Source organism: Maridesulfovibrio spiralis (SeqCode) (assembly GCF_048571135.1).
In the GTDB taxonomy this organism is placed as follows: domain Bacteria; phylum Desulfobacterota; class Desulfovibrionia; order Desulfovibrionales; family Desulfovibrionaceae; genus Maridesulfovibrio; species Maridesulfovibrio spiralis.
Genome location: NZ_CP182344.1, coordinates 3915857 through 4146542, shown reverse-complemented (window position 1 = coordinate 4146542; position 230686 = coordinate 3915857). Strand labels below are relative to the sequence as shown.

General features: G+C 47.2%; 208 protein-coding genes, 5 tRNA genes, 1 other RNA gene, 3 pseudogenes and 1 riboswitch (2 of these 218 cut by a window edge). Of the genes and pseudogenes, 126 read left to right on the top strand and 91 right to left on the bottom strand.

Annotated features, from left to right (window positions below):
• On the top strand, positions 1-1247 hold the 3' portion of the coding sequence (locus ACNI29_RS18670; RefSeq protein WP_419779872.1) for a methyl-accepting chemotaxis protein. It extends 925 nt beyond the left edge of the window; only the last 1247 of its 2172 coding nucleotides appear in the window; its start codon lies beyond the left edge, outside the window; its stop codon occupies positions 1245-1247.
• Between the two features lie 74 nt (positions 1248-1321).
• On the opposite strand, the gene ACNI29_RS18665 is transcribed toward ACNI29_RS18670, so the two are convergent.
• From ACNI29_RS18665 to ACNI29_RS18625, 9 genes are all read right to left on the bottom strand, one after another.
• Positions 1322-2407, bottom strand: coding sequence for a phosphonoacetaldehyde reductase (locus ACNI29_RS18665; protein WP_419779871.1), 1086 nt, complete (start codon positions 2405-2407; stop codon positions 1322-1324).
• Positions 2407-3513 carry a phosphonopyruvate decarboxylase gene (gene aepY, locus ACNI29_RS18660; RefSeq protein ID WP_419779870.1) on the bottom strand — a complete coding sequence of 369 codons (1107 nt, stop codon included), beginning with the start codon at positions 3511-3513 and terminating at the stop codon, positions 2407-2409. Before aepY ends, ACNI29_RS18665 begins: the two co-directional genes overlap by 1 nt.
• Positions 3514-3525: 12 nt before the next feature.
• Positions 3526-4821 (bottom strand): phosphoenolpyruvate mutase, encoded by a 1296-nt coding sequence (aepX, locus tag ACNI29_RS18655; RefSeq protein ID WP_419779869.1) that lies wholly within the window; start codon positions 4819-4821, stop codon positions 3526-3528.
• Positions 4822-5089: 268 nt separating this feature from the next.
• Positions 5090-5785 (bottom strand): orotate phosphoribosyltransferase, encoded by a 696-nt coding sequence (locus ACNI29_RS18650; RefSeq protein ID WP_419779868.1) that lies wholly within the window; start codon positions 5783-5785, stop codon positions 5090-5092.
• A 67-nt stretch (positions 5786-5852) separates the two neighbouring features.
• Entirely contained in the window at positions 5853-6896 is a 1044-nt protein-coding gene (gene pyrC, locus ACNI29_RS18645) for a dihydroorotase (protein WP_419779867.1), read from the bottom strand.
• Positions 6893-8215, bottom strand: a complete 1323-nt coding sequence (locus tag ACNI29_RS18640; RefSeq protein WP_419779866.1) for a Zn-dependent hydrolase — start codon at positions 8213-8215, stop codon at positions 6893-6895. Before ACNI29_RS18640 ends, pyrC begins: the two co-directional genes overlap by 4 nt.
• Positions 8216-8232: 17 nt before the next feature.
• On the bottom strand, positions 8233-9510 hold the full coding sequence (locus ACNI29_RS18635) for a TRAP transporter large permease (protein WP_419779865.1): 1278 nt from the start codon (positions 9508-9510) through the stop codon (positions 8233-8235).
• Between the two features lie 19 nt (positions 9511-9529).
• Entirely contained in the window at positions 9530-10048 is a 519-nt protein-coding gene (locus tag ACNI29_RS18630; protein ID WP_419779864.1) for a TRAP transporter small permease, read from the bottom strand.
• A 112-nt stretch (positions 10049-10160) separates the two neighbouring features.
• Positions 10161-11180, bottom strand: a complete 1020-nt coding sequence (locus tag ACNI29_RS18625; RefSeq protein ID WP_419779863.1) for a TRAP transporter substrate-binding protein — start codon at positions 11178-11180, stop codon at positions 10161-10163.
• Between the two features lie 354 nt (positions 11181-11534).
• Between ACNI29_RS18625 and ACNI29_RS18620 the strand changes: the two genes are divergently transcribed.
• On the top strand, positions 11535-12419 hold the full coding sequence (locus tag ACNI29_RS18620; RefSeq protein ID WP_419779862.1) for a helix-turn-helix domain-containing protein: 885 nt from the start codon (positions 11535-11537) through the stop codon (positions 12417-12419).
• A 14-nt stretch (positions 12420-12433) separates the two neighbouring features.
• Positions 12434-12772: a phenylpyruvate tautomerase MIF-related protein gene (locus ACNI29_RS18615; protein WP_419779861.1), complete on the top strand. Its 339-nt coding sequence runs from the start codon at positions 12434-12436 to the stop codon at positions 12770-12772.
• Positions 12773-12809: 37 nt separating this feature from the next.
• Here the strand turns inward: ACNI29_RS18615 and ACNI29_RS18610 are convergent, their stop codons facing one another.
• Positions 12810-14786 (bottom strand): peptidase U32 family protein, encoded by a 1977-nt coding sequence (locus ACNI29_RS18610; RefSeq protein ID WP_419779860.1) that lies wholly within the window; start codon positions 14784-14786, stop codon positions 12810-12812.
• 59 nt (positions 14787-14845) lie between these two features.
• On the opposite strand from ACNI29_RS18610, the gene ACNI29_RS18605 reads away from it, so the two are divergent.
• The 4 genes from ACNI29_RS18605 (at position 14846) to ACNI29_RS18590 (ending at position 17163) form a co-directional block, all read left to right on the top strand.
• Complete coding sequence (locus tag ACNI29_RS18605; RefSeq protein ID WP_419779859.1) at positions 14846-15640, top strand: iron-sulfur cluster-binding protein; 795 nt, start codon at positions 14846-14848, stop codon at positions 15638-15640.
• 3 nt (positions 15641-15643) lie between these two features.
• On the top strand, positions 15644-16558 hold the full coding sequence (locus ACNI29_RS18600) for a dihydroorotate dehydrogenase (RefSeq protein WP_419779858.1): 915 nt from the start codon (positions 15644-15646) through the stop codon (positions 16556-16558).
• Positions 16559-16655: 97 nt separating this feature from the next.
• Positions 16656-16745 (top strand) — tRNA-Ser (locus tag ACNI29_RS18595).
• 328 nt (positions 16746-17073) lie between these two features.
• Positions 17074-17163: transfer RNA gene (locus ACNI29_RS18590), tRNA-Ser, on the top strand.
• Between the two features lie 419 nt (positions 17164-17582).
• On the opposite strand, the gene ACNI29_RS18585 is transcribed toward ACNI29_RS18590, so the two are convergent.
• From ACNI29_RS18585 to ACNI29_RS18560, 6 genes are all read right to left on the bottom strand, one after another.
• Entirely contained in the window at positions 17583-18668 is a 1086-nt protein-coding gene (locus ACNI29_RS18585) for a tyrosine-type recombinase/integrase (RefSeq protein ID WP_419779857.1), read from the bottom strand.
• A 255-nt stretch (positions 18669-18923) separates the two neighbouring features.
• A complete protein-coding gene (locus ACNI29_RS18580; protein ID WP_419779856.1) occupies positions 18924-19181 on the bottom strand; it encodes a hypothetical protein in 258 nt (85 codons plus the stop codon).
• A gap of 1 nt (position 19182) precedes the next feature.
• Positions 19183-19602, bottom strand: a complete 420-nt coding sequence (locus ACNI29_RS18575) for a hypothetical protein (RefSeq protein WP_419779855.1) — start codon at positions 19600-19602, stop codon at positions 19183-19185.
• A gap of 234 nt (positions 19603-19836) precedes the next feature.
• The gene (locus ACNI29_RS18570; RefSeq protein WP_419779854.1) at positions 19837-20556 is read right to left on the bottom strand and encodes a DUF5131 family protein; all 720 of its coding nucleotides are present in this window, start codon (positions 20554-20556) and stop codon (positions 19837-19839) included.
• Positions 20557-20559: 3 nt separating this feature from the next.
• Entirely contained in the window at positions 20560-21732 is a 1173-nt protein-coding gene (gene tcmP / locus ACNI29_RS18565; RefSeq protein ID WP_419779853.1) for a three-Cys-motif partner protein TcmP, read from the bottom strand.
• A 220-nt stretch (positions 21733-21952) separates the two neighbouring features.
• Positions 21953-22258 (bottom strand): hypothetical protein, encoded by a 306-nt coding sequence (locus tag ACNI29_RS18560; protein WP_419779852.1) that lies wholly within the window; start codon positions 22256-22258, stop codon positions 21953-21955.
• A gap of 370 nt (positions 22259-22628) precedes the next feature.
• Here ACNI29_RS18560 and ACNI29_RS18555 point away from each other — a divergent pair, with 370 nt between their 5' ends.
• Positions 22629-22943, top strand: a complete 315-nt coding sequence (locus ACNI29_RS18555; RefSeq protein WP_419779851.1) for a hypothetical protein — start codon at positions 22629-22631, stop codon at positions 22941-22943.
• Positions 22944-22945: 2 nt separating this feature from the next.
• On the opposite strand, the gene ACNI29_RS18550 is transcribed toward ACNI29_RS18555, so the two are convergent.
• Complete coding sequence (locus ACNI29_RS18550) at positions 22946-23134, bottom strand: hypothetical protein (protein WP_419779850.1); 189 nt, start codon at positions 23132-23134, stop codon at positions 22946-22948.
• Positions 23135-23305: 171 nt separating this feature from the next.
• Between ACNI29_RS18550 and ACNI29_RS18545 the strand changes: the two genes are divergently transcribed.
• From ACNI29_RS18545 to ACNI29_RS18520, 6 genes are all read left to right on the top strand, one after another.
• On the top strand, positions 23306-23773 hold the full coding sequence (locus tag ACNI29_RS18545; protein ID WP_419779849.1) for a phage regulatory CII family protein: 468 nt from the start codon (positions 23306-23308) through the stop codon (positions 23771-23773).
• A gap of 2 nt (positions 23774-23775) precedes the next feature.
• Positions 23776-26142, top strand: a complete 2367-nt coding sequence (locus tag ACNI29_RS18540) for a phage/plasmid primase, P4 family (protein ID WP_419779848.1) — start codon at positions 23776-23778, stop codon at positions 26140-26142.
• 407 nt (positions 26143-26549) lie between these two features.
• Positions 26550-26984 carry a hypothetical protein gene (locus ACNI29_RS18535; RefSeq protein WP_419779846.1) on the top strand — a complete coding sequence of 145 codons (435 nt, stop codon included), beginning with the start codon at positions 26550-26552 and terminating at the stop codon, positions 26982-26984.
• 101 nt (positions 26985-27085) lie between these two features.
• The gene (locus tag ACNI29_RS18530) at positions 27086-27643 is read left to right on the top strand and encodes a hypothetical protein (protein ID WP_419779845.1); all 558 of its coding nucleotides are present in this window, start codon (positions 27086-27088) and stop codon (positions 27641-27643) included.
• Positions 27633-29594, top strand: coding sequence for a terminase gpA endonuclease subunit (locus ACNI29_RS18525; protein ID WP_419779844.1), 1962 nt, complete (start codon positions 27633-27635; stop codon positions 29592-29594). The genes ACNI29_RS18530 and ACNI29_RS18525 overlap by 11 nt, the downstream gene beginning before the upstream one ends.
• A gap of 1 nt (position 29595) precedes the next feature.
• Entirely contained in the window at positions 29596-29820 is a 225-nt protein-coding gene (locus tag ACNI29_RS18520) for a transcriptional regulator (RefSeq protein ID WP_320169973.1), read from the top strand.
• A gap of 23 nt (positions 29821-29843) precedes the next feature.
• Here ACNI29_RS18520 and brnA read toward each other — a convergent pair whose 3' ends face one another.
• The 4 genes from brnA to ACNI29_RS18500 all read right to left on the bottom strand — a co-directional run bounded on the left by brnA (position 29844) and on the right by ACNI29_RS18500 (position 31363).
• The gene (brnA, locus tag ACNI29_RS18515; RefSeq protein WP_419779842.1) at positions 29844-30086 is read right to left on the bottom strand and encodes a type II toxin-antitoxin system BrnA family antitoxin; all 243 of its coding nucleotides are present in this window, start codon (positions 30084-30086) and stop codon (positions 29844-29846) included.
• Complete coding sequence (locus tag ACNI29_RS18510) at positions 30067-30336, bottom strand: BrnT family toxin (protein ID WP_419779841.1); 270 nt, start codon at positions 30334-30336, stop codon at positions 30067-30069. Before ACNI29_RS18510 ends, brnA begins: the two co-directional genes overlap by 20 nt.
• A 213-nt stretch (positions 30337-30549) precedes the next feature.
• The gene (locus tag ACNI29_RS18505) at positions 30550-30810 is read right to left on the bottom strand and encodes a type II toxin-antitoxin system RelE family toxin (RefSeq protein WP_419779840.1); all 261 of its coding nucleotides are present in this window, start codon (positions 30808-30810) and stop codon (positions 30550-30552) included.
• 1 nt (position 30811) lies between these two features.
• Entirely contained in the window at positions 30812-31363 is a 552-nt protein-coding gene (locus ACNI29_RS18500; protein ID WP_419779839.1) for a hypothetical protein, read from the bottom strand.
• Between the two features lie 330 nt (positions 31364-31693).
• On the opposite strand from ACNI29_RS18500, the gene ACNI29_RS18495 reads away from it, so the two are divergent.
• Both ACNI29_RS18495 and ACNI29_RS18490 read left to right on the top strand, forming a co-directional pair.
• Positions 31694-32707, top strand: a complete 1014-nt coding sequence (locus ACNI29_RS18495; protein WP_419779838.1) for a phosphoribosyltransferase-like anti-phage protein — start codon at positions 31694-31696, stop codon at positions 32705-32707.
• 7 nt (positions 32708-32714) lie between these two features.
• Positions 32715-33341, top strand: coding sequence for an NADAR family anti-phage protein (locus ACNI29_RS18490; RefSeq protein WP_419779837.1), 627 nt, complete (start codon positions 32715-32717; stop codon positions 33339-33341).
• 41 nt (positions 33342-33382) lie between these two features.
• Here the strand turns inward: ACNI29_RS18490 and ACNI29_RS18485 are convergent, their stop codons facing one another.
• On the bottom strand, positions 33383-34747 hold the full coding sequence (locus ACNI29_RS18485) for a toll/interleukin-1 receptor domain-containing protein (RefSeq protein ID WP_419779836.1): 1365 nt from the start codon (positions 34745-34747) through the stop codon (positions 33383-33385).
• 168 nt (positions 34748-34915) lie between these two features.
• Between ACNI29_RS18485 and ACNI29_RS18480 the strand changes: the two genes are divergently transcribed.
• The 25 genes and pseudogenes from ACNI29_RS18480 to ACNI29_RS18360 all read left to right on the top strand — a co-directional run bounded on the left by ACNI29_RS18480 (position 34916) and on the right by ACNI29_RS18360 (position 54124).
• On the top strand, positions 34916-35119 hold the full coding sequence (locus tag ACNI29_RS18480) for a hypothetical protein (protein WP_419779835.1): 204 nt from the start codon (positions 34916-34918) through the stop codon (positions 35117-35119).
• Complete coding sequence (locus ACNI29_RS18475) at positions 35116-36579, top strand: phage portal protein (RefSeq protein ID WP_419779834.1); 1464 nt, start codon at positions 35116-35118, stop codon at positions 36577-36579. The genes ACNI29_RS18480 and ACNI29_RS18475 overlap by 4 nt, the downstream gene beginning before the upstream one ends.
• Positions 36572-38677, top strand: a complete 2106-nt coding sequence (locus ACNI29_RS18470; protein WP_419779832.1) for a phage major capsid protein — start codon at positions 36572-36574, stop codon at positions 38675-38677. The genes ACNI29_RS18475 and ACNI29_RS18470 overlap by 8 nt, the downstream gene beginning before the upstream one ends.
• Before the next feature lie 12 nt (positions 38678-38689).
• On the top strand, positions 38690-39016 hold the full coding sequence (locus ACNI29_RS18465) for a DUF2190 family protein (protein ID WP_419779831.1): 327 nt from the start codon (positions 38690-38692) through the stop codon (positions 39014-39016).
• A gap of 16 nt (positions 39017-39032) precedes the next feature.
• Positions 39033-39440 (top strand): annotated as a pseudogene (locus ACNI29_RS18460) (phage holin family protein); the annotation flags it as partial.
• 34 nt (positions 39441-39474) lie between these two features.
• Entirely contained in the window at positions 39475-39915 is a 441-nt protein-coding gene (locus tag ACNI29_RS18455; protein WP_419779830.1) for an N-acetylmuramoyl-L-alanine amidase, read from the top strand.
• A complete protein-coding gene (locus ACNI29_RS18450; RefSeq protein ID WP_419779829.1) occupies positions 39912-40391 on the top strand; it encodes a hypothetical protein in 480 nt (159 codons plus the stop codon). Before ACNI29_RS18455 ends, ACNI29_RS18450 begins: the two co-directional genes overlap by 4 nt.
• Positions 40321-40602, top strand: a complete 282-nt coding sequence (locus ACNI29_RS18445; protein ID WP_419779828.1) for a hypothetical protein — start codon at positions 40321-40323, stop codon at positions 40600-40602. Before ACNI29_RS18450 ends, ACNI29_RS18445 begins: the two co-directional genes overlap by 71 nt.
• A complete protein-coding gene (locus tag ACNI29_RS18440; protein ID WP_419779827.1) occupies positions 40599-40904 on the top strand; it encodes a head-tail joining protein in 306 nt (101 codons plus the stop codon). Before ACNI29_RS18445 ends, ACNI29_RS18440 begins: the two co-directional genes overlap by 4 nt.
• Entirely contained in the window at positions 40905-41438 is a 534-nt protein-coding gene (locus ACNI29_RS18435) for a hypothetical protein (RefSeq protein WP_419779826.1), read from the top strand.
• Entirely contained in the window at positions 41420-41974 is a 555-nt protein-coding gene (locus tag ACNI29_RS18430) for a hypothetical protein (protein ID WP_419779825.1), read from the top strand. The genes ACNI29_RS18435 and ACNI29_RS18430 overlap by 19 nt, the downstream gene beginning before the upstream one ends.
• Positions 41967-42614, top strand: a complete 648-nt coding sequence (locus ACNI29_RS18425; RefSeq protein WP_419779824.1) for a phage baseplate assembly protein V — start codon at positions 41967-41969, stop codon at positions 42612-42614. Before ACNI29_RS18430 ends, ACNI29_RS18425 begins: the two co-directional genes overlap by 8 nt.
• Positions 42614-42955, top strand: a complete 342-nt coding sequence (locus ACNI29_RS18420) for a GPW/gp25 family protein (RefSeq protein ID WP_419779823.1) — start codon at positions 42614-42616, stop codon at positions 42953-42955. The genes ACNI29_RS18425 and ACNI29_RS18420 overlap by 1 nt, the downstream gene beginning before the upstream one ends.
• Entirely contained in the window at positions 42952-43842 is an 891-nt protein-coding gene (locus ACNI29_RS18415) for a baseplate assembly protein (protein ID WP_419779822.1), read from the top strand. The genes ACNI29_RS18420 and ACNI29_RS18415 overlap by 4 nt, the downstream gene beginning before the upstream one ends.
• Positions 43835-44851, top strand: a complete 1017-nt coding sequence (locus ACNI29_RS18410; protein ID WP_419779821.1) for a phage tail protein I — start codon at positions 43835-43837, stop codon at positions 44849-44851. Before ACNI29_RS18415 ends, ACNI29_RS18410 begins: the two co-directional genes overlap by 8 nt.
• Positions 44848-45186, top strand: coding sequence for a hypothetical protein (locus ACNI29_RS18405; RefSeq protein WP_419779820.1), 339 nt, complete (start codon positions 44848-44850; stop codon positions 45184-45186). Before ACNI29_RS18410 ends, ACNI29_RS18405 begins: the two co-directional genes overlap by 4 nt.
• 12 nt (positions 45187-45198) lie before the next feature.
• Positions 45199-47826 (top strand): hypothetical protein, encoded by a 2628-nt coding sequence (locus ACNI29_RS18400; protein ID WP_419779819.1) that lies wholly within the window; start codon positions 45199-45201, stop codon positions 47824-47826.
• 1 nt (position 47827) lies between these two features.
• The gene (locus tag ACNI29_RS18395) at positions 47828-48373 is read left to right on the top strand and encodes a hypothetical protein (RefSeq protein WP_419779818.1); all 546 of its coding nucleotides are present in this window, start codon (positions 47828-47830) and stop codon (positions 48371-48373) included.
• Between the two features lie 15 nt (positions 48374-48388).
• A complete protein-coding gene (locus tag ACNI29_RS18390) occupies positions 48389-49579 on the top strand; it encodes a phage tail sheath C-terminal domain-containing protein (protein ID WP_419779817.1) in 1191 nt (396 codons plus the stop codon).
• The gene (locus ACNI29_RS18385; protein ID WP_419779816.1) at positions 49580-50089 is read left to right on the top strand and encodes a phage major tail tube protein; all 510 of its coding nucleotides are present in this window, start codon (positions 49580-49582) and stop codon (positions 50087-50089) included.
• A 3-nt stretch (positions 50090-50092) separates the two neighbouring features.
• Positions 50093-50341 carry a phage tail assembly protein gene (locus ACNI29_RS18380; protein ID WP_419779815.1) on the top strand — a complete coding sequence of 83 codons (249 nt, stop codon included), beginning with the start codon at positions 50093-50095 and terminating at the stop codon, positions 50339-50341.
• 126 nt (positions 50342-50467) lie between these two features.
• Positions 50468-52555, top strand: coding sequence for a phage tail tape measure protein (locus ACNI29_RS18375; RefSeq protein WP_419779814.1), 2088 nt, complete (start codon positions 50468-50470; stop codon positions 52553-52555).
• Positions 52556-52566: 11 nt separating this feature from the next.
• On the top strand, positions 52567-52947 hold the full coding sequence (locus tag ACNI29_RS18370; protein WP_419779813.1) for a phage tail protein: 381 nt from the start codon (positions 52567-52569) through the stop codon (positions 52945-52947).
• The gene (locus tag ACNI29_RS18365) at positions 52944-53144 is read left to right on the top strand and encodes a tail protein X (RefSeq protein WP_419779812.1); all 201 of its coding nucleotides are present in this window, start codon (positions 52944-52946) and stop codon (positions 53142-53144) included. Before ACNI29_RS18370 ends, ACNI29_RS18365 begins: the two co-directional genes overlap by 4 nt.
• On the top strand, positions 53135-54124 hold the full coding sequence (locus ACNI29_RS18360; protein ID WP_419779811.1) for a contractile injection system protein, VgrG/Pvc8 family: 990 nt from the start codon (positions 53135-53137) through the stop codon (positions 54122-54124). Before ACNI29_RS18365 ends, ACNI29_RS18360 begins: the two co-directional genes overlap by 10 nt.
• A 34-nt stretch (positions 54125-54158) precedes the next feature.
• Here the strand turns inward: ACNI29_RS18360 and ACNI29_RS18355 are convergent, their stop codons facing one another.
• From ACNI29_RS18355 to ACNI29_RS18345, 3 genes are all read right to left on the bottom strand, one after another.
• On the bottom strand, positions 54159-55784 hold the full coding sequence (locus ACNI29_RS18355; RefSeq protein WP_419779810.1) for an SH3 domain-containing protein: 1626 nt from the start codon (positions 55782-55784) through the stop codon (positions 54159-54161).
• 799 nt (positions 55785-56583) lie between these two features.
• Positions 56584-57921, bottom strand: a complete 1338-nt coding sequence (locus ACNI29_RS18350) for an amidohydrolase family protein (RefSeq protein WP_419779809.1) — start codon at positions 57919-57921, stop codon at positions 56584-56586.
• Positions 57922-58144: 223 nt separating this feature from the next.
• Positions 58145-59449: a hypothetical protein gene (locus ACNI29_RS18345; RefSeq protein ID WP_419779808.1), complete on the bottom strand. Its 1305-nt coding sequence runs from the start codon at positions 59447-59449 to the stop codon at positions 58145-58147.
• 236 nt (positions 59450-59685) lie between these two features.
• On the opposite strand from ACNI29_RS18345, the gene ACNI29_RS18340 reads away from it, so the two are divergent.
• From ACNI29_RS18340 to ACNI29_RS18325, 4 genes are all read left to right on the top strand, one after another.
• The gene (locus tag ACNI29_RS18340) at positions 59686-59817 is read left to right on the top strand and encodes a hypothetical protein (protein ID WP_419779807.1); all 132 of its coding nucleotides are present in this window, start codon (positions 59686-59688) and stop codon (positions 59815-59817) included.
• Positions 59818-59921: 104 nt separating this feature from the next.
• Positions 59922-60011 (top strand) — tRNA-Ser (locus tag ACNI29_RS18335).
• 258 nt (positions 60012-60269) lie between these two features.
• Positions 60270-60845, top strand: a complete 576-nt coding sequence (locus ACNI29_RS18330; RefSeq protein ID WP_419779806.1) for a hypothetical protein — start codon at positions 60270-60272, stop codon at positions 60843-60845.
• 204 nt (positions 60846-61049) lie between these two features.
• Positions 61050-61319 (top strand): hypothetical protein, encoded by a 270-nt coding sequence (locus ACNI29_RS18325; RefSeq protein ID WP_419779805.1) that lies wholly within the window; start codon positions 61050-61052, stop codon positions 61317-61319.
• Positions 61320-61438: 119 nt separating this feature from the next.
• Here ACNI29_RS18325 and ACNI29_RS18320 read toward each other — a convergent pair.
• Positions 61439-61515, bottom strand: a tRNA-Pro gene (locus ACNI29_RS18320).
• A gap of 202 nt (positions 61516-61717) precedes the next feature.
• Between ACNI29_RS18320 and ACNI29_RS18315 the strand changes: the two genes are divergently transcribed.
• Positions 61718-63136: an alpha/beta hydrolase family protein gene (locus tag ACNI29_RS18315; RefSeq protein WP_419779804.1), complete on the top strand. Its 1419-nt coding sequence runs from the start codon at positions 61718-61720 to the stop codon at positions 63134-63136.
• 72 nt (positions 63137-63208) lie between these two features.
• Here ACNI29_RS18315 and ACNI29_RS18310 read toward each other — a convergent pair whose 3' ends face one another.
• Positions 63209-63382 carry a hypothetical protein gene (locus tag ACNI29_RS18310; protein WP_419779803.1) on the bottom strand — a complete coding sequence of 58 codons (174 nt, stop codon included), beginning with the start codon at positions 63380-63382 and terminating at the stop codon, positions 63209-63211.
• Between the two features lie 536 nt (positions 63383-63918).
• Here ACNI29_RS18310 and ACNI29_RS18305 point away from each other — a divergent pair.
• The gene (locus tag ACNI29_RS18305; RefSeq protein WP_419779802.1) at positions 63919-64470 is read left to right on the top strand and encodes a hypothetical protein; all 552 of its coding nucleotides are present in this window, start codon (positions 63919-63921) and stop codon (positions 64468-64470) included.
• Between the two features lie 102 nt (positions 64471-64572).
• Positions 64573-64728: riboswitch (FMN riboswitch) on the top strand.
• A gap of 105 nt (positions 64729-64833) precedes the next feature.
• Entirely contained in the window at positions 64834-65487 is a 654-nt protein-coding gene (gene ribB / locus ACNI29_RS18300; RefSeq protein ID WP_419779801.1) for a 3,4-dihydroxy-2-butanone-4-phosphate synthase, read from the top strand.
• 140 nt (positions 65488-65627) lie between these two features.
• On the opposite strand, the gene ACNI29_RS18295 is transcribed toward ribB, so the two are convergent.
• A complete protein-coding gene (locus tag ACNI29_RS18295; RefSeq protein ID WP_419779800.1) occupies positions 65628-66029 on the bottom strand; it encodes a cupin domain-containing protein in 402 nt (133 codons plus the stop codon).
• Positions 66030-66255: 226 nt separating this feature from the next.
• On the opposite strand from ACNI29_RS18295, the gene ffs reads away from it, so the two are divergent.
• The 6 genes from ffs (at position 66256) to ACNI29_RS18265 (ending at position 69754) form a co-directional block, all read left to right on the top strand.
• Positions 66256-66351, top strand: an RNA gene (gene ffs / locus ACNI29_RS18290) — signal recognition particle sRNA small type.
• A gap of 152 nt (positions 66352-66503) precedes the next feature.
• Positions 66504-66974 carry a rhodanese-like domain-containing protein gene (locus ACNI29_RS18285; RefSeq protein ID WP_419779799.1) on the top strand — a complete coding sequence of 157 codons (471 nt, stop codon included), beginning with the start codon at positions 66504-66506 and terminating at the stop codon, positions 66972-66974.
• Positions 66974-67387, top strand: a complete 414-nt coding sequence (locus tag ACNI29_RS18280; protein ID WP_419779798.1) for a MauE/DoxX family redox-associated membrane protein — start codon at positions 66974-66976, stop codon at positions 67385-67387. The genes ACNI29_RS18285 and ACNI29_RS18280 overlap by 1 nt, the downstream gene beginning before the upstream one ends.
• Before the next feature lie 54 nt (positions 67388-67441).
• The gene (locus ACNI29_RS18275; protein ID WP_419779797.1) at positions 67442-68122 is read left to right on the top strand and encodes a hypothetical protein; all 681 of its coding nucleotides are present in this window, start codon (positions 67442-67444) and stop codon (positions 68120-68122) included.
• A gap of 111 nt (positions 68123-68233) precedes the next feature.
• Positions 68234-69202 carry a restriction endonuclease gene (locus ACNI29_RS18270; protein ID WP_419779796.1) on the top strand — a complete coding sequence of 323 codons (969 nt, stop codon included), beginning with the start codon at positions 68234-68236 and terminating at the stop codon, positions 69200-69202.
• A 102-nt stretch (positions 69203-69304) separates the two neighbouring features.
• Positions 69305-69754 (top strand): tetratricopeptide repeat protein, encoded by a 450-nt coding sequence (locus ACNI29_RS18265; RefSeq protein ID WP_419779795.1) that lies wholly within the window; start codon positions 69305-69307, stop codon positions 69752-69754.
• Between the two features lie 128 nt (positions 69755-69882).
• Here the strand turns inward: ACNI29_RS18265 and ACNI29_RS18260 are convergent, their stop codons facing one another.
• Together ACNI29_RS18260 and ACNI29_RS18255 are read right to left on the bottom strand one after the other, a co-directional pair.
• Positions 69883-70290, bottom strand: a complete 408-nt coding sequence (locus tag ACNI29_RS18260) for a bacteriohemerythrin (protein ID WP_419779794.1) — start codon at positions 70288-70290, stop codon at positions 69883-69885.
• Between the two features lie 18 nt (positions 70291-70308).
• Positions 70309-72252: an adenylate/guanylate cyclase domain-containing protein gene (locus ACNI29_RS18255; protein ID WP_419779793.1), complete on the bottom strand. Its 1944-nt coding sequence runs from the start codon at positions 72250-72252 to the stop codon at positions 70309-70311.
• 519 nt (positions 72253-72771) lie between these two features.
• On the opposite strand from ACNI29_RS18255, the gene ACNI29_RS18250 reads away from it, so the two are divergent.
• Positions 72772-74376 (top strand): SulP family inorganic anion transporter, encoded by a 1605-nt coding sequence (locus tag ACNI29_RS18250; RefSeq protein WP_419779792.1) that lies wholly within the window; start codon positions 72772-72774, stop codon positions 74374-74376.
• A gap of 229 nt (positions 74377-74605) precedes the next feature.
• Entirely contained in the window at positions 74606-77941 is a 3336-nt protein-coding gene (locus tag ACNI29_RS18245; protein ID WP_419779791.1) for an ATP-binding protein, read from the top strand.
• Positions 77942-78125: 184 nt separating this feature from the next.
• Here ACNI29_RS18245 and ACNI29_RS18240 read toward each other — a convergent pair whose 3' ends face one another.
• The 5 genes from ACNI29_RS18240 to ACNI29_RS18220 all read right to left on the bottom strand — a co-directional run bounded on the left by ACNI29_RS18240 (position 78126) and on the right by ACNI29_RS18220 (position 81926).
• Positions 78126-78956: a hypothetical protein gene (locus tag ACNI29_RS18240; RefSeq protein ID WP_419779790.1), complete on the bottom strand. Its 831-nt coding sequence runs from the start codon at positions 78954-78956 to the stop codon at positions 78126-78128.
• A gap of 81 nt (positions 78957-79037) precedes the next feature.
• A complete protein-coding gene (locus tag ACNI29_RS18235) occupies positions 79038-79997 on the bottom strand; it encodes a tetratricopeptide repeat protein (protein WP_419779789.1) in 960 nt (319 codons plus the stop codon).
• An 85-nt stretch (positions 79998-80082) separates the two neighbouring features.
• On the bottom strand, positions 80083-80829 hold the full coding sequence (locus ACNI29_RS18230; RefSeq protein ID WP_419779788.1) for a hypothetical protein: 747 nt from the start codon (positions 80827-80829) through the stop codon (positions 80083-80085).
• Complete coding sequence (locus tag ACNI29_RS18225; RefSeq protein WP_419779787.1) at positions 80819-81385, bottom strand: early set domain-containing protein; 567 nt, start codon at positions 81383-81385, stop codon at positions 80819-80821. The genes ACNI29_RS18230 and ACNI29_RS18225 overlap by 11 nt, the downstream gene beginning before the upstream one ends.
• On the bottom strand, positions 81378-81926 hold the full coding sequence (locus tag ACNI29_RS18220) for an RNA polymerase sigma factor (RefSeq protein WP_419779786.1): 549 nt from the start codon (positions 81924-81926) through the stop codon (positions 81378-81380). Before ACNI29_RS18220 ends, ACNI29_RS18225 begins: the two co-directional genes overlap by 8 nt.
• A 799-nt stretch (positions 81927-82725) precedes the next feature.
• On the opposite strand from ACNI29_RS18220, the gene ACNI29_RS18215 reads away from it, so the two are divergent.
• From ACNI29_RS18215 to ACNI29_RS18175, 9 genes are all read left to right on the top strand, one after another.
• Positions 82726-83463 carry a GntR family transcriptional regulator gene (locus ACNI29_RS18215; RefSeq protein WP_419779785.1) on the top strand — a complete coding sequence of 246 codons (738 nt, stop codon included), beginning with the start codon at positions 82726-82728 and terminating at the stop codon, positions 83461-83463.
• A 313-nt stretch (positions 83464-83776) separates the two neighbouring features.
• Complete coding sequence (locus ACNI29_RS18210; RefSeq protein ID WP_419779784.1) at positions 83777-84667, top strand: DUF7973 family transport facilitator; 891 nt, start codon at positions 83777-83779, stop codon at positions 84665-84667.
• Positions 84668-84799: 132 nt separating this feature from the next.
• Entirely contained in the window at positions 84800-86302 is a 1503-nt protein-coding gene (gene glpK / locus ACNI29_RS18205) for a glycerol kinase GlpK (RefSeq protein WP_419779783.1), read from the top strand.
• 203 nt (positions 86303-86505) lie between these two features.
• Positions 86506-88155: a glycerol-3-phosphate dehydrogenase/oxidase gene (locus ACNI29_RS18200; protein WP_419779782.1), complete on the top strand. Its 1650-nt coding sequence runs from the start codon at positions 86506-86508 to the stop codon at positions 88153-88155.
• 11 nt (positions 88156-88166) lie between these two features.
• On the top strand, positions 88167-89624 hold the full coding sequence (locus tag ACNI29_RS18195) for an FAD-binding oxidoreductase (protein ID WP_419779781.1): 1458 nt from the start codon (positions 88167-88169) through the stop codon (positions 89622-89624).
• Between the two features lie 93 nt (positions 89625-89717).
• Positions 89718-91676 (top strand): heterodisulfide reductase-related iron-sulfur binding cluster, encoded by a 1959-nt coding sequence (locus ACNI29_RS18190; RefSeq protein WP_419779780.1) that lies wholly within the window; start codon positions 89718-89720, stop codon positions 91674-91676.
• A 225-nt stretch (positions 91677-91901) separates the two neighbouring features.
• A complete protein-coding gene (locus ACNI29_RS18185; RefSeq protein ID WP_419779779.1) occupies positions 91902-92675 on the top strand; it encodes an electron transfer flavoprotein subunit beta/FixA family protein in 774 nt (257 codons plus the stop codon).
• Positions 92672-93571 carry an electron transfer flavoprotein subunit alpha/FixB family protein gene (locus tag ACNI29_RS18180; RefSeq protein ID WP_419779778.1) on the top strand — a complete coding sequence of 300 codons (900 nt, stop codon included), beginning with the start codon at positions 92672-92674 and terminating at the stop codon, positions 93569-93571. The genes ACNI29_RS18185 and ACNI29_RS18180 overlap by 4 nt, the downstream gene beginning before the upstream one ends.
• A gap of 37 nt (positions 93572-93608) precedes the next feature.
• Positions 93609-94466 carry a damage-control phosphatase ARMT1 family protein gene (locus ACNI29_RS18175; protein ID WP_419779777.1) on the top strand — a complete coding sequence of 286 codons (858 nt, stop codon included), beginning with the start codon at positions 93609-93611 and terminating at the stop codon, positions 94464-94466.
• A gap of 63 nt (positions 94467-94529) precedes the next feature.
• Here ACNI29_RS18175 and ACNI29_RS18170 read toward each other — a convergent pair whose 3' ends face one another.
• From ACNI29_RS18170 to ACNI29_RS18130, 9 genes are all read right to left on the bottom strand, one after another.
• Positions 94530-96161, bottom strand: a complete 1632-nt coding sequence (locus tag ACNI29_RS18170) for a PP2C family protein-serine/threonine phosphatase (RefSeq protein WP_419779776.1) — start codon at positions 96159-96161, stop codon at positions 94530-94532.
• A 179-nt stretch (positions 96162-96340) separates the two neighbouring features.
• The gene (locus ACNI29_RS18165; RefSeq protein ID WP_419779775.1) at positions 96341-97558 is read right to left on the bottom strand and encodes an NADH:flavin oxidoreductase; all 1218 of its coding nucleotides are present in this window, start codon (positions 97556-97558) and stop codon (positions 96341-96343) included.
• A 49-nt stretch (positions 97559-97607) separates the two neighbouring features.
• A complete protein-coding gene (locus ACNI29_RS18160) occupies positions 97608-98219 on the bottom strand; it encodes a flavodoxin (protein ID WP_419779774.1) in 612 nt (203 codons plus the stop codon).
• Positions 98220-98228: 9 nt separating this feature from the next.
• The gene (locus tag ACNI29_RS18155; protein ID WP_419779773.1) at positions 98229-98888 is read right to left on the bottom strand and encodes a peroxidase-related enzyme; all 660 of its coding nucleotides are present in this window, start codon (positions 98886-98888) and stop codon (positions 98229-98231) included.
• 190 nt (positions 98889-99078) lie between these two features.
• Positions 99079-100002 carry an AraC family transcriptional regulator gene (locus ACNI29_RS18150; RefSeq protein ID WP_419779772.1) on the bottom strand — a complete coding sequence of 308 codons (924 nt, stop codon included), beginning with the start codon at positions 100000-100002 and terminating at the stop codon, positions 99079-99081.
• Positions 100003-100098: 96 nt separating this feature from the next.
• Positions 100099-100647, bottom strand: coding sequence for a nitroreductase family protein (locus ACNI29_RS18145; protein ID WP_419779771.1), 549 nt, complete (start codon positions 100645-100647; stop codon positions 100099-100101).
• 152 nt (positions 100648-100799) lie between these two features.
• Positions 100800-101495: an L-dopachrome tautomerase-related protein gene (locus tag ACNI29_RS18140; protein WP_419782121.1), complete on the bottom strand. Its 696-nt coding sequence runs from the start codon at positions 101493-101495 to the stop codon at positions 100800-100802.
• 12 nt (positions 101496-101507) lie between these two features.
• On the bottom strand, positions 101508-101891 hold the full coding sequence (locus ACNI29_RS18135) for a hypothetical protein (protein WP_419779770.1): 384 nt from the start codon (positions 101889-101891) through the stop codon (positions 101508-101510).
• 164 nt (positions 101892-102055) lie between these two features.
• Complete coding sequence (locus ACNI29_RS18130; RefSeq protein WP_419779769.1) at positions 102056-102937, bottom strand: LysR family transcriptional regulator; 882 nt, start codon at positions 102935-102937, stop codon at positions 102056-102058.
• 121 nt (positions 102938-103058) lie between these two features.
• Here ACNI29_RS18130 and ACNI29_RS18125 point away from each other — a divergent pair, with 121 nt between their 5' ends.
• From ACNI29_RS18125 to ACNI29_RS18085, 9 genes and pseudogenes are all read left to right on the top strand, one after another.
• The gene (locus tag ACNI29_RS18125) at positions 103059-103352 is read left to right on the top strand and encodes a putative quinol monooxygenase (protein WP_419779768.1); all 294 of its coding nucleotides are present in this window, start codon (positions 103059-103061) and stop codon (positions 103350-103352) included.
• Positions 103353-103364: 12 nt separating this feature from the next.
• Positions 103365-104378, top strand: coding sequence for a B12-binding domain-containing radical SAM protein (locus tag ACNI29_RS18120; RefSeq protein WP_419779767.1), 1014 nt, complete (start codon positions 103365-103367; stop codon positions 104376-104378).
• Complete coding sequence (locus ACNI29_RS18115) at positions 104369-104491, top strand: hypothetical protein (protein ID WP_419779766.1); 123 nt, start codon at positions 104369-104371, stop codon at positions 104489-104491. Before ACNI29_RS18120 ends, ACNI29_RS18115 begins: the two co-directional genes overlap by 10 nt.
• Before the next feature lie 50 nt (positions 104492-104541).
• Positions 104542-105207, top strand: a complete 666-nt coding sequence (locus ACNI29_RS18110; RefSeq protein WP_419779765.1) for a nitroreductase family protein — start codon at positions 104542-104544, stop codon at positions 105205-105207.
• Between the two features lie 531 nt (positions 105208-105738).
• Positions 105739-107715, top strand: coding sequence for a sigma-54-dependent Fis family transcriptional regulator (locus ACNI29_RS18105; protein WP_419779764.1), 1977 nt, complete (start codon positions 105739-105741; stop codon positions 107713-107715).
• A gap of 284 nt (positions 107716-107999) precedes the next feature.
• Positions 108000-109754: an ABC transporter substrate binding protein gene (locus tag ACNI29_RS18100; RefSeq protein WP_419779763.1), complete on the top strand. Its 1755-nt coding sequence runs from the start codon at positions 108000-108002 to the stop codon at positions 109752-109754.
• 140 nt (positions 109755-109894) lie between these two features.
• Positions 109895-110695, top strand: coding sequence for a hypothetical protein (locus ACNI29_RS18095; RefSeq protein WP_419779762.1), 801 nt, complete (start codon positions 109895-109897; stop codon positions 110693-110695).
• Between the two features lie 165 nt (positions 110696-110860).
• A complete protein-coding gene (locus ACNI29_RS18090) occupies positions 110861-112405 on the top strand; it encodes a methyl-accepting chemotaxis protein (protein WP_419779761.1) in 1545 nt (514 codons plus the stop codon).
• Between the two features lie 291 nt (positions 112406-112696).
• Positions 112697-113831, top strand: a pseudogene (locus ACNI29_RS18085) (IS3 family transposase).
• Here ACNI29_RS18085 and ACNI29_RS18080 read toward each other — a convergent pair.
• Positions 113750-114415 carry a hypothetical protein gene (locus ACNI29_RS18080; RefSeq protein WP_419779760.1) on the bottom strand — a complete coding sequence of 222 codons (666 nt, stop codon included), beginning with the start codon at positions 114413-114415 and terminating at the stop codon, positions 113750-113752. The pseudogene ACNI29_RS18085 and the gene ACNI29_RS18080 overlap by 82 nt on opposite strands.
• Positions 114416-115083: 668 nt before the next feature.
• On the bottom strand, positions 115084-116625 hold the full coding sequence (locus ACNI29_RS18075) for a sigma-54 interaction domain-containing protein (protein WP_419779759.1): 1542 nt from the start codon (positions 116623-116625) through the stop codon (positions 115084-115086).
• 212 nt (positions 116626-116837) lie between these two features.
• On the opposite strand from ACNI29_RS18075, the gene ACNI29_RS18070 reads away from it, so the two are divergent.
• From ACNI29_RS18070 to ACNI29_RS18035, 8 genes are all read left to right on the top strand, one after another.
• Positions 116838-117212, top strand: coding sequence for a hypothetical protein (locus tag ACNI29_RS18070; RefSeq protein WP_419779758.1), 375 nt, complete (start codon positions 116838-116840; stop codon positions 117210-117212).
• 229 nt (positions 117213-117441) lie between these two features.
• Positions 117442-117714, top strand: coding sequence for a hypothetical protein (locus ACNI29_RS18065; RefSeq protein ID WP_419779757.1), 273 nt, complete (start codon positions 117442-117444; stop codon positions 117712-117714).
• Between the two features lie 26 nt (positions 117715-117740).
• On the top strand, positions 117741-117959 hold the full coding sequence (locus ACNI29_RS18060) for a hypothetical protein (protein ID WP_419779756.1): 219 nt from the start codon (positions 117741-117743) through the stop codon (positions 117957-117959).
• Positions 117960-118008: 49 nt separating this feature from the next.
• Complete coding sequence (locus ACNI29_RS18055; RefSeq protein WP_419779755.1) at positions 118009-119283, top strand: methyl-accepting chemotaxis protein; 1275 nt, start codon at positions 118009-118011, stop codon at positions 119281-119283.
• A gap of 58 nt (positions 119284-119341) precedes the next feature.
• On the top strand, positions 119342-121561 hold the full coding sequence (locus tag ACNI29_RS18050) for a bifunctional diguanylate cyclase/phosphodiesterase (protein ID WP_419779754.1): 2220 nt from the start codon (positions 119342-119344) through the stop codon (positions 121559-121561).
• Positions 121562-121580: 19 nt separating this feature from the next.
• Positions 121581-122711 carry an ABC transporter substrate-binding protein gene (locus tag ACNI29_RS18045; protein ID WP_419779753.1) on the top strand — a complete coding sequence of 377 codons (1131 nt, stop codon included), beginning with the start codon at positions 121581-121583 and terminating at the stop codon, positions 122709-122711.
• On the top strand, positions 122708-124645 hold the full coding sequence (locus ACNI29_RS18040; RefSeq protein WP_419779752.1) for a sensor histidine kinase: 1938 nt from the start codon (positions 122708-122710) through the stop codon (positions 124643-124645). Before ACNI29_RS18045 ends, ACNI29_RS18040 begins: the two co-directional genes overlap by 4 nt.
• Before the next feature lie 243 nt (positions 124646-124888).
• A complete protein-coding gene (locus ACNI29_RS18035) occupies positions 124889-126172 on the top strand; it encodes a GGDEF domain-containing response regulator (RefSeq protein WP_419779751.1) in 1284 nt (427 codons plus the stop codon).
• 173 nt (positions 126173-126345) lie between these two features.
• Here ACNI29_RS18035 and ACNI29_RS18030 read toward each other — a convergent pair whose 3' ends face one another.
• From ACNI29_RS18030 to ACNI29_RS18005, 6 genes are all read right to left on the bottom strand, one after another.
• Positions 126346-127056 (bottom strand): DUF554 domain-containing protein, encoded by a 711-nt coding sequence (locus tag ACNI29_RS18030; RefSeq protein WP_419779750.1) that lies wholly within the window; start codon positions 127054-127056, stop codon positions 126346-126348.
• A 104-nt stretch (positions 127057-127160) separates the two neighbouring features.
• Positions 127161-127478: a DUF190 domain-containing protein gene (locus ACNI29_RS18025; RefSeq protein ID WP_419779749.1), complete on the bottom strand. Its 318-nt coding sequence runs from the start codon at positions 127476-127478 to the stop codon at positions 127161-127163.
• Between the two features lie 100 nt (positions 127479-127578).
• Positions 127579-128613 (bottom strand): alpha/beta hydrolase fold domain-containing protein, encoded by a 1035-nt coding sequence (locus ACNI29_RS18020; protein ID WP_419779748.1) that lies wholly within the window; start codon positions 128611-128613, stop codon positions 127579-127581.
• A gap of 97 nt (positions 128614-128710) precedes the next feature.
• Positions 128711-130420, bottom strand: coding sequence for a cytochrome b/b6 domain-containing protein (locus ACNI29_RS18015; RefSeq protein WP_419779747.1), 1710 nt, complete (start codon positions 130418-130420; stop codon positions 128711-128713).
• 36 nt (positions 130421-130456) lie between these two features.
• On the bottom strand, positions 130457-130927 hold the full coding sequence (locus ACNI29_RS18010; protein WP_419779746.1) for a cytochrome c3 family protein: 471 nt from the start codon (positions 130925-130927) through the stop codon (positions 130457-130459).
• Positions 130928-130945: 18 nt separating this feature from the next.
• A complete protein-coding gene (locus tag ACNI29_RS18005) occupies positions 130946-132511 on the bottom strand; it encodes a flavocytochrome c (protein WP_419779745.1) in 1566 nt (521 codons plus the stop codon).
• 260 nt (positions 132512-132771) lie between these two features.
• Between ACNI29_RS18005 and ACNI29_RS18000 the strand changes: the two genes are divergently transcribed.
• Complete coding sequence (locus ACNI29_RS18000; RefSeq protein WP_419779744.1) at positions 132772-134328, top strand: sigma-54 interaction domain-containing protein; 1557 nt, start codon at positions 132772-132774, stop codon at positions 134326-134328.
• A 730-nt stretch (positions 134329-135058) separates the two neighbouring features.
• Here ACNI29_RS18000 and ACNI29_RS17995 read toward each other — a convergent pair.
• The 3 genes from ACNI29_RS17995 to ACNI29_RS17985 all read right to left on the bottom strand — a co-directional run bounded on the left by ACNI29_RS17995 (position 135059) and on the right by ACNI29_RS17985 (position 138327).
• Positions 135059-136537, bottom strand: a complete 1479-nt coding sequence (locus ACNI29_RS17995) for a methyltransferase domain-containing protein (protein ID WP_419779743.1) — start codon at positions 136535-136537, stop codon at positions 135059-135061.
• Positions 136538-136619: 82 nt separating this feature from the next.
• Positions 136620-137654 carry a hypothetical protein gene (locus ACNI29_RS17990; protein ID WP_419779742.1) on the bottom strand — a complete coding sequence of 345 codons (1035 nt, stop codon included), beginning with the start codon at positions 137652-137654 and terminating at the stop codon, positions 136620-136622.
• Positions 137655-137703: 49 nt separating this feature from the next.
• Entirely contained in the window at positions 137704-138327 is a 624-nt protein-coding gene (locus ACNI29_RS17985; RefSeq protein WP_419779741.1) for a PIG-L deacetylase family protein, read from the bottom strand.
• A gap of 410 nt (positions 138328-138737) precedes the next feature.
• Between ACNI29_RS17985 and ACNI29_RS17980 the strand changes: the two genes are divergently transcribed.
• The 12 genes and pseudogenes from ACNI29_RS17980 (at position 138738) to ACNI29_RS17925 (ending at position 154167) form a co-directional block, all read left to right on the top strand.
• Positions 138738-139439, top strand: coding sequence for a WbqC family protein (locus ACNI29_RS17980; RefSeq protein ID WP_419779740.1), 702 nt, complete (start codon positions 138738-138740; stop codon positions 139437-139439).
• Between the two features lies 1 nt (position 139440).
• The gene (locus ACNI29_RS17975; protein ID WP_419779739.1) at positions 139441-141153 is read left to right on the top strand and encodes a carbamoyltransferase family protein; all 1713 of its coding nucleotides are present in this window, start codon (positions 139441-139443) and stop codon (positions 141151-141153) included.
• 12 nt (positions 141154-141165) lie between these two features.
• On the top strand, positions 141166-141957 hold the full coding sequence (locus ACNI29_RS17970) for a cytidylyltransferase domain-containing protein (RefSeq protein ID WP_419779738.1): 792 nt from the start codon (positions 141166-141168) through the stop codon (positions 141955-141957).
• Positions 141932-142948: a radical SAM/SPASM domain-containing protein gene (locus tag ACNI29_RS17965; protein ID WP_419779737.1), complete on the top strand. Its 1017-nt coding sequence runs from the start codon at positions 141932-141934 to the stop codon at positions 142946-142948. The genes ACNI29_RS17970 and ACNI29_RS17965 overlap by 26 nt, the downstream gene beginning before the upstream one ends.
• An 18-nt stretch (positions 142949-142966) precedes the next feature.
• Positions 142967-143983: an N-acetylneuraminate synthase family protein gene (locus ACNI29_RS17960; RefSeq protein ID WP_419779736.1), complete on the top strand. Its 1017-nt coding sequence runs from the start codon at positions 142967-142969 to the stop codon at positions 143981-143983.
• The gene (locus ACNI29_RS17955; RefSeq protein ID WP_419779735.1) at positions 143984-144985 is read left to right on the top strand and encodes a PseG/SpsG family protein; all 1002 of its coding nucleotides are present in this window, start codon (positions 143984-143986) and stop codon (positions 144983-144985) included. It abuts the gene before it with no gap.
• A gap of 86 nt (positions 144986-145071) precedes the next feature.
• On the top strand, positions 145072-145857 hold the full coding sequence (locus ACNI29_RS17950) for a hypothetical protein (RefSeq protein ID WP_419779734.1): 786 nt from the start codon (positions 145072-145074) through the stop codon (positions 145855-145857).
• A gap of 17 nt (positions 145858-145874) precedes the next feature.
• On the top strand, positions 145875-146870 hold the full coding sequence (locus ACNI29_RS17945; RefSeq protein ID WP_419779733.1) for a hypothetical protein: 996 nt from the start codon (positions 145875-145877) through the stop codon (positions 146868-146870).
• A gap of 112 nt (positions 146871-146982) precedes the next feature.
• Entirely contained in the window at positions 146983-148485 is a 1503-nt protein-coding gene (locus ACNI29_RS17940; RefSeq protein ID WP_419779732.1) for a glycosyltransferase family 2 protein, read from the top strand.
• 120 nt (positions 148486-148605) lie between these two features.
• Positions 148606-152037: a glycosyltransferase gene (locus ACNI29_RS17935; RefSeq protein WP_419779731.1), complete on the top strand. Its 3432-nt coding sequence runs from the start codon at positions 148606-148608 to the stop codon at positions 152035-152037.
• A gap of 531 nt (positions 152038-152568) precedes the next feature.
• On the top strand, positions 152569-152970 hold the full coding sequence (locus ACNI29_RS17930) for a hypothetical protein (RefSeq protein WP_419779730.1): 402 nt from the start codon (positions 152569-152571) through the stop codon (positions 152968-152970).
• A 64-nt stretch (positions 152971-153034) separates the two neighbouring features.
• Positions 153035-154167, top strand: a pseudogene (locus tag ACNI29_RS17925) (IS3 family transposase).
• Positions 154168-154243: 76 nt separating this feature from the next.
• On the opposite strand, the gene ACNI29_RS17920 reads toward ACNI29_RS17925, so the two are convergent.
• From ACNI29_RS17920 to ACNI29_RS17910, 3 genes are all read right to left on the bottom strand, one after another.
• On the bottom strand, positions 154244-155224 hold the full coding sequence (locus ACNI29_RS17920) for a tyrosine-type recombinase/integrase (RefSeq protein WP_419782120.1): 981 nt from the start codon (positions 155222-155224) through the stop codon (positions 154244-154246).
• Positions 155225-155232: 8 nt separating this feature from the next.
• Entirely contained in the window at positions 155233-155463 is a 231-nt protein-coding gene (locus ACNI29_RS17915; RefSeq protein WP_419779729.1) for an integrase arm-type DNA-binding domain-containing protein, read from the bottom strand.
• 189 nt (positions 155464-155652) lie between these two features.
• Positions 155653-155729 (bottom strand) — tRNA-Arg (locus tag ACNI29_RS17910).
• A 439-nt stretch (positions 155730-156168) separates the two neighbouring features.
• On the opposite strand from ACNI29_RS17910, the gene ACNI29_RS17905 reads away from it, so the two are divergent.
• From ACNI29_RS17905 to ACNI29_RS17895, 3 genes are all read left to right on the top strand, one after another.
• Positions 156169-157734: a methyl-accepting chemotaxis protein gene (locus ACNI29_RS17905; protein WP_419779728.1), complete on the top strand. Its 1566-nt coding sequence runs from the start codon at positions 156169-156171 to the stop codon at positions 157732-157734.
• 156 nt (positions 157735-157890) lie between these two features.
• Complete coding sequence (locus tag ACNI29_RS17900; RefSeq protein ID WP_419779727.1) at positions 157891-158349, top strand: Sbal_3080 family lipoprotein; 459 nt, start codon at positions 157891-157893, stop codon at positions 158347-158349.
• Between the two features lie 123 nt (positions 158350-158472).
• Entirely contained in the window at positions 158473-158877 is a 405-nt protein-coding gene (locus tag ACNI29_RS17895) for a hypothetical protein (RefSeq protein WP_419779726.1), read from the top strand.
• On the opposite strand, the gene ACNI29_RS17890 is transcribed toward ACNI29_RS17895, so the two are convergent.
• The 3 genes from ACNI29_RS17890 to ACNI29_RS17880 form a co-directional block, all read right to left on the bottom strand.
• The gene (locus tag ACNI29_RS17890; RefSeq protein WP_419779725.1) at positions 158878-159690 is read right to left on the bottom strand and encodes a helix-turn-helix domain-containing protein; all 813 of its coding nucleotides are present in this window, start codon (positions 159688-159690) and stop codon (positions 158878-158880) included.
• Positions 159674-160261, bottom strand: a complete 588-nt coding sequence (locus ACNI29_RS17885; RefSeq protein ID WP_419779724.1) for a LysE family transporter — start codon at positions 160259-160261, stop codon at positions 159674-159676. Before ACNI29_RS17885 ends, ACNI29_RS17890 begins: the two co-directional genes overlap by 17 nt.
• Before the next feature lie 94 nt (positions 160262-160355).
• Complete coding sequence (locus ACNI29_RS17880) at positions 160356-161036, bottom strand: Crp/Fnr family transcriptional regulator (protein ID WP_419779723.1); 681 nt, start codon at positions 161034-161036, stop codon at positions 160356-160358.
• Between the two features lie 124 nt (positions 161037-161160).
• Between ACNI29_RS17880 and ACNI29_RS17875 the strand changes: the two genes are divergently transcribed.
• The 8 genes from ACNI29_RS17875 to ACNI29_RS17840 all read left to right on the top strand — a co-directional run bounded on the left by ACNI29_RS17875 (position 161161) and on the right by ACNI29_RS17840 (position 173309).
• Positions 161161-162147, top strand: coding sequence for an arsenic resistance protein (locus ACNI29_RS17875; RefSeq protein WP_419779722.1), 987 nt, complete (start codon positions 161161-161163; stop codon positions 162145-162147).
• Positions 162148-162328: 181 nt separating this feature from the next.
• Positions 162329-162643 carry a tetratricopeptide repeat protein gene (locus tag ACNI29_RS17870; RefSeq protein ID WP_419779721.1) on the top strand — a complete coding sequence of 105 codons (315 nt, stop codon included), beginning with the start codon at positions 162329-162331 and terminating at the stop codon, positions 162641-162643.
• Between the two features lie 298 nt (positions 162644-162941).
• Positions 162942-164249 carry a trigger factor gene (gene tig / locus ACNI29_RS17865; RefSeq protein ID WP_419779720.1) on the top strand — a complete coding sequence of 436 codons (1308 nt, stop codon included), beginning with the start codon at positions 162942-162944 and terminating at the stop codon, positions 164247-164249.
• A 262-nt stretch (positions 164250-164511) separates the two neighbouring features.
• Positions 164512-165120, top strand: coding sequence for an ATP-dependent Clp endopeptidase proteolytic subunit ClpP (clpP, locus tag ACNI29_RS17860; protein WP_419779719.1), 609 nt, complete (start codon positions 164512-164514; stop codon positions 165118-165120).
• Between the two features lie 6 nt (positions 165121-165126).
• On the top strand, positions 165127-166380 hold the full coding sequence (gene clpX / locus ACNI29_RS17855) for an ATP-dependent Clp protease ATP-binding subunit ClpX (RefSeq protein ID WP_419779717.1): 1254 nt from the start codon (positions 165127-165129) through the stop codon (positions 166378-166380).
• Between the two features lie 186 nt (positions 166381-166566).
• Positions 166567-169242 carry an ABC transporter substrate binding protein gene (locus ACNI29_RS17850; RefSeq protein ID WP_419779716.1) on the top strand — a complete coding sequence of 892 codons (2676 nt, stop codon included), beginning with the start codon at positions 166567-166569 and terminating at the stop codon, positions 169240-169242.
• 364 nt (positions 169243-169606) lie between these two features.
• Positions 169607-172060: an endopeptidase La gene (gene lon, locus ACNI29_RS17845; RefSeq protein WP_419779715.1), complete on the top strand. Its 2454-nt coding sequence runs from the start codon at positions 169607-169609 to the stop codon at positions 172058-172060.
• 175 nt (positions 172061-172235) lie between these two features.
• A complete protein-coding gene (locus ACNI29_RS17840) occupies positions 172236-173309 on the top strand; it encodes a serine hydrolase domain-containing protein (RefSeq protein WP_419779714.1) in 1074 nt (357 codons plus the stop codon).
• On the opposite strand, the gene ACNI29_RS17835 is transcribed toward ACNI29_RS17840, so the two are convergent.
• Positions 173299-173577, bottom strand: coding sequence for a hypothetical protein (locus ACNI29_RS17835; RefSeq protein ID WP_419779713.1), 279 nt, complete (start codon positions 173575-173577; stop codon positions 173299-173301). The genes ACNI29_RS17840 and ACNI29_RS17835 overlap by 11 nt on opposite strands.
• 720 nt (positions 173578-174297) lie before the next feature.
• On the opposite strand from ACNI29_RS17835, the gene ACNI29_RS17830 reads away from it, so the two are divergent.
• Positions 174298-175851, top strand: coding sequence for an alkaline phosphatase (locus tag ACNI29_RS17830; RefSeq protein WP_419779712.1), 1554 nt, complete (start codon positions 174298-174300; stop codon positions 175849-175851).
• A gap of 72 nt (positions 175852-175923) precedes the next feature.
• Positions 175924-177069: a YibE/F family protein gene (locus ACNI29_RS17825; protein ID WP_419779711.1), complete on the top strand. Its 1146-nt coding sequence runs from the start codon at positions 175924-175926 to the stop codon at positions 177067-177069.
• A 129-nt stretch (positions 177070-177198) separates the two neighbouring features.
• On the opposite strand, the gene ACNI29_RS17820 is transcribed toward ACNI29_RS17825, so the two are convergent.
• Positions 177199-178515 carry a M23 family metallopeptidase gene (locus ACNI29_RS17820; protein ID WP_419779710.1) on the bottom strand — a complete coding sequence of 439 codons (1317 nt, stop codon included), beginning with the start codon at positions 178513-178515 and terminating at the stop codon, positions 177199-177201.
• Positions 178516-178798: 283 nt separating this feature from the next.
• Between ACNI29_RS17820 and hysB the strand changes: the two genes are divergently transcribed.
• The 3 genes from hysB to hysD all read left to right on the top strand — a co-directional run bounded on the left by hysB (position 178799) and on the right by hysD (position 182095).
• Positions 178799-179746, top strand: a complete 948-nt coding sequence (hysB, locus tag ACNI29_RS17815) for a NiFeSe hydrogenase small subunit (RefSeq protein ID WP_419779709.1) — start codon at positions 178799-178801, stop codon at positions 179744-179746.
• 23 nt (positions 179747-179769) lie between these two features.
• Complete coding sequence (hysA, locus tag ACNI29_RS17810; protein WP_419779708.1) at positions 179770-181308, top strand: NiFeSe hydrogenase large subunit HysA; 1539 nt, start codon at positions 179770-179772, stop codon at positions 181306-181308.
• A gap of 313 nt (positions 181309-181621) precedes the next feature.
• Entirely contained in the window at positions 181622-182095 is a 474-nt protein-coding gene (gene hysD / locus ACNI29_RS17805) for a NiFeSe hydrogenase maturation protease (RefSeq protein WP_419779707.1), read from the top strand.
• A 24-nt stretch (positions 182096-182119) separates the two neighbouring features.
• On the opposite strand, the gene ACNI29_RS17800 is transcribed toward hysD, so the two are convergent.
• The 3 genes from ACNI29_RS17800 to sucD form a co-directional block, all read right to left on the bottom strand.
• Positions 182120-182845, bottom strand: coding sequence for a 4Fe-4S double cluster binding domain-containing protein (locus tag ACNI29_RS17800; protein WP_419779706.1), 726 nt, complete (start codon positions 182843-182845; stop codon positions 182120-182122).
• A gap of 111 nt (positions 182846-182956) precedes the next feature.
• Positions 182957-184048 carry a glycosyltransferase family 4 protein gene (locus tag ACNI29_RS17795; RefSeq protein ID WP_419779705.1) on the bottom strand — a complete coding sequence of 364 codons (1092 nt, stop codon included), beginning with the start codon at positions 184046-184048 and terminating at the stop codon, positions 182957-182959.
• A complete protein-coding gene (gene sucD, locus ACNI29_RS17790) occupies positions 184041-186134 on the bottom strand; it encodes a succinate--CoA ligase subunit alpha (protein ID WP_419779704.1) in 2094 nt (697 codons plus the stop codon). The genes ACNI29_RS17795 and sucD overlap by 8 nt, the downstream gene beginning before the upstream one ends.
• Before the next feature lie 391 nt (positions 186135-186525).
• Here sucD and ACNI29_RS17785 point away from each other — a divergent pair, with 391 nt between their 5' ends.
• Positions 186526-187311 carry a hypothetical protein gene (locus ACNI29_RS17785; protein WP_419779703.1) on the top strand — a complete coding sequence of 262 codons (786 nt, stop codon included), beginning with the start codon at positions 186526-186528 and terminating at the stop codon, positions 187309-187311.
• Positions 187308-187799 (top strand): hypothetical protein, encoded by a 492-nt coding sequence (locus tag ACNI29_RS17780; RefSeq protein ID WP_419779702.1) that lies wholly within the window; start codon positions 187308-187310, stop codon positions 187797-187799. Before ACNI29_RS17785 ends, ACNI29_RS17780 begins: the two co-directional genes overlap by 4 nt.
• 9 nt (positions 187800-187808) lie before the next feature.
• Here the strand turns inward: ACNI29_RS17780 and ACNI29_RS17775 are convergent, their stop codons facing one another.
• A complete protein-coding gene (locus tag ACNI29_RS17775; protein WP_419779701.1) occupies positions 187809-188960 on the bottom strand; it encodes a tRNA nucleotidyltransferase/poly(A) polymerase-related protein in 1152 nt (383 codons plus the stop codon).
• Positions 188961-189048: 88 nt separating this feature from the next.
• Here ACNI29_RS17775 and ACNI29_RS17770 point away from each other — a divergent pair, with 88 nt between their 5' ends.
• From ACNI29_RS17770 to ACNI29_RS17735, 8 genes are all read left to right on the top strand, one after another.
• A complete protein-coding gene (locus ACNI29_RS17770) occupies positions 189049-189729 on the top strand; it encodes a TVP38/TMEM64 family protein (RefSeq protein WP_419779700.1) in 681 nt (226 codons plus the stop codon).
• Between the two features lie 37 nt (positions 189730-189766).
• Positions 189767-190942: a cyclic nucleotide-binding domain-containing protein gene (locus ACNI29_RS17765; RefSeq protein WP_419779699.1), complete on the top strand. Its 1176-nt coding sequence runs from the start codon at positions 189767-189769 to the stop codon at positions 190940-190942.
• A 1-nt stretch (position 190943) separates the two neighbouring features.
• Positions 190944-192077: a Crp/Fnr family transcriptional regulator gene (locus tag ACNI29_RS17760; RefSeq protein ID WP_419779698.1), complete on the top strand. Its 1134-nt coding sequence runs from the start codon at positions 190944-190946 to the stop codon at positions 192075-192077.
• A gap of 167 nt (positions 192078-192244) precedes the next feature.
• The gene (locus ACNI29_RS17755; protein WP_419779697.1) at positions 192245-193168 is read left to right on the top strand and encodes a biotin--[acetyl-CoA-carboxylase] ligase; all 924 of its coding nucleotides are present in this window, start codon (positions 192245-192247) and stop codon (positions 193166-193168) included.
• A gap of 302 nt (positions 193169-193470) precedes the next feature.
• Positions 193471-197049, top strand: coding sequence for a PEP/pyruvate-binding domain-containing protein (locus ACNI29_RS17750; protein WP_419779696.1), 3579 nt, complete (start codon positions 193471-193473; stop codon positions 197047-197049).
• A gap of 154 nt (positions 197050-197203) precedes the next feature.
• Positions 197204-197644 carry an exosortase system-associated protein, TIGR04073 family gene (locus ACNI29_RS17745; RefSeq protein WP_419779695.1) on the top strand — a complete coding sequence of 147 codons (441 nt, stop codon included), beginning with the start codon at positions 197204-197206 and terminating at the stop codon, positions 197642-197644.
• Positions 197645-197733: 89 nt separating this feature from the next.
• Positions 197734-198558, top strand: a complete 825-nt coding sequence (locus ACNI29_RS17740; RefSeq protein WP_419779694.1) for a DsbA family protein — start codon at positions 197734-197736, stop codon at positions 198556-198558.
• A 10-nt stretch (positions 198559-198568) separates the two neighbouring features.
• Positions 198569-199303, top strand: coding sequence for a class I SAM-dependent methyltransferase (locus tag ACNI29_RS17735; RefSeq protein ID WP_419779693.1), 735 nt, complete (start codon positions 198569-198571; stop codon positions 199301-199303).
• Between the two features lie 92 nt (positions 199304-199395).
• On the opposite strand, the gene galE is transcribed toward ACNI29_RS17735, so the two are convergent.
• Positions 199396-200382 carry a UDP-glucose 4-epimerase GalE gene (galE, locus tag ACNI29_RS17730; protein WP_419779692.1) on the bottom strand — a complete coding sequence of 329 codons (987 nt, stop codon included), beginning with the start codon at positions 200380-200382 and terminating at the stop codon, positions 199396-199398.
• A gap of 205 nt (positions 200383-200587) precedes the next feature.
• On the opposite strand from galE, the gene ACNI29_RS17725 reads away from it, so the two are divergent.
• The gene (locus ACNI29_RS17725) at positions 200588-202117 is read left to right on the top strand and encodes a DUF4139 domain-containing protein (RefSeq protein ID WP_419779691.1); all 1530 of its coding nucleotides are present in this window, start codon (positions 200588-200590) and stop codon (positions 202115-202117) included.
• Positions 202118-202196: 79 nt separating this feature from the next.
• Here the strand turns inward: ACNI29_RS17725 and ACNI29_RS17720 are convergent, their stop codons facing one another.
• The 13 genes from ACNI29_RS17720 to ACNI29_RS17660 form a co-directional block, all read right to left on the bottom strand.
• Positions 202197-203486, bottom strand: coding sequence for an OmpP1/FadL family transporter (locus tag ACNI29_RS17720; protein ID WP_419779690.1), 1290 nt, complete (start codon positions 203484-203486; stop codon positions 202197-202199).
• A gap of 458 nt (positions 203487-203944) precedes the next feature.
• Positions 203945-204688 (bottom strand): TlyA family RNA methyltransferase, encoded by a 744-nt coding sequence (locus ACNI29_RS17715; RefSeq protein WP_419779689.1) that lies wholly within the window; start codon positions 204686-204688, stop codon positions 203945-203947.
• Entirely contained in the window at positions 204689-206140 is a 1452-nt protein-coding gene (gene thrC / locus ACNI29_RS17710; RefSeq protein ID WP_419779688.1) for a threonine synthase, read from the bottom strand.
• A gap of 87 nt (positions 206141-206227) precedes the next feature.
• Positions 206228-206731 carry a DUF456 domain-containing protein gene (locus tag ACNI29_RS17705; RefSeq protein ID WP_419779687.1) on the bottom strand — a complete coding sequence of 168 codons (504 nt, stop codon included), beginning with the start codon at positions 206729-206731 and terminating at the stop codon, positions 206228-206230.
• A gap of 3 nt (positions 206732-206734) precedes the next feature.
• Complete coding sequence (locus ACNI29_RS17700) at positions 206735-208033, bottom strand: phenylacetate--CoA ligase family protein (protein WP_419779686.1); 1299 nt, start codon at positions 208031-208033, stop codon at positions 206735-206737.
• A gap of 53 nt (positions 208034-208086) precedes the next feature.
• On the bottom strand, positions 208087-209514 hold the full coding sequence (gene dnaB / locus ACNI29_RS17695; protein WP_419779685.1) for a replicative DNA helicase: 1428 nt from the start codon (positions 209512-209514) through the stop codon (positions 208087-208089).
• The gene (rplI, locus tag ACNI29_RS17690; RefSeq protein WP_419779684.1) at positions 209489-210025 is read right to left on the bottom strand and encodes a 50S ribosomal protein L9; all 537 of its coding nucleotides are present in this window, start codon (positions 210023-210025) and stop codon (positions 209489-209491) included. The genes dnaB and rplI overlap by 26 nt, the downstream gene beginning before the upstream one ends.
• 9 nt (positions 210026-210034) lie before the next feature.
• Positions 210035-210295, bottom strand: coding sequence for a 30S ribosomal protein S18 (gene rpsR / locus ACNI29_RS17685; protein WP_015851900.1), 261 nt, complete (start codon positions 210293-210295; stop codon positions 210035-210037).
• A gap of 2 nt (positions 210296-210297) precedes the next feature.
• A complete protein-coding gene (gene rpsF, locus ACNI29_RS17680; RefSeq protein ID WP_320175518.1) occupies positions 210298-210609 on the bottom strand; it encodes a 30S ribosomal protein S6 in 312 nt (103 codons plus the stop codon).
• A 169-nt stretch (positions 210610-210778) separates the two neighbouring features.
• Positions 210779-211543, bottom strand: a complete 765-nt coding sequence (locus ACNI29_RS17675; RefSeq protein WP_419779683.1) for an enoyl-ACP reductase FabI — start codon at positions 211541-211543, stop codon at positions 210779-210781.
• 41 nt (positions 211544-211584) lie between these two features.
• Positions 211585-212484, bottom strand: coding sequence for a phosphoribosylaminoimidazolesuccinocarboxamide synthase (locus ACNI29_RS17670; RefSeq protein WP_419779682.1), 900 nt, complete (start codon positions 212482-212484; stop codon positions 211585-211587).
• 172 nt (positions 212485-212656) lie between these two features.
• Positions 212657-213964, bottom strand: coding sequence for a histidinol dehydrogenase (gene hisD, locus ACNI29_RS17665; protein WP_419779681.1), 1308 nt, complete (start codon positions 213962-213964; stop codon positions 212657-212659).
• Positions 213965-214166: 202 nt separating this feature from the next.
• The gene (locus ACNI29_RS17660; protein WP_419779680.1) at positions 214167-215573 is read right to left on the bottom strand and encodes an outer membrane homotrimeric porin; all 1407 of its coding nucleotides are present in this window, start codon (positions 215571-215573) and stop codon (positions 214167-214169) included.
• A gap of 300 nt (positions 215574-215873) precedes the next feature.
• Between ACNI29_RS17660 and uvrC the strand changes: the two genes are divergently transcribed.
• Positions 215874-217676, top strand: coding sequence for an excinuclease ABC subunit UvrC (gene uvrC, locus ACNI29_RS17655; protein WP_419779679.1), 1803 nt, complete (start codon positions 215874-215876; stop codon positions 217674-217676).
• A gap of 113 nt (positions 217677-217789) precedes the next feature.
• On the opposite strand, the gene ACNI29_RS17650 is transcribed toward uvrC, so the two are convergent.
• Both ACNI29_RS17650 and ACNI29_RS17645 read right to left on the bottom strand, forming a co-directional pair.
• Complete coding sequence (locus tag ACNI29_RS17650) at positions 217790-218473, bottom strand: metal-dependent hydrolase (protein ID WP_419779678.1); 684 nt, start codon at positions 218471-218473, stop codon at positions 217790-217792.
• A 3-nt stretch (positions 218474-218476) separates the two neighbouring features.
• On the bottom strand, positions 218477-219055 hold the full coding sequence (locus ACNI29_RS17645) for a UbiX family flavin prenyltransferase (protein WP_419779677.1): 579 nt from the start codon (positions 219053-219055) through the stop codon (positions 218477-218479).
• 194 nt (positions 219056-219249) lie between these two features.
• Between ACNI29_RS17645 and purT the strand changes: the two genes are divergently transcribed.
• From purT to ACNI29_RS17630, 3 genes are all read left to right on the top strand, one after another.
• On the top strand, positions 219250-220431 hold the full coding sequence (gene purT / locus ACNI29_RS17640; protein WP_419779676.1) for a formate-dependent phosphoribosylglycinamide formyltransferase: 1182 nt from the start codon (positions 219250-219252) through the stop codon (positions 220429-220431).
• 302 nt (positions 220432-220733) lie between these two features.
• Positions 220734-222038, top strand: a complete 1305-nt coding sequence (locus tag ACNI29_RS17635) for a Na+/H+ antiporter NhaC family protein (RefSeq protein WP_419779675.1) — start codon at positions 220734-220736, stop codon at positions 222036-222038.
• A gap of 183 nt (positions 222039-222221) precedes the next feature.
• The gene (locus ACNI29_RS17630; protein ID WP_419779674.1) at positions 222222-223343 is read left to right on the top strand and encodes a tetratricopeptide repeat protein; all 1122 of its coding nucleotides are present in this window, start codon (positions 222222-222224) and stop codon (positions 223341-223343) included.
• Between the two features lie 123 nt (positions 223344-223466).
• Here the strand turns inward: ACNI29_RS17630 and ACNI29_RS17625 are convergent, their stop codons facing one another.
• The 8 genes from ACNI29_RS17625 to ileS all read right to left on the bottom strand — a co-directional run.
• Entirely contained in the window at positions 223467-224207 is a 741-nt protein-coding gene (locus tag ACNI29_RS17625) for a protein phosphatase CheZ (RefSeq protein WP_419779673.1), read from the bottom strand.
• Positions 224208-224245: 38 nt separating this feature from the next.
• Positions 224246-224758: a PilZ domain-containing protein gene (locus ACNI29_RS17620; RefSeq protein WP_419779672.1), complete on the bottom strand. Its 513-nt coding sequence runs from the start codon at positions 224756-224758 to the stop codon at positions 224246-224248.
• Positions 224759-224788: 30 nt separating this feature from the next.
• Complete coding sequence (locus ACNI29_RS17615) at positions 224789-225217, bottom strand: 4Fe-4S binding protein (RefSeq protein ID WP_419779671.1); 429 nt, start codon at positions 225215-225217, stop codon at positions 224789-224791.
• An 18-nt stretch (positions 225218-225235) separates the two neighbouring features.
• The gene (ybgF, locus tag ACNI29_RS17610; protein ID WP_419779670.1) at positions 225236-226159 is read right to left on the bottom strand and encodes a tol-pal system protein YbgF; all 924 of its coding nucleotides are present in this window, start codon (positions 226157-226159) and stop codon (positions 225236-225238) included.
• Entirely contained in the window at positions 226149-226385 is a 237-nt protein-coding gene (locus tag ACNI29_RS17605; protein ID WP_419779669.1) for a PLD nuclease N-terminal domain-containing protein, read from the bottom strand. Before ACNI29_RS17605 ends, ybgF begins: the two co-directional genes overlap by 11 nt.
• Positions 226385-227140 carry a prolipoprotein diacylglyceryl transferase gene (gene lgt / locus ACNI29_RS17600; RefSeq protein WP_419779668.1) on the bottom strand — a complete coding sequence of 252 codons (756 nt, stop codon included), beginning with the start codon at positions 227138-227140 and terminating at the stop codon, positions 226385-226387. The genes ACNI29_RS17605 and lgt overlap by 1 nt, the downstream gene beginning before the upstream one ends.
• A 1-nt stretch (position 227141) precedes the next feature.
• The gene (lspA, locus tag ACNI29_RS17595; RefSeq protein ID WP_419779667.1) at positions 227142-227612 is read right to left on the bottom strand and encodes a signal peptidase II; all 471 of its coding nucleotides are present in this window, start codon (positions 227610-227612) and stop codon (positions 227142-227144) included.
• Positions 227613-227944: 332 nt separating this feature from the next.
• Positions 227945-230686, bottom strand: partial view of an isoleucine--tRNA ligase gene (gene ileS, locus ACNI29_RS17590; protein WP_419779666.1) — the 3' portion only. Its footprint extends 72 nt past the window's final position; the window shows 2742 of its 2814 coding nt (coding positions 73-2814); the start codon falls outside the window, past its right edge; the stop codon is at positions 227945-227947.

The following is a 230686-nucleotide window of genomic DNA, read 5'->3' as shown; positions in this document are numbered from 1 at the left end:
CTGATGTGTCGGGACAGGATAGGGCGGAGATTGCAAAAAGCATCGCTAGCTATCGTGATGCTTTTCTGGCTTTGGTGGAGGAAAACAACCAGATCGCCGAGCAGAACGCTGAAATGCGGGAAGCAGTTCACGCCATCGAACCGGAGTTGGTGGGAATTAAAAATCTTGCTGAAGAGCGTATGTCCCAGCGGACTTCAACGCTGAAAACCGAGGCCGGGATGTTTTCAAAAACAGCGATCACTATCGGTGGCGTTGCTTTGTTTATCGGCATAGTCATTTCATTGCTGGTGACCAATTCAATTGCCCGTCCATTGCGTACTGCAGAGTGTACTGTAACCAGAATGGCTGACGGTGATCTTAATCAGGAAGTAAAATCAACCAGTCGCGATGAAACTGGTATTATGCTTAACGCGATGGGCGGTATGATTGGTAAATTACGTGGTGTTGTCGCTGGAGTGAATACTGCGGCATCGAACATTGCGACAGGCAGTGAAGAATTGGCCTCTACGGCTGAGTCCATGTCGCAAGGCTCTTCTGAACAGTCCGCGAGTGTGGAAGAACTGTCGGCGTCTATTGAGTCTGTAACAGTATCCATTGAAAAGAATGTCCGCAACTCACAGGAGACAGCTAATATCGCAGCCAATGCCGCCTCCAAAGCTGGCGAAAGCGGTGAAGTCGTTTCCGGTGCGGTCGGGGCTATGAAGGATATTGCTGAGAGAATAACTATCATCGAAGATATTGCCCGTCAGACTAATTTACTTGCACTGAATGCAGCGATTGAAGCCGCTCGTGCCGGTGAACACGGAAAAGGGTTCGCCGTCGTAGCTGCGGAAGTCCGCAAGCTGGCAGAGCGCAGTGGAGTTGCCGCAGGGGAAATCAGTGAACTTTCCACCAACACTCTCAAAGTTGCAGACAAAGCTGTGACAATGCTTAACGATTTAGTTCCGGAAATCGGAAAAACATCTGATCTGGTTGAGGAAATTAATGCAACCTGTGCTGAGCAGGGAGAATCCATTAAGCAGATCGGTGTGGCGGTTTCACAGGTTGAGATTGCAACCCAGACTTCAGCATCATCAGCTGAGGAAGTGGCTTCCACCTCGCAGGAGCTTGCCGGACAGGCGGAAAATATGCGCAGGATGTTGGGATATTTTAAGTGTGACTCCACTGGGGAGTTCGTAGTTACAGAGGAAGAATCGCCTAAGGCTCTGGCTTCTGCTGAAAATTATGATGGAATGGAAAGGTTTTGAAGTTCAATTAAAGGATAATTTAAGCCGGGAGGATGGATGCATTTTCCCGGCTTATTTTTGTTTATTTGGTTGCTTTAAATTGTACTGTAAAATTTTAGCAACTGTTGTAGTAAAATTTCTTTCTTCGGATTCGCAGGATTGTTCTTCAACCTGTCCAGATTCACATAGTCTAAGATTTTTTTACATTCAGCTTCTGGGATGCCCAGCTTTTGCATACTCGGTTCCAACCCGCAGCGGGACATCATTTTGTACCATGTGTCGCAGCAGGTTTCGGCTGACGGGCAAGCCATGAGGGCATAGAGCCGTTCGGGGATCTCGCTTTGGTTGATTTTAAAAAACAATCCCGTGAAAATTGCAACCGCATGACCGTGGGGAATTCCGTATGTGGAGGTCAGGTAATATGATAATGCATGCGGGGCTGTTGTTTTACTTATATTGATGGCTTTACCCGCATAGTGCGCGCCCAAGGCCATTTTTTCCCTGATTTCTGGGGTTTGTTCGGTCACTGCTTTTTCCAGCGAAGGCAGGATCAGATTGATAGCCTTTGCCGCGTACACCCGGCTCTGGTCTGTTGCTCCTTGCGCCCAGTAGGATTCCACGGCCTGACTGAGAGCATCAAAACCGGAACATGCGGTAAGGTAGGGTGGCATGGATGCGCTGAGTTGCGGGTCGATGGCAACACTTTGCGGAAACAGTTTCTGGTCAGCCAGTGAGTACTTTTTGCCGTTCATATAAATTACGGCGAAATGGGTTGCTTCACTACCTGATCCGGCTGTGGTCGGTGCACAAAACAGCGGCAGTGTGCTTTGAATTTTAGCTTGTCCGAGAATGACATGCTCCAATTCCTTTTCGCTTTCCGGGGTCAGGGAAATGGTTTTCGCCATATCGATCACACTCCCCCCTCCGATTGCGAGAATTGCATCAGCTCCGCAGCCTTTGCTTTTCAAAATTCCAGCATAACTTTCTTCAAATTTTACGTTAGGCGAAAAGTTGGAAAAGAAAACCAGCTCACTACCGTTTAATTCTGAGAGCAGAAGGTCCTTCAGTCCTGATTTATCAAATGAAGTACGGCCTGTAACTACCATTATTGTGTGATAGTTCAGGTATTTGATCTCATTCAAAAGTTTGTTGAGGCTTCCTGCGCCGCTATAAACTGCCATCAGAAATTTTCCATGAACATCTTTTTGTTTTCTTGCGGAGTGCTGGTCGGTCTGCCTATTTTTGAGGACTTATGGTTGTTGGTTATGATTTCCAGAAAGCAGAGTCCTTGCACATCTTTTAAATACGTAATTAATTCTTCCTTTGATTCAACTCTTACAGCTTTGCTGTAACCGCAGGCTTTGGCAATAGCGCACAAGTCTATTTTGCGCGATACTGTAGGCTGGCCTCCGGTGGAGCCGTGTTCTCCGTTATTGATCACGATGTGCAGCAGGTTGGTGATTCCGCTGGAACCTATTGTAGCTAGGGCGCCGAGATGCATCAGGCAAGCACCGTCTCCATCAAGGCAGATGACTTTCTTATTTGGTGCATTTGCAGCAACACCCAAGGCAATTGAGGAAGCATGGCCCATGCCCCCGACGGTCAGAAAATCAGTGCCGTGCGGGATTCCTTTTTCTTTGCGGATATGGAAAAGCTCGCGCGATGCCATGCCGGTGGTAGCAATAATTACGTTGTCAGCGGTTTGCGCTTGAACAAGATATTCAATAGCCCGCTGTCTGCTGAGCGGATATTCTTTTCGAGTCTCCGGTTTAGCCGCGTAAGTAGAGAAAGCTCGTTTTTTTACCAGCAGGGCATAGGGGCGGTCATTGTTTTTTAAGAAATTTTTTGCGTTCAGCAGTTCTGTTTCAATGTCTGTGTCCTTGTCGACAGTGGCGTAATCAATATGCAGATTGTCCAGCATTGAGGGAGTGATTACCCCTTGGAACGCATGCTGAGGTTCGTCTTTGACTCCCGGTTCACCCCTCCAGCCGATAACCAGAAGCATGGGGATGGAGTACACTTCTTCCGCCACCAGAGATGTCAGAGGATTTACGGCATTGCCCAGCCCGGAATTCTGCATGTAAACGACCGGAACAGACGAGGTGGATAAATGGCAGCCGATGGCAGCCCCGATAGCCGCTCCTTCATTCACGCAAATGGTGTGCTGCAAATCCGGGTCTTCCGTAGCCGCAGTGCAGAAATGCTTGAGGGTCGAATCCGGCACGCCGTAGAAGGTATTGAATCCGTTGTCCTTGCACAGTTTCAGAAATAAAATCGGGTCTATCATCTTGATTGTCCGCTACTTTGTGCCGGGTATGAGTTCAAGTATTTCCTTGATACTCATGCAGGTGTCGTTGCATTCAAAGGAACGTTTATTCTTGAGAATGGTCTCGGCAACTTCCATCATGGCAGGATAGGCCGCACGTAGCAGGTGGTTGGCATAGATTACTATTTTTACCCCGGCTTCAACGAGCTGTTCTTCGTAAATCTTATTGTAGCTTGAAGGAACGGCGATGATTGGCGCGGTGTGTCCCAGTTCCTTATAACGGCGGCAGAACTCAAGAATGTTTGTCTCCGATTTTTCCTTGGTGTGGATCATGACTCCGTCAGCCCCGGCCCCGAGATAGGCGGTGGCCCTTTCCAGCGCGTCGTCAACGGGTTTACTGAAAATCAGGCTTTCAATTCTGGCAAAGATCATGAAATCCTTGCCGACCTGACTCCGTTTTCCGGTTTCGATTTTGTGGCAGAAATCTTCAATGGACGCCTGATGCTGTTCCACTTCGGTTCCGAACAGGGAATTCTTTTTCAGCCCGACTTTGTCTTCAATTACGATAGCAGATACACCCAGTCGTTCAAGTGACCGCACGGTGAAAGCCAGATGCTCGGGTTTACCTCCAGTATCACCGTCATAGATCATGGGTTTGGTGGTGACTTCGAAAATTTCATTGATGGTCTGCAAACGGGAGGTGGTATCGACCGCTTCGATGTCCGGCTTGCCCTTCATGGTGGAGTCGGTCAGGCTGCTTTCCCAGATGGCGTCGAATTCAACATTGCGGCCGTCTTTTTTTACGCTGGCGTTTTCAACGATCAGTCCGCTGAGACCGCTGTGTGCTTCCAGTACCCGGACAATATCCTTATTGTCGAGCAGACGCTTCAATCTCTGCTGTCGGGTAACCGGAGAAACGCCAATCTCTTTGAGCATGCCGTTAAGCTGGGTGGAGCTGATGCCTTCGGTGTAGGCTGGCTCAATGAGTTTTCCGCCCCACTTGGAGATGGTGCTGATTACTCTTTCGCGAGTCTGTTTTTGAGGTCCGGTTTTCCAGTCGTCACCGTGCACAACATAATCGGGACGAACTTTTTGAAGGTTCTCAACATAATCAAGAGTGTATTGGGGAATTACCTCTGTGACTCCCTTGATGTTTTTGATGACCGTTTCGCGTTGTTCGTAGGTCATGAAGGGGAGCCGTTTGTAACTGGCAATTGCCTTATCCGTAAGCAGCCCGACTGTTACATCGCCATAGGATGCGGCAATGTTGAGGATATTCATGTGCCCGGGATGGACAAGGTCTGCGCTCATTCCTACGTATACTTTCATGGTCGGTCCTTGAGACAGTCGTTTTTGAAAATTAATAGGTGCTAATTCAACACTCGGATCAGACTATACTCCCGCATTGCACACTTAATCAATCCCGGCAGGCCTTTAAAGTGTATTTTTACCTGCGTCACAATAAAAACGGGAAGATGGTCATGAAACCATCTTCCCGAATATATTTACCAATCCAACCTATTGAAAGGTTTTTTGGGATTCTTAAACCCTTTTGCAAAAGGGTTTAAGGCCCCCGGCAGGTTCGCCGAAGGCAATCCTACTCAGGGTAGGTAGAAATACCACCGTGAGCGGCGGACCAGTCAACGGGGTTGTTCAGGAATTTTTCTACTTCTTCAAGGGATTTGACATCGAAGTACTTTTCTTTCTTGGCAACGTTGAGGATATCCCACCAGTTTGCAAGGGAAAGCATTTCGAGTCCTGCGTCAGCAAGGGTTTCCTTTGCTTTGGGGAAGATGCCGTAGTGGAAGAGCACGAAGGTGTGAGTTACTTCAGCACCTGCTTTGCGCAGAGCCTGTGCAAAGTTGATTTTGCTGCGTCCGTCGGTAGTCAGGTCTTCAACCAGCAGAACCTTGGCGCCTTCAGCGAAATCACCTTCGATCTGAGCGTCACGGCCGAATCCTTTGGGTTTTTTACGTACGTACTGCATGGGCAGCATGAGACGGTCGGAAAGCCATGCGGCGAAGGGGATACCTGCGGTTTCGCCACCTGCTACGCAGTCGATGGATTCGAAGCCTACTTCGCGCAGGATTACGGAAGCACCGAAATCCATAAGTGTCTGGCGTACGCGGGGGAAGGAAATGAGCTTACGGCAGTCGATGTAAACCGGGCTGGCCCAGCCGGAGGTGAACTTGAAAGGCTCATCTGCACGGAAGTGAACAGCTTCAACTTCGATAAGCATTTTCGCTGTGATCTCAGCGATGGTCTGTTTGTCGGGAAAGCTGGTAGGAACCATTTTTTCTCCTTGTGTGTTATGTATAGCGAAAAAAAAGCTGAACCGAAATATAACGGTTCAGCTGCTATCAATCAACCAAATCCCAATAAAGGGGGGTGTCGGGTTTGAATATCTTAATGATATCTCCTCCGATTTTAATGTGCCAGTTCATTTCAACAGGTTCTTCTCGTTTGGCCAAAGTAATAGTGCTGCCATTGGGAGAGAATCCGTAGAATCTGGCACCGTATATGGAAGTAAACCCTTCGAGTTTATCAAGAGCGGAAAGCTCTTCAAACACCTGGGTTACATATCCTATTGAAGTGGGGGCATTGAAAATACCCGCAGCAGCCCCGGCTTTTTCTTTGGCCCGGGACGGATGGGGGGCGGAGTCTGTGCCGAGGAAAAATCTTTCATCACCTGAAACAGCTGCTTTGCGCACGGCTTCGCGGTCTGCAAAGCTTTTGGCAACGGGCAGGCAGTACATGTAGGGATTCATGCCGCCCTTGAAAAGGTCGTTACGGGTAAGCAGCAGATGGTGCGGGGTGATTGTGGCAACCATATTTTCGTTCTGCTCAAATACGTAATCAACTCCGGCCTTGCTGGTCAGGTGTTCGAATACGATTTTGAGTTCCGGGAAATCTTTACGCACGGGCTCAAGTACCCGTTCAATGAAAACCGCTTCACGGTCAAAGATATCCACTTCCGGATCGACGACTTCGCCGTGTACGGAAAGGGGCATGCCGATTTCCTGCATGGCTTCGAGTACGGGGTAGACATTTTTGATGTCGGTTACGCCGTTATCAGAATTTGTGGTTGCTCCGGAAGGGAAAAGTTTAACCGCATGAAAAGCTTTGACTGCACAAGCTGTGTGAATGTCATCAGCAGATGTGGAATCAGTCAGGTAGCAGGTCATAACTGGTTTAAAATCGGACCCTTCGGGCCGGGCATTTTTGATACGTCTGCGGTATTCTTCAGCAAGTTTTGCTGTTGTAACCGGAGGCACGAGGTTGGGCATGACAATGGCACGCCCGTAAATTTTTGCACTGTAAGGAAGCACTGCCGCAAGCATCTCTCCATCGCGCAGGTGAAGATGCCAGTCATCCGGTCTTATGATGGTTATTTCAGTGTTCATAAATTGAACTCCGTAATTGTGCGGTGCAGTACAGAAAGGCCCCGGATAAAATCTTCCATATCCATTTCTTCTTCCGGGTTGTGGGAGCCGTTGCGGTTGCGCACGAAAATCATGCCTGTGGGAACCCCCGCGTTGGCGAAGAGCGAGGCATCGTGCCCGGCTCCGCTTGGAATAGCTTCTACAGGTAAGCCTTCCGCAATGCAAGCATTGTTTATGCGATCCACAATTTCCTGATCAATAACAGCCGGAGGAGTCTTGACCGGTTTGTCGAATTCGAAGTTTACACGCCGTTCATAGGTGATGGTGGCGCATTCGGAATGGAGCAGGGCTTCAATAGCTGCGAGAGTATGTTCATACTGGCTGCGGGCTTCAAAACTGAAAGTCACTTCTCCGGGAATACGTGACATGGCATGGTGCTGCGGGTCGGTATGCATGATACCACAAGTTGCCACCAGATCGCCACCATGTTGTAGAATTGTTGTCCAGTGGTCGTCGATGCGTGTTATCAGCTCTGATGTAGCGAATACAGCATCCTTGCGCAACCAGCGGGGAACAGCCCCGGAATGGCCTGCTTCACCCACGCATTTGATCTTGCGGTGGCGGATGTTTCCACGGATTCCGGTAACAGCGGCAACAGGCAGGTTGCGGGCGATCATGACCGGACCCTGCTCAATGTGCAGCTCGAAGAAAGCTTTGATTTTTGAAGTATCGATGAGCATTTCGCCTTTGGCTATGCTCTCTACATCAGCACCGCATTCAGTCATATGCTCTTTCAGCGGGCGGCTGTCGTCACGCTGCAGTAGGTCCTGCTCGGATTCTTCCAGCTTGCCGAGAAGGGCTTTGGAACCAAGATAACAGGCGCCGAACCACGCGCTTTCCTCACCGCGCAGCGCAATTACTTTGACCGGGATTGCGGGGGGGGTACCACTGCGTTTAATCTCTGCGAGACAGAGCAGACCGGCAATAACCCCGGCCGCGCCGTCGTAGTTTCCGCCTTGCGGGACGGAATCAAGGTGTGAGCCTATCAATATGTATTCAGCGTCAGCCGGATTCTCTTCCAGTTCAATGACGAGGTTTGCGGCTCTATCGCGGTAGGTGCGCAGACCTTCCTTGTTTGCGAATTTTTCGACCAGCTCAAAGGCCCGAGTTTCAGCTTCTCCATAGGACGGACGGGATACCCCGGCAACGTCACGGGAAAGTTCTTCCAGATCGGCAAAGAGCTGTTCCGCTTCAGCGGTAAGGTGCTCAAGGCTTGCCGGTGTCTGGGGGACCGGATGAGGGCTGGTGCTGCCTGCGCCAATGGTGTTCATAGTACTCATAATTTTAGCCTGTTTTTTTAGGGAGCTACGAGGCTGGGCAGGAAGGTTGCCAGACCGGGAACATAGGTTACCAGAATGAGGACCAGAATATTAATGAACAGGAAAGGCCATACGCCGTTGATGATGGACATGACCGGCTTTTCCAGAGTGGAGGAAGCCACGAAAATATCCAGCCCAAAGGGGGGAGTAATCATGCCGATACAGATGTTCAGGCAGACGATTTCACCGAAATGAATGGGATCAATGCCCATGGAAAGTGCAACCGGGTAAAGGGGCGGCACAAGAATCAGCAGGGCTGAGTTGGGGTCGATGAACATTCCGGCAAGGAAAAATGCGATGTTTACGATCATCAGGAAGGTGATCGGTCCGGCATCAATCTGAGTAAGGAAATTAGTGATCAGTACCGGAACCTGCGCCAGTGTCACAAAGTATGAAAGCACGCTTCCCATAGCCAGCAGAATAAAGATAATGGTAGTGGAAATAGCCGCACGTTCAGTGATGCTGATCAATCGGGAAAAGGACAGGTTCTTGTATACGAATGCTTCAATAAGAATAGCGTAAACAACGGAAACCGCAGCAGCTTCAGTGGGGGTAAACAGCCCGGAGTAAATACCGCCGAGGATAATGACCGGAAGACCCAAAGCCCATGCTGCGGATTTGAAAACTGATAGAAAAGGTACGGTGCTTTTCTCGCCACGCCCAACGCCTTTGCGCAGGGATTCGAAGATAACCAGTCCGGCAAAGGCCAGCCCGAGGGCCAGGCCGACACCGAGACCACCTATAAACAGTCCGGTAATGGATGTTCCGGTCATCCAGCCGTAAATGATCAGGGTGATGCTGGGCGGAATGAGCAGGGCGGTTTCAGCACTGGAGACGATCAGGCCGAGGCTGAATTTCTCGCTGAATCCGGTTTTGCGAAGTTCCGGGTACATGAGTTTGCCCATGGCGGCTACGGTTGCAGGAGCGGAGCCGGATACGGAGCCGAAAGCCATGGAACCGAAAATTGTGGTATGACCTATGCCGCCGAGACGGTGGCCTGTGAAATGTTTGATCAGGTCGGTCAAACGCTTGGCTATCTGGCCGGAAGCCATCAGTTCTGCGGCGAAGATGAAAAAGGGGATCGCCAGCAGGGTCGAAAAGTTGATTCCGCCGACAAGTTTCTGGATCAGAACCGGATCGGGGATACGGGGAAACATGAAAGTCTTGGTCAGGAATGCGGGAATGCCGAGCACCAGCAGCATTTCAAAACCGCAGACAAGCATCAAAAGGGCGATGAGGATAATTACGGGAGTCATGTTCTGCTACCTTTTTTTGCTACTTGGTGGTGACGGTAATGGGCCGGGTGTGGCGATCATTGATATTCAATAATTCGAGCAGGTAGCGCAGAGCCAGCAGGCCGAATCCGATTGTCGGTGCGATGTAGAGCCAGTACATGGGAAGGCCCAGTGTAGGGCTGAGCTGTCCGGTACGCATAACGAATTTGACAAGAGCGATTCCGAGCCAGACCAGATAACAGCTGAAGACGGTTCCGGTGAGGTTGATCAGAATGCTTACCGCTTTGCGGGGCAGGTCAGGCATCTTTTCGAAAAGAGTGGTCACTGCCACCTGACGGCCACGTTCAAGGGCAAGTCCAAGAGCGAGAAAAACCGCCCAGACCATGAGCAAACGGGTAGCTTCATCTATCCACGCAAAAGTGCTGGAGTATTGCGGCATGGTTTCGCGGACGATAACGTTGAATGTGTAAAGGCCGACCATAATCAGATTAATGGAAATGATCAGTATCCTTTCAACTATTCTTATCCCGTCCAGCAGGGAGCCTAATATCTTACGCATCTTAAATACTCCTGAAGCACCGTCTTCAAAAAAAAAATCTATTCTACTATCCAATTCTGTCAGCAAATTCGGCAGGAGAGGGCAACTCTCCTGCCGTGAATTAATTTACCAACTATTTTACGATACGTGCGTATTCTTCTTCGTACAGTTTGATCAGCTTCTGACCTTCAGCACCTGCGCGGGCAAGGTAAGCCGCCTTGGTTCTGGGGTACATCAGCTCACGCATTGCTGCGCGGTCTGCTGCCTGCAGGGGAGAAACGCTTACGCCTGCTTTTTTGATGACAGCAAGGGCGTCTTTCTGAGCCTGTTCTTTGTGGGCTTCAACACTGGGCATAACTTCCATGAAAGTATCCACGATGATTTTCTGGTACTTTGCAGGCAGGGATTCCCAGTACGCGGGGTTGAAAAGTACGAAGTCTTCCATTGCACCGTGCTCGGAAGTAACGAGGTATTTCTGTACTTCATAGAACTTCATGCGCTGGATGGTGTCGAGGGGGTTTTCTTCGCCGTCAACAACACCGTTCTGCAGTGCGGTGTAGAGTTCACCGAAAGGCAGGGCGATAGCGGATGCACCGATTGCTGCGAACTGCTCGATGAGAATCTTGGAATCCATAACGCGGAAGGACTGGCCTTTGAAATCTGCGATGGAAGAGATGGGCTTGTTGGAGGTGAAGTTCTTACGACCGTTGGGCCATGTTGCGATTGCTGTGAAGCCTCTGGAATCAAAGGACTTAAGCAGTGCTTTACCAAATTTGCCCTGACGCAGTTCCTGTGCTTTTGCGCGGTCAACGGGAAGCAGGAAAGGAATGTCCATGATGGAAACAGCAGGGTTGAATCCGCCGAGGAAAGCTGCGGGGGAGATTGTAGCTTCGATGGTTCCGAACTGAACTCCTTCGTTCATCTGACGCTGGTTGCCGAGCTGGGAAGAGGGGAAAATTTTGAACTCAACGTCGCCGCCAGTGCGTTCTTTAACGAGTTTGGCGACTTTTTCCAGACCCTGGTGGCGGGGCTGAAGGGGGGATTCAAGGTGACCGATGCGCGCTTCGTATTTAGCTGCATTGGCGGAAATAACACCACCCATAACCATGCACAAAGCCAGCGCGAATGTAACAATTCGTCCGAGAAATTTCATTGTGGAAGCCTCCTGAAAATGTGTGCGTAAAACTGCCGGGCAGTTTTACATGATCGAACCAGAGCAATTTACTCCGGTTCTTCCGACGGGTAATCAAATTTGATTGCAAATATAACAGCATGTGTTTCTAATTCAAAGAAAATTATGGAGTCACGTGTTATTTTGCGATTTCCAATGTTTCCTCAAAAAATAGATTTCTGTCAAGAAAAATCTCATTTTTGAAACAATTCAAAAAAATGTTCACAAAAATGAGATTTTGAGTCACAATTGATAACAAATCTGGTAATTGCGCTGTTCGGCAAAGGGTATTTTAAAAGCTGACAGGCTGATAAAAGCTTTAATGGAGACTCGATAATGAGTGAACTCAGTCCCAAGGAAATAGGTCATCGTCTGAAGGCATTCAGGCTGGGTAGTAAATACAGCACTGAAGAAATCGCAGCGAAAATCGGGATTTCACGCGCCGCCCTGTACAGGTATGAAAAAGGTGATCCTCCGAAGCTGGAGACTCTTGAGGCCATCGCGGAACTTTTCGGAGTATCCCTTCCTTCTTTAATGGGGGTAGGTGTTGAGTATATTTCTTCCGCGATCAGTTTTTTTGAGCGCATGCGCCAGAATGAAGCTGAGTCCGAACAGCTTTCGGTCATGTTCGGTCTGGTTTCCTATCTTCTTACCACTGATGAATTCGACGAGTACCTTGAGATATCTATCAAAGAAGGGTTGCCCGAAGAATTGCAGGAAGATCCGGATACGCTGCGGCATATTGCAGATATTCTTGCTGTGCTTAAAGAACGCAAAAAGGGTTACGAGCAGCGCAAGCCGAGTATGGTTAACCTCGCTTCAGCAACAAATCTTGAGCAGTTTATGCGCAGTGGGTTTGTTGGAACTTTTGACCTCCCTGCCGAAGTTTTGCAGGAGCGTCGTGAAGCTGCCCGTCGCGAAGTTGAAAACGTAATAACCCTTTTGGAAGAGCAGCCTATCGGGGTTCAGATTGGGATTTTAGTGGATTCCGTGCCAAGTACCCATTTTCAGATTTTCCGCCAGTCCGAACGATCCACCCTTTGTCTCAGTCCCTATAAATTGTGCCATTTTCCTAATGTACGACTCGGTGTGGGCATGCTAACATCTGCACCCGAAGCACTTGAATTGCACCAGCAGATGATTTCGGAACTCTGGGGTCGTGCCTTCAAAGGACGCAGGGCTGCTGATTATCTGCGTAAAATGATCGAAGACTGCAAATAGTTGAGGTTAGGTAAATGCCTTACATAAGAGTAGAGACCAACATAGATATTTCTGATGAAAATTTTGCGGCCGAGCTATCAAAGCTGACCGCGGGAAATGTAGGTAAGCCGGAATCTTTCGTAATGGTTTCAGTGCATGACGGACTGAAGATGAGCTTCGGTGGGAAGACTGATCCCTGCGCCTTACTTACTTTGAAGAGTCTTGGTTTGCAGGCATCCCAGTGTGAGGGGCTTTCTGCTGCTTTGAGCGGATTTATAGAAGATAAGCTTGGTGTCCCCGCTGATCGTATTTTTATCGAAATGGACAGCCATGCTCCTGAAATGTTCGGCTGGAATGGGGGAACTTTTAGTTAAAAAAAATGGGTAGGAATTAATTCCTACCCATTTTTTATTATAACAGAGTCAAATCCCAGTTGAAATTACTGGTGCGCTGCGGATCGGGCACAGCGCGGGGCCACGGCTCTTCGATGTTCAGGAACATGGTGTAACCGGAATTTTCCAGCACCTTGCGTTCCGCGTTGAAATCAAGAGGCCAGCCCGGATAAATCCAGTAGGTCTGCCCGTATTTACGCGCCCAGCAGATTTCTTTTTTCTGGCTGTAGATGGGACTCATCATCTCGGTCTCGTCAGCCATGATTCTTGAAAGACCCAGCGGCCACATGCCGGAAAGGATCACTCCCAGCGGCAGCGGGCTGTTCTGGGGCAGAGCGAGAAAATCATCGCGGGCCAGTTCCGGGCTGACGTAAGCGGAAGAAAATCCCATGTCAGCCAGCAGTTCGATGGTCACGGGGTTGGAAACGTTGCAGAATGGTCCTGCGTGAAAGCGGACCTTGGCATCTTTCGGGAAAAAAGCTTTCTGCCAAGGAGCATTGAGCACGAAATCGTGACCGCCGCCGCTCAGGCAGATGTCGATGATTTTCTGAACTTCTTTTTCCTCGTCAGGCCAGACCACCGGAGGCAGATGCCACCAGATTTTGGAAACAGCCGGACGCGGGGTACGCTTGAGGGCGTTCATGGAAAGCCAGACATCGGTGCCAAACTTGGTTTTACCCTTGGGCGGGTTGCGATGCAGAGTGTGGCGGGCCGTCCTTTCTGGCATCGGACAAGGATGCGGCAGATCAATGATCATGTCGCTGGCCACGTTATCAGCCACTTTGATCTTTGAAAGTCTGGAATCAAGTTTTTTGATTGCCTTGACCAGTCCCTCTTCCCGGCGGTCGATCAGAAAGACGCGGGTTCCTGATTTGAGGCGGGTTTTGCCTTTTACAGGGATGGAGACTTTACCCCGTTTGGGGATGAATTTACGGATCTTCATGGTCTGGTGACCGGGCTGATCCTGATAACCGACGCGCAGGAAGTCTCCGGCGAGGAGTTCCTGTCTACAGTTGAAGTAGGGTTTGCCGTTTTTCTCCTGCTTGGTGATGCCGATCAGGAAACCGGAACCGGTTTCGTTGGACGGATCAAGCGGGGTAAACGGACGCTGGGGCAGGAAGACCGAATGTGAAGACGGTCTGCCCAGTGCAAGCTCAAGCAGCTCAACGGCATCCTTTTTGACCTTAGCGTCATTGGGATTGTCGCGCAGCATGCGGTAGGCCGCAACAGTGTAGTAGACGTAGTGGGGGCCTTTTTTACGGCCTTCGATTTTCCATGAGCTGACTTTGGGAATGGAAAGGGTCGGCTTGGTCAGCACATCGAGGCTGAGGTCGAGGCAGGAAAAAAGTCGTTTGGGGGCATCTTTGCGTTTTGCTCCGCCGTAGAGTCTGCGGCAGGGCTGCACGCAACGTCCGCGCAGACTGGATTTTCCACCGAAAAAGGAACTCCAGTAGCAGCGGCCTGAAACGGAATAGCAGAGTGCGCCATGTACGAACATCTCAAGGGTCATGGAATCCGGGCAGGCTTCGGCCATCATCTGGATTTCATCAAGGTTGAGTTCGCGGGGCACAACCACGCGGTCAACGCCAAGTTCCTCGGCGGTCTTAAGGGCCGCAGGGTGGCTGACGTTGGCGAGGGTGGAGAGGTGAAGCTCACCTTCAAATCCTGCCTGCCGTGCGATCTCGATCATGGCAAGGTCCTGAATGATCAGGGCATCGGGCTTGACCGTGCGGGAAATACGTTCCACAAGGCGGGCGGCGGAATTTACGTCGTCCGGTTTGATAAGGGTGTTCATGGGAATGTGGGTGCGAACCCCGTTTTCCCGTCCAAGCTCCGCAAGGGCTGCAAGCTCGCTCGTAGCGAAATTATAAGCTTCCATACGGGCGGAAAAATGTTTAAGTCCGGCATAGACGGCGTCTGCACCTGCGGCTATAGCTGCAAGGAAAGAAGATTTGTCGCCTGCCGGAGCAAGAATTTCTGGTTTATGTTTATTCATAATGTGTATCACGCTTACGCCGCGAATCAGCGGTCAGCAAAAATCTACAGGATTAAATCATGAGTGCAAACAATTGCAGGGCTGTGAAAGTAATCAGCAACAAGCCCCTCGGACTTCCCTCACCCGGTGAGGAAATTGTCGAACTCAAGCTCGAATACCCAGAATGGAATCCGGGCTGGAGAGCCGGGCAGTTCGTTATGATCCGGCCCGTCTCATGGCCGCTGGATCTCGTCTGGGGACGTCCTTTTTCCATATGTAACGCAGATGAGACCAGTCTGACCATTCTTTTTCAGGTGGTTGGCCGTGGGACTGCCCGTCTGCTGGAACTCAAAGAGGGCGACGAAGTAAATGTATGGGGACCGCTGGGTAATTTTTTCAGTAAACCTCAGGACCGCCCCGTACTCATGCTCGCCGGAGGAATGGGCATAGCTCCCTTTTGCGGATATGTCGACACCCATTCGCAGCCTGAAAACCTGAAATTGTTCTTCGCGCATCGTCCACCGCTCGAAAATTACCCTTATAAAGGTATGGCAGACAAGGTTGTAGTGGAAGATATTCGCGAAACCAAGCCCACTGATATTCCAGCAATTATCGCAAGGGTGGAGGAGCTGGTTAAAGAGTACGCAGAAAAAGACGGCCTTATTGTTTCCTGCGGTCCCACACCTTTTCTGAAGACCATCTGGAATGCGGCAAAGAAATACGGCGCGGATGCGGAGCTTTCTCTCGAAAACCGCATGGCTTGCGGCGTTGGCGCATGTCTCGGCTGTGTCTGTAAGGATGGCGATAACCATCATACACAGGTCTGTACCACAGGTCCTGTTTTCAAAGCCAATAATCTCAGTCTGGAGGATTAAGAAATGGATGTATCAGTTGATTTTGCCGGACTGAAGCTCAAGAATCCCATCCTCACCGCTTCCGGTACCTTCGGGTTCGGTCTTGAGTTCAAGCGCTTCGGCGATCTTGAATCTCTGGGTGGGATCGTTGTTAAGGGCCTTTCTCTCAAACCGAGAGAAGGGAACCCCATGCCCAGAATCGCGGAAACCCCTTGCGGCATGCTTAATGCCATCGGTATCCAGAATCCCGGTGTCGAGGACTTCATTAATAAGAAGCTGCCCAAGCTGCCTTGGAAAACCCTGCCCGTACTGGCCAACCTCTACGCCACAGATGCTGAAGAATTCGGCGAACTGGCCGGAGTTCTGGCCGGGGAAGAGGGCGTAGCCGCGCTTGAGGTCAACGTTTCCTGTCCCAACGTAAAAGAAGGCGGAATCGCTTTCGGACAGGACCCGAACCAGATTACCAAAGTTGCTGAAGCGGTAAAGAAAAATTCCGGTAACAAGCCGGTCATCATCAAGCTTTCACCTAACGTCACCGACATCACTGTCTGCGCAAAAGCTGCGGAAGACGGCGGTGCGGATGCGCTTTCGCTGATTAACACTCTTTCCGGTATGGCAGTAGATATTGAACGCAGAACCCCACGCCTTGCCAACGTAATCGGCGGACTTTCCGGTCCTGCTGTGAAGCCTGTTGCGCTCAGATGCGTGTATCAGGCCGTAAACGCAGTTAAAATTCCGGTAATGGGTCTCGGCGGTATCACCACTGCCGAAGACGCAGCAGAGTTCCTGCTCGTGGGCGCTACCGCTGTTCAGATCGGAACTGGTAACTTCCTCAGTCCTGATACCGCCTTCAAAGTAGCCGAAGAGCTGCCCAAGGTTCTGGAAAGGGTAAAAGCCGGGTCCATTGATGAATTCATCGGCAGCCTTCAAGTAGGATAGTAGGGTTAAATTTTCATTTAATTTAAAATAATTAAATTAATTGAAAAAAGTACTTGCCAAGCAAGTCCGATTTAGATAAATCCTTTTTCACCCAAGCGGAGAGGTGTCCGAGTCCGGCTTAAGGAGCACGCCTGGAAAGCGTGTATAGTTAACGCTATCGGAGGTTCGAATCCTCTCCTCTCCGCCAGCTTGAATTCGCAAGCCCCTTGTAACGAAAGTTACGAGGGGCTTTTTCTTTTGCCAGTTTAAATTCAATTGTTTAAAATCTGGTCAAATTTTTGGGTGATGAATAATCTTACTCAATTTTCTGGAAGGGGAGATGAAGGGCTAATTTTTGATTTCTGATTCAGATTTTAAAGATGTGATTTGAATTTGGGTTGAGGTTTTAGTTTGAAAATTTGAGGGCAGATCTTGCTAATTCCCTCTTGTTTTGCAGTAATATCTAATTATTCCAAAAAAAACAAAAAAGTGCTTGCCAAGCAATGCTGTTTTTTATAGGTTCTCTTTTCCCAAGCGGAGAGGTGTCCGAGTCCGGCTTAAGGAGCACGCCTGGAAAGCGTGTATAGTTAACGCTATCGGAGGTTCAAATCCTCTCCTCTCCGCCAGTAAATAAAAGGCCTTACAACGATCGTTGTAAGGCCTTTTTCATTTTGGGGCTATTTTGTGCACCATGAAATGCACCTTTTTGTGCGCGTTTTTATTTCCACTCTGGTTTTATCCTTTGAATTCCAAAATTTGCCTTGGCCTGTAGTCAGAACTGAATGGGCATTTGGTGCAAAAAAGTTTTTGCACCTATGGAATGGCAGGAGCCTTTGCCGTTATTGGGATAGCGGGCTTTTTCGTGAATTTTATTTTTGTAGCAAGGCTGCTGAATGTCCGTTTGGTGCAATTTATTTTTTGCACCTACGGAAGGCCGGGAAGCCTTGGTATGCATGGGCTAATGGCCTATTTGTATGCACCAAAATAGCAAAACGGCCCTGCTGGATGATCAGCAGGGCCGTTTTTTGGCTTCTGGGAAAGGGATTTAAACTAAGTCGTCGCTATCTAATATTCGGGCGGCTGTTTCGGTGTTGCCGCGTTTGGCCTTCAGGTAAATATCTGTTGTGGTCGGCCTTTTGTGTCCGAGGATGTTTTGAATATCGGTTAGGCTGGCTTCTTTCGAATCCTCAAGGCGGAGGGCTACGAAGTCGCGTAAATCTTTCAGGGTGAATCGACGGACACCTGCAATTGCGCAAGCGTAATGCAGCATATATTTAATGCCTTCTGCTTGTCTTGTATATGCGGTTCCGGTGCGCGGATTATTGAAAACGTATTCTGAATCAAGCTCTCTGTCTTTCCATATCCTTAACAGAAGGGTGTGCAGGGTGGAGCCTTCCGGCATTGAGATTATACGGTATTCCTTTTTTCCGCCCTTGCGCTTTTTGGTCCAGAAGCTGAGGGTTCCGTTAGCGAAATCAACTTCTTCCCATTTGAGGCGGCGAGGATCGCCAGCGCGCCCACCTGTCTTAAGTAAAATTTGGATGTAATCCTGCTGCCACGGCTCCGCCGCATTGTACGCCGCGACTACGTCTTCAGCAGGGGGGATATAGACAGGGGCTTCGTCGCCTTCGGATTTCTCAAGCTTGGGCCAAGGGTTGGATAATATCCGCTCTTCCTTGATATGAAAGTTCCAGCAAGCCTTCAGGTTCTTAACGTGGTTGTTCGCAGTTTTGACCGTGCGGGCCTTGCAGATGTGGCGGTAGTATTTACGGGCAATTTCTAGGCTGACATCATCAAGTAAAAAATCAACAGCTTCAGGATTGATTTTCTGTATGTATTCCAGCGTCCATTCGGCAAATTCAGTTAAGTGGTTGAGCTTTTCTTGTACCGTGCCGGGTGTCATATTCCTATCTTCACAGTCCAGCAGATAATCATATGACGCGGCGGAAAACATCAAAGCGTTCAGCCTTGCTAGTTCCCTGTCTATTTCCTTTTTCTTTCTTTGTGCCCATTGCTTGCCTTCCTTTTGAGTGTTTACCACTTTGCTCGGCTGTTTTCCTCTGTACTTGAAGAACGCCCGGTACTTCCCTTGTTTCCCCTCGTATGGGCGAAAGTATACGTTCAGTGTCATTATTCGATCCTTTGCTCTGAGCTTTGCAGTGGTTCAGTACTTCGTGGTAATCAAATCGGGCTGATTCAAGCCGGGGTTTTTGCCAGCCATTAGGGGTTACAAAGAAATGGGGGTAGTTCTTCCATCGTGAGCGGAGGGTTTTAAAGTCCAGCTTTAGCTTCTCTGCCAATTCCTTATAGTTTAGGCAGGTGAGGTCTATGTCTGGTGCTTGGTCGTCTGTCTCTGGCATGTTTGGTCCCTCTATCTTTATCTGTCTCAATTGAAAGCCTTGTACGGATCATCATAAGCCGGAAGAATCCGACTAGACCAAAGCAGGGGGCCTTGTTCTTTCCCGGCTTCACAGACGTTTACCGCGCCGTCTGACTTTGAATCACATAAAAGCCGTGCGGCTGTTTTCTCGGCATGTCCGCGCGCTCTTGTAAGGCAGTCTGAATAGCTCGAACCCGTGACGGATTCCAAGATTCCTACTTGTTTGCCATGGTGGGTGAAGACGATTGAGATTGTATGCTTCATTTTAATACCTGAACGGACACATGGAAGCATCGCGTGCGTCACCGCCGATTGCGGCAGAGTAGTCTTCCCCGATACGAGAGCATTCCTGCAGTTCGAAATCATTGGCCCACGGGATGTGGTTGTACTTGGAGTTGATCTTGGTTGGCTCCAGCTTCCGGCGCGTTGATTGGTCTGTGTTTTCTCCTTTGGCTTTCAGGAAGGCGAAGCGTAATTCTTCGTTATGAATTTCTGCTGCCTTGCGGGTGCGCCAGAACCATTTGGAATCAAAGTTGGTCGGGGCTTCGAAGTATTGCTCTACAAGGAAGTCTGCGCGTAGGGTGATAGTTTCCCCTTTCCGGCGTAGCTTGTAGCTTGGGCGGCAATCTTTATATGCTTTTACTGGCTTGATCTGGTAGCCGATGCCGTAGCCCGGATAATCCACCGTGCTGAAAAGCTGGCCCTGTTCGTCAATTTCGTAATTGTAGCCGCCTATCTTTTGTCTGGCTCATTATCTCGGAGCTTTTGGGGTGGTGGGTTGCTGTGCTGAAATCAGTGGTGGTGTAAATTGCACTAGCTGTAAATAAAAAAGTAGCGCAAATTGCGCTATCGCTTTTAAGTCGAAAACATAAAAAAAACAAAAAAGCCCTACAAAAGCAGGGCTTGATTAATCAAAAGGTTAAATAGCGGCTACAGGAGTCGGCATTTGATCCCAAGTCGTCCCTTGCAGCAAACGTCCAGCTTTTTTCTTGTTTTTGCCACCCCATTGCTTAAAAAAGAAATGGGTATTCTGAGCTAAACACTGTTTTTTAATATCAATAACCCAGTCTTCTTCCATAGGACGTGAATTAGGACCAGACTCACCTCCTACTATAACCCAATCAATTCCTTCTAAATCCAATGTCCCAATTGGCCCTAATAATGGTTCCAAAGAAAGAAATTTAGTCTTAGCAGAAGTTGATTTTAAATTATCTATTCGATGCTTATAATCGGCAGACTCAACAGTTACACCCATCCAAATATTGTTTGCCCACGATAATCGCGGTGCCAATTCTTTAAGCCTCCCAGAGCGCTTAGTAAGAAGTTGATACGTATGCCAATTAGCCATATGCATTGTACCAAAAATTTTTTTTATAAACTCAAAAGGAGCTTCTTCATGAAAAATGTCGCTCATAGAATTCACAAAAATCATTTGAGGTTTTTTCCATTCAAATGGTTTAGTTAAAGCATGTTGATGTGTAGTCAACTTAAACCCATTTGAATAATTCTCGCTATTCATGGCTTGCAACCGCATTGCCATACGCTCAGCGTAGCAGTGCTTACAGCCTGCACTAATTTTCGTACAGCCAGTCATCGGGTTCCAGCTAGCTTCAGTCCATTCAATTTTCGTTATAGCCATGCGCTATCTATAGGTGATAAATTCTAGGTCTACAAGACCCTTGTCTACACTATTATATGAAAGTCCAAATCTAGATAAATTGTTCTTTATAACCTTGTCTTTTTTAAGTTTTTTTAGAACATCTTTTACGTGAGATGACGGAGGATGAAAGCCCGCATTCAATGCAAAATCGAAAATGTCTTGATTACTCAGAATGGCTTGTTGTCTTATCAATTTGTCTAATGAAGCTTGAAAATTTTTAATCTTTTGAGAACCTGCCAATTCAGGGATCATAGGACAATCTTCAGTTCTAAGATCTCCTTCAAAGGAAAAATTGGACTCGCCATTTTCAGGGTCTTCTTTCCAGCACGATTCAATGAATTTATACACACCTAATTTGTTACGACTCCCAAATATTAAGCAATGCCTATGACCTTTTGCTTTTTGAATAGCAAAAGAATGCAAATAATATTCATCTATCACCCAATTTATTTTTATATACTCGCACAACTTACGATGTGCGGTTTTAGGATCTTCAAAATAAGACCTCTTAAGGCCTGGGAAATGCTGTTTAAATCCATTTTGTTCACAAAACCGTTGTACATTGGTAACTGGTGTAAATAAAATAAAATCTGTTCTTCTTAATGAAGATATTATTTGGAAATGATCTCGAGTTAAAGCCAATCCAAAAGGATCAATAAATAAGAAATTGGCAACATTGTTTTTTTTCAGTGAAGGTAAAATCTCTTCAAAAAGATCTTCATAGGTTTTGCTGGTTATTATTATATCTACATAAACAGGAATCTTATCTTTAATTTTTTTCAAGTGAACTTTAAGCCTTTCAGTTGCATCTTGATTATCGTCATTGAAGTGCAAATTTATTGTTAGTCCTTTTTCCCGTTTTGTAATTAAATTACTGAAAAGTTGAATTGTATCTATTATCTTTAAAGGACTTCCTTTCTTGCCAGATGAATCTTTTCCTTCGCCAGCAAAAAAATCTACAAGATTAATTTCTTCTATAAAATTCTGTGTAATGAAAACAGGCAACCAAGATTTTACACTTCTCTCAAGAAGATCGAGCTTTAAACATGTGCCCTGATCGAATTTGTCAAAAAAATCCTTCTTGTTTCTTTTAGCAGTCTTTTTCTTGGTTCCATTATGATTACAAATGTCCAACAATGACCCTTGTTTCTGCATCTTGCCTCCCCGTAAAATCACCTTTAATATTCTGTTTATAGTTCGTAGATTACTGCGTCTAATTAAGAATATATTTTAATGTTAGGTATTTTTTATGCGATATATCATCTATTGTGCTTTAATTAAGGGTAAAAAAAATGAACTCAGATAAGTCGATAAGTGTTTTTCAATAACGCTGTCACTACTAGACGTAGTTCATGCCCATTAGAAAAAACAATGCTTAAGCCAACTTTTTCCGTTCACTCGCGATCTTGGCTTGATTTATTTTAAACCGTTCTCCAGCCATAAACATCAAAGCCCCAAAATCAATCCCCAGCCCCTGACATAAACTATAAGTATCAGCCACAGCAAGAGATTGAGGCTTTCCTGTATTCTTCCTTGGCAGCCTGATTTGCCGCCATCTAGTAATAGATTTTTCAGCATCTCCAAAAGCAGCCTTGGCAAGCTGACTATAGTTCATGTCGTTTTCTTCTGCGATTCGGCAAATTTCTTCGACTACCGTTTGTTCAAAAAGTTCTGCGTTCATAAGACTTTAAATAGATCATATTGATATATGTCGTAAGTTTTAAAATTGCTCTTGTTCTTATGGCGCCATTTGCTCTAGTTCGTCAACATGAAGCGAACCATTCTCAAAAGACTTAGTCACCGAACTAGAGCAAAAACTAAGCAAAGCAAACGTAGCCAGCGCGCTATCAATCCACCCAGCATCATACCGTCGTATCAAATCGACATTGCGGGCTGATTCCACTGTTGTCCGTCTGGCTCAGCACATCGCCTACCCTGAGAAGTTCCCTTTGCCACCACAAAAAGCGCACTAATAGCGGACTTGAACCACCTAATTCATGTCCGTTAATTGGCTACAATGAATAGTAGCCGAAAAAATAAGGAGCGAAAGAATGACAGAACAAGAGCTTCAAGAAATGTCGGAAGAACTGGCAGTGCTGAAAATGTCCGTGGATACGCTTTCAAAACGATTCAAAATCGCTCTGTTGAAAGCGAAGGCAGAAGGGCTGGCCTTTGAAAGTGAATCCAAAGGCCAGCCGGAAGATATGGAACCGCAGACAATGCATTCAGAAGCCAAACACTTGAAAACGCAAGTTCAGGGGTACGTTGGTGCTTTTATGGAACTTGGGCTTGCAAAACCTAAAGCTCTTGAAGCTGCAATGAACTACTGCGGTATTGCGTGTGCTTTCGATAGCTACGATCTTTAAATCTATCGTCTTAGCAGTTCGCCAGTGACAAATAGATGCGTGAGTTCTTCAATTAGTTGCGGAATTTTATCTGCTTCAGCACCGCCAGATTTCGCGTACTCATATGCAATTTTATATGCATCATTAAAGGCTACTTTAGAATCAACTTTTCCATAAGAACTGAGGATAGCCTTTTTAGACTCTTCGGACATGCGTCCTCCTTCTGATAAAGGTTAATGTTTATTTGTTGTTTGATTGAATATCAGAAGGAGGCTCCGAAGGGCAATGTCAAAGATCGAATCAACCACATTAACTGAATAGTAGCACCACAAAGATAGCCTATCTACTACAGATAGCAGCCCTCTTTGGAACCGGAGTAAACAATGAAAGACGAACGCAAAAGCGTAGCCGTAGAAATCCAAAATATGGTGTTACGGCATCATAATATGTCGGTGGAAGTCATAACCGAACAGACCTTCGGTTCCACCAAAAGCCACTGGACCTTATACAAGGAACTGAACCCCGAAGATTCCACCGCGAAAATGGGCGTTCTGGACCTCGTTCCACTCATGAAAACATGTGGATCAGTGGCCCCGCTTGAAGCCATTGCCCAGCAGATGAATATGGTTGTTGTTCCGCTTCCTGATGCGGGTATTTTTTCGGACTCCCTTGAAGACGATATGAACCGCACCACTAAAGAATTCAGTGACGCGGTGGTCAAGTTTGCCGCCATAATGGAAGATGGCAAAATTACGGCTCAAGAGTTCGCGGAGTTCGATAAAGAAATCATGGAATTGATTTCATCGGCTCTGTTCTGGCGCAACGGTATTAAATATCTTGTAAAGGGTTAACGATGGGCTGGGCCGGAACAAATCTTTCCGAAGATGAACGCAAGACCATAGCGCGTTCATTGTTTGAGGATGCAAAGGAAGAAGGGAAATGGCTGAACGGCAAATGCCCGTTTCATGCTGATGATAATCCGTCCTTTGGCTACAATTTCGAAGAGGACTATTTCAAGTGCCTTGCCGGGTGTACCGATTGCGGCGACCTGATCAAGCTTTATGGGCTTGTTAATGGCCTTGCAAATGATGAAGCCTTCAAAAGCTTCAAGGAAAAGTACGGGCAAGGCGTAAAGGATGCACCCAAGCCACGAAAGACAGTTCAGCAGAAGCGTAAGGAAGGGAAGGGCAGTAGGACTCCGGTCATTCCTGAAAGCGTATGGGGCCGCATGGCCCTATTGCCTGATGATTGGTTTGCCCTGTTTCAAAAGGTGCGTGGTTGGTCGCCGGAAGTTATCAAGCGGCACGACCTGCGCATGCAGATGTGCTACCGGGACCGGGACGAAAATATCAAGCCCATTAATGGCGCGCCTATGCGCGTTGCTATCCCGATCCGGGACGTGCAAGGCCAGCTTCGTAATATTCGGCTTTATCGTAAGCCCGGAACCAATCTTAAGAGCAAAATCATTTCATGGGGTAGGGGATACGGTAATGCCCGTTTGTTTCCTGCTCCGTCCATGATTGCCAAGACCGGGCCGATAGTCTTGTGCGAAGGTGAACCGGACATGCTTTGCGGTGAGTCCTTCGGCTTCGCAACCGTAACCCAAACATCTAAAACTACTCAATGGTCACAAGAGCATTTAGAGCCGTTTGTGGGCCGTGACGTAATCATAGCTTATGATGCCGACCAGCCGGGGCAAGCTCATGCGGAAAAAGCTATCCGCGCCTTGCTTCCTGTGGCGCGTTCCCTGCGCGTCATTGAGTGGCCCGACTTCATGGGCCGGGAGCCGGATGGAAGTTGGCCCGAAAAGGACGGTCGCGACCTTACAGACTTCTTTATGGAGTTCGGCAAGACTGCGGCGGACTTTCAAGACCTTATCGCCAAGGCGCGCAAGATTGAACCGCCTAAAGAGTTTGAAGGCGGTAGCGAGTGGGCTTTCTTTTATGACGGAAAATTCAAGCCGCGCTTGCTTGCTGATCAGCTTCTACGCGACCAGCCCTTGCTTGCTGATGATGTAACCGGGCTGCTCTACCATTGGAACGGCAAATACTGGGAACAGATTACGCGCGGAACGCTTCAACAGTCGGCTACTCACTATCTCGGCATCGAGGCCACAACCGCCCGTGTGAATGATGCAACGTCTTTGGCTATCACTCTCGGTAATCTTCCTCACGGGCGCGCGGTCAATGACCGTGACGGCTGGGTTTGCCTGCAAAACGGCATGCTCAATCTTAAGACGCTGGAACTTAAGCCGCACCAGCACGATTATTTTTCCACCATTTGTCTAGGCGCGTCTTTCAACCCGGAATCCGAAGCCCGCTGTGACCGCTGGTTGAAGTTTCTGGAACAGACCGTCCAGACCCCGGAACCCATAGCCCAGCTTCAGGAATTCGCGGGGTTATGTCTTACCCGCGATACGCGCTTTGAAAAGTGCCTGTTGCTGCTCGGTCCCGGTTCGGATGGTAAATCGACACTTCTTAAAGTTCTGCGTGAACTTGTGTCACCTGCAAACTGCTCGGCGGTGGCCTTTCAGGATTTGGAAGACCAGTTCCGCCGGGCCAGCCTCTATAACAAGCTGCTGAACATCTCCACGGAAATCGGATCGGCGGCAATGGAAACACCCATCTTTAAGGCCGTTGTTTCCGGTGATGCCATTCAGGGCGCGTTCAAGCATAAGGACAGCTTTGAATTCTCACCGTTCTGCAAGCTGGCCTTCGCCGCTAACAAGCTGCCCCGCGTTCTGGATAACACGGACGGCTTTTTCCGGCGCATGCTGCCCATTGAGTTCAAGAAGCAGTTTCTTGAAGACGATCCTGACCGCAACCCGCACCTTTTTGAAGAACTCGTGGAGCATGAGCTTTCCGAAATCTTCCATTGGGCTTTGGTCGGGCTGCATCGTCTTTATGAGCAAGGCAAGTTCACCAGCTGCGACGAAACGCGGGAACTGCTCATGGACTACAGGCGGCTTAACAACCCCGTTCAGGCTTTCGTGGAAGATAAATGTGAACTTGAGGACGGCGCGAAGCAGTCTAAAGACTCACTCTATAAGTCATACCGCGAATACAGTTCCGAAAACGGCTATCAGGCCATGCATAAGGAAAACTTCTTCCGTGAGCTGTACGCCGCTGTGAAGACCTTGAAGGAGACACGGCCTAGCATCAACGGGAAGCGTTGCCGCATGATTGCGGGCATTAAAACCAGATTTGAGTTGAAAGCGTAATGAGCTTCTTTACTGGCATATATCCGGGCGCGGTCTGCTCTGTTTCCCCCGCACCCCCTTCTAATGACCTGCGGCGTAGCCACGCCTTACCCGCCGGGCAAATCAATACATGTGCGAAATGTGCTTCCCCCGGTGAAGCCGTCCACGTGGTTGGTACAACGCGGTCCGCGTGTCTACGCTTGTCAGTGCTTGTAAATAAAGCCCTCGTCCATGCCGTCCGGGTCGTCCATGTCTATCGGCAAAAGTGCTCTATATGTGCGTGTGGGTGCGTGCGTACACGCGAGGCCGTGAGAATTTGGTTTTTATCTCCGGTACATGGACAACCCAGACAGAAAAGAAAAATAGCAATAGTTTCAATGGCTTTAGTCGTCAGTTAACGCGGACAGAACCCCGGACACAGTACCAATATGAACGCATTAGCAAAACTAAAAGACAAGTACAGGAAACCCGAACCGGAAACACCTTACAGTAAATTCAAGCGGTTATGCTTGAAGGAAGGAGTTCTTCCGGTATCCGAGGAAGTATTCAATCAGGATTGGCAGACCTATGAAGCAGGGCATGAGGCCATGAAAACATTAGGCAACATGCTGCGGGAACACCGCACGGGCTTCAAGCTTAAGCGGAACATGGTCGGTGAGCTGGTCGTCATCATTGACGAAGCATGGGGTAAGGCGAACTTCGAAACCCTCTGGCAAATGTGGGGGCTGTATGAAAAAGCCGCGCCGCTTATCGCCTTGCTCCACATGGATCGGCTACCGCTGGTGGAAGATGAGAAGCCGAAGCGGTTAGTCGAAGGGCGGTTGCCTTTGGGTCCTCCCCAGCGATCCATGAATCACGGGTAACGCTGACTCCGAGTCTTTTGCACACGGAAAGTTTTAAAAAATATGCACACTGCACAAGCTGCATCAATCGTGTTATTACTTCTAATTCAGGTGCTACTTAAATGGCTGATAAATTTTACAAATCCATAAATCAGGCTTGGGAGAAATTTGGCAAAGTCCGCTGGCAGATTTCGCGCCGGACCTTCTTCAATTACGTGGGCAAAGGCAAACAAGTGCCGCCGCTGAACGGCAAGTACTACGAAGACGATATTTGCGAAGTTGCCCAGCAGCTTGGCTGGGTTCCCATTGGGCAGGTTGCGGGAGCGGATCAGCCGGACGATGAAGGTTTGACCGGGGATTCCGCGAAACGATTTCAGGAAGCCAAGGCTAAAGACAAGGAATGCGAAGCCGAACTTAAGCGACTGAAATTAAACAAGGAACTCGGCAAGCTCATTGATCGTGAAAATGTAGAAATGATTATGGCGGGGAAAACCGCCGTGCTTGATACGGGCCTTCGCCAGCTGTTCCTCATGAAAGCCCGCGACCTGATCTTCGCCGTGGATGGAAAAGTGGAACGTGAAGACACATTTATCCAGATGGTCAACGATGAACTGGACGCACTCTTTAGTGAATTTGCGCGCACTGATGAAATAACCGTGGAGTTCTCAAGTGGAAGCTAGGGCGATAGTTAAAAAGCTGGTCGCAAGTCCCGTCCCGGTTTCGGTGGATCGTTTTTCACTGCCGCAGGAAATGACCGGCACGAAATACACCTTCGAATTCAGCAAGGGTGAAAAACAGATTCTGCGCAAGCGCAAAAAGACCGCCGTCAGCAAATGGGCCGAAGCCCACCGCATGCTTGTGCCGGAATCAAGCTCTTTGCCGGGACCGTGGCGCAATGACGTAACTCCGTATCTGGTGGATGTAATGGACAGCCTGTTTTTCAGCAGCGTGCAGACCGTCATAGTCTGCGCCGCTCCGCAGGTCGGGAAAACCGAAGTGCTGCTTAATGCGCTGGGCTATGCCGTTGATCGGGAACCGGGGCCAGCGATGATTATTTATCCTGATAAAATCGCCGCTCAAGATGCAAGCCGGGACCGTATTCAGCCGCTGTTCAAGTCTTCCCCCCAGCTTACGCAATATCTCACGGGTTCCACGGACGATGAAGGGTCGCTCCGTATCAACTTGCGGCATATGCCGATTTATATGGGCTGGGCGCATTCTGCTTCCCGGCTGGCTTCCAAACCTGCCCGGTATATTCTCTTTGATGAAGTGGATAAGTTTCCGACCACATCAAACAAAAAGGAAGCCGATCCGCAAAGCCTCGGTGAAAAGCGCGGGCGTACCTATCGCAACCGCAAGTTTTTGAAAATTTCATCACCCACCACGGAAAGCGGCCCTATCTGGGTTGCCCTGAACAATGAAGCGCAGGTCGTATTCGGCTACAAGGTGCGCTGTCCTATCTGCGGGCATGAGCATGAAATTGATTTTGACCAAATCAAGTACCCGGATCGTGAAGGCATGGACCCTTCATTGTACGCTGAAACTGTCGAATCCGAAAAGCTGGCGGCGTATGAATGCCCGAACATGGGCTGCAAGTGGGATGATGGAATCCGCGATAAAGCCGTAGGGCTTGGCGGATGGTTTGACCGGGTAACGGGCATCGACATTAAAACCTACCTTAAGACCTATCGCCCCAAGAAAATAGGATTCCATATTCCTAGCTGGCTGTCGCGTTTCGTGTCGCTTTCCGAAGTTGCCGCCGCTTTTCTGCGCGGTCAGAAGTCTAGCTTGAACCCGGATTGGAAGGAAAAGTTAAAGGACTTCATGAACTCCCACAAAGCGGAACCGTGGGTGAACTATCAGCAGGAACGCAGTGAAGCTAAAATCCTGGCATTGAAAGATGACCGCCCGCGCCTGCTGGTTCCCGGCGGGGATGTGGTTTCGTGTATGACTGCCGCCATTGATACGCAGTCCGGGCGGGGTGGATATTTCCCCTATGAAATCCGGGCATGGGGTTACGGCATGATCAATGAATCGTGGCTGGTTGCTGATGGTGAGGTGGATAGCTTTGAAGCTCTCGCCGAAGTCCTTTGGGACCGCGAGTACAAGGATTCGCAGGGCAACCCCTATCTTGTCCGGCTGGCCCTGATAGATGCAATGGGGCATCGCACCGATGAAGTTTATGATTTCTGCCGCATGAACCGGGGCCGTATTCTGCCCATTAAGGGAGAGCAGACTATGGCGCGCCCGTTTGCCTATACCCAGCTTGATACCTACCCCGGATCAAACAAGCCGATTCCCGGCGGTTTGAAGCTGCTGCGCCTGAACGTGACCCATTACAAGAACTCGCTTTCCAATCGGCTGGAAATCAACCCGGCTGATCCGGGCGCGTATCACCTGCATAGTGAAGTGTCGGATGCATGGGCGCGGGAAATGACTGCCGAATATGTGAATGAAAAAGGCTTTTGGGAATGCCCCAAAGGAAGGCCGAATCATGCATGGGATATCGCCGGGTACAACTTAGCGGCTGCGGACCTGCTGAACGTGAAGTCCATCAAGAAGAAAGGAACCGCCAAGCCCAGAAAGCAGGCTCCTAAACGTACCACCAACCCATACACCAACGGGAGATAAGATGTCAGCTAAGTTGATTGCTGCGGCACTGGCTAAAGCGAAACAGGGCGTAACATACAGCCCCAAGGATGGCGCGGTGTGTCCGTGGTGCGGGGCCGTGCGGATTCCGGTTACTTCATCGCCCAAGTGGGATGGGGGGATAAAGGTTCGGTATCATAAGTGTAAGGCTGAGGGGTGTTTGCTGGCTAAGATGGGGCAGGGGGTTAAGAGTATTCAGGGGGAATAGAAAACCCCGCCGGGGCGGGGTTATTATGCGTCTGGTGAATGACCGTGGTCAATGCGGTTTGCAATCCATGTTTTGATTACTGCCTGTCTGTTAATGCCTAGCCGCTTTGCTTCGCGGTCCAGAGCTATTACCATCCATGCGGGAAAATCTACGTTTACGCGCTTGTTTTCCGTATTTAAACGGTTAGCAGAATCAAGGTCAAAGAAATCAAGGACTTCTTCCCCGTCATCAAATTTTTGTTCAAGGTTATCTGCTGTTGTTTTCATAGAATGCCCTCTCTTTTTTGCTTGCAGGTCTTGCCGAAATTATTCTCACGTTACGGCTTCGGATCATGAAAATAACCGAATAGCATTTGTCTTGAATTTTGCCGATCCCCATTTTTCGTGGTTCCGTGGTGGATTTGGCATCCAGAATCAAAGCTTTTGGATCACCCCATAAGGCTTTGATGAATTCAAAATCAATCCCGTGTTTTTCTAGATTTGTACGGTTTTTGTTCTCGTCATATTCAAACTGCATGCTTGTATTGTATATCCTTGAGGTGGGTTGTCAAGGTTTGCCTTGGTGCGGGGCCGTGCGGATTCCGGTTACTTCATCGCCCAAGTGGGAGGGGGGGATAAAGGTTCGGTATCATAAGTGTAAGAATGATGGGTGCTTGCTGGCTAAGATGGGGCAGGGGGTTAAGAGTATTCAGGGGGAATAGGAGAACCCCGCCGGGGCGGGGTTTCGGGATTATTTCTTGTAAATTTCTTTTCGATTTCCGATTTTAAGAAGCATGACTACTAGCTTTCCATCATCAATTGAATAAATGATCCGGTACGATCCTGATCGAACACGGAAAAAACCGGAAAGTTGACCACTTAATTTTGTGTATCCATGTGGGCGGGGATTTGTTTTAAGCCCTTCAATTACTGGTTGAAGTTGACTTTGTACGCTGGAAGGTAACTTGCAAAATTGTTTTTGAGCACTTTTGGTAAAAGAAATTTCGTACATACTACTGCAAGTTGCATTCGGTTTTGATCTGTTCCCAGCTAACAGTACCTTCAACTTTTACTGAATCAAGTGCAGCTCTAACGTCTTCCGCGTCTTCTATCTCTTCAACAACAGGATGCTGTTCTCCCTGTGTCCTTTCTTTCCAAAGGTCAAGGAGATAAGGCAAACGATCATCATTAGTTTCATAAGTTAACCAAATGATATCATTTAAAAATTCAAGGTTACTCTCTTCAGATTTTATCACTTCAAGAACTATCTCAATGGCTTCTTCATGAAATCCAAGAATACCCAAAGAACAAGCGTAGTTGAACTGAAGGCGTGGGTCGTTGCTTGAAACTTCCAACGATTTCATGTGATTTTTGCGGGCTTCTTCTTCATTGCCACGCTCTGCTGCAAGCATTCCTAAAGAGCAAAAGCCACGCGCCGGATCAGTAGTAATCAACTGCTTGGCCCTTTTGGTATACATAGCAACTTCAAATTCGCTTAACCTTCCTCTTGTCATCCTGAGGCGGATATCATCAATGAGGCGGTCAATTGCTGGTGTCGGTGTCATCTTATAACCTATCCATGTTTGTTTGCTCTAATCTAAATTATGCAGGGGCGATATTCAAGCAAAATGATATGACGTGAGATCATATGATCTCACTTTCGCTAGGCCGTGCGGATTCCGGTTACTTCATCGCCCAAGTGGGATGGGGGGATAAAGGTTCGGTATCATAAGTGTAAGGCTGAGGGGTGTTTGCTGGCTAAGATGGGGCAGGGGGTTAAGAGTATTCAGGGGGAATAGTGACTAAATTATAATAAGCGCATTTACAAAACTTAAGCTTGGTATTATTTCCACCTTTATTCTTTTATTCATATAATTAAATTTGGAGGTGGGGAGTTGCCAAATAAAAATGATTTAATTGAGTCAATTGCTGAGACTATAAGTGACTACAGAGTAGACGAACGAAATGCTGGGCATTTTTGGATTCCAGAACCTAACGCAGCACATGTAGAACGTTGGATTAATCAGTTTGAAAACGAACTGAGAGTACCAATTTTAAAAGAGTTAGATTACGTTCTTGATAAAACGTATATAAGCAAAACAACTTTCGAACAAAAATTTAGAGATATCGTTGACCATCCAAAGTTAGTCCAAGGAGAATCTAGACACTACTGGAACCAAACTAATATTATAGACGTTCAAAAAAAAGGTCAGAGTCAAAAAATAATCCTATCTCTCATTAGAAATGAAATTAAATCAAAAATTGATATGTCTTATGTTTCAGACAGTCCTTTTAAAAAAAATTTCCTTTATATTGATGACATTTCATTTTCAGGTGGACGCATAAAAGAGGATTTATGCTACTGGATTTCTAATTATGCGCCCCAAGAGTCAAGTATTGATATTGCTTTATTAGCAGACCATTCATATGGTAAATTTAGTAGTAAAGGCAAAATTTTTGACTGTGCTAGAGAAAATGGTAAAAATGTAAGTCTAAGATGGGGAACTTTTGATACTTATGAAGACAGAAAATCTTATTCATCTACATGTGATGTTTTAAGACCAACATGTATCCCTGAAACTTCTGAAGTTGAAAATTATGCTAAAAACTTAAACGCAGGTAAATACAACATACATCTAAGGCCCTCTGGGTATGAAAGTAGAAATCATATATTTTCATCAGAACAAGCAAGACACTTGCTAGAACAAGAGTTTTTAAAAAAAGGGGTTTCTATTTATAATTCTTCCCCATATCTAAAACCTCAGCAAAAACCACTGGGCAACATTGGCTTTGTCTCTTTTGGATTTGGGTCTATGCTAGTAACTTATAGAAATTGCCCTAACAATTGCCCCTTAGTCTTTTGGGCAGAAGGTGATTGGTATCCATTGTTTCCTAGACTAATGAATTAATACTAATATGAAGACAGATAACAACATACGATCTTACCAGCCCGACAATTGCATTGTTTTTTGGAAGACCACCGAGGAATTCGGTGGTCTATCCAATATGGCGGCAGGATACCCGCTTGTTATTAATGAAGTGCATGTCAAGAGTTCAGAAGCACTTTATCAGGCTTGCAGGTTCCCTTTTTATGGTGAGATCCAGCAGGAAATTATCTCTCAAAAAAGCCCTATGACGGCAAAAATGAAATCGAAAAAGTATCGAGTTAATACGAGAAAAGACTGGGAACTTGTGAACATACGAATAATGCAATGGAGCTTACGTGTTAAGCTCATGCAAAACTATAATAAATTTTCAAGCTTACTTCTTAAAACAGGCGACCTTCCTATTGTAGAATATTCCACAAAAGACAAATTCTGGGGTGCAATGCCTAGCTCCAACGGTGAACTTGTGGGTGCTAATGTCCTTGGAAGGTTGCTTATGCAATTGCGGGACAACGTAAGACTTTTTGCAGAAGAGCACCCGATGGTTTTACCACCACCTGTTGTTAATGATTTTTTACTTTATGGCAGTCCTATTGGATACGTCCATTACCACGCTGGTAGTAATAGTGAAAGCTCAGTACAAACAAAACTTTTTTAAAGAATCAAGCCCGCCTCCCGGCGGGCCTTTTCCATTTAATTTTAAAAATTTTCAGTCCAAAAAGGTCTGACTCTTAAAGAAAATTGATGCTGATTTTGATCTTCATAGGAGTCAATAAACTCTGGACCACAATTTTCCATAAATTCAGCGAGTGTTGCGATAGCTTCTTGGGCTATGCATATTTGGGGATTGCTTGAATCTGGGACTAAACCATCTCCACCTTCACAAACAAATCCGTTGTCTATTGCTTCTTCCCAGTCTTCTCTATAATCTTCGCTAGGTTTCCATCTTCTTTCAGTCCCCTTGGTGTCACAGAATAATGTATCATCTACAATAGTAGGAAAGTCTGCTAAGCTCTCTTTTACTATACTACAAAGTTGTTTAAATTTCTGTTCTTCGGGAAGCCGTTTTGCTTCAATCTGGGAAACTTCATCCTTATCTTTTAACTTTTTTAACTCATTTATTTGAATGTTCTTTTGGTCAATTTCTTTAAAGCATTCAGTTAGCTCTATTTTATATTCAGCAAGTTTTGTTTTTAGTTCAAAATATTTATCCTCAGTTACTAATTCTTGTATCGGATTTTCATTAAGTATCTTTTGTATGTCAGAGATAAAAATATCCAATTTAGTTGACCAACGGGAAGTCATAAATTCCAATCCCATTACTTTCTTAAGTTTGTCTGCGACATTACCCATATCGCCTATATCCGTAATGTTAGATAGTTGAGAGCTTGAAATCACAGCAGATAAATCATCAAATTGTAAATTTGGAATTCGCAAAGCAATTTGTTCATGGGACATAGCCCAAATTGCTCCCCACTCACATAGGCAAAACTGACTTCTCAAATAATTCGGGGTGATAAAGGCTATTGCTACTTTTGGATTTTCTATTTCAGATTTAATTCTAGTAAGAAAGTTTTCACCTGAATCTATTCCTAAGCCAGCAATAGATGTGCAAAATATTTTGTCTGAGGTTATGTTTAATGCGGTACTTAGAAGGTCAACCAATTTGTCGACAAGTGCTTTATCTTTTGCTGCATGGCTTATAAATATTTTATCGTCCACTTGCATGTCTTCCTTTTTAATTACTTCTGATTTTTCGTCCCAAAAATGGTCAATCTCTTCAATACATATCTCAAGCAATTCTTTGGCATCTTTTAAACATGATATTTGATTGACAACAACGGATATCTTAGAAGTTTGAGAGTATTTCTTTCTACCAATAGTAAATATATTGTAGAACTTTACAGAATGACTTGAACCCATCCCAAATATATTTTTTAAGACGTTATGAGTACTATTTTTCCATTTAGTAAATTCCCGAGCATCACTAGTGCTACATTTCTCTAGCTTGGGAATTTCTTGTAGTTTTGCTTTTAAGACTGAAATTGCTTTTTGTTTATCCATAGCTAGCTCTTTTTTATTGAGTATTAATTATGGATGTTTGATTAATACTCCTATAAATAATTTTCAATCAATAAATTTTACTCCCCAGTAAACAACCCCATTCCAAACAAACCGCCTCAATTGTTATTGTTCGCCCTGTAGGTAAACAGTAACAATTGAGGTTTTTTCATGCTCCAGAAACAACTGGACTCTGTAAATAAGGCGATTGCCGATATTGAAGGCGGCGCACAGTCCTATACCTTGAATGGTCGGACTCTCACCCGTGGTTCATTGCAAATGCTTTACGCACAGCGCGATAAGTTGGAAATGCGTATCGCCATTGCAAATAATGGCGGTAGGGGCTTTAAAGCCAAGTACAGGGGCCGTTCATGAACCTGTATGAAGGCTGGACTTCCTTTGTTGCCCAGTGTGTCGGGGCTATCTCTCCGCAGATGGCTACTAACTGGGTTAAAAGCCGTATGCAGCTTTCCGCATACACTGCGGCTACTAACCGTGGTCCTAATGCGGGCTGGCGGCCTACTAACCGCAGTGCTGATAACCTTTCCCGGCACGAACATGCTTTAATCGTATCCCGTGCGCGTGATTTGGTGCGCAACTCCACACATGTTTCCGGCGCGCTTGATCGCATAGCGAACAACGTTATCTATACCGGAATCAAACCGCAGGCCGCGCGCCTGACTGCTGATGGAGAACTGGATCACGGCTTCAACCGCAAGTTAGAGCAACACTTTAAGGATTGGGCCGAAGCTGACGAAGTTGATTTTTATGAACTTCAGCGGCTTATCCTGAATCACCTCTGGCAGGATGGAGAATGCCTTCTCCGCTTCTATCCTGACCCGGACTTGATGAAGCAGGGGATTGCACCTCTGGGCGTTGAACTTCTGGAATGTGACCACCTTGATTCCTCGGTTGATGGTCTGCGCGAAAATGGAAACTTCGCTATCCGTGGCGTGGAATATAACCGCAAGGGTCACCCGGTGGCCTATCATCTTTTCAGCGAGCATCCCGGCGATATGCGCCGCTTAATGAGTCGTGAATCCGTGCGGGTTCCGGCTGTTTGGGTGCGCCATATCTTCAAGCCCGGACGCGCCAGCCAGCATCGGGGTATATCTTGGATGGCCCCGGTGATTATGGAAATGCGCGACTTCAGCGAATTTCAGGACTCGCACCGCATTGTTGCCCGGCTTATGGCTGCTTTCGGATTCTTCGTCGAAACGCCTTATCCCGAACTGCAAAACCCGCTGGGTATTGATGATTCAGACATGCCGGAACGCGCCGAAGCCTTTATTCCCGATTACGTGGAACCGGGGCAGGTCATAACCCTGCCTTCCGGCTCAAAGGTCAATGAAGCACAGTTCAATCATCCCGGAGCAACCTATGAACCGTATGTGAAAACCAGCCTGCGCGGTTCTTCCACTGGTTTCGGCATGTCCTACGAAGCCTTTTCCAATGACTATTCAGATGCTTCCTTTGCATCCGCTCGTTCTGCCACCTTGGAAGAGCGGCGCGGTTACCGTGTGCAGCAGGTGCTTACAGGTCGTAAAGCCGTAATCCCTACATGGCGCATGTTCTGTCACATGCTCTGGTTGAGCAATCTTGAACCCGCCATGACCGGGCCGCGTGTTCCGGTTGGTTGCCAGTATCCCGGCTGGCCTTGGGTTGATCCCACAAAGGACGCAAACGCGGCTGAAAAAATGCTCGGCATGGGCTGCACAACCCGCCGCAAAATCTGCGCGGAGCGGGGCGAAGATTACGACGAAGTAGTCGAAGAACTCGCCCGCGAAAATAAAGACCTTAAAAAGCGCGGAATTCTAGGAGCAAACAATGCTTAAACAATTTCCTGCAAACCTTTCAGCGAAAGCTACGGAACCGCTTCAGCTTACAGCCGATTTGAAACTCAGCGAAGCCGAAGAAGGTAAAGCCCGCCGCTTTCGCATTGTCGGATACACCGGGGCCGTTATTCAACGCTACTTCCGCTTTGTCATTGATCTTAAAGGAATCCGTTCCGAGAAGGTCATGCCCATTCTTGAAGAGCATGAAGTCAAAAAGAAAGTCGGCCTTGCGGATTCCAGCAAGGTGGAATCGGAAGGCTTTGTCCTTGAAGGGTCCTTTGTGGATACCGACGAAGCAAAAGAGATTATCCGCCTGTCCGATCAGGGTTGGCCCTATCAGGCTTCCATAGGTGTCTGGCCTGAAGCAGTTGAAGAAGTGAAGTCCGGCTCGACTGTGACCGTAAACGGCATGGAGCTGACCGGACCTTTATATGTGTGGCGCAAATCCTTTGTGCGCGAGACTTCCTTCTGCGTCCTTGGCGCGGATGGAAATACCGGGGCCGTGGCGATGAACCAACGGCCTGAACCTAAACCGGAGGACTCAGTCATGAAAACATGGTTGAAAGCTTTCCTGCGGGCTAATGGCCTTGAAGATATTACTGAGGACTCAGCCCGCACCCACCTGAAACAGATGGGGCTTGATTATGAAGCCCTGAACGCACTTGATGATGCCCCGGCATGGATGAGTAGCGGCAGTGCTGCCCCTGCATCTGCCCAGCAGCCCGCGCCGCAGATTCCGGTTCAAGCTTCCGTAGGAGCCGAACCCCAGCCTACCGCTCAGATAGACCCGGCAAAGGTCGCGCTGGCTGAACGTGAACGCATGCAGTTCATTGATCAGCAGGTCGTTATGTTCGGCCTGTCCGATAAATTCAAACAGAGCTTGATTGATGGGGGCTTGGGCGTGGAAAAATTGAACGGCCTTATCCTTGAAGAACTCAGTAGCAAGCCCGAAAATCAGCCCCTTAAAGGTACAGGATACATTGTCGGTGGACTCACAGAAGGTGAAAAGCTTCATGAAGCTATGGTTTCCGGCATGCTTTTCCGCGCTGGCGTGAAAGAAGAAAAGCCCGCACCGGGCTATGAAGATTTCCGGGTAATGCGCCTGACCGATCTGGCCCGCGATATACTGGAAAGGGGAGGGGTAAGCACCCGTGGCATGTCGCATAGCCAGCTTTCAAAGAAAGTTCTGCGGCCCTTGCACCTCTCTGCATCTACTAGCGATTTCCCGTCAATTTTTGCCGCTATCACCAACAAGGTCTTGCAGAAGGCATACGCAGAAGCCCCGGCAACTTGGAAACCGTGGGTTAGTATCGTTCCTGTTTCCGATTTTAGGGATATTCACGGTATCAGCCTTTCCGAAGCACCCGATCTGGAATTGATCAACGAAAAGGGCGAATACAAGACCGGATCATTCGGCGATTCTATGGAGAGCTACCGCATTGCCCGTTACGGCAAAAACGTAAGGCTCACCCGTGAAATGATGATCAATGACGACCTGCGCGCCTTCCTGCGTATTCCTCAGCTTTTCGGTAATGCCTCGGCCCGTAAGGTTGCAGATATTGTCTATGACCTGCTGCTTTCCAATCCCAAAATGAGCGATAAAATTCCGCTCTTTGATCCCAGACACAACAACGTCGAAACAGACGAAGCCCTCTTGAAGCATGTTTGCAGCGATACCCTTAAAGCGGGACGCAAAAAAATGCGCCTTCAGAAAGGCCCCAAGGGTGCAAAGCTCGACTTGCGGCCCCGTTTCCTGCTGGTTCCTGTTGAACAGGAAACCGACGCTGAAGTGCTGATCCGCTCTACAGCTCTTCCCGATGAAAACAAGTCTTCCGGCGTTCACAACCCGTGGGCCGGGAAGCTCGAACCCATCGCCGAACCCCGCCTTGACGATAAAGACCCCGATGCCTCTTACCTGATTGCAGACCCTGCACAGGTGGATGGAATTGAAGTGGCCTTCCTTGACGGCATTGAAGAGCCTTTCGTGGATGAAGAACCCGACTTCGATTCTGACGGCCTTAAAATTAAGGTCCGTCTTGAAGCTGGTGCTGGCGTGATGGACCCCCGCGCATTCCAGAAGAACCCCGGCAAAAAATAAGGAGCATTAAGCATGGCACTGAATAACGTACAGCGCGGCAATCAAATGACATGGACCAATAGCACCGGGGCCGATGTTGTCTCTGGTGATGCTGTCCCGGTTGGTTCCAGAATCGGTGTTGCCCTCGTCAATATTCCCGATGGTGAAACAGGTGAACTTGCAATGGGTGAAGTCTGGGAACTTCCTAAAGTAGCCGGGGAAATCCTGCACGGTGCGACCGTCTACCTTGATGGAAACAAGGAAATAACCACCGTTGCGGAAAACAACGTACAGGCTGGTTTCGCCTTCGCTCCTGCGGCTGATCTTGATGAAATTGTCCGGGTGAAAATTAACTCCTAATGGGTTTCAGGCAGGTATGAATCAACTTTTAGACAACATAACTATCAAGGCTTGCCTAGCAATGTGCTGTTCCGGCGCATCTTGGCTTGTGGGCGGCTTCGATAAGGCATTGCTTGCGCTGGCTGTTTTGTACCTGTCTGACTTTGCTCTGGGGCTTGGAAGGGCCTTGCATAGCGGAAGCTACAACAGCGCAAAATTCCGGCACGGCGTGGGCAAATTTCTAGTCTATGCCGTGGCAATCATCATGGCAAACATGCTGGATATAACCCTTGATGAATCCTTGCCGTCTGTTTGCGCCTATGTGCGTGAATTTCTGGTTATGTATCTGGCCTCAAATGAGTTTTTAAGCGTAGCGGTTCACCTTGCCGAACTTGATGTGCATGTGATCCCGCGCCAGCTAACAGACCGGATTAAATCATTCAGGGATGAGTTCAACCCAATAGAAGACAGGAGTCGTTATGGAACGTCAGGTAGATATGGTGGTGGTTCATTGCTCGGATTCAACATGGGGGAATGCAGCAGTAATCGACCAGTGGCACAAAGAGAAGAAATGGAAGGGGATCGGATATCACGGGGTAATTCTGAACGGCCTCCCCACAAGCCACGGCGAATATGACCCTGCACTTGATGGAGTTCTGGAATCTGGGCGCGCTCTTAATGAAGTCGGCGCGCATTGCAAAGGCTACAACAGCCGCTCCGTAGGTATCTGCATGATCGGTAGGGACCACTTCACCGAATCACAGAATGAAGCACTGATTCGGAACCTGTTGAATCTGCTTAAACATTTCGGCCTCGATCCTGAAGCCGTCTACGGACATTACGAACTGGATAATCACAAGACCTGTCCCAATATGGACATGGACCTGATTAGAGAAAAACTCTGGGAAGCATGGTCATGATCCCCTTCGGCACCATCCTTACCTTCATCGGCTCCGGCAAAGGCAAGCTCGTTCTTGGGCTTGCCGCCGGGCTGATGCTGGTCGCCGGGTTTCTGATCTGGGTTTCAGTCCTCAAGTTCGACATTGCCCAGCTTCAGGGCGTTGTTTCTGACCGTGACAGCAGTATAGCCCACCTTGAATCCGACATAGCCGGATACAAGCTTCAGGTGCGTAACCGGGACACGGAAATCAGCAAACTCATGGAAAGCGGCAACCAGACAGCGCGAATAATCGCAGGGCTTAAAGGTCAGCTTGCAGAGTCGCAAAGCAATGCACGCTGGTTTCGCCAGAAACACGCAAAAGCCGTGCGCTTGCTGAAGTCGGCCCGGAACTATCCGGTTACCAATTCAACGGGAGTAATAAGCAATGAAAAAAGCCGTCTTGCTGCTGAGTTTATTAACAATACTCTCGGCCTGCAATCAGAAGCGAGTCAGTAAAATTGATGAAGTTCGGGAAGTGGTCTTCGTTTCTAGCTATGAAAAATGCCCGCGCCCGGCTGACCCAATTCTTAAACCTGTACTTGAAGAAATTCATTTAGGCTCACGTGAAAACGTAGACCGCATGATGTTCAACATAGTGGAATTAAAAGGAGCACTTAAGGCCATGAACTCCACTGTTAACTGCTACGAAAAACAGGCTGAAAAATGAGCATACATGATGATTTGGACATTTTCTTCAAGGGCCTTGATGCCGTGGAAATAGCCGTAATTGGTGAGGACCACACGTTCACGGCCTACAAGAATACGGACATGGATTCCGTCACTTTGGGTCGGGCAATGGTCTTTAACCCGGATCAGCCCATGTTGACCTGCAAGGAAGTTGACGCTTCCGGGCTGAACCGTAGTGATCAGGTAGTCATGGAAGACAAGATTTATGATGTTTTGGACTTCACCGCAGACGGAACCGGGCTTGGTGAACTTGAATTGATGCTGGCTCAAGAAGAGGAATAAGTGGCGACTTACTTAAAGATAGACGGTGACCGGCTGGAAATGATTGCTGCCGACTTTGCCGGGACTGAAAAGCAGATTGATGCAGCCTGCCGCCGGGCTGTTTCCAAGCTGGCCCGGCACTTGAGAACCGTCACCTTGCGCGGAGTAAGTGATTTAACCGGGATTAAGCAATCTGTTTTGCGCAAGCGGCTTTTTATTTCTTTTGGCGGTGGACGGCAAACCGCGCGTCTCTGGTTCGGCCTGTATGCCGTCCCTCTGCGCGAAATGAACCCGAAGCAGACGAAGACCGGAGTTAAAGCCGGAAAGCTGGAACGCCGCCACGCATTCCTTCAGCAACGAAAAGGGCAGACGGAAGTGTACAGGCGGGTGAAGCTTGAAGAGAACGGAAAGTATGGCCAGTACCCCATAGCCATACAGACCGCCAAAATCGACCAGGCTGTAAACCATGTGATTGAAGCCGATACCCTCAAAGTTTTTGAAAGCAAATTTTACACATTTTTTGAACGGGAAATGAAATGGGAATCAACGAAATAGACATAGAAAAAGCACATGACGACATTGTTGCAGCTTTGAAAAAGGCTTTCCCTACCTGTTCTGTCGGTGACTACCGCAGGGAGGAGGGCGCAGTAAAAGCCCCTGCTCTTGCCCTTGAGCTTGCCCATGTTGAACCCGGTGCGAAAAATCCGGGTACAGGCCAGCTTGAAGTTACCCTTCGCTGGGAAGTTTACCCGCTTACCCATTTCAGGACCAACAATGCCGCGCGTAAAGTCGCCGCTCTTGTCTGCGCAGTTGCTAAATTCGTTCACGGGAACCGTTTCGGGCTTCCGGTTTCGGCTGCAAAGTTTGTCGGTGGCTTTCCTGAAGACTTCAAGCCCTCAAAGGATGGCTATGAAGAATGGCGGGTAGAATTTGAATTTGAAGCCCTGCTAGGTGAATCGGTCTGGGATGATGATGGAATCACCCCGCAGACCGTTTACCTTAGCCATTCCCCTTTGATCGGTGAAGCGCATGTGGACGAATACGAAAAGGTTGAAGAGCTTCCCGACGTTGGAGGTCAAAGCAATGCATAATGCATCCTTCAACGCCGCAGACCTCACCCGCCGTCTAGCCAATATCGTCCGCTTCGGGACTATTGCAGAGGCCGATTACCAGAACGCCCGCGTCCGTGTGGCTTTTGGTGAAGACGCTGTTTCTGATTGGCTTCCGTGGGCTGATAGTCGCGCGGGTGGTGATCGCTCTTGGCATGCCCCGGAAGAAGGGGAGCAGGTGATAGTGCTTTCGCCTTCCGGGGAAACTTCCGCCGGGGTTGTTCTCACTGGCATTTTTTCAACTGAACACCCGGCCCCGGCTGACCGGGCCAGCGTTGCCCGTATGGTTTTTAAAGACGGCGCGGTGCTTGAGTATGACCGCGAGAATCATGTTTTACGCGCCGATGTTCCCGGCAAGGTGATTGTTAATGCTGAAGGCGAAATCGTAGCTGAAAGCAAAAAACGTATTGTTCTTTCCGCTCCGCAATTGGTCTTTGACGGTCCCATTACCCACGGCAACTCTACACACGGTGGCGGGGCTGAATTTAACGGTAAAATCATTCACCGTAATGGTGATTTGATTCAGCTGGACGGGGACACTGTTTCACAAGGTATTTCCCTGCAAAACCATGTTCACCCTGAAACCGGGCGTATCACCCGTGAGCCTTCCGGGGGTGAATAATGAATGGTGTTTGCACGCGTACAGGTAAGAAGCTCGGCGGCATTGCCCACCTTAAGCAATCCATCGTGGATATTCTGACCACTCCAATCGGTTCCCGTGTCTATCGCCGGGAATACGGTTCCCGGTTGTTCAAGCTGGTGGACCGTCCGCAGGATAAGAATTTCGCTATCGAAGTGTTTTCTGCCGTGGCTGAAGCACTGGATAAATGGGAACCCCGTTACAAGCTGACGAAAATTTCTATCGCCAGTGCCAGTGCTTCAGGTCAAATCATCATTGATTTGGTGGGTAAATATCTGCCCAACGGCAAGGAAGTTAAGCTTGAAGGGGTACGTGCAGCATGAGCGGCTTTACCCCTATCGACCTCTCCAAAGTCCCGGCCCCGGCTGTTGTCGAGGAATTGGATTTTGAAACTATTCTTGAAGAGCAAAAGGCTGATTATCTCAAGGCATATCCTGAATATACAGCTTTTCTTGAATCTGACCCTATCCAGAAGTCTTTAGAGGTTTCTTCTTATAGAGAACTGATCTTGCGCCAGCGGGTTAATGATGCCGCCCGCGCTAACATGCTGGCGTATGCCAACGGTCCTGATCTGGATAACCTCGCCGCCATTGTCCCGGTTGAACGTAATATGATTGATCCCGGCGACCCGGAAGCAAGCCCGCCTATTGATCCGACTTACGAGAAAAACGACGAATTCCGCGCCCGTGTCCAGATGGCCCCGGAAGCCTTTAGCGTTGCCGGGCCTTCCGGCGGTTATGAATTTCACGCGCTTTTTTTGCCGCAGGTCAAAGCGGCAAAGGCGGTTTCACCTGAACCGGGTGTGTCCGCTGTTTACGTGCTGGGCCGTTCCGGTAGCGGCCTGCCGGAAGATGAAATCCTTGCCTCTGTTTCCGGTGTGCTGAACCATGAAAAGATACGCCCGCTTACTGATACGGTGCGGGTTCTTGCGGCTGATATTCAGCCTTATGTGATTGAAGCACTTCTCTACATCCAGCCCGGCCCGGCGGCATCTTCGGTGCTGGCTGCTGCCCGCGCTGCCGTGGAAAAGCTGGTAGCGGATAAGCATATTTTCGGCGGTGCTGTTTCGCTCTCCGCCATTTACGCGGCCCTGCATGTTGAAGGCGTGGCGCGGGTGGAACTGCTTTCGCCTACCACCGACATTGCCATGCAGGAACATCAAGTACCGTACTGCGTGGCTATCAACATAAGCGAGGGCGGCAATGGCTGATCTGCTGCCCATTAGCGCAACCCCGCAGGAACGCGCCTTATCTGAGGTTACCGGGAATAGGATTGAATCTATCCCCGTGCCTATCCGCGACCTTTGGAACCCGTGGAAATGTCCGCTTGAGCTTTTGCCGTGGCTGGCTTGGGCCTTGTCCGTTGATTGGTGGGATGATGCTTGGTCCGAAGACGTAAAGCGTAAAATGGTGGCGGGTAGCATAGCTATTCACCGTCATAAGGGTACACCGTGGGCCGTTAAAGAATATTTAAAAATTCTCGGCTACCGGGACGCTCAAATAATTGAAGGCGTTGAACCGCTCCGTCATGACAGCCAGCACCAGCGTGGCGGGCTTTATGAATACGTTAATCCCGGTCATTGGGCTTTATTCCGCGTTGTCTGCGACCTCGGAAACGACATGGGTCTTGATGCCAGTACAAACGGGCAGGTCGTTAACGCCATTAATCTTGCTAAAAATTTACGGTCCCATCTTTACGCCGTGGGCTACCGGATAACTCTTTCAGATTCCAACGAAACCAGCCGGGCCGAATCCTTAAAATTACGGCTCGGCCTGAAGCTCTCCGCAAAGCGGCCCGCAGTTCGTGACGGCTCCTTTTCCCGGTCCAGTGCCGGGGCTTGGGTTCGTGACGGCAATATTTCCTATGGCGGTGTTGACCGTTCCGGCTCTGTCTCCGGTCCATATTTCGGCCTGCCTTCATTTCGTTGCCCGGTAACTATCGGGCTGCAAAGCAAATCCAGCCGGGCGGCACGTTGCCCGCGTGACGGTTCCATTAATTACGCGGGCCGTTCCCGTGCATCCGGTGCGCCGCTTGATAGGTGCGACTACACCTCTATCCGGCAAACCATTGCCCGTGATGGTAGCCGGGCGCGGTCAGGTAATTACGGGGCTTTAGTTGTCCGCCTTTCCGCTGAAGACGCATTTCCCGCCCGTGACGGGCGATACTGCCGTGATGGATCAATCCGGCATTGCCATACCCATATGGAGGCTATCGCATGATTTTAGAATCTTACTACGATGCTGTGCGCCGTCTGCTGGCAAATGGTGACACAGGCAAAATTATTACCAGTGTCGGCTTCGGCACTTCCGATGCCAGCGAAGCCGAAGCCCTGACCGATGCGGTCACAGTTCCGGTGGATTCGGTAAATTTCGCCGATGATCCGCATAAGTTGCAGGTCGTCTGGAAGCTGCCGCGCAATCAGGCAAACGGCTTACAGATACGCGAAATAGGTTTGCTCACCGCAGACGGGACCATGATAGCCCGCCGTACCCGTGGGCTGATTGAAAAGACTGAAGACATGGAACTCGGCGATACTTGGGAACTTGAAGTTTAAAAGGAGAAAAACATGGCTAATGTGACAACCCCGGATAAACCGGGCTTCCCGGAAGTATACGAGCTTGCCGTTACTGATCCGGTTGCAGGTGGCCCGGATGGAATCGACAACCTGCCGCATAAGCAGTTGGCAGAACGTACCGAATACCTGAAAGCCGAAGCAGACGCGGCGCGGGCTGATATTGACGCGCAGGATAAGCGGCTGGGGCTGGTTGAAGGTAGTTCTGCCGTTGCCGTTTCCCGCGCACAGGAACGTGCATGGGCTGAATCGGATGAAGGCTTCAGCTTTGAAATGTTCGGCGATAGCATCCACACTTGGCGCAATGTCGCGGACGTTGCCGTAACCCGCACTGTTGACGGTGATGACTCCGTAGACGTTGAATCTACCCGTGGTCTTAGTCCCGGATCGTCTTATGTAATATTTGATGAAGGTGGCGTCGAAACCATTGTTGTGAGTGAAATCCTGAGCAGTACCCGCTTCAAAGCTACTAAAAGTCTGACCAAACACCGCACTTCCGGCACTCTGGGCTTGACCAACTGGGATATTAAATCTGGTTACGCCATTGCCCCAGCTGGCGGTGTTTTCTACTCCAAGCCGCTCGACATTCTGCGTTACTGGTCGGACGGTATCATCGTTGTGCGCCGGGATAATGATAACGGCAAGGTTTCAATTTCTGCGCGTGAAATCGGCTCTGCTGAGTGGCTACCCGCCGAATATGTTTCCAGCAAGCTTGCTGCCGATAACACCGCAGATGTGCGTTACCGTATTCCTGTGGGCGGTATCGTGGAGCTTCGGGTAAAGGTTGAAGATACTGCAATCCGCATCGAGCACATGATGCTTTTGACCAGCCCGCAGGCAGGCCGCGCACCTGCCATTGAACAGGGTAAGAATATTTCCCCTGCTGATGGTGCGGTCAACCAGATGGACCCGCTCACCGTCAAGGCAAGCATTGCCCGCTCTCTTTTTGGAAAGGCAATGGCTTCCTGCACTTTCCTTTTTTACAGCGATGCCGAAGGTAAAAATCTGGTTCATACCGGAACTGTTGAGAATCCCACCGGAGAACCGGAATACACCGCGCCGGGCGGTACTTATGGTGAAAACGGCATCGGATCGTGGCAGTACTATTACACCGATATCGACGGGGCTGTTGCCGAAAAATCCGACCTCACGGGTTTTTCAATGAGTGATGTTTTTCAGTTCACCCAGACTCCAGTAATGATTGCCCCGGTCGCTGATGCGGAAATATCCGCAAACGGTGCAACTATCGTTCTTGACGATATGCAGGTTGAGCCGGGCGGTACTGGTGAGCACGTAGCATCTCAGTACAGACTTACCAGCGATGCCGCCGGGCTGGTCACTGTCTACGATTCCGGCGAAGTCGCTGATCTGCTTTCCCATGTGATCGCTACATCTCTGAACCGTGGCATAAAATTGTATGCATGGGCGCGTCAGAAAGACGCTGTTCGTGGTTGGTCTGCTTGGGTTGGCGGTGTTCCGTTCATGACTGAGGTTATCGGGCATGGGGTGCGGGTTGATGGCGGGATTGCGCTGGGGCCTTATTTTTGGGCTGATAAAAAAGTTGGCTGGATGATTGTTGCTCCGGGAAGTGTCAGGGCTACAGTTACAAGTGCAGATACTCCCTTCGGCACATGGGGCAAAGATGTAACAGACCTAACCAACGTTCTTTCTTGGAACCTCTTTGATGTCCACACAGGAATAGAAAATACTATTGCTTTGCTTGCAGAGACAGGAACAGACACACAGGGAATCTTAGGGTCTCCTGCCGTAAAGTTTTGCAATAATGTGGATTGTGAAGGCTTCACAGACTATTTTCTTCCGAATAAACAAGAATTGAGTCTTATTGTTGCCAACAAAGCAGTAATAGACGCTGTAGATGATTCTCCTTCTTACAAGTTTAGCACATTGAATCCGTCTGTATATTTACGCTCTTCTTCTGAGATTAATTCAGATTTCGCGTGGATTCATCAATTAAGCAGTTCAATCCCTAACGATGGGTCAGGGGATAATATTACTAAAACCGCCAACGCTCCTATTGCTATTACCCCTTGCCGCCGCCAACTAATTCCCACTACCGCAGAACGCGTTCCCGGTGGTATCAAAGTCGGTCCTTATCCAGATGCTGATGGAAAGCTGGTTTATTTAATTGTCGCTCCAGGGAGCCAGCGAACTAGCGGCGTTGAGTGGGGTTTGTATAACACAGACATAAATGAATTGGACAACATCGCAGACAAGAATACCCCCGACTCCAATACAGGAATATACAACACTTCAGTGCTTACTGGCTCAGCCTACAACAGTATTAACGATGGACAAGGGAATATTGGTTCACCCGCTGCAACCTTATGCGCAGACTTCACCTTTGAAGAACAGTCTGGGTTCTTCTTGCCGAGTAAAGAAGAGCTTAAGTTTCTGGTTGCCAATAGGGATGCAATTGATGCTGTTGATGATACGTATGCGAACAAGTTTAGTGAAATGGGTGTGAATTACATTTGGTCTTCATCTACTTATGGTTCGATGTATAGCTGGAATGTTCGAGCTGACGGGCAAGCTATATCTTGGGAAGGTAAACAGACAGGTCTTTGGGTCGTTCCCTGTAAACGAGTAATCATAGGAGCCTAATATGTACTACGATACCAAACTCGACAAAACACAAACTAAATCCCAGCTCACCCGCCGTGGCCTGATGGTAGACGGCGTTAATCTGCCAGCACTCGGAATCTATCCGCTCAATGAAAACAAGCCCGCGCACGATCCTGATTTTCAGGTCTGCACGGCTGATGAAATCGTAATTAACCACGAATTGCAGGTCTGCACCCAGACTTACAGTGTTGAATACCTGCCGCTTGAGACGATTCTGAACACGGTTAAGAGCCGCATTAAGGCCGATGCTGAAAAGCGTATCCTTAAAGTCTGGGGAAAAGTTGATTTGCTGGAATGCGTTGTAAAGCAGGGCAATCAGGAACGCGCCGACAAAGCCGCCGGAACCACTGACGAAAGGTTCAGCCAGACTGACGTTATCCGCGCCGCTTCCAACGAGTTCGAACTATCCCTTGAAGCAATGGAAGCCGCAGAACTTGCCGCGCTTGATGTTGCGGGCTGGGAAGGGTGGCCCGGTGCTGAAGCTGAAGCGGTGGCAGATGTACCCGAAACCGCAACTACCGAATAACAGGAGACAATAAGAATGTCTGAGAATTTCTTGCATGGCGTAGAAGTCATTGAAATTGACGATGGCCCGCGCACTATTCGCACTGTGCGTGCTTCGGTTATCGGCATTGTGGGAACTGCCCCGGATGCCGAAGCCGCCGCTTTCCCCATCAACAAACCCACACTTATTGCGGGCAACCGTCGGGAAGCTGCAAAGCTCGGCACTAGCGGAACCCTGCCCAATGCTCTTGACGCAATCTTTGACCAGATTGGCGCGGTTGTGATCGTGATCCGTGTTGAAGAAGGCGCGGACCTTGCCGCAACCATGACCAATGTTATCGGCGGTGTGGATGAAAACACCGGGGATTATGAAGGTGTACAGGCTCTGCTTGGTTGCAAGTCTGCCCTTGGATTTACCCCGCGTATTCTGCTGGCTCCGGGCTTCACTCACCAGCAGGACGAAGACAGCGAGAACCCCGGTGTGTTCCTGAAGAATCCCGTTGTGGCAGAACTGGAAGGGCTTGCAAACCGTATGCGCGCTATCGTGCTGGTAGACGGTCCCAACACTAATGACGCTGATGCTATCGCAATGGAAAACATGCTCGGCTGGCGTTGTTACATGGTTGATCCTTGGCCCAAAGTCTACCGAGACGGCGTTTATGTCCATGAACCGCCGTCAGCGCGCGTGGCTGGTCTGATCTCCAAAATGGATAACGACAAAGGTTTCTGGTGGTCGCCGTCAAATCAGGAGATTACTGGCATTTCCGGTACATCCCGCCCGGTTGATTTCGCGCTGGGTGATGATACCTGCCGGGCCAACCTGCTTAATGAAAAAAACGTGACCACTATCATTAATGAAGATGGTTTTCGCCTTTGGGGTAACAGGCTTTGCGGCAGTGACCCGAAATGGGCTTTCCTGAATGTGCGCCGTACCGCTGACATGATCAATGAATCCCTGCTTCAGGCTCACCTCTGGGCCGTGGATCGTAACATTTCAAAGAACTATTTCGACTTTGTGTCTAAAGGCGTGAACCTTTACCTGCGGAACCTTAAGAAAAAAGGTGCAATTCTCGGCGGTGAATGCTGGGTCGACACCGAACTAAATACCCCGGATCAGCTTGCGGCGGGCCATGTCTATTTTGACTTTGATTTCACTGCCCCGGCCCCGGCTGAAAGAATCACATTTCAGTCCCGCATGGTTAACGATTATTTCGAAGAGGTATTTTAAATGGATGTTGCAGAAAAGACCCTAAAAGATATGGACTTGTACGTTGATGGTCGCGGTTATGCCGGGAACATAGAATCTTTTAAACCGCCCAAGCTGAGCTTGACCACCAAAGACCACCGCGCCGGGGGTATGGATTCTTCCGTTGCCGTTGAAACAGGTATGGAAGCCCTTGAAACTTCATTTGTCCTGACCGGGCATTTTGAAGATGTACTTAGCTTGTGGGGCGTGGCTGTCGGTGAAAAACCGCAGATTACCGCGCGCGGTTCTCTTGAATCAAGGGATGGAACCGTGACTCCGGTTGTAATCAATATGCGCGGTCTGATCGTGTCTATCGAAGACGGCGATTGGAAACCCGGCGAAGGCAACACCCAGACCTTTACCGTAAAGCCTGATTACTACAAGCGGGAGCAGGGCGGAACAGTTCTTCATGAAATTGATGTTCCCAACATGGTTCGTAAAATCAATGGCGTGGATCAGCTTGAAGCCCGCCGCAACGCATTAGGATTGTAAAAAATGGAACCTATCACACTTGATTACCCGGTAAAGACTGGCAAGAACAAAGACGTAGAAATTAAAGAACTCTTCATGCGTCGCGGAAAAGTACGTGATCAGGGAGCCGCGAGAGCGAGTTCTAAAAACGATTTTGATTATGAGGTCCACCTTTTCGCTAACCTCTGCGAAGTTACCCCGGATATTATCAACGATCTGGATTTGAAGGACTACCAGAAGCTGCAAAAGGAATACAAAGGTTTTTTGTCCTAAAGCCGGAAGATGTTCGGCGCATGGTTCTGGCTCTGGCCCACTTCACGGGCTGGAGCCGGGCCGAAATCATGGATATGGACACCGAAGAATTCGTTCAGGACGTACAGGCAATGATAAGGCTTAGGGATGGCAAATAAAAAATATTCCGCAGTGGTGGAAGTCGGCGGAGCCGTAAAAGGCTCCTTCGGCAGTTCCATGAAATCCGTGCAAAGCGGCCTTGTGTCCGTGGGTGATGCTGTCAGAGACACAGATTCCCGTTTTGGCGACTTCAGTTCCGGCATGGCTGAAAGTGAAACCGTTGTCGATAAAGTCGGTTCCGCGCTTCAGGAAATGGAAGCCCGGCACGGACGTATTGGTGATTCTCTGAAGCTGCTGTCCGGTGATGTTTCGCTGTATGCTGATGATCTGAAGGAAGCCCGCGCCAAGATGGACCTGCTTAATCAGTACGATCCTGCCGCCGTGCGTGAGTTTGAGAAAGATTATTACGGACTTCGGCGTGAGGCTAAGAAACTTCGTAAAGAGTATGAAGCCCATCCCAAGCCCACAAAGAAGATGCTGAACGAGGTTAAACGTGCTGAAACCGCCGCAAAAAAAGCAGGCAAAGCTTATAAGAACAGCCGCGATAAATTAGATGAAACTAGCAAATCATTGCATGAAGCCGGGGTTAAAACTTCTAACCTAGCCGGGGAACAAAAAAGACTTACCAAAGAGCTTGATAAGTCCCGCCGGGCTTACAAGAAAATGTCTGCCGCCGTTGATGCTGGCGGCAAAATGAAAGCACAGGTGGGCAGTCTGGCCCGAACCGGGGCCGTGGTTGGTGGTGCTGTAATTGCTGGTGCTGCCGCTGTCGGGACTGCCGTTACCATGACTAATCAGGTCACGGGCGAACAGGTCAAGCTGGCAAGGGCTTTAGGCGTTTCCGCTGAAGGTTTTCAGGCGTGGGGCGGTATAGCCAAGGAAGCGGGCTTTGAAGTCGATACCGTGGGCGACCTTATAGAGGAAATGAATAACAAGCTGGGCGAAAGTGCCGGGCTTGAAGAGATTACCCCGGTTAAGGAATCCCTTCAAATGCTTGGCTTGTCATTTCAAGAGCTTCAAAACTTAGCCCCTGAAGAGCAATTCAAGGCCATTGCAAAAGCAATCAAGGCCATGCCGGATCAACAGGCCGCAGTATCTGCCGCTGATATCCTCATGGGCGGTGAAGCTAACAAATTTTTCGGCTATTTGCGGAGCCGTAAGGAAGGCGTAGACGAAATTTTAGCCCAGCAAAAACGGCTGAATGTGCTTTCCGAAGAAGGCCGTAAGGGTGCGGCTGATTACAACACCGCATTTTCCCAAATGACAACCGTTGTCGGTTCGGTGGCTGCTGAGGTTTCCGGCCTGATCGGTGGCGCGCTCGCCCCGCTGGTTACTGAGTATGCACCCAAGATTGCCGATTACGTGCGTTCCCATAAGGCCGATCTTATGGGCGTAGGCGATACCGTGCGGGATATGATCCCGGCGGTTATGGATTTCGGCAAGGGATTGTACAAGGTCGGTTCTATGGTTGCGGGCTTTATCTCTGCCGTAGGCGGTGTTGAAGGTGTGGCTGTAATGGTCGGGGCGGTAATGGCGGGTAAGGCCACTGTTGGAATGGTCAGTTTTGCAAGTTCGCTTGTAACAGTTGGGCAGGCTTTGCCTTTTGTTGGAACGGGTATCAAAGCCATAGGCGCGGCTGTAGCGGCGAACCCTATTGGCTTGATCGTTACGGGGGTAGTTGCTCTTGGTGCGGCTGTTTATCGTGTTGTAACGGCTTGGAGCGATCTTGTTTCAGCATGGAAAAATAGTTCCGGTATTCTTGATGGAGTAGGAAGCGTCATTAGTACGTTTTTTGGTAATGACGATGAAGAAGACGCAGAAAACCCGGTTCCCGAAGTGGGCGCGGCGGTGAAAAAGACCATGCCCGTAGCCGAGGCCAGACCGGAAACCATGACCGAAGCCCGGACCGTGCCTGATAGCCCCTATTCATTTGATATGGGGGCCGTGGCTGGTCCGTCCACGGGAGCCGGGGCTAGTTCACAGCACAGTGAAAAAACGGTGAACGTGCAAAACAGTTATGAAATACACGTCCATGCCGTACCGGGACAATCTGCCGATGAAATCGCGGACGCTGTTATGCAGCGAATTAAAGAAGAAGGCCGGGATAATGCACGGCTTGCCATGTATGACAGCTAGAAGGTGACGTTATGGGAATGCTCAAACTAGGCGAATTTATTTTTTCCGTGGACACTGCCGCATATCAGAAGCTTCAGCGTTCCACCTCCCGCCGCTTAGCGAAAATTGATCGGATCGGCAAGCGCGCTGCCCACCAGGATTTGGGACCGGGTGACGATGTAATCACTTTGCCCGGCGTAATCTATCCGACCTATAAAGGCGGGCTTACCCAGATTGATAAAATGCGGGAAATGATGAACGACGGCGAACCGCTTATGCTGGTGGACGGGCAGGGCAATGTTCACGACAAGTGGATAATTGCAAATGTCACCGAAACTGACAGCGTATTTTTTAAGGATGGGGTTGAACAACAGCAAGACTTTTCAATCAAAATTGAGCGGTTCGAAGAATGATTTATACCACCAAAGACGGCGATATTTTAGACCGTATCTGCTGGAAGTATTACGGCAGGGAATCGGCAGTAACGGAAGTGCTTGAAGCGAATCCCGGCCTTGCTGATTTTGGCTCGGTACTTAGTGCCGGGGTTGAAATCATCCTGCCTGAAATCGCCATGCCGGAACCGGATCAAGGAATCAACATATGGGATTAACTCACAAGCCCGTTTACCGCGTGGAATGCAACGGTAAGGACATTACCGCCGCTATCCAGAACGATTTAATTTCCCTGACTATCACCGACGAAGCCGGGATAAAATCTGATTCGCTGAATATATCCATTAATGATAAGGGCTACACCGTACCGCCGGAAGGCGCGGAGTTTAAAGTCTGGCTGGGATACGGAACAGCAGCAACTTACATGGGGCTGTTTGTGCTAAATTCGGTAAGCCTGACCGGGCCACCGGATAAAATCATCATCAAGGCCGCAGGGATGCCGCAGGAAAGTACCCGAAGCCGCTACAGCCAGTTGCAGACCATGAAAAAGCGTTCATGGACTCCGCGCACTATCGGCGCGCTGGTCGGCTCCATTGCGGCTGAAAACGGGCTTACACCCGCCGTTGCAAGCGACCTTTCCGGTATCAAGCTGCCCCATCTTGACCAGCTTAATGAATCTGACATGCACCTGCTAACTCGCGTAGCTGCTGACCATGACGCAATAGCAAAGGCCAATGACGGCAAGATGATCTTTGCCCACAAAGGGCAGGGCAAAACTATCTCGGGCAAATCCATGCCCACTATTGAGCTTACCCCGGATCAGGTAACAACGATTAGCGTTGAAATTGAATCGCGCACGGATTTCAAAACAGTAATTGCGCTCTGGCGGGACGTAAACGGCGCGCGGGACGCTGAAGAGCGTGTCGGGGATGGTGAACCCGTCCACCGCATGAAACATATTTACTCAACCCCTGAAGCAGCCCAGAAATCCGCAAAGGGTAAGCTTGAGGCTTTCCAAAGGGGCAAGCAAAGCCTTTCGGGAAGCCTTCCCGGTAGGCCCGAATTAAGGGCAGAAGGTAGGCTTTCGCTTTCCGGCTTCCGTTCTGAAAAGAATGGGTTATGGTCTGTTACCCGCGCAACCCATAAGCTGGGGAGTGGGGGGTATGTGACTTCGGTAGAAGGGGAGAGGGTTAAATGATGATTAAACATCACCAGTCTAAAAATGTTAATACCTATTTAATTTTTTTTAAGTGTTTAGAGAATACCCATCCTGAAATTTCACATCCAGTTTGCTGATTGCAGTAACGAATTTTTGACCATTTCTTAGTTTTCTTTTCTACAAGAACCCCCGTATATGGATATAGCTTTCCAATTACCAATGATTTTTTGTTAGGCTTCATACGGACATTGAGTCTCGAGTCAACTTTTACGATCCATATTTTAGTATTCGGATAACTGTTAGCATAATTTTGGCTAACAATTTTAAGATTCTTTCTATGTGTTTCTTTTGGAACAGGTAAAAGACCATAGCTACTTAGTCCAGCACCAATATATGCAGCAAGAAGAACGGATAAGAGTATTCCCAATATCCATTTTGCAAATGATTTAATGTGTTGTCTTAAGGGGGTGTAATCGTTTTCTATCGAATGTATACTTGCTTGAAGAGCTGCAATTTGTGCTGCTAAATTTTTGTATGGTGTATTGTCCTTGTGATTTATAATTTCTGTGAGCTTCTGATTAAATACTTCGATTACAAGTTTTGTTGCTAAATCTTGTGTTTTTTTATTTAAAGCTGAATAAGAATTCACCCCATCTTCATAGGGATAGCGGACGTTAATTTGATTGTTGCTTGTTAAAGCTTCAGCTGCGATTTTTGATGCTTTTTTTGCTATTTCACTAATGTCATTGAGGTCAGCGTATCTTCCTATAGGCCCGTCAACTCCTTTCATACTATCTTGAAGGCTGCTGCTCATTCCCAAAGTGTCGGGTAGTTGAGGCTTAAGTCCTCTAAAATTTTCCATGAGGCTGTGAAGGCTGCTGTTCATTCCCAAAGTGTCGGGAAGTTGGGGCTTAAGTCCATCAATATCCATGTGGCTGCGAAGGCTGCTGCTCATTCCCAAAGTGTCGGGTAGTTGAGGCTTAAGTCCTCTAAAATTTTCCATGAGGCTGCGAAGGCTGCTGTTCATTCCCAAGGTGTCGGGAAGTTGAGGCTTAAGTCCATCAATATCCATGTGGCTGAGAAGGCTGCTGTTCATTCCTAAAGTGTCGGGGAGTTGAGGCTTAAGTCCTCTAAAATTTTCCATGAGGTTGCGAAGGCTGCTATTCATTCCCAAAGTGTCGGGAAGTTGGGGCTTAAGTCCATCAAGAATATCCATGTGGCTGAGAAGACTGCTATTCATTCCTAAAGTGTCGGGAAGTTGAGGCTTAAGTCCATCAATATCCATGTGGCTGAAAAGACTGCTATTCATTCCTAAAGTGTCGGGAAGTTGAGGCTTAAGTCCATCAATATCCATGTGGCTGAGAAGACTGCTATTCATTCCTAAAGTGTCGGGGAGTTGAGGCTTAAGTCCTCTAAAATTTTCCATGAGGCTGCGAAGGTTGCTGTTAATCCCCAAAGTGTCGGGGAGTTGAGGCTTAAGTCCTCTAAAATTTTCCATGAGGCTGCGAAGGTTGCTGTTAATTCCTAAAGTGTCGGGAAGTTGAGGCTTAAGTCCATCAAGTTTTTTCTGCTGATCCCGAAAGCTACATGATTTTTTTGAATTGTAGGTGATTTTGAGATCTATTTCATTTGTCTCTTTCTTTTCGTATTCTGTGTTGTCAGAATTGGAAGTGTGGTCGTGAGGTGGTTTGCGTTTCATCAGAGAAGGGTGCTAAAGTTAAGTTTGTTGTAACAGCTAGGCTGTAATCAGTATTTGTTGTGAACAACTTTTTATACAGCTAGATTTTTTTATTCGTTCTGGTCAAGTTGATATGACTTTCTTATGCACCAAATTTGCACCAAAACTTAATAAAAATGGGGTAAAACAGGTGCATTTGATCTTATTTGAGAAAAATTAAATACCTAAAATACTTGAATTTACTTGGTTGAGTAAGTCGTTTTACCCGTCTGGAAAGCGTGTATAGTTAACGCTATCGGAGGTTCAAATCCTCTCCTCTCCGCCAGCTTGAATTTACAAAGCCCCTTGCAACTGATGTTGCGAGGGGCTTTTTCTGTGTAATCCTGTTTTGGTGCAGCTATCTCCGTCTCCCGCTTTTGCCTCGGCCGCCTCGCTGGTTACAGCTGCGTCCGCCGGGCCATGCGGTAATGCCGGTTATCGGATTGCGTGTTGGGCGGCCCGTTACGATTGTAAATAGGTACAGGATAAAAGTAACAGGCCAGATTAAACCTGAAACAATGCTGCCTGTCAGAGACATGCCACGATTGTTGATGTGATAAATGCAAACGCATACTGCGATAATCAGATAAAGTGCCAACTTATGCTCCTTTTGGCGTGTGTATGCCTATTTCGGACTATCAGGGACTTCCGCCAAGAAAAGATTACGCCTAAAAGGGTTCATCGCCAATAAGAAAAGATGATCATTTATTTTGTTCACCAAATAAATCCCCCGTAACAAAAGTTGCGGGGGATTATGTGTTTTGCCGGGTGTATTGGTTGTTTAGCCCAAAAGGAATTTTTCCGGGTTAAGTTCGGACATGCTCCGCACCAATCTGCTTTTGTCTGGCACATTTGTGATTGCGGAGTTAAAGTTGTCCCATAGGTGTTTGTATTCGCTTTGACCATCCTGATTTGTGTTCTCTCTGTATGATTTGTCGCTGACAACCATGGGTACATCAGACCCCCAGAGGAGCTTATCTTTCAGTTTGTGGGGTGACTCTACGCCGGAGTCGGGGAGGTCGTTGTCTTTGTCCAGCTTCATCAGTCTGACGAAGTTTTCGGAATCGCCGGAGTTAGCCCAGTCGAAAGCGGAGAGGTCGGCGTAGGTGTGGTCGTAATTCTGGAGCAGCTTGACCAGAAGGTAGGTCCATGAATCTGTGTCAGTATCATGCGGCCGCCAAAGGTCGATCATATCTTCAAGGCCGTTTTCACCGCCGAAGTGCGCGAAGTTGATGCGCAGTTTGTTGATATCATGGTCGGAATCAATTTTATCGCTATTCCAGTCTTCGAAAAGCCGCAGCCAGTTTGAAGCGTGAGTATTATTTTTAATGGTTCTTTTCTTCTTGGTGGTGCTGAAGGAACCGGACTGACAGTGTACGGTGATGGGGATTTGTTCTTCGATGCACCACTCGTAAAATTCCTGATAGGGCTGCAGTGCTTCCGGTTGTTGCGGGTATGGGTTGAATCCGATGGGAGGGTAGAGCTTTATGCCCATTGCTGTGCCGCTCTCAATGCTGCTGAAGCCTTGCGCCCGTTCTGCTTTGGTTGCTCCGACGGATTTCCAGAGGGCCTTCAATTCGGCCAGAGCCGTGCTGTTGTTCGGGGTCAGTTTGCGTAGGTCAAAGCCTAGAAATGGGAGTATCTTAATTTTCTGGTCCCAGTCGTTGTGTTGATCGTGGAATGAGTTGATCGATGCCTGAAGTCTCTTGAATTGTCCTGCCGCAGTTGGGTCATAGGTCGCGCTGGTTTGTCTTGATTTCTGAAGTGGACAGTCTTTACCGAAGCATAGTTTATTGTCTTCTCCGCAGTCATGCCGGGTACAGTCAAAATCCATGACCAAAGGCGTTAAAATGACTTGTTCTGCTTTACTTGTGTTGAGAACCTGTGATGCGAGTGCCCGGATGTTCTCGTCCTGTCCCCGTTCGAAGAATTGGATGAATTCCTTGTAGTCTTCGATTTTATTTTGCAGGAATCCGCTGAGCAGGGCGCTGCTGGCGGAGATTGCACCAAGCAGTTTTATAACAGTGTTCATTTCAATTTTACCATTCAGCGTTTCGTAGAGCGGGACATCTACGATGTTAAATAAATGGCAATGGGTGTCGAAGAATTTTTCTGGCATGGTACCTCCTGGTTTTGTTTTTTTATTATTCTTAATATCACACACCAAGAGAGTTATCTATAAAAAACAAAATTCAGCGAGGATAAATTAGGGTAGTCTATTTTTGTGATTATTGAATATGTTCGGCCTATTGTAATTCATGAGTATCAGAAGCGGTTGCTGTGAAAGACGAATCCCCTCGCGACAAAAGTTGCGGGGGGATTCGTGCTTGGGGTGTATCGTCTTATTGGACGAGGTCAAAGTATATTCTTTTTTTACCTTTATGGGTGTAGCACCCACTCATAAAGCGAATTATTTTATTGCGGTCAATATCCTTTACGTATCCCTCAGTGCAATAGTTCTTGGCTCCTTTGATTACGAACTTTTTGCCTGATTTTGATACTCTGTATTTGAATTTATTTTTGCCCATTTGAATTTTGCCGTTGATACCGGTTTTGTGCCCCTGTGTGTATGTTCCGTCACCGTTGAAGTGGTAAATGCGGTAATGTTCTTGTCCGCCCCAATAGTCGGTTTTGTCTGCGATAAATGTTCCGGCGATTACAGGGTAGGTGGTCCCTGCATTACTCATACTTGAAGTATTGCCGGAGATGTTGCCATTTACCCGTTTGAAGTACATGGCCTTGCCGGCGGAAGTGTAGCATCCGCTCTTGAAGCGGGTGATATTGTTATGTTCGGTGTGGGTTACGTAGCCATCGGTACAGGAACCGCCACCGTTTACTACATAGTAGTTGCCGGATTTTTTGACCTTGAAGCGTTTGCGGTCACTGCCTTTAAGGACTTTACCGCTTGATGCGTTCTTGAGGGCGGTTGAATACGTGCCGTCATCGTAGAAGAAGTAAATACGGTACTGTTTTTTGCCGCCGATGAAATCGGGTTTGTCGGACAGGAATGTTCCGGATAATTTTGGAAATGATGATCCTGAGTTCCCGGCAGGGTTAGTATTAGATGCGTGTTGCTGATTGGAATAAGGATCATTTCCGTATGGTGTGTTGGTTGTGGAGGCCTGCTGATTTCCGTAAGGATCATTACCGTAATTGGTGTTTCCTGGGTTGTTCATGTGTCCGGAACCGAGGGGTAACCCGCCTTGTTGCATGGCGTTATTCTGCTGCCCTGCTCCCGGATAGTACCACGTATTCATTGCATGCCGGAGCTGCTGCCACGTGTTGCTGCGTCCTTTTAATACGAATCCCTGAAATATATAATTAACCCCGTTGTATCTAGAGGCAACGAGGTGTGAATCGAAGAGGTTGCCGTCACGGGTTTGCCCGGAATATGTCCGGGTAACTGCGGGGTAACCTGAAACCTGCCCCGGGACTTCGGAGACTTTGTTCTGGAAGGGGAGGCCGCGCTGGGTCATCTCCTGCGCCCACATATCGAGCAGGGCGCCGAGCGGAACTTCTTGTCCGGGTGCGGCGTATAGTTCGATAGCTCCATCCTGATTAGGAGAAATGCATTGTTTAATCAGGTCGTCTCCTCTTGCAGATCTATTGTCAGTCCAGCCCGGCGGACATTGCAGACCTTGAGACATGTCAGTTGCGAATGAGGGTGTTGTGAAGTTTGTAAGTATGAATATTGACAGTAATAGAATCCTACTAAATCGGTCCATTATACATCTCCTTAGGGTTTGGGATATGCTAACTCATTCTCAGGGAGAATTCTACAAACCCTTGTTTCTGGGGCGTGAGCAGTATGATTTTGGTTTATGATGATAATCGCGTATAAAATTCAGCTAAAATTGCATGTTTAAACGTTTATGGGGCGCAAATGAAGTTATTGAGCAGGTTTTCTGATTTCTGGAGAGGGTTCATTTTAGGTGGGGTGACTGTACCGCTCATGATCGTGGTGATCGAAATTGTCGTTAAATTGATTTTGCATGGTAAAATTGTCTGGAATTAAGGGGAAATGATGGATAAATTACGCTTTTTTAATTTGTTTTGAAATAAATTAAAAAAGTGCTTGCCAAGGCATACTGATTTAGATAAATCCTTTTTCACCCAAGCGGAGAGGTGTCCGAGTCCGGCTTAAGGAGCACGCCTGGAAAGCGTGTATAGTTAACGCTATCGGAGGTTCGAATCCTCTCCTCTCCGCCAGATAACAATAAAGGCTTACGTCAGTAGACGTAAGCCTTTTTCTGTTTTAAGTAGATTTCAAAGCAGTATGCTGCTGTTTCAGTTTTGGGGCTGTTCATAGGACAGCAGGAAGAGGGATAGTTTGGCTTTTCTGTTCTTTGCTTTAAGAAATTGTTCCTTTCCGTTGATAAAAAACTGAAAAATTATTAGATACATAGTTCTTCCATTTGAATATGTTTGCATAACGCAAACTAATTAAAAGTGATAAAGGTAGGATGGATGTCTGCAGTAGAGAAGAAAAAGAACACCAAAACTACTTTTTCGGTGTCCGAACAAGCGGTTAATGATATCGGTTACATTGTCGACAATCATAATATGAACATTCAGGAAGTGCTTGATTATATCTGTGAGGAATTTAACTCCTATAATCAGCCTGCTTTTGCTGATAAAAAGAATTTCCTGACCTTGTCTGTAGATGGGGCCAGAAAATTTTCTGAGCCGAAAAAACAGCGTAAATCATGGACTATTTCCAGAAGGTCGTTGGTTATCCTGAAGAAAATGACCAAAACTACAGGACTGTCCCGTAATGATCTGGTTGAAAGCGGAATCAGGACTTATAGAAGTTTTATGGATTTCAGCCATCCTGAAGTGCGTGACCAGTTGATCAAGTACCGTAACCTTATGGAACAGATCTCCTCAGTTGATTTCTACGTTTTCAATAATTTCGGCATTCCATATTGTAATACTGTTTTCGAAAATGCCCCTCAGGACATATTGAAAGTTGAAGATTTTCAGGAAGCAGTTGAAGAGCATTTCGAGAAAATTAACGGGCTTTGCAAAAAGCTTATGGGTTAGATTTTTGCAGCCAGAACAGGAAGTGCTTGTTGAGTAATGTTTCAGCCTGTGGTTCCTGAGTTGCTTTATTTTTTTAGCCCCTTGCGGTCTTTGCTGCAGGGGGCTTTTTCATGTCTTACTGACTGGGCTATCCTTAATTGACTTTCTTCCGTACAAGCATATGATAGCCCGGTTCTAATACCTATTAAAAGCGAGGAAAATATAATGATTTTACCCGGAATGGCTAAAGATGATGTTACTTTGGTTAAAGCGGATGGAGATCGCATTGAGGGGCTTAAGGCTGTTGTTTCTTTGCGTCGGATTGTAATGTTCCACACTGAAAATGAGATTGAACCTAAGGATATCATGATCAAGCAGTGTGCAGATGGTGAGCAGGAAGCGTATCTTGTTCTTGATCCGGTATTCAACAGAACTCAGGACGGTATTCCCGAACATTATCAGATTACAGTGCGTAAAGTGGCTGTGCCAGAGTAAGCTGTTTTTTATTCGGATAAGAAAAGCCCCGCAGTTATTTAACTGCGGGGTTTTTCTTTTGAGGCTTTAAAAAGAAAAAAGCCACTGATTTCTCAGTGGCTTTTCGGGGTTCCTTCTTGTGGTCGGGATGAGAGGATTTGAACCTCCGACCCCTTGAACCCCATTCAAGTGCGCTCCCAGGCTGCGCTACATCCCGACTCAAGTGAAGATGTGTCTATGTGTATTCTCTGGAACTGTCAATAAGAAATTTGAATTATTGTTTTTATATTTGTTGATCGCATATTCAGTTGTACAGTTAATAATTTTATATAGTGCTGGAATAAAATAAAAAAGTTACTCAAAGGTTGAAAAAATAGTTATTCAGGAATAATCTGGGTTTTAAGACTCAGGAGGAGCACTTGCGTTATCTTGCCGCGTTTCTTTCAATTTCATTGCATTTGCTGGCAGTGTTATTCATGGTCGATTTTGTGTTGCCCAATCAGGAACAGATAAGTCCGTTCGGCATTGAGCTGGTTTCATTGGAAGAAGTGAGTCGCGAAAAAGAAATTGATTACCGTATTCCAAAGCACAAGCAGCTGGAAAAAGGTAAGCGGCCCGCGATCAAAAAAAAAGCGGCTGAAAACAAAGATGTCAGGCATTCGTCATCAAGCAAGCCTGCGCGGGCAGAGTCTGGAAATATGGTTGCAACCGAGTCCGCAAATCCAATCACACAGGATCAGCCTGAGATAAGAACTTCTGTCTCCAGGCAAGTTATGCGCAAAGCCAGAAATTACCCTCACATCGAAGTTGGTTCCTCGTCTAATCCTGACGCAGTTGTTTTACGGCAGGGCAAAGGGGTGACCGTCGGTAACTCCACCATGGTACTTAAGCGGGGGTCTGAAGCTCGGTCGCTTTCGGCTTTGGCTGCGTATGAATTTCACGAAGACGATTTTAGAGGACATTACGAAACTTCTACCGGGCGGCAGGTGGTCATTATTGACGGCAGGGCGAACCATGGTCGGTTGATTCTGCATGACCGTAAGAGTGGATTGGTCAGGAAATTGCGGAAATCCGAGTTTGGTGACTTTATTTATACCTACGGACCGGCTTTTGATGTGGATGAGCCAGTCAAAGGTTCGGTGGTGTTCCTGCCCGGAGACGAACACTGGATTCACCGCTTTATGTGGATGCCTGAGTCTGAGGCTGCCGAGTATCCGGTGAAAGGACGGGTAGATTCTTTCGAATCCGGTGAGTCTGCTGCAGATTGCAATCTGTTTGTCCCGGCTGCCAAAGGGCAGTATCCGGCGGTTGTGCTGATGCATTATGGATTGGATGTCGATGATGCTCAGCTTGCCGAAGTTGCCCGCCATCTTTGCGGTAAAGATGTTGTGGTGCTTAATGTCAAGGGGTGCGGTGCTAAGGAGCTTCGCACTGCTTATGAGCAATTGCGTTCAAATCCCAAGGTCGATCCGCAGAGGATCGGGGTCTGGTCCAGAGGGTACGGGGCAAAAAAAATACCCCGCATGGACCTGCCTGCGGGGATTTTTAAATTTGTCATTCTGACCATAGACCATCCTGATGACGGGCTATATCCAGAAAGGCTCGCGTCTGTTCTTGCTGACGGTTTGCCGACTTTCATCGGTTTTCGGGGTGTCAGCGGTGACTGGAAGAGGGTGGTGCCGGTTATGCTTACCGGATTCCAGTCTGCCCCCCATCAAATCGTCATGATTGATGAACCTCCTGCCATTGTGGAAGGGGTGGGGACAGACCAAAAGTGGATCGATTGCTTATCCGGCGATTTTGTAAGCAGTATTTCCGCCTGGCTTGATTCAAACTAGTCAGACGCGTTTTTTTAGTAATTGCGGAATTTAAAACTGCTAGAGATTGAGTAAGAGATTGAGGTGCAGGACTTAGTCCTGAGTGTCTTCCGCATTAGAGTCGGAAGAGCTGTCTTTTTCCTGTTCATCCAGAGACTTTACCATGGCGGCAATGTGCTTGCTAACAGAACGAAACTTTTGAGGATTGTTCTTTTCCAATTTTTTGAAAGCTTCTGGAGTCTCTTCTATAGTGCTGTGGTTGTTCATAAAAACCTCCTATACGTTTTAGCCGTAGCTACTTTCGTTTTGAGATTTTCCAGCCCGAATCAACAAAAGCATAATACACTATTTTTGACCTTTGTCCAGACCGCATTGTGGGGGTCGAATACCTGTGTCAGGCTTCACGTGATTCCTGATAAGATTGTCTAGTTTTTGTAAGTGTATATTGGGTCTGTGAAAGTGTGTGATTTTTGTAACAATATTTACTTTTGTTTTTTTGCATCAGAATTTAATGCATTAGTTCGTTACAAAATTGAAAATAGCTGAATTATGTTGTTTGAACATGTTGTGTATGGAAATTTACTTCGGTACATCATTTACTAGTTAAATAGTTGCATGCCTACGGGGCAGGCGTTTGTTAATTAGTGAAAATCATTGTTTTATGTAGATAAGTTCTAAATTTTATCGTATGCAACAAGTCAGGTGCAAATTGTAGTTCAACCGATAATCCTGATTGTGGACTTGATCATTTTTATGTATCAGACCTTTTCACGAATTTAGACAAGCCAACACTGGAGGAAGAAATGAGTAATCCTAAAGAGTTTATCTTATATAGCGGCGGTGCTTCCGGTACTGAAAGCGAATTTGGTGTGAATGCTGAGAAGTATGGCCTGCAGGAAGTTAACTACAGTTTTGAAGGTCACCAGAACGCCCGTCAGCGCGGCCTGCGTGTTCTTACTGAGAAAGAACTTGAGAGCAAGGATGTCAGCCTTACTTATGTTTCCAAGCTCATGAATCGCAGCTTTACCCGTGCTCCCATTTTCCGCAAAGTTCTGCAGTCTATCTGCTGGCAGGTTAACAGCGGTCATGAAATCTTCATCATTGGGAACATCCTTGAAGATGGCACTGTTAAAGGCGGAACCGGCTGGGGTGCTGAGTTTGCAAAAATCTGCAACAAGCCCCTTTACGTATTTTCTCAGGATAAAGAACAGTGGTTCTGCTGGGAAAAAGAAAAATGGGTTGAGTGTGATGCTCCCAAAATCACTCACAGGCATTTTACTGCTACCGGAACTCGTTTTCTGGAAGATTCCGGCAGAAAAGCCATTGAAAAGCTTTTTGAAGACAGCTTCAAATAGTTTTTCAGATCTTATAATACTTCCTTTAGCCCCGCCTCATTGTGAGGCGGGGTTTTATTTTGTCCTTGACTAAGGAACGGTTTTTTCAGTAGAAAAAAATATCTTAATTCTCAGGGCGGGGTGTAATTCCCCACCGGCGGTGATTTTTCATTATATGAAAACAGCCCGCGAGCGCCTTTTCCAATCGGTGGAAAAGGGTCAGCAGATCCGGTGAGACTCCGGAGCCGACGGTAATAGTCCGGATGAAAGAGAATGAGACAGTTTCAACGCAGGCGGTCTTCCCTACGTTTGCGCGCTGTTCCCTTGTGGACAGCTGTCTATTCTATCGCCCTGATTCTGGTAACGATGATATGGAGATTTACCATGAATCAGAATTTGTTATCCCAATACGGAAACCCTGCTGAGAGGGTGGAGAAAGGTCTTCAGGCTCTGCGTGAAGGTCGCGGTATTCTTGTGACTGATAATGAAAGTCGTGAGAATGAAGGCGATCTGATTTTTTCTGCAGAAATGCTCAGTGATGAGCAGATGGCTATGATGATTCGCGAATGCAGCGGAATCGTCTGTCTGTGCTTGACTGAAGATAAAATCGAACAGCTTGATCTGCCCATGATGGTGGAGGCTAATTCCAGCCGCTATCAGACCGGGTTTACTGTCACAATTGAAGCGGCCGAAGGTGTGACCACCGGTGTCTCTGCCGCCGACCGTGTTACGACGGTAAAAGCAGCAATCGCGGACGGTGCCAAGCCCGCGGACCTGCATAAGCCCGGCCATGTTTTTCCTCTGCGCGCAAGGGCAGGCGGAGTTCTGGAGCGCGAAGGCCACACAGAAGCCACTGTGGATATGATGACCCTCGCGGGTCTGAATCCCTGCGGTGTTCTTTGTGAACTGACCAACCCGGACGGTTCCATGGCAAGGCTGCCGGAGATTGTTGAATTCGGCCAGAAGCACGACATGCCCGTGCTGACCGTAGATGACATAATTAACTATAGAATTCAGCTTGCTAAAAAAGCATCATAATGTATAATTAAGGCAAGCAGTTTTCCTGTATTGACACTTTAGCTACTGATTCAAACCGGCAACTTGGATCAACACCGACATTTAATGGAAAAGCCCGCTATCAAGGTTGATGGCGGGCTCTTTCTTGTTAGTGGGTAGGGCTATTTTTCGTAGACGCAGCCGATGCAGCAGAGGAAAGTGGCTTCCTCGGTGTCGCTGATATTGCGCATGCCGTGCGGCTCCATGCAGTCAGAGAAAACAAAGTCGCCGGGACCGCATATTTTGCTTTCAGTTACTTCGTTTGTTTTTGGATCGTAGGCGAAACATTCGAATTGGCCTTTTTCCACGTAGACTGTCTGGAGATAAAAATGGTTGTGGGCCGGGATCTCTCCGCCGGGCTCCACGGTGAAGTGGCGCAGGCCGTATTCGGGCTGTCCGTTTTCATCCTGACCGGATTTGGAAAGCCAGCGTATGGTTACACCTTTGACTTCGTGGTTCTCACCCTTATAACCGATCTGCTGAACTTTAATACCTTCAACTTCTTTAACGTTTTTAGCGTCCATATTATTCTCCCAGATTAGAGATTTCTTGTGCGGTTGAGTAAAAACAGTTAAACAGAAACATGAGTTGAGATAAAGTGCTATGTTTGGCTTTTCGTCGCTTGAAAGGGCGCAAGTGGGCAGCTTTTAGAAGAATTTTAAAAATAATTTCGATTTTTTAGCGATAACGCTTGACAATTTTAGCTGGAATCAATAGGTATTTCTCCTCGTCGCAACGACGAAATCTTTGACAGAGAGGCCGGATGGCGGGTGCGCTGTGAACCCCGTCAGGTCCGAAAGGAAGCAGCGGTAACGGTTTATCCCGGGTGTCCGGTCTCACTGAAAGAAGGGTGTGTTCTTAATGAACACACCCTTTTTTATTTTTTACTCCATATTTACAGGCGAGGTTGCTTTCCAGCCGGAAACAGTGCAAGATTTTGCGCGCTTTTAAAGGCTGTCCTGCGGGACTTTATATCAACGTTAAATCAGGTACTTCCAATGAGATTTGGGAAAGCGACCGGATTTCTGGTCAAATGTTTATTGATATGTGCGCTTTCCGGGGGGCTGGCTTTTGTTTTCAACTCCGCCCGTACGACCCCGTATACATTTGCGGAATTAAGCCATCCCCAGCCGCCGGAAATTCAGGAAATTGCAACCGCGGAACTTTTGCAGGATTTTTCCGCCGGGAAATATTCTTTTGTTGATGCCCGTTCTGCCATGGAATTCGGGATGGGACATGTGCCCGGAGCCGTTAATATTCCTATAGACAAGGAAGGTGCGGAACTGGCTGATTTGGCTGCAATGGTTGATTCCAGCCGTAGGGTTATTGTCTATTGTGACGGCCTGACCTGCGGGAAGAGCCTCATCGTAGCCAAGAAGTTGCGTGGGCTTGGGTTTAAAGATATTTCCATATATACTGAAGGAATAGACGGCTGGATTGGAGCCGGAATGGATTTGGAGGCAAACTGATGGATATCAGATCTTTTCCCCGTATTTTTCTAGGGATTATCTTTATCTTAGCCAGTGTGGACAAAATTGCTGATCCGGTGGCTTTTGCCGGGATCATCAAGAATTACCAGATATTGCCGGAGATTATGATCGGCCCTGTTGCATATTTCCTGCCCTGGCTGGAATTCGTATGCGGTGCCATGCTGGTCTGCGGTGTGTTTGTTGATGCTGCGGTGGCGATCCTGACGGGTATGCTGCTGGTGTTCATAGCTGCTCTTTCCGCGAACCTCTATCGGGGTATTGATGTTGCCTGCGGTTGTTTTTCCACAGACGCAGCAAGCGCATCCGACATGCAGATGACAATCGTCCGCGATGTGGTGTTGCTGATTGCCGCCGGGCTGGCCTTGAAGTTCAGGAAATCTGAAATAGTTTAGTTGTAGCCAACGTTAGCTGGCAGCTGTAAATCGACTGAAAATATTGGAGTGAATATGCTAAATTTTCTGGAGGCTTCAACCTCCGCTGCAAAAGTTTTCTTAAATTGGCAGACATATGCTGTTCTGGGTGAAGCTCTGGCTATCAGCCTGATTCCGGTGGCCTTTTTTTGGGCCGCATCTAAAAAAGACGGTAGCTTCGGCACTGAAACCCTGTCCACTTCATCATTGGTGATGATGATTATTAAGACTCTGGGACTATATGTTTTCATGCTGACTCTTTCTCCCGTGATTCTTGGAGTTTCTGAAAATGCCAACTGGCTTGCTCCTTGGATTCTGGTCAATGAAGCACCTGTTTTTGCGGCACAGAGCTTCGGTGTGCTTCTGCTGGCGGCTTTCCTTGCCCTGTTTATCCCCATGCTCGCAGAGCTGAGCACCTTCCGTTTCCTGATTCTGGGAACCATCGCGCTGGGCGCATCCTTGGCTCTCAATGATCCCGCAAATCCCCAGACCGCTATTTTCGGTCAGCCTCTTGTTCCCGATGTATGGTTTTGCGTATTTCTGGTTGCTCTCAGCTTCGTGCTCAACTTAGTTGGTTGCATATCTTCATGGAAACTGACCACAGCCATCAAAGCGGACGGAACCATCGGCGGTCTTATGCTGATGTATGCAATCGCTTTTGTGATCGGCATCATCCCGGTCCTGATCTACGGTGCATGGATTGGAGCACATCTGTAAGGAATCAGAGTATCTGACAGTTCTTACTAATTCGTATATGAAAAAACTCCCGGTTTGATTCAAACCGGGAGTTTTTTCATATACGGGGTTGTGAAATTGAAGGAGAATAAAATGCAGGTATGGGCGTTTAGTCGTGCGACGGAAGAACATGCACGAAAATTGGTTTATGAGTCTATCTTAAAGGGTAAATCAAGATTCGGATGGTCTCAAGAAGATGATCATAATTTAAAATTAACAGATAGACCTACTGATTGGGATTCCAGACAACAATTTCTGTTGCGGGTTCAAAAAGGGGATTGGATTGTTCATATTAATACCCCTAAAGATGGTCAATGTATTGCGGCACGGGTAATATCTGAATACGAATTTGATGAAGGCGTGCAATGTGATTGGGGACCGGATTTCAGGCATAATTTTACAATTGATGTTGGTTCCATTGTTGAGTTTGCTAGAAATGACAGTAACGTTCTTCCAAGTGTGAATCTGTACCCGCGTCAGCGGCAGCAAAGGATTTATGAGGTAGAGGATTTTCTGGAATCTTTGAAAAATCTTCAAAACAGCAGAGTGACACTCGTCAAAGAACAGGAGCGGAGCGAGTTTCATCTCAAAAGAAAAACTAATCCCTATCTTTCTGAATTAACGAGGAACATTCAGAAGATGCATCCCGCCAAGCAGCTTGAGGTCTATTTAGCAAAAGTGTTTAGAAGGTTGCCGGATGTTGTTGAGGTTGAGGAAAACGGTTCCGGTTGGAAAACGGATTATGGTGCTGATTTGATCGTGACAACTCAGTCAAATGTAGCCGGTTTGTCGTTTAGAAATAAAATCATTGTTCAAATTAAGTCATATGCCGGAGAGCATTACGATCTAAATGCAGTAGAGCAGATTAAGATTGGTATTGAAAAGTTTGATGCTACTGCGGGAATAATCATTACTACGGCTAGAAGTACAGAACAGCTTGAGAATAGAGTTCAGGAGGTTTCATATGAACTTGATAAGCAGATTTCATTGCTGGCTGGAGAGGACGTAGCAAAGTTTGTTCTTAAACATGCACCGGAATTGATTTTCAATCTTGATATATAGTTATCCAGATAAAATTAACCGGAAGCTCTTGCCCCTCCCGATAAATTAATTATATTAATTTAGTTGATTAAAGATGCCAGACATTTTGATAGGAGGACTCGAATGAAAATTAAATCTATTCTTATTTCAAGTGCTATTCTGGGCACACTTATCTGCGCACCTTCTGCATGGTCATCGGGCTGGCAGGCAATTACAATAGTTCCCCCGGTTGCCGGGGCGGCTAAGATGGCACTTGACCAACCCAAGAAAGCCAAAGCTCTTAAAGAGGCTAAAAAAGCGCAGGCAATGCAGGAATCCAAAGCTCAACAAGCTGCCAAAGACCAGCAGGCCGCCAAGGGTGAAGCTCCGCAGTCAGCAGACGCCAGCGGGGAAATCGCAGCCATGCCTGTAGCAGAGTTGCCGGCAAAGATAACCACTTTCACTGAGGCGATTAACAAGAATCCCAAAGACGCACAGGCCTACGCCAACCGCGCACAAGTCTACAAAAGACTCGGTTTCGCCGCTTCCGCAAAAGCCGATGAGGACAAGGCCCGTAGGCTGGGGCTGAAGTAGTTTTGATTTTGAATGGATAAGGCCTGAACTTTTGGTTCAGGCCTTATTTATGCTGGATTTAATTGAAGTCTTTTGTGTTTAGTCTTGAACTCTTCGTTCTGTTCTTTGGACTGTGTTTGTTTTCGAGTTTAGAATATTCCCTTGCTGTTCAGGTAGTCTCCGGCTTCCTGATCCAGCCCCAAAGTGTGTTCTGTCAACCATTGATGCAGAAAATCAAGTAATTCGAAGGATATTGTAGCATTGTCATTGCGGAATTCATTCTGGATTTGAATGGCTTGCCCTGTCAGGTCGTCATGAATCTTTTTATGGTTCTCGTAGCCGGGAAAACCTGTTTCCTGAAAAAGGTTTTCTTCTGTGGCAAAGTGCTCCACAGTGTAATCGATCAGTTCATCCAGAATTTTTTCCTGCATCGATTTCTCTTCCCCGTTGGTGAGGGATTCATGAAGGCGGTTCAGGATTCCAAACAAGCCTTGGTGCTGTTTGTCCACCTCGGCCACATTGATGCTGTATTTGTTTTCCCAATCAATGAATGCCATAACTGCTCCTTGGTAGTTTTATACAGGGCTGACTCCGGTCCATCCCGGTCCGGGTGGAATGCGGAGGAAAGTGCTGCATCGTTTGATATATATAGGCGGAATGCTGTCTTCAGGGCATTTGCTTGCGCAAACCTTGAAAATTTCAAGTGCCTGTTCAAATTCACCTGCTTTATACATTTTCAACGCGCTATTCATTAGCGGGGCAATCTCACTTTTTGCATTACGGACTTCCGGTGGATCGTTGTCAAAAGCTTCGTAGAGTTTAACTGGGTGCTCTTTGCCTTTTACCCGAACGGTATCAATTTCCCTGAGATGAAAATCATCCGGATTTTCCATCATTTCAATGGCAGAGCCAGTAACAACTATATCTATCTTGAAGGTCTTGGTGGCCGATTCAATACGGGATGCAAGATTAACTGCATCGCCGATTACTGTTGCCTGCATGCGATAAGTGGTTCCCACTGTCCCCAATGTTACTTCGCCATAATGAATCCCGACACCGATCTCTATGGCTTCTTCACCGGCATCGCTTCGGTTTTTATTGAATTCAGCAAGCCGTTGACGCATTTCAATTCCGGCTCGTACTGCCTGGTCGGGAGTCCCTGCAAATAAGGCCAGCAGGGCATCTCCATGAAATGAATCAACGAAGCCTCGGTTATCTGCAATTGATCCGTTAATGTTTTGAAAGTACTCGTTGAGAAAAGAGAGAACCTCTTCCGGTTCCAAGGATTCTGATATGTTTGTGTAAGATCGTATGTCGCTGAAAAGAATCCCCATTCTCTTACGCACATTGCTGTCCAGCGTGATGTCCCGGTATCTTTCTTTGTTGAGAAGTTTTAAAAACTCTCTTGGCACAAAACGTTCATAAGATTTATTCATTTCAGCAACAGCAATTTCAGTGCGGGCTTTATTCATCTGCATTCGTCCACCAGCAATACTGATTAATATTGCAAGCAGGCTTAAGCCTAGTACAATAAGGAAAACATCACCAAACATTGCGCTTGAATTAGCTGAAGTAATCTGATCCGGGGTGAAAACAACTATTTTCCATTTTCCGGTCTGGCTTATGATTTTGTATTCTGAACTGTGTCCAACATCATTCAGATTAATTGTGACGAAAGTGAAGACTCCTGACTGAGTAACAATCTGACCGGATTCTGATTTTATGATTTTTGCCCAGACTTTAGGATATGAGTTTTGGAATTTAAAATCCTTGCGGTCACCAAACATAAATCCCCAATTAATAGAGGGGTTTTTGCTGTATAGATAATAACCGTCTTCGTTGAGCAGGTATGCTTGCTCTCCTGCAGTAAGACTGATGTTTTCCAGATAAGGAAAAAGATGCTGGCCGAAATAATTAAGAATGGCTATTCCCCGTCTTTTGCCGTCTTTATCAAAGAGCGGGGTAGCGAGTCTTATAACGGGTTTTAAGGGCTGTTCGATGGTGTTGTTTTCAATGTTAAGGTCAAGAGGGGATATGTAAATCTGATTAACGTCAAGTTGATTTGCTTCTGAAAAGTAATAGCGGCCGCCTTTAAATTGAAGCTCAGCCTCATCAACAACTGCAGGAGATCCATTATTATAATTGATGCGGATAACCTCCATCCCATAGCGGTCAATGAGGCGAACCTGATCATACTTTTTTTTCGTGCGTGAGAGGCTTACAAGGTCAGCAAGATTATCAGCTGAGATAATGGAGGTAAATGCCTCGGTCACTTCGCTGAGGCTGGCCAGATACATGAGTTCTGAGATCGGCTCTTTCATTTCTTCCAGCACGAGTCGTTGTGCTTCATTCACTGTCGTTCGTATATGTGCTCTGTTTTCTCTTTGTTTCTCTGTATATTTTAGATGGTAGAATGCATAGCCCCCGGCTGCCAGCAGAGTAATAGCTACTGCGCAGCAGGCAAGCGCCTGTAAAATAATTTTGGCTTTGATTCTGTTGGAGAAAGCTTTGCTTGGCATTCTTTCCTTGAGTTAAAATTTTTTTATCTATTGATTTTGCTATTCATAGAATTGAATATATACTTCTGAATTATAAACGTGTAGATAAGTGTACAGTCATGGAGAAATAGTTTCCAGTTTTAAATTAAAAAAATGCTTCGTTTTATATAAATATTGAGATTTTTCTTTACATGGACCTGTCTTAGTTTTGTTTTGCTCCTGCACTCAAAATATTTTTCGATCTTGCCAAAATATACTTTTCGATTACTTCTCCCGTTTTGTGCCTTTTTTCACTTTTCAAATAATTACAAATAATTATTGACTCATCTTCAATTCTCATCAATAAGAGTCAGCTTTTGGAAAAATTAACGTCCTCGACGCAATTCAGGCACATATTCCCGGGCTTAAAGTCTTAGGTACCGGAAATCATCATATATTGAACATATTACTGCCCGGAAGGGTGAGTTCTTTCCAGTAAGGCCGCGGCTGCGGTCTTTCTTTTTTTTTTTAATCTATCTTACTCGTTTAAAAGGATTATTCGTGAATTCAAACAACTCGATTGTTGCTGCCTCAAATGGAAGTGTCAGAGCCGATATCTTTTCCGGGCTGACCGTTGCTCTGGCTCTTGTGCCGGAAGCTGTGGCATTTTCCTTTGTGGCTGGTGTCCCGCCTATGGTCGGGCTTTACGGTGCGTTTCTTATGTGCCTCATTACCGCAGTACTCGGGGGCAGGCCGGGAATGATTTCCGGCGCGACTGGAGCTATGGCTGTGGTCATGGTCAACCTGGTGATGGAAGGCAACGCGCTGGGCGGTCCCGGCTCCAATGCCGGGTTGCAGTATCTGTTCGTGACTTTGTTGCTGGTCGGAGTATTACAGCTGCTGGCGGGGTTTTTCCGTCTCGGAAAATTTATCCGAATGGTTCCCAGATCGGTCATGATGGGCTTTGTTAACGGGCTGGCTATCGTCATTTTTCTTTCCCAGCTGAATATGTTCAAATCGCAAGGTGCATGGCTGCAAGGCGAACCTTTATGGATTATGGCCGGGCTTGTGGCCCTGACTATGGCAATCCTGACCATTGTCCCTAAATTGCATGCAAAAGCTCCGGGTGCACTCATTGCCATTATTTCGGTGTCGATTTTTGTTATTGCCATGAATATTGATACACAGACCGTGCTTTCCTTTATCCAATCCAATGGCGGAACAGGCATTAAGGGCGGGCTGCCTTCCTTTGCGATTCCGAATGTGCCGTTGAACTGGGACACACTGGTTTTTATCGCCCCTTACGCCCTGATTTTAGCTGCTATCGGCTTGATTGAGAGTTTGATGACTTTGTCTCTGGTTGATGAACTTACCGAAACACGCGGCAGCGGCAACCGTGAATGTCTGGCACAGGGAATTGGTAATTTTATTAATGGTTTATTCGGCGGTATGGGCGGCTGTGCCATGATTGGTCAAAGCATGATCAACATTTCTTCCGGGGGGCGTGGACGTCTTTCCGGTATTGTTGCCGCCGGGGCTTTGCTGTTTTTCATTCTGTTCACTTCAAAATATATTGAGCAGATCCCGATTGCCGCGCTTGTCGGCGTCATGCTTATTGTGGTCATCAAGACTTTTGCGTGGAGCACTTTCAACATCATGAACAAGGTTCCTAAGTGGGATGTGATTGTTATCATTCTGGTGACGGTTCTGACTGTTAAGTATGACCTTGCCATTGCAGTAATCTGCGGCGTTGTGATTTCCACACTTATCTTTGCCTGGGAAAATGCCCTTAGAATTCGCGCTCGCAAAATTGTGGATGAGCAGGGTATCAAGCACTATCAGATTTATGGGCCGCTTTTTTTCGCTTCAACAACTCTTTTCCTGAGTAAATTTGATGTGAAGGGAGATCCGGATAAAGTACTTATTGATTTTGAGGATTCCAGAATTATGGATCAGTCCGCGATAGAAGCAATCAACAAGATCGCTTCCATGTATGAGCGGGCAGGTAAGAAGGTTTATCTGGTTCATCTCAGTCAGGATTGTGTTCGTCTGATTAAGCGTGCAGAAAAAATATGCGTGGTTAACATTCTCGAAGACCCAAGTTACTTTGTAGGCATCGATAACTATCACCAGTATATTGAAAATCTGGAATTTGAAGCTCTGTAGTAAACGTTCCCGAAATCTAAATAAGAAGGGCCAGCATGTTTTGTGCTGGCCCTTCTTATTTGCGTGCTTGGGCAGGTTTATAGTCCCGGATGCCTTGCGTGTATCCTCTTAAAATTTTATTTTACTGAAATGCCGACAAGTTGCTTGTTTTAGCAATCCGTAAATAGTAAGTTTTAAGATCATGCGGCTGGGAGGCGGTTTTGTAGGTATTGGCAAAGAAGGAGAGCGCATGCACTGGATTAATTCCATTGGGATCCGATGCAAACTGATTACTATTTTTGTGTTGATCAAGGTTTTACCTTTGATCGTTCTGGCGTGGGTTGCATGGAATGGAATCGTTCTTTTGGGGCAGTCCGTAGAGGACAAAGTTGCTTATTTATCGAGAGATACACGTGAAATTGTAAGTTCAATCGGTGATACTGCGGTGGATAGCTCAATCCGGGCTTTGGACCTGAAGTCACGCGAAGCCATCGAAAGGTTGACTACCGATACTGCCCGCAGGGTTGCCGCTTTTCTTTATGACCGGGATAATAATATCCGGTTGGCCGCCGAGGTTGAACCTACCGAGGATAATTACCGCGATTTTCTTAAGCCTTTTTCCCGTCGGGTAACGGAATCCATACCGTGGCAATTAAATGAAGCCGGTGATGAATGGGTTCCTTCTAAACCATGTTCTGCAAATAAATCTGTCGCAAAAGTCCGTAATCCAGATAATGTTAAAGATTTTCATTCACGTCCCCCCGAAGATTGCGGGGTTTTTATTGACCGTCCGCTGTTTCTGGAGATGACTTTTGTGGATCTGGAAGGACATGAACGGGTTAAAGTCGGTACTACGGATATTCTGGATAAAGAGAAAAAAGATATTTCGGACAAAGCAAATACCTATTGCAGGGCAGAAGGTTACTTCCCGGAACTTAAGAAGCTTAAACCCGGCGAAATATATGTTTCCGAAGTTATCGGACCTTATGTGGGAAGCCCGATAATAGGGGGGTACACAAAGGTCTCCGCTGAAAAAAAAGGTATTCCGTTCGAACCGGAAAAAGCCGCATATGCCGGCAAGGAAAATCCGGTTGGCAAACGGTTTCAGGGGCTGGTGCGTTGGGCGACACCTGTTTTACGCGATGGCAGAATTATTGGCTATGTGACCCTTGCCCTTGATCATACCCATATCATGGAATTTTCAGATCATATCGTGCCTACAGCTGAACGTTATTCAGCCATATCTGACGCATCAACGGGTAACTATGCCTTTATCTGGGACTACAAGGACCGCAATATTTCACATCCCCGCGATTACTTTATCACTGGGTATGACCCGCAGACCGGGCTGCCGGCAGTGCCTTGGCTTTCTGAAGAAATGTATGAAGATTTTCTTAAAAGCGGCAAGGATATTGCCCAATGGGAAGAGACTGCTCCTGTTTTAAAAGATCAGTCGCTGACCAAAAAGCCCGCCCCGGAGCTGACGGATGCGGGATTATTGGGGTTGGATTGCCGCTATTTGAATTTTGCGCCCCAGTGCGACGGTTGGAACAACCTGACTAAGGGCGGTGGGTCCGGATCTTTCGTTATTCTTTGGAGCGGACTGTGGAAGCTGACCACTGCGGCGGCTATTCCATATCATACCGGGAAGTATTCCGGGCCGCGAGGGTTCGGATTTGTTACCATCGGTGCCAACGTGCATGAATTCCATAAGGCCGCGACTGAGACGGGAGAGAAAATCAGTAACATGGCGGATGCGTTTTTACAGACCCTGAAAAAACAGAATGATGATACGCAGGAACTGTTGCGCCGGACTCAGGCTGAAACGTCGCGTGAAATTACGTTTTCGACCTTTTTCATGGTGATAGCGGTCATTTTTATTGCCATCTGGATGGCGTCCACGCTGACCAAGAAGATTACCGGGATGATCTCCGATATTCGGAAGTTTCAGGAAGGCAACATGGACCAGCGGCTCAAGGTTGAGTCTGGTGATGAAGTGGGGCAGTTGGCGCGGGCTTTTAACGAGATGTCGGATGGGCTTCAGAATCTGGTAATGGATCTCCGTCAGGCAGAAGAAAAGTACCGTGGATTTTTTGAGAATGCCACCGAAGGTATTTTCCGCAGCACCCGTAGTGGACAGTTGGTGAGTGCGAACCCTGCTTTTGCCCGTATTGCCGGCTATAATTCTTTGGAAGAAGCATTGGATGCCCTTCAGGATATAGCCACAGATCTTTTTGTTGATCCTCTGCGGCGGGAAGAAATGCTTCGGGAATTGGATGAGCATGGTCATGTGCACGGTTTTGAGTATGAAGCAAAATTACCAACCGGGGAAATCCGCCAATTTGCCAACTATTGCCGTTTTGTAACGGATGGCGGTGAAGTTTTCATCGAAGGCATGCTTACTGATGTTTCCCAGCGTAAACAGATGGAGCAGGTCGAGATTGAAAAGGAAACAGCAATTGAAGCCAATAAGGCTAAATCAGTTTTTCTGGCTAATATGAGCCATGAAATACGTACCCCCCTGAATGCTATTTTGGGTGTTACCGACTTGCTTCATGACTCGGGTTTGAATGAAGAGCAGAAGGAATACGTAGATATTTTCAAGACTTCCGGAGAAGGATTGCTGCGGTTGATTAATGAAATTCTGGATTTTTCCAAGATTGAAGCCGGGCAGTTGGTGATTGATAATTATAATTTTAATTTGCGTGGTCTTCTGGAAGAGGTTCGGTCGTTTATGAGTGTGTCTGCGGGAGCTGCAGGCCTAGATTTTGTTGTAGAAGTTGATGAAAACGTCCCGCAGTGGGTTGATGGCGATTCGTACCGGGTCAGGCAGGTTTTGTTGAATATTCTCGGTAATGCCGTCAAATTCACTGAAGCTGGCTCTGTTTCGTTGAAAGTAGAGGCTCATCCAGAAGAAGACGAGAAAGTTAAGGTCTTGTTCAGGGTTGATGACACAGGTGTGGGTGTTGATCAGGATAAGATCGAAGCTATTTTTGATAGTTTCGCCCAGGCTGATTCCTCCACCACCCGCAGGTACGGGGGGACCGGTTTGGGGTTGCCCATCTCAAGACGGCTGGCTGAATTGATGGGAGGAGATATTGAAATCTCATCCAGAAAAGGAGTAGGGACCTCTGTTTTATTCCGTCTGCCCTTTGTCGTAGGGCATGAGTCGGAGCATAGTGCTGTTAAACAGGATGTTCTTTTGAAATCTGATCGCAGTAAGGCCAAAAAGGTTTTGGTCGTGGAGGATTCAGAAAGCAACAGGAAGCTGGTGGAATTTTATCTTAAGGACAGCAGGCATAAAGTGTTCATGGCCGAGAATGGTCATGAAGGTGTTGAGATGTATAAATCCTCACCCGATTTTAACATTATCTTTATGGATATGCAGATGCCTGTCATGGACGGTCTGGAGGCGACCAGAAATATTCGTAAGTATGAAGCTGAGAAGGGATTGGCTCCGGTTGAAATTGTGGCTTTGACCGCGAATGCTTTCGAAGACGACAAAAAAGCTTGTTTTGCAGCTGGATGTAATACTTTTTTGGCTAAGCCGATCAAAAAGAGCCAGTTGATTGAATATATTGGTTAAGGGTGAGCGAAGCGTTTTTCGCTGGGCCTGATATGCGGGATGTTTACAAAGGCTTGTGGAAAAGAGGTAATTCCCACAAGCCTAATGTAAGTCTAAATAATAGATGATTAACAAAAAACAGATATTGAGTTTCTCAATGGAGGATAGAACCTTTTATAGTTACATTAGCAAGTACCATTGCTAATTAGCCTCTACCATTCCCATTTCCGTTTCCGCCTCCATTACCACCACCGTTGCCATTACCTTTTCCGCCGCTGTTTCCATTTCCTTTGCCTCCGGCATTATCACCACCGTTGCCATTGCTATTTCCGTTACCACTATTACCATTACCGTTTCCACCTGAGGCACTTTTCGAAGACCCGCTTTTGGCTGTGGTAGATGTTTGGCCAAGCCCAAGGCCCTTACTGTTGCCGTTTCCGCGTGCTCCGGGGGTAGTGGCTACTCCGGTTTCAACATTACGGGTAGTAAGACTGCTGCGGCCATACTTATTTCCCTGTTGAGTACTTGCTGCCACTTCTGTCATCTCTCTTACTGTTTCAGTAGCACCATAACGGTGAGTTAATCCCATTCCAAGGACTGATGGATGTACTCCCAATTCATGGGCGATCTCTCCCCAGCCCATACCGGAATCACGCATACCGGCAATGTCAGAAGCAGATACTCCTGCGGCGGTGGCGGCGGCGGTGTCAGCCGCAACTTGTGCTGAATCCAATGTTGCTTGTGCTGTCGCAATTGCTTCAGGGTCTCCTGCTTGCACAGCAGTGTCGTATGCTGTCTGCGCTGCATTAAGATTATCCTCCGCATCAGCAAGACTTTGGGATGCTGTCTGCGCTACTGCTTCTGCAAGGGCTTCAGCCCTGTCAACCTGCATAGTTGAATCAAATCTAGATTCTTCTGTACCATCTTGATCAGTTGCTGCATCCTGATCAGTGGTGGCATCTTGATTCTCCTGTGATTCTGTTGCCTGAATTGAGTCATTTTCAACTGTATCTTGAGCTTTTACCTTTGGAGCCATTACCAACAGCAAGAAGCTGGCAAGTATTAATGGTATACAATATTTGAACATTTTCATTTTAGTTACTCCCGTGTTTAAAGATTACTTTACCTCAGTCACAAACAGTACTGTTTCATTAATTATCTTAAGTCCTTCCGGGGTCTTTACCTTATCCGGTTCTCCGAACCAGCTCAGAAGGATGCGGGAAGAATCAATATTGGGATGGCCTGCCTGAATCTGCCTACGGATTTCAAAACTGCGTTCTTTTGCCAATTCTTTGTCTCCAGCAACAAACGTAATAACGTTGATTGTGAGTTCTTTATTCTTTTCCATAATGGCGGCAATTACCGAGGTTGAAGCCATCGACTTGTAGGTTATGTCAGAGCGTCTGTTTTTGAATTCAGGTGTTCTTAGAGTCAGCACCCGCTGTCCGATCAGATAATTACGGTAGGAGAAATCACCCAGTGCATTTAGTCTGGAAGTGGCGCGCATGCCTTTTAAGCCATCAGGGTAATAATTAAGATATTGTTTCCACAGTGGGATCAGCTCTTCTCGTTGCCCTTGCTGCCATTTAGTTTCAGCCTGATTAAACAAAGCCTCCGGGTTGTATGGGTCTGTTTTCAGAACTTTATCATAATAGAGCAGAGCTTTTTCCCAATTGCCTTTGTCAAAATGGATGTGACCCATGTATAGGTTTGCGGATAGAAATCCGGGGTCTAGTTCGAGAGCCTTGTGATATTGTCGGTATTCATTGTCAAAATCAGCTAACGCCCAGTGATTGATACCGAGCCAGAAATGATATTCTGCATTTTGCGGCTCAAGGGCTACAGCTTTCTTCAGGGCATAAAGGCTTTTTTCAGCTTTTCCCTTTGCAAGTTGACATCGACCCAGATAAAAAAAAGCGGTATCGTTTGAAGTGTCATCGGTAGAAAGTTTGCTCATTTCTTCTATGCAGTCGTCATAATTCCTGTCTGCCAGATATGATTCACCTGCGAAATGTCCGGCGCAAGAACACAGAAAAGCTAAGCTGAATAGGATTGCAGAAATTCGGATTGAGTTCATATATTTTCTCCACTGGATCTTTTGTGTATTTTAAGATGCACACTTAAATATACGTATGGGGTTTCGGAAGGGATACATTATTTTTTTATTGTATACTTCTTTCTGAGAATCCCAATGCCACCATGAAATCTACAAGGGTACCATTTTCTGTTAAAATTCTGATAGCAGTTGCTGTTATCTCCGAGTCGGGTATTCCTTTTGATCTGGCTGCTGAAACAACTCTTGAAACATATTTCCAACTGGTATCGATACTCCCACTTTCAATACCTGCCAACGCTATGCGCTCTATCTGAGATTGATTAAGACCGGCTCTTGCCAGAGCACCAGCAGTCCAGAATGTCATAGTTAAAGTTTTTGGGTCGCTGTTTCGTTTATATTTTTCTATACAGCTTGTTATAAAGTCGATCTTAACATCGGAATTGGCTGCGTTTGTTGCGCTGATTACAATCGTCTTGTCTATTGTAGCAGCATCGTTGGAAATAGCCGTGTGAATTGCCTTGAAATTCTGATGCATTTTTCTTAGGGCTGATATAATAAGAGGGGCTGGAATTCTTTTTCCAAGCCCTTCGTCCATTTTCTGGAAGTATATTCTCACGGGATAACCCTGTTCGCAAATGTCCAGTATCGGTTCAAGAATTTCTTTCGCATCATTATTTTTGATGCGTTTATCTAGAACTGCGGCAAGAAGCCGGGTAACTGATTTGCTTTCATTTCCACAATCTACGATTTTCTCAATGGTTTTTTCCAGATCGGTTGCTTTCGATATTCCGGGAGAAAGCAGTATAGCCAGTATGAGTACAATGGCAGCCTTACCTGAAAGTCTAAATTGCATGCTCATTACTCCTTACAGAGACTATGGAGTTAATGCTTCCAAAGCCGTCTTTTCGGTAATGATTAGCCTTTGGATCAGGAACAACGATATTTCCATTGACCAGAAAAACATATTCGTGATCACCCGGTTGGAGATTGGTTTCATAAATCCAGATGCCGGTCGTGTTATCGTAATGCATAGATGCGGATTCCGCGGACCAGTCGTTAAAGGAGCCGATGACGGAAACCTTTTGCACGTCATCATAAGGAGCCTTGAATTCAAAATGCACGGAGACAACGTTTGCAGCAGGGGGGTGGACCTGTTCGCCCCTTGGAAACAAGAATATGACCAGCAGTGCCAGCGAGACTGTGAGGCCGACCCTTAAGGGAGTCAGCCGTAGTTCAATCGGGCTGTTGATCCACTGCAGTATCTTTTTCCACCATGGCGTCTTTTCTTTTTTGATTGAATTCATAACTGAATCAGAAAAAGTGGGCGGTACATCCCGTAGTTCCATTTTTTGGATTTCTTCTGCTATTCTCTTCTCTTCGCCGTTTAAATAGTCGTTTTCGTTAATCATGGCTTTCCCCCAAAACCTCCCTAAGCATTGCTAACCCACGGTGAATTCGCATCTTCACCCCGCTCAGACTCAAGCCTGTTAATTCTGCAACCTCCTTCAGAGATAAATCTTCCCTGAATCTCAATAGAAGAGGTTCTGTATACCCAAGGGGCAGTCTCTCAATTATGGTGTATAGTTTACTTAAATCATTTGCAGATTCCATTTTGGCTATTTCGTTATTTGAATCAGGAAAATCACATATATTTTCAGGAACAAAGAATATATCGTCGGATTTTTTTTTGATCCGAAGACGGTCTCGAGCTACATTAAGGCTTAAAGTATATAGCCATGAGAAAAAGCTGTTTCCGTTAAATAAGTTTAGTTTTTTATAGCTTTTAAGGAATGCTTCTTGCGCCATATCGGCTGCCTCTTCTTTGTCTTTGAAAATTCTGAACATCAAATTGTAAATTGATGTCTGGTATTTGATAACCAAGACTTCAAATAACTGGATATTTCCATCCAGAACTTTTTTGATGATCAATATATCCCTTTCGTCACTCATGAGTGCAATGAGTCTCCTGTTACAAATGATTCCTTTCTAAATAAATATACGCTGTATCTGGATAAAAGGTCACAATTTTCAGTAGGTTTAATTTCGAGCAATATAATACTTGTATAAGATTAGTTTATATAAATTGTACCGCTTAACTCGGTCGCAATGCGTTAAGATTAAGTAATTATAGTTAGGTAGTAGTTAGGAATCTTTTTGTAAATGTTACTTAAAATTGGTGTGTTATGTGCTGATGTGTACCCAAATCCCCGGTTCATACCGGAGTACACACATTAGGTCCCGGATTGGGCTGGATTATATCGTACAGTATTAGCCTTGAAAACAAAAAAGCCCCGTAAATTCAGAGGCTTAATAAACAGTATCGGACTGTATAGTTTCATATGATGGCGGGCAATACAGGGTTCGAACTTGTGACCTTTAGTTCCGGAGGCTACGGAATCATATCCGGTGTATGTTATTTCAGGTGTTTAACACCCATTCTTTTCTCATATTACGTTCTCACCTGCTAAAAAGGTGAGTAAAAGGTGAGTTGGGGAGAAGTGGATACAAGTATTGGATTTTTTTATAATACTATACAACTAAAAAAAATTGAAAAAACTAAAGTCCCGCCCGCCCTGAAATCCTTGAATATTGTCCATTCCGGCCCCGGGTATACAACTCGTAGAACCGTCTAAAAACTTCGAAACCCGTTGACACAGGCGGTTTTTTGGGAGATGTATAGACATCAAGACAAGCAGATGTATAGACATCTAGCTGATTTGAAAATTAACTTCCTTTTAAAGAGGACAGAATGCAATTGAATACCAGAGGAATACCCAGATATATTCAGGCCCGGGAGCATATCAGCGCTCAGATACGTTCGGGCGAATTGCGTTGCGGTGACCGTCTTCCCCCGGAGCATGATCTGGCCACCCAGTTCGGGGTCAGCAGGATGACCATCCGCAAGAGTATTGACGGATTGGTTGATGCCGGGCTGGTTTACCGCAGACACGGAGTGGGGGTTTTTGTCAGCCAGTCACCGTTCCAGCGTGACCATACCCACCTCACAGATTTTTTTTCCACCTGCCGCATTGAAGGGCACGAGCCTGCGGCGAAATTGCTCAAACGTGAAATCGTGCAGGCCGACGAAGCCCAAGCCGAAGCTTTACAGATTAAAGTGGGGGATGAGCTTCTCCGTCTGACCACCCTGCGTTATATGGACGGAATTCCCATCACTTATCATGACGCATTTCTTCCGCTTTCCTTGTTCCCGGATCTGGGCGACATCCCTACATCCGACCTTGCTCTGGATGAACAGCACACTTGGCAGTTGATCGAAAATATGGGTTTCGCTTTGGCCAATGTTGTTGAAAAGTTGAAAGCACAAATAGCCGATAAGGAGCTGGCTGAAATTCTCGAAACAGAATCCGGCAGCCCGGTCCTTTACGGGGAAAGAGTGCTCTACTCCGAAGAGGGTAGGCCCTTGAAATATGCAAGGTGCTACAACAGAGGCGACAGTTATTCACTGACTGTAGTGCTCGTAAAATAGAGGAGGATTAAAAAAGGGAACCTGCAAAAAAAGGAAGCCGGACATTGCTGCCCGGCTTTGGGAAATCGAAAGCGTACTGATCAGATCATCCTGCTGCAACAGGGGATTAGATCGCATTACCTGAGGTCTGCGGGCAGATCCGACAGGAGAGGTGCGCCTTCTGAACTTTTAAAGATAAATCAGATGGTAGTTGTCAGTCAATACGGAAGCGGTTCGCTAATGTCAGGAAACGGACCGCAGGCTTGGGAAATCCGGGAGTGCACGGGGTGTGCATCCAATGATTGACGCAGAGTCTGGTTTCAAGAGGTGAAGAATGGAAACTGTACATTTATTGGTAGCTTTTGCTGGTGGAATTTTCGGTGCTGCAATCGGTGGACTGGCAGCCTTTGTTTTTGTCGGTATTCTTATTTTGGTCGGTGTTGCCGCACAGGCTACGGGTGCAGATTTGCTTAGCGTTCCTCTGGGAGCGGCTTTCGGACCTCACGTCGGCGGTTTTGCTTCCGGCGTAGCCGCAGCAGCTTATGCTGCTAAAAAAGGTGTTCTTGAAGGCGGCGGTAAAGACATTGTTTCTCCCATGATGGGGCTCAATAAACCCGACGTGCTGCTTATCGGCGGTATTTTCGGTATTGTCGGCTATCTCCTCAACTATCTTTTCACTCTGGTTAATTTTCCGTGGACCGACACCATCGCCCTTTCTGTTGTTGTTTCCGGTATTATCGTTCGCGTTATCTGGGGTAACGGTGTTTTCGGTAAAGTTGCTGAAGGTTCCAGCAGATTTGAGCCTGCTCCCGGTACTGAATGGGTTCCGTGGCAGAGCAGCCTCGGTCAGCGTCTGATCATTGGCCTCGGTGCCGGTGCGCTTTCCGCTTATCTGACTACCGCCATCGGCGTGGATAACGGCGGCGTAGTATTCGGTTTCGCCATTTCCGCAGCCAGCCTCGCATTTCTCTTCTTCGGGCTTCAGGTTCCGGTTACCCATCACATCACTCTTGTTGCCGCAGTAGTTACCGCAACCAGCGGAAGTATTCTCATGGGAACCATTTTCGGGACCATTGCCGCAGTGCTCGGCGAATATTTTGCCGATACTTTCCACGTACACGGCGATACCCATATTGATCCCCCGGCCTGCACTATCGCCTGCATGACCAGTGTTTCACTGCTCTGCGCGAATCTGGGTCTCTACAACATACCCATGCCGTTCTAATTAAGCTACGGTGATTGTAAAAAACTAATGGCGAAGCCTAATAAAAAGTTTTGGGATTCTTAAACCCTTTTTCCCAAAAGGGTTTAAGGCCCCAGGCAGGGTCGCCGAAGGCACTCAAAAGAGGGATCTAAAATGGAAAAGAAATATATAATGGTTATCGACGAAGGCACCACCGGCACACGGGCGCTTATCTTCAACCGCAACAGCGAAATCAAGGCTCAGGCCTACACTGAATTTGAACAGCATCATCCTGCACCGGACCGCGTGGAACATGACGCACAGGAAATCTGGCGCTCAACCCGCAGCATGGCCCGCAAGGCCCTTGAAAAAGCGGGCCTGAAGGCTTCCCAGATTGCGGCTATCGGTATCACCAACCAGCGTGCGACCACCATCGTCTGGGACAAGCGCACCGGGAAACCCATCTCCCGCGCAATCGTCTGGCAGGATACCCGTACCGCCGATTACGTGGAAGAAATCCGCTCCGAGTGGGCAGACAAGACCTACGGCAAAACCGGATGGGCCATGGCTCCGGTTTACTCATCGCTCATGCTGCACTGGATGAAAAACAACATTGCGGGCTTCAACAAGCGCGCTGAAGCAGGTGATCTTGCTTTCGGTACCATTGATTCATGGCTGATCTATAAGCTTACCGGCGGCAAGACCCACGCTATCTCCGCATCCAACGCATCCGTTACCGGAGCTTACGATCTGCATAAAGACGACTGGTATTCCGAATGGCTGGATTTCCTCGGTCTGCCGCTGAATATGTTCCCCGAAGTAATGCCTGATTCCGGCGATTACGGCATGACCGACGAAAGCTTCCTCGGCGTACCTATCCCCATTACCGGGGCCATTGCCGACCAGCATGCCGCTCTCTTCGCACAGGGCTGCATTGAGCCGGGAACCTTGAAAGTCACCCACGGGACCGGATCATTCGTTGATATGAATATCGGCACCAAGCCTGAAATCTCCAAAAACGGCCTGAACACCATCATTGCATGGCGCATGAACGGTGAAACTACCTACGGCCTTGAAGGATATTCCGCAGTAACCGGATCAGCAGTGCAATGGCTGCGTGACGGTGCGGAAATGATCCCCGCTTCCCCGGATACCGAGGAACTTGCCAAGTCTGTTGACGACAACGGAGGGGTCTTCTTCGTGCCCGCACTGGCCGGACTTTCCGCTCCCTACTGGGATTCCTATGCCCGGGGCATGATCATCGGCATCACCCGCGGTACCACCCGCGCCCATCTGATCCGGGCCACCCTCGAAGGCATCATTTATTCCATGAAGGACTTCATCGGCGCCATGCAGGATGATTCCGGAGTGGAAATCAGGAAAATGGCCACTGATGGCGGTGCTTCCGCCAACAATTTCCTGATGCAGTTTCAGGCCGACATGCTCGATGCTGAAGTTGTGCGTCCTTCCGTGACTGAAGCTACCAGCCTCGGCGCGGCCTACATGGCCGGACTGGCAGTAGGCTACTGGCCCAGCCCGGAAGCCTGCTTTGATGACCAGACTGTCGACCGGGTTTTCAAGCCCAAGATGAGCAGCGAAGAGCGCGACAGCCTCTACCGCAGCTGGGGCCGCGCAGTTAAGCGGGCCATGAACTGGGCTAAGGATGATGAGGAATAAATAGAACTAACTCAACCAAAGCTATTAAAAGGTTTTGGGATTCTTAAATCCTTTTGCAAAAGGGTTTAAGGCCCCCGGCAGGGCCGCCGGAGGCACTATATAACCACCACCATGTTTTTCTGCCGGGAGCCGAACATCACTCCCACGTGGCTTCCGGCAGAAAAACAATTAACCAAGGTGGCCAAACGTTTAGGATTTTTATAATGGAAAGAACTACCATCGCGCAATTTGCCAAAGAGACTTACGACATTCTGGTCATCGGCGGCGGAATCACCGGAGCAGTAACCGCAAGGGATGCCGCACTCCGAGGTTTAAAAGTTGCGTTAGTTGAAAAAAATGATTTCGCATGGGGTACCAGCAGCCGCTCCACCAAACTTCTTCACGGCGGGTTGCGTTATCTGGAAAGTTTTGAATTCCGCATGGTCCGCGAGGCCTGCCGGGAACGCGAACTCATGCTCAAGCTCGCACCGCATCTCTCCCATCCCAGACCGTTCATGTATCTGCAATATGACGGCTATCCTGAAGGTCTGCTTAAGCTCAATCTGGGTCTGACTTTCTACGACTTCTTTTCCGGCGCACCTTCTATCCGCCGTCACAAGATATTCCGGTCCAAAAAGCTGCGTGAAATGGAACCGCATCTCAACGCTGACGGGCTTAAAGGTTGCGGTTACTATTACGATTTCCTTACCGACGATGCCCGGCTGACCATCGAGACCATCAAGGGCGCGGCAGCGGGCGGTGCGCATATCGCCAACTATGCCGAGGTTACCGGATTTACCGAGAACAACGGACGTATCAACGGCGTGGAAATTAAAGACGTTCTTTCCGGTGAAAGCGGAACAATTTCCGCCAAGCAGGTCATCAATACCACCGGACCTTGGGTGGATACCATCCGCCACATGGAGCAGGGCGTCGGTGATAAACGTTTGCGGCCTACCAAGGGCGTGCACATTGTGCTCAGCAAGGAAGATTTTCCGCTGAACCATGCCGTATTCCTGCGCGCCCCCGGCGATAACCGCGTGGTTTGGCCCATTCCCGCACTGGATGGCGATCTGGTTTATGTCGGAACCACCGATACCGACTATGACGGTCCGCTGGATGACGTCACTGCCACAGATGAAGACATCGATTACCTGCTTGATGTTGCCAATTACACCATTCCGGGCCGCAATCTCACCCGCGAGCACGTCATCGCCACATGGGCCGGTCTGCGGCCGCTTATCGCACCGGACGATTCACGTAACGCCAGCGCGGTTTCCCGTGAACATGAAATCTTCGTCAGCCCCAAAGGTCTGCTGACCATCGGCGGCGGCAAGCTGACCACAGCCCGCGTAATGGGGCTGCAGGTTGTGGATAAAGCGGTTGAACTGCTGGGCCAGACTTTCGGCATGAAGGACATCCCGGCCAGTAACACCCACGAAGTCCCGGTCAGCGGCGGGGATGCAGGGCAGACCTACGCAGCCAAGAGCAAGCTCGCTTCCATGAATCTCCCGGAAGCTGTTAAAGAGCGGCTGCTTTCCCTCTACGGCGGCAACGCGCGGCTCATGGCCGAGATGATCGAAAATGATCCTTCCTGTGCCGATGACATGGGCGGCTACGATGTAATCAGAGCCGAGGTCGTTTACGCAGTCAAATACGAAATGTCCCGGACCATCACCGACTTTTTCACCAGAAGGGCTTCACTCTTCTACTGGCGGCGTGACGGCGGCCTGTCCATCACCGCCTCTGTTGCTGATGAAATGGCAAAACACCTTGACTGGTCCGCAGAGCAGGCAGGGGAAGAAATAGATAATTACTCGAATTGGGTTGCTGCAAACCGTTGCGCACCCGGAACAAATGATTTCGCAAATTAGGAGTTTTAAAAATGAATGCCAGAAGAAATACTCTCGTAAATTTTATTGCTGAGACTGAAAAAAACTTTAAACCCTCTGCTAATCCCGCATGGATTGAAAGCCTGAAAGAAACCATCGGCGCGGCAGCCGTGCTCACCGATGAAGAAACCATCATTGATCACAGTTACGACACCTGGCCCGCCTGTTTCAAATGGAAGAATCAGGGCAAGCGTATGTTCGGTCCTGACGTGGTCGTCAAGGCCAACAGCACAGAGCAGGTCAGCGAGATTCTCAAATGGGCCGATGATAACAAAGTTCCCGTTACCCCTTACGGCGGCGGTTCCAGTGTTACCGGTCAGGCCCTGCCTGCAAAAGGCGGTATCGCTCTCGATACCACTGCCATGACCGATGTTATTGCTCTCGATGAAAATTCCCTGATGGTTAAAGTGCAGTGCGGTAAATTCGGTCACAAGCTGGAAGCGGAACTGAACGAACGCGGCTACACCCTGAACCATTCCCCGCAGTCCCTTGACCGCTCCACTGTTGCAGGCTGGGTCGCCACCCGCGCCATGGGCCAGCTTTCCTCCCGTTACGGCGGCATCGAAGATCTCGTGGTTACTTACACTGCAGTTATGCCCGGCGGTGAGATTATCGAAACCATGAATGTGCCCCGTGCAGCCATGGGACCGGATCTCCGCCACATCTTCATGGGCTCCGAAGGCACTCTCGGTGTTGTCACCGACGTAACCCTGAAAATATTCCCTCTGCTTGATGACCGCATTCTCGAAGCCATCACTTTTGATTCCGTGCAGGACGGTGTTGACGTCATGCGTATCATTACCCGTGAAGGCCTCAAGCCCGCACTGGTTCGCTACTACGATTTTGAAGAAGCAAAGCACGCCATGCAGGACAAGGAATTCGACAAATGCGTCATGTTCCTCGGTTTCGAAGGTGTTGAAGCTGTTGCCAAAGCTGAATACGAAGCCTGTATGGACATTTGCGCCAAGTTCAACGGTAAAAAGATCGGTCCTGATGCAGTTGAAGCATGGCGCGGTCGCCGTTACGATTTCTCCACCGTTGAGAATCTGCTTAAATCCAAAGGCGGTCTGGCTGAGACCATCGAAATCGCCCATTTCTGGCACGGCATCATGGATACCTATACTGAGTTGAAAGAAGCCCTGAAGCCTTACGCAGCGGAAGTTCTCGGCCACTTCTCCCATGTCTATCCGCAGGGTACTTCCCTGTACATCATCCTGCTCGGTCAGGAAGAAGACGATGCCACCGCAGAGAAGAAAATGCTCGAAATCTGGGACGTTGCCATGTCCATCTGCGTAAAGCACGGCGCATGCCTTTCCCACCATCACGGTGGCGGTCTGGCTCGTCTGCCCTACGTTAAAGATACCCTCGGTTCCAGCTGGAAGGTTCTTGAGCGTGTTAAGAAAGCCATTGACCCCAACGGCATCATGAACCCCGGTAAACTGGATTTATAGTTGAAAATAGAGAGCCGCGGGGTTCTTCCCTTACCCTGCGGTTCTTTCCAAATACACTGCCAAAGCTTCTTCCAAAAGGAGTTCCAAATTTACATGGATTTTACCCGTGAAATATACTGGAACATCGGACCTGAGGTTTCTTCCCTGTCCCTCCTGTTACTGCTTGCAGTTGCTGCAGCGGTAAAAGGGGTGACCCGTCTTGTAATAACCTACAGGAAGGGGCGCCCCTTCAGCCGCCGCTTGAAATGGAAAATGATTCTCCGCAATCTGGTGGATGTTCTTTTACAAAACAAAGTTGCGCGTGGAAGTCTCAGCGGTAAAGTTCACAGGGCGTTGTTCTGGGCCATGCTGGTGCTTTTCGGAGGAAGTCTGCTCATCGCAGTGCAGACCCATCTGAGCGGGCCGATTTTTGGAATCGAATTTCTCAAGGGCCGTTTTTACCTTCTGTTCTCTCTCATTCTCGATCTCGGCGGGTTCATCGGAACCGGGGCTGCCTCCTACTTCCTGATTAGACGGGTAAGGGCCGAGAAGGATAAAGAGAGAACCGGAGAAATAGCTGTTATATCCCTGCTGCTGGCGGTACTGATCTCCGGTTTCGCGGTTGAGGGAACGCGCATGGCCGTTACCGAGATGGACAGTCTGCAATCCCTGTGGTCTCCGGTTGGTTACACGTTGGCTTTAATTTTTGAGGGAATTGGACAGGGGGCTCTGCTTGCTCTGCATAAAATGTTCTGGTGGGTTCATGCGATTCTGGCCTTTGGATTTATGGGGCTGGTTCCTTACACGGCCATGAAACACATGCTTACTGCTGGAGCAATTTCCCTTCTTGCTGTGAAGGGAGCTAAAGTAGCCCTTGTCCCCCTCAATCTTGAGGATGAGTCAATTGAAAATTTCGGGGCCGCATATGTTAATGATTTCAGCTGGAAAGATCTGCTGGAACTGGACAGCTGCACCCGCTGCGGACGTTGTGATGAAGTCTGTCCGGCTTTAAATGCGGGATTGCCCCTCTCGCCTATGGAGCTAGTCGGCAAACTTAATAAAATTTCTTTTAATTCCCCGCAGGAGGGAATTATCGGATCGGTGGGTAAGGAAGCAATATGGTCCTGCACCACCTGTCTGGCCTGCGAGGAAGCCTGTCCTGTGTCCATTTCACATGTGGACAGGATCGTTGAAATGCGCCGGAATCTTGCTTTAATGGAAGGTGAATTTCCGGGACAGGAAGTACAACAAGCTATGGAGAGAATTGAAGTGACCGGTAACCCTTTTGGAAGCGAGCCTTCCATACGTGATTCCTTGTTTGAGGAACTTAACGTCATTGACCTGTCCGCCAGACCTACTGCGGATATTGTCTATTTTTCGGGCTGCTACGCTTCTTATAACCAGCGCAGCAAGAACGTGGCCCACAGCTTCATTAAACTCTGCCAGTCCGCAAAAGTGAATGTAGCCATTCTCGGCAAGCAGGAACAGTGTTGCGGCGAGCCTGCCCGCAAGTTGGGCAACGAGTATCTTTTTCAGGAGCTGGCCATGAAAAACATCCGCCGGATCAGGAAGTACGGTATCAAAACCGTGGTCACCACCTGTCCGCACTGCTTTAATACCTTGAACAAAGATTACCGCGATTTCGGATTTAGCGCGGAAGTCATTTCCCATACCGAATATCTTGAGCAGCTGCTGGTCGAAGGCAAACTGAAAATCAAGGGCAAAAAATTTTCCTGCACTTATCACGACCCTTGTTATCTTGCTCGCCATAATGATATTTACGGACCCACTCGCAACCTGATTATGGCAGCCGGTGGACGGCTGAGCGAAATGGATGAGAATCGCCAGAAGGCGCTCTGTTGCGGTGCCGGGGGGGGACGGTTTTTATCTCAGTCCCAAGGCGGCAAAAAGATGAATATCAAACGCGCTGAAATGGCCGCCTCAACGGGTACAGAACAGCTGGTCACCAGTTGCCCGTTCTGCCTGACCACTTTAGAAGAAGGCATGAAAATGACTAGGAACGGTGGCATGCAAGTGCGAGATATTGCCGAGGTCCTTGCAGAGAATATCTAGTAGATTAAGTTAAGCCTTCGGCGACCCTGCCGGGGGCCTTAAACCCTTTTTCAAAGGGGTTTAAGAATCCCAAAACGTATTTAGTAACGCTTCGCAGTTTTTTTTAGAAGGACGCATTTGCGAGCTATTTGCGAAGCATACTGAAAAGTTTTGAGGGGATGGGGTCTGGGGAAGGGGAACTTTTCCCAAAAGTTCCCCTTCCTCAGCCGCCGGAGGCAACAAAAAATGAAAATATTAATATGCATCAAACAGGTTCCTGATTTAGAGGCCCGCTTCACGCTCAAAGAAGACGGCAGTCTTGACGAGAGCAACCTTGTCTGGCGCATGAACAAATATGACACCTATGCTGTGGAACAGGGGCTGCTGTTCAAAGATCAGGGCCATGCTTCAACTGTTGATGTGCTGACCGTAGGCCGGCAAAGGGCGCAAGCTGCTCTGCGTAAAGCTCTTGAAATGGGCGCGGACAGCGGCGTGCATGTTCTGGATGAAGCGGAAGATGTTGCCACTCCTTTTGAAACGGCCAAAACTATCGCCGCTTATGCTAAAGATAATAATTACGACCTGATCCTTTGCGGCCAGCAATCTGAGGATTTCGGCAATGCACAGGTCGGCCCCATGCTGGGCGAAATGCTCTTATTTGCGACAGTGACCGGGGTGATTGAATTTTCTTTTGAACAGGCCCGCTTTGTGCTTGAGCGGGAGCTGGAGCAGGGCAGGCGCTGCAAAGTTTCTGTGCCTGCCCCGGCGGTAATTAGCTGCCAGTCCGGCTTGAATCTGCCGCGCTACCCCACATTCCCCAATATTATGAAGGCCAAGAAAAAGCCTCTCATAACTATCGCAGCTGATGAGTTGCTCGATCTTTCAGCAAAGAGGGACGAAAGGCTTGTTGTTCCAGAAAAGTCCGGCTGTCTGGTCATGAGCGGGGCAGTTGAAAAACTGGCTGAAGACGTTGCTGATATTCTTAAATTACGGCTGGCTGTCGGGCGGGGGAAACAATGAAAGTTTTACTCATTGCCGAACAGCTGGACGGTGTTGTTTCCACACGGATAAGTGAACTCCGCGCTTTTGCCGAGCAGTTGGGAGCGGAACAGATCATGTTTGCGGCCGGGGACAGGGAGCAATTACCCTCGGCTGAAGGGCGGTTATATTTTTTTGAATCAAACAGCTACGCACCGGATGTACACAAAGAGGCCATTCTCAAGGTTGTGGCAGAAGAACAGCCGGACATGGTTGTCTTCCTGCATTCCAGCTACGGCTGGGACCTTGCTCCGCGTGTGGCCTGCGCCATGGAAGTTGATTGCGTTTCCGGGGTGGCCGGATTGCGGAACGGGAAGCTGGTCGTTCCGGTCTACAACGGTAAGTTGCAGCGCGAAGTCGAATTAGGCAAAGGCTGTACAGTCGTGACCCTTCAATCCGGAGCCTTTCCAGCTGGGAAGCAGCAGTGCGAGCCTTCCGAAATCATTACGGTGCATGTTGAAGCGGATAGCCGTTTTGAATTTCACGGTTACGAAGACGGAGATGAAGGTACTGTAGAGCTTGGCAAGTCTGAGGTTGTTGTAGCTGCCGGAAGGGGGGTGATGAATGCTGATTCGCTCGCCCGTGTAAAAGAGTTGGCCGCAAAGCTTGGAGGCGAACATGCGGCAACCCGTCCGGTGGTAGATGCGCAGGAAGCTGAGCACTGCCGCCAGATCGGCATAACCGGGCAGTCAATCCAGCCAGGGGTTTATATTGCCTGCGGTATTTCCGGAGCTGTGGAGCATTCTGCCGGAGCGAGCTCTTCAAAATATATCATCGCGGTAAATACCGACCCGGACGCGCCCATCCGTGAAATAGCCGATGTATTGGTTGTAGCCGATGCAAATGAATTTCTCCCGCTTTTACTGGAAAAGATTTAATGGATGTCCTGTTCCGGTCTAAAAAAGTGAGTTAACCATGATTCCCCATCTTGATTGTCAGGTCTGTTTATTGTCGCAAGGACTTAAAATGGCCCGCATTGCCGTACCGGATGATCCGGAAAAGCATGAGAAATTGCTGCATGAGTGGGCTTTGCGGCTCAATACCCTTTCCATGGAACAGACAGTTCCGCACTGGGCGCAGCAGCTTTATCCCCTTGGCTATGAAATCCTCGGCAACAGCGATCCCTATGCGAAAATAAAGCGTGAAGCCAATCGTCAGGTTATGCAAGCCGTCCCGGCAGTTTCAGAAATTGTTAAAGCGTCCGACGATTTTTTGCGCACAGCTTTGAATGTGTCCATCATCGGCAATTATATTGATCATGGGCCGCCGGAAATGTTCGACTGGCAAGCAGCATTGGATGAAGAAAATGATACTTCGTTCATGGACGGAGCTGTGCAGGAACTGGAAAAGCTGCTCAAACCCGGAGCGCGTATGCTCATCCTCGGTGACAATACTGGGGAAATCGCACTGGATACCATTCTGGCGAAAGTGTTGATGGAGCGTGGAATTGACCTGACCTACGCCGTGCGCAGCGCGCCGATCCTCAATGACGCCCTCATGGAAGACGCCGAGTTTGTGGGCATGGATAAAATCTGCCGGACCATGCCTTCCGGCTGCATCACTTTTGGAACCGTGCTTGATCAGGTTTCCCCGGAACTTCTCAAGATTTACAACTCCGCCGATATCGTACTCTGTAAGGGGCAGGGGAATTTTGAAGCCCTTTATGAGCGTTCAAACCGCCCGGTCTTTTTTGCTTTCAAGGCCAAATGCAGGGTTGTGGCTGATAAGTTGGGTTGTGCGCAGGGAAGTTCTATGTTTATCTGTGAGGGTTGAGGTCGTCTCTACCTACAAGCCTGCGTACAACCTGAGTTTTGCATTGTTAAGTGTATGGATTTATTAAAGTGGCCTGCTGATTGCCAATTGGCTGCCGGAGGTTATTTTTTTAGCTTTCGGGGTTATCCCCCCCGAAACCACCACAAGCGTAATATCATCATCCACAGCCCCATTCTTGGCAAAGTTCAAAACATCACCAACAATCCCGTCTGCCATGTCTGCGGCTCCTGCTTCAGCATAGTGGGCTATTGATTCTACCAGTCGGTCATTGCCGAACATACCGCTTTCGCCTTCGGCCTCAGTAACTCCGTCTGAAATGAGCAGTAAAGAATCTCCTGCAAGCGGCCATTCGGTCGCACGTGTTGTGTATTCGCATGAACCATCCAGACCGAGGGCCATGTTTGTTCCACGCAGCAGCGTATACGCTTCACTTTGTTGGCTGTAGCGGATCGGAGGCTGGTGTCCGGCACTTGCCCATTTGATTGTTTGGCTGTCCGCATCCAGCAGCATGACTACGCAGGTTACAAAACGGCAGGATTCCGCTGTATCCCGGCTGAGCTGACGGTTCACAGCGGTCAAAATCTCACCGGGATCAGAAATTCTCTCCGCAGCCTGTCGCAAACATGACCGGGTGGAAGCCATGAGCAGGGCTGCTTCAAGTCCGTGCCCCACAACATCTCCCACTACGGCCAGAACGCCTTCATTTACCGGAATGAAGTCATAAAAATCTCCACCTGTTTCTTCGGAGAAACGACAGACCCCGGCCATGTCCAAACCTTCAATTTTGGGTGCGGATTGGGGCAGAAAATTTTGCTGCACCTCTGCCGCAATTTCCAGCCCGTGGCGCAGCCGCATATGGTCTCGAAGACTGCTGATCATGGTATTGGTCACTCCGGCGATGTAGCCGATTTCATCCTGTGTCGCTACAGGCACATGTACTGACAAATCTCCCCGGCTGACACTTTCAAGAACCGAAGTTTCCATTTCGTACAAGGTTCGCAGATTGCGGGATGCTGACATGATCAGGTTCACGCATGAGGCTGCCATTACTGTCATTGTCAGCATTATTTCGATAACCACTGATCTGGTTGCTTCTGAAAAGTCCCTTGCATCAGCGGGTTGCTGAGAAAGCCAGTTCAGGTCGCGTAAAATCATGAGCAACAGGACCACTGTAGTCAGCACGGTTACTGAAACAGCTACCATGGCGAAAATTTTTGAACGCGGAAAAATATTGGTGGGCTGTTCCATATGATCAGGATTCTCTTGTGCAAACCCAATCACTTCACGCTCTTTGGCAAGGGCGAGGTCGAGAGAGGCAAACATTCCCCCAGTGATAAAGGCCCAGGTCAGCTTCCAGCCGGATTGCCAGAGGGGCAGGCCCGGCAAAAAATGAATGACCAGTGAGGACCATATTCCTGCCAGTAAAAACAGTCCCATATCTAGACGAAACTGGTGTCCGGTACGTTTAAGCAGCGGAGCCCGGTCAACAAAATACGGTTGAAGCAGATAGCGAAGAGCCAGAATTACAGCCAAGGGCAAGGCCACGTAGCATTCGAATTCCCAAACCGGAAGTCCTTCCATAAAAGGGCAGACCTGTCCCCCGTATATAGGAGCAACTATCCCCACGATAAGGTAAAGCATGAATGCGCGTTTATTTTGCTTCAGTATCTTTGTTGTTTTGCTGCTGTTTAACATTGGGAAACTCCCCGGCATTATGCGAGATGAGAATTTACGCTCTACGACTGTGGATAAATTGTAGGGCGGTTATTGTTTTAGGTGGCGAAGCCTTACTAAAAGGTTTTGAAGGGGATGGGGTCTGGGGAAGGGGAAATTTTTGCAAAAGTTTCCCCTTCCTCAGCCGCCGGAGGCATTTCCTAATCCAGTTGGCATGTCAGGAACGGGTTGCCTTCAAAAACGTGATAGCGCAGACATTCGTTGCAGGATTCGCAGGTGCATTCGGGATCATTCTTTTTGCTGATCCAAAAATTGGGCAGATCGGGCTGGCGGATCAGCGGCCTTGCCAATGCGAAGAAGTCGATTTTGCCGGGATTGTAGAGTCTTTCCATGATGTCGATGTCCTTGTTGCCGCCGGTCAGTATGACCGGAACGTCAACATCGATTTTCTTGGCGTACTTGGCATGGTAGGACTGCTCGGTAGGATCTTCGATGTCGGGAACCGAGGGATTGCCGCCGCTGAGCTCCATGGCGTCGATCCCGGTTTTGGAGATGGCTTTTGCCACTTCCGGGAAAGTGTCCAGCTCAATGCCGCCGGGGCCTCCGTCAAAGCTGTTAACTTTTATGAGAATGGGGAAATCTGGACCGACTTTCTTTTTGATTTTTTCAACGATCTCAGCAACGATCCTGACCCTGTTTTCAGTGGAACCGCCGTACCTGTCGGTTCTTTTATTGGTCTGGGGGGAGATGAATGAGTGCAGCAAAAAATGGTGCCCACCCTGAAGCTCAACTCCGTCAAAGCCCGCTTTTTGGGCACGCACAGCGGCAGCGGCAAAAGCATCGGTAGTCTCGTTGATTTCTTCTACGTTCAGAGTTTTGGGCGCGACTTTTTTCTGTCCCGGCCAGCCGACATTTGATGCGGAAACGCCTTGCCCGTGAACCAGCTTGGGATGGTTGCCGAGATGGTTGAGGAAGGCTACAAATTTGCAGTCCTTGTTGCCGCTGCGCACAGCTCCGACAAGTTCCTTCATGTAAGGAATATGCTTGTCATCCCAGATCTGGGCCGGGTGGTGGGTAATGCCGTGGTAATCAAAGGGAACAACGGACATGTGTCCGGATTCGATCATTGCTACGCCGCCCTTGCTCCAGTTGCGGTAGATTTCAAGGCCCTGAGGCAGAAAACGACCGTCCGCGTTGGTGGATTCGGTCAGGGTTGCAGCTTTGATGAACCTGTTTTTGAGCTTCATGCTGCCGATTTGCCCATTGCTGTAAACCTTGTACATGCGCCGAGTCTCTTCGGGGGCTGCGGCTTCAGCCTGTCTGGAAATTGCAGCACAGCCGAGGCCTACAGTTGCCACAGAAGCCATGCCGAAAGTCTTGAGCATGGATCTTCTGCTGATTGTTTTTTTCTTAGTCATAATTTCTCTCCAAATTTTTAATAGAAGTCTGTTTTCAACACGGATCAATCTAGAATCCTGATGAAGACAGCCAATTCTTGATCTCATTTACTGAAGAACTTTTCTTCACACTTCGGCCATAGAGTGCCAGCCCTTCCTTGAGGTCCGACTGCGGATTAATGGCCTTTAGGTCTGAAAGTCCCGTGCCCCACTTGGAACCGCCGTGGGTAGTGAAGGGAATGATCGTTTTGCCGGAAAGGTCGAGCTGATCAAAAAACGAAAACATGGTCATGGGCATGGTGTGCCACCAGCAGGGGTAGCCGATGAAAAACACGTTATATTTGGATGTGTCCGGCATGGCTGTTGAGAGTTTCGGCCTGAAGTTCCTGCGCTTCTCATTTTTGGCGGTAATGTGAACCTGCCGGTCATTCCCGAGGTAAGGCTTAATGGTTTTGATTTCGAGCAGATCGCCGCCCACGCGCCCGTTAATCTGTTCTGCCATGTAGCGGGTGTTGCCCGTATGTGAGAAAAACGCGGTCAGGACCATGTTGTTGTCGGGCTTCATGGCTGCGTTGCAGGCAGGGACATTTCTGCCGGACAGACTCATGGCTGTGATTGCGCTGGAGGTTCCTCCAAGGATGCCGAGCTTGATAAATGCACGGCGGGATATGTGTTTTTTCATAATTAGTTCCTAACGTCCCATCATGTAGAATTCTTCATCAGGATGCACCGCAGCGAAATTCATCATCCGGTTTGAAAGACCGAAGAAAGCGGTAATCCCGGCAATATCCCAGACATCTTCTTTGCTGAAACCGTGACTCTGGAGCGTATGGAAATCAGATTCAGCTATGGCACGGGAATCTTTTGAAACTTTCATGGCAAAATCAATCATCGCCTTTTGGCGGGGGGTGATCGGGGCTTCGCGGTAGTTGATGGCTATCGGCTCGGCAATGTATTTGTCCTTGGCCTTAATGCGTAGTGATGCACCGTGGGAAATGACGCAATACTGACACCCGCTGTCATTTGAAGTTGCAAGCACGATCATTTCCTTCTCTGCCGGGGTAAGTCCGCTGTCACGTTTCATCAAAGCTTTGCCGTAGGCCAGATAAGCTCTGAATTCATCAGGACGGTGAGCCATGGCGAAAAAGACGTTGGGAATGAACCCCATGGATTCCTGAACAGCAAGAAAAGTTTTTTTGATGTCCTCAGGCAAAGTTTCGAACTTTGGGATAGGGTAGCGGCTGATACTTTCTTGCGGCTCGTCCGGGGTGATCTGTTTTGTCTGTCCCGCGGTTGCAGTCACCGCGAATAATAATATTGTTAAAATACTGAAGAGCATGATCCGTTTCATGGTTTATTCCTCTTGGAGTTTGGGTGTTGTTTTTTCTAAGATATATTGGGGATACCTGTGTTGATAGACCGATTTTCCAAAATACTTGCCTGATTTTCCAGAAGTTGCGTTTCAAAACTAAACCAGCCCCCGCACATGAATGCGCAGGGGCTGATTAGGGATCATTTTGATCAGGCAATATTGATGCTTATCAGTGAATTGTTTCCTGAAGCTTCTTGATGTCCTGTTTGGGAGAAGCCCCGAATTGACGGCTGTATTCACGGCTGAACTGGGAGGGACTTTCGTAGCCGACTTTGGTGGCAGCACTGGTGACATCCATTTTTTCCGATATCATGAGTTTGCGGGCTTCCTGCAAGCGCATCCATTTTTGAAATTGCAACGGGGTCATGGCGGTGACGGAGCGGAAATGCTCATGAAAAGCGGATTTACTCATCCCCGCACGGGCTGCCAGCTCCTCTCCGCGCACGGGCTTGTCAAAATTGGCGATGATCCAGTCAACGGCCTGTGAAATCTGCCTGCTGTTACTGTTGGCATTGACTACCTGACGGAGCCTGTCGCCCTGATCGCCGGTGAGCAGGCGATAGACGAGTTCTTTATGGATCAGCGGGGCCAGATAGGGGATGTCGTCCGGTGTATCCAGTAAATCAAGCAACCGGATATAAGTATTCAGCAATTCCGGTGTTACTTCGCCGAGGGCGACTCCGCGCTCCGTCCGGGTGCTGCTTGTGGCAGGCAGGTCCCTGTCGGCGATTAAACGGGTCACAACCTGTAAGTCCAGCTCCCATGTAATCCCCAGAAAGGGGACCTCCGGGCTGGCATCTACGATGTTGGCAATGATGGGAAAATTCACCGAGGTGAAAAGATAGCGGTTTGCATCGTAAAGATAGATGTTTTCATTAAGCTGAACCTGTTTCGATCCCTGCACCACAAGACAGACACTCGGCTTATGCACAACACTGACCGGCATGGTCGGCATGGTGTATTTATGGAATTCCATGCCGGGTACAGAGATCTTAACTTCATGATCAGTCGTGGTCCATTTCAACACTTTTGTCGCTAAATCCTGACGGGCTTCCTGCAGGGCTTTTGTCTGTGTCTCTTGATTGAGGCTCACCGGCATCCTCCATGGATGAATTTAAAAAAGGCGGGCGCATGATCTTTAGTTACCTGCACCCGCCTTTGCGTATTTATTATTTTTCAGCCCTGATGACTATATGAACCTTGCGATTTCTTCGATTTCTTTTCTCTTGGTTGCCGGGGGCTCTTCATCGGGGTGACCGTAGGTGATCAGTGCGGCAACGGTTTCGTCTTCGGGTAGATTGACGAGACCGGGGATGGTGTTTTCATCAATGACGCCGAAAATGCAGGTGCCGATGCCCTTTGCATGGGCAGCGAGACAGAAGGTCTGGCAGGCGATGCCGGCATCAAACACTTCCCAGATATTGCCTTTTTCAGTGGCGTATTCATCCTTTTCAGGATCAAGCTTGCCGGATTTGCCTTTCACAAAGCTCAGTACGGCAACGCCCTTGGCGTTTTCAAGGGTTTTGATGTTGTAGGTGAATCCTTTCACGCCGTCGGTAGCCAGCTGTTTGATGACTTCAGGGTCATCCACCAGAGTGTAGCGGGCAACCTGAAAGTTGGCCCATGAAGGTGCCCAGCGGGCGATATCGATGATTTCCTTCATGAGTTCACGGTCAACCTTTTCGTTCTTGTACTTGCGAACACTTCTGCGCTCTTTGATCATTTCGATTGCGTCCATTTCAAAAATCTCCATTTAGGGGGATGGTTTACTTTTTTATGTCCAGAAAAATAGTGTTAAAAATTTTGACCATCTTGAAAACATATTTATCTGACTGGATACGAATAGTATCTGACTTATGGATGATAATCCTGTTGCTTCCTGTTTCGTTGCTAGGGCTGATAACGAAAACGCATCAGTTTGTATGGTGGTTTGGCACAGCCAAGCCCCTGACTGAAAGGAGGCAACAGGTGCAGCTGATCCTGGGTAATATATACATAACCGTTGCTTACAGCCATGCTGTCGGGCCATGAAAGCTGCTTGTCATGTGCAAGTATTTCATATTTGCCTTTGGTTACCAATCCTACTGCACTGTTTTCTACATCGGTTGCAAAGACACCTATGCCGGGAGCATAGACGATACCGTCGCTGGGGTGCTTGGGACCGAACTCTTCAATCTTGGCTGCGCGCTGCTCGTCGTTCATTTTGGGATCAGCAACAACGGCGGCGGGAATACGGTAGATTGTTTCACCGCTTAGGGTACCGAAGTAAAGCCAATCATTTTTGTCATCGATGGCAATGGGATTCAGGCCGAGATATAATTTGTTTGTGGTATTCTCTTTTGTTTTGGATGCAAGCAAGACACCGTCAATGACTACGTCCCGTTTGGGAGGCATAAAAGCCGGAGTTGCTTCCAGAATACGGCGTGCTTTTCCACTTTTAAGATCGACCACGATGATGGCTGGCTTGGTTTCGCCGGAAAGGTTACCAAGCGTCATGTCGGCAATGTAGGCTTTCTGGTGTGCTTCATCGATGACAAAATCCTGTAAAAAAGAGTTGGGGAGGGTGGCGGTTTCGTCGAGCTTAATAACTTTGTTAAGTTAATTATTCACAGTGTCCCAAGCAACAAATTGAGCCGGATATTTTTCCCCGCCCATGTCAAGAATCCAGAGTACGCCATTACTGTCACTATGGATGCCGATCACTGCGTTGATCCCGACTTTGCCGATTTCAGGACCGTCAGACCAGTCAATAGTGGGGAAAGGGCGTTTTTCCTCATTAGCCATTAATTCCACTACCCGGTACTTGGGTCCGTCCATAGGGAACATACTGATGAAGATGCGTCCCTGCGGGGTGATAGCGATACCGCCGCCGCGATAGTCTGTAAATTCGGTCACAGTTTCAAGTGTGCCGATCTCGGCAGCATTTACCGCCGGAACCAGCAGGGTCAACAAAGCCACAATGGTAAAAAAAGATCTGACCATGGTTAAAACTCCTCGTTGGTGATTTGTGTTCTCTTTGGAAGAGTAAAGCGACATGATCAATATGTAAAACGAGTTGTTTAAATCGTTAAAATGAGTTTTTCGAATATATCAACAATGTAAGGCTCTTGCCTGTTCCCGAGAGCAGGAAATAAGCAGAACTTAAATCAAACCAGTCCCATTCCGGTGAATTCTTCTCTAAGAAAATCAATAAACGGTTCAATCAGCGGATGGGAATCAATGCCGTTATTATACACATGGATGCTGGTTTTGGGCAGTTCGGGCAAGCCCTTGGTTATTATTCGTGTTTCCTTGCTCACCGCAGACCTCGGCACCACAGAAATTCCAAGCCCCGCAGCAACAGCACTCTGACTGCCTTGAATGGAATTGGCGCTGAGTGCCATGTTCCATTGAACCTCAGCCTGAGCCAAAGATTCAAAAGCGGCCTTACGGTAACTGCACGGAGGCTGCATGAGGATAAGTTCAAGTTCTTGTCCTTCATGGTCTTCCACATCATCATGCGGACCTACCCAGACCAGCGGTTCTTCCAGAAGCATGGTCCCTTTTTCGCTTTCCGGTCCGGCTACCACAACGTCCAGATCCCCCTCTTTCATTTCCTGCACCAGCAGACTTCCCATACCCATTTTCAGATTGATCACCGCATTGGGATGACGCTGCTTGAAGCGTGATAGCAGCTTGTAAAGATGGTGTGGCACAAGGTATTCCGCAAATCCGATGCGCAGGGGCTGGTCAATGACCGGAGAACTAACCGCCGCATAAGCCTCGTCCGCAAGATCGAGAATCCTGCGGGCATAGGCGGTGAACATTTCTCCCGCCGGGGTCTGGTTCACCGAACGGCTGTTGCGGTCAAAGAGCTTGATCTCCATGCGGTCTTCAAGTTTGGCAATCTGAAGGCTGACCGCTGATTGCGAGCGTCCTATTTTTTTTGCTGCTGCGGAAAAACTTCCCTCGTCCACAACAGCCACCACCGCCCGCAAGGAAATCAGGTCCGCATCAAGCATCAGTGAGGGATTCTTCTTGTTTTTCATGTTTATATCTCCAGTATTCGTTTTACTCATCGCAAGAATTAAAACAACTCGTTTTACTAATCAAGTGAAATGCGTATTCTGATTTACAGACATTCACCAACAATTTCACAGGAGAATAAAAATGAAGAAAGCACATACCGTAATCGCAAGGATCGAGGCCCGCAAAGAAAGCATTGAACTGGTCAAGGCCGAACTGCTGAAACTTATCGAGCCCACTCGCAAGGAAGAAGGCTGCATCCAGTACGACCTGCATCAGGATAAGGAACGTCCGGAAGTCTTTTTCTTTTATGAAAACTGGGTCAGCCGTGAGCTTTTGCAGACCCATCTGGCAAATACTCATATTGCCGAATACGCTCGCGCAGTGGACGGACATATCGTCAGCTTCACACTCAACGAGCTTACCCGAATTGCTTAGTAGAGAGTTATAATGACAAATTTCGAACTCGGACCGATCCGACCGCCGGATGAGGCGGACAGCCTGCTCATCCGCACTACCAGAGGGTGCCCTTGGAACCGTTGCGCTTTTTGCACACTTTACAAGGGACAGAAATTTTCCATCCGTTCTGTGGAGGATATTAAAAAGGATATTCTGGCCGCACAAAAATATTACGGTGGTCGTCCGGTGGAAAAATGTTTCCTGCAGGACGGCGATTCCTTCTCCATGAAGACTGCCGATCTGGTGAAAGTGCTGCACGCCCTTAAAGAGGCCTTTCCCTCCCTAAAGCAGATCAGCTCCTATGGTCGGGGCCAGACCATGAATAAAAAGTCTGCGGCGGAAATTCAGGAAATCGCTGATGCCGGATTGAACATGCTTTATTGCGGCATGGAGTCCGGTTCGGATGAAGTTCTTAAAAAGATGCGCAAGGGAACCACAGCGGAGTCGATACTTAATTCAACCCGCAATGCACAGGATGCGGGCATGGAGACCCTGCTTTTTACCATTCTCGGCCTTGGCGGGAAAGAGCTTACTGCTGAGCATGCAAAGGGAACAGTGGATCTGATCAACGGTATTAATCCCGGTGGAGTCCGGGTGCTGACTCTGGCAGTGAAGCCCGGTACCCACTTGGACAGCATGGAGCAGGCCGGAGAATTTACCCTGCTCAGCGAAGCGGAAATGATTGAAGAGCAACAACGCATTCTGGAGCGGATTAATGGAATCCAGAGCAGGTATGGCAACTATCACGCCGTAAATCTGATGCCTGAGTTGCAGGGAGAATTACCTCGCGACAAAGGAAAAATGCTCTCTGTAATCAATCGTTTTCTCGCTTTAAATAAAGAAGATCAGCTTAATTTCATCTTCGGGCGCAGACAGAGATATTATGGCTGCCTTGATGATCTGGACAATGCTGACCGTTACCGGACAGTGCAAAAAGCCATGAATGATTTTGATCACGGCCAGCTTGAAAAGATGTTTCATGACCAGCGCAGGAATTGGATTTAGTAGAATTTTACCAGAAAAGAAGCCTGAAATTGGAGAATGACATGAGCGAAAAAAAGATAAGCCGTTATCCCGTCCCCGAGATTGCCGACCTGCCTGAAGATTTTATCTCATAGGTAGTTAGTTGGAAAATATAAGTATTTAAATTCGAAGAGAGGTAGCAGAAATGAAATTTTCAAGAAGAAAAGTATTGGGCCTGGTTGCAGGCGGAGCAATAGCGGGAGTTATGGGAGTTAGGAACCTGTTGGCAGCGGAAGGAAAAGCAGTAAATCTGCCTAAACCATCTGGAGGCAAGGAAGGGTCGCTTCAATATGCATTACAGCATCGTAAAAGCAGCAGATCATTTGCAGAAACACCTCTTTCTGAACAGCAGCTCTCAGATTTACTCTGGGCGGCTTGTGGTGTGAACCGGCCCGAATCCGGCAAAAGAACTGCTCCCTCAGCGTGGAACAAAAAGGAAATTGATCTTTATGTGATCACTGCTTCGGGATTGTTTGTCTATGACCCTGACGCGCACAGCCTGAATCAGGTTGTCACAGGGGACTATAGGAAAATAGCCGGAACCCAAGGATACGTAAAACATGCACCGGTCAACATCGTCTATGTCTCCAATTATTCCAAAATGAAAAAGATGCCGGACGAAGAAAAGGCCATGCTAACTGCGGCTAATGCCGGATTCATCGGACAGAATGTATACCTCTTCTGTGCGGTTAATGGACTGGTAACAGTCATGCGTGACCTGATCAAAAGAGAGAAGCTTGCAGAAGCGATGGACCTGAAGGCCGACCAGAAAATTGTTCTTGCCCAGAGTGTTGGATATCCTAAGAAGTAATGAAAATAGAACACCTGCTGCTTGAATGTGGTGGGTGTTCTATTGTGGAATTTTAGAGCGTAGAGTCTGCTTTATACGTGTCCGCAAAGTGTCCGCAAATCTGCGTACAAAACTCGGTAGTTATAGGTAGTTTTCGGCAGTTTTGAAAATGGGCTGAAGTAGGGGAAGACCTCAATGTCTCTACGTCTCTCATAATTTTCCGTTATATTTATAGTGGAGCCAACCTTTTGTGATAAATTAATTTATGTTTTTGCGTATCTGTTATTTTTTATAGTTTTAAATTTTAAATTGACAAATTTGACTTCATATGGAATATGATTTTTCAAAATTGAGATCTTTTATATTGTTTTCTATGTATATTATTGCTGTATTTTGCAATTATTACTAAATAATAAATTTTGTTACTTGCAAAGAAGTGTTGTTTTTAATGTTTACAGTAAAAAGGTACTTTTTAGAAAATGTATATATAGCGATATAGACGGAGAATATAAATTTTAACTAGTCCTCAATACTTAAAACAGGTTTTGGGTCATGCAAAATCACGATCGTGAAACAATCATTCTACAGTGGAAAAGGTTTATTGCAGGAAACGAGGTTGACCAATCCTCCATACGACCTGAAATTTTAGAATCCTGGCACTATTCAAAGAATAAAGGGATAGATATTAACAGTAGAGTTGCCTATCATCATAATACAGACTTCTTGCTTGAGCGATCACAAGAGCTCATTACAGCTGCTCAACCATTCATGAAAATGATTAATGAGGTGATTGCGGGCAGCGGGTTGCGTATAGATTGTATTGATTTTGAGGGGTACTTCCTTTGCGCCTGCGGTGATCCTGCTCTTTTGCAGGAATCGGAGTACAATGGATTTGTTCCTGGCTGCAACGTCAGTATGGATGTTCTGGGGACAAATGCTGCTGGTCTATGTCTTGCGTTACAACAGACAACTCAGGTTATTGGTCCGGAACATTTCAATGTGCACCTTCACAATCTGAACTGCTCGGCTACCCCAATATTCACTCCGGACGCTGAACTTGTCGGTGTTCTGAATATATTGAGCTATGCAACTCCACAGAATCGACAGACCCTCGGATTGACAACTTCGATTGCCAAGGCAATTGAAAACCAGCTCGCTTTGAACAGGACCGTGACTTCACTGAAAGTCTCTAATTCAGAGTTGGAGACCATTATAGAATATTTGCCGCAGGGAGTGATTGCTTTGAATTCCTCCGGGAAGGTGGTGAGTTTCAATAGAAAAGCTCTTGAGTTGTTCGCAATATCCCCCAAAGCCAATGCTGGGCGAAGATGCAGGGAACTTGAGAAAATCCTGCACTCCAAACAGCTCAATACCAGAAGTAAAATTCATACAGAAAAAGAGCACACTTTATCAATTAACGGTAAGAAAAAATCATTTATTATAAATGTTCACTCCATCGAAAATGGCGCAAGAACATTGGTCATGATCGAAGATAGTGGCCGGATAATGAGCCTTTCTGCTACCCAATCAAACCGAACCAGCTATACTTTTGGTGATATTGTCGGTTCATGTTCAGAAATTGTTAAGGCGCGCGAGCTCGCCTCTATGGTGTCCGCTACCGATTCAAGTGTTTTACTTATCGGAGAGTCCGGGACAGGCAAAGAACTGTTTGCGCAAGCAATACATGCAGCCTCCGATCGCTCCAAGAGTCCGTTTGTCGCTATTAACTGTGGAGCCATTCCTGCTGATATTATTGAGAGTGAGCTGTTCGGTTATGAGCCGGGAGCCTTTACCGGGGCAAGGGAGGCAGGAAAGCCGGGCAGGCTTGAGGCTGCTTCAGGAGGAACCCTGTTTCTCGATGAGGTTGAAGCAATGCCTCTTAGTTTTCAGGTAAAGCTACTACGCGCTTTCTCTTCGAAAAGTATGGTTCGGGTTGGTGGAATTGGGGAAATTGCGCTCAATTTGCGATTAATTGCCGCATCCAAAGTAGACCTGCTTGAGGAAGTTAACCAGAGCCGGTTCAGGGAAGATTTATATTATCGAATTGCAACTTTTCCTATTCAAATCCCTTCATTAAGAGAACGCGCTAAAGATATTCGCCTTTTGACCATGCATTTTTTGGAACAAATATCCAACGAGTATTCACGACAGAGTATTAAAGCTGACGATAATTTTTATGAAGCCCTTGTTTCCTACTCCTGGAGGGGGAATGTCCGCGAGCTGCGAAACGTGCTTGAGCGCGCTGTTGTTCTTGGCTTAGATATGGATATTCTAACTCCAGACCAGTTACCGGATACGATTCGTAAGGCTTGGATGACAAATGGCATCAAGCAGCGCACCAGAGCCTCTCGTTCAGGTGGAGAATCTGAAAACGAATCGTTGCTGCAACTTGCCGAACATGCAGCCATAGCAATGGTTCTTGAAGAAGAAGGTGGTAATATCTCCCGCTCCGCACGCAGGCTGGGTATTGCTCGTTCAACCTTGTATCAAAAACTCGACGCAGCACCACATTTACTAAATGTACGGTAATCAGACAATGCAAAACAATGTCCGATTATCATACAGTGGGGCGTTATTTCTTTAGTTGTAGTGATTCTCGATGATGCATATGTAATTGATCACATACTTGAATGTTGTAAAGTGTATGATTGCCGGACACTCAATTTGTTGTATTGAGTTTAGAGGTTATTTGTTTTTTAAAATCAATGGTTTGTGTTTTGGTATGGCGCATGCTTATAGCAATCATCAATTGTTTTGTTTTATTCTAAAGAATGAGAATAAGGTTGTTTATCCTTTAAAAAGGTAATTTTTTAATGGTAGCGTGGGCATGGTGCCGGATATTTTTGAATTGTTTTGCAATATTCTGTTTTTGTTCATTTATTTTTGTCAGTTCTGCGAAAAGCAGTCCTCAACAATTAAATATTCTCATTCTGCATTCATACCATCAGGGACTACAGTGGACGGATAGCATTTCAGAAGGCATTGAAGAGGGGCTTTCCTCTATTTCCAATAATGTTGAGCTTCACTACGAATATTTGGATACAAAAAGGAATTCAGGGGAAGAATATCAGGATTACCTCGTAAATTTTATAAGATTTAAATCCAAGTTGAATAAGATTGAATATTCTTTGATTATTTGCTCAGACAATAACGCCCTTAACTTTATCCAGAAATATGGCGCCGAATTATATCCTGAGATCCCGGTAGTTTTTTGTGGTGTAAATAATTTTAAACCTGACTTGGTAAAAGGGATTGAGCACGTAACAGGGGTTGTTGAGACTATCGACTACAGCGGAACATTGCAGTTGATGTCCGACATTCATCCAGATCGAAATAATATTGTTGTTATCCTTGATAAAACGCCGACTGGCCAAAGTATTAAGAAAGAGTTTGAGTTAGCAGCAGACAAGTTTATAGATAGATTTACGTTTAAGTTTTATCAGGATTTTTGCCTCAAAGAGATAACACAGCCCATCTCGAAGTTGGGTGAGAATGATTTAATTTATCTGCTTACGTTCAATCGTGATAGATCTGGGGCATTTATTTCTTATGCAGACGCAATAAGGTTACTTCATGATGCGTCTAAGGTTCCGATTTATGGCTCTTGGGAATTTTATTTCGGCAACGGAATCGTTGGCGGGATTATTACCTCGGGATATGAGCAAGGTTTTGCTGCTGCCCAAAAAACAATAAAAATTATTGAAGGCCACCCCGCAGATACTATTCCGGTCCAGCTGACCAACACCAATAAAGCAATGTTTGATTCTCGAGAGTTGGAAGTTTTCGGCATAACACCTTTCATGCTTCCTGAAGATAGTTTTATTTCCTTTCAACGTCCTGGAATTTATGAACGTTACCAAGCTTTTATTCTGTCTGTTTTATCCATAATCCCCATTTGTGCCTGCATATTGGCTTGGCGCCTAATCGTTGCCAAAGGTCGTCAGGCTGTCCTTGCACGGATAAATAAAGAGCTGGACTTGCGTGTTGATGAACAGACTAAAAAGCTAAAATTAAAAAATTCTGAATTGGAAAAAGAGATTTTAGAGCGAATCAAACTAGAAAAGGAAATCAGGAAGGTGGCATCCACAGATTCATTAACTGGCATAAAGAATAGGCGAAGTTTTATTGATTATGTCAAAAGTGAGTTCTCCAGATGTAAGCGATATGACCGTACAGTATCTATGCTGGTGATGGACATTGATAATTTTAAATCGGTCAATGACACATATGGTCATCACGTAGGGGATATCTGTTTGAAAAAATTTGTTCAGGTTTGTCTTGGAGAGTTAAGAGGTAGTGACGGATTTGGACGACTTGGGGGTGAGGAGTTTGCAATATTGCTAGTGGAGACGGGTGTTGAAGGGGCCACAAATATTGCAGAGCGGCTCAGGCAGGCTGTAGCAGACTCCGTTATATGTGAAGGGATAAATTCATTTAATGTTACTGTGAGCATCGGCATTACTGGAGTGTTGGATACAGATAAGCAAGTTGAAGAATTGATTCAAAGGGCAGATCAGGCTATGTACCAAGCTAAAGGACAAGGGAGGAACATGGTGATAACTGTTTAATTTTTAGTAGTCGGTTGCTGTTTGGTTTCTCCTATATTTAAAATTGATGATGCAGCATATAAAGTTTATCGTTGTTGTAAATCCGTTTTACAGTTTTAAGTTAAATGATTCAAAAATAGGTTTGTTTGAGGTTGGGTGTTTTGATAAAGATAGTTATTGTTTTCTTGTTGTGCTTTTCCTCTTTAGCGTGGTGGGATCGAGGTTATACTTATGATAAAGAATTTCTGAATGTAGAATCTACTGCTAATGCAACAAGTGATATTGTGCAGAGTAAAAAAATTGTTTTAGGGCTTCGTAGTAAAAAAGACTGTTGGGGAGTATTGCATACAACAATATACACGGAAGCTTTTAGGCGTCTTGGTATTAACGTTGGGTTTAAATCCTTTCCTTTGAAAAGACTAAGTCGGATTATCGATAGATCCGAGAATTTGGATGGAGATATTAGTCGTGTTTATAGCTATTCAGATGCACACCCTAACTTGGTTCGTGTTGAAGAACCTCACTCTATTTCTGCAATTGTAGCCTATTCAAAAGATCCTAACTTGAAACTAGATGGTTGGGATAGCCTGGTAGGATCTCAGTTAAGGATCGATTACAGACACGGGTCAAAAAGGACTCTTGAGATGTTGCGAGCTAGAGCTCCGTGGGAAAAAATGCATAGTGTTCATGATATTAAAGCAGGACTCCAAAGGTTGGTATTAGGCTGGAGCGAAGTTTATATCTGTTCCAGTGCGGCTCCATATATAACAGATGGACTGTTTGAGGGTAGAAATATTTATACCGCTGGAGTTATGCAGGAAACCTCATTTCATGCCTTTTTATTGAAAAAACACAAAGAATTGGCAGTAAGGCTTGCACGTGTTTTGAAACAAATGAAGAAGGAGGGTCTCATTAATAAATATCGCTCTAACGTTGGGCTTTCTGAAATTCACTGGCAATAGTTTGATGTGGTGAGGTGTTTGTCCTTCTTATTTCTATCTGTCATTTTTTTATACAAACATTCTTGTGTGTTGGTATGGTGCGTGTGTGCGCCAATGTACGGTTGATGAAGTCTATTTTAGAAGCAAGTATAAACTTTTATCGTGATATACTGGGAGGTAGTAGGTTTGTCACAGAAGATTGGTTTAACCGGGAAATGTTTGGTTTTGACTGTAGCTATGATCACCTTTTTCTTAGGTCTAGCTTTGTTAGGCTACTATGGGAGAACAGAATTAATCTGGCCAGTCGCATCAGTTGCAATAATCTCTTCATTATTATTCTTTTTGCTGCTGATTAAAAAAGTAATTAAGCCGCTTGCTCAAGTCGCGAAGGTTATCGCTATTGCGAAAGGCGGCGATTTAGAATCTCGTTTTGATGAGTCTTCTACTGATATTGATAATTTAGGCTCAAGTTTAAACCAAGTTTTAGATAAAGTGGTTGATGACATTCATTGGTATCAAAGTTTGCTTGATGCAATTCCTTGGCCTATTTCTGTAACTGATATGCAGATGAATTGGACATTTATCAATAAGGCGGCAGTAGATGTTATTGGAATCAGCCGTGAAGAAGTTGTTGGCAAGCAATGTAGTAACTGGGGAGCAGATATCTGTAATACAGAACGTTGTGGGATTGAATGTTTAAAAAGAGGAGAAGAAGCCTCCTTCTTTACTCAGCCTGGGCTTAATATGGATTTTCAGGTTAATACCGCATTTTTGACAGATCAAAAAGGCGGCCATATTGGTCACATTGAGATTGTTCAAGATATTACTGAAGCCAACGAAATGAAACGTAAAGCTGAGCAAGCTTTGAAAGATGGTATGCTTATGGCTGCCGACAAACTTGGTACCATCGTTGAAAATATTACTTCAGCATCCGAAGAATTATCAAGTCAGGTCGAAGAAGCCAGCCGCGGTGCAGATACTCAACGCGAGCTTGCAGCCGAGACAGCCACGGCAATGGATGAAATGAACAGCACTGTGCTCGAAGTTGCCCGCAATGCCGGGGATGCTGCGGCAAATGCTGATGTCACACGTTCAAATGCTGAAGATGGTGCTGGAGTTGTAGATAATGTGATTAAGTCTATCTCTGAAATTAATCAACGAGTTCAAGAAATGCAGAGAAATGTTGATGAGCTGGGGGAGCAGGCTGAAGGTATCGGGCAAATTATGAATGTTATTACAGATATTGCCGATCAAACGAATTTGCTGGCACTTAACGCTGCAATCGAGGCAGCAAGGGCAGGAGAAGCTGGCAGAGGATTCGCTGTTGTTGCAGACGAAGTTCGTAAACTGGCAGAAAAGACAATGGATGCCACAAAAGATGTTGGTGATTCGATCTCTTCTATTCAGGGCGGAACAAAGAATAGCATTGATAATATGGAGAGAGTCGTTGAGGTTGTAAACCACAGTACCGAGTTAGCTCAAAAATCAGGCGAAGCCCTTGATGGCATTTTGAGTCTTGCAGAAGGAACTTCAGATCAGGTTAGTGCTATTGCCACCGCATCTGAGCAACAGGCTGCCACAACAGAAGAAATTGCGCAGCATACTGAGAGGATAAATCAAATATCATCCGAAACCAGTATAACAATGAGCCAGGCGACAGACGCGATCACCGATCTGGCCCAACAAGCTGCAGAATTACACAGATTAATTGAAGAATTGAGGCAAGCCTAAGGCCTCAATTATTGAGCAGTATTTTAAATAAAATTAAATATTTGTGATGCTTAACCCCGCATCACTTCACCCCATGGAGAGTCCCTGATGAACTTTCGTTCATTGGGGATTCTCATTATCGGTACTGTAACTGCAAACCTTCAGATGGATTAAATGTATTCGTAGGTCGCAGCCATGACTCCGGTCGAATATGTCCAAACACATTCACCATGACGTCTTCCCAATAAGCTGGACCATTTAAAAATAGAGATTTTTGGCAAACCAACCTATTGTCACAGTAAGGAGTTTGCCGTGAAGAAAAGTAAATTTACCGATGAACAGATTGCATTTGCACTACGTCAGGCCGAAACGGGCACAAAGGTCAGTGAAGTATGCCGTAAAATGGGGATATCCGAAGCTACTTTTTACAACTGGAAAAAGAAATACGGTGGTCTTGGCGTAAGTGAGCTTCGCCGCTTGAAACAGCTTGAAGAAGAAAACCGCCAATTAAAGAAACTGGTTGCCGATCTGATTCTGGACAAACAAATGCTTCAGGATGTCTTGACAAAAAAGCTTTGAAGCCTGCCCAGTTGATAAAATTTGCTGAATATTTGGAGCAGGCTTACCAAGTCAGCGTTCGCAGAAGATGTTCAGTTTTATGTCTTGGAAGATCGAGTTACTATTACAAGTCGGTGCGCAAGGATGATACCCCTTTACGACTTCGTATCAGGGATATTGCTAAAAAAGCCGTGTTCGCTATGGTTGTCACAGAATTTATATCCTGTTGAGAAGAGAAGGTTGGTATGTGAACCACAAGAAAGTTCACCGCATATATTGCGAGGAAGGCTTGAACCTGCGCTCTAAACGACCAAGACGACACATATCTGCCGCACGCTGAATGGATCGTCCAGAACTCTCCACTATTGATCAATGCTGGTCGATGGATTTTGTGGCTGATAATCTGTACAATGGCCGAAGAATAAGAGCGTTAACTGTGGTCGATAATTTTAGTCGCGAGTGCTTAGATATTCACGTAGATTCCTCCATAAAGGGGAATCAAGTCGTTGCGAGATTGGAATGGCTGCGTGTCATCTCAGGTAGGAAGCCAATACGCATCCAAGTAGATAACGGCAGTGAATTTATTTCTAAAGCGCTTGATAAATGGGCTTATGAAAATGAAGTAGTTCTGGATTTTTCTAGGCCCGGAAAACCAACAGATAATCTGTTTATTGAATCTTTCAACGGAAGTTTTCGGGACGAGTGCTTGAATACACATTGGTTTTTATCTGTTTCAGACGCTCGAACCAAAATTGAAACATGGCGCAAGGAGTATAATGAATTTCGTCCGCACTCTTCATTGGAAGATCAGACGCCAAACGACTTTGCCCTTGCCCATAAGACACCCTCAGAAGGCCAAATTTTTATATATTTGACCGGTACAGAATAGGGGAAGACCTCATCCATGAAATTATTAGTTCGTATGGACTGATCAACTATTGGGTTTGGTATTTTTGATATTTTTAATTCATATGAAGTTGCAGGACGGACAGCATCTGAAATTTTTTTGAGATTAACAGAGTTATAAATATCTGTAGGAATACAAAACCAAGGATTCTCGACAATTTTTATACCTATTTCTTCATAGGTAAGAGCTGCGAGTCTGGAACAAAAATGTTCTCTTGGATTTTTCCAAAGAGGAAAAATACATTGAATTGCCTGAATTACTCCGTACTTAGAACCTATAGAATTTCTTAGAAAGATAGAGATACGTTCCTTTTCAGATGGCTTTAAATTTGGATATCGGAAAACAGCAACTCTATCTTCAGGTTTGTATATGGATCTTGGAATTGGATTAGAGCAAACTCCAAATGAATGCAAAGCTTCAATAACTGATCCTTTAGTATAACAAATCATGGCATGACTATATGGACCACGTGAAAAGAAGCTTATGGCTTTACTTGTAATTTTTTGGGGTCTTATCAAAATGATGTCACCAATATCAACCCGACTATAATCAACAATTCTATCCATTTGAAATTGACTTCCTACTTTTGAGATTTGAAGTGTATAATTATACCTCATCTGAGTTCTGTGCAATAGTAATCCCCCTGAATCCTATTAACTTTTTGACCCATCTTAGCCGACAAGCACCCCTTAGATACCGTATCGTTATCTCCATATCCTTTGAGCGATGAGTTAACCGGAATCCACACGGCCCCGCATCCCGAATTGACCATCCAATAAAAATCGCCTGTGTGTACTCCGCACAAACACACTGTGTGTACTCAAACCCACGCCACCCCATTATCCCAAGCCCCAAGCGCACCGTCATCCAATGTGTGCACCAAGTGTGTACCGATATACACCCAAATCCCCGGTACACACCAGAGTACACACATTAGGTCCCGGATTGGGCTGGATTATATCGTACAGTATTAGCCTTGAAAACAAAAAAAGCCCCTGAAATTCAGGGGCTTAATAAACAGTATCGGACTGTATAGTTTCATATGATGGCGGGCAATACAAGATTCGAACTTGTGACCTTCAGCTCCGGAGGCTACGGAATCGTATCCGGTGTACGTTATTTCAGGTAGTTAACACCCATTCTTTTCTCTTATATTACGTTTTCACCTGCTAAAAAGGTGAGTAAAAGGTGAGTAGGGGAGAGGGTTATCTTCAGTCTTCCCATTTAATGCATACTAAGACACCTTCCTTCCAAACTTGATCCCCAGCTTGCGCATCCTGCTCCTGAGTGTTCCGGGGTTCATGCCGAGGAGTTCGGCAGCCCCGTTTTTACCTTCTACTTTACCTTCCGCTCGCTCCAGCACACTGCGTATATGTCTGGCCATGGCCTGATCCAAAGTGAGTATTGTATCGTCCTCAATTATATCCGCTTTGCTGTTGGACGGAGTATGTGCGCCGAAATAAATATGCTTTTCGCCAGCTTTTGAATTGGAGCGGATGAGTTCCCTTTCAATAACATTTTCAAGTTCGCGAACATTACCGGGCCACGCATATTCCATCATGTTCTGTATGGTATCCGGAGCGGGATTGAAGGTTTTGCGGAGGTTGAGACTTGCGGATTTCTTTTCCAGAAAATGAGTGACCAGTTCCGGGATATCGCTGACCCGTTCCCGCAAGGGCGGAACCTGAATGGGAAAGACGTTCAGCCGGAAAAAAAGGTCTTCCCTGAATTCTCCTTCCTTAACCATGGCTGAGAGGTCGCGGTTGGTGGCGGCTATGATGCGGGTATCCACCGAGATAGTATCGGCTCCCCCCACGCGTTCAAATTCCTTGTTCTGGAGTATGCGCAGCAGTCTGACCTGTGCGGAAAGCGGCAGCTCACCGACCTCATCCAGAAAAATTGTTCCGAAGTTTGCCCGCTCGAATCTTCCTTTTTTGCGTTTCAGGGCTCCAGTGAAGGCTCCTTTTTCATGGCCGAAGAGTTCACTGTCGATGAGGGATTCGGGAATGGCCCCGCAGTTTACTTTAATGAACGGCCTGTTCCTTCGGGCGGAGTATTGATGCAGGGAGTTGGCAATGATATCTTTACCCACGCCGGTTTCGCCCATGAGCAGCACAGTGCTGTCCGTTGGGGCGACCTGTCTGATCTGCTCCATAACTTTTTTGAGACCGAATTCAGCCCCGATTATCTGGACATCTGTCGAATGGCTAATTTCGTTTTTCAGTGCCCGGTTTTCTTCTTCAAGCTTGGCGCGTAATTCATTGATGGTTCTGTGGCGCAATATATTGGCTACGGCCATGGTAAATGGCTTGCGCAACAGCTTAAGCTGGTCCAGATGTTTTTCCTTGTACTGGTTTGTCTCTTCTGCGTAGATGAACAGCGAACCCAGCCGCACAGAATCCCAGATCAGGCTTATGCGGATAAAAGACAGCTTGCCCGGAATGATTATTTTTGCCACATCTCTGATTACCGCAGGAGTGAAATCGGCATCGTTTACTATGTGGAGGTCGTCAATAGCTGCGGTTACGCTGACAGCTTCCTCTTTTTCAGTGGCGGAAAATTTGTAGTACTGTGGTATATTCCGGTTTTTTCCGGCAAAAGCCGTGGAGATAAATTCAACTGCATTTTTGTCATGCACATAGCGCAGCAGCCCGATTGCGCTAACCGGCATGTAGTCATGGAGAAAGCGCAGGATATTGGAAAGAACAACATCTCCTTCCAGATCCTTGAATAAAGCCTCGGTGGCTTCTTGAAAAAAATCACTCTGCTGAGGCATGCTTCTCCTCCTACCTTTTGCTGTGATATTTATCAGTTCATAACAGTTCTGACAATTAGAGTTTGTAGTTAGGGGCTAAAGTTGAAACATGCAGTCTGGATGCGGACTTTCCGGGACGTCGACAATGTTTGCAATTGATGGCAAGGTGTGCGCAATGCAGGGCTGAGGAGCATGCGCGCTCCTGTTTCAGTTTTTATTTATGTGGAGGATAAGTGGCTATTACCTATGATTTCCTGACACAGGGAGAATTTCTTGTGGTTAATTCCTATGGGGAGATATCTTCCCATGAGGATATGATCGAGCATGCGGAAAATGTCATTGATGCCGCTCTCAGGCTTGGCCTGACCAAAATTCTCATCCAAAGCAGCAGTCTGTCCATTCAGCTTGACCCGCAGGAGGCTTCTATGTTTGCACAAGGTATCGATCATCTTGAATTAGTTTTCAAAGGGTTTAGGATTGCTACTGTGGTTGCTCCCGAAAATATACAGTCCCGCGCCTTTATCGAAGACGCTCTTGTCAAACGAGGGGTGATGTATAAGAAGTTCGAAACCCGCAAAGATGCCGCTAAGTGGCTGACAAATAATTAATATTTCCAACCTTTCGGTTTATTTTCCCCTTTATATAATTCAGTCCAAGACCTGAACGGTCCTTTCTGACACATTCAACAGAATTTCATGCTTCTGCGAAATATCTCAGTTTATTCTGAGATATTTCGCAGTTTTGTTTTGTTGCGATTTCTTAAGCTGCTGTTTTTGTATGAATATTTTTTGGCACGCATTTGGCTTTATGTAGAAAGCAACAACAAAGGAGTTTTCAGTGTATTGCCTAGAAAGAATACATATCCGCACTTTTTCAAGTGAGGCCTATCAAGAGTTAAAGAAGGAACTCTGCAAGGCGGAATCATCCCTGAGTGACGAGGGTCTGCTAGAAGTTTCGATCCTCAACAACATCAATGTGGATGGTGATCTGGTGGTTATTTTGAAATGGGAAAAAGAGCTGCCGCAAAACGGGAGTCGTCTGGCACAGGAGCTTACTTCTGTTCTCAATGAGTACGGATTTTACGATAAAACCACTTGGGAATTTTTGTAGTTAATTAAAATATAGAGGTAGAAAATATGTTTGCATCAACAACCAAGCGCAATTGCATAGCGGCATTTCTTACATTGTTCATTGTTTTCCTGATCTCCGGGGCTGTTCTTATCTATAATATTTCAGGACATACCCTGCTTATTTCAGGTTGTCTGGGTACACTTTGCCTGATTGGCCTGTTTGCATGTCTGATGGTGGTCGGGAAAAATAAATTCCGGGGAAACGCTGTTAGTCAGTGCGATTGAAAGTTGTAGTTTGGATGCAGTCCCTGACAATTCCCCCTCAGCAGTTGCTTTGGATACATTGATCAAAGCCAGAGTCAAATATCAGGACCTCTGCGACTCCATTGTACAGGGACTGCCTACAGCTTTTCTGCTGGTCGACACAGAAGAGCGTGCTCTGGCAACCAACCGTGAAACTCTTGAAATGCTGGAGATAGACGGTTCTGTCGAGTCCCAGCTGGGCAAGACACTGGCGGATATTTTCTACAATGATCCGTCCCGTGAGACTGCTGTGGGCAAGGCCATGTATCAGGGGCAGACTTTCCGTAATCTTGAGGTTTCCATTACCGGACACAAGGGCGGGACCCGCCACGTTCTGGCTAATGTCTATGCCCTGCGGGACAGCAAAGGGGAATGTCTGGGCGGTTTTTGCCTGTACATCGATATGACCGCTCTGCGCGAAAAGGAAGAAGAGCTGGCCACGCGTAATATGATTATCAGTCAGGCTGCGGATCAGGCGGAGAGCATTTCCAATCAACTGGCCTCTGCCACCGAGGAATTATCCGGGCAGGTGGAGTTGACCAGTGAATCCAGCAGAACAAGCACAGATCTGACCGGCAGGGTCGCCGCCAGCGTGGAGCAGATGAACACCGCAGTGCTGGAGGTGGCCCGCAAGGCAGCGGAAACAGCAGACCTTTCCGGTCAGGCCCGCAGGAATGCGGATGAAGGGGAAAGGGAAGTGCGGGAAATAGTAGAACGCATTTCAAAACTTGAAGGACAGGCCCGCGATCTTTCCGAGAACATGCAGGATCTGAACAATCAGGCCCAGTCCATTGAATCCATCATGTCTGTCATCACCGACATCGCCGACCAGACCAACCTGCTGGCTTTGAACGCAGCCATTGAGGCCGCCCGTGCCGGGGATGCCGGGCGCGGCTTCGCTGTGGTCGCCGACGAGGTCCGCAAGCTGGCTGAAAAAACCATGGATGCCACCCGTCAGGTGGAAGAAAATATCAATCAGATACAGGACAGTACCCGGACCAGTGTTGAAGCCACTGAAAATACTGCCAGAGAAGTGGGGGCAACTGTAGAGGTAGTGGAAAGAGCCGGTAAATCTTTGGCTAATATTGTTGAACTTACCAGACAAACCTCCCATGATGTGGAATCCATCGCTGCCGCAGCAGAGGAACAGTCCGCTGCCAGTGAAGAGATTGCCCGTTCAACCGAGGATATCAGCATGTCCGCACAGCACACCTCAAGTGCCATGGATGAATCCGCTATTGCCCTCAATGATCTTTCCGAGCTGGCAGGTGAGCTGCAAAATATTATTCATGGGATGCGTAATTAATGCTAATGTTATGCAAACAGCATTGATCTGATCAGCATACATTTATACTGGAGCCAATATGAGTGACGACAAATTTATCTTCATGGAAGAAGAAAATAATGACGGTTCACCGGAACAAGAGTCCATGAATCCGTGGAAGATTCTTATTGTCGATGATGAAGTCGATGTCCACGAAAGTACAGTCTTTTCCCTTCAGGACAGCATTATTCTGGATCGTCCCCTTGAATTTCTGCATGCCTACTCCGGTGCGGAAGCTGTTGAAGTACTGCGGGAACACGGTGACGTTGCTCTTGTCCTGCTTGATGCGGTCATGGAAACCGAGGATGCGGGATTGCAGGCTGCACGGAGTATCCGTGAAGAACTGGGCATGGAGGATATCAGGATCATCCTTCGCACCGGACAGCCCGGGCAGGTCCCGGAGCTGGAGACCATTACCAGATACGACATCAATGACTACAAGACCAAAAGTGAACTGACCCGAACCAAATTGCTGACAGCCTTCATCGGGGCCCTGCGTTCATGGCAGCAGATTAAGCGAATAAACAACAGCAGACGGGGGCTTGAGAAAATTGTTCACGCGAGCAACCAGTTTCTTGCCGATCAGGGGCTTCAGGGTTTTGCTGAAGGGGTTATCACCCAGATGGCGGGATTATTTGATGTTGAGCCGGACGGAATTGTTTGTGCCGCTTCCTGTGAAGGTGATTCTGGCAAACCTGAAGAATATAAAGTCATTGCCGCAGCCGGGAAATACAGCCCTTTTATAAACAAAACCGTTCACGAACAATCCGACCCGGATATTTTTAAAACCATACGTGAAACCCTCAAGCGGCAAGAAAGTCTGGTGGAGGAAAACAGTATCACCGTATATTTCAGTGATTCATATAAAAGGAATTTTGCCACCTGGATCAAATCTTCTCGTCCTTTAAGTGAGGTTGATAAGGAACTTCTGGAAATTTTTTGCACCAACATATCCCTCTGTGCCAGCAATATCGAACTGGTTAAGCAACTCAAACGGCAGGCCTGGGAAGATCCTGTGCTGAGAATCCCTAATATGGCCGGGCTGCTGAAGAATATGAAGAAATGTCTGGAAGGTGGAACAGCACAGGGAATGGAGCTGGCCCTTCTTGATATTGACGGATTCAACCAGATAAACGAGCTGCTGGGCCACGGTTATGGTGACTCCATTTTAAAATCTCTGGCCGGACGTTTGCGCACAGAGCTGGGGGAAAAGGCTTATGTTGCCAGAGTTGCAGCCGATGTTTTTGCTGTTCTGGCTGAAAAGGAAACTTTTTCTGCGCAGGTTTTGCAGCGGCTGACTTCCATGTCGACCAATTCTCCCAATGGAGAACTGGAATTATCCATATCCATCGGGATTGCCGGGCTTGACCCGGAAAACGGAGTCGCTCGGGCTCAGATTCGCAAAGGATTTACAGCACTCAAAAAGGCAAAATCCGAAGGAAGCGGCCAGAGTATACGCTATACCGGAAGCATAGGAGCGGAGACCCGCAAACATGTTCAGATTCTGCACGAACTTAGAAGTGCCCATGCGGAGAATCAATTGTCCCTCGTTTTTCAGCCCCAGATATCCCTTGAAAATAAAAAGGCATTCTGCTGTGAAACCCTGTTGCGCTGGCAAAAGCCTAATGGGGACTTCGTGTACCCGGACCAGTTTATTCCCTTGGCCGAACAGTCCGGGTTGATTGTGCCCATCGGAGAATGGGTGCTGGAAACGGCTCTTAATGGACTCAAGGAAATTCATGCAGCCGGCTTTCCTGAAATGACCATGGCGGTCAACGTTTCCGCAGTGCAGTTCAGGCACAGGAATTTTCTGTCCATGCTGGACGGGGTTCTTGCAAGAACAGGTATTGGCCCGGATAAGCTTGAGCTTGAGATAACCGAATCCATTTCAGCCATGGGTATTGAAGATATTCTTAAGATTCTGAATGGCATCCGCAGCCGGGGGATCAGCATTGCCGTGGATGATTTCGGCACCGGATATTCATCCCTTTCCTCTCTTGATAAGTGGCCGGTGGATCGGCTCAAGATCGATCGTAGCTTTGTGAATAATATGGAAGAGCAGAGCGAAGGTGCCCGGCTGGTTGACCTGGTTATCCCCCTTGGAAAACAGTTGGGTATGAAGGTTCTGGCCGAGGGTGTGGAGACAGAAGAACAGCTGCACCACCTGAAAGAACTGGGCTGCGATGAAGCTCAGGGATACCTGATTTCCAGACCTGTCCCCCTTGATGAACTCATAACGTGGCTGAAAGCTGAATCTTAAACCCGGAAGAGAGAGGGTCATGAAATATCAAAATCGTTTTTTTGTTCTCTGGGGCCTGCTGCTGTGCGTGATGTGTATTTTATTTACAAGTTGTTCCGGGGAAAAGGAGCCTGTCAAGCTCGGATTGCTGGCCGGGCTTTCCGGGCCTAATGCAGACCTTGGTCATGCGGGCAGAAACGGGGCTATTTTAGCCGTGGCTGAGATAAACAAAGACGGGGGAGTCGGAGGGCGTCAGGTTGTCTTGAGAATCCGTGATGATGAGAACAGCAGGGAAAAGGCTGTAAGTGCCGTCAAAGGATTAATGGAGGAAAAAGTTTCGGCCATTGTAGGGCCTTTTACCACCACCATGACTGAAGCCGTGCTTCCGGTTACCGATTCTGCCGGAGTGCTGCTTTTTTCGCCCACGGCATCATCGACAAAGTTTTCCGGTCTGGATGATAATTTCATGCGCATTTGTTCCACCACGGCAGATAACGCGAAAAGTTATGCTGATTTTTTGTGTGCGGATCGTAAGGTGCGCCGCATCTCTGTTGCTTTGGAAGAAAAGAATCATGGTTTTGTAAAAAGCTGGCTGGAAGCTTTCAAGGTCGGGATAAAAAAATATGACACCAAGATGGTGTCGGAAGTTTGGTACAGGGCCGACGCTCTGCACGGCTATGGACATCTGATTCAGGAGCTGCTCAGCCCTGCGCCGGATGCTATCCTGCTGGTTGCCAACGCTGTAAACGTGGCCCGCATGGTGCAGCAGATTCGCAAGGTTGATGCTGAAATTAAAATTTTTGCTGCTGAATGGGCCGGAACCCAGCAGTTGATCGAGCTGGGGGGCAGGGCTGTGGACGGACTGGAAGTTCTGCACCTGTTCAATAAATACGGCACTGAAAAAGAATATCTCCGTTTCAAGGATGAATATAAGGAGAAGTTCAAGGCCGATCCCGGCTTTTCAAGCATTCTGGCTTATGAATCAGTTAAATTGCTTTTGAGTGCCATGGCAAAACAGAAGGACGGACAGCTTCTGAAAAATGCAGTGCTGGAGAACAGTCCCTATCAGGGATTGCAGGGAGAAATTTATATCGACAAGTTTGGTGATTCGGTGCGGAAAACATTTTTTGTGACTGTAAACGGAACCCGATTCGCTCCGGTGGCACGATGAGAAAAAAATCAATTTCTTATCGCTGGTTCATGATTCTGCTGATGCTTGCCATCACTTTGATCACTCTGGTTGTGTCCGGGTTGATCATTTACCAGCTGCGGGAAAATGAAATCCGTGAGCAGGAAATACAACATGCTGCCGAAAGAGTTAAAGATCTGGGGCAAAGAACGGAAAGCATGCTGCAAAGTGTTGAGCAATCGCTAATTACGTATGCGGAAATCAGCAATGATGTCAGTAAAGCTGAATTCTCACAGCTGCTGCTGGATACGGTTAAATTACAACCGCTGATCAGATCCATGTATTTTCTTGATGCCGAAGGAAGGTCTTTTGCGGTTTGGAAACCGGGTATCGGTGATCCGCAAAATCCTGACCTGATCGGAATTGATTTTTCCTACACACCTTTGTTCAAGCAGCTTGATACCCAGCATAAACCGGTATGGAGTGATAAATTCGTCTCCGCTCTTGCCGGGGATATCTCTGTGGGAGTCGGGGTCAGGGCCGGAAATCATCTTGCCATAGCTGAGATTAATCTCAATTCTTTGTTAAAGGTTGTGGAATCGTTCAGCCATTCAGCAGTAAGGATAGGAGTTATCGACCGTATCGGCGAGGTATTGGTTGATACAAAGCATCCTGAAAACGCGGGAAGCCTGAACCTGCAACATGAACCCATTATGGAGTTGATTGTTCAGGGTAATCCGCTCCCGGAGGCAGTTCGTTTTGCCGGTGGTTATTATCATCCAGGAGCTTACCGTTCACAAAAACTGGGCTGGCTTTTTCTGGCCGGGGTTTCTGCCGGACTGGATAACCCTAAAAGATCTGATGCGCTGACAATTATTCTCTTATGTTCGGGAGCATTCCTGATTATCGCTGTTTTTATTACCCCCTTGTGGTCATATTTTATTTCTTCGCACATCGTGTCCTTACGGCGGCAGGCTGAAACCATTGCTTCAGGTGAGGATTCCGCGGAATACCGTAAAGGAAGCATCCGTGAATTCAACGAGTTGTCTGATTATCTTCAGCTGATGGGAGGGCGCATCCGTAAGCGTGAAGGAGATTTGAAAGAACTCAACCAGCAGCTTGAACAGCGGGTGGCTGAACGAACGGCGGAACTTGAATCAAGCAACAGTGAATTGAAAGAGTCTCTTGATACCAATACCAAAATGCAGGCTTTGCTGGTGCAGACCGAGAAAATGGCCGCGCTTGGAAGGCTGGTCGCCGGGGTGGCTCATGAATTGAACACCCCCATCGGCAACGCGGTTATGACCATCTCCACCCTCAGGGATGAATTGCGCCAGATCAATGTGGAGATGGAAAAAGGGCTACGTAAATCCTCTCTGGATTATTACCTGGACCAGAACGAACAAGGGCTCAAAATCGCCGAGCGTAACGTTGAACGCGCCGCAGAACTGATCAGCAGCTTTAAACATGTGGCCAGCGACCAGACCAGTTCTGTCAGGCGTAAATTCGGACTGTCCGCAATGGTCGATGATGTGCTCCTGACTTTGCATCCGACTTTGAAAAGATCACCTCATCGACTTGATTCAGCTGTGGAGAAAGGACTTACCCTTGACAGCTACCCCGGTGTCGTCGGGCAGATTTTGACGAACCTTATCGCCAATGCGTTGCTCCATGCCTGGGATGACGGTCAGCGGGGAGTCATTTCAGTCGTGGCTGGAGAGGCCGCTCGAGAAGGTTGGGTGAGGATTAGTGTTGCTGATGACGGTAAAGGAATTCCGGAAGAGCTGCATGATAAAGTCTTCGATCCGTTTTTTACCACCAAAATGGGGCAGGGGGGAACCGGATTGGGTCTTAATATTGCCTACAACGGGGCGGTAAATATCCTTGGCGGAGAGCTTCGCTTCGAAAATGGTGACGGCGGCGGGGCCATCTTCATTCTTGAAATTCCTCTGGTGGCTCCGGTCATGGATAACTAAATCTGATCGTATGCTGCTTTTTTATACTTACATATTTATCAGTTTCGGCTCTTACTGATACATTTCACAGTTGTTCTGTGAAAAAGCACAGTTCGAGACTTTTTGTTTATTGTTCAATGTTCTAAATTAATTGCCTTTTTGCTTTGGCATACATTTGGCAATGTTTTAGTCTGTTGATTTTGCGAGCGGCCTTTGTTTTCAGCAGGGGTCAATTATATAAAATAATTACTTTGGGGTCTAAGTATGTCAAATAATATCCAATGTCCTGATTCAGGGCGTTCTGTTAAGGTTTTAATCGTAGAGGATAGCATTACTTTTGCCGGAATTCTTAAAAGAAGTATTCAGGCCAAGCTTAATGTGGAAATTGAATTATGCCGCGATTATGCTTCAACCGTAGAATGCCTTAAAAATCGTAAAGATGAATTTTTTGTAGCTCTTCTCGACATCGTTCTTCCTGACGCGCCGGACGGGGAAGTTGTCGATCTGGTTGTATCGCATGATATCCCATCAATCGTGTTTACCGGTGAAATAAGCGATGAACTGCGTGCTACCATGTGGAGTAAGCGCATTGTTGATTATGTTCAGAAGGTCAATTTTGATGACATCGAGCATGTTGTCAGACTGGTGGACAGACTGAGAAAAAATATATTTTCCAAAGTCCTTGTTGTGGATGATTCTTCCACAAACAGGTCTCTTTTTCATGACCTGCTGAAGGTCTTTAATTTTAAGGTTGTTGAAAGTGCTGATGGCAAGTCGGCTTTAGATATGGTGGATGATGAAATACAGCTCGTAATTGCAGGTAGTGATCTGCCTGACATGCACGGGGCTGAGTTTGTTAAAGAGCTGCGTAAAAAATATCCCAAATCAAAACTGCCTGTAATATGCTTTGCCGGTGAAAGGGACGCCTCCATCACGGCTGATGTGCTGAAGGCAGGGGCCAATGATTTTATAAATAGTCCCTTCGTTACTGAGGAGTTTTATTGCAGGGTTGCGAATACTGTTGATACTGTAGAGTATATTGATACCATTAAGAAAATTTCTGATAACGATTCTTTAACAGGAATTTTGACCCGCAGTTCCCTGTTCAAATACGGCGAGAAATTGCTGAGTCAGCAGAGGCGTTCACAGGCCTCGCTGGTGGCGGTGATGCTGGATATCCATAATCTCCGGGGATACAATGAGGCCCATGGGCAGTTTGTGGGAGATGAGGTAATCAGGCAGGTTGCCGGAATGTTGAGCAGACGTTTCCGCAAAGGTGACGTTGTAAGCAGATATGGCGGCGATGCTTTTTGCCTTTTATGCGCTGATATGAAACTTGAATATGTTGAAACTGTCTTTAAAGAAATTGCAGCCGATATTGCAAAAACTCCCATTGAGACAGGTGAACACACCATTAACGCCAATGTGTGCGTAGGAATCAACACTTTAACGAATGATTCCCTTGAGGAGATGATTGCAGGCGCAGAGCAGTTCCTTCGTGTGGCCAAAGTAAAAGGAGCCGGCACAGTGGAATGCGGGGAAGCTTAGATTCGTGATAGCTAAGGGCTGCTAGTACTGTGTTTTGATTACTAGTATGCAGTTATATTAATTTACTAAACCGCTCCTGATTTGCTCTATGCACGAGTGTCAGGAGCGTTTTTTTGTGCTTGAATTATATTTTTGAATTATTTGATCATAGATTTTGGCTGGTTGATCGTAATTTAGAAATATATTGCCCAGAGATATGACAGGGGCATAACCAGAAACAGGGCCGGAATCATGTTGGCGACCGGAAATTGTTTTATCCCGCAGATTCGAAAACCGGTGGCGAGCATGAGGATTCCGCCGCAGGAAGAAAAATCGGCCAGCATGTCCGGGGTTGTCAGCGGCAGGATCAGTGTTGCCCCCAGAAAGAGCAGGGTTTGTATTGCAAATTGGGGCAGGACCAGAACGCCCACGGTAAAGCCCATGGTCGAGGCGAAGATAGGGGCGGTGAATAGATCGAGGATGGATTTGACGATGAGCAGGGTCGGGTCTCCGGTCATGCCTTCACTCATGGAACCGTAAATTCCGGTTCCGCTCAAACAGAAAAGGACCAACAGGGCTACGAATTTATCAAGGAATTCTTCCTGACTGATGTCGCCGGAAGGGCGGGTCAGTTTTTCTATTACGATGCGTGCTTTGTTGGCTGCTTTCTGGATCAGGTTTTCCAGCTCAATAATTTCGCCTAAAAGCGAGCCGACTACAAGAGCCAGCATAACCGGGGCCAGCAGTTTGACCTTGACGATCATCGCCACGCCGAGCCCCATGGAAGCACAACCGAAGACCATAGGCATGCGGTTACGGATATTCGCGTTAAGTTTCGGGCCGATAAGTGCCCCGGCAACACTGCCGCAAAGCAGTGCTGCTCCGTTGATGTACGGACCTATCATATGAATTTCCTTTTTAATTTAACTAGTAGAGATAAAAAATGCGGCTGTGAAGCTGGCTAAAACTCCACAGCCATTAAGATGGTCAGCCTAAGGGAGAGATGGGCTTAACCGTCAAATGTAAAGCCGAATTCAGCTTTAGATTTGGTATAGAAAATATTGACTTCTGCCGCTTGCATGGCGGCCATCAGTCTGTCGCATTCATTTTCGCTGAGGGCCATGGTGACCAGTTGCGGCGGGTCTTCAAAATCAAAATAATTGCCGGAATGAAAGCGGCCGTCATGACCGAACCCTTCTTTGCCGGAAAAAAGGGTCGCCCCGCGGACTCCGATTTTTTTTGCTTGTTCAACAATCCAGTCGGCTAAAGGAATTCCTTCGTGTTCGCGTGTTTTTTGGGTGAAAAATGTAAATAAGTATCCTTGCATGATCAGTAACCGTATTTTTTGAGCATTTTCAATCCACGGAAGGCGGCCCGGAGGAGGGCCGCCTTCCTTTTTTTGTGGATTTATATGGCTAACGTTATTTTTATAAATCGGCGTTTTCGTCGACAGTTCCGACCTTACCCTTCACCGGTAGTCCTAGATTTTCCTTAAACCAGTCCACAACCTTGTCGATAACCGGTTTCTGAAACCAGACCAGTGCTCCGTGTTGCGCTCCTTTGAGCAGGACGTAATCGGCCTTGTTGTTTTCTTTTTTGAGGGCCAGATAAAGCTGCTCGCTTTGGTGAGGGGAAACAAGGGTGTCCCCGCTGCCGTGCATGATCAGGAAAGGTGGTTTTTTACCTTTTACGTGACCCATGGGGCTGGCGTACATGGCTTTTTCTGGATCACTCATGATTGAGGCCCCGGTAAAGGAGGCGAAAGCGGGGCCGTGAACCAGCAGGGCTTCGGTTACGGCCGGTGACTCGTGTACTTTTTTGATTTTATCCGGGAAGCCTTCCCCGATTGTCATCAGGTTGGAGATGCCGAAGATGGTTGCTGCTGCCTGTACGTCCGAGGATTTGTCCAGAAAACGCCCTTTGTCGAAATCTTTTTCACCGTTGGTCAGCCCGACCATCTGGGCCAGATAGCCGCCTGCGGAGTTGCCGAGCACCCCGATGCGTGAAGGGTCGATATTAAGTTCCTGCGCATGTTCACGCAGGTAACGCACTGCGGACTTGCCGTCTTCCACCAGCGCGGGAAATTTGTCGGGTACGACCCGGTATTCTGCCGAAGCGACCACATATCCGGCTTCAGCCAGATCCATGCGCAGTTCGCAGTATTTACCGTTATCTGCGGCTTTGAAGCCGCCACCGGGGAAAAAGATGATGGCGGGCTTTAATTCACTGGTACGCGGGATGAGCAGGGACATTTCAAGCTGGCGCACCCCGGTGGTGCGGAAAATCTGGGAGTAGACAACTCCGTCAATGGCATCGATCTGCGGGCGGGTGATTGCCGGGTCCATGACCTCCGCTCCGGGGGTGTATCCGGCAAGGATTGCATCTTCGGCATAGGCGTGATTCTTGGTGAATGTGATCAGCATTGTCACGATGGCAGCCAGAACTAGAAATTTTGAATTCATAGGATCCTCCATTGGAAAGAAGATAGTTTGTCAGTTGAAAGTAGTAAAGTGTTGCGGCCCCCGCCCCGAAGGGCAGGGACCACTTTATGGAGGTTTTTTATTCGTAATGGTGCCCGGTGATCATTCCTTTGATCATGGAACGGACATGTTTTCCGGTTGTGGTCATGTAGACATGCAGCATGAGGAAGGCCACATAAGCCACCGCCAGAATGTAGTGCACTGAGGCCAGTCCTCTGGTGGTTGCTTCGGGCAGGAACCGTGCTGCCAGTTCAGGAACCAGCAGGCAGAGTCCGCTGCCGACCATGGCGAGCATGCCGCCGCAATAAATCAGCAGGTAGGTCAGCTGCTGTACCGGGTTCATGCGCTGCTCCTTGCTGGGATGATGTGGCTTTTCTGCACCTTGGAAGATCCCCTTGGTGTAGTAGTCCATCTGGGCCCAGAATCCATCTACCGCTTTTCTGCCCAGCGGCAGGTACTGACCGATTTCGCCAGTGAGCAGCAGGTAGGAGAGGAATAGCACAAAGTGAATGCTGATCAGTACACCTGCCGCATTATGCAGTTCCACGCTGAATTCCATGGGCAGGCTTAAGACCGCTCCGGGATAGTGGACGCTGAATCCGGTGACCATAAGGATTAGGAAGAGAACGGCGTTAGTCCAGTGCATAATCCTGACGGTCAGGGGGTAGATGATTTCCCCTGCCACTTCAGGACCGGCACTTTTGTTCTTGCTGCGGCTGGTAAAGCGCAGAGTTCCGTGAATGAAGAGGAGTAGCAGAACTCCGAGCAGGAACAGATTGGCCCGACCGTCCCAACCTGCGGTCTGACCGAGACCGGGAACGTAGGTACTGCCGAATGCGCTGACGATTTCATCTCTGCTTACGATCCGGGTGACGAGCGGACCGTTGTCATCGGGGTTGATATTCGCCTTGAGCATTTTTCCGATCAGTTCTTTATCGTCAAAGAATCCTTTATTCAGATAGGAACCGCCGCCCATCTGTTTATCAGTGTAGCTCTTGATGCGGGTAATGAGCATGGATTCATTTTCAGTATGGCAGGCTTCACAATTGCGCAGGGATTTTTCCTTGGGCAGGATTGCATGCACCTGTGCGTCAGTGTCTGCCGGGGTGTGGCACTCAACGCAACGCACGCTGGCGAAGTGCAGATCACGCTTAGGCAGGAACTCATGGGAGAGGTTCTGGGTGTACACGGCTCTTCCGGAGATATCCTTGTAGCGGATGGCACTGGTGTGACAATCCACGCAGACCTTGTTGCTCTCGGCAACTGAACCTGCGTAGGAATCCATCTCAGTCACTTTCTGCTGGGTGTGCGGATTGTGGCAGTCAGTACAGGTTATTTTGTTGCCCTGTTTCTGAAAGTGGACGCTTTTGCCCATCTGGGTGCGGATATGGTCAAAGCTCTTGTCATGGCAGTTCATGCAGGAGGGCAGGGCTTCACGCTTGATATCATGCGGGATATCCTTGAAGTCGCCCATTTTTGCATTGGGAGCGTGGCAGACCACGCAATCCATATTACCGTGCACGCTGCGATCGTATGCATGGTCGGAAATAAGGATTTCAAGACCGGCACCGCGTTCGGTGACAGGACGCAGATCCTGGGTTGCGTGGCAGCTCAAACATCTGTCCTTACGCAATTCTTCAGGGAAGACCGGGGCCGACTCTTTGATGACAGCCACGGCTTCCGGCGCATTATCGGCCCCTTCCGCCGCATGCCCCTCTGCCCACGCACCCTGTAGCGGCAGGGCGCAGAGCATGAGCAGGGTCATTAAGTATAATATTGATTTTTTCACTGTAGCCTCCAGTGCGGAACAAAGATGCTCCACAACCTACTTCTTGAAGTTTTCAAATTTGAAACTATGACAATCTGCGCAGAGCACTTTTGAGGGCTGGTGCTCTTTATGGCAGGTTGTACAAGGCATGTAGGTTCCGTAGTGGGGAGCATCGTGCGGGTTGCGTTCCAGTTTGGAGGTTACCTGAGCCATCTGTTCCGGGGTGCCGTGGCAGCGGATGCAGTTGGTGTCGTCCGGAGGAGAGGTTGGCGCTTGACCGGAGTGGCAAAGTTCGCAGTTGGTGCCGTCCTGATGGATTTTTCTGTGATAATCCTTGAGAGGTTTTTCCCCGAGCATCATGCGTGTGGCTTCAGCCAGTTGCGCTGCGGCAGAAGGATTGTAACCCACCAGTTCCACGGTTTCACCGTTGGGCCCCTTGGCTGCTTCATTGGACCCGGCTCCGGCGGTCATGATTCCCCAGCAGCCGACTACAGCCAGCAATACAGTAATTATAGCAATACGTTTCATGTCTTCATTCCCCTTTTGCTAGGCTCTATTGCGGGCCGCGTTTTTACCGGCAATGGTTCCCATGACCAGTGTTTCTGCAATGGCGCAGCTTCCGAGACGGCTCTCTCCGTGGATACCTCCGGTAATTTCCCCGGCAGCGTAAAGCTTGGGAATGGGCTGCCCTGTTCCCATGTGGGTCACTTCGGCCTTGGTGTTGATGTTTACTCCGCCCTGACAGAAATGAACCTTGGGCCACGCACGCATGGCGTAGAAAGGCGGTTTATCAAGGTAGAGTGCGCGGTCGAATTCAAAGATGGGTTTGCCGAATTCATCATCTTTGCCTTTAGCGACAAAGGATTTGAAACGTTTGACCTGAGCCTTGAGCGGTTCCAGTGGGATGCCGAAAAAGGAGGCCAGTTCTTCAAGGGAGTTGAATTTCCAGGCCACGCCTTCCTTAAGGCCGTGTTTGATGGTGGGTGATTTAACGATACCCGGTTCGGAGCAGAATGCTACGGGATAAAAGATTTCACCTTCCGGGGTTTTGCAGTGCTTGAGCTGGGCATCGGCACGGGTTTTACGGTCGGCGTTTTCATTGACGAAGCGTTTGCCGTCGCGGATATCGACCATGATACCGTAAGGGAATGCTGCCTGCTGGTTGAACTGCGGTGCGTAACCGAAACCATCTTCATCAGGTGATGCCCACGGACCTAGCTGGAAACAGGCGGTGTTGACCGGGGCGGCGTTGACTGCCAGCAGGGCGTGAAAAGATTCAGCAGTTGCTCCGGTGTGGTTGGTGCAACCGACGCTTTCATCAAGGGTTGGGTTCTGCATTTTGCGGTAGGGCAGGTCGTATCCGAAACCGCCGGTGCAGGCTACAAATCCCCTGTTGATTTTGTATCTGCGCAGTTTGCCGGAGTTCTCGTCCGGGAAGTAGTAACCCTCGCGAACAACCACGCCGACAATTTCCCCTTTGTCGTCGGTGAGTATTTCTTCGAGTTTGCAGCGGTTTTTAAAGATGGCTCCGAGCTTGATCCCGCCTTCCATGAGCGGAATGGTGATGTCGCCGCCGGTGAAGTTTACGGTCTGGCAGGTACGCTGTACCGAGTGTCCGCCGAATTGCAGGAGCACATCTTTCCACTGTACGCCGAATTCTTTGGTCATCTCAAAAGCTTCGACAGTACCGGCGCAGACAACGCGCAGCAGGTCCACGTGGTTGGTGCCGCGTCCTCCTTTGAGCATGTCGGCGGTCATCAGTTCCACGCTGTCTTCAATGCCTTTTTCTTTCTGCAAAGGAGATCCGGCCACAGCCATGGCTCCGCCGTTGATGGCGGAGTTGCCGCCGAATACAGGCATTTTTTCGATAACCAGAGTGGAAGCACCTTCCCTTCTGGCTGCGATGGCCGCTGCACATCCGGCAAAACCGCTGCCTGCGATAATGACGTCGAATTCGCGGTCCCAGTCGCTGTCTTTGGAAGCAGATGCTTCAGCTTTATCTACGGAAACCTGTGACAGCAGGACCGATCCGGCCGCAAGGCCGGCCGCTTTGAGCACGTCGCGGCGGCGCATGCCTTTGGGCTTGTTGTTTTGAACAGTCTTCTTACTCATAACCCTCCTCCAAGGATGTAATAGTAATAGTTGCGTGCCTGGGGCACGAACAAGATTTCGTGCTTATCAGCAAAGGCTGTTCCAATTTGTAAGTGGCTGTAAATAATAGCTAATGCAATAGTCCAGAAGTATGAATTGCGAAATGTCGCAATTGGATTGCAATTGTTCACAATTCAATGTGTTATTTCGCATTATAAAACCGTTGACGCACTTTAGTAGGCTAGGTAAGGCAGTCAAAACTACATTATGTGGGATAAATTATGAAAGACGGGCTTTTTGAAACAATAGTCGAGAAGGTATGCTCGACCCAGAATTTGTCGACAGCTCTTTATGAGCTGCAACGTCTGCTTAAGTCTCATACAGATGTTGAAGGTGTTTTTCTGGGCCACCACGCCAGGGAAGTCAGAAAAGTTTACAATCTGGCTTATGCTGACAGTTCAGAGAGCCATGATCTGAATTATACCCAGCCCGCCTGCGAAAAACTTCACGGTTATCTCCTTTCTGATGAACGCCGGGAAATGAACATGCTTCCGCGCCTGAATGATTTTCCTGCCCTTGCGGTAACCCTTGACTCGCACATCCCCACCAACCATTCCTTTTATGAATTCCGGGTCCGGCTGGATGGTGAGCATATCGGCATGCTGGCTTTTCATTCCGCCCGTCCGCATCTTTCCGAAGCCACCCTTGACCTGCTGATGAAGATTCGCGTCCCAATCGCCCTTAATCTGGCCAGAAGACTTGATGAACTTAAGATATGGCCGCGTAGAAATTTTCTTCCGGGCAATCCTCATGCTACACATATTGTTTGCGATTCCAGTGTAATGCGTCCCGTGTACAGCGTCCTTAACGCTGCTGCGCCTACCAACAGCACAATACTTCTGACCGGGGAGACCGGGGTAGGTAAGGATGTGTTCGCCAAACATGTGCATGATCTTTCTTCAAAACGGAAAAAGCCCTTCGTACACGTAAACTGCGGAAGTATCCCCGAAAGCCTGATCGAATCCGAGTTTTTCGGCCACCGTAAAGGGGCCTTTACCGGGGCCATGGAAGATAGGGCCGGGTTCTTTGAGCAGGCTGACAAGGGTACCATTTTTCTTGATGAGATCGGTGAACTGCCCTTGAACATGCAGACCAGGCTTTTGCAGGTTCTCCAGACCAAAACTATCCGCAGGGTAGGTGACGGGAAGCAAAGATTTTTGGATTTCCGGGTTGTGGCTGCCACCAACTGCGATCTAGAGCAGATGTGCTGGGAAGGTCGCTTCCGGCAGGATTTATTCTACCGCCTGAATTGCATCCGGGTTGAAGTTCCGCCGCTGCGTGAGCGCAAGGAGGATATTCTGTCCCTTGCGGAAAATCTGCTCGGTAATATTGCTTTGGAACACGGATTCCTTGCGGTCCCGGCAATAAGTACGGCAGACCAAAGCCTTCTCCTTAGCCACGACTGGCCGGGCAATGTCCGCGAACTGGAAAATTGTCTACAGCGTTCAATGATCCTCAGTGCGGGAAGGGATTTCAGGATTGATTTATCCATCGGGTATGCCGGGGCGCAGCAGAGAATGGCTGCCATCTCTGACAATACGGCACTCATTCTTCCCGAAGCAAAGCAAATCTGTATTCCGCACAACATGACAGATGGATTTTCCTTGCAGGAGAATACCCGTCAGCATCTGGAAAAAGCCCTGCTTGCGGCAAGGGGGCGCATCCACGGCAAAGGCGGTGCCGCCGAATTGCTGGGAATCAATCCCAGCACCCTGCGTAGCCGCCTGAAAAAGCTGGGTATTCCTTTTGGGCGCAAGCAAAGTGATAGGTATCAGTAAGTCTGTCAGATTTTGGCCACAAATCTGAGTACAAGCTTCTTGGGTTGTCAACTTATGTTGCTTGAGACTCAATCGTCTTAGTTATTCCCCAAAAAAAAATTCCATGTAGACTTGAGCGATAACAAGCTTAGGTGCTGTTTCAACAGAAATGTCTATGGCCTGGGAAGTCTCAATGGTATTACCGTCCGTGTTCCACGGATGCGGTCATATATCAGTCTGCAATCTCCAGAGTAATCTACGGAGGGATTGAGCTTAGACCCTTCAGCATTTGCAGGGGCAATAGGCTATGTTTCAGAGTCGTTTTCAGTTCTTGCGGAAAGGCCGGAACCCTTAAGAAGTCATAAAATAAGCCTGTTCATCCGAACAGGCTTGAAAATTTGGCTAGCAAAAAGGTGAGTAGAATTTGTTAATTTTACTCACCTTTTCACTGTAACCTATTGAAATAATTGGCGGGCAATACAGGATTCGAACCTGTGGCCTTCAGCTCCGGAGGCTACGGGATAATATCCGGTGTATGTTATTTCGGGTGTTTAATACCCATTCTTTTCTCTTATATCATCTTTTAGTCACCCAAAAAGGTGAGTAAAAGATGAGCTAAATATAAAAATTTCAAAATATGCTGACATGATGTTTGCGCTGCCACCAATTTATTAGATGCTTCTGTTAATTTCTTGATATCTCTGGATTCCGCTAAGACAGTAGCTCTTTTTGATATTTTCTCCTGCTGTTTCTATACTAATCCTGCAGCATCATTTATATTTATCCATTTGACTCCACGTTTTAATGTGAAATCGATTAGATGGTCTAAAAAGTCCAAATCACGATCAGACATACCTGCGTTGTGAGTATTGATTCCCAAGGCTTCGTCAGGGTCCGTTTCACTATTGCGAATGTATCCCAGTACCTTGGTCAGCTTTAAAATGAATTCATGTTCGTGCAGTCCCCAACTGGAACCTGTTGAAGTGGGCAGACCTATATGGGTATTAGCGAATTGTAAACCGTGCTGTGTTGCAGAACCGCGCAGGCCGTCGGAACTGTTTCCTTGAAACCCGAGCGAAGGCAGTTTCTGGATGATTTCTTCAGAGCAGTTGCCCCATGGTGGAACAAATATCGGGGAGAATCGTGCGCTAAATTGTTTCTCAATTATAAGTCGCCCAGTCCGTATCTGTTTTAAAGCCAGTTCGCTTGGAAGGGAGTCAGGGAATTCAGATTTGCCGTCATTTTCAATTTCATTTTCGGTGGCATGATTGGAGTGGTCGAATCCATGCTGCAGAACAGTAATTTGAGGACGCTCCATCACCCAGCTACGAAGCTTTTCTTTGCATTTAGAAGGTATTACAGCCAGAGACAGCGGCGTGTTATGTTTGTCGCAAACATTCCAAAGCGCCTCCAGAGATGGACGGACACGCGATACATCGTCGTCTCGAATCCACATTTTCGGAGTTCGGCCCATGTCCTGCCAGAGTTTTAATTCTCGTTCCAATTCAGCCCATACCGGTGCATCAGCGGTTGCATTTCTAAACTTGCTGGGAGGAGTCAAACGGGCATAAATATTTTTCGGAGCAGCAACAGTCGCAATTTTACGTAATGCCCCCCAGTCTCTGGAGTACAAATATACAATGTCCAGTGTGCCCGTGGACGGGTCTGTTGCTACTAACTCCAGAATGGAACAATCAGGTACAGACTCCTTTAGCCTGTCTCCAAAATCACTGCCGTACACATAGTAAGCGTTATGGTGTCCTGTCGGGGAATTGTAGCGTGTAGTTCCATATCGACTGTTAGATCCACCGACAGTCAGTAATATTATTCCGTGCTCTCCGGCAATTCTAGCCATTTCTTTTATGGCAGCAATATCATCTGGTACAAAGTTGATAACATGGTTTGAAATTACCCAGTCAAAAATTCCGTCGGGAAGAAAGGTATTTTGAATGTCGAGACTATATTGTTTGCCATATTCTGAAACAATGTAAGTTGCGAATTGAGAGTGATCCAATGAATCATCATGACTGAACTGTATGGCCTTTCGTCCCCTAATAAGTTCCTGAGGGATTAGGTTGAATATCTTTCTGATAATTCTATGGCGTTCAAGAGCCCCGCACTTTTTGCAGACGGGGAGTCTCTTTGTATTAGAAAGACGGCCGATCGGACCTAAGCCAAAATCACTACTGCCACAGATATTGCACGGTGCAAGTGGTGCTGTTGAATCCATTAAAAACTCCGAAAGGATTAATTACCGTTATGGTTTACTGTAGATAGTTATGCATTTTTTTGTGATTTATAGCAGTTTTATATTAGTTGCCCTGCAATTTGTCTGTGATCTTTTTTTCAAGTTCTTTCAGTTCCTTAAGTCTGTGGTCGAGCATCCTATGCATGAGATCAACTCTTCTGACTTCTTTAGCAAAGCGATCCATGGCTTCCTTTTCCCTTGCATGGAGATCTCTGCCACGGCGGACTTCATCTTCAAGTTTGCGAACTGAAGTCATTTGCGCCTGCATTGTCATTCGCGTTGACTCGCGAGATTCCATATCTTCCAGTCGGAGTGCCGATTCAGTAGAAAGTTCGGAACGAAGTACGGGCGAGTTAATCTCTTTGGCCTTAAGGGCTTTAATCATTTCCAGCACAGCATTTGGCAGCAGGCAGTGCATGTTCTTATTGGCTGAGGAATGGATAAGCTTCATATCAATAGCAGATGCTGCCGTCCCCGGCTCAATTCCCTGCACCCCGATGTTCCTGAAATCTTGTGATAGCTGGGCGACAACCTTCTCAGGGGTGGCCAGCAGTTCATTGAAGGAAACAATGACTAGGGGCATATCCGCAGCAACTCGGAATGCGCTTTTGGTGTAAAGTTCCCATAGTGCAATTCCGAAATCCAGACTGAAGCCGTTTCGTTTACGTAAGGATAGGGCTACCTCGATAGGATCGCGCCAGACCATCAGTCCTACAGGATTTGGTATAAGGTCTGCCCATGCCGGGTAGACAAGGCAAAGTCGGGGTTCCTTGACCAGCCAATTTCCTCCTGTGTTCAGCAGCTTGACCAGATTTGCAACATCTTCACGTGCTTGTGCTTTTGCTAGTCTTGGGATGCTGTCAGTATTAAAGTCGCGCACAGCCCACCAGTCATTGCCTGAACCTTGAAGCAGGGTGTCGCATGCACAACGGGCCAAGGGATGTTCCCAGAATCCTCTGCGGTTTTCAGCAGCAGCGACAGCTTTATCATCGTCTGTGCAATATCGGACTCCCATTTCGTTTAAAATATTCGCTATGCAGGAAGTTCCTGAACGATGCATGCCAAAAACTACAATTGTATTAGATAGTTTGGTGTCCATAGATTTTCTTTTGATATGTTGTTGCCAGCTATTGGAAATAGGTTTTTTGTTACTGTACTATCTTGATGACCCTGTAGGTCTCAGCACTCTTTACGCCTATTTTTAGCCCAGCTGCATGGTTTTGAGCTTGTACGAATTCCAGCCAGCTGTAGTTTACTTTTTCCAATTCGGATTTGAAAATTTTAACCAGAGTACATTTTTGTTCTACGTAGTCTGAAATATCGATAAAGCAATTATCATCCTGAGGCTCATCAAGAATATACCAGCTTGAACGGTAACAAAAAACTTCCGGGCAACGGCGGGTTGCGCGTAAAGAGGCGAAGCCTACGCTGGCATGATCGGAATGATAATCATTTGGGCGGTGACAATATACACGGTCAGGATTAATTTTTGCCACAATCTCATAGATATTATGCACAAGGTGTTCTGAAGGAGCTAAGACTAGAGTTTCCTTATTTAGAGTATGCAGGGTGGCTCCAATCATTTTTGCCGCCTCTTTTCCTTCCTGTAGAGCATCTTCTGCGGACCGTGTATGGTTCGTGTCGTCAGAGTATCCGGAATGGGTGACCACCAAAATATGTATTTCATCTCCAGCCTCACTATGTTTGAACAAAGTGCCGCCGCATCCCAGTTCAACATCATCAAAGTGAGCGCCAATAGCTAGTATCTTCATATATTTCTCATATTTTTAAACTACAAAAGGGCATGTCTGATCTATAATGTTAAATTATATTGTATGTATAGAGTGACAATGAAATTGAATTGTTACCTTTTTCAATCTTGGGCTTAATGTTAAATTTTGTTTTAAATAAGTACCAGATAGATATCATCGGATCAATCCTAAATTTAGGAAGATATCTAGAGGTGTGTGTTTTTTTTGGCATAGTACATGCTGAAAGTCTTTGGGGCTCTTCTGCTTGCGCCTAGGAGTGATTTATTGTAAAATTAATCTTCCAAAAACTATAAAATTTAGATATTTAATGATGTGTTTGAGTGTACTTGGGGATCAAGTCGATTCTGAGTCAGAATGCGTAATTGATTTAGAACATAACGTTGCCGTAGCAGGCGTAATAGTTTTAGAAAATGAAATTAGCAATACATCAACCTGAATTTATGCCATGGATGGGATATTTCCATAAAATGGCACTTGCTGACGTTTACGTTGTTCTTGATCACGTCCAATTCAAGAAGCGGTATTTTGAAAACAGAAACAAAATCCTTATTTCTTCAGGCAAATCAAAATGGTTGAGCGTGCCGGTGTTATCCAAAGGCAAATATCTGCAGTCCATAAATGAAGTAGAAATTGATAATACTTGTTCCTGGCGGAAAAAATTTCTTGAAACATTGCGTCATTCGTATCATCGGACACGCTATTTCAACTCTCTTTACGCTAAGATTGATTTTATCCTCCATAATTTTGACAACAATAGGCTGATAGATCTGAATATGGCTTTTATCAGTTTGATACGGGACGAACTGAATATAAGCACTCCTCTGATTTTTTCGTCTGAATTGTTGGCTCCACCGCTTGATTCCGCGCCCAAAGCTTCTAATCTCATACTTGATCTCTGTGCTAAAATCGGTGCGACCGAATATCTATGCGGCCCTTTTGGGCGACGCTATCTTTCTTTGGACGATTTTGATAAAAAAGGAATAAATATTGAATGGCTGACTTACGAACCTCCGTATTACGAGCAACACGTTTCGGGGTTCACGTCGCACTTGTCCACTCTGGATGCACTGTTCAACCACGGACCAGAGGTCCGTAAAATATTGATGAGGTAACATGGCCTACTATATTCTTGGATTGAATGATTCAAATTCCGCAGCAGCTTTGATGCGTGACGGAGAGTTGGTGGCTGCAGCCAGACAGGAGAGGTTTGACCGGATCAAATTTTCTGACAAATTTCCACTTGATGCCGTTTCATACTGTCTGCAAGAAGCGGATATAGACATCAAGCAGGTCGATCAGGTTGTTTTTGCATGGAACCCCGGCCACGAGCTTGAACCTCAATTCTCACCGAGAGCTCAACGGGAACACAGAAATTTTTTACATTATGTTCCCAACCAATTGCTGAGACACGTCTCCGGAGAACCTGGCAACAAACGCATTAAGCAAATCCAGCAGAGGCTTGTACTGCCGGATGCGGATTTGTCGATTACCTTTGCGCCCCACCATGAGTGTCATGCATGTGCCGCATTCTTTGCTTCTCCGTTCGAATCAGCGGCGATAATGACCATGGATGCCTATGGCGATGACCATACCCATGCCTTCTGGCGTGGAGCGGGTAATCGGATTGAGCGTCTGGGGGCAACTAAATTTCCTCATTCTATAGGGGCTGTTTATGCCGCTGTGACACAGTTCTTAGGATACAGGGCAAACTCCGATGAATGGAAAGTGATGGGGCTGGCTGCATATGGCAAGCCTACCTATTATGAAGCTTTTGCCAAGATGCTTGATTTTGACAATGAGACCGGCCAGATCAGAGTCGATCTCAATATGTTCAGCTACTACCTATGGAGTCCCAGAAGGTATACCGAGGCCTTTACAAGGTTCCTTGGCCCTGAACGACTGGCTGGTGAGGAACTGACTCAACGCCACAAGGATATTGCAGCCAGTTTTCAAAAGAGGGTAGAGGAGGTCGGTCTGAAAGCCGCTGCGCGGATTCATGAAATGACCGGAGAACATAATCTCTGCCTTGCCGGTGGTGTGTTCATGAATTCCAAGATGAACGGCTTGTTGCAACGTGATTCCAACTTTGACAATGTTTGGGTTCAGCCTAGTGCCGATGATGGAGGAGGCGCCCTCGGGGCCTGTTTGTGGCATTGGTGTCAGGAACTTGGAAACCCCCGTTCATTCAGCATGGATCATGACTACTGGGGGCCGGGATATTCAGAAGAAGAAATTAAAGAGGCTCTCGATGCTTCCCTTATAGAATACGAACGTCTTGAGAATCCTGCAGTGACTGCGGCGCAGTCCATAGCAAAGGGACGCGTGGTAGGCTGGTTTCAGGGGCGGATGGAGTATGGGCAACGTGCTTTGGGTAACCGTTCTATTCTTGCTGATCCTCGTCAACCGGAAATGAAAGATAAGATTAACGCCATGGTGAAGCACCGGGAGTGGTATAGGCCTTTTGCTCCAGCTGTGCTGGCGGAATATCAGAGTGAATATTTCCAATCCGGCAAATGCAGCCCATTTATGCAGATGGTCTATGACGTGCGTATGGAAAACAATCCGCTCGGCGCAACCACCCATGCTGATAATACCGCCCGTATCCAGACAGTAACCCGCGCGGAGAATCCTCTGTACTGGGAGTTGATTGATGAGTTCAGAAAGCTGACAGGAGTTGCTTCAGTGCTCAATACCTCCTTCAACGATAATGACGAACCAATTGTCATGACGCCGGTTCAAGCTATTCGAACATTTTATGCTACAGGCATTGAAGAACTTTTTATTGGTCCTTTCAGACTCGTAAAGCCGAAGTCAAGCTGTAAATAAAATTGAGGAAAGATGAAACAGGAAATGCAGGAACATGTTGCAATCATAATTCAAGCCAGAATGGGGTCCGCTCGCCTTCCGGGGAAAGTACTTGAGGACATTGTCGGCCGACCAATGCTTGCCCATATTATTCAGCGGGCTCAAAAATCCCCGGCCGATACAATTGTGATTGCTACAACAGATCAGCCTCAGGACGCGCCAATAGTCGAATTGGCGCAAAGATATGGCGTAAATGTTTTTCGCGGTAGTGAGCACAATCTGCTGGACAGATACTATAACGCTGCTATGGAGATAAACGCAGACATAATTGTCAGGTATACGGCAGATAATCCATTTGTTGATCCGGAAATAACCTGTCTTATGCTTTCCGAATTACAAGCACACCGGGATTTGGATTATATTTGTAATTTTTATCCTCCGACATGGCCTATAGGACTGAATCAGGAGGCCATGCGTATGAACGCACTGGCCAAGGCCTGGAAGGAAGCCCGTACTGATTACGCGCGGGAACATGTAAATCCGTACTTTTTGAACAACCCGGATATTTTTTCTATCTACAACTTAACAAATGGTAAAGATTTATCAGACCTTAGACTTACAGTCGACTATCCAGAAGATTTGGAAGTTGCTAGAACTATTTATGAAAATCTTTATCATGAGGAAGTTGTACCACTTCAAGATATACTGGTTTTTTTGGCGGAGAACAAAGATCTATCAGAAAAAAATGCACATTATGTACAAAAAATAATTGTGAACAAGCAAAAGCAGGACTATCAAAATGAAACCTCAAACAGCTATCAATAACCATCAGTTTTCACTCAACTCAAATGAAAGAAGTCGGTTATGGGAAGAAAGAAGACGTCATTTTAAGGATTATTGTGTTAACCGTTATCAATGGTACAATTATCCCAAATGGCAATACGTAGCTGATTTTCCGCTGCATGTAGATTTCGAAGCAAGTTCCCGCTGCAACCTTAAGTGTCCTATGTGCTTCAGGCCCCATCTATCCAATCAGGATCATGGTGATTTGGATTTTGATCTTTACGTTTCTGCTATTCATGAATGTTCTAAAAATGATCTTTATTCTATCCGTCTTTCATGGCGGGGAGAAAGTACACTTCATCCTCAGCTGATAGAAATGATAGCTTTTGCAAAAGAAACAGGCATTAAAGAGGTTTCATTTCTTACAAATGGAAGTAACCTTACACCGGAATACTCGCGTGAACTGGTTAAAGCTGGGCTTGATTACCTTACAGTCTCCGTTGATGGGCTTGCGCATCACTATGATAAACTCCGCTCTCCGCTGAAATTTGATAAAATAACCGAAAATATTGCCACTCTTTATCGCATAAAGGAAGAAGCAGAGGGCTTTCCTCTGGTTAAGATACAAGGAATATGGACATATATTGAAGAGGATTCTTCTGAATATTATGATCATTTTGCCCCTATTACTGACAATATTAGCTTCAATCCGTTGCACGATTATTCAAAGACAGTGACAGAACAGGAAGATAATTTTTCTTGCCAGTATCCGTGGCAACGCATAACCGTGGCTTACGACGGGTCCGTTCCTATGTGTATTTCGGATTGGGACGGTACCAATATAATTGGGCACATAGGGCAGAGCTCAATAAAAGAGATATGGCACGGAGAGGCTATGGCAGAGTTAAGATCAACTCATATGTCCGGGAACCGGCTGAATAAATATTCCGCCTGCCGTTGCTGCCAACGCCCATTCGCACCCCAGATCGGCGACATTCCCGAGGGAAGGGGAGAGGCTTATGCTAAGAATTAACAAAGCAATAGAAAAAGTATGCAAGATAAAATTATAAATATATCCGGACGCGAGGTGGGTGGTAATGCTCCCTGCTATATTATCGCTGAAGTTGGCATCAATCACATGGGAAACCCTGAATTGGCTTGGGAAATGATAGATGCGGCTTGGTCTTCCGGTGCCGATGCTGTAAAAATACAGACATTTAATACTCCCGAATTTCTCCACCCCAGTCATCCGTGCTACAAATTAGACATGGACTGCCAGCTATCTTGGGAGGACGAACTGGATCTTTGGAACAAGGCACGTAAAAAAGGTATAGTTCTGTTCTCAACTCCTGAGGATCATGGGAGTCTTGAGTTTATAAAAAAACAAAAACCGCCGCTTATTAAAGTGGCAGCGATGGACTTTGACTGCAAAGAACATGTTCAGGCTGTATCTAAACTGGGACTTCCCACAATACTTTCATCTGGTATGAGTACTCTTGAAGAGACGTTAAGGACCGTTCGTTGGGTAGAGGAAGCCGGAAACACAGACTCTATAGTGCTGCATTGTGTTTCTCTTTATCCTGCGCCGGCTAAAGCAATGAACCTTCGGGCCATACAAACACTTGCCGGAATCTTGTCATGTCCGGTAGGTTTTTCCGACCATTCTCAGGGCATCCATATTCCACTGTCGGCAGTAGCTCTCGGTGCTAAGGTGATTGAAAAACATTTTACTCTGGATAAGAAATTGGAAGGTCCAGATCAGGCTTGTTCAATGGACCCGGCTGAACTTTCTGAGCTTAAACACCAGATTCGCGAACTCGAATCAGCACTTGGTCATGGACGAAAAGAACCAGCTGAAGAGGAAATTCCGCCACGTCTTTTCAAGCGGCGCGGAGTATATGCGGCACGGAATATGAAAAGAGGGGAATCCATTACACGCAAAGATGTCCATTTCCTGGCTCCTTCCAGTGTGGATTCAACCATGTATTTATGGACTGATATCAAGTCGTCGCAACTGAAGTGCGATATAGCAAAAGGGGAAATAATAACACTGGACAAGGTGGGGTAAATGGTAAGGGCTGTATTTCGCGTCGATGCGGGCAGAGTTTGGGGGGTTTCAATGGGCCATGCGGTCCGGTCTCTGATTATGGCGCAGGAACTGCGTAAAGAGCATGAAGTTATATACGTCATGAAGCCTTACGCAGATGGTCAGAAATTTATCAGGGACCACGGTTTTGATGTCGTTTCACTGCCTGAAGATTCCGATGATGCGTTGATTGACATTTGCAATGATTTTCAGCCCGAGCGGCTTATCTGTGACTTGATTGAAACACCTTATTCTTTATTATTCGACTATTGCCGCTCCCACAGCATTTTATCAATTGTTTTTGACACCAAGGGTGCTGTTACAGGCGTTCCTGATATGCTAATCAATGCGAACATATCAGCCGATTCAATGGTATACCCATCGCCTATACCCGCTTCAGCCCGTCTTATGGGGCCATCATATTTCATGACCCACGGTATGTTGAAAGGTGCTTCCATCAAAAAAAAAGTGCTGGATGTTATGATCACTATGGGGGGATCAGACCCTGCAAACCTGACCGCTCTAGTTCTGGGCACGCTTAAGGGACGATTTCCGGATTTACGGCTGCATATTGTCCTCGGGCCGGCATTTTCAGGGCATGACAAGATTCGGTCAATTGTTGCTGATGATCCCGGGATCATTATCTATTCCAATCCTCCTGGTTTTCTAAAATTGCTGCGTGATATGGATATTGTCATAACGGCAGGGGGGGGAACTCTTTATGAATGCGCTTGGCTAGGCCGTCCCACCATAACCATCCCCTCAATTGATCACGAGGAACCCATCGCGGATGGTTTTGCACAAAGAAATTGTGCAATACTAGCCTCGCCCCCTGATTCTCAGGTAAATCAGCGTATTTTGATACAAAGATTGCAAATGCTTATTGATAAATATGAGTTACGGTTATTCATGTCAAAACAAGGACGATTATTAGTAGATGGGACTGGGAAACACAGAATTTTAAATGCAATAGCAAGTCTGTGATCAGAATTGCTTCAGCTAAGGAGAATAAAGAGGCTGCATGGCATTGGAAATGTCAACACTCACTATCAATAATTAAGGATGAAACAATGTCAGATATTATGAAATCTAATCTGGATCGACTTCTTGAGTTGAATGGACGTCATAAGGGAGAAACTATATTTTTGATTGGAGCGGCACCTTCCTTTAATGATTTGAGCTTTAAGCAGCTGACTGCACTTAGTAAATTAACGACTATTGCTTTGAATCGAGTCTTTTACAGATTGCGCAATATTACCTATTTTATGTCTGCCTATTTTACTGAAATTCTAATTGCTAAAAAATATCTCGGTGATTCATCCACCTACATCCATCACCGCAGAGTCTATGAACTTCCGCTCCAAAATGATGTCCTTACCCTTAAGCGTAAAATACTTCCTGACGACTGTCAGGAACTTCCGTTAACCTTGGGCGGACCGGAACCGTATGTATACACAAAATATAACGCAGCTCTTGCCGCAACGCATCTTGCAGCCATTCTTGGTGCAAAGAATGTAGTCTATATCGGTTTTGAACAACGTAACTCGCTTCATTACTACAGCAAAGACGGGAAGATAAAAAAACAGCTTATCAATGATTTACGCGAAGTCCACGCCAATAGAACTTATCCAGTGGACCATGAGATTGATGATCTGGAAACACAGCTGGAAATGCTGGCGATTCCATATGATAAATTGGCAGCTACACCTTATTATGAAAAATCCGATCATCGTCTTTCTTTCAAGACATATTTCGATCTTGTACGGAAACATGGAGTTGAATTTTATTCAACAACAGAGGATAGCCTCATAACAGATGCCGGCGCCAAGTATACTCCACTTGAAGAAATTCTGTAAGCGGGAAAACTATAGTTATGCCATCTTTTGTAAAATCAGATAATCCAAGTCTCGACTCTTTTGTCAGGTTTACCCGAGAAATGGGGCGGGCAGGCATGAAATTGGAAGCCGTGAAACTGCTTAACCAGGCGCTCAAATTAAATATTGATAGACAAGCTGTTCAACGTGCACTGGATGAACTGACGACACAGTCCAGCAAGTTTACAAAGTATATAGACGATAAAAATTATTTCGCATGTGCTGTAAATTGTCGGCTTAGCCAGTTAAGTGCTGCACAAAGTGGAGCCTGTCTCCATCCGCTTTTTATTTCAATGCCGCATTCAGGTTCAACATATATTTCAAAAAAAGTGGCTGAATCAATCAACTCTTCATGGCTGCCGGTCCATGCAGGATACGAACTGAGAGAATCCCTTTTGGATTGGACTAAACTTAATAAATCCATAAGGGAGAATGGAGTCAGTATATGTCATATCCCGTCATCACGGATTAATAACATAGTTCTTCGTCAACATGTTTCTCGGTGTATTGTGCATATCCGTGATCCAAGGCAAAGCATTCTATCTTGGATTCATAAAATAGAAATTAAATTAAATAATAAAGAATATGATTGGTTCGAGCGTATCATCCCGGCCTTGCCCGAAAGATATCTCACCATGTCACTTGAAGATAAACTATGGTGTCATCTGGAAAATGAATTTACGCAACGTGTCGAGATGGTCCAAGGATGGATGAATTATCAGGATTCCGAGGAATCTCCTGTGAGAATTTTTTTTACAACCCATCAGGAACTTAAGGAATTTCCAGAGTTGCTTTTTTCTATTATATTGCATTATTTTAATCTCTCCGCAACAGGAGTAAATCTAGAAATCAATAGAAGAGACAATAGAAAATATAATTTCAGAAAAGGATCCAGTAACGAATGGATGGACATTTATTCTGAAGAACAGAAAGAGTATGCAGATAAGCGTTTACCCGAAAACATAAAAATACGATTTGGATGGACCAATAATTAATTACCACATTTTTTATGCAGCCCTGATCGCAAAGCAGAGTTGCTTTTATCTAACTATTGGTCCTCGATTTTGTCTCAATTTTGGGTAAATTGATTACATACAATAAACGTAGATGAACAAATTTAATTTCGCCATAAAAATTGATCCCCGCCATAATGATTCAGCACTTGGACAATGTCTTGAAAAGCTACTCTTACAGGCGGGGCACAGCTGTGTGCTTCATGAAGAAAAGGACTGGAATAAAGAAGATTCAAAAGTTGAAGTAGCCGTATATATTGAAAGGTCGGAGCATTGGTCTCCGAAACCATGGCATTTTAATGTTTTGTTGGCGAAAGAAGAATCTGCTCCAGCTGCATTTGATTTAGTTCTTGATCCAGATGCGGGATCCTGTGACAACTTAGTTTTTGAAATATTTAATAAATTAAATGATCTGTTGCCTATAATTGCAAAACGTACAACTGCCGTACGCGCTAAGCTTTGCGACCGGCATTTTCGTACTCACGGACCGTTGGTTTCTGTGCTTATTGCCACATATAACCGTAAGGAACCTCTTGAACGGGCTCTCAAAAGTATTCTTTCTCAGTCATATAAAAATCTGGAAGTCTGTCTCGTAAGAGATGGCGGTGAGCCTGTGGGCGACCTTGTCAGGAGCATTAATGACTCCCGCATAAAATTGATTTCACTTGAGCAAAATGGCGGGAAAGCTGCGGCGCTGAATGTAGCTTTCGAGGCAAGTGCAGGCGAATATCTGGCCTATCTTGATGATGACGATATCTGGTATGAAGATCACCTCGAAAGGCTTATGATCACTGCCAGACTGCAGAATCAGGATTTTGTCTATTCAAATGGCGTGGAGGTCCTTATGGACCCTGATAAAAACGAAATTTCACGCAGCGTTTGTTATTCAAAACAAGTAGGGCTTCAGGACCTGCTTGAATTCAATTACATTACCGGGATTAATGTCCTGCACAAACGTTCTTTAGCCGCAAAGGTTGGAGGATTTGATTCTCGACTACGCGTACTTATAGATTTTGATATGTGGCGCAGGTTGGCTTGTTTCGCAAGACCTTATCATGTAAATTATACAACAGCCGAGTACTATCTTCATCAAGAAAAAGGCCGGCATATTACTGATCTCGCTACAAAAGACCCGCTGGAATACAGGCGGCAGCGTCTGAGAGTTTTGTCAAAAAATATCCCTCTTGTTGATGATAGACTCAAAGCTGAGCTTCGAGAAGTAAAACAACGTGCGCAGTTTGAATATGCTGTATTTAACTGTAACATCGCACTCGAAAGTAATGATTTGAACCAGGCTTCGCGCAGCCTACAGCAAGCGCAGAAACTCTATACAGAATTGAACAGTGCTCAGCTGATGTATGCTGTCTGCCTGCTGCGGCTCTCAAAGCCGATGGACGCTCTGAAAGTCTTTAAAGATTGCATAGACGGCTCCTCAGACATTGCCTACTTGCTGATGGCCTTCTCCGTAAGCCTCATGCTTAAGGATGCCTTTTCAAAAGACGTAATGAATATGCTTGCATCCAGAAAAAAAACTATGACCGAAACACAACTTAAAATTTATAATGAGTACAAGCAGCAGGTTTGTAAATTTGAGTAAAAGCTTCTTAATATTCGTCCGGGTAGATTAACGGAGTGTTGCCGGTTGGTTTAAAAATGATTCTTTGCTAAAACAGATCTGCAGTTAATCATATGCGAATTCTAAAAATTAGGAAGCAGAATGCAGTATACATATTCATCCGAAACCACTGTTAGCGGTGCACAAACATTAAGCGCACAGGAAATTGAAGCTTTTTGCGCGATTGCTTATGATCAGCGACGTCCTGATGATCAGGTTTTGTTTCTTGCTTCTGGTGCAAAAACATTTCCAACGGATTTTCCATATTCTTTTCGTTCGGAAGAAACGCTGACGAATGATGATTCCAGTGCCTTCGGTCTGGTAGTCTGCCTGCTGGACGGGCTTTGCTCACTGGAGTTTGTTAGAATTCTTGATGTAGCAAAACGTTGTCTGGTTGCTGGCGGAACTTTGGTGGTTATAGCGTCTTTTTCTGAACGGTATCATCTGGATCGGCATGTGACTGAAATTCCAGTTTTTACCAAGCACCACCTGAGAGCTATGCTTGAGCCGTGGTTCGACAAAGTAAAATTTGAGCAGCTCAACTCTGGATCCATAGAACGTAAAGTTCCTATCGGAACAAATTCTCATGTATTGGCTGTGTGCAAGGGGGGGATGTATAAAAAATATAGTCATCGAGTTTCTATTGTTATCCCGCTTTTTAATCAGGCTGAGTATACCCTCAAAGCTCTTAATGCGATTCTTACGAACACAAGCTCAGATATTAATTACGAAGTCGTTCTGGTAAATAATGCCAGTACCGACAATACCCGCCCTTTATTGAAAGGATTGGGTGGTGATGTGGTTATTGTACATAATGACACTAACCTCGGTTTTGCCGCGGCATCGAATCAGGGGGCTTTGGCTGCCGGAGGGGATGTGTTGGTTTTCTTGAATAATGATACTGAGGTCCATGTTGGCTGGTTGGAGCCGCTTCTGGATGAGCTTTCACGTGAACCTGATACCGGCATCGTCGGGGCACGGCTGTTGTTTCCAGATGGAACCATTCAACATGCCGGAGTGGCTGTCGGCCGCGACAGACTTCCCAAACATGTGCATCAACAACTGGCTGCCGACCATCCTTTAGTCATGGAACGCAGAGAATTCCCCATCGTTACTGCTGCCTGTGCCGCAGTACGCAGGGAACAGTTTCTCTCCATGGGTATGTTTGATGAAGGTTTTGATAACGGACATGAGGATATCGATCTTTGTTTCAGGTATGCCGAATTAGGCATGCGGGCAATCTACCGCCCTGATTCCGTCGTAACTCATCACGAGAGTATTAGCGTTGGACGTCTTGATACGGACCGGCTGATACGCAACAGGGCGAGAACCCTTCTTAAATGGCGTGAGCGATTAGTACAGGATGACTATACTTATTGTTGTTCTCAGGCCGAACGAATAGTTCCAGTAGGGGCTCTGCGCTGGGCCATTAAAATTGGTCCTCCGGATCGCTTTCATGCCAATTGGGGAGATTCGTTTTATGCAGAAAGTCTCGCACGGGAACTGGTTCGTGCCGGACATGAAGTACGCATAGATTACCTTGATGAATGGGGCAGCGACGATCTGGATATCGATGTTGTCGTGCATATCAAGGGATTGTCCAAGTATCACCCAAAACCCTACAATATTAATATTATGTGGATGTTAAATCATCCAACCCTGCATACTACAGAAGAACTTTCCGGCTACGACGCTGTTCTGGTCGCTTCCAAGCAGCATGCTAAAACGTTGAAAGGGGAGCTTGGTGTTCCTATTTTGGAATTTTTGCAGGCCACGGATACCCGCCATTTTTCCGAACTAACTCCGAAAAAAGTTTTCGATGTAGTATTTGTCGGCAATAATGGTGGTAGCGGCCGCCTGAATATGCGAAAAGCTGTGGCTGACCTGTTGCCTTCTGATTACACTGTCGGTGTATGGGGACAAGGCTGGAAAGGTTTATTGCCTAAGGGAATGTTCAGGGGAGAGTTTGCTCCTTGGGAACAGCTGCCCATAGTATACTCCATGGCCCGTATCGTACTTAACGACCACCAGCCGGAAATGCGTGAATTCGGCTTTGTTAATAACAGAACCTTCGATGCTTCCTGCTGCGGTGCTGTTGTGGTTTCAGACACTGTAAACGGTATGGAACAGGTCCTTGATGTCCCCACCTATAAAGACCGGGACAATCTTAAGGAAATTATTGACGAATTACTTGCAGATGAAGATAAACGGCGTCAAAAAGCAGCGGAAATGCATCAGGAAGTATTACGTAAATATTCTTTCATCCAAAGAGCGGAAGACCTAGTCGCCATAGCCAATGATCTGATTAAGGCAGATCCTGGTGACCGTGTACGTGAAACTGTTCCCAAATTGAGTACAGACGGGAATGGTCCTTTGGTTTCTGTCTTGATGAGTACTTACAATCGTCGCACATTTCTTAAAGAAGCCATAGCTTCTGTTGTTGCTCAAAAATATTCCAACTGGGAGCTTATTGTCGTGCGCGATGGTGGAGCGCCTGTCGATGACATTGTTCAGTCTTTCAACGATCAGCGTATTACTTTAATGGACAATGAGCAGAATAAAGGCAAAGGCAATGCAATCAATCAGGCGTGGGAACTTTCCAAGGGTAAATACGTCGCTTATTTAGACGACGATGATATTTATTACCCCAACCATCTCGAGCGGCATGTATATTTTCTGGAGAATGTTCCTAATATTTCCATGACGGTTTCAAATACGCTGAAGTCGATTATGTCAGAGCTTCCCAACCGGCCAGGTGAATTTGTCATCAAAGAGCAGGCTTTGATTTATTCCCGACAGGTCACAATAGCCGACCTTACCCATGAAAATAAAATCACTTGGCTATCCGTCGTTCATGCGAGAGAACTTTTTGAAAAAGCTGGAGGTATGGATGAGAAATTGAGTGCATTTCTCGATTTTGACCTATGGAGACGTATGGCAGCTATAAGTTATCCGTACCATATTAATGTATTAACAGCTGAGTACTACTTCCGCGAGTATGATGCCACCTCGGGGGCTGGACAGATAACACGGCAGCATCGCTTGCAGCCGATGCGGTATCAGGCCAACAAGTTACGTGTGCTGAGTAAACGCCTTCCTCTTATTTTCGGCTCCCCTGTGGAAATACAGGCGAGACGGGCAAAGGATCAGGCCCGTTACGAATATGTCATGGAGCGGGCTACGTATTTCGCAGCGCAAAATGATTTGGAAAGAGCTAAAATTTCATGCAGGCTTGCTACAAAGATGAAGTACAATCCAGCAGAAGCAACACGCCAACTTGGCCTTTTAGAATTAAAGAGTGGAAATTACAGCAAAGCTATTCAATGTGCGCTAGAGTGCCTGACGAACCAGTCTTGGGAGCAACCTATAGATCATTTTTTAGCGGCTCAGGCCTATGCAGCCGCAGGGAAACTCAATAAGACAGAGGAATATTTAAATAGCCTTGCTCAAACGGAAGCATCGGATTCAATATTAAAAATGGGGAAAAGACTTTCAATCCGACTAGATTTAGACACACGGCCTAAAAAAAAATAAATATCATCTTATACCGATGAGGACTTATAAGTGGTAAATTAAGGTTACTGCTTAAAGAAATCGCAGAATCTACACTTCCAGGAACCAACAAAATAACCACCACTGCTACTGCGAAGTCTGTAGCAGGATGGAGAAAATTTCATAATGCGGCCTTAAATCTTTTCATTGATATATGTGAAATTGGTGACGAGAATGTATATAAGGAAGTGTTGGCAATTTTTCAAATGAGTACATAAGTAATACAATATTGACGCCTTACCTTCTCTTTTGGGGTTATTGACATTGTAAAGTGTACGGTATAATTCTTTGTAATGTAAACAAAATCACAAAGTACATGCAGTCTTTTGTATTTGAGGGGTGCGCAAAGCACTATCTTTGTATCTGCGGTAGTCCAATCTTTATAATGAGCGTTTTGTTGGTTATGAAGAGGTGTTATAGATAATTAATAATGCATATTGTATGTGTATGTGCTGCCGAGTTATTGTATAGGATATGCAATGCGTGTTTTTTGTGTCAATGATAGGATAGTAGATGAAAAATATTTTTTTCCATATCGGGACACCAAAAACGGGAACGACTTTTCTACAGAATATTCTCGCTAACAACATTGATTTTCTAGAGCGTAAAGGTTTTCGCGTAAGTCCACGAGATATGCTTAATAGAGTGCGTCTTATGCTGGAAAACGAGTCTTATGCAGAAAGAGATAATAGTATATTTCTCAGGAGAATTTTTCGTGATGAATTATCCCGTCCGGAGAAAACTTTTATTATGTCTCATGAGGCATATTCTGGGATGTCATATTTACATTCTGAATCTATTGCAAAAACTTTTGCAAAGAACCTATCTATATTTTTAGCCGGATGTAAAACCAAGATTATAGTATACCTGCGTAGACAAGATGTTCTTATGGAATCATTGACGTCTTCCCAATAAGCTGGACCATTTAAAAATAGAGATTTTTGGCAAACCAACCTATTGTCACAGTAAGGAGTTTGCCGTGAAGAAAAGTAAATTTACCGATGAACAGATTGCATTTGCACTACGTCAGGCCGAAACGGGCACAAAGGTCAACGAAGTCTGTCGCAAGATGGGGATATCCGAAGCTACTTTTTACAACTGGAAAAAGAAATACGGTGGTCTTGGCGTAAGCGAGCTGCGCCGCTTGAAACAGCTTGAAGAAGAAAACCGCCAATTAAAGAAACTGGTTGCCGATCTGAGTTTGGACAAGCAAATGCTTCAGGATGTTTTGACAAAAAAGCTTTGAAGCCTGCCCAGTTGATCAAATTTGCTGAATATTTGGAGCAGGCTTACCGAGTCAGCATTCGCAGAAGATGTTCAGTTCTATGTCTTGGAAGATCGAGCTACTATTATAAGTCGGTGCGCAAGGACGATACCCCCTTACGACTCCGTATCAGGGATATTGCTGAAAGCCGTGTGCGCTACGGTTGCCATAGAATATATATCTTGTTGAGAAGAGAAGGCTGGTATGTGAACCACAAGAAGGTGCATCGCATATATTGCGAGGAAGGCTTGAACCTGCGCTCTAAACGACCAAGACGACACATATCTGCCGCACGCTGAATGGATCGTCCAGAACTCTCCACTATTGATCAATGCTGGTCGATGGATTTTGTGGCTGATAATCTGTACAATGGCCGAAGAATAAGAGCGTTAACTGTGGTCGATAATTTTAGTCGCGAGTGCTTAGATATTCACGTAGATTCCTCCATAAAGGGGAATCAAGTCGTTGCCAGATTGGAATGGCTACGTGTCATCTCAGGTAGGAAGCCAATACGCATCCAAGTAGATAACGGCAGTGAATTTATTTCTAAAGCGCTTGATAAATGGGCTTATGAAAATGAAGTAGTTCTGGATTTTTCTAGGCCCGGAAAACCAACAGATAATCCGTTTATTGAATCTTTCAACGGAAGTTTTCGGGACGAGTGCTTGAATACACATTGGTTTTTATCTGTTTCAGACGCTCGAACCAAAATTGAAACATGGCGCAAGGAGTATAATGAATTTCGTCCGCATTCTTCATTGGGAGATCAGACGCCAAACGATTTTGCCCTTGCCCATAAGACACCCTCAGAAGGCCAAATTTCTCTATATTTGACCGGTACAGAATAGGGGAAGACCTCACCCTTGTGGGCAAATCCTTTAATCATAATGTAACCTCTCAGGCAACACTGGTCAATAGGCCGTGTTAAGCTCTTTTCTTGAACGGGATTACGCTGCCACCATCCCGAAGACTATCCAGATAATCTGCAAAGCTCTGCATCATCCGGGTACGCTGTTCGATGTACTGCGCATGGTCATAGGCTGCGCGGACTTGGTTTGTCTGAACATGGGCAAGCTGACGTTCAACCATATCGTGCGGCCAGCCAGTTTCGTAGAGCAGGGTAGTGCATGTTCCACGGAAACCGTGGTAGCATAATTGCTCTTTGGTATAGCCCAGTCGGCGTAAGGCCATATTCAAAGTGTTTTCAGAGAGCATGTTGGAATTATTCACAACGCTGGGAAAAACATATTTTGAAGGTAAGCCTAATTCTTTTACGTCAGTCAGAATTGATAAGACCTGATTTGAGAGGGGTACAATATGGGGCTTACGCATCTTCATTCGTTTACTGGGAAGACGCCATTCCCGGCGGTCAAAATCAATTTCATCCCACGTCATACCGCGTATCTCAATTGAACGGGTAAAAGTGTATAGACCCACCCGTAATGCTTGTTTAACAATATGATGTCCGGGGTAGTCCTCAATTGCCCGTAAAAGCTTGCCTACTTCTTTTGGGTCGGTAAGAGCAGCACGATGCTTGCGCGTCTTGGTAATGGGAGGAAGAGCGTTTTTAACAATATGGACAGGGTCAGTTTCGGATTTGCCGACAAAAACGGAATAACGGAAAACTTGAGAGCAGAGAGAGGACACACGGCGAGCGGTTTCATGGGTGCCTTTGGATTCTATCCGCTGGAGTAAGGCTAGAATTTCTTTTGGGGTAATTTCGGCAATCGACATTTTCCCGATGTAGGGGAAAACATGGTTTTCAAGACGTCCTTGATTGGTGCGGTGAGTTTTAGGTGTCCACTCTGTACTATTTTTCTTAAGCCAATCATTGGCTACGCTTTCGAAGGAATTGTCTTGCGACTCTTCGCTTTTCTTTACCTTCCGGTCTTCGCCCGGATCAATCCCTTTCGCTAGAAGGCTTTTGCCTGAACATGCAAGTATCTCGCATCGGCTAAAGACAATTCTGGGAACTGCCCATATGTGATGTTGTTTTCTTTCCGGGTGACAGGTCTTCTATACCTGTAAACGAACGTTTTGGTGCCGCTGGGAAGGATCAGCAGGCTAAGTCCGTTACCATCAGAAATGCGGTAGTTCTTATCTTTAGGTTTTGCTGCTTCAATCTTCTTAATCGTTAACGCCATCTATTTGTCCCCTTTGTGGGTAATGTGGGTAAACGTTGGGTAATGGACTCTATATTACCCACATTTTTACCCACACATCAACGTGGACAAAAACGGATTGCGACGAACTGAAAAAGACTAGAAAAACAAAAAAAGCCCCTGAAATTCAGGGGCTTAATAAACAGTATCGGACTGTATAGTTTCATATTCTGGCGGGCAATACAGGATTCGAACCTGTGGCCTTCAGCTCCGGAGGCTGACACTCTATCCAACTGAGCTAATTGCCCGCGCAGAACCTTTTACTATCCATCGCTGTGCTTCCTTGTCAAGCGAATTTTCTTTTTAGTTTCGAATTTTTATCTGTTTAGTGTGCAATTTCCCCAATTTAGGCGATCAAGAGATGGCTGGTCTGAATTATGCGTTTGTGAGAATCGAGAATTGTCTGCTGTTTGTGGGGTTTTATTTGTGCTGTTGAGGATCATAAACGGATCCGCAGTTTTTAACTAGTTGTAATTATTTCTTATAGTATATTTTTTGGGTCAGGTTGTAACAAAAAAATCACAAAGGATTGACTCAAGTGATCGTTTTGAGTAATTTCGAAAATAATCTTTTCGGAATCGATCAAAATTGAACACTTTGGCATAGGATGTGTTTCGAGTTTGGTCTTTTTGTTTGGGGGTGTTGTTTAGTTTACTTTCATTTGAACCTGTCAACTATGAGGGTGCTATGAAGACCAAATTATTTATTGGGGTGTTGGTCAGTGCTGTGCTCGGAGCTTTGCTTGTATTTGTTGTTGCCGAAATGATGGCGGAATCGCAATTCAAAACCATGATTATGTCCGGGATGGTGTTTGCGGCGGTTCTTTTAAGCGGGGGGCTTTTTGTTCAACTTTTTTCTGTCCGGGCAACCAAAGATACGGATGAAATAATTACATATTTACAGGGTGTTGCAGAAGGAAGTTTCAATTTCAACCGACCGGAAAAAAGTAAAAATGAACTCGGGAGAATTTCCGAGCAGCTCTATGTTACCGTCGATGCCTTGAAAAAACGCATTGGCATTGCAGAGGGCGTGCTCAATGCCATTGCTGAGGCGTATCCGTTTATGACTTGTGATGCTGATGCAAGGGTTAACTTTGTCGGTAGCAAGCTTTTTAAAATTTCAGGTAAAACCGGCAAACCGGAAGACTACTACGGACTGACTACCGGTGGTTATGTTTATGGCGACAATTCTAGAAAAACCCGTACTGACCGTGTTGTCAGCGAGGGGATCAGGATTGAGGGCGAGACTTCTTTTGAAGGTGATGGCGGGCTACATGAGTTGCAGTTTTCCGGTGAACCTTTTTACGATCTTGATGATGAATTGTGCGGTGCTTTAACTATTTATTTCGACCTTACTGAAGTCAAACAGCAGCAACGTGAAATTCAGGAAAATGCTGAGCGGGTCTCCAAGGTTGCGGCTGATCTGGTTGATATCACCGGGCAGGTCAATTCCGCTGCAGGGGTTATCGCCTCCCAGATTGAAGAGGCCTCCCGTGGTGCGGTGTTGCAGTCCGAGCGCATTACCGAAACCGCTTCTGCTATGGAAGAAATGAACAGCACAACCCTTGAGGTTGCCCGCAATGCAGTTGACGCTGCCGATAATGCCACCGATGCAGCCGGTAATGCCGGAGAAGGGCAGAGTGAAGTTCGTGAACTGATTGAATCCATAGAGACCATGAACGGCCACGCTAATAATCTGGGCACTTTTATGGACGAACTTGGTCAGCAGACCGATTCCGTGGGCAGTGTTATCAATGTAATTCAGGACATTGCCGACCAGACCAATCTGCTGGCTTTGAATGCGGCTATTGAAGCGGCTCGTGCAGGTGAGGCCGGGCGCGGTTTCGCGGTTGTTGCCGATGAAGTCCGCAAGCTGGCTGAGAAAACCATGGTCGCTACAGACGAGGTCGGTACAGCGATTAAAGCGATTCAAAATGGCGCTCAGCGTTCCATTGAGGGGGTCAGCCTTGCCAGCCAGGCTGTGAAACAGTCCACCGAGATTGCCCATAGTTCAGGGCAGACTCTTGAACGGATTGTTGATATTGTCAATGGTACGTCGGATCAGGTACAGTCCATTGCGACCGCAGCAGAACAACAGTCGGCGACAAGCGAAGAGATCAACCGTGCCGTTGATGATATCAATTCCATTGCTTCACGGACCGCCGAAGGTATGCATGCTGCAAACGAAGCCAGTTCCGAACTTGTTCGGATGAGTGATGAACTTAATGTTCTGATAAAACAACTTTCTTCCTAGTACAGCCATGTACTCCATTGTCCGAGACAGGCCGCATTGCCCAGCAATGCGGCCTGCTCATTTTGGGGGCATTGCTTGACCGGGCCGTTGTGTGCGTATATTCCGGCTGTAATCTTTTATGAGGTGGAAGCATTGCAGATTTACAGATATATATTGATGTTCTTGTGTTTGGGAATTGCCGGGGGCTGCACTTCTTTTGAGGTTGTGAATGAACCGGTCCCTGAGATTTTGCAGGCTGAAAAAGTCTGCCTTGTTGTGCATGATGATACCCGTGAATTTTTTAAAACCACCCTGAAAGAGTGGCTGCGTGAGCAGGGCATAACGCCTGATGTTTATCCGCAGGGAACTCCCGTTGATATTTGTGAATGGACGCTTGAGTACGAGGGGCGTTGGTCATGGGTTGTCGGGCTTTATCTGGCGGACGCTAAAATTACTGCTTATCGCGATGGATCTGAAGCCGGACGGGTCTGGCTGGATGTCGGTAAATGGGACGGTCATAAATGGGAAGACGGTAGGGAGCGCATCTATAAGCTCATGAATATGCTTTCCGGCAAGTCCGAGGGTTATGATTTGCCCGTAAAAAAGAAGGAAAAGGAAAAACAAATTTTTCAATAATTTTGGAAGCGAACCGCCCCCAGCTTATGGGGGCGGCTTTTATGTTTTAAAAACAGTGAGGCTGATGCCGAAATATGTTATTCTCTGGCAAGGTCAAATAATCTCAGTGCAGGGAGAGTGCGTATGACAGTCAGTTGGGGAACACGAATCAGGGTTTTTGTTCTGTTTGTTCTGGGGTCAGCTTTTTTCTTTCCCGGAGCCTTAGTTCTTATCGCCGGATTTATGGAGCCGGATATCACAGCCGATGATACTCTGGCCATGTTTGTAATGGGTGGAGGGGCTAGTTTTATAGGATTGTTAATCTGGGCAGGTATGCGCAAAGTTTACGGTCGCGGCAAGCGTAGAGCTGCATATCTGCGTTCCGAGGAAGATGATGGCATGGCTATGGGAATGGGCATGGCCCACATGCATCATATGGCGGCCATGCACGGTATGGATAACGAAAACACCGATTCATCAGATGCAGGTTCGGACTATGACTCCGGCGACTATTACGATGATGGCGGTGATTTTGATATAGATGATTGATCAGCAGGATTTATTCAGCAGTTTTGCATAGGCATGTGCGGTTAATCCGTACACGCTTTTGAATTGGCGGTTGAAATGGGAAAGGTCGTAAAATCCGCATTCAAGCATCACCGCATACAATTCTTTGCCCTCATCAAGGTATTTTTTTGCCTGCTCGATCCTGCGTCCGAGAAAAAACTGGTATGGCGAGAGTCCTTTTATTGCCTTGAACTGGCGGATGAAGTGGAACTTGGACATCTCAACTTCGGCGCAAATTTCATCCAGTTTCAAGGGAGCCTCAAAATTATCATACATCATCTCGATTGCCCGGCGCACGGCTTTGTAGTTTTTGGGCGTGCGTAGCTCATCATCGGTTTTTGCGCTGCGGTTGATGACGTTCATGATCAGTTCACTGACCAGCAATTCGCCGTGTCCAGCCTCGATGGAGCGGGTCAGTCGCACAATGGTTTCTGCCAGTTTGCGGTCATAAATAATCGGTGAAGAGAATTTCAGCACATCATTTTTGCCGGAAATTTCTTCAACCAGCTGCCGTGGAATGTAGCCCATTACGTATTCAAGTCCGGTTTTGTCGCCGGAGCAGCCGTCATGCAGCTGTTCCGGGCGGAAAAACATAACTCCCCCCGGACCGGAATTGAGCATTTCGCCATCCAGCCAGTATCTCTGAATCCCGTTCAGGGTGACCCCGATTGCGTACTCTTCGTGAGAATGCTTGCGGTATTCGAATTTATCGAATCGCGCAGAAAGTACGGTCAGGTCGTCATGTTTTGTGTAGTTGAATTCACGCATGTTTTCAGGATCAGATGAGGTTTGCAATTCCGGAGACAGACCACGCGCAGTAGACCATGGTCAGTGCAAGGATGATGTTGGCCTGTTTCTGGTATGGGCGCAGGTAGCGGCGGAAGAGGGTCCCCAGAACTACCCACGAAGAGTAGGCGCACATCCCGATGAGTGTAAGTATAGCTACGTACAGGGCAATGTCCAGCGGATCAGTGAAGACCGGGATTACGAAACTGCCGATTACGGTCAGGGTGAAGAGGATGACCTTCGGGTTAACGAACTGCATGGTGAATCCGGTCATGAAACCACCGCTGCTGTCCGCATTTCCGCCATCATCCATGTGCAGGATTTTCCATGCCAGATAGAGAATGTATGCGGTTCCGATGATTTGCATCACAGTCTGAATTTTGGGCATTATTTCAAACAGGTAGCTGTTCAGGGCTGCTGAAAGACTAAGCATTATGCCGAAAGCGAGTGTCGCGCCGGCGACAAATTCAAGAGCTTTTTTATGTCCTCGGTTCTGGGCTGTGGAAAAGATAACTATATTAGAAGGGCCAGGGGTAAAGGTTACTATTATGCTGTAGGCCAGAAATGCAGCTAAGTTCATTGTTTGCTCCTTGCTTTTTGTTCTGATCAGAAAAATGGCATGGAGCGGCAATTTTAGAATAGTACAAAATTGCTCAATGGGCAGGGAAATGGATTCAGCGCAGGCATCCTCCATCGCTGCAACTTTTTAAGGCTTTAAAATCATTGATTCTGATTTCATTTCCAGTGACTTCAATCAGGCCTGCGGAACTCATTTTTTTCATTGTCCGGGATAGGGCTTCGGGAGTGATGCCGATTATCTTGGAAAGCTCCCGGTAAGAGATGTCCATCTCCACCAGTCCTCCTTTTTCCCGGCTCAGGAAATAGGCGGCAAGCCGGGACGGAACCTGCTTCAGCGCAAGCGAGTCGATCATTCCCATGGCGTCTTTCAACCGACGGGACATAACCCGCATCATATTCATTAATATAGTTGGATCGGCGTGGACCAGCTCTTCGTATTCTTTGGGTTTGATGTAGAGCACCCGGCTGTCTTCCAACGCACTCATGTTTGCCGGGAGCACTCCATCTGAGAAAACAGAGCAGAGGCAGAAAGGCTCTCCGGGACCGAAGACGAAGATAGTCTGTTCCTTACCGTCGTCAGAAATTTTGAAAAGCTTAACTTTCCCTGAGAGCAGGACGTGCAGTCCTTTAGAGGAATTGTCTTCGCTGAAAAAGACTGCTTTTTTGCGGATTTCGCTAATGCTGGCGTGTTCTGCAATTGTACGCAGTTGTTCGTCTTTTAATTTTGAAAAGATAGGAATCTCACTGATTTCCTGTTCCAGTCGGTGTGTAGTCATAATTAAAGTCGTAAATAAAGAGTGATGTTGATCAGGATCAATGTCCGTTGTCCGCATTTTGATTAGTTATTAACCCATGAGCATAGGGCAGGCAATAATTGAATTAAAAGCATTGGAGTAAGATATGTGGACAGCATTACAGAAAATTACGAAGAATCTTATCATCGCCATTCCGGTAATGATGGCCGCCGGATTTGTTTACGGTTTGTATTTTGATCCCGCATGGCTCAAATCCATGATCGTGCCGTTTACATTCTTAATGGTCTACCCGATGATGGTTACCTTGAAGGTCAAAAAGGTTTTTGAGGGTGGTGACGGTAAAGCCCAGTTTTTAACCCAGTTGATAAATTTCGCCATTGTACCTTTCGTTGCCTATGGTTTCGGTTTGTTCTTTTTCAGTGATAAGCCGTACATGGCGCTGGGGTTGCTTCTTGCCGGGCTTGTGCCTACCAGCGGAATGACAATTTCATGGACTGGATTTGCCAAGGGAAATATGTCAGCGGCCGTAAAGATGACAGTTGTAGGGCTGATAGCCGGGTCTTTACTTACACCGTTTTTCGTGAAGATGCTCATGGGGGCATCTATCGAGATTAATCTCTGGGCAGTGTTCAAGCAGATATTTTTTATTGTCTTCCTGCCTATGACCTTGGGTTTTGCCACCCAGCGTGTTCTGGTCGGTAAATACGGTCAGGCTGATTTCCAAAAGTATATTGGACCTAAATTCCCCCCTCTTTCAACTCTCGGTGTGCTTGGGATCGTGTTTGTAGCCCTTGCGCTCAAGGCGCGGACCATTGCTTCGACTCCTGAAGTTCTGTTGAGTATTCTTGTGCCCCTGCTGTTGCTTTATCTCTTCAACTTCACCTTAAGTACTATTGTCGGCAAGAGTTTTCTGCCGCGTGGTGATGCCATCGCCCTTGTGTACGGATCAGTTATGCGTAACCTTTCCATTGCATTGGCCATTGCCATCAATGCTTTCGGGGCGCAGGGGTCAGACGCTGCACTGGTTATCGCGGTGGCTTATATTATTCAGGTGCAGTCTGCTGCCTGGTATGTGCGCTTTACTGATAAGATATTCGGTGAAAGCAAGCCGGTTATTGCTTGTCGCACTTGATAGTTGGCATATTGAATGCCGTGTGTGCATCCGTTAATGAAATTAAACCCCGTCTAACGCAGGCGGGGTTGTTTCGTTGATATTAATTTTCAACTAAAGCTTGACATTGAAATTCATTATCACTATATTCAAATCAGCAGACGGGAAAAGTCTTAATTAAAATAAATTTCAGGAGTTGAATATGTGTAAGTTAGGTAAAGCATGGCAGTTGAGCAGGGAAGGAATGCAGGCTTGCAATAAGGGTGATTTTAATAAAGCGGAAAACAATCTGAAGACAGCAATTGCCATGTCTCAGTGCAAATCCAAAAAAATACACCGCGCAACCCTGCACAACAATCTAGCTGTCGTTCTGCAGATGTCCGGTAAAGCGGAAGAGGCGGTTCATGCATATGAGCTCGCCATAGGTTTTCTGAACCCGGATCATAAGGGACAAGCGGCATTGATTGAGCGAATTGAATCAAAGAGGAAAGAGCTGAAGCAAAACATTGCAGCATAAATTTTTAGAAATACGCATCTCCTCCTTGCTTAGGGCGGGGCTCCGGTTCGGAGTCCCGCCCCTATTTATTAATGAAGGGGCTTTTGCCGAATTTATGGAAGCAAAACAGGGAAATTATCCATTATTTGTGATTCAACTCCGTTTAGGGGGTTGACTTTGTGGGGAAACTGCCTAAATAATCCCAGTTCTTTTGTTGGAATAATGTGAAAGCATTCACTTAGACTGACTCAAGCCAAAGTACACAACTGCTGGAGCGGTTTTTGTTTCCGGCAGATATATTTTCCAGGAGGATGCCAAGATGGATTTTAATATTGAAGAAGTTTCAGCGGTAGAAAGAGAGATTAAAGTTTCCGTACCCGCAGAAGAAGTAGGTGCTGCACTGGATGCAACCGTTGCTCTGTACAAAGTTCAGACCCCGGTTAAAGGTTTCAGAAAGGGTAAAGTTCCCGCTTCTGTTATTCAGTCTAAGTACAAAAAACAGATTATCAGCGAAGCTACCACTGACCTGATCAACTACCAGATCAACGAAATCCTTAACGGCGAGTCCTTCGTACCTGTTTCTAAGATTGACGTTGATGCTAAGGAACTGGTTCGCGATGAAGATTTCAGCTACGTAATCAAGTTCGAAATCGTTCCCGAATTCGATACTCCCGGTTACCTCGGCCTCTCTGTTGAAGAAGAGCGCGCAGAAGTTTCCGACGACGAACTCAAAGACGTTGAAACCAGACTCCTGCAGTCCATGGCTAAGATTGCTCCCATCGAAGAAGACCGCACCGCTAAAGACGGTGAACTTGCTTCCGTAACTTTCTCCGCAGAAATGGACGGCGAGCCTCTCGAAGGTGTTGCAGCTGACAACTTTGACCTGCCCATCGGTGAAGGTCACTCCCTCGAAGAGTTTGAAGAATTCGTTAAGACCTTGAAAGCTGGTGAGTCCGGTGAAACCGACATCACTTTCCCTGATGATTTCATCAACTCCGATCTCGCAGGCAAGACCGCAACCATGAAGGTTACTGTTCACGCTATTAAAGAACGCAAAATGCCCGAACTTACCGACGACGTTGTAAGACAGGCCGGTGGTTTCGAGTCCGTTGAAAAAATGCGTGAAGTTGTTAAGCAGTCCTACACTGCTAACCGCAAGCAGCTCAACAAATCTGCAGCTCAGACCAAACTGATCAGCAGCATTGTTAAAGAACTCGATTTCATGCTGCCTCCTTCCCTCATGGAAGACCGTCTGCAGCGTATGGTTGCTGACGTTATCGGCCGCGCGGAACGTTCCGGTAAGAGCTTCGAATCTCTGGGCAAGTCCATGGAAGAGCTTCTCGAAGAACAGCGTCCTGTTGCAGAAGAATCTGTACGTACTGAAATCTTCCTGCTCACCGTTGCTAAACGTGAAGAACTTGAAGTTCAGCCCCAGGAAGTTGAAGGTGCTCTGTACCAGATCGCACAGCAGACCCAGCAGGACCTCAGCTCCGTTAAGTCCTACTACGAAGAGAACAACCTTCTTGTTCCCCTCAAGGACCGCCTGCTCGCAGACAAAGCTGCTGAGTTCATCTACGAAAATGCAGATGTTACCGAAATTGATCCCGTCAAGAAGGACGAAGAGTAATTCCGGTCACTTAGTTAATATTTACGGCGGCGTGGTTGCTCTGACTGCGCCGCCGTTTTTGCTTTTGCAGGAAATGGGTTGTTAATAATTCTATATGCGGTTAACAGTGTGTATTGTTAAATCCGCCGGATTTGCACTTGTACTCACTCCTTCAAATGTTTAGGATGAATTCTCAAGTGATTATCCGTTCCTTAGCGAACGGGTTTATTTGCATTTTTTTTTAAATTTCATTAATATTACTAAATATTTCCCGGAGATATAGATGTCTGGAACCATACCTATTGTTGTGGAAACTACCGGGCGTACCGAACGCGCTTACGATATTTACTCCCGTCTTCTCAAAGATAGAATCATCCTGCTCAGCGGTGAAGTTAATGATCATGTTGCCAGTGTAATCTGCGCACAGCTCCTTTTCTTGGAGTCTGAAGATCCTGAAAAAGAAATCTACATGTACATTAACTCCCCCGGCGGTGTTGTAACTGCCGGCATGGCAATTTATGATACTATGCAGTATATCTCCGCCCCTGTAGCTACCCTGTGCATGGGCCAGGCTGCCAGCATGGGTGCTTTCCTGCTTAGTGCAGGCGAAAAAGGGCAGCGTTACTCATTGCCTCACAGCCGTATCCTTATCCATCAGCCTCTTGGCGGTGCGCAGGGACAGGCTACTGACATTGATATTCAAGCCCGTGAAATTTTAAGACTTAGAAGATCTCTCAACTCTATTATGGCCGAAAATACCGGCAAGACTGTGGAAGAGATTGAGAAAGATACTGATCGCGATAACTTCATGTCCGCTGATGAAGCTGTTGAATACGGCCTCATTGATAAGGTTCTGGAGAATCGTGGAAATATTGAATCCAAGGAAGGTTAATTCCTGATGAGTAATGAAAACAATGGTTCAGGACAGGACCTTCATTGCTCCTTCTGTTCCAAATCCCAGGATGAGGTTCAGCGTCTGATCGCCGGCCCTGATGTTTACATCTGCGACGAGTGCGTCCAGCTTTGTAACGACATCATGGCTCAGGAAGCGGTTGGTGAGGAGTTTGATGCAGGTAAGCTCCTGTCCCCACAGGAAATCAAAGAGCTGCTTGATGAATATGTTATCGGTCAGGAGCATCCCAAGAAGATTCTGGCTGTAGCTGTACACAATCACTATAAGCGTGTTTTCTACACCCAATCCAGCGGAGCAGATGATGTTGAAATCGATAAGAGCAACATCCTGCTGATCGGTCCCACCGGGTCCGGTAAAACCCTGCTGGCTCAGACGTTGGCAAGAGTGCTGAAAGTGCCTTTCGCCATTGCTGACGCCACCACCTTGACTGAAGCCGGTTATGTTGGTGAGGACGTTGAAAATATCCTCGTACAGCTGTTGCAGAATGCTGATTACGACATTGATGCCGCATCCCGTGGAATCATCTACATTGATGAGATCGACAAGATTTCCCGCAAGGGTGACAGTCCTTCCATCACCCGTGATGTTTCCGGTGAAGGTGTGCAGCAGGCTTTGCTCAAGATTATTGAAGGTACTGAGGCCAATATTCCTCCCAAAGGCGGACGTAAGCATCCGCAGCAGGAATTCATCAGACTCGATACCTCCAATATCCTGTTTATTCTTGGTGGTGCTTTTATCGGTCTGGATACCATTGTGCAGCAGCGCATGTCCGGTTCCGGTATCGGTTTTGGTGCCAAAGTTGAGGCAAAGACCGATAAGGGTATCAGCGAAATGTTTGCAAAGGCGGAACCTGCGGATTTGGTCAAATTCGGACTTATTCCTGAATTTGTCGGCCGTATCCCGGTGCAGACCGCTCTTTCCGAGCTTACAGAAGAAGATCTGGTTCGCATCCTTCAGGAGCCTAAGAACGCACTGGTTAAACAATACAAAAAGATGTTCGATCTTGACGGTGTGCGTTTGACCTTTACCGCAAATGCTATGAAAGCTATCGCAGCCAAGGCTGTTGAGCGCAAAACAGGTGCTCGAGGTCTGCGTAACGTTCTTGAATCCATTATGCTCGACATCATGTACAAACTTCCCTCCATGAGTGGAGTCAAAGAGTGTGTGATTAACAAGAGCGTGGTCATGAGCGGGACTGAACCTATCCTGTTTTTTCACAATGAAGTGAAAAGCGCTTAGTTTAAATACGTATTGAAGTTTAAAACCTCCGGTCCTTTTTTGGGCTCGGAGGTTTTTTTATTTGGACGGCATAAGAGTCTATATGCAAATGCTCAGTTGCTTTTTTGATTTAAGGGATTGGCAATAATAGATTAATGAAGTAATAGTTTTAAAAAATAAAATTAGCAGCTTAAATATGGCTTATTTATGAAGAAAACTTTTATAGTTACACTTGTTTTACTCTGTTCGCTGGTTTCCTTGGGCTTTGGTGCGGCTGCTGCTGATCATCGAGCGTTACTCATTAGCTCATATCATCCGGGGTTTCCTACTTTTTTTGATCAAATAGACGGTATTAAGTCTGTTTTTGATCCTGCCGGAGTGCATCTTGATGTTGAGTTTATGGATTCCAAGCGATTTCTGACTGAACAGAATCTTGCGGTATTCAAAGAGTCCTTGAAGCTGAAGCTGTCCGGTTTAGCCAAGTATGATGTGATTATTACTTCTGATGATAACGCGTTGGATTTTATGTTGAAGAACCGGGATGAATTGTTCTCAGATATCCCGGTTGTTTTTTGTGGGGTGAATAATCAGGAAAAAGCACGTTCTCTTGAAGGAAAAGAAGGTTACACTGGAGTAACGGAAGCAGTTTCAATGCAGGAAACAATTTCCAGCATTAGAGGTCTCTTCCCTAAAGCTGTGCGCGTATACGCCATTGTGGATTCTACTCCGACCGGGCAGGGTGATCTGGATCGATTCTTTCAGTATACCAAAGACTTTCCTCAGTTGGAATTCAAACAGCTTTCACTAGAGGACATGAGCTGGGGCGAATTGCAGGAATCTCTTAAAGGGCTGCCGGATAGAAGTTCAGTTTTGCTGATTGCTGCCTATAGAGACAAAGAGGGCGTTTCCAAATCTTTTGACGAAGGTCTGGAGTTGATTCTTCAAAGTTGCGATAATCCTGTTTTTCATCTTTATGAGCATGGAATGGGCGATGGAATCATCGGTGGCAAGCTTATTTTCCATTTCGAGCAGGGAGCTGTCGCGGCTAAGATGGTAATGGAGATTTTAAACGGTAAATTGTCTCAGGATATTCCTGTCATGGATGCTACTGCGGCAAATAGATTTATTTTTGACCGTAATGTTTTGTTGAAGTTCAAGGTTCGCGATGCTTCTTTGCCTGCAGGCAGTCAGATTATAAACGAATCCTCTTCAGTATGGCGCGGACACAAAATAGAAATAGTTACCGGGGGCATAGCTATTACTGCACTTTTGGTTTTTCTAATTACCTTGTTATTTGCATATTTCAAACTGCGACGAACAGAGGAATTGGTCCGGGAGAGTGAAGAAAGATTTTCTTTGGCCATGGCAGCTAACAAAGATGGAATTTGGGACTGGAATATTACTACTAACGAGGTTTATTACAGCCCGGGTTATAAGGCCATGCTCGGCTATAAAGAAACCGAACTGCCATATCATGTAGATTCATGGACAGACCTGATACATAAGGATGATCAAGAGCATGCCTACAGCAAGAATAAGGAATGTATAGAAAATAAGATTAAGAATTTCGAAGTTGAGTTCCGTATGCAGGCAAAGGACGGCTCGTGGAAGTGGATTCTGGGTCGTGGGGATGCTGTAGAACGTGATGAGAACGGTCAGGCCTTAAGAATGATCGGTACTCATACTGACATTACTGAGCTAAAAAGCTCCCTTGAAGAAAATCGTTATCTGCGTGACCAGCTGAAAACTATTGTCGACTCAATGCCGTTCGTTGTGGTTGGGCTGGATGAATTCGGATTGGTTACCCGCCTGAACAAGGCTGCTTCCGAGATCGCAGGGATTAGGGGCGATCAGGCTATCGGAAGACATGTTGAAGACGTTTTTCCCCGCCTGCTGCCTTATATGGATCGGGTCAGCAAGGTTTTACGCAGCCGTAAAGTGTGGAAAAATCCACGTATCGCACGGGAAGAGAATGGCGATATCGTTTATGATGACATTAGGATTTACCCCATTCTTACCGGAGAGCATCAGGGTGTAGTTATCCAGATTGAAGATGTTACTGAACGCGTCAGGCTTGAGGATCTGTTGGTCCAGAATGAAAAGATGCTTTCTGTCGGTGGCTTGGCGGCCGGAATGGCGCATGAAATTAACAACCCGCTTGGAGCTATCGCGCAGGGTGCACAGAATGTGAGACGACGTATTCTTGGCGATTTGAAGGGGAATGTTGAGGCTGCTGATAAACGTAACCTGAGGCTGGAAGACCTGCATGGCTATCTTGAAGACAGGGAAGTTCCGAGGATTCTGGATGGGATCGCGACCGCAGTGGGCCGAGCCGGAACCATTGTCAGCAATATGCTCAGTTTCAGCCGTAAAAATGAGGATAATTTTCAAGAATATGATCTGGCTCTATTGCTGGACAAAACAGTCGATCTTGCTCGCAATGAATATGATTATTCCACCAAGTATGATTTCAAGAAGATTGAGATTAATCGTGAATATTCTGCTGATCTGCCGAAGGTCTTCTGCGAAGGAAGCGAGATTCAACAAGTCTTTCTGAATTTGTTGAAAAACGGCTCGCACACCATGAAATCCAAAGTCTACGAAGACGGAGGTCCGAAGTTCTGTCTTCGTGTATACGGGGATTCTGAGTATGTGGCTGTTGAAATCGAAGACAATGGTAATGGCGTGGATAAAGCGATCCGTAAACGTATTTTCGAACCTTTTTATACAACAAAGAAAGTAGGCGAGGGGACCGGACTCGGATTGGCTATCTCGTATTTCATTATTACTGATCTGCATAAAGGCCGCATGGAAGTGTATTCGTCAGAAGGGGAGTGGACGAAATTTATAATTTTCCTGCCTACTGACCGAACTGCTAAATGATTTCTTCCTCTTTTGCGTTGTTTGTGATTCAGGCTAATCAAATTTCGGTTTGTGCCGATCATACTCAGGGCTTCTGCTTTGTTTTGAAATTTATATTCCCTTCGCCAGACACTCAATTTCATGTATAATGCAATTAATAAGCGTTTGTGGTTTGACAAAATTGAAGCAGGCATTATTTTCATATTTCTATAGGGTTATCAGTTTTTGTGCTGTTGACTTATGTTTTTAAAATCAATCGTCGTGTTAATCATTTAACTGACATTTTAAAATAACTTTACCTGATTTGGTTTCCAGCCTGTGAACGGACGGAGTGTTTGTTCTCGTTTGGTTAAAAGACGTTTCCGGGTTAAAAGCAGGAGGATAAATGTCGTCCACAGTATTTGAAGGTGGCAATACATCTGCTGAACAGAATATTCTGCCAATGATGTCCCTGCGGGAAGTCGTAATGTTTCCCCGTTCCATTGTACCGCTTTTTGTCGGTAGGGAGTCTTCGATCAAAGCCATTGAAGAAGCAATCTCTGATTACGACAAAAAGATTTTTCTGGTAACTCAGGAATTCCCTGAAAAAGAAAAACCCGAGCCGGAAGACCTTTTCCGGGTAGTTACTGTCAGCAAGATTCTGCAGATGCTTAGGCTTCCTGACGGTACCATCAAAGTCCTTTTCGAGGGAATGTACCGCGCCAGCTGGAATCCTGAATCTGAAGATGTTGTTTTCGGGGAAAATTTTCCTTTGGTTAATGTTGAAAGAGTAGATGATCTCCCTGCCGAGGAACATACCACTGAGGCTCTTGTCCGTTCTGTTCACGAAGCCCTTGAAAAATTCGGTAAAGTGAACAAGAAGATTGCCTCTGAGACAGTACTTGCTATTTCCACTATCCGTGAGGCCGGTAAGCTGGCTGATTCCATTATGCCCCACCTTAAGGTGGAGTTCCTCAAGAAGCAGACAATTCTCGAGATGGTTGATCCTATCCAGAGACTTGAAGCTGTTTACGAGCTGTTACTTGGTGAAATTGAAATCGTGTCCATTGAAAAGCGGGTTAAAAACCGTGTTAAAGGACAGATGGAAAAGAACCAGCGCGAGTATTACCTCAATGAGCAGCTTAAAGCGATAAACAAGGAAATGGGCCGCGAAGATGATCCTCAGGCAGAAGCCCATGAACTTGAAGAACAGCTCAATGAAAAGAACATGGAAGACGAGTCCCGGGAACGGGTGCGCAAAGAAATAAAAAAATTGCGCCAGATGGCTCCCTCCTCTGCTGAATATACCGTTGTCCGCAATTACGTGGACTGGGTTATGGAGCTTCCTTGGAATAAATACAAAAAAAACAAGCTTGATATCGCTGAAGCCCGCAAGATTCTGGATGAAGACCATTACGGTCTTGAAAAGCCCAAGGAACGTATCCTTGAATACATGGCTGTGCAGGCTCTGGTGGAAACTATCAAAGGTCCCATCCTTTGTTTTGCAGGCCCTCCCGGTGTAGGTAAAACTTCTATCGCCCGTTCCATAGCCCGTGCTATGGGCCGTGAATTTGTGCGCCTGTCTCTTGGTGGAGTGCGTGATGAAGCTGAAATCAGAGGTCATCGCCGTACTTATGTAGGTGCGCTGCCGGGTAAGATTATCCAATCCATGAGGCGTTGCGAATATAGCAACCCTGTTATCTGTCTTGATGAAGTGGATAAGATGAGTACTGATTTTCGAGGTGATCCTTCGGCGGCTCTTCTTGAGGTGCTTGATCCTGAACAGAACGGTACTTTCAACGATCATTATCTTGATCTTGATTACGATCTGTCGAAAGTCTTTTTTATTACCACTGCGAACGATCTGCATTCTATTCCGCTGCCCCTGCAGGATAGAATGGAGATTATCAAGCTGCCTGGTTACCTCGAAACCGAGAAAATGCATATCGCCAAGGATTTCCTTCTGCCCAAGCAGGTTAAAGAACATGGCTTGAACGATGAGAATCTTGCGGTTTCCGATAACGCCATGATCGACATTATTCGTACCTATACCCGAGAGGCCGGGGTGCGTAACCTTGAACGTGAACTGGCCAAAGTCTGTAGAAAGACCGCCATGCAGATTGTTGAATCCGGAGATAAGGGTAAGCATGTCCATGTTACAACGGCCAATCTGAATAAGGTTCTCGGCGTTCATAAATTCCGTTTCGGAGCCAGTGAAGAAAAGTCACTGGTCGGCGTTTCAACCGGTCTGGCCTACACTCAGGTTGGCGGTGAAATGCTCATGGTTGAAGTTGTGCTTATGCCTGGTAGAGGCAAGGTAGTCATTACCGGTAAGCTGGGTGAAGTTATGCAGGAATCCGCTCAGGCGGCTCTGTCGTATATCCGTTCCCGTTCCGACTTGTTCGGTCTTAAACCGGATTTTCATGAAAAGATTGATATACATGTGCACGTGCCTGAGGGCGCAACTCCCAAGGACGGACCTTCCGCCGGGATCACCCTCTGCACCGCCATTGCATCCGCGTTTCTGAATGTCCCGGTTCGGCACGATCTGGCTATGACCGGTGAGATTACCCTGCGTGGACGCGTACTGCCCATCGGCGGTCTACGCGAAAAACTGCTGGCTGCGCACCGTGGACTTTCCAAGACTGTTCTTATTCCTATTGATAACAAGAAGGACCTCAAGGATGTGCCGGACGCCATCCTGAAGGATCTTGAAGTTATCCCGGTGGAGAGCATGGACGAGGTGTTGAGCAGTGCTTTGGTTAACCTTTCCGCGGAAGAGTTGTTCCGTGGACGTGATAGTGCTACTCCTCTGGCTCTGAACCTGATCAAGGAAGAATATCAGGAACAGCCCCACTAGGACCTGCCTGAAATATTGTACTCCAAGGATGCCCTTCTACAGGGCATCCTTTTTTTTTGCCGCTGTGCCAGTGCGTTATTCCAACAGGATAGTGTTTATGTTAAGGATAAGTATGGTAAATGGTTATCGGTTATATGCAAGACATGGAAGGAAATTTCGTGCACTTCTGTGCACGGTGTTTTGTTTGCTGACAATTGTTTATTGCCCTGCTGCTTCCGCCAACAGTGAACTGAAAGTACTTTTCCGTGAGGCTGTAAAGAAATTCAACATACCCGGTGCAGTGATGATGGTCGAAGATCCGCACGGTAAACTTAAGACTTACAGAACCGGGGTACGTAAAATAGGTAGCCGCAAGCCCATGAGCAGCAAACTCAAGTTTCGCATTGGCAGTATCACCAAGACTTTTGTCTCTTCTTTGGTCTTGATGCTGGTGCAGGAGGGGAAAGTTAGCCTTGATACGGAAGCGCACAAGATTCTGCCGGATTTGGTCCCTGAAGAGAGCCGCGTAACCGTTCGTAATCTTTTGCATATGCGCAGTTGCTTGAACAATTTTACAGTAGAAGAAAATTTCCTGCGATTGTTCAGGGAGCAGCCTTCTTTGATTTGGACACCGGAATGCCTGCTGAGTTTTGAAACCAAGGAAGAATGCAGTCCCGGTTTCGATTTTGAATACAACAACGCAAACTATGTTCTGCTCGGTTTGATCATAGAGAAATTGACCGGAGATACTTTTGAAAATCAGGTCTCAAAGCGGATTCTTGTGCCCTTGGGATTAAATTCTACTACTTTCCCTGTTAAAAGCTCTGACATTTCTAAGCCGTATGCTACCGGGCATGACTACAATCCTGAGACCGGGGTGATCAGTGATCTGAGTCTTCGGATCAATCCGTCATGGGCATGGTGTTCCGGCAATGGTGTTTCAACCGCAACAGACATGATGGTCTGGCTGAAGGCTTTTCTGGGCGGTTACGGTATAAGTGAAAAGTTGTTGTATGAGCAATTGGACTTCCGGCCGGTCACTTATGATGGAATTGATTATGGTCTGGGCGTGATGAACAAATATACTGCCATTGGTCATAATGGAAATTTTGCGGGTATATATACTGCGCTGGCTTTCAGATACAGAGGGTATTACTTCGTTATTCTGACCAATGGACAGGCTGACGGAGGAGGAACAAAGGCCACTGCTGAATCTGTTTTCTGGTATATTGTCAGCAAGTCAGAATTGTTTGCGAAATCTAAAAGGTAAAGCTGAATCCAAGACCGACTCCCATGGTGCTGGGGGTTGCATCGGGGCCGTCATGTGCTGACTCATGATGTTTATCAAGTCCGAAAATCAGTTCTGTCTTCAGTGTCTCTGTGAGATTCAATCCGTTTACAATTTCACTTAGCGAAAAATCGTTTGTTATCCTTGTCTGTGCCGGTTTAGGATCTTCCGCGTACCCAAAATCCGCCGCAAAGCAATTAGTCAGTCCAAAGAACATTAGGGCTGTAGTCATAATTATTGATTTCAACATTTTCCACCTTCTGTTTATTCTCTTTAATTGTCTCCTGCCGTTGTATGGAATTATACAATATCCGGACCATTCAATTGTCTTACCAATAATTCAGGCGGATGGAGTTGTGCCTGTATTCATCATATCTGCTATAGGGGAAAAATAATCGATTATTAGGTTTGTTAAGAATCATTAAGGCGGAAAATTTTGACTGTTATGAGTCTGGTTATAGTTATTTGTTCTCGGCTTCGTTTAAGTTCAAAGTCGAAAACAATAACGCTTTATTTTGACTAGAATCGTTCAAAATCGAATTTATGGCGGTTTTTTTGATTGAAACCAAATAAAATTGATTTTTTTTAAAATTAGCTATTTTCGAAATTTGGAACGGAATTTCAAATTGTTACAATTGTGTTACGATTTATTCTTATTATTTTTACACAAAACCCCCATTGACAATGATTCCAATAGTTCTAATGTGGCTTAAATTTTTTGCAAATAGCAAAAATATTGTGTTGTTGCTGTGGGTTTTAGAAGGTCCCTTTGTTTGGGACGGAGGATCACATTTGATGCGGGCTGATCCGCCTGAGCTTCGCAATTACCTATATGCAATGTTGCATTGTGAACTTTCATGTTTGTTCGGATGGAGGAATACCGTTCATTTCATGAAGGTGAGCATTACAGCTTTCATGTTCGGGGGCTTCCCGGCATGTGGCATAACTTAAAACGGTAAGGAATGTGAAAATGTTAAAAAGGATTGTACGTCCGTTGGTTCTGGCCGTCTGTCTGGCAATGATTGCGGCTACCGCTTTCGCTGCTGCACCTAAGTATGTGTTTTACTTCATCGGTGATGGTCTTGGGCCCACCCAGCGTATGGCTGCCGAGCTGTACAATAAGCTGGAAAAGAATGATGCAGATGCTAAGCTGGTTATGAACACCTTTCCCCAGTCTGCACTGGTTACCACCTATTCCGACAACACCCTGATCACCGATTCCGCAGCAGGCGGAACCGCTCTGGCATGTGGTTACAAAACCACCAACGGCTACCTCGGCAAGCTTCCCGACGGAACTGATATCAAATCCATCGCTGAAGCTGCAAAAGAAAACGGTTACGCAGTAGGTATTGTTACCTCTACCCGTTTGACCCATGCGACTCCGGCCGCTTTCTCCGCCCATAACCCCGACCGTAACGCTTCCAACGAAATCGCTGTGGACCAGACTGATTCCGGTTTCGATTTCTTTGCAGGCGGCGGTTACCGTCACTTCGTTGCCAAAGACAACGCAGAAGGCCTGAAATCCAAACGTAAAGACGACAAAGACGTTGTTAAAATGTTTGCAGATCAGGGCTACAAGACTTTCGTAGGCGATTCCAAGCGTGATGCTTTCCGTGCTTACAAGCCCAAGAAAGGCGACAAAATCTTTGCAGCACTGACTTACAGCCATCTTCCTTATGAAGTTGAACGTCGTAACAGCAAGCTCAAAGAAAACAAGCTTCCTGCTCTTTACGAACTGACCGAAAAAGCAGTTGAAACTCTTTCCGTACAGGATAAGCCTTTCTTCCTGATGGTTGAAGGCGGACGTATTGACCATGCAGCTCATGCCCATGACCCTAAATCCACAATTCTGGATACTATCGCCATGGACGACGCTGTTGCAATTGCCTACGAATTCTACAAAAAACATCCTGAAGAAACCCTGATCGTGACTGCTGCCGACCATGAAACAGGTGGTGTTGCTCTGGGTATCTCTATGGACTCCAAAGGTTACTTCCTGAACCTTAAAGAACTTGAAAAAGTACAGGTTTCAGCAGAAGACAACCTTGATAGGTTCTACAACAAGCTGGCTAAGAAAGAGTCCAATCTTGAAAAACGCCACGCTGCTTTCATCGAATATGTTGAAAAGAACTGGGGCCTGACCGACCGTACTCCCTCCGAGGACAAAATCCTCGCAGACGCAATGGCTGTTCAGGACAAAAACCAGAGCCTGCCTAAGGATGAAAAAACCAGATACGGTTACTCCTACACTCCGACCATGTGTGCGGTTACCGACCTGATCTCCCAGAGAGCACGTATGTTTTGGTCTTCCTTTGTTCATACCGGTACTTTCATTCCTGCTACTTCCATCGGTGTAGGTGCTGAAAGATTTGTCGGTTTCATCGACAATACCGATATCCCCAACCGTATGGCTGAAGTTATGGAAGTAAAACTCTCTGACATCAAGCATACCGATTCCAAGGCACTGCTGGGTAAAACCACCGGTCCTCAGAAAAAATACGCCAAGATTCCTTACAACAAATAATTGTTTAGGAATAACAGGTTCTTTAAAGGTCCCCGTTAATACGGGGGCCTTTTTCTATATTATGAGGTAGCCATGAAAAGGTTCGCATCACCTGTTTTTTTTGTTTTGATGATCGTGGGGATTGTCGGCATTCTGCAATATGAAAATTCCGGGCCTGATTTGAAAACCGGGATGCTTGAAGTGCGGGCGACAGTCACATCAGTGGATAATGAAGCTCTTGTCGAGATGGGCACTGCACGCATAGGCGGGCAGTATGTAAATGCAATCCTTCAGGAAGGGGAGGCTAAAGGCCAGACTGTCACCGGAGTAAACCAGCTGACCGGACAACCGGAAATGGACGATCTTTTCCACCCCGGAGACACCATTCTCATGGCTGTGCGTGTGGTTGACGGAAAGGCTGTTGAGGCGCGGGCTGTGAACCAATACCGGCAAGGCTGGGAGCTGGGTCTCTTCGGGCTGTTTGTTATCATCCTGTTGATTTATGCCCGCTCCATCGGCCTTAAAGCGTTGTTCAGCTTTATCACCAGTTTTTATATTATCTGGAAATTTTTTATCCCCGGTCTGTTGGACGGCGGCAATCCAATCCTGCTGACCGTAATTACCCTTACATTGTTGACTGTGGTGATAATAACCTGCGTGGCCGGGTTTTCAAGAGTGACAGTGGTTGCGACATTGGGGACTCTCAGTGGGTTGTTGCTGGCTCTGGCCTTGACCTTGTTTTTCGGGGAAAAGCTCAAGCTGGCAGGCATGACCGCGCCATTTGCAACGCTGCTCATCTTTTCCGGTCACTATACTCTTGATCTGCTGGATATTTTTTATGCTTCAGTAATTCTGGGTGCATCCGGGGCTGCCATGGATATCGCAATGGATGTTGCGGCTTCCATGAATGAAGTTCTGGATAAAAAACCTGATATTACCCGCAATGAGTTGATCAAATCCGGATTCAACGTGGGCCGTATGGTTACCGGAACAATGACTACAACCTTGTTATTGGCTTATTCCGGTGGATATCTGACCATGTTAATGGTCTTTGTTACCAAAGGGACCTCGTTTACCCGCATGCTCAACTTTAAATTGGTGGCTGCTGAGATTTTCCGAACTCTGGTGGGAAGCGTAGGGCTGGTTATGGTTGCGCCTATTACTGCAATTCTGGCTGGATTTATTCTGTGTGGTTTTAACGCCTCCGGCGTGTCAGAAGATTCTTCTTCAGGTGAGTAATAAAATCATTGAAAAAGTTGTTTTTGAATTCATTCCATACAGAAAATGAATGAGAATTGAAAAGCCCTCAATATGGTGTGCATACCATATTGAGGGCTTTATTTATTGCATATTCTGCCAGCGCTGTTCTTATTGCAGCTTGCTGGTAATATTGTTTTTGATCCAGCGGCTATCCCACCATTCAACTGGGTTAACCGGAATTCCGGCGCAGATGACACCGTAGTGCAGATGGTCACCACCGGCCATGCCTGTAGCTCCGGTTTTACCGACAATTTGCCCTTTGGCAACCATGTCACCCGGCTCCACATCAATCTGGCTCAGGTGAGAATAGAGAGTCTGCAGACCAAGGCCGTGGTCGATTATTACCGCGTTTCCGTAAATGCCGAAATCAGATGCAGCTAGCACAACCCGTCCGTTGTTTGCAGCGGGAATCGGTGCGTTGCGGATGCTGGCAAGGTCGATGCCCAGATGGGTCTGCTTGTCGATGACTTTTCCGGAATAGTAGTAGCTTCGCTTGTCACCGAACCCGGCACGGGTGGCGGCGTTGGGCAGTCTTTTGAACTTGCCTTCAAATAGCATTGTCGGGGAAGTTTCAAGTGCCACCCGGTGAAGTTCAGCACGGTTCTTTTTGCGTAGTTCACGGTTGACTTTCAGGAACAACTCAACCTGACTGGGCAGTCCGGGATAATCGCCTTCGAACTGGGGCATTTTGGTATTCAGGAAACGGTCGGAAATATTAATCCGGTCATGGCGGTATGTCTTGCCGTTTGCATGATACCAGAATGAAGACTTGCGGATGTTTCCGGCTTCGTCCTCTGCGATGAGGATGGGGTTAAAATCTTTTTTCTCGGTGTAGTAGGGCATGGCGAAGAGACAAGCGTATGTTCCGTCCGGCTGTTTGTGACCGGGGAAGAAATCTTCATTTACCTGTACTCCGGTTTTGGCCGGATCTTCATTTGATTTATACAGAAGAAGTCCGCAACCGCCCTGATTCATGTTGTGGGTTGTCGTTAAAATATTCAATTTCGGCGCGATGGTATCAAGAGTATAGTTGCCGCGCATAATTACTGCGTTACCGCTACCGAATCCTGCAAGGGAGGTATCTACGGCCCAGACAGCCAGTTCAAACGGTCCTTCCTTGATCTGTTTTTTCTTGATCAGAATGTCTTCATTATAATCAAAGCTGCCTTTAGGCAGAGTCTTTTCAGTCAGTGTTAATTTTTTTTCGCCCTGCGTAAGAACTATTTTAACTGCTTTAATTCCGGACTGAACATCACTGATATTAACATTGATGGGAGTCTTGTAGGTGATAAAACCCTTGCCGGGAGTGAGTGCGGCCTGTGGTGCTGTGGTATCTTTATAGAGTAAGTAGGCCCCGGTTCCTAACACCGCGACGAGAATGAGTAGCAGGAAAATCTGTCCGATACGACTTTTCTTTTTAGCCATTATAAATCCTTAATTTTTCGTGTGAAACAGTAGGTCTCAAATAATATACTGCGCGGACCTTAACAATAAAAGAGATAGGGGGACAAGGTAGAACATTGGCATAAATAAAAGTGTCTATGAGTTGTATAGATAAATCGGATACATGTGTCAATTTTGTATCAGATATTGTTGACGAAAAATATCCTAGCGTGTATTGGATTTATAAAAATATCGTCGCCGTGGCGGTTTTTTTACTTAGTAAGGACAGTGCCTTACTACGCCGGCAACCACCAAGGAGGTAGGGATGAGTTTGACCAGGCGAGATTTCGTGAAAATGTGCACAGGAACTGTGGCTGGCTTTGGGATTTCCCAGATGTTCAACCCCAGTGTAGTGCATGCGCTGAAGAAGTTTGTACCGAATGTTTTCTGGCTGCAGGGACAGGGCTGCACCGGCTGTTCGGTTTCAATTCTTAACTCAGTGCACCCCTCTATCGCAGAGGTTCTGCTTGATGTAATCAACCTTGACTATCACCCGACCATTATGGGTTCCGAAGGCCACGAAGCCTGGGATTTCATGATGAGTCAGGCCGAAAAGAACAAAGGCAAGTACATCGTTATTGTTGAAGGTTCCGTTCCCACAGCTGAGAACGGCCATTACTGTATCGTAGGTGCAGGTGCCGACCACAAAGAATACACCATGACTGAGGCTACCCTTGAGATGGCCAAGAATGCAGCTGTGGTTGTTAACGTTGGTACATGTGCAGCTTACGGCGGTATCCCCGCTGCTGAAGGAAACCTGACCGGCTCCATGTCTGTCACCAATTTCCTCGCAGAAAACGGTGTGAAGACTCCCGTTGTTAACATTCCGGGGTGTCCTCCCCATCCTGACTGGATGGTTGGAACCCTCGTTGTCGCTATCAACGCCATTGAAGCAAAAGGATTGCAGGGCGGTCTTGCCGAAGTTGTCCAGATTCTGGATGAAAACGGTCGTCCCAAACCTTTCTTTGGCGAAAACATCCACGACAACTGCCCCTATCTTGAGGCATTCGACAACGATGAATATGCTGAAATCTTCACCGACCCCGTTAAATGCCGTTACGAGTTGGGCTGTAAAGGTCCCAACGCGAACTCCGACTGCTTCAAACGCAAGTGGAACGGCGGTGTTAACTGGTGTGTTGAAAACTCAGTATGTATTGGCTGTGTAGAACCGGGATTCCCGGATGAAATGTCCCCCTTCTACGAAGCCGGTTAACCGGAAAAGGAGTATTAATCCTTATGTCTTCAAAATCTCATGCACCCGCCGGTAAAGACGGGAAAATTAAGATTGCCATTGATCCGGTAACCCGAATCGAAGGCCACCTTAAGGCTGAGGTCGTAGTTAAAGACGGTAAAGTAACTGATGCATGGCTCTCCGGCGGCATGTACCGTGGTTTCGAGAACATCCTTGTTGGACGTGATCCCCGCGATGCAGCTCAGCTGACCCAGCGTCTGTGCGGGGTTTGTCCCACTGCACACTCCACTGCTTCTACCCGCGCTCTTGATGATGCTTTCGGCGTAAAGCTGACCACTAACGGTCGCGTTACCAAAAACCTTATCTTCGGTGCTAACTACCTGCAGTCTCACATCCTGCATTTCTATCATCTCGCAGCACTGGATTTCGTTCGCGGACCGGGCAAAGCTCCCTTCGTTCCCCGTTTCGAACATCCTGACCTGCGTCTCGACGAAAAAACCAACAAAGTAGCTGTTGACCAGTATGTTAAGGCTCTTGAAATCCGCCGTATCTGCCACGAAATGGTAGCTCTCTTCGGTGGTAAAATGCCTCACGTATCCGGTCAGGTCGTTGGTGGTGCAACTGAAATTCCGACCGAAGAAAAGCTCGCTGAATACGCAAGCCGTTTCAAACAGGTCCAGAAATTCATTGCTGAAACCTACGTTCCCACAGTTTACCTTATCGGTTCCGTATACAAAGATCTGTTCAAGATCGGCGGCGGTTACAAGAATGCCATGGCATACGGCGTATTCCCCATGGATGATGCTGAATCCGAATTCCTGCTCAAGCCCGGTGTTTACATCGACGGCAAAGACCAGCCTTTCGACCAGAAGCTCATTAAAGAATACACCAAGTACGCATGGTACACTGATGAGTGTTCCGACCTGCACCCCAGCAAAGGTAAAACCATTCCTGATGTGCATAAGAAGGACGCTTACAGCTTCTGTAAAGCTTCCCGTTACAACGGTGCAGCTGTTGAAGTTGGTCCCCTGGCGCGTATGTGGATCCACAATCCCGAACTCAGCCCCATGGGTAAAAAGCAGCTCAAGGATCTCTTCGGCATCGAAGCCAAGATGTTCCGCGATCTGGGCGAAGACATGGCATTCTCCCTCATGGGCCGCCACGTTGCACGCGCAGAAGAAGCATACATGGTTGCAAACGCAATCCAGGATGCATGGCTCAAGGAAGTCAAGCCTGGCGAAGAAACCTACGTCAAGTCTGAAATTCCTGTGTCCGCAGAAGGTCTCGGTCTTACCGAAGCTCCTCGCGGTTCCCTGCTGCACTACATCAACATCAAGGATTCAGTAACTGCTAACTACCAGATGATCCCCGCGACCCTCTGGAACAGCACCCCGCGTGATGACAAAGGTCATCGCGGTACCATCGAGGAAGCTCTCGTAGGTACTCCGGTTCCTGATCCGAAGAACCCTGTAGACATCTCAAGGATCATTCGATCCTTTGACCCGTGACTGGGTTGTGCCGTGCACGTGCTGCACGCAGAGACCGGTGAAGAACATGTTGTTCACGTAGGCGAAGGTTGCTAACGTAACGACGTTTCACTGATTATAAGCTCCCGGATGCAGGACAACTGTGTCCGGGAGTTTTACTTTTATAGCCTCCAAGCTATTTTGCCTTCGGCGATCCTGCCGGAGGCCTTAAACCCTTTTGCAAAAGGGTTTAAGAATCCCAAAACCTTTTGTTTAAGATTCGCTGCTTGTTAATTCTAAAGTCGTTTTATAGGATATATGCGAAGCAAATTAAAAAGTTTTGAGGGGATAGGGTCTGGGGAAGGGGAATTTTTTCCAAAAGTTCCCCTTCCCCAGCCGCCGGAGGCATCTCACGACAAAGGATTTCATAATGAAAAAACTGTTGGTTTTAGGGATTGGTAACATTCTTCTCGGCGATGAGGGCGTCGGGGTGCATGCTGTAGAAGAACTTAAGAAAGAAGAATGGCCGGAATACGTTCATCTGGTGGACGGCGGTACATTCACCCACGATATTTTCCATATTCTGGAAGGCTATGACGGTCTTCTGGTGCTCGACATCGTTCATGGCGGGAAGGATGCCGGCACCGTTTATTACCTTGAGGAAAAAGATATCATTGATAACGAGAAGCAGCGTCTTTCCCTGCATGATATCGATCTTGTCGATTCCCTGAACATGGCCGGGGCAGTAGGCAAACGCCCTGAAATGCGTATTCTGGGAATGGAGCCTGAAAACTACACCGATTGGTCCATGGAAATGACCGATACCTGTAAAGGTATATTTCCCGGTTATGTAGACAGGGCGCGTGCTGAAATTAAGCGTTTTATTGAGGAATTTGCTCAGTAGGGTTCTTTAATTATTTAGATTTTGCTAAACGGCAGTCTCTTTATGAGGCTGCCGTTTCTTTTTACCCCAAGGACAAGATGCGACACATACTCCGCAAATGTAGGGCATCAAGTTTCCGAATCCTGAAACTTTATTCAGATGTTTAACGCAGGAATTCAAATCTACTGCTTGATTGCGGGAGCTGTAATGCAATTCTGTGCTGACGTTTTTTATTGCTCCGGCAGGGCAGGCGTCGGTGCATTTCGTGCATTTGCCGCAACGGTTTTTGATGGGAGCATCTGCGGGAATGTCTAGATCAGTGAGGATCGTTACTAAGCGTATTCGCGGTCCGTATTGCGGGGTGACGAGCAGTAATGACTTCCCCTGCCAGCCCAGTCCGGCATTAATAGCCACCGCTTTGTGAGAAATATAGGAGACAAACCGCTCTTTGCAGAGAATCTGGCTGGCTGGAATAGGCATTGCTTTTGCGCCGTTGTTCTGGATGAAACTGGTCACCCGGCAGGCTATATTGTCCAGAAGAGCGTTCACACGCTGATAATGCTGCGAGTAAATCTCGGTGGGAGTATCTACTATTGTGTCAATGATTCCATCTGCCAGTTGCACCGCAATCGATATGGCTCGGGGGAAATTCTGGAGCAGGTTGTCGGGCCGTGTTTCCATTGATGCCATGCGGGATGTGTCCGCAACAGCAATCAGATCCGCGCCCCATTGTCTCGCATTGTCGAAAAGCTCACCTTTTATGTCAGACATCTTGATCCCCTTATTTTTAATTATCACCGCATATGAACATAGCGGACAATAATCGGGCAAGGATCATCTCATATAGAATGAAATTGACATCATATGATAAAAGGGTGTCTATTACTCCTCCACAACCTCAATCAACTTCTGTAACACCAGCGGCGTATTGAAATTTTCCAGTACGCGCTGCCTTCCTGCTGCGCCCATCTTTTTGCGCAGTTCAGCATCAATAATGAGCTTTTCCAGAGCGGCAGCCAGCTTTTCCGTGTCTTCCACCGGAACGAGTATTCCGGTTTCCCCGTCTGCAACGACTTCAGGGTTGGAACTGATATCAAAGCCTACCACGGGTTTTTCAAGGGTCATGGCTTCCACCAGCGCGTATCCGAACCCTTCCCAAAGGGACGGTAGGCAGAAAATATCTTGTGAAGCGTGGAATGATTTCATGTTTTCGATGAAACCAAGGAATGCAACCTTGTCGTTTACGTCCAGTTCGGTGGCGTAATCTTTAAGCTCCTGCTCCATTTCGCCTTTTCCGGCGATGAGTATTTTGAAATTTAATCCCTTTTCTTTGAGAATTCTTGCGGACTCAATGAGATGTTTTTGACCCTTTTGCGGTGTTAAACGGGCTGCATTTCCGATTACAACTTCATTGTTTTCTGCTGCGTAAAGGGGATCGCAATTCTGTTTATCGAACTCGGAAACATCGAAACCGTTGTATATCTGGCGGATTTTGTCTTCAGCTATGAGCGTGGAATTGTTGGCCAGAACTGTCCGCTTGGTCTCAAGGGAATTGACTATCAACCGGTCGACTACATTTTTGAAAACGTAGCGGTTAAGCAGTGAATCCTTAACCGGAACGGCAATCCCGCGCCGATAGATAACCCGTTTTACCCCGGCGCGTTTGGCAGCAATGCCGCCGCTTTTGAGGTCGGAGGGCAGGGCGGTGATCAAGGTCTGGATGTTGTTTGCCGCAAAAAAAGATTTCAAGCGGCCCATCAAAATGGGATTCAGGAATGAAAGATTGCCGATCGGTTCACTGTGCAGGGTTATGCCCGGTTCATTTTCGAGGCGGGCTTTAAGTTCGGATTTATGGTTGGTGACAACGAAAACATTGTAACCCTGATCCCGGAGGAGCAGGGAAAAATGGTGGTTCCATTTCTCCCCGCCGCCCCAGGCTTTATTGCTATTGAAGAAGCATATGTTTTTATTCACTTAATTTGATTCCAAGTGCGTCTGCTGTCAGCTGCGGGATAGATTCAAGGCTGGGGCAGACTGTGAAACCTGCTGCGCGCATTCTCTCGAGCTTGCCCTGTACACCTGTTCCTTCCTGAAGGATAGCACCTGCGTGGCCCAGACGTTTACCCGGAGGTGCGGTCTGACCAGCAATAAAGGAAAGTACGGGTTTGTCAAATCCTGTTTCGATAACGTAATCCGCAAGATCCTGTTCAGCAGTACCGCCGATCTCACCGAGAACCATAACGGCCTTGGTTTCATCGTGGTTGCGCAGCATTTCAAAAACATCGGCAAAGGTGGTTCCGATGTAGGAGTCGCCGCCGATACCAATGGACAGGGACTGCCCGATACCTACCTGATTGAGGCGGTCTGCGACTTCATAGGTCAGGGTTCCGGAGCGTGAAAGTACGGCAACCGGGCCGGGGGAGAACGGTGTGGTCGGCAGGATGCCGATCTTGGTCTGTCCGGGCACGATCAGGCCGGGGGTGTTGGGACCGACAATGCGGGTTTTTCCGCCTTTGACCTGCTCCAGCACGTTGAGCATGTCCGACTGTACGATGCCTTCGGTGATGCAGACTACCCACGGAACTTCGCAGGACGCAGCTTCAAGAATGGCGTCGGTTGCCAGTTTCGGCGGAACAAAAATGATGCTGGCCCCGATTTCGTGGTGACGCTGGGCTTCTTTGATGGAGTTGTAAACCGGAACTCCGAGAACTTCCTGACCACCTTTGAAAGGGGTCACCCCGGCAACGATATTGGAGCCGTACTCAAGCATGAGCTTGGTATGCAAACGACCTTCTGCTCCGGTGATGCCCTGCACAAGGATGGGAGTTTCTTTGTTGATGCCGAAAGTGTGCGGGGACTTGTAACCGATGTCCTCGGGGCGGGAGTCCGGCATAGCCGCGATGGGGTCTGGAAAATCGATTTTTACTGTGTCAGCGGGCTTGAGTTTGGCCAGCAGGTCGAGGGCTTCCTGCATGTTTCTGGCCCGGTGCAGCTTATCGCCTTTAACCTGTTTGAGAACTTCAAGTCCTTCCTCCGCGCTGTTACCGGACATGCGCACAACGATGGGCTTTTCCGGTTCCTTGCCGCCAAGGGCTGCGACAAGAGCTTTGGCTACCAGCTCGCAGGAAAGGATACCGCCGAAGAGGTTGATCAGGATTGCTTTTACCTGATCATCGTCAAAGAGCAGCCTTAGCGCGGTTTCGATGCGCTTCTGGTCTGCGGCTCCTCCGAGATCAAGAAAGTTGGCAGCCGGGAGGCCGGAGAAGTTCAGCGCGTCCATGGAAGCCATAGCCAGCCCTGCGCCGTTGGCGATGAGTCCGACCCAGCCTTTGAGGGAAACAAAACTCATTCCGGCCTCGCGGGCGATATTCTCCACCGGGGTGGAGTGTTCCGGCTGATAGTATTTTTCAAATGCGGGGTTGAGATCAACGATGTTGTCGTCCATCTCGATTTTACCGTCGAGGGCAAGGAGCTTGCCGTATCCGGTCAATGCCAGCGGGTTGATTTCAGCCAGCAGCAGGCCGTTATCAATCATGCTGTTGTAAAGATTTCTAACAATGTTGCTGAAATCCATAAAAAGCTCTTTGGCGATGCCGATGTGGAAGAAGGCAGCGCGAATCTGGTTGGGCTGCAGTCCTCCGGGTAGGCTGATTTCCTGAATGAGCAGGTTCTCCGGGCCCATGTTTTCAATTTCCACCCCGCCTTCGCGGCCTACAGTCATGATTACCTTGCGACGCTGGCGTGAGAGGGTCAGTGAAAGGTAAAATTCCTTACGGATATCAACGGCAGGCTCGGCCCTCAGGAAGGGAACTTGGTTGCCTTTGATTTCCATGGTCAGGATCTTGCGGGCGATCTTTTCATAATCGTCCTTGGAATCCACCTTCTGGATACCACCGGCTTTACCGCGTCCGCCCACAGGAACCTGAGCCTTCAGAATCCAGGGCAGGGGAAAGTAGGGTTCAAGACCGGGAAGGTCTTTCTCGGAAATTTTAACACCGGTGGGGACGGGAAGTCCGGCCTCTTTGAGCAGAATTTTACTTAAATGTTCGTTAAGCAGCATACTCCCTCCAGTATGGCTTTTTTAGATGATGCGCTTCGCGCTTTTAAATATCGCATTTCGCCTCCGGCGGCCAAAGGAACAAGTCCCTTTGGAATCCCTATTAGTTTAATGTCAGATAATTAACTAATAAGGCCGTTCTTTTCGAACAGTCCAGTTAAACCGAGCAGGAGGTTTAACTGCTGGAAATCTTTACGGGTGATCATTTTTCAAATTTTAATGATACTCGTGCCCATAGCGTATAATTCAATTATATGGCACTCTCAAGGGTAATTAATGATTTACATAAGGACTGAACAGTTGTTTTGTTCGGAAAGCGTTTTAAATAAAAGGATAGAGCGGAAATAAAAAATTTCCGAACAAAGTTTTGAGCTGAGCATTAAAGGGAAAGATTATGGCTGACTTTAAAGATTTGACCGATGCTTTAACGGATGAAGTACTTCATGATATGGCGGATTCCTATTTTGGTGCCCGTATCGACGTTGATGACGCAATTGAGTTTTTTCATGAAGTTTCTGAAAAGCTGCATGTCAAGTTGTATACAGTCTTTCGAGCCTGTGCGCTCATGGAAAAAATATGTCTCGGTCCAGACGGGGCAAACGATTTCTGGGTGTCCACAGGGCTGAGCCGGGATCTTTTTTTTTATCCCGCAGGTGTTGAGAGTACAACCCTGATAGCTAAGCCTTCCTTCTCTTTCACAGGCAGGGGAGAGCACATTAAGTGGTTGAGTTTTGCTTATGAGTTGCTGTCCGCAAGTATTGAAGATTACATGCATGGTTCAATTGAAGATCAGGACAACGGGAGAAAAGTCCGCACTGTGAACCGTGCTGATTTTTTTCGCATGGCTGATGAGATTAACGTCAAAATTGAAAAGGTGAACAGGAACGTCACAGCTTCTGATGTTTTAAAATTCACCAAGTCTCTGGACCCGGCTGCTGTGCAGAAAGAGAACATAGCCGGATGTGTAGGACTGCAGTGTCAGGTGATCGATGACGAGATGGCCTTTCATGTTATTACCATTAAGGATATTGATTTTCCAAAATTTCCCGATCTGCCGCCGCGTAAGGAAATGGCAACGTATATTTCAGGGTATTGTTCACAAGTCTGGGCCCGCGATAAAGTAAGGGTCAAGGCTTTGCTTAAGGATTTGCGAAAGAATGTGAATGAGGAGTTGTTATGAAAAAAGCATTGGGTTTGATTCTGGTTCTGATCTTGATATTGTCCCTTGGCTCCATTGCTTACGCACAAGAAACCAAGGCAGTCCCTGACGTAAAAGCCAAGCCTGTCCCGGCGGAAAAAATAGAACAGGCCCAAGACCAAGCCGGAATTCCAGTTGTGGTGGTTCATTCCGGCGATGATGTTTTAGGTGGAACACTGGCCTTAAAGTTAAAGGAACACTTTAGGAAATCTGTGCTGTTTAATCTGGTCGACAAAAACTCCAAAGCGGTGCGGGTCAGGATTGAATCACGCAGTGAATTCAAAGACAGGCCCGAGATCGGATCTGTGTATTCAATAGTTTGGACGTTCGCGGAAAGTGAAGATGTGGTTCCTTTTTATCTCAAACAGGAACTTGGAATCACGACTTCTCGTAACGTGGAGAGTGGTTCTGCCGGGCTGCTGAATAAGACTGACAAGGTTGCTTCGGAGTACAAATATCTCTTCGAATAGTTCCGGCAACTATGCGCTATGAAGTTCCTTCAGGCGCATCGCGCGCAGGTTGCGCAGCTTTTCCCCTGATTCCTTTCCGAGATTTCTTTCGTGGGCCGGCAGGGATACTTTAAGTATCTCCGCCAAGTCTGCGGAAGCCGTATTCAATACATTTTTCCCCCGGTCCGCACGGCATAGGCTGGTCATATTTTCCAGCAAACCCGAGACATGCAGCTTCATTAACATATCCACTTTGGTTCCGGGTCTAAGCTCGGCGTAATTACCGGCCTTCATGTGCAGCAGGGCGGCAGTTTCTCCTGCGCGGATATATTTGACCGGAAGCATGAGTTTTTTACCCAGATTTTGCGCCGGTTCAGCTCCTCTTTTGTCGTGTCCGTAGTGCGAAGGAAGTATTTCTGTTTTGGTCAGTACTTTTCCCAGATCATGGCACATGGCCATCCAGCAGGTCAGAGGATCGCCGGCGACCTTATCCATGATTTCAGCAGTGTGTCCGGCAATTGATTTGTCGTGGTACTGCATAGGCCCTGCGGGAATTTCATCTGCCCCGGAGAATTCACTGAACCACGGCTCAAGGCAATCCGTTTCGATCAGAAGGCGTAGGAAATTCCCGGGTTTGGGACCGCTCAATGCTTTTCGCAGTTCAGCACCAATCCGGTCCGGCGCGATATCATTCAGCCAGCCTTCGGCAGCGCAATGCTTCATGCCTTCAATCAGTTCCGGGTGGGGATTGAAGCTGGGAAAACGGGCCAGAAATGTTGCCGCGCGGAATATCCGCAGCGGATCTTCTTTGAACGTGCCCGGAAAAGAAGGGCGTAGAATACGTTTTTGCAAGTCTTCCAAACCCTGTGGGTGGGCGTAAAGTTCACCCTCTTCATCCAGTGCGAGGCTGTTGATCGTGAAATCACGGGCTTGCAGGTCCAGTTCTATTGTTTCTGCAGTCGTTTTTCCCTTCTTGCGTGGAAAGGAAAATTCAAGCCCGCTAAGATAAAAAATTTCATAGGATTTCCCCACCGGACGCGCTTTGGGAAATGCCGAAATGAAATCTTCCGCTGTTCCGGCAGCGATAAGATAATCAACATCTTTTGGTTCATGTCCCAGCAGCAGATCGCGAATTGCGCCCCCGGCAATTAATAATTTTAATTTATTCGATTTTTTAACCATTTAATTGTGTCTACCTTACATATATTAATAACAAAGATCAGTGATCGCAGTTCTTGATTAATTCAGGTTTGATGGTATCGTATGCTTAATGAAAAAGAAAATACTGATACTCATACTTATCGTCAGCGTAGCTGCTCTATTTTTTGCTTTCGATCTGGACAGATTTCTCACCCTGGAATACTTAAAAAATTCACGGCAGGAATTTCAAGCCTTTTATGATCAAAATCCATTTTGGACAATCGCTTCTTTTTTTCTGATTTATGTTCTTGTTGTCGGGATAAATCTTCCGGGAGCAACAGTGCTCGGGCTTGCCGGGGGAGCCATGTTCGGTTTTACCATCGGCGTGCTGGTAATTTCTTTTGCCAGCACCATCGGTGCGACCATGGCCTCTTTCTTTTCCCGCTATCTCTTACGCGATTATGTGCAGCGCAAGTTCGGGGACAGGCTGGATAAAGTCAATCAGGGCATAGAGAAGGAAGGTGCTTTTTATCTTTTTACCATGCGTCTTATTCCGGTGATTCCATTTGTTGTCATTAACCTGGTCATGGGTCTTACTAATATGCGGCTGAGAACTTTTTACTGGGTTTCGCAGCTTGGGATGTTACCCGGAACCATGGTATATGTGAATGCCGGCAAGGAGTTGGGACAGATCGATTCCCTTTCCGGAATCGTGCAGCCGGGAGTGCTTATTTCCTTTGTCCTGCTTGGATTGTTCCCGCTTGTTGTGAAGAAGGTTGTAGGGCTTGTTAAGAGCCGTCGAAATGTGTAATATTCATGATTCTTCAGCTAATTAAAGTAGAATATATATGATTGTCAGGACTGCGCCGAGCATACGAACCTACCACAAGGGTAAGGTTATTTTTCACGAGGGTCAGGAAAGCAAAATTGCTTACATGATCAAGTCCGGGACTGTTGATATTTTTAAGATGATCGACAAGAAAAAGACTGTCATGGCTTCCCTGCGCCGTGGTGATATCTTCGGGGAGATGTCTTTGCTCGCCAACCAGAAGCGTACTGCGAGCGCTGAAGCTTCAAGTTTTTGTGAGCTTGTTGTGATCACCGAAGAGATGATGAACAAGCTGCTTAAGTCTTCTCCGGCTACTGTAAAAAAGATGTTGGAGCTGCTGGCGAAAAGGGTTGCGGCTACTGACCTCAAGACTGGCAGCGCAGAGCAGAGTGATTCTTTTCTCGCCCTTGCCACCATCCTTGATCTCGCCTATCGGGAATTTGCTTACACTCCGCGTGATAAACAGCGTGAGATTGAAAACTACAAGATGGGGCTTTCAGTAAATTCGTACATCGAAACGGTTAAAAGTCTGGCCGCTTTTTCCAATGTTGAGATAGATTCGTTTCTTGAGACGGTTTTCAAGCTGCGTTTGATAGATATTAAAAGCGTTAAGAAGGGCGATAAAAGTGCTTTTGTTGAACGCTACATCCAGATCATAAATTTTGAACAATTCATGTGCAATCTGCGCTCGCTGTATAAGCAGATGCGCGAACTTGGGGCCAAAGTCGATCAGCGTATGACTTTCATGAGTTTCACAGAACTTGCGAGAAGAACCGGAAGTACCCCGGAGTTGATTTATAAAAAAGTCATCAAGGAAGAGATGCCGGAAAACCTGCTGTTTTTTGACCGGGAAAAGGCCATGGAGTGGCGCAAGGATAAGGATTCTAACTTTTTCAATAAATTCCGCAGACCTCGTAAGGCTCTTGATGATCTCGAAGCCGTTGATGATATCATTTTTATTGATAATCCTACGCTTAAGAAAGCTCTCGAAGGATTCAATTATTATAAAATTTCCATACTTTATTCCGCCCTTGATCAGCAGGGTAAAGATAAGATCAAGCGCAATATAGGCAAAAAGGTTGCCCAGATTCTGTTACGTGAACCGCCGCGGGATCGTGATCCCAACGATGCGGAAGTTCTGGAATGTTGTGATGAACTCCTTGATACTGTACGTAAACTTAAGGGGGTAAATTAAGGTGGGCAGACCGCAATCCAAGACTTTCCTTAAAGGTGAAGTGCTGTTTAAGGAAGGGGACAAAGGTCATGTTGCCTACATGATTCAGTCCGGAACTATTAATATTGTTAAGAATATTAAGGGTAAACGGCAGGTTTTAGCTACTCTTGGACCGGGGGAGATTTTTGGTGAAATGGCTATCATTTCGCGCAGTGCCCGTGTTGCCGGAGCGGAAGCCGCCTCTGAATGTACTGTGTTGGTGCTTACCGCGCGGTTGATTCTTATGCTGCTCAAGAAAAGCCATCCTACCGTCTTTCATCTTACCCGCGTACTTGCTTCACGTCTTGCCAGCGCAGATCGGGCAATATCCGAAAGCCGCAGCGATAATTCATGGTTGACCTTTTGCCGCCTGCTGCACATGAAACACCGCATTTTTCAGACAGCACCACGCAGCGAAGATGCTCCTATCGGGATAACCCTTGAGGAGTTGTCCAGAGAATTTTCCGCTATCAGCAATGCTCCGCAGCATGAGATTGATCGTCATCTTAAATCTGCAATCGGTTTTAGTATGATCACGGTTAATAAAATAGGTGCTCAGACTTACCTCAGTATCACCAGTCCGGATGATTTTTTGATTATTGCCGAGAACCTCTCAGATGATATTAATAAGTTCAGCGGAAAAGTTTTCCTTTCTGATTTTGTTGATATTTTTGATTTTTCAAGTCTGGTCGATTCCAATCCGGAAATGATTTACAAGAAGATCGGAGTGGGGGAATTCCCGGAAGATATTTGTATGCTGCATAAGGATGCGACGTCTAAATGGGCAGAGAGAAAAGGTGAGCAGTTCTTCAGGGAAGTAAAACGTAAGCGTAAATCTATTGAAGAGCTTGAGGGTGTCGAAGATATAATTTTTGTTGATCTCGGAACCCTTAAGCAGGTTTTTCGTCAACTCGGTTACTATAAGCTGGGCATTCTGATTGCCATTGCCGGGGATGATGCCAAAAAAAGGATTCTTTCCGTTATTTCGAGCAAAATAGCCGCCGCAATTACCCGCGAATCCCGTTCTTCTGACGCTATTGACCAGAGTGAAGCTGATGATGTGGAAGAAGAACTCATTGATCTCATCAGGGAGATCAAATCCTCCAAGACAGAATAGTCCCTTTGCGGCTGTTCCCGCCTACTTATTTTGACTTTAGTAAAGCTGTCGGATGAACAATGGTTGCACAATCCGTTAGCTTTAGGTAAGAATATAATTAAGCTAAAGTATTAATAAAAACAGGATCAAATCTCGTCTATCATCCTTTGACCATGGGATAGTGCAGTATGATTACTCGAATTACTATTATAAGCGGCAAGGAAAACAGTCCCCTGCCCAAGACAAACCCGGAAAATCTCTTTCAGGCTCACCCTCTTTGGGCGCGGGATATTGAAAATTTCGGCCCCTGGAACAGTGAGGACGCAGAGTACAGGACTTATTCAACATGGATTTCAGGTTCAAGGACCGGTGTTCCAGTTGCGGTTTGCGGTTCTTGTATTTCAAGTCTTGATGTTGCCTGGCGGTTGAATGCCCTCGAAGATCTTTCGGAATGGGGCAGCGTTCTAGCTGTTGAACAGAACACCGGACGCGGACAGGTTCGCCGCGAGTGGATTTCACCTCCCGGTAACCTTTATGGAACCGTTAGGTGGCCCGCATTGCCGAAAGTAAAGCCCGGTGAAGTTCGTCCTGTATGGAATCGGATTCTACCTCTGATCGTGGGCTACCTCACCTGCAACGCATTGCGTGATATCGGTGTTGATGCCCAGCTCAAGTGGCCCAATGACATACTTATAGACGGCAAGAAGGCCGGCGGTATTCTCATTGAAGAACGCAGTAACGCCACAATGGTCGGCATCGGTTTGAATCTGGCCTACGCGCCTGCCCGCGAGCAGCTCCGTGTTGATCACGCCGTCCCTGCCGGAAAGTTGAATACCGAGACTATGCAGCTTGGTCCCTTGGAAACATGGGTCGAGCTGATTAAGTATTTCCGGGGCAATTTTGACTCAATTATTTCCATGAACAATACAGATGATTTTCTTTACGAACTTCAGGACCGTCTGGTCTGGTTTGGTGAAGAGGTCAAGATCGTGGACGGTCCTGAAGGGGTCGAACGCGGTGTAATCTGCGGTCTACGTTCTGATGGTGGACTTGTTGTTGACTCTAATGGTGAGCAGCACGAGATTTATTCCGGATCGGTTATGCCTTTATAATGTCGGTAGATACTGTTTTTGCTTGACATACGGGCCTTGGTAAGGAATTGCTTTTTTGTTGCCGGGTGAACTGAAGGGAAGCTTTTCACCTGTTTAGGGCAATCCTGGACTGCAGCGGAGTTCTTCCGCTTGCGCCCGAATTAGTATCATTATCGTTTGTAACCCTGTTCTTTTTTAGGGCAGGGTGCTATATCTGTTTATATTCTGTTAATTTCTTTTCGATTACTGATTATCTTAATTACCCGGATTTTGAAATAAAATCCAAAGGCATATCTCTACTAAAGATGTGTAAGGAGGAAGTGATGGCTGGTAAGACGGAAGAAGCAGTTTCCGCTAAAAGTGCGGGAACAGCAGCTCCCAAGAAGTCCCAGGCTAAAAAACAGCTTGAAAAGAAGCTGATATTAACCGGCGCTGATATTGTTAAAATCGGCGAAGATGCTGAACTGCTGGTCGGTGGTAAGAACTATAACACCGCATTGATCAGTCAGGTAGAAGGCATCAGGTCTCCCCAGTTCAGAGCTGTTTCATCCATAGCATTTCATAAACTACTTGATGAAACTAAAGTAAACGCAAGTGTTGTCCGCGCTGTTGTCGACAGTGAGTACAACGCTGTGGACTGGAGCAGTGAAGAAGTTAACAGTGACAGTGAATTTCTGCAGAAGTTTGTTCGCTCCATCGCTCGTGTAATCAAGGATGAGGCCCGGAAACATACTGAAACACAGATTCAGCTGCGCACCTTTATCAACAACGTTGTTGAAGGCTTCGCAACCTCCCCTGAAGGAATTGACCAGCTCCGCAAAAGATCCGTGCTTGTTCAGAGTGCTATTCTTTCTGTTGTACTCCCCAAAGAAGTGGAAGAAGCCGTCAAGGAAGCGTACCTTTCAATCTGCAAGGATGCCGGGCTTGAAAACGAGCCTGTTGCCGTGCGTTCCTCCGCTGCCGGTGAAGACAGCCGTAAAAAAGCTTTTGCCGGACTTCAGGATACCTATCTTAATATTGTCGGCGACGATCAGTGCGCCGAAGCATATCATTGGGACTGCGCATCAGCTTACAACCTGCGCAGCATGACTTACCGCCGTGAAGCGATTCTCGATGCTGTTACCTTGGCAGAAAACACCGGTGATGCTTCCATCGCCGAGAATGCCAAGCTTGAATGGGCTATTGAGAATACCTCGCTTTCCGTTTGTATCATGCGCATGATTAATCCGGTTATTTCCGGTACTGCGTTCAGCGCGGATACTGCTACCGGCTGCCGTGGAACAGACCGTAAGGATCTGGTCTCCATCGACGCAAGTTATGGTCTCGGTGAAGCTGTTGTTGGCGGCATGGTCACCCCGGATAAATTTTATGTATTCCAGCGTGATGACGGATCTGAAGTTGTTGTCCGTAATATGGGCAGCAAAGACAAGAAGATCGTCTACAGCGAGAAGGGCGGAACCAAGGTTGAAAAAGTTCAGCCCGGTGCAGTCTATCGCTGGGCGCTTTCTCTTGCTCAGGCCGAAGAAGTTGCCAAGGGTGTTCGCTCTATCAGTGAAGCCTATGGCGGCATGATTATGGATACTGAGTTCTGTCTTGATGCGGCGGATCGTCTCTGGTTTGTTCAGGCCCGTCCTGAAACCCGCTGGAACGAGGAATTCGAACAGCATCCTGATGCTATCTTCATGCGCAGACTTGAGGTTGACCCCAAGGAGCTTGAAGAAGCTGAAGTGGTACTTGAAGGAAATGGAGCCTCCCGCGGAGCAGGGCAGGGAACTGTAAAGTACCTGCGTTCCGCTCTTGAACTTAATAAAATTCACAAAGGCGACATCCTCGCGGCTGAACGTACCGACCCGGATATGGTACCGGGCATGCGTATCGCATCGGGTATTCTCGCTGATGTCGGCGGTGATACCAGTCACGCGGCGATCACTTCCCGCGAGCTGGGTATCCCGGCTATCATCGGTATTCAGAGACTCGAAGTTCTGCGTTCCCTTGATGGGCAGGATATCACAGTTGACGGTTCTCGTGGTAAGGTTTACCGCGGCGCACTTCCTCTTATTGAAGTGGGCGGAACCATTAATACTTCCAAACTTCCGGCGACCAAAACCAAAGTAGGTCTGATCCTCGCTGATGTGGGACAGTCCCTGTTCCTTTCCCGTCTGCGCGAAGTTCCTGATTTTGAAGTCGGTCTGCTCCGGGCCGAGTTTATGCTCGGTAACGTAGGCGTGCATCCGCTGGCCCTTGAAGCTTACGATAACGGAAATCTTGATAAACTGGTTCAGGATAAGCTTGATGAGCTTGATTCGAGATTGACCACGGTCATGAAGACTCAACTCGATTCCGGGCTGATTTCCCTGAACATCAATCTCAGGGAATACGTTGGCGCGCTGACCGGTCTGGCCGAGGAAATGGATTCCATGGCTAACTCCAACACTGCACGAGGTACCGAGGAAGTTCTGGCCATGCACCGTAAGTTGCGTGAACTGGACAAGAAACTCGACCATTACCTTGAGCATGCAACGGAATGCCTCTACACCCTTAAGACCTCCGTTAACATTGAAGAGCATCTGCGCGGCGTTCTCGGAATTCATGCCGGTGAGAATGCAGATTCCAAGTTTATTTACAAGCGAACTGAATCGCTTGATGAACTTCCTGAAATGCTCGTCAAGGCTAAAGAGAATCCAGTGGTTCTCGAATATATTGAAGGAATTAAAGCACTGCGTGAAGAAGTGGCCCTTAAGATGGGACTTAAATCCGAAATGGATGAAGTCACCACCCTTCGTCAGCGCATTGCAGATATTCTTAAATCCCGCGGTCTCAGAAGCGGTAAGGAAAACTACATTCAGACCCTGTCACAGGGCTTGGCGCTGTTTGCCATGGCCTTTTACGGCAAAGATATTGTTTACCGTACCACTGACTTCAAGACCAACGAATACCACAACCTGCTCGGTGGACTGCTCTTTGAACATCATGAAGACAACCCCATGCTCGGTTATCGTGGTGTTTCCAGAAACATCCACGACTGGGAACTGGAAGCCTTCAAGCTTTCTCGCGGCGTATTCGGCGGTAAGAACCTGCACATCATGCTCCCCTTCGTTCGTACCATCGAAGAAGCACGCAGCATGAAGCGTTACCTCTCACAGGTGCATAACCTTGAGTCCGGCGTTGACGGTCTTAAGCTGATCCTTATGGCCGAGATTCCCAGTAACGCTGTGCTCAGTAAGGAATTCATCAAAGAAGTAGACGGTTTCTCCATCGGCTCTAACGATATGACTCAGCTGGTACTCGGCACTGACCGTGATAACTCCAGCCTGCAGCATATCTACGATGAAGAAGATCCGGCTGTTGTCTGGGCAATCCTTTCCGCTATTTTTACCGGACAGAAGTTCGGTAAGAAAATCGGTTTTTGCGGACAGGGTGTCTCTAACAGCGTAATTCTGCGCGGCGTAGTCTGCATCGCCGGGATTGTGTCCGCATCTGTTGTGCCTGATACTTATCTCCAAACCAAGCTTGATATGGCTGCGGTCGAGGCTGAGAACATCAAGGTCAGCGAACTTGGACAGTGGATCCGAGCACGTCATTTTGAGCGTCTTGCCGAGCTGATGGAAGCGAACGGCTACAGTCACATCATCAAGAAGTACAAGACCCCAGAAGATCTTGAGGACTGGTACGAAGGTGAGATCAGACGTCTTAATGAGCAGCTTCGCGACAACATGGATTCCCCGCGTGAGGACTTCATCAGACAGGAAATGGATACTTTCCGTGGAACTTTCCACAAGCCGGTAATTTATTCCGCTTGGGATTGGAACCAGACTGTTGAAGATGCAATGCATCACGCAGGATTCGCTACTTTCGAAGAACAGGACGCAGCCCTTGAAGAGCAGCGCAAGAGAAAGTGGTAAGTTCGACTTATTATAATGTTGATGAGGCCGTCCCTTTCGGGGCGGCCTTTTTTTATATAAAATATCTATAAAATTCTTAATTACATCAGTAAACATACGCATAACCTTGACAGCGAATAGGAGCGGAGGCATATATTTAGTTACAGGAGATAAAATGATAAAATCGAAACGATTTGTAAAAATATCAGTGGTTGCATTGGCTCTGTCATCAATGCTGCTCGGCGGTTGCTCTTTGAATTCTGCTAATTACGTCGGCAGTCAGGATAACTATTCTGAGCGTGCCTCCCGCAAGTTCGGCCGGGGGGTGACCAACCTTGTTTCCGCTCCGCTGGAGATACCCAATCAGTCTGTTGACCTTGCTGCACAGAGCAATGAGCCTGCAGAGCAGGCAGCGGGGTATATCGGTGGTCTTTTCGTCGGTGTTGCATACACTGGTGGACGCATTGTTTCCGGTATGTACGATATCGTGACCTCCCCCTTTGGTGGGCCAGCTGCCCCGACAATGGAGGATGAATTTTTTCATTCTGAATTCGTTGAAAAAGTCAGCGATCAAACAGATTCCTTCGATGATGTTTGGTCATTGGGTGCTGAATAGTTTTGAGTCTGATTTAAATAACAAGTTTTAAACCTCCACCGCAGAATTGCATGGAGGTTTTTTCTTGAATGTTGTTTAAGAGGTTTTTCATGTTGAAGAATATTTTTGCTGCTTTGTTGTTATTTTTGCTGATCTCCGGCTGTGTAAATAAGCAGGTGCTTAAAGAACAGATAGCTGAAGCCATCAAGGAAAATCCCCAAATCGTGCTTGATGCCATGCGTGAAAGCAGCGTCGAAATGTTGGAGATTGTTGAGTTGGGCATTGACCAGCGTGAAAAGATGAAGCGTGAAGCCACGTTTGATGCTGAGATCGCAAATCCCTATACTCCCACCATTTTTGCTGAAAGGCCGATGCTCGGGAATCCTGATGCCCCAGTGACTATCGTTGAATATACCGATTTTCTGTGCCCATATTGCAGTAAAGGTGCGAAGGTGGTCAGCAAGCTGGCAACCGGGCAGCCGGAGAAGTATAAACTGGTGTTCAAGCATTTGCCCATGCATAAGAATTCCCGCCAATTGGCTCTTGTTTTTGAAGCCCTTGCACTTTCCAATAAAGCGCAGGCGTTTAAATTTCATGATCTCGCTTTTCAGCGTCAAAAGGAACTTTATGAAGATAAATCCGGCGCTGTGTTAGGTGAAATCATTAATGAAATCGGAGTGGATACAGCACAGCTCCAGAAGGATCTTCAGAATGAGAAGTTGCAGCAATATCTTGCTGCCGATGAAGCCGAAGCCAAGAAATTCGACATTGATGCAACTCCGACTTTTCTCGTTAACGGTGTGTCCATTCGTGGCTATCTGCCCGCTGAAAGATTTGAGGGAATGGTTGATGTGATTTTGGAAAAATCAGAATCGAAGTCAGCAATAGAGACTCCCGAAGGGGAAATCTGTGAAGATTGCCTGAACCAAATGTAGATGGTGAATAATGCGAGATATCAATAATATTTCTGAACCGCCTGAAGATTTGCATATCTGCTTCGGAGGTGGAGACTTTCGGCTTTCCGGTAAGAAAATGATTGATCTGTGCTGGGACAAATTTGAATTGCAGCCGGATTCAAAAGTTCTGGATATCGGTTGCGGGATCGGACGGTTATCCTTTCCCTTGTTGGAAATTCTTTCCGAACGTGGGGGGTATGAGGGTTTTGATACTTTTCCCGTCGGAGTCCAATGGTGCACGGAAAATATTACGCCTGAGTTCCCTAATTTTAGGTATCAGCAGGTTGATATATTTAATTCCACGTACAACCCCGCCGCGAAAACCAAGGCTGCTGACTTTGTATTCCCATATGAAGATGAGTCATTTGATCTGATCATGCTCAACTCCGTTTTCACTCATATGATGCCGGAAGATATCATGAATTATATTAAGGAAATGGACAGGGTGCTTAAAGCAGACGGGAATATTCTGGCGACTTTTTTTCTGGTTAATGCGGAATCAAATGAGCTTATGGATCAGGGCAAAAGTGTTCATGATTTCTTCAAGTACGGGATATTCTACACCGCAGATCCAAAGGACCCTATGGATGCGGTAGGTTATGACGAAAAATTCGCCGTGAATTTATTTGAGCAGCGCGGGTTCAAGATTCAAGAAACGATACTGGGTAACTGGTGCGGAAGAAAATCCAACTATCATCAGGATGTGCTGTTGGTCAGTCGTTAAGTCGCAATTTATAAATAACAAAATATAAAAGCTGGAGTTCGGGTCGCATGACTCAAACTCCAGCTTTTTTGTTTACTTTGTTTTTAGTGTAATTAGAATGCCGGATTCTTGTGCCAGCGGTAGGCTGTTTCGATTATCTCGCGCAGGTCTGTGTATTGAGGGGTCCAGTTCAGTTCTGCGGCAGCTTTGCTGCTGTCCGCCACCAGCCGCGGTGAGTCCCCGGCGCGGGTGGGTTCGTAATCAAATCCAATTTCACGCCCGATCACTTCGCTTGAAGACTTGATTACGTCAAGGATGCTGAATCCCTTGCCGTTGCCAAGGTTAAAGGAGTGCGCGCCTTTATTCTGATCCATGTAACCGATTGCCTTGAGGTGGGCGTCACAGAGGTCCAGAATATGGATGTAGTCTCGGACACAGGTTCCGTCCGGAGTCGGGTAATCGTTGCCGAAAATTTTGAGTTTACGTCCTGCATCAATGCAGCTGAGCAGGATATTCGGAATCAGGTGTGTTTCAGGTGAATGGGCTTCACCTATGAGGCTGTCCGGGTGCGCTCCTGCGGCATTGAAATAGCGGAAGCAGACGGAATCAAGCCCATAAGCAACGGCATAATCCTGAAGGATTTCTTCAACCTGAAGTTTGGTCCTGCCGTATGGGTTAAGAGGTTTCAGCGGATGGTCCTCTGTAATGATATCCGTGACCGGATCACCGTAAACAGCGGCAGTGGAGGAGAAAACAAATTTACCGACACCGTGCTTTCGCATGGCCTGTAGCAGGTTTAAAGTGCCGGTCACGTTATTGTCATAGTATTCGAAGGGTTTTTGAACTGACTCGCTAACAACGATCAAGCCGGAAAAATGAAAGACCGCATCAAATTTACCTTTAGAAAACACATTTTCAAGGTCGGATGGGTTGCGCAGGTCTCCCTTGATGAATTTGCCCCATTTCAATGCTTCCGCGTGGCCTGTGGAGAGGTTGTCGAAGACGGTGACTTCATGTCCGGCTTCAGCAATCATCCGGGTCATATGCGAACCGATATATCCCGCCCCCCCGCAGACGAGCAGTGAAAGTTTATTACCCATTTTATTATGCTCCAGTTAATGGTGATGTATATCTGAAGCACTGACTATTAATAAAAAATCATTGTTTGTCGAGAGGGTTGGCGTGATTGTTTAAGGTCAATTTTGTGAGTTGTTGATTGCTGGTGATATCTGTTATGATAAGTGAATTGCATTAATTTATAGACTGTTAAACGAGGGTAATGATTTGCGGAAAAAAATTATATTGATGGCTTTGTTTTTAGTTATCCTATCTTGCGGTAAAGCCTCGGCTGTGGCAGACCGGGTGGTTTTCTATCCCTCCGGCGCGGATTTCAGCAGCACGGTCAAGGCAGATGTTAAATCTGATGTGAATGGTAGCTACGTAATGTTTACCCTTAGCGGACAGGCTGTTCCTGATACCTTTACTATCGCCGCCTTGAGCGAAGGGGTGTCGGTAAACGATGTGTCTTGGACCCGTAGTGATTTGTCCCGTTCTCCCGCAGCAGTTGATCTTGGTAAAAAAATTGATCAACTTAAGTTCAAGCGTGATTCAGTCATTTCACAGCAGCAGGCTGTGGATGGCGGAATCTCTTTCTGGAAGGAGAGGGGCAGCAAACAGCAGATAAAACCTTCAGATATGGGCAACATTGCCGGACAGGTAGTCAGTAGTCTTTCCAAGCTCTATCAAGAGTCTGCCAAACTCAAGGTTAAAATTAATGACCTGCAGGAATTGATTAATGATTTGCAACGGCAGTTGAATGATTTGTCAGGCGGTGGGAAGCTGGTTTGGAATATGAAGGTTTCCGTGGCTGCAAAGGGAGCAAAGAATGCTGATTTTAAGATTGGTTATATGCTCCACAATTGCGGTTGGACTTCTAAGTATAAGCTTGATGCTTATCCCAGTGCCGGAAAAGTCAAATTTGCATTTGAAGCCGAGATTCGGCAGGCAAGCGGTATGGATTTCAAGAGTTGTGATGTAGCTCTTGCTACGGTGAAAAAGCATTCCAGAATTTCTCCGCCCCAACTCGGTCGCTGGGTGATTGAGCCGAAGCCGGAACCAGAACCGGAACGTTACGCGATGGATGAGGTTCAGATGGCTATGGAAGCGGCCCCTGTTTCAATGGGTAAGGGTCGGAATATGGTCCGTAAAAGTGCTCCCAAACGTGTTAGCAAGGCGACATATTCCTTATGGGAGATGGGCCGTAAAACTATTCCGGCAGGCAGCACCAGAAAATATGCAGTTGAAAGCGAAACATGGAAAGCCGATTTTTCATTTATAGCACGTCCTTCGCTTACTCCCGACGTCTTTGTTTCAGCAAAAACAGTGCTTGCAGAAGCAAAAGATTATCCCTCCGGCACAGTGCTAATGTTTATGGAAGGAACCATGATCGGAAAGAGAAAATTTTCATTTTCCGGCAAGGAAAAGAAACTCTTTTTTGGCTCTGACCCCATGCTTAAGGCTGAGCGTAAAATTATTGAAAAGAAATCAGGCGAGCAAGGCATGTTCAGCTCCAAGCAGACTTACAGTTGGAAGTATGGAATTGAACTTGAGAACAGCCGTATCGCTCCGGTTAAGGTCTTGGTGCAGGAACCGGCTCCGGTTACCGGTGATAAGAGAATCAAGCTCGAAATCACCTCCAAGCCTGAAACTGAAATCAAGGATGATAACTTTGAGTGGTTAGTAGAAGTGCCGGCAGCTGGTAAATATGATCTCAATTATGCAGTGGAAATGACCGCCCCGGATGATATGGATTTAGATTTGGGTATTGGGCGTTAGGCAACTCAAGAGACATAAATAAAAAAACGGCCCGTTCCAGATGGAACGGGCCGTTTGAATTTGCCGTATTGGCCGGGATTTAGAATTCAAATCCAAGATCCAAGCTCACAATATGTGTACGGGAATTGGAGATTTCAGTCTGAAGGATGCCTTCAGCCGGTCTTGCATCCATGGTACGGTCTGCCATCCAGAGATAGTTGTATGCAGCATCAATTGTGAAGCTTTCATACTTCCAGCCAATACCGAGAGATACGTTCTGGCGGTCACTGGTGGGCAGCATGTAGTCGATGTAGCCGTCAGGAATGGGGCTCTGGTCGTAGAAGTAACCTGCTCTGAGAGCGAGGTCTTCGATGGGCAGGTATTCAACGCCCAGTTCGAATCTCCATACGTCATTCCATTTTTTATCAGCGCGAATGTCTTTTCTACCAACAGCGGTAACTTTGTCGAAGTGGTAGTCAATTGCGCTGTAGTCACTCCACATGGAGAAGATGGCATCAAATTCAATGCTCAGGTTTTCCATGGGTTTGTATTCAACACCACCGAACATCATGTGCGGAGTGTTCATATTCATGCTGACTTCGGAATCCTGAAAAAGCGGGGAAGTTGCGGCTACTGCTGCAGGGACATTGTAGCTTGCGGAGCCTTCTGCTTTATGATCCATTTTACTGCGCCAGGAGAAACCCAGAGACCACTGGTCGCTAGGGGTGACGTGGATCGCCGCGTTTACGCCCGGGGTGAATCCGTTCACCAGAAGACGCTGGTCAACGTCGCTGCCGTAAGTGGAAGGATTGTTTTGTCTGCTGGCATCAAGTTTTTTTCTGAGGTCAGCACGGACCTTCATGAATTCAACACCAACTGCCACAGAGACGTAATCGTTAAATTTATAAGCGATGTTGGGGTTGATGGAATAACTTTCGATGGCAGTGTTGTATGAAGCGTATCTTCCTGCCCAGTTTTCATCAAATTCGGTACCAAGTCCGAAGCGGGTGAATGTTCCTACACCGACCCAGACATTATCATTGATCTGGTGGGTAATGAAGGCGCTGGGTACAAAAAAAACATTTTCAGTCATGCTGTTTTTTGTGGAAGTGCCGCCGTAGGTGGTGGTCAGGTCCATCTTGGGCGAAATCATGGCTACACCGGCCTGCATGTGGGTCCCTTTAAGCTGGGTGATACCAGCTGGATTCCATGCAATTGCGGAAGGATCGTCCGCTTTACCAACCATGGCACCGCCGAGGGCGTTGCCGCGTGCTCCCCATTCATAGATAGCAAAACCCGCTGCTTCAGCTTTGCTGCTGAGACAGGGGACAATTGCCAGTCCCATTAAAACAATGAGCACGCCGAAACATGCTGTAAATTTGGTCCTCATATACACTCCTTCAAAAATGCTGAAAATGCTAAATGACAATACTTAATTAAAGTCATCCCCTCAAAAAAAAGCTTATACTAACTATCTTGAATGTTAAATTTAGTAAAGTAAAATTGACGCAAATGTAAATTGTTGTGAAAATAACATGAGGTTGAATTGAGGTATGTTTGCATACATGTGTGTATGTTTAATTGTTTTGTTATGTAGCTTTAATGTAATACGTATTTAGTAATGTAAATTTACAATGCTAATCGGTCCATAACGCTTGTGATAGAATAGAAATTGAAGTGTTTGAAGTGTATGAAGATGAAACTTTGCTGCTGTTTTAAACGATTTTTACTTAAGATTAAGCTTTTGATGGTGTGTTATTGCTCATGGAAAATATGATTTGTCTGATTGGCAATAAAAAAGGCAGCTACACCATGTAACTGCCTTATAAAAGTATCTATTTTGCAATATTAGCGAATAAAATATGCAAGATATTCCTGATTCCCTTTAGGGCCCTTAATACTAGAAGGGACCAGACCCTTTAGTTGAAGCCCAAGTTCTGCAGAAGCAAAATCAACAATCATATCCACGGCTTGTTGCCTGAGATCCTTGTCTCGAACTACACCCTTGTCTGTTTGTCCGGGGCCGACTTCGAATTGAGGTTTGATCAGGCAGACAATCTCGCCGCTGTCCTTAAGGAAGCGGACAAGTGCTGGTAGAATTTTGGTCAATGAAATAAAAGAAACGTCACAAACCACAAGATCGACTTTCTCAGGGATAAGGTCTTCTTCCGCATGGCGTAAGTTAATGCGCTCAAGGTTGGTGACCCGCTCATCCTGCTGAAGTTTCCAGTGCAACTGTCCGTATCCAACATCGGCAGCATAGACCCGTACAGCACCGAACTGCAGCATGCAGTCAGTGAAGCCTCCAGTGGAGGCTCCGGCGTCAAGCGCGACTTTGTCTTTCGGATCAAGGCCAAGTTCTTCGATAGCCGTAAGCAGTTTATAGCCGCCGCGGCTGACAAAGCGGTCGCGGCCTTTGACCACGATTTCAAGTTCGGGGTCCAGCTGCATTCCGGGTTTGGTTACCGGAAGTTTCTGACCATCTTTAAGGTAGTGGGCCTGCCCGGCCATGATCATGCGCTTGGCCTGCTCGCGGCTTTCGGAAAGCCCCTGAGCAAAAAGCATTTGATCTGCGCGTTCCTTCTTCGCCACTTATTTTTTCTCCAGACCCAGCATGGAAACAACGTTGTCCGCAGCTTTTGCAATGTAGTCTGCTTCGGACATTTTATCCTTTTCGCTGCTTTCAATAACAAGCTCAGGCTTGTTTGCGCGGGAAACATCAGGGGTAACTTCATACTCAGCGGGGAAGTCATTCTGGTAGTACATATCCTGAAAGCCAACGAACTTGAGCTGATGTGCGGTGGAGTCGAGTACTGCGCTTTCATTTTCGCTGATCAGGCCCAGCTCTTTCGCACGGATAAGTCCGGCAAAACATTCTCCGCCCTGTGTACATGCAATGTGACCGTGCGAGTTGGCCAGAAGCATGGAGTCCATGATCATCTGTTCGCTGACCTGTACAACCTGAAATGCTTTTTTGCCGCCGATCGCTTCGAATTTTTCTGCGAAGTGCTTTACGCGGGGAAAGGAAACCGGGTTTCCGATCATTGCAGCCTGAGCAACAGAAGGCTGTACTTTAACAGGCTTGTATTCGCGCTCGTTCTCGTCTTCAACAGAGTAGTAGCGGTAAACCGGGTCAGCATGTGCGGACTGTACGCCGAATACGCGGGGCAGGTCGCTGATGATTTCCAGCTCGTAGAGTTTGAGGAAACCGGCCATGATTGCGGTGATATTACCTGCGTTTCCGATGGGAACAAAGATGCACTTATCTTTGAGATCCCAATCGTACCACTGGGCAACTTCAAATGCGTAGGATTCCTGTCCAAGGATTCTCCAGGAGTTCTTGGAGTTGAGCAGGGCTACGCGGTAGTTGTCAGCAAGATTTTCAACGACTTTCATGCAGTCATCGAATACGCCGGGAACTTCAAGTACTTTAGCACCGCTGCCCAGAGGCTGCGCCAGCTGCTGGGGAGTAACCTTACCCTGTGGCAGGATAACAACGGATTTAACACCGCTCTTCATGTAGGAAGCGTAAAGTGCTGCCGCTGCGGAGGTGTCACCGGTGGATGCACAGACAGTCAGGATTTCATCCCAGCTGTTTTTGTTCATCAGGGCGTTGATGTAGCTGAAAGCACAGGCCATGCCGCGGTCTTTGAAAGATGCACTGGGGTTCTGGCCGTCATTTTTATAGGCGGTGGTTATTCCGGTCACGTCATTGAGTGCCGGATTGGATGCAACGATGGGGGTGTTACCTTCACCGAGGTAAAGAATCTCGTTTTCTTCCATTACCGGAGCGAAAAGCTCGTAGAAACGGAAGATGCCGCGCAGGCTGTCATTTTTGGTAGAGCAACGGGCATCGAAAATTTCACGCCATTCCTTGCCGCTGGTCTTTTTCAGCTCGTCAAAGGTGAGATCTTCAAGGATGAAAACAGAGCCGCATTCAGGGCAGGTGTAATGCAGTTCGTTAATATCATAACGGGCATTACAACCCAGACAATGATACTCCATTTTACCACGATATTTCGGAAATTCATTAGCAATAGTCATAATATCTCCTTTTTGCCTTCAGCACCGGCGGAGGGCCGCCGGAAGCGAAATAAAATTATCCAAAAGCGCGAAGCGCATGAAAAGTAATTAAGCAGGCCAGATTTTCGGAATACTCATGGCGAACATCCAGACTCCGAGGCTGATTTTCATCGCCATGCCGAATGCTTTACCCCAGAAAGCTCCCCATGCGGAATGCTTGGCTTCGTCAAAGCTTCGGCCGTGGGTCAGCTCAAGGGCGAAACATCCTCCGAAAGAGCCGAGCAGGGCACCGGGCAGTGCGCCGAGTCCGAAGAAAAACGGTGCGCCGAGGATTGCTCCGGCGATCGCACCAATGAATGCACCGATGTTTCCGCGTCCGGTTGCGCCGTACTTTTTACCACCGAAATACTGGGCTACAAATTCAAGAACTTCACCTACGAGGGCGATAACTCCGAGAATTATGATAAAATTCCAGGTCATTGTTTCGGGCTGGTAGAATTTCCAGCCCGCGACAAGAGCGAGAATCAGCCAGTTAGCAGGTAAACCGAAGATATGCAGTGCCAATGAGCACAGCATAAGCAGGATAACCAGAACTGCAAATGCGGTTATCATTGTTTAGGCCTCTTCATCCCTAAGGTCCACTACGCGCACAGCTTTACCTTCCGCTTTGGGAATGGAGTTATGCTGCACCAGTTCAACGCGCGGGGTAATCAGGATCTCATCGCGCAGCATGGAGGCGATCTTTTTCTGGATGCCCTGAAGTGCTCGCATATCCTCAATGAAATGTTCTTCTTTAATTTCAACTTTGACTCTGATCTGATCCATGAGACCTTCTTTGATCAGTTCGATGAGGTAGTTCTGGCCTACTTCAGGGATACCCATGATGATCTTTTCGATCTGCATGGGGTAGATGTTCACACCCTTAAGGATGAGCATGTCATCGGCGCGGCCCATGATGCGGTCAATGCGGCGTGATGTACGGCCACATTTACACTGGCCGGGAATGAAACGGGTGAGGTCGCGGGTGCGGTAGCGGATGATGGGCATGCCTTCGCGGGTCAGGGTGGTCATAACCAGTTCTCCTACTTCTCCATCAGCAACATGTTCCCCTGTTTCAGGGTTGATTATTTCGGCTATGTAAGAATCTTCCCAGACATGCATGCCGTCCTGCTCCAGACATTCAAAGGCAACACCAGGACCGTTCATTTCAGAAAGACCGTAAGAGTTGTAAGCCTTGATGCACATCAGTTCTTCGATTTTGCGGCGGGTGTGCTCGGTATGCGGTTCAGCACCGATTAGGGCAATTTTCCAAGGCATTTCTGCCGGATCAAAGCCTTCATCACGCACTTTCTGCGCAAAGTAGAGGGCGAAAGAGGGGATGATGTGCAGTCCGGTTACATTGAAATCGCGGATGAGCTTGATCTGACGTTTGGTGTTACCAGCACCTGCGGGAACAGTCAGGCAGCCCAGACGCTCGGAACCGTAATGGATACCGAGTCCGCCTGTAAACAGGCCGTAACCGGACATGTTCTGGAGCACGTCACTTTTGCGTAAGCCCACAGCGTACATGGAGCGAGCCATGAGGTCTGACCATGTATTGAGGTCCTTCTGGGTGTAGAGGACAGCGGTCGGTGTTCCTGTTGTTCCGGAAGATGCGTGCAGACGCACGAAATTTTCCAGCGATTGGGTCAGTAATCCGTAAGGATACTGGGAGCGCAGGTCATCTTTAGTAGTAAACGGGAGTTTAGTGATATCATCAGCAGTTTTGATGATAGATGGATCGATGCTGTTTTTTTTGAAAATTTCACTATAATACGGAGAATTTGCAGCCAGCTCGATTGTTGTTTTCAGTCTTTCAACCTGGAGTTCTTCCAGTTTTCCTCTTTCAAGGGTTTCGGCTTCATGAAAATACATTAATTTTCTCCGTGTAAATGTTTTCAGTGCATCACGTCATAAATAATATCCGATTATTCATCGTCGTATTCTGACGGATATGGCTCAGCAGCAAGGTTTTCAAATGCTGTGTAAGGGCCAAGGAAGGCCAATTCAACAATACCTGTCGGGCCGTTACGTTGTTTCCCGATGATAACTTCCGCTTTGTTAGTCAGCGGTTTGTCCTCTTTCTTGTTGTAGAAATCTTCACGATAAAGGAAGAGGATAATATCAGCATCCTGCTCGATAGCACCGGATTCACGCAGGTCAGACATCATGGGACGTTTGTCGGTACGTTCTTCAACTTTTCGGTTGAGCTGCGACAGGGCGATGACAGGTATATTAAGCTCTTTGGCAAGGGCTTTTAGAGTTCGCGAGATATCGGAAATTTCCTGTTCACGGGAATCCGTGCGGGCACTGGAACGCATGAGCTGCAGGTAATCAATCATCACCAGCCCGAGGTTGTGCTGGGATTTTAGGCGCCTGCATCTTGCGCGCAGTTCCATAGTGGAAATCGCCGGAGTATCATCAATAAAAATAGGTGACTGTGTCAAGTCGTCAGCGGCATCATAAAGCTTGGCCCAGTCTTCATCATCCAGCTGCCCGGTTCTGAGACGGGAGAGATCCACCTTACCGTGACAGGCAAGCATACGGGTCATCAACTGCCCCATTGCCATCTCAAGAGAGAAAACAGCGGTGGTAACGCCGGAATGAAGCGCAGCACGCATGGCCACGTTCAGTGCGAATGCGGTTTTACCCATACTGGGTCGACCGGCGATAATGATAAGGTCGGAGTTCTGAAGTCCCGCAGTCATTTCATCGAATTTATGATAAGTGGTCGGGATACCGGTAATCAGGGATGACTGGTTAACGCGTTGTTCCAGATCTTGAAAAACCTCGGTGATGATCGCCTTACTGCTTTTGAGAGTCGTGTTCTTTTTAGAGTCAGTAATATCAAAGATGGACTGCTCAGAATGATCAAGCAGTTCTTTAACATTCTGAGTGTCGAAACTCTCATTGATAATGTTGGCGGCGGTATCGATCAGACTACGTTGGATTGATTTTTCAGCTACGATTTCCGCATGGTGCAGGGCGTTAGCAGAGCTGACAACAGAGTTGGCAAGTTCTGCAAGGTACACCGGACCACCCACAGAATCGATTTTGTCATGGGCTGTGAGATATTCACTTACCGTGATGAGGTCGATGGGAGCATTGCGTGAATAGAGGGCTTCAAAAGCCCGGAAAATTTCCTGATGGGCAGGAGAGTAAAAGTCGTCGGATTTAGCAATATCAACAAGGTCGTTGAAAATAGTATTGCTTAAGAAAACCCCACCCAGAACAGCCTGTTCGGCTTCGAGGTTGTGCGGCGGGACTTTACGCAAAAGATCGGACGAAGCGTCGTTAGACGCTCCGCCCGAATTGTAGTCTGAGCCGGATTTACGCTTCTGTTTCTGCTTCTGCATCTACTTCAGCAACTTCGGTTTCAGCGGGAGCTTCAACCTCTTCAGCGGGCTCTTCTTCAACCGGTCCGCCAACTTTGGCAACAACCAGTTTCACTTCACCGCGAACTTCGGGGTGGAGCTTGATTTCGATGTCGTATTCGCCCAGAGAGCGGATAGGATCGGGCAGCAGGATTTTTCTGCGGTCAATATCGAAATCCATTTCAGCGAGAGCATCAGCGATGTTAACTGCGGTTACGGAACCGTACAGTTTGTCGCCTTCACCAACGCGTACTTCAATGTTAACTTCAATTTCAGCCAGCTTGTCACGAAGACCTTCTGCCTGAGTGCGGAGGTTGTCAGCCATTTCCTGAAGCTTTCTTTTTTCAAGCTCAAACTGCTTGAGGTTAGCTTCGGAAGCGGGCATAGCCAGACCCTGAGGAATCAGGTAGTTACGGCCATAACCGGCTTTAACGGTAACAATGTCTCCGAGACTGCCAAGAGAATCTACATCAGCACGTAAAATAAGTTTCATGTAGTCCCCCTAGATGCTCTTTTTCTTTACATCGGTGCTATGCACAGTAGTGTAGTGCATGAGAGCCATCTGTCTGGAACGCTTGATTTCAGTGGTCAGACGACGCTGGTGCTTAGCGCAGGTACCGGTGATTCTGCGGGCAATGATTTTGCCGCGCTCGGTTACGAAGTCCTTGAGAATGTCAGGACGCTTATAATCGAGGGGAAGGTTCTTATCCGCACAGAAGCGGCAGAACTTTCTTTTGGGTGTGAATTTTCTTTTGAATGCCATGATTAAGCCTCCTCTGCCTTAGCGGTTTCATCAAGTTTAACAGTTACAAACTTGAAGATACCATCGGTGATACGAATGTTGCGCTCAAGTTCAGCAACCAGCGGGCCGGGTGCGTCGAAAATGAGGCGGACATAGTATCCACGGGTTTGGTTCTGGACAGGGTAAGCCAGCTGGCGGGAACCCCAATCGTCGATCTCATCCATTTTACCGCCTTCGCGGTCGATAATTGCGATGAGTCCCTCAACGAGTTCTTTGCGGCTGTCGCTCGCAAGTTCAGGGCTCAAAAGCAAAAGTACTTCATACTTTCTGAGCATATTAACTCCTCCTTATGGTCTATGGCCCTTTCCTAATATAAGGGCAAGGCAAAAAGGGATCACTATTCCCTTCACACACTTCTGTCAAGTGAGAATGAGAATATATATGAAAAATAAAAAAGCCGGAAGCAAAATAGCTCCCGGCTTTTGATGTTCTGGTTGGGATAAATTAAATTCCCAGAATGTTGTAGCCACAGTCCACGAAATGGGTTTCCCCGGTTACACCGGCGGAAAGGTCTGATGCATAGTAAACAGCGGTTTTACCAACATCATCGGTGGTCACATTGCGTTTGAGCGGTGCTCTTTCTTCAATGTGGTGGAAGATGTCTTTGAAGCTGGATATGCCGGAAGCTGCGAGGGTCTTGATGGGACCTGCGCTAATGGCATTGATGCGAACATCTTTTTCGCCGAGGTCTACGGCAAGGTAACGAACGCTGGCTTCGAGAGTTGCTTTGGCAACACCCATCACATTGTAGTTGGTGATGACTCTGCTTGCGCCGAGGTAGGTCATAGCCATGACGGAACCGCCGGGCTTGATCAAGTCTTCATATGCATTACAGAGGCTTACCAGAGAGTAAGCGGAAACGTCCATTGCGAGGTGGAAACCGTCGCGAGAAGTTTCGATGTAGCGTTTTTTGAGGTCTTCGCGGTTGGCAAAAGCAACGGAGTGGATGAGGATATCAAAGTCTCCCCATTTCTCTTTTACTTCAGCAACAGATGCAGCGATGCTTTCATCGCTTTGCACATCACACTGGAAAGTGAAGGCTCCGCCCAGCTCTTCGCTGATGGGCTCAACACGTTTTTTGATGGCATCATTAACATAGCTGAAAGCCAGCTCAGCACCGTGTTCTTTAAACTGCTTGGCGATGCCGTAAGCAATGCTCTTTTTGTTTGCAACACCGAAAATCAGTGCTTTTTTTCCTTTCAGAAGCATTGATCTCTCCTTTGATTACTACTTCGATTTTTCTTTGCTTCTTAAGCGTCAAGTTCGCTTTCAGTCAAGAGCGTGAATGCTTCCATGTATTTATCGCGTGTTTTGGTTGCGATTTCTTCCGGTACTTCAGGAGCCGGAGGCTGTTTGTTGAATTTGATTTCTGTCAGCCAGTCACGCAGGAACTGCTTGTCGAAGCTCGGCTGTGATTTTCCTGCTTCGTAACCTTCAACGGGCCAGAAACGGGAGGAATCCGGGGTGAGGACTTCATCAATGATGATCAGTTCGCCGTCATAGATACCGAATTCGAATTTGGTGTCAGCGATGATGATTCCCTTTTCGCGAGCGTAGTCACGTCCACGTTTGTAGATGGAAAGGGTCGCTTCCTGAACTTTTTCGAAAAGATCTTTGCCAAGCATTTCGGTGGCTTTTTCCACGGAAATGTTCTCATCATGTTCGCCCAGCTCTGCTTTTGTGGAAGGTGTGAACAGAGGCTGTTCAAGCATTTCGGATTCCTGAAGGCCTTCGGGAAGTTTGTGTCCGCACACTTCGCCGGTGTTCTGGTAATCTTTCCAGCCGGAACCGGTGATATAACCGCGCACAATGCATTCGATGGGCAGGGGCTTGGCTTTTTTGACCAGTACGGAACGTCCTTCGAGCTGATCGCGATATTTATGGAGAACTTCAGGGTAGTCGTCCACTTTGGAAGCAATCAGGTGGTTGGGTACGATGTCTTTGAACATATCCATCCAGAACAGGGTGATCTGGTTCAGGATTTTGCCCTTGTCGTCGATGGGATTGGGCATGATTACATCGTAAGCGGAGATTCTGTCGGTGGTAACCAGCAGAAGTTTATCTTCATCCACTTCATAGATATCGCGGACTTTGCCGCGGGAAAGAAGTTTCAGTTCTTTAATATCAGTTTCAATTACATGCTTGGACATCCGCGTATCCTCATTTTTGTTTGTTGAAATGACAGTTTTTTTGGACGAACTTTTAAAACGAAGCGGCAAAGCCCCGATAAAAGTTTTTGAAGAGTCCAGAGAAACTTTTTTCAAAAAGTTTCTCTGGCCGCCGGAGGCAAACTCTTTAATTCTTAAAGCGCGAAGCGCATCATTATTTCTTCAGTCTTGTCTCAACGGAACGGGCATGGGCTTCGAGTCCTTCGAGCCTTGCCAGTCGTGCAATCTTACCGCCGTGGCGGTCAATATAATTCTGATCAGTATAGATCAAACTTGTCTTTTTAGTAAATGTCTCCACTGAAAGTGCAGAGGAGAAACGTGCAGTTCCGACGGTGGGCAGCACGTGGTTCGGGCCTGCGAAGTAGTCACCCACAGGTTCGGGGGTGAAGTGGCCCATGAAAATGGCTCCCGCATGTTTGATGCGGCCGATTGCTGACCACGGATCTTCAAAAGCAAGTTCCAGATGCTCTGGGGCCATGCGGTTTACGAAATCAATACCGGCTTCAAGGTCGGCGACTTTTACAATTGCGCCCCAGTCTTCAAGGGACTTGAGGGCAATCTCTCCGCGGGGGAGAAGGTCGGCCTGCTTCTTGAGCTCGTATTTAACCTTGACGCCAAGCTCGTCATCCCATGTTACGAGGATGGAAGATGCAAGGGGATCGTGCTCTGCCTGTGAAAGCAGATCGGCAGCAATCCATGCAGGGTCGGAGTCGCCGTCAGCAAGGATGGCTACTTCGCTGGGACCCGCGATCATGTCGATACCGACTTCACCGACCAGCTGGCCTTTAGCTGTGGCGACGAAAATGTTGCCCGGTCCGGCGATAACATCACAGGGCGCGATGGTTTCGGTTCCGTATGCGAGTGCGCCGATAGCCCATGCAGAGCCGGAAGCGTAAATTTCATTGATACCCAGTTCCTGAGCAGTTGCCAGAATATAGGGGTTCAGTGTGCCGTCTTTGCGGGGGGGAGATATGACCGCGATCTCTTTAACTCCCGCAACCTGTGCGGGGACAGCATTCATAATCATGCTGGAGATCAGCGGAGTTTCGCCGCCCTGACCGCCGGGAACATATAGACCGACACGGTCGACCGGACGTACCAGCTGTCCGAGAATGGTTCCGTCTTCACCGGTGGTCCACCATGATTCTTCTACCTGCCTGCGATGGAAATTTTTAATATTGCGGATCGCTTCTTCAATGATCTCAAGGTCATGAGACTCTATTTCAGCATAGGCCAGTCTGCGCTGGTCGGTGCTGACTTTGAGCATGGAATGGCTGAAATCAGGGCAGTCGAACTGCTGGGTATAGTCGACAAGGGCCTGATCGCCTTTGGATTTAACATTGGAGAGAATGTCTTTGACAATGGAGTCAACTTTGCTTTCCGGATTGACTCTAAGATCGAGCCATTTCTTGATTTCCGGCCAATCCTGCTGTCCGGAATAGGTAATATCTCTGCAAGGCATAGAAGTGTCCTTAACTTGATGGATGTGATTGATGTGTAAATGTATTTACGAAGAGATGTCTTAAAGATGAAATGACCCTTATCGCAATGCGTATCAAAAGTCGAGTAGAATAGGTTGTCGCATTTTGGAAATAAAAAGGGCCGGGAGTAAAAACTCCCGGCCCCCGGCGTCAAAGCTATGCTAGATTTCTAAGAAAAAATTCTTAGAAGCTGTACATCAGACCAACAACGCACTTGAGGAGAGGATCTTCGTTGTCGCCACGAGCTTTAGCGTTAGCAACGTTGGAGTTTTCCCAGGTGTCGTTGTCAAAGTCAACTGCTACGTATGCGAGTTCAACAACAGCAGACAGTTCGTCGTAGATCTGGTATCTGGTGGTGAAGTCGATTTCGATTGCGGTGTCTTCGTCGGTCAGGAAAGTACCGTCAGCAGAGATGTTGCTCAGGCCAGCAGCAGGAGCGTTTTTAACGAGGTCTGCGTCGTTGGTACCTTTGATGAACAGGAAGTTAACATCGTGGCTCAGTTTTTCGATGAAGGAGATTTCTTCGAGCTGCAGGCCAAGAACCCACATACCGATCTGCTGGTCGCTGTTGATATCAACGTTACCAGTGAAAGCACCACCACCGAAGTAGGAAGTACCGAAAGCAAAGTTGTTAGCGATTACGGGCATACGCTCGGAACCGTTGTCAGTGTCATCATCTTCACCGGTGCTGTATGCGAATACCAGTTTGGGCTTAACGAAGTCCAGGCCGGTGTAAGCAAGAGAAGCGTCCATGAAGAAACCATCGCGATCGTTCTGCTTCTGATCAGCGTCTACGGAACCGTAAGCGAGGTCAGCTGCGAAAACGATGGGATCGAACATATCCATTTCAAAGGAAGTACCGAGCCACCATGCGCCGAAGTTTTTGGTGTATGCAGTAGCTGCGGGACCCTGGAGACCTGCAACAGCATTGATGTTTTTACCTGCGTTTGCATACAGGAAGTAAGGGGTAGCTGCGATGCCGTCGATGGTAACGGGCAGAGCTGCGTAGAAAGCGTCGAGTTCGTCATTAACTTCGATGCCGTCGCCGCCCCAACCGGGGGTGTCGTTAGCATTGAGGTCCTGGAGGCGTACGAACGCACCAGCGATAGCGATCTGGTCAGTGATCGGAGTTTCGATCATGAATACGTCGGTATCGGTATCACCAAGGATCATGTTACCGGAAGCTGCGCCAGGCAGGTTCAGGTTGATGCGACCAGCGGTGGTCAGAACTTCAGTGCCGGGGAAACGGTACTGCAAGTATGCGTTTTTAACACCGAGGTTGCCGTGAGTGCCGGAACCGCCAGCACCGTTGTTAGCACCACCGGTACCGTACATGGTTCTGTACTCAGTGTAGAGAACACCCCAGAGGTTTTCGTTTGCGATGAAACGGAACTGTGCGCGAGCACGGAAGTAGAATCTCATGTCGTCTTCTGCCTGGCCGCCGTCTTTAGCGCTCAGGAACTCAGAGTTGTCCATGATGTTCATCTGGAACTGGAATTTACCTTTAGCGTCCAGATCAACTGCAGATGCGGAAGCAGCAAAGCCGAAGACCATGCATGCCAGCACTGCGAGGATAGCAAGTTTTTTCATTTGTTTTATTCCTTTTGCTGAATAAATGTTTTTAGCACGATTGCTTGACGCCTACCTTCAGCGACAGTTCTAGCTGTTCACACAATGCATGGCAAGCGAAATCTTACATTTTTTTGACAAGGGTATAATTTTTTTTACCGTATAAATTTTTAAACCCTTCGGCATCCCTTGAAACTATAGGTTTTTTCTAGACTTTTTGTTCGTGGCGATAACCCCTTTATTGACAAGGGTTGGGCCTGTGATTAGGTCTTGATAAGATGAAAAGGGGCGAGTTTAAAAAATTTTACAGGCAAGATGGTTATGGCATTTCAATTTAACAGTGGCGATTTTTCGGCATTACCCGGCGTATATCTGATGAAAGATTCATCGGGACGTATTATATATGTAGGGAAGGCCCGTGAGCTGCGCAAAAGGTTGGCATCATATTTCCGGGCATTTGATAAGCATACGCCCAAGACCCGGGTTCTTGTTTCTAAGATCCATTCAATTGATACGCTGGTAACCGGGACAGAGAAGGAGGCATTGCTGCTTGAGGCCAGTCTGATCAAGAAACACAGGCCGCGTTATAACGTTGTCCTGCGTGATGATAAGCAATATGTCCTTTTTCAGCTCGATAAGAAGTCCGAATTTCCCCGGTTGCGCATGACCCGCAAGGTTGTCCGGGATGGTTCCGTTTATTTCGGCCCATACACATCAAGCTATTTTGCCCGCGAAACTTGGAAAGTGCTTGGCAAGGTTTTTCCGCTACGCAAATGTTCAGAATCAGCTTTTCGCAACCGCGTGCGTCCCTGCCTGTATCACGACATCGGTCAATGTCTCGGTCCGTGTGTGAATCTTGTACCGCGCAATGATTACATGCAGATTGTCCGTCAGGTGGAGCTGCTGCTTTCCGGCAAGGCAGGGGACCTGATCGGTTCCTTGCGGCGGCAGATGGAAGAAGCATCCGAGGCTTTGGAGTTTGAGCAGGCCGCCAAGTTCCGTGACCAGATTAAAGCCATCCAGAAGACGGTTGAAAAGCAGTCGGTCGTACTTAATGAACGGTCTGATATCGATGTAATTGCTTTGGCGGAATCCTCGCAGGGGGTCGGACTCGGGCTGCTCTTTATCCGTAAAGGCCGTTTGCTTGATAAAAAGCATTTCTTCTGGCCGGGGCTAAGCTTGGAAGACGGTGAGGAAGTGTTGAACAGCTTTGTCTCCCAGTTTTATTCCTCCACAAAATTTATACCGCCCAAGCTTTTTGTTCCTTTTGAGTACGACATGCAAGGTGCAGCTGAACTTCTCAGCGAACGCAGCAAGTCTACAGTACGCATTGTGACTCCACAAAGCGGAGAGGAGAAACGGCTGCTGGAAATTGCCCGTAAGAATGCCGCGCTAGGCATCAAAGAAAAGGAAAATGACAATATCTTAGATATTCTGGCTGGTAAACTGAAGCTGTCCGGCCCTCCGCAGCGCATTGAGTGTATCGATGCATCCCATTTGGGCGGGGAGGGGATGCGAGTCGGTATGGTTGTCTTCGAAGAGGCCAAGCCTGAAAAATCGCAGTACCGAACATATGTTTTCCCGGAGTTGGAACATTCTTCGGATGACTACGCGGCCTTATTTCATTGGGTGATCAAGCGAATTGAGTCCGGTCCCCCGTGGGCCGACCTTATATTAATAGATGGTGGTAAAGGGCAGCTCGCATCAGTTGAGAAGGCTTTTGCCGAAAACTGGAAATACGAAGAGCCTATCCCGCACCTCGCTTCGATTGCCAAAGGACCGACCCGAAAGGCCGGGGAGCTAGAAGACCGTATTTTTCGGCCCGGACGCAAAAATCATCTGCCGCTGAAAGGCGGAAGCCCGGAATTGCTGTATCTTCAACGGGTTCGTGACGAAGCGCACCGTTTTGTAATCGGCAGACAGCGCAAGTCGCGCAAGAAAAAAGTCCTCCAGAGCGAGGTTCTATCACTGCCCGGTATCGGTCCGAAGACCGCACGCCTACTCTGGGATGAGTTCGGGTCGGTTCAGAAAATGAAAGAGGCTTCGGTCGAAGAACTTTCCAATGTTCAAGGGATAGGAAAGAAAAGGGCGCAACAGATATTTGATGCTTTTAAAGAGGTTTGATTGCGCCCCGTTAACAACTATGTGCGAAGCATATTGAAAAGTTTTGAGGGGATGGGGTCTGGGGAAGGGGAACTTTTCCCAAAAGTTCCCCTTCCCCAGACCCCGGAGGTATTCTATATTTCCTGTTCTTTGCCGACTTCAAGTTCGACTACCTTACACTCAGGAGCGAACTCGGCGCATGCTTCTTTGAAATCAACAGCATCCTGTTCGAGAATAGGGAATGTTCCGAAATGCATGGGGATTGCGGTTTTGCAGTTCAGCAGCTTGCAGGCATAGGCGGCGTCTTTGGAATCCATGGTGAACCAGCCGCCGGTGGGCAGCAGGGCCACGTCGATGTCGTGCAGTTTGCCGAAAAGCTCCATGCTGGCGAAAAGCCCGGTATCCCCGGCAAAGTAGACACAGAATTCATCTTCATAAGTAAGGATATACCCGGCAGGTGCTCCAGTGGCGGAGGAGTGCATGGCCTGCACCATTTTGATCCTGATTCCGGCTACAGACACAGTTCCGCCGATGTTCATGCCGATCAGCTTTTCCTGATCAACCCCCTGTTCGATCATTTTTTCCAGAAGGTCGAAAATGCAGACCAGCGTGGCTCCTGTTGCCTTGCAGATTTCAACAGCCTGTCCGATATGGTCACCGTGGTCGTGGGTAACGAGCACGGCGTCTGCTTTGCTGATGGATTCCCATGTGGCGGAAGCCTTGGGATTACCTTCGAAAAAGGGGTCGATGATAATGGTTTTGTCGTCGGACTGGATGGTAAAATTGGAATGTCCGTTCCATGTGAATATGTGTTTCATCTTTTACCTCTTTGATTCTTCGCCCCAAGGACGGTATAAATTGTGTGGAATTTGCATTTGTTCTAAAACTCTGCCTGCCATATGGCATGCCATGTCTTCGATACTTTTGGGCGCATGGTAAAATCCCGGAGATGCGGGCATGATGGTGGCTCCGGCAAGGGTCGCGGTTTCCATGTTGCGAATATGGATCAGGTTCAGCGGGGTTTCGCGGGTCACAAGAACAAGCTTGCGCCGTTCTTTGAGACATACATCCGCGGCTCGGTGAATCAGGTTGTTTCCCAGGCCTTGCGCAATCGCCGCGAGGGTTGCCATGGAGCAGGGGCATATTATCATACCCGCGTGCTGCCAAGAGCCGCTGGCCGGAGGTGCAGCGATGTTTTCCTGAGCATAGACGAAATCGGCGCATCCGGTCAGGTCTTCAGGTTTAAAGTCTGTTTCAAGTTCCATCACCTTCAGGGCGGCATCGGAAATTATCAAATGTAATTCGATATTTTCCAATGTGCTCAGATGCTGGGCCAGTTTTACGGCATAGATGGTTCCGCTGGCTCCGCTGGCGGCGAGGACTAATTTTTTTTTGTCCATATTTATAAGGGTACTCCTTTTCATGCTGGTCAATTCAGAGATTTAAATTACAACAGGGCATATTTGATGACAAGAAGAAGAATATAGGATTTTGCTACTTGGAATTTCTTGAATTTTTGTCCGCCTTATGAGAGTAGGAACCCACCCACTCAAAAATAATCCTACAAGACAAAACAGCTTACGGAGTAAAATTTATGGTCACTCTTGGAACTGCCGGAACTGCTTCCGCCCGCAAAATGATGCTGCTCGGCGGCGGTGAGCTTGGTAAAGAAGTTGTAGTTGAAGCCCAGCGCCTCGGAGTTGAGGTCATTGTCGTGGACAGGTATGAAAATACCCCGGCAATGCAGGTCGCGCATCGCAGCTATGTTATTTCCATGCTGGATGCTGTTGAATTGCGCCGTGTTGTTGAAACCGAGAAGCCCGATTTCATTGTGCCTGAAATCGAGGCTATCGCCACCGAAACCCTGCTCGAACTCGAGAAGGAAGGCTTTAACGTAGTTCCCACCGCTCGCGCAACCCGTCTGACCATGGACCGTGAGGGTATCCGTCGTTTGGCTGCAGAGGAAGTAGGTCTTAAAACTTCTCCCTACAAATTTGCGGATACCAAGGAAGAATACCTCGATGCTTTAAAGGAAATCGGCATTCCCTGCGTAATCAAGCCGGTCATGAGTTCTTCCGGTAAAGGGCAGAGCACTGTAAAATCCGAAGCTGACATTGATCATGCATGGGATTACTCCCAATCCGGAGGTAGAACCGGAGAAGGGCGCATCATCGTCGAAAGCTTTGTTGAATTTGATTACGAAATCACTCTGCTGACCGTTCGCCACGCTGGCGGCACTTCTTACTGCGCACCCATCGGACACCGTCAGGAAGATGGTGACTATCGCGAATCATGGCAGCCGCAGCCCATGTCTGAGGCCGCACTCGCCAAGGCGCAGGATTATGCCCTGAGAATAACAGACGCCCTTGGCGGCCGTGGTCTGTTTGGTGTGGAGCTTTTTGTTAAGGGTGAGGAAGTTATCTTCAGTGAAGTTTCCCCGCGTCCCCATGATACCGGACTGGTTACCGTAATTTCTCAGGATATGAGCGAATTCGCCCTGCACGTCCGCGCTATTCTCGGCCTGCCTGTTCCTGCTATCCGTCAGTACGGTCCGGCAGCATCCAGCGTTATCCTTTCCAACGGTAAGTCCGAAGCCCCCTCTTTCGCTAATGTTGACAAGGCTCTTGAAGAAGCCGACACTAAAGTCCTTATTTTCGGTAAAGGAGAATGCGACGGTGTGCGTCGTCTCGGCGTTGCACTTGCTCTTGGCGAAGATGTGGAAGACGCAAAAGCGCGCGCTATCCGTGCTTCCTCTGCTGTCGAAATTGAGTATTAAATCATTTCTAATAGATCTCTGAAAGCTCCTTCAGTGCTGATTTAGGCATTGGAGGAGCTTTTTCTTTAAGTGTTACTTTAAGAAAAAAGACATTCCGGTTTTTATTGACACAACACGAAAAGATGCGCATTTTAAACCCCGGTAACGCAAAAGTTGAAAATTTTACGGTTAAATTGCTTTTTTAATAGATAAGTAATTACTTCCTTTAATTTTCTGAAATGAGTTCGAACAATTGCTCCGCATGGCGGAGATTCTTTTTGCCCGGACTATATGTCTAACTCTTTATATAGGAATATAGTGTTATGAAACAGGAAGCGAACGGTTTGGCCCTAGCGCCATTGGCTCTATTTTTGGTGATTTTTATTGGAACCGGATTTTTCCTGACCATGAACGGAACCAGCATGGCTTTCTACCAGCTCTCCGCCACAGTCGCAATTCTCCCCGCAATTGCTTGGGCTATCTGGATGGGAAGAGACAAGATCAACGACAAAATTAATATTTTCCTACGCGGTGCAGGTGAGCCGGGCATCATCACCATGTGTATGATTTATCTGCTTGCAGGTGGCTTTGCAGCTGTCGCAAAGTCCATCGGCGGCGTTGAATCCACAGTTAACCTCGGACTTTCCATCGTTCCGGCATCCATGGTTTTGCCCGGTCTGTTCGTAATTGCTGCTTTCATCGCAACCGCCATGGGTACTTCCATGGGTACAATCGCAGCCATCGCACCTATCGCGGTTGGTGTTGCCGGGAAAACCGATATTTCATCCGCGCTGCTCATGGGCGCAGTTGTCGGCGGTGCAATGTTCGGTGATAACCTGTCCATGATTTCCGATACCACCATCGCCGCAACCCGCACACAGGGCTGTCAGATGAGCGATAAATTCAAGATGAACCTGCTCATAGCACTACCCGCCGCACTGGTCACAATCGTGATTCTGTACTTCGCTGGTGAGGGCGGTCAGGTTGTTGCTGACGGTGGATATAGCCTGCTGAAGGTTCTGCCATACATCACAATTCTGGTCATGGCCGTGCTCGGCGTGAACGTTTTTGTTGTGCTCGGTTTTGGTATCGTATTCACCGGGCTGGTCGGGTTCATTTCCGTTGACACCTTTAATCTGCTGACCTTTTCACAGGACATCTATAAAGGTTTCACCGGAATGCAGGAAATTCTGGTTCTGTCCCTGCTGGTCGGCGGTCTTGGTGAGCTGATCAAATTTCATGGCGGTATCACTTACATTATTGAATTTATCGGAAAACTGACCAAAGGAACCAAGTCCACCAAAGCAGGCGAGTTCAGCATCAGTGCTCTTTCTGTCATGTCTGACCTTTGCACCGCGAACAACACCGTAGCCATCGTGCTTACCGGGGGCATGGCCAAGGAAATCGCTGAAAGTCACAATGTTGACCCGCGCCGCAGCGCAAGTCTGCTGGATATCTTCTCCTGCGTAGTGCAGGGTTTGATCCCTTACGGCGCACAGGTTCTGCTGGCCGGTTCCATCTCAGGTCTTTCCCCGCTCGAGATCATCGGCAACATGCATTACTGCTTCATCCTCGCAGTAGTTGCAGTGCTCAGCATCATGACCGGATTTCCCAGAATCAGAAAATAGCTGATTCAGCTGATTCGGATACATAAGATTAACTCCCCCGCAGCCTTTGGTTGCGGGGGAGTTTTTTTGTGTGGGTGAAGTTGTTATTCTGTATTGACGGATCGTATTTGTATCGTTAGCTTTTTTATAAATTTTTGATGGGATAATTATTGTTTTGTGTTTTGTATCGATGGGGAGGGTGTTTTGCCGAATGCTACAATTGGATTCATGGAACATGTTGATGTTGCGCAGGCTTGGGTTCTAAACTTAGGACAGAGCGATGCAATTGCTTTTGCTGGAGTTGTAGTTGAAACAATCTCAGCTGTTCAAGGCTTTAAATTTTTTAATAAAAAGAAAATTAGTGAATCTGCTCTTGCACCCGTTAGCGTTCCAGTAATTGTGCAGGTACCTGAACGTGAAGACCCCGATAAGCTTTCACGCAAGATATTCGAAAAGCTTTGCGCGAAAGATGATGAACTGTGCAAGGCTCAACAGACGCTTCGGACTAGAGAAGATGAGATTAAAGATCTTAAAGATATCATTGAAGACTTGCGTAAACCGCGTGAAACCGAAGAAGAAACGAATCTCGCTGCAAAAGCAGAAATGGAGTTAGCAAAAGGTAACGTTGAAGCAGCTAAAGGTTTTTATGCCGAAGAAGCAAAAAAGAATCTCAATACTATAGATGAAAATAAGCTTGAGGCAGCGAAAAATTATAGGCGCATTGGTGCTTTGGATTACATGACTAATCCGAAAGAGGCAGTGAAGTCTTATCAGAAATCGATTGAACTTGATCCGAGTAGTGCTGACGGTTGGAATCAGTTGGGATTATTGAATAGATTGTTAGGAAATTTGAAATTTGCAGAAGATGCATTTAATGAAGTTTTGCGATTAAGTGATTCAGATAAGAGCTTTAAAGCTATTGCTTACGGCAACCTCGGTCTAATCCGGCATACTCAGGGTGACCTTGAAGGGGCGGAAGATTTTCATTTAAAAGCACTGGAAATAGATAAAGAACTGGGGTGTAAAGAAGGCATAGCTGCTGCTTACGGCAATCTCGGTCTAATCCGTAAGACTCAGGGTGACCTTGAAGAGGCGGAAGAGTTTCATTTAAAAGCTCTGGAAATAGATGAAGAACTTGGACGAAAAGAAGGCATGGCTATTCGTTATGGCAACCTCGGTAATATCCGTAAGACTCAGGGTAACCTTGAGGCCGCAAAAGATTATTGGCAAAAAGCACTTACTTTATTTTCACAAATTGGCGCAACACGAGAAATTAAAAAAACACAGGCGTTGCTGGACGAACTAGAAGCCAACAAAGACAGCTAGCCCCACATCCATACAGCACAAAAAAGCGTGAAGCCCCATCAAAAGATGGGGCTTCACGCTTTCAAATTTCTAGTAATTAAACAACGCCGAAGGCGTGATCCAAATAAAATCTATACCTAATCCCTACAATCCAAGCGAAGCCAACAAATCGTCAACATCACCCTGATCGGCTTTTTCGGTGGGACCTTGGAGTTCGCTCATTTTGTTTTCAGTTTCCTGATCGAGCTGCTCAAGGGATTTTTCCGGGGCTTCTTCGCGGGCTTTGATCTTCAGTCCGGTGGACATGTAGAGATCGAGAACGATTTTTTCTACGCTTTTGATGGTATCAATGATGATCTTGATGCGCTGCCCGGTCAGATCCTGAAAGGAGAGGGTGGTCATGATAGTCATGATGTCCTGACCTAGGGTTTCATTGATGTTGGACAGCTCAACACGCTGCTCTTTTTTTACACCGCCGGATTCAAAAGCCTTGATTATTTTTGTAAGAGCGGTCTGGGTTTCCTGAGTTTTTTCAAGAATGTCCATGATGTCTTGCGTGGCTTTTTCCGTGGTGCGCATGATAGCATCAAGCTGGTCTGAGGCTTCATTGAAAAGCTGGTCCGGATCTGAATCAACGCAGACAACAGGTTCGGTTGATCCGGCAGGGCCTTTTTTGGCCTTGGCTACTTCCTGATAAATATCGCGAAGACCGTTTTGCAGGTCGATGTTGATTCTGCGGTAGAATTCACCTTCAAGCAAGGTCTGGGACATGCTCTTGGAAATTTCTTTCTGCACTGCATCGGCAATGCTTTCCTTGAGACTTCTACTCAGGTCCTCGGAGACCTTTTCCATCATCTCCCGCACTATCTGATCATCATGAAGCACTGCGCTCTCCTTCGCGTTGATATATTCTGTTAGCAGCACTAACCGAGTTTTTGGGTTCTTATTATTTCCCGCTGCTCGCTGAAAACAAACTGGATAATGGATTCAAGGTCATGTTCCCTGATCTTTTCAAACTCCATTTGCCAGATATTTTCTTTTTTTCCTGCTTTAACGTTGCCTTTAGCCCCTGCAAGGCGCAGGGGAATTTGTTCAATCTCCACCACAACTTCCAAAATTCCTTCGGCTGTGATTCCTTCGGATCGGAAGATCATCCCGTTCCCGGAAATTTTCAGAATTTCAAGGTCGATAGGAAAATCCTGCTTGAGGTCTTTCTGGCTTTGCATGCCCAGCAACTGATCCAGTTTGCGGTCCAGTTCCATTACATAAACCTTAAGCCATTCCGGAACTTTTGAATCATCAAGGTCTTCAGCCGGATGTTTTTTCATCCCGATGAATCCACGGTAAACCGGTTGACTCTCCAAAGAAGAGGATAGTCGCCCGTGTCCTTTGATTCTTGTTTTTACACTTGCGTAGTGCGGTGCATCCCGGTCCATTTAGATTTCCTTACTTTGTACTATACCGGATTAGTCCTGTGGATCAACTTCCATGGCCCGTACAGGACAGACCTTGGTGCAAAGACCGCAGGCAGTACATTTTTCCAGATCAAAAAGAACCAGTCGGGTTTCCTGTTCCAGCGAAAGAGCACCGGTGGGGCACATGGCAAGGCACATGCCGCAGTGCATACAGGATTCTTCGTCCCTTGCGATTTTCTGAGCAACAGGAATCAGTCTGACACCATTTTCTTTAAGGTAGTTGATACCCTTGTGGTAATCTTCCTCAAGTCCAGAGATCTCAAGAGTCATACTGCCTTCGAGTCTGGGGTTGATGTCAGCTTTCAGGATGTTAAAGCTGAGGTTGTAGAGTTTTCCCAGATTGCATACTACCGGGCGACCGGAAGTATTCGGTGGGAAGGCGAGGTGGATGATTTTGTTAAAATTTTTGTTGTCAGTCATCTTAGCTGTCCATTTATATTATTTTAAGTTTTTAATGATAGTTTTAGCGCGCTTGCCCTCTGCAGATTCCGGGGCTTTCTTGATCAGGTCTTCAAGAATGTAACGGCCTGATTTGGTTTTGCCCAGTTTGATCAGGCTAAGGCCCTGCTTGAGAAGTGCAGATCTGTATTTGTTGCTCTTGGAGTGTTTGGCAATGACAACCTGATATTTGAGGGCTGCATTAGCGTAATCCTTGAGCTGGTAATAGCATTCACCTTCCCAGAAAATTGCGTTGGGGACAAGGTTGTGCTTGGGAAAAGTTTTGGTAAATTCAGCCATATCCCGGATAGATTCTTTGTATTTGCGTGCTTTGAAAGAAGCGAGACCTTTATCGTACAAAGCCTGTGCCGGATTGACCGGGGCTACCTTTTTGGGTTCCGGTGCAACAACTGCGGCAATTCCACCAACGGCTGCTGCAGTTTCAGCTACGGCTTTTTCGGTTGCTTTATCTTTCGGAGCTACTTGTTTGATCAGTCCAAGGTCGATAGCCAGCTGACTTTCAAGGGCCATACGCATATCTTCCACTTTTTTGGACAGATCTTCAAGGGAAACAGTGCTGTTGGTGTCGCCGGCATCAAGCTTTGCAACAGATTCAGACATGGCATTAACTGTACCTTGAAGTTTTGCAACCTGCATTTTCAGGGCGTTAACTTCTGCATACATGTTTGCCTGCTGGGTTTGGACAGGAGAACTCGATTTTTTAATTTCTTCACGCAGGGCCACGTTATCCGCAGAAACCTGCTGGTCGAGGTTGTCCATTTTTTTATTTAGCTGTGCCCGTGTCTGCCGCATTTCCATACGCATTTTATCCATATCGGAAGTGGTTACGCAGCCGTTTAAGCCCGTAGCCAGAGGAAAGGCGATAAGTGCGGCAATCAGGGATTTTTTCATATTATTCTGCATTGTATTTTTTCCCCCTTTTTCTACCTAGGAGAAAGTAAGCCAGACAGCCGAGAAAAGGAATAAAAATTGAGAGCTGGATCCAGCCGACTTTTTCCATGTTTGACGGAAATTCCCTGTTGAATGCATCCCATATGGCGAAAAGTGTCAAGGCCGCAAAAAGGCCGACGCTGCCGAGGATGATGATCCAGGTTTCCATGGGAAGGGTAGGAATTTCTCCGAAAAACATTAGGCACTCCTTTTTTTGTATATTGATAACAGGTATATACCAATTGAGAAAAAGACAAGGGTTATAAGTTGGGTAGCACTAAACGGTCCGAATTGGCCCCGGTAGTCTGCCCTGAAAAATTCAATAATAAATCTGAACACAGAAAACAATACAAGGAAAAGACCGGTAATGCGTCCTTCTGTTTGCAAACGGTTCCCGACAGCAAGGAGTATCAGGAATGTAATCAGCCCGGCCAGTGAGTGATACAGCTGGGTCGGGTGTAAGGACTGGAACAGGGGAGCAAGTGACGATGTGTCCCTAAAAGTCACACCCCACGGTAGGTCAGTAGGCTTGCCGTAGCAGCAGCCTGCAAAAAAACAGCCCAATCTTCCAACAGCCTGTCCAAGTGCAATGCCCGGAGCAAAACAGTCGAGCCAATCCAGAAGCGGTTGTTTTTTAGAATAGAGGTAGAGAAGACCGCCCAGTGATCCGAAAATCACCGCTCCTGAAAAAACAAGCCCACCCTGCCAGATATAAAAAATTCTGATTAAGTCCCCGGTAAATTCCTGCGGATATAGGGAAATATAAAGTGCTCGAGCACCGATAATACCGCTGACAACACTGATGATCCCGGCAATGGGAGCAAGTTTATAATCCAGATCCCAGAGTCGGGCGGCGCGCATGGCCCAGCCAAGCCCCAGCAGACACCCGGCTGTGAGGTAAAGGCTGTAAGCGTATATATTTACAGAACCTATGCTGAACAGGATCGGATTCATTTTACTTGTTCTTATAAAAAGAGATTATCATGGCAAAAGCGCCGATGCAGATTGCGATATCCGCAACATTGAAAGCAGGCCAATGATGAGTTCCAAAATAAAAATCAAGAAAGTCAGTTACTTCATGATACAGCACCCGGTCAATCATGTTGCCGATGGCACCGCCGAGCACAAAACCGAGACCCACTATTTGGAATTTATCCCGCTCTTCAACGGATTTCAGCAGCATACCGATTGCCCCAAGTGCAATAACAGTAACCACAAGGAAAAAGTTCCGTTGCCAGGTAATGTCCGCGCGGTTCAGAAATCCGAATGCCGCACCTTTGTTTACAACGTGTACCAGATTAAATAATCCGGGAATGACTACCTCGGATGTCCAAAGTGCCATCTTCTCTCGAACCGCAATCTTTGTGACCTGATCCAAAATCAAAGTCACAGCTGCAATTATCCCAGCCAATGTATATCTATTCATGTTTGCCTCCGGCGGCTGGGGAAGGGGAGAAACTCTTTTGGGCATTAGCAAAAGGTTTTCTCCTCTTCCCCAGACCCCATCCCCTCTTCCCAAAAGACGTTTTAGTCAGTTATATATACAGCTTTATAAAATGGTCTTCGGATAACAGATGGCGAAGCCTTAATAAAAGTTTTAGGAGAGTCCAGAGAACTTTTTTTCAAAAGGGTTCTCTGTCCCCCGGAGGGACTCTCGGTAGAGCCGCCGGAGGCATTCTTATCTTCAAAAATGCCCCCGTCCTTCGGCTGAAAGACGGGGGCATTTACTTATTCAATTTGCAAAGAGCTTTTTAGAATCTAACCGGCCAGAACTGCTGCACAGCGGGGGCAGAGCTCGGGGTGGTCAGCATTGGTTCCGAGAGTATCGTATCTCCAGCAGCGGCTGCATTTTTCGCCCTGAGCTTTTTCAACTTTGATAGCCAGACCTTCGAGTTCTTCGGGTTTGACTGCATCTTCGGTTGCGTCAGCCAGAGGTGCGATTTCAACACCGGATACGATAAAGAATTCGCGACGCTCAATGTCTTCGAGAGCTTTAGCGATATCTTCGTTAGCGAAGAGGGTGATCTTGGTATCGAGAGAGTGCCCGATAACTTTTTCACGACGCAGAGGCTCGATAGCTTTGGTTACTTCGGTACGAACATCCATGAGCAATTCCCATCTTTTGCGCTCGGCATCGTCGATGGAAGGCTTGAGCAGCTCGGGACGGATAGCGAAGACAGTCTCGGCGTCACCTTTCATTTCAGCAGGCATATGGGAGTATGCTTCTTCTGCGGTGAAGGAAAGGATGGGAGCCATGTCTTTGAGGAGCATGAGCATAGTCTGCCAGAGTACGGTCTGTGCGGAACGGCGCTCAAGGCTCTTTTCACCGGAAACGTACAGTCTATCCTTGATGATATCGAGGTAGAAAGAGGAAAGCTCGGTGGTGCAGAGGTTGTGCAGGGTGTGGTAAACTTTATGGAATTCAAAGTTTGCGTATGCCTTCTGGATTACCTCATGCTGACGGTTGACCATATCAAGTGCGAAATGGTCGATGGGCAGCATTTCTGCGGGTGCGACTGCATCAGTTTCAGGGTTGAAACCGTCAAGGTTTCCAAGGATGTAGCGGCAGGTGTTACGCACACGGCGGTAAGTATCAACCATGCGGCTCAAAATCTCGTCGGAGATACGCACATCTTCCTGATAGTTAACAGCGGAAACCCACATACGCAGGATTTCAGCACCGTGCTGGTCGATGATTTCCTGCGGTGCGATAACGTTACCGATGGATTTGGACATCTTGCGACCGTTTTTATCAACTACGTAACCATGAGTCAGTACGGTCTTGTAGGGCGGAACATCGCGGGTTCCAACGGAAGCGAGCAGAGAGCTGTGGAACCATCCGCGGTGCTGGTCGGAACCTTCAAGGTACAGATCAGCGGGGAAGCGGTGTTCCTTGCGTTTTTCAACAACCGCAGCGTAGCTGGTGCCGGAATCGAACCATACGTCGAGGATGTCGTCTTCCTTGGCCCAGTGGTTGCCGCCGCATTTGGGGCATTTCAGGCCTTCGGGAGCGATTTCTTCAACGGATTTTTCGAACCAGTAGTCACAGCCGCGTTCGTGCTTTTCAAATTCGTCCACTACGGAGAAAACCCATTCGGGCTCGTTGTATACTTCGTCGCAATCTTCACAGATCAGGGCGATGATGGGTACGCCCCAGTTGCGCTGACGGGAGATGCACCAGTCAGGGCGGTTTTCGACCATGCTGTAGATGCGGTTTTCACCCCATGAAGGAATCCATTCAACGTCATCTTTGATCGCCTTGAGTGCCTTGGCACGCAGGTTATTTTCGTCCATACCGACGAACCACTGGGTGGTGGCGCGGAAGATAACCGGTTCTTTACAGCGCCAGCAGTGCGGGTAGGAGTGGGTGATCTTTTCCTGTGCGAGCAGGTTGCCCACCTCTTCAAGTTTTTCGATGACCTTGGGGTTGGCTTCCCAGACATTCATACCGGCAAAGAATTCTACTTCATTGAGGAACACACCACTGTTGTTCATTGGAGAGTAGATTTCAAGACCGTTTTTGAGACCGGTTTCAAAGTCCTCGCGACCGTGGCCGGGAGCGGTGTGAACGCAACCGGTACCGGAATCGAGAGTTACGTAGTCAGCCAGTACGATGGGAGATTCGCGGTCATAGATGGGGTGCTTTGCTACTGCGCCTTCAAGTTCGGTTCCTTTGAGAGTAGCCAGCACATTCCAGCTTTCCCAACCGAAGGACTCTGCACAAACAGGCAGCAGTCTTTCAGCGAGGATGTAGATGTCTCCGTTTACTTCGGCAACAACGTAATCAAATTCGGGATGAACAGCCACGGCCATGTTATCGGGGATGGTCCAGGGAGTGGTGGTCCAGATGCATACGTAGGTGCGGGAAAGGTCTACTTTGGATGCAATGTCTTCAGGCAGTGCTTTCAGTACTTTTTCATCATTAAGAGGAAAGCGTACGTAGATGGAAGGAGAAGTGTGATCTTCGTATTCAACTTCTGCTTCAGCAAGAGCGGTACGGCAATCGCAGCACCAGTGAATAGGCTTCTTGCCGCGCACAACAGAGCCTTTTTCCATGAGGCGGCCCAGTTCACGGGCGGTTGCAGCCTCATATTCAGGCTTCATGGTCAGGTAAGGATCTTCCCAGTTACCGAACACGCCCAGACGCTTGAATTCCTTGCGCTGGATGCCTACGAATTTTTCAGCGTATTCGCGGCAGAGCCTGCGGATAACGGTAGTGGGCAGTTCTTTTTTCTTTTTCTTGAGTTCCTGCTCAACCTTGTGCTCGATGGGCAGACCGTGGCAGTCCCAGCCGGGAACGTATTCAGCTTTCATGCCCTGCAGGTTGCGGGATTTTACGATAATGTCCTTCAGAACCTTGTTCATGGCTGTGCCCATGTGAATGTGGCCGTTAGCATACGGGGGGCCGTCATGCAGTACGTACTGTTCTGCATCGGCGTTTGCTTCAACCATTTTTTCGTAAACCCCGGTTTCCTCCCAGTGCTTGAGCATTTCTGGCTC

Bases quoted from the DNA above. Each gene is read 5' to 3' on its own strand.
- ACNI29_RS18665 (WP_419779871.1), bottom strand. From the start codon at position 2,407: ATGGCAGTTTATAGCGGCGCAGGAAGCCTCAACAAACTTTTGAATGAG.
- aepY (WP_419779870.1), bottom strand. From the start codon at position 3,513: ATGATAGACCCGATTTTATTTCTGAAACTGTGCAAGGACAACGGATTC.
- aepX (WP_419779869.1), bottom strand. From the start codon at position 4,821: ATGAAAGTATACGTAGGAATGAGCGCAGACCTTGTCCATCCCGGGCAC.
- ACNI29_RS18650 (WP_419779868.1), bottom strand. From the start codon at position 5,785: ATGGTTCCTACCAGCTTTCCCGACAAACAGACCATCGCTGAGATCACA.
- pyrC (WP_419779867.1), bottom strand. From the start codon at position 6,896: ATGAACACTGAAATAACCATCATAAGACCGGATGACTGGCATCTTCAC.
- ACNI29_RS18640 (WP_419779866.1), bottom strand. From the start codon at position 8,215: ATGAGTACTATGAACACCATTGGCGCAGGCAGCACCAGCCCTCATCCG.
- ACNI29_RS18635 (WP_419779865.1), bottom strand. From the start codon at position 9,510: ATGACTCCCGTAATTATCCTCATCGCCCTTTTGATGCTTGTCTGCGGT.
- ACNI29_RS18630 (WP_419779864.1), bottom strand. From the start codon at position 10,048: ATGCGTAAGATATTAGGCTCCCTGCTGGACGGGATAAGAATAGTTGAA.
- ACNI29_RS18625 (WP_419779863.1), bottom strand. From the start codon at position 11,180: ATGAAATTTCTCGGACGAATTGTTACATTCGCGCTGGCTTTGTGCATG.
- ACNI29_RS18620 (WP_419779862.1), top strand. From the start codon at position 11,535: ATGAGTGAACTCAGTCCCAAGGAAATAGGTCATCGTCTGAAGGCATTC.
- ACNI29_RS18615 (WP_419779861.1), top strand. From the start codon at position 12,434: ATGCCTTACATAAGAGTAGAGACCAACATAGATATTTCTGATGAAAAT.
- ACNI29_RS18610 (WP_419779860.1), bottom strand. From the start codon at position 14,786: ATGAATAAACATAAACCAGAAATTCTTGCTCCGGCAGGCGACAAATCT.
- ACNI29_RS18605 (WP_419779859.1), top strand. From the start codon at position 14,846: ATGAGTGCAAACAATTGCAGGGCTGTGAAAGTAATCAGCAACAAGCCC.
- ACNI29_RS18600 (WP_419779858.1), top strand. From the start codon at position 15,644: ATGGATGTATCAGTTGATTTTGCCGGACTGAAGCTCAAGAATCCCATC.
- ACNI29_RS18585 (WP_419779857.1), bottom strand. From the start codon at position 18,668: ATGACACTGAACGTATACTTTCGCCCATACGAGGGGAAACAAGGGAAG.
- ACNI29_RS18580 (WP_419779856.1), bottom strand. From the start codon at position 19,181: ATGAAGCATACAATCTCAATCGTCTTCACCCACCATGGCAAACAAGTA.
- ACNI29_RS18570 (WP_419779854.1), bottom strand. From the start codon at position 20,556: ATGGCTATAACGAAAATTGAATGGACTGAAGCTAGCTGGAACCCGATG.
- tcmP (WP_419779853.1), bottom strand. From the start codon at position 21,732: ATGCAGAAACAAGGGTCATTGTTGGACATTTGTAATCATAATGGAACC.
- ACNI29_RS18560 (WP_419779852.1), bottom strand. From the start codon at position 22,258: ATGAACGCAGAACTTTTTGAACAAACGGTAGTCGAAGAAATTTGCCGA.
- ACNI29_RS18555 (WP_419779851.1), top strand. From the start codon at position 22,629: ATGACAGAACAAGAGCTTCAAGAAATGTCGGAAGAACTGGCAGTGCTG.
- ACNI29_RS18550 (WP_419779850.1), bottom strand. From the start codon at position 23,134: ATGTCCGAAGAGTCTAAAAAGGCTATCCTCAGTTCTTATGGAAAAGTT.
- ACNI29_RS18545 (WP_419779849.1), top strand. From the start codon at position 23,306: ATGAAAGACGAACGCAAAAGCGTAGCCGTAGAAATCCAAAATATGGTG.
- ACNI29_RS18540 (WP_419779848.1), top strand. From the start codon at position 23,776: ATGGGCTGGGCCGGAACAAATCTTTCCGAAGATGAACGCAAGACCATA.
- ACNI29_RS18535 (WP_419779846.1), top strand. From the start codon at position 26,550: ATGAACGCATTAGCAAAACTAAAAGACAAGTACAGGAAACCCGAACCG.
- ACNI29_RS18530 (WP_419779845.1), top strand. From the start codon at position 27,086: ATGGCTGATAAATTTTACAAATCCATAAATCAGGCTTGGGAGAAATTT.
- ACNI29_RS18520 (WP_320169973.1), top strand. From the start codon at position 29,596: ATGTCAGCTAAGTTGATTGCTGCGGCACTGGCTAAAGCGAAACAGGGC.
- brnA (WP_419779842.1), bottom strand. From the start codon at position 30,086: ATGAAAACAACAGCAGATAACCTTGAACAAAAATTTGATGACGGGGAA.
- ACNI29_RS18510 (WP_419779841.1), bottom strand. From the start codon at position 30,336: ATGCAGTTTGAATATGACGAGAACAAAAACCGTACAAATCTAGAAAAA.
- ACNI29_RS18505 (WP_419779840.1), bottom strand. From the start codon at position 30,810: ATGTACGAAATTTCTTTTACCAAAAGTGCTCAAAAACAATTTTGCAAG.
- ACNI29_RS18500 (WP_419779839.1), bottom strand. From the start codon at position 31,363: ATGACACCGACACCAGCAATTGACCGCCTCATTGATGATATCCGCCTC.
- ACNI29_RS18490 (WP_419779837.1), top strand. From the start codon at position 32,715: ATGAAGACAGATAACAACATACGATCTTACCAGCCCGACAATTGCATT.
- ACNI29_RS18485 (WP_419779836.1), bottom strand. From the start codon at position 34,747: ATGGATAAACAAAAAGCAATTTCAGTCTTAAAAGCAAAACTACAAGAA.
- ACNI29_RS18480 (WP_419779835.1), top strand. From the start codon at position 34,916: ATGCTCCAGAAACAACTGGACTCTGTAAATAAGGCGATTGCCGATATT.
- ACNI29_RS18475 (WP_419779834.1), top strand. From the start codon at position 35,116: ATGAACCTGTATGAAGGCTGGACTTCCTTTGTTGCCCAGTGTGTCGGG.
- ACNI29_RS18470 (WP_419779832.1), top strand. From the start codon at position 36,572: ATGCTTAAACAATTTCCTGCAAACCTTTCAGCGAAAGCTACGGAACCG.
- ACNI29_RS18465 (WP_419779831.1), top strand. From the start codon at position 38,690: ATGGCACTGAATAACGTACAGCGCGGCAATCAAATGACATGGACCAAT.
- ACNI29_RS18455 (WP_419779830.1), top strand. From the start codon at position 39,475: ATGGAACGTCAGGTAGATATGGTGGTGGTTCATTGCTCGGATTCAACA.
- ACNI29_RS18450 (WP_419779829.1), top strand. From the start codon at position 39,912: ATGATCCCCTTCGGCACCATCCTTACCTTCATCGGCTCCGGCAAAGGC.
- ACNI29_RS18445 (WP_419779828.1), top strand. From the start codon at position 40,321: ATGAAAAAAGCCGTCTTGCTGCTGAGTTTATTAACAATACTCTCGGCC.
- ACNI29_RS18440 (WP_419779827.1), top strand. From the start codon at position 40,599: ATGAGCATACATGATGATTTGGACATTTTCTTCAAGGGCCTTGATGCC.
- ACNI29_RS18430 (WP_419779825.1), top strand. From the start codon at position 41,420: ATGGGAATCAACGAAATAGACATAGAAAAAGCACATGACGACATTGTT.
- ACNI29_RS18425 (WP_419779824.1), top strand. From the start codon at position 41,967: ATGCATAATGCATCCTTCAACGCCGCAGACCTCACCCGCCGTCTAGCC.
- ACNI29_RS18420 (WP_419779823.1), top strand. From the start codon at position 42,614: ATGAATGGTGTTTGCACGCGTACAGGTAAGAAGCTCGGCGGCATTGCC.
- ACNI29_RS18415 (WP_419779822.1), top strand. From the start codon at position 42,952: ATGAGCGGCTTTACCCCTATCGACCTCTCCAAAGTCCCGGCCCCGGCT.
- ACNI29_RS18410 (WP_419779821.1), top strand. From the start codon at position 43,835: ATGGCTGATCTGCTGCCCATTAGCGCAACCCCGCAGGAACGCGCCTTA.
- ACNI29_RS18405 (WP_419779820.1), top strand. From the start codon at position 44,848: ATGATTTTAGAATCTTACTACGATGCTGTGCGCCGTCTGCTGGCAAAT.
- ACNI29_RS18400 (WP_419779819.1), top strand. From the start codon at position 45,199: ATGGCTAATGTGACAACCCCGGATAAACCGGGCTTCCCGGAAGTATAC.
- ACNI29_RS18395 (WP_419779818.1), top strand. From the start codon at position 47,828: ATGTACTACGATACCAAACTCGACAAAACACAAACTAAATCCCAGCTC.
- ACNI29_RS18390 (WP_419779817.1), top strand. From the start codon at position 48,389: ATGTCTGAGAATTTCTTGCATGGCGTAGAAGTCATTGAAATTGACGAT.
- ACNI29_RS18385 (WP_419779816.1), top strand. From the start codon at position 49,580: ATGGATGTTGCAGAAAAGACCCTAAAAGATATGGACTTGTACGTTGAT.
- ACNI29_RS18380 (WP_419779815.1), top strand. From the start codon at position 50,093: ATGGAACCTATCACACTTGATTACCCGGTAAAGACTGGCAAGAACAAA.
- ACNI29_RS18375 (WP_419779814.1), top strand. From the start codon at position 50,468: ATGGCAAATAAAAAATATTCCGCAGTGGTGGAAGTCGGCGGAGCCGTA.
- ACNI29_RS18370 (WP_419779813.1), top strand. From the start codon at position 52,567: ATGGGAATGCTCAAACTAGGCGAATTTATTTTTTCCGTGGACACTGCC.
- ACNI29_RS18365 (WP_419779812.1), top strand. From the start codon at position 52,944: ATGATTTATACCACCAAAGACGGCGATATTTTAGACCGTATCTGCTGG.
- ACNI29_RS18360 (WP_419779811.1), top strand. From the start codon at position 53,135: ATGGGATTAACTCACAAGCCCGTTTACCGCGTGGAATGCAACGGTAAG.
- ACNI29_RS18355 (WP_419779810.1), bottom strand. From the start codon at position 55,784: ATGAAACGCAAACCACCTCACGACCACACTTCCAATTCTGACAACACA.
- ACNI29_RS18350 (WP_419779809.1), bottom strand. From the start codon at position 57,921: ATGCCAGAAAAATTCTTCGACACCCATTGCCATTTATTTAACATCGTA.
- ACNI29_RS18345 (WP_419779808.1), bottom strand. From the start codon at position 59,449: ATGTCTCAAGGTCTGCAATGTCCGCCGGGCTGGACTGACAATAGATCT.
- ACNI29_RS18340 (WP_419779807.1), top strand. From the start codon at position 59,686: ATGAAGTTATTGAGCAGGTTTTCTGATTTCTGGAGAGGGTTCATTTTA.
- ACNI29_RS18330 (WP_419779806.1), top strand. From the start codon at position 60,270: ATGTCTGCAGTAGAGAAGAAAAAGAACACCAAAACTACTTTTTCGGTG.
- ACNI29_RS18325 (WP_419779805.1), top strand. From the start codon at position 61,050: ATGATTTTACCCGGAATGGCTAAAGATGATGTTACTTTGGTTAAAGCG.
- ACNI29_RS18310 (WP_419779803.1), bottom strand. From the start codon at position 63,382: ATGAACAACCACAGCACTATAGAAGAGACTCCAGAAGCTTTCAAAAAA.
- ACNI29_RS18305 (WP_419779802.1), top strand. From the start codon at position 63,919: ATGAGTAATCCTAAAGAGTTTATCTTATATAGCGGCGGTGCTTCCGGT.
- ribB (WP_419779801.1), top strand. From the start codon at position 64,834: ATGAATCAGAATTTGTTATCCCAATACGGAAACCCTGCTGAGAGGGTG.
- ACNI29_RS18295 (WP_419779800.1), bottom strand. From the start codon at position 66,029: ATGGACGCTAAAAACGTTAAAGAAGTTGAAGGTATTAAAGTTCAGCAG.
- ACNI29_RS18285 (WP_419779799.1), top strand. From the start codon at position 66,504: ATGAGATTTGGGAAAGCGACCGGATTTCTGGTCAAATGTTTATTGATA.
- ACNI29_RS18280 (WP_419779798.1), top strand. From the start codon at position 66,974: ATGGATATCAGATCTTTTCCCCGTATTTTTCTAGGGATTATCTTTATC.
- ACNI29_RS18275 (WP_419779797.1), top strand. From the start codon at position 67,442: ATGCTAAATTTTCTGGAGGCTTCAACCTCCGCTGCAAAAGTTTTCTTA.
- ACNI29_RS18270 (WP_419779796.1), top strand. From the start codon at position 68,234: ATGCAGGTATGGGCGTTTAGTCGTGCGACGGAAGAACATGCACGAAAA.
- ACNI29_RS18265 (WP_419779795.1), top strand. From the start codon at position 69,305: ATGAAAATTAAATCTATTCTTATTTCAAGTGCTATTCTGGGCACACTT.
- ACNI29_RS18260 (WP_419779794.1), bottom strand. From the start codon at position 70,290: ATGGCATTCATTGATTGGGAAAACAAATACAGCATCAATGTGGCCGAG.
- ACNI29_RS18255 (WP_419779793.1), bottom strand. From the start codon at position 72,252: ATGCCAAGCAAAGCTTTCTCCAACAGAATCAAAGCCAAAATTATTTTA.
- ACNI29_RS18245 (WP_419779791.1), top strand. From the start codon at position 74,606: ATGCACTGGATTAATTCCATTGGGATCCGATGCAAACTGATTACTATT.
- ACNI29_RS18240 (WP_419779790.1), bottom strand. From the start codon at position 78,956: ATGGCTCCAAAGGTAAAAGCTCAAGATACAGTTGAAAATGACTCAATT.
- ACNI29_RS18235 (WP_419779789.1), bottom strand. From the start codon at position 79,997: ATGAACTCAATCCGAATTTCTGCAATCCTATTCAGCTTAGCTTTTCTG.
- ACNI29_RS18230 (WP_419779788.1), bottom strand. From the start codon at position 80,829: ATGCAATTTAGACTTTCAGGTAAGGCTGCCATTGTACTCATACTGGCT.
- ACNI29_RS18225 (WP_419779787.1), bottom strand. From the start codon at position 81,385: ATGATTAACGAAAACGACTATTTAAACGGCGAAGAGAAGAGAATAGCA.
- ACNI29_RS18220 (WP_419779786.1), bottom strand. From the start codon at position 81,926: ATGAGTGACGAAAGGGATATATTGATCATCAAAAAAGTTCTGGATGGA.
- ACNI29_RS18215 (WP_419779785.1), top strand. From the start codon at position 82,726: ATGCAATTGAATACCAGAGGAATACCCAGATATATTCAGGCCCGGGAG.
- ACNI29_RS18210 (WP_419779784.1), top strand. From the start codon at position 83,777: ATGGAAACTGTACATTTATTGGTAGCTTTTGCTGGTGGAATTTTCGGT.
- glpK (WP_419779783.1), top strand. From the start codon at position 84,800: ATGGAAAAGAAATATATAATGGTTATCGACGAAGGCACCACCGGCACA.
- ACNI29_RS18200 (WP_419779782.1), top strand. From the start codon at position 86,506: ATGGAAAGAACTACCATCGCGCAATTTGCCAAAGAGACTTACGACATT.
- ACNI29_RS18195 (WP_419779781.1), top strand. From the start codon at position 88,167: ATGAATGCCAGAAGAAATACTCTCGTAAATTTTATTGCTGAGACTGAA.
- ACNI29_RS18190 (WP_419779780.1), top strand. From the start codon at position 89,718: ATGGATTTTACCCGTGAAATATACTGGAACATCGGACCTGAGGTTTCT.
- ACNI29_RS18185 (WP_419779779.1), top strand. From the start codon at position 91,902: ATGAAAATATTAATATGCATCAAACAGGTTCCTGATTTAGAGGCCCGC.
- ACNI29_RS18180 (WP_419779778.1), top strand. From the start codon at position 92,672: ATGAAAGTTTTACTCATTGCCGAACAGCTGGACGGTGTTGTTTCCACA.
- ACNI29_RS18175 (WP_419779777.1), top strand. From the start codon at position 93,609: ATGATTCCCCATCTTGATTGTCAGGTCTGTTTATTGTCGCAAGGACTT.
- ACNI29_RS18170 (WP_419779776.1), bottom strand. From the start codon at position 96,161: ATGTTAAACAGCAGCAAAACAACAAAGATACTGAAGCAAAATAAACGC.
- ACNI29_RS18165 (WP_419779775.1), bottom strand. From the start codon at position 97,558: ATGACTAAGAAAAAAACAATCAGCAGAAGATCCATGCTCAAGACTTTC.
- ACNI29_RS18160 (WP_419779774.1), bottom strand. From the start codon at position 98,219: ATGAAAAAACACATATCCCGCCGTGCATTTATCAAGCTCGGCATCCTT.
- ACNI29_RS18155 (WP_419779773.1), bottom strand. From the start codon at position 98,888: ATGAAACGGATCATGCTCTTCAGTATTTTAACAATATTATTATTCGCG.
- ACNI29_RS18145 (WP_419779771.1), bottom strand. From the start codon at position 100,647: ATGGACGCAATCGAAATGATCAAAGAGCGCAGAAGTGTTCGCAAGTAC.
- ACNI29_RS18135 (WP_419779770.1), bottom strand. From the start codon at position 101,891: ATGGTCAGATCTTTTTTTACCATTGTGGCTTTGTTGACCCTGCTGGTT.
- ACNI29_RS18130 (WP_419779769.1), bottom strand. From the start codon at position 102,937: ATGAAAAACAAGAAGAATCCCTCACTGATGCTTGATGCGGACCTGATT.
- ACNI29_RS18125 (WP_419779768.1), top strand. From the start codon at position 103,059: ATGAAGAAAGCACATACCGTAATCGCAAGGATCGAGGCCCGCAAAGAA.
- ACNI29_RS18120 (WP_419779767.1), top strand. From the start codon at position 103,365: ATGACAAATTTCGAACTCGGACCGATCCGACCGCCGGATGAGGCGGAC.
- ACNI29_RS18110 (WP_419779765.1), top strand. From the start codon at position 104,542: ATGAAATTTTCAAGAAGAAAAGTATTGGGCCTGGTTGCAGGCGGAGCA.
- ACNI29_RS18105 (WP_419779764.1), top strand. From the start codon at position 105,739: ATGCAAAATCACGATCGTGAAACAATCATTCTACAGTGGAAAAGGTTT.
- ACNI29_RS18100 (WP_419779763.1), top strand. From the start codon at position 108,000: ATGGTAGCGTGGGCATGGTGCCGGATATTTTTGAATTGTTTTGCAATA.
- ACNI29_RS18080 (WP_419779760.1), bottom strand. From the start codon at position 114,415: ATGGATAGAATTGTTGATTATAGTCGGGTTGATATTGGTGACATCATT.
- ACNI29_RS18075 (WP_419779759.1), bottom strand. From the start codon at position 116,625: ATGCCTCAGCAGAGTGATTTTTTTCAAGAAGCCACCGAGGCTTTATTC.
- ACNI29_RS18060 (WP_419779756.1), top strand. From the start codon at position 117,741: ATGTTTGCATCAACAACCAAGCGCAATTGCATAGCGGCATTTCTTACA.
- ACNI29_RS18050 (WP_419779754.1), top strand. From the start codon at position 119,342: ATGAGTGACGACAAATTTATCTTCATGGAAGAAGAAAATAATGACGGT.
- ACNI29_RS18045 (WP_419779753.1), top strand. From the start codon at position 121,581: ATGAAATATCAAAATCGTTTTTTTGTTCTCTGGGGCCTGCTGCTGTGC.
- ACNI29_RS18040 (WP_419779752.1), top strand. From the start codon at position 122,708: ATGAGAAAAAAATCAATTTCTTATCGCTGGTTCATGATTCTGCTGATG.
- ACNI29_RS18035 (WP_419779751.1), top strand. From the start codon at position 124,889: ATGTCAAATAATATCCAATGTCCTGATTCAGGGCGTTCTGTTAAGGTT.
- ACNI29_RS18030 (WP_419779750.1), bottom strand. From the start codon at position 127,056: ATGATAGGTCCGTACATCAACGGAGCAGCACTGCTTTGCGGCAGTGTT.
- ACNI29_RS18025 (WP_419779749.1), bottom strand. From the start codon at position 127,478: ATGCAAGGATACTTATTTACATTTTTCACCCAAAAAACACGCGAACAC.
- ACNI29_RS18020 (WP_419779748.1), bottom strand. From the start codon at position 128,613: ATGAATTCAAAATTTCTAGTTCTGGCTGCCATCGTGACAATGCTGATC.
- ACNI29_RS18010 (WP_419779746.1), bottom strand. From the start codon at position 130,927: ATGAAACGTATTGCTATAATTACTGTATTGCTGGCTGTAGTCGGCTGC.
- ACNI29_RS18005 (WP_419779745.1), bottom strand. From the start codon at position 132,511: ATGAGTAAGAAGACTGTTCAAAACAACAAGCCCAAAGGCATGCGCCGC.
- ACNI29_RS18000 (WP_419779744.1), top strand. From the start codon at position 132,772: ATGAAAGACGGGCTTTTTGAAACAATAGTCGAGAAGGTATGCTCGACC.
- ACNI29_RS17995 (WP_419779743.1), bottom strand. From the start codon at position 136,537: ATGGATTCAACAGCACCACTTGCACCGTGCAATATCTGTGGCAGTAGT.
- ACNI29_RS17990 (WP_419779742.1), bottom strand. From the start codon at position 137,654: ATGGACACCAAACTATCTAATACAATTGTAGTTTTTGGCATGCATCGT.
- ACNI29_RS17985 (WP_419779741.1), bottom strand. From the start codon at position 138,327: ATGAAGATACTAGCTATTGGCGCTCACTTTGATGATGTTGAACTGGGA.
- ACNI29_RS17980 (WP_419779740.1), top strand. From the start codon at position 138,738: ATGAAATTAGCAATACATCAACCTGAATTTATGCCATGGATGGGATAT.
- ACNI29_RS17975 (WP_419779739.1), top strand. From the start codon at position 139,441: ATGGCCTACTATATTCTTGGATTGAATGATTCAAATTCCGCAGCAGCT.
- ACNI29_RS17970 (WP_419779738.1), top strand. From the start codon at position 141,166: ATGAAACAGGAAATGCAGGAACATGTTGCAATCATAATTCAAGCCAGA.
- ACNI29_RS17965 (WP_419779737.1), top strand. From the start codon at position 141,932: ATGAAACCTCAAACAGCTATCAATAACCATCAGTTTTCACTCAACTCA.
- ACNI29_RS17960 (WP_419779736.1), top strand. From the start codon at position 142,967: ATGCAAGATAAAATTATAAATATATCCGGACGCGAGGTGGGTGGTAAT.
- ACNI29_RS17955 (WP_419779735.1), top strand. From the start codon at position 143,984: ATGGTAAGGGCTGTATTTCGCGTCGATGCGGGCAGAGTTTGGGGGGTT.
- ACNI29_RS17950 (WP_419779734.1), top strand. From the start codon at position 145,072: ATGTCAGATATTATGAAATCTAATCTGGATCGACTTCTTGAGTTGAAT.
- ACNI29_RS17945 (WP_419779733.1), top strand. From the start codon at position 145,875: ATGCCATCTTTTGTAAAATCAGATAATCCAAGTCTCGACTCTTTTGTC.
- ACNI29_RS17940 (WP_419779732.1), top strand. From the start codon at position 146,983: ATGAACAAATTTAATTTCGCCATAAAAATTGATCCCCGCCATAATGAT.
- ACNI29_RS17935 (WP_419779731.1), top strand. From the start codon at position 148,606: ATGCAGTATACATATTCATCCGAAACCACTGTTAGCGGTGCACAAACA.
- ACNI29_RS17930 (WP_419779730.1), top strand. From the start codon at position 152,569: ATGAAAAATATTTTTTTCCATATCGGGACACCAAAAACGGGAACGACT.
- ACNI29_RS17915 (WP_419779729.1), bottom strand. From the start codon at position 155,463: ATGGCGTTAACGATTAAGAAGATTGAAGCAGCAAAACCTAAAGATAAG.
- ACNI29_RS17905 (WP_419779728.1), top strand. From the start codon at position 156,169: ATGAAGACCAAATTATTTATTGGGGTGTTGGTCAGTGCTGTGCTCGGA.
- ACNI29_RS17900 (WP_419779727.1), top strand. From the start codon at position 157,891: ATGTTCTTGTGTTTGGGAATTGCCGGGGGCTGCACTTCTTTTGAGGTT.
- ACNI29_RS17895 (WP_419779726.1), top strand. From the start codon at position 158,473: ATGACAGTCAGTTGGGGAACACGAATCAGGGTTTTTGTTCTGTTTGTT.
- ACNI29_RS17885 (WP_419779724.1), bottom strand. From the start codon at position 160,261: ATGAACTTAGCTGCATTTCTGGCCTACAGCATAATAGTAACCTTTACC.
- ACNI29_RS17880 (WP_419779723.1), bottom strand. From the start codon at position 161,036: ATGACTACACACCGACTGGAACAGGAAATCAGTGAGATTCCTATCTTT.
- ACNI29_RS17875 (WP_419779722.1), top strand. From the start codon at position 161,161: ATGTGGACAGCATTACAGAAAATTACGAAGAATCTTATCATCGCCATT.
- ACNI29_RS17870 (WP_419779721.1), top strand. From the start codon at position 162,329: ATGTGTAAGTTAGGTAAAGCATGGCAGTTGAGCAGGGAAGGAATGCAG.
- tig (WP_419779720.1), top strand. From the start codon at position 162,942: ATGGATTTTAATATTGAAGAAGTTTCAGCGGTAGAAAGAGAGATTAAA.
- clpP (WP_419779719.1), top strand. From the start codon at position 164,512: ATGTCTGGAACCATACCTATTGTTGTGGAAACTACCGGGCGTACCGAA.
- clpX (WP_419779717.1), top strand. From the start codon at position 165,127: ATGAGTAATGAAAACAATGGTTCAGGACAGGACCTTCATTGCTCCTTC.
- ACNI29_RS17850 (WP_419779716.1), top strand. From the start codon at position 166,567: ATGAAGAAAACTTTTATAGTTACACTTGTTTTACTCTGTTCGCTGGTT.
- lon (WP_419779715.1), top strand. From the start codon at position 169,607: ATGTCGTCCACAGTATTTGAAGGTGGCAATACATCTGCTGAACAGAAT.
- ACNI29_RS17835 (WP_419779713.1), bottom strand. From the start codon at position 173,577: ATGTTGAAATCAATAATTATGACTACAGCCCTAATGTTCTTTGGACTG.
- ACNI29_RS17830 (WP_419779712.1), top strand. From the start codon at position 174,298: ATGTTAAAAAGGATTGTACGTCCGTTGGTTCTGGCCGTCTGTCTGGCA.
- ACNI29_RS17825 (WP_419779711.1), top strand. From the start codon at position 175,924: ATGAAAAGGTTCGCATCACCTGTTTTTTTTGTTTTGATGATCGTGGGG.
- ACNI29_RS17820 (WP_419779710.1), bottom strand. From the start codon at position 178,515: ATGGCTAAAAAGAAAAGTCGTATCGGACAGATTTTCCTGCTACTCATT.
- hysB (WP_419779709.1), top strand. From the start codon at position 178,799: ATGAGTTTGACCAGGCGAGATTTCGTGAAAATGTGCACAGGAACTGTG.
- hysD (WP_419779707.1), top strand. From the start codon at position 181,622: ATGAAAAAACTGTTGGTTTTAGGGATTGGTAACATTCTTCTCGGCGAT.
- ACNI29_RS17800 (WP_419779706.1), bottom strand. From the start codon at position 182,845: ATGTCTGACATAAAAGGTGAGCTTTTCGACAATGCGAGACAATGGGGC.
- sucD (WP_419779704.1), bottom strand. From the start codon at position 186,134: ATGCTGCTTAACGAACATTTAAGTAAAATTCTGCTCAAAGAGGCCGGA.
- ACNI29_RS17785 (WP_419779703.1), top strand. From the start codon at position 186,526: ATGGCTGACTTTAAAGATTTGACCGATGCTTTAACGGATGAAGTACTT.
- ACNI29_RS17780 (WP_419779702.1), top strand. From the start codon at position 187,308: ATGAAAAAAGCATTGGGTTTGATTCTGGTTCTGATCTTGATATTGTCC.
- ACNI29_RS17775 (WP_419779701.1), bottom strand. From the start codon at position 188,960: ATGGTTAAAAAATCGAATAAATTAAAATTATTAATTGCCGGGGGCGCA.
- ACNI29_RS17770 (WP_419779700.1), top strand. From the start codon at position 189,049: ATGAAAAAGAAAATACTGATACTCATACTTATCGTCAGCGTAGCTGCT.
- ACNI29_RS17765 (WP_419779699.1), top strand. From the start codon at position 189,767: ATGATTGTCAGGACTGCGCCGAGCATACGAACCTACCACAAGGGTAAG.
- ACNI29_RS17755 (WP_419779697.1), top strand. From the start codon at position 192,245: ATGATTACTCGAATTACTATTATAAGCGGCAAGGAAAACAGTCCCCTG.
- ACNI29_RS17750 (WP_419779696.1), top strand. From the start codon at position 193,471: ATGGCTGGTAAGACGGAAGAAGCAGTTTCCGCTAAAAGTGCGGGAACA.
- ACNI29_RS17745 (WP_419779695.1), top strand. From the start codon at position 197,204: ATGATAAAATCGAAACGATTTGTAAAAATATCAGTGGTTGCATTGGCT.
- ACNI29_RS17740 (WP_419779694.1), top strand. From the start codon at position 197,734: ATGTTGAAGAATATTTTTGCTGCTTTGTTGTTATTTTTGCTGATCTCC.
- ACNI29_RS17735 (WP_419779693.1), top strand. From the start codon at position 198,569: ATGCGAGATATCAATAATATTTCTGAACCGCCTGAAGATTTGCATATC.
- galE (WP_419779692.1), bottom strand. From the start codon at position 200,382: ATGGGTAATAAACTTTCACTGCTCGTCTGCGGGGGGGCGGGATATATC.
- ACNI29_RS17725 (WP_419779691.1), top strand. From the start codon at position 200,588: ATGGCTTTGTTTTTAGTTATCCTATCTTGCGGTAAAGCCTCGGCTGTG.
- ACNI29_RS17720 (WP_419779690.1), bottom strand. From the start codon at position 203,486: ATGAGGACCAAATTTACAGCATGTTTCGGCGTGCTCATTGTTTTAATG.
- thrC (WP_419779688.1), bottom strand. From the start codon at position 206,140: ATGACTATTGCTAATGAATTTCCGAAATATCGTGGTAAAATGGAGTAT.
- ACNI29_RS17705 (WP_419779687.1), bottom strand. From the start codon at position 206,731: ATGATAACCGCATTTGCAGTTCTGGTTATCCTGCTTATGCTGTGCTCA.
- ACNI29_RS17700 (WP_419779686.1), bottom strand. From the start codon at position 208,033: ATGTATTTTCATGAAGCCGAAACCCTTGAAAGAGGAAAACTGGAAGAA.
- dnaB (WP_419779685.1), bottom strand. From the start codon at position 209,514: ATGCAGAAGCAGAAACAGAAGCGTAAATCCGGCTCAGACTACAATTCG.
- rplI (WP_419779684.1), bottom strand. From the start codon at position 210,025: ATGAAACTTATTTTACGTGCTGATGTAGATTCTCTTGGCAGTCTCGGA.
- rpsR (WP_015851900.1), bottom strand. From the start codon at position 210,295: ATGGCATTCAAAAGAAAATTCACACCCAAAAGAAAGTTCTGCCGCTTC.
- rpsF (WP_320175518.1), bottom strand. From the start codon at position 210,609: ATGCTCAGAAAGTATGAAGTACTTTTGCTTTTGAGCCCTGAACTTGCG.
- ACNI29_RS17675 (WP_419779683.1), bottom strand. From the start codon at position 211,543: ATGCTTCTGAAAGGAAAAAAAGCACTGATTTTCGGTGTTGCAAACAAA.
- ACNI29_RS17670 (WP_419779682.1), bottom strand. From the start codon at position 212,484: ATGTCCAAGCATGTAATTGAAACTGATATTAAAGAACTGAAACTTCTT.
- hisD (WP_419779681.1), bottom strand. From the start codon at position 213,964: ATGCCTTGCAGAGATATTACCTATTCCGGACAGCAGGATTGGCCGGAA.
- ACNI29_RS17660 (WP_419779680.1), bottom strand. From the start codon at position 215,573: ATGAAAAAACTTGCTATCCTCGCAGTGCTGGCATGCATGGTCTTCGGC.
- uvrC (WP_419779679.1), top strand. From the start codon at position 215,874: ATGGCATTTCAATTTAACAGTGGCGATTTTTCGGCATTACCCGGCGTA.
- ACNI29_RS17650 (WP_419779678.1), bottom strand. From the start codon at position 218,473: ATGAAACACATATTCACATGGAACGGACATTCCAATTTTACCATCCAG.
- ACNI29_RS17645 (WP_419779677.1), bottom strand. From the start codon at position 219,055: ATGGACAAAAAAAAATTAGTCCTCGCCGCCAGCGGAGCCAGCGGAACC.
- purT (WP_419779676.1), top strand. From the start codon at position 219,250: ATGGTCACTCTTGGAACTGCCGGAACTGCTTCCGCCCGCAAAATGATG.
- ACNI29_RS17635 (WP_419779675.1), top strand. From the start codon at position 220,734: ATGAAACAGGAAGCGAACGGTTTGGCCCTAGCGCCATTGGCTCTATTT.
- ACNI29_RS17620 (WP_419779672.1), bottom strand. From the start codon at position 224,758: ATGGACCGGGATGCACCGCACTACGCAAGTGTAAAAACAAGAATCAAA.
- ACNI29_RS17615 (WP_419779671.1), bottom strand. From the start codon at position 225,217: ATGACTGACAACAAAAATTTTAACAAAATCATCCACCTCGCCTTCCCA.
- ybgF (WP_419779670.1), bottom strand. From the start codon at position 226,159: ATGCAGAATAATATGAAAAAATCCCTGATTGCCGCACTTATCGCCTTT.
- ACNI29_RS17605 (WP_419779669.1), bottom strand. From the start codon at position 226,385: ATGTTTTTCGGAGAAATTCCTACCCTTCCCATGGAAACCTGGATCATC.
- lgt (WP_419779668.1), bottom strand. From the start codon at position 227,140: ATGAATCCGATCCTGTTCAGCATAGGTTCTGTAAATATATACGCTTAC.
- lspA (WP_419779667.1), bottom strand. From the start codon at position 227,612: ATGAATAGATATACATTGGCTGGGATAATTGCAGCTGTGACTTTGATT.